At 60.2% G+C, this 230,686-nt stretch carries 190 protein-coding genes, 2 tRNA genes, 4 pseudogenes and 1 riboswitch (2 of these 197 cut by a window edge); of the genes and pseudogenes, 128 read left to right on the forward strand and 68 right to left on the reverse strand.

The features are described from left to right. From DXZ77_RS00725 to DXZ77_RS00750, 7 genes are all read left to right on the forward strand, one after another. Positions 1–488, forward strand: the final stretch of a protein-coding gene (locus tag DXZ77_RS00725; protein WP_115029181.1) for a FecCD family ABC transporter permease. 550 nt of this gene lie to the left of the window's left edge; 488 of the gene's 1,038 nt are visible here — the last part of the coding sequence; its start codon lies beyond the left edge, outside the window; the stop codon is at positions 486–488. A gap of 4 nt (positions 489–492) precedes the next feature. Beyond that, positions 493–1,296, forward strand: a complete 804-nt coding sequence (locus tag DXZ77_RS00730; protein ID WP_115029183.1) for an ABC transporter ATP-binding protein — start codon at positions 493–495, stop codon at positions 1,294–1,296. After that, positions 1,293–2,288, forward strand: coding sequence for an ABC transporter substrate-binding protein (locus tag DXZ77_RS00735; RefSeq protein WP_115029185.1), 996 nt, complete (start codon positions 1,293–1,295; stop codon positions 2,286–2,288). The genes DXZ77_RS00730 and DXZ77_RS00735 overlap by 4 nt, the downstream gene beginning before the upstream one ends. A 199-nt stretch (positions 2,289–2,487) precedes the next feature. Further along, positions 2,488–3,276: an ATP-grasp domain-containing protein gene (locus tag DXZ77_RS00740; RefSeq protein ID WP_220181568.1), complete on the forward strand. Its 789-nt coding sequence runs from the start codon at positions 2,488–2,490 to the stop codon at positions 3,274–3,276. After that, the gene (locus DXZ77_RS12140) at positions 3,273–3,659 is read left to right on the forward strand and encodes a hypothetical protein (protein WP_220181569.1); all 387 of its coding nucleotides are present in this window, start codon (positions 3,273–3,275) and stop codon (positions 3,657–3,659) included. The genes DXZ77_RS00740 and DXZ77_RS12140 overlap by 4 nt, the downstream gene beginning before the upstream one ends. Further along, positions 3,656–7,159: an IucA/IucC family protein gene (locus tag DXZ77_RS00745; protein ID WP_115029187.1), complete on the forward strand. Its 3,504-nt coding sequence runs from the start codon at positions 3,656–3,658 to the stop codon at positions 7,157–7,159. The genes DXZ77_RS12140 and DXZ77_RS00745 overlap by 4 nt, the downstream gene beginning before the upstream one ends. Further along, positions 7,156–8,355, forward strand: a complete 1,200-nt coding sequence (locus DXZ77_RS00750; RefSeq protein ID WP_115029189.1) for an alanine racemase — start codon at positions 7,156–7,158, stop codon at positions 8,353–8,355. Before DXZ77_RS00745 ends, DXZ77_RS00750 begins: the two co-directional genes overlap by 4 nt. 62 nt (positions 8,356–8,417) lie before the next feature. On the opposite strand, the gene DXZ77_RS00755 is transcribed toward DXZ77_RS00750, so the two are convergent. The 7 genes from DXZ77_RS00755 to amiA are packed head-to-tail and all read right to left on the reverse strand — an operon-like array spanning position 8,418 to position 16,164. Continuing rightward, on the reverse strand, positions 8,418–10,073 hold the full coding sequence (locus tag DXZ77_RS00755; protein ID WP_115029191.1) for an ATP-binding cassette domain-containing protein: 1,656 nt from the start codon (positions 10,071–10,073) through the stop codon (positions 8,418–8,420). Beyond that, positions 10,070–11,779 carry an ATP-binding cassette domain-containing protein gene (locus tag DXZ77_RS12560; RefSeq protein ID WP_115029193.1) on the reverse strand — a complete coding sequence of 570 codons (1,710 nt, stop codon included), beginning with the start codon at positions 11,777–11,779 and terminating at the stop codon, positions 10,070–10,072. Before DXZ77_RS12560 ends, DXZ77_RS00755 begins: the two co-directional genes overlap by 4 nt. Continuing rightward, positions 11,776–12,900 carry a hypothetical protein gene (locus DXZ77_RS00765; RefSeq protein ID WP_147279139.1) on the reverse strand — a complete coding sequence of 375 codons (1,125 nt, stop codon included), beginning with the start codon at positions 12,898–12,900 and terminating at the stop codon, positions 11,776–11,778. Before DXZ77_RS00765 ends, DXZ77_RS12560 begins: the two co-directional genes overlap by 4 nt. Continuing rightward, positions 12,897–14,282, reverse strand: a complete 1,386-nt coding sequence (locus DXZ77_RS00770; protein ID WP_115029197.1) for a YcaO-like family protein — start codon at positions 14,280–14,282, stop codon at positions 12,897–12,899. Before DXZ77_RS00770 ends, DXZ77_RS00765 begins: the two co-directional genes overlap by 4 nt. Then, complete coding sequence (locus DXZ77_RS00775; RefSeq protein WP_181815981.1) at positions 14,279–15,259, reverse strand: CocE/NonD family hydrolase; 981 nt, start codon at positions 15,257–15,259, stop codon at positions 14,279–14,281. Before DXZ77_RS00775 ends, DXZ77_RS00770 begins: the two co-directional genes overlap by 4 nt. Beyond that, positions 15,256–16,041, reverse strand: coding sequence for a hypothetical protein (locus DXZ77_RS11965; protein WP_181815982.1), 786 nt, complete (start codon positions 16,039–16,041; stop codon positions 15,256–15,258). The genes DXZ77_RS00775 and DXZ77_RS11965 overlap by 4 nt, the downstream gene beginning before the upstream one ends. Before the next feature lie 18 nt (positions 16,042–16,059). Beyond that, positions 16,060–16,164, reverse strand: coding sequence for a streptamidine family RiPP (amiA, locus tag DXZ77_RS12275; RefSeq protein ID WP_243886421.1), 105 nt, complete (start codon positions 16,162–16,164; stop codon positions 16,060–16,062). A gap of 177 nt (positions 16,165–16,341) precedes the next feature. On the opposite strand from amiA, the gene DXZ77_RS00780 reads away from it, so the two are divergent. After that, positions 16,342–17,541 (forward strand): hypothetical protein, encoded by a 1,200-nt coding sequence (locus tag DXZ77_RS00780; protein ID WP_115029200.1) that lies wholly within the window; start codon positions 16,342–16,344, stop codon positions 17,539–17,541. Continuing rightward, the gene (locus tag DXZ77_RS00785) at positions 17,538–19,352 is read left to right on the forward strand and encodes a prolyl oligopeptidase family serine peptidase (protein ID WP_115029202.1); all 1,815 of its coding nucleotides are present in this window, start codon (positions 17,538–17,540) and stop codon (positions 19,350–19,352) included. The genes DXZ77_RS00780 and DXZ77_RS00785 overlap by 4 nt, the downstream gene beginning before the upstream one ends. Here DXZ77_RS00785 and DXZ77_RS00790 read toward each other — a convergent pair. Then, a complete protein-coding gene (locus DXZ77_RS00790; RefSeq protein WP_181815983.1) occupies positions 19,250–20,062 on the reverse strand; it encodes a 4'-phosphopantetheinyl transferase family protein in 813 nt (270 codons plus the stop codon). The two genes, DXZ77_RS00785 and DXZ77_RS00790, sit on opposite strands and share 103 nt — an antisense overlap. Positions 20,063–20,182: 120 nt before the next feature. On the opposite strand from DXZ77_RS00790, the pseudogene DXZ77_RS12280 reads away from it, so the two are divergent. From DXZ77_RS12280 to DXZ77_RS00825, 7 genes and pseudogenes are all read left to right on the forward strand, one after another. Continuing rightward, positions 20,183–20,476 (forward strand): annotated as a pseudogene (locus DXZ77_RS12280) (isochorismatase family protein); the annotation flags it as partial. Positions 20,477–20,691: 215 nt separating this feature from the next. Next, positions 20,692–21,204 carry an isochorismatase family protein gene (locus tag DXZ77_RS00800; RefSeq protein ID WP_258553295.1) on the forward strand — a complete coding sequence of 171 codons (513 nt, stop codon included), beginning with the start codon at positions 20,692–20,694 and terminating at the stop codon, positions 21,202–21,204. Between the two features lie 149 nt (positions 21,205–21,353). Continuing rightward, complete coding sequence (locus DXZ77_RS00805; protein WP_115029210.1) at positions 21,354–22,352, forward strand: sensor histidine kinase; 999 nt, start codon at positions 21,354–21,356, stop codon at positions 22,350–22,352. A 178-nt stretch (positions 22,353–22,530) separates the two neighbouring features. Next, on the forward strand, positions 22,531–23,229 hold the full coding sequence (locus DXZ77_RS00810) for a response regulator (protein WP_115029212.1): 699 nt from the start codon (positions 22,531–22,533) through the stop codon (positions 23,227–23,229). Between the two features lie 86 nt (positions 23,230–23,315). Beyond that, positions 23,316–24,032, forward strand: a complete 717-nt coding sequence (locus DXZ77_RS00815; protein WP_115029214.1) for an ATP-binding cassette domain-containing protein — start codon at positions 23,316–23,318, stop codon at positions 24,030–24,032. Beyond that, the gene (locus tag DXZ77_RS00820; protein ID WP_115029216.1) at positions 24,029–24,922 is read left to right on the forward strand and encodes an ABC-2 family transporter permease; all 894 of its coding nucleotides are present in this window, start codon (positions 24,029–24,031) and stop codon (positions 24,920–24,922) included. The genes DXZ77_RS00815 and DXZ77_RS00820 overlap by 4 nt, the downstream gene beginning before the upstream one ends. Beyond that, the gene (locus DXZ77_RS00825) at positions 24,919–25,551 is read left to right on the forward strand and encodes a hypothetical protein (protein WP_115029218.1); all 633 of its coding nucleotides are present in this window, start codon (positions 24,919–24,921) and stop codon (positions 25,549–25,551) included. Before DXZ77_RS00820 ends, DXZ77_RS00825 begins: the two co-directional genes overlap by 4 nt. A 46-nt stretch (positions 25,552–25,597) precedes the next feature. Here the strand turns inward: DXZ77_RS00825 and DXZ77_RS00830 are convergent, their stop codons facing one another. The 3 genes from DXZ77_RS00830 to DXZ77_RS00840 are packed head-to-tail and all read right to left on the reverse strand — an operon-like array spanning position 25,598 to position 29,856. Beyond that, entirely contained in the window at positions 25,598–26,410 is an 813-nt protein-coding gene (locus DXZ77_RS00830; RefSeq protein WP_115029220.1) for a metallophosphoesterase, read from the reverse strand. Next, positions 26,410–28,287: a putative nucleotidyltransferase substrate binding domain-containing protein gene (locus DXZ77_RS00835; protein WP_115029222.1), complete on the reverse strand. Its 1,878-nt coding sequence runs from the start codon at positions 28,285–28,287 to the stop codon at positions 26,410–26,412. The genes DXZ77_RS00830 and DXZ77_RS00835 overlap by 1 nt, the downstream gene beginning before the upstream one ends. Positions 28,288–28,290: 3 nt before the next feature. Further along, positions 28,291–29,856, reverse strand: a complete 1,566-nt coding sequence (locus tag DXZ77_RS00840) for an amino acid permease (RefSeq protein ID WP_220181570.1) — start codon at positions 29,854–29,856, stop codon at positions 28,291–28,293. 467 nt (positions 29,857–30,323) lie between these two features. Between DXZ77_RS00840 and kdpF the strand changes: the two genes are divergently transcribed. The 9 genes from kdpF to DXZ77_RS00885 all read left to right on the forward strand — a co-directional run bounded on the left by kdpF (position 30,324) and on the right by DXZ77_RS00885 (position 41,393). Further along, positions 30,324–30,413 carry a K(+)-transporting ATPase subunit F gene (kdpF, locus tag DXZ77_RS00845; RefSeq protein ID WP_115029224.1) on the forward strand — a complete coding sequence of 30 codons (90 nt, stop codon included), beginning with the start codon at positions 30,324–30,326 and terminating at the stop codon, positions 30,411–30,413. Beyond that, positions 30,410–32,056 (forward strand): potassium-transporting ATPase subunit KdpA, encoded by a 1,647-nt coding sequence (kdpA, locus tag DXZ77_RS00850; protein WP_115029225.1) that lies wholly within the window; start codon positions 30,410–30,412, stop codon positions 32,054–32,056. Before kdpF ends, kdpA begins: the two co-directional genes overlap by 4 nt. After that, positions 32,053–34,170: a potassium-transporting ATPase subunit KdpB gene (kdpB, locus tag DXZ77_RS00855; protein WP_115029227.1), complete on the forward strand. Its 2,118-nt coding sequence runs from the start codon at positions 32,053–32,055 to the stop codon at positions 34,168–34,170. Before kdpA ends, kdpB begins: the two co-directional genes overlap by 4 nt. A 1-nt stretch (position 34,171) precedes the next feature. Next, positions 34,172–34,750 carry a potassium-transporting ATPase subunit KdpC gene (kdpC, locus tag DXZ77_RS00860; protein WP_115029229.1) on the forward strand — a complete coding sequence of 193 codons (579 nt, stop codon included), beginning with the start codon at positions 34,172–34,174 and terminating at the stop codon, positions 34,748–34,750. A 65-nt stretch (positions 34,751–34,815) separates the two neighbouring features. Further along, the gene (locus DXZ77_RS00865) at positions 34,816–37,338 is read left to right on the forward strand and encodes an ATP-binding protein (RefSeq protein WP_181815984.1); all 2,523 of its coding nucleotides are present in this window, start codon (positions 34,816–34,818) and stop codon (positions 37,336–37,338) included. Next, positions 37,335–38,036: a response regulator transcription factor gene (locus tag DXZ77_RS00870; RefSeq protein ID WP_115029233.1), complete on the forward strand. Its 702-nt coding sequence runs from the start codon at positions 37,335–37,337 to the stop codon at positions 38,034–38,036. The genes DXZ77_RS00865 and DXZ77_RS00870 overlap by 4 nt, the downstream gene beginning before the upstream one ends. Positions 38,037–38,216: 180 nt before the next feature. After that, complete coding sequence (locus DXZ77_RS00875) at positions 38,217–39,629, forward strand: DUF6421 family protein (protein WP_220181571.1); 1,413 nt, start codon at positions 38,217–38,219, stop codon at positions 39,627–39,629. Then, the gene (locus DXZ77_RS00880; protein WP_115029235.1) at positions 39,626–40,267 is read left to right on the forward strand and encodes an SDR family NAD(P)-dependent oxidoreductase; all 642 of its coding nucleotides are present in this window, start codon (positions 39,626–39,628) and stop codon (positions 40,265–40,267) included. Before DXZ77_RS00875 ends, DXZ77_RS00880 begins: the two co-directional genes overlap by 4 nt. A gap of 4 nt (positions 40,268–40,271) precedes the next feature. Then, positions 40,272–41,393 carry a threonine aldolase family protein gene (locus DXZ77_RS00885; protein ID WP_115029237.1) on the forward strand — a complete coding sequence of 374 codons (1,122 nt, stop codon included), beginning with the start codon at positions 40,272–40,274 and terminating at the stop codon, positions 41,391–41,393. A gap of 60 nt (positions 41,394–41,453) precedes the next feature. Here DXZ77_RS00885 and DXZ77_RS00890 read toward each other — a convergent pair whose 3' ends face one another. From DXZ77_RS00890 to DXZ77_RS00900, 3 genes are read right to left on the reverse strand one after another with little or no spacing between them, the layout of a single operon-like run. After that, positions 41,454–42,152, reverse strand: coding sequence for a glycosyltransferase family 2 protein (locus DXZ77_RS00890; RefSeq protein WP_115029239.1), 699 nt, complete (start codon positions 42,150–42,152; stop codon positions 41,454–41,456). Next, positions 42,149–43,528: a bifunctional PIG-L family deacetylase/class I SAM-dependent methyltransferase gene (locus DXZ77_RS00895; protein WP_115029241.1), complete on the reverse strand. Its 1,380-nt coding sequence runs from the start codon at positions 43,526–43,528 to the stop codon at positions 42,149–42,151. The genes DXZ77_RS00890 and DXZ77_RS00895 overlap by 4 nt, the downstream gene beginning before the upstream one ends. After that, positions 43,525–44,556, reverse strand: coding sequence for an acyl-CoA dehydrogenase family protein (locus DXZ77_RS00900; RefSeq protein WP_115029243.1), 1,032 nt, complete (start codon positions 44,554–44,556; stop codon positions 43,525–43,527). The genes DXZ77_RS00895 and DXZ77_RS00900 overlap by 4 nt, the downstream gene beginning before the upstream one ends. Positions 44,557–44,791: 235 nt before the next feature. Here DXZ77_RS00900 and gabT point away from each other — a divergent pair, with 235 nt between their 5' ends. The 12 genes from gabT to pstB all read left to right on the forward strand — a co-directional run bounded on the left by gabT (position 44,792) and on the right by pstB (position 61,105). Next, the gene (gene gabT / locus DXZ77_RS00905) at positions 44,792–46,156 is read left to right on the forward strand and encodes a 4-aminobutyrate--2-oxoglutarate transaminase (protein WP_115029245.1); all 1,365 of its coding nucleotides are present in this window, start codon (positions 44,792–44,794) and stop codon (positions 46,154–46,156) included. Positions 46,157–46,186: 30 nt separating this feature from the next. Next, a complete protein-coding gene (locus DXZ77_RS00910; RefSeq protein WP_115029247.1) occupies positions 46,187–47,608 on the forward strand; it encodes an aminobutyraldehyde dehydrogenase in 1,422 nt (473 codons plus the stop codon). A gap of 128 nt (positions 47,609–47,736) precedes the next feature. Next, positions 47,737–47,934, forward strand: coding sequence for a hypothetical protein (locus DXZ77_RS11615; RefSeq protein ID WP_147279140.1), 198 nt, complete (start codon positions 47,737–47,739; stop codon positions 47,932–47,934). A 180-nt stretch (positions 47,935–48,114) separates the two neighbouring features. Next, positions 48,115–50,844 carry a DEAD/DEAH box helicase gene (locus tag DXZ77_RS00915; RefSeq protein WP_220181572.1) on the forward strand — a complete coding sequence of 910 codons (2,730 nt, stop codon included), beginning with the start codon at positions 48,115–48,117 and terminating at the stop codon, positions 50,842–50,844. A gap of 231 nt (positions 50,845–51,075) precedes the next feature. Then, a complete protein-coding gene (locus DXZ77_RS00920; RefSeq protein WP_115029250.1) occupies positions 51,076–51,648 on the forward strand; it encodes a hypothetical protein in 573 nt (190 codons plus the stop codon). A 126-nt stretch (positions 51,649–51,774) separates the two neighbouring features. Next, the gene (gene treY, locus DXZ77_RS00925; protein ID WP_115029252.1) at positions 51,775–54,237 is read left to right on the forward strand and encodes a malto-oligosyltrehalose synthase; all 2,463 of its coding nucleotides are present in this window, start codon (positions 51,775–51,777) and stop codon (positions 54,235–54,237) included. Positions 54,238–54,250: 13 nt separating this feature from the next. Continuing rightward, positions 54,251–56,221: a malto-oligosyltrehalose trehalohydrolase gene (gene treZ / locus DXZ77_RS00930; protein ID WP_258553055.1), complete on the forward strand. Its 1,971-nt coding sequence runs from the start codon at positions 54,251–54,253 to the stop codon at positions 56,219–56,221. Between the two features lies 1 nt (position 56,222). Then, positions 56,223–56,855, forward strand: a complete 633-nt coding sequence (locus DXZ77_RS00935; protein ID WP_115029254.1) for a hypothetical protein — start codon at positions 56,223–56,225, stop codon at positions 56,853–56,855. Between the two features lie 205 nt (positions 56,856–57,060). Beyond that, on the forward strand, positions 57,061–58,200 hold the full coding sequence (gene pstS, locus DXZ77_RS00940) for a phosphate ABC transporter substrate-binding protein PstS (RefSeq protein ID WP_258553056.1): 1,140 nt from the start codon (positions 57,061–57,063) through the stop codon (positions 58,198–58,200). 59 nt (positions 58,201–58,259) lie between these two features. Continuing rightward, entirely contained in the window at positions 58,260–59,198 is a 939-nt protein-coding gene (pstC, locus tag DXZ77_RS00945) for a phosphate ABC transporter permease subunit PstC (protein WP_115029257.1), read from the forward strand. Then, positions 59,198–60,298 carry a phosphate ABC transporter permease PstA gene (gene pstA, locus DXZ77_RS00950; protein WP_115029259.1) on the forward strand — a complete coding sequence of 367 codons (1,101 nt, stop codon included), beginning with the start codon at positions 59,198–59,200 and terminating at the stop codon, positions 60,296–60,298. Before pstC ends, pstA begins: the two co-directional genes overlap by 1 nt. A gap of 27 nt (positions 60,299–60,325) precedes the next feature. After that, entirely contained in the window at positions 60,326–61,105 is a 780-nt protein-coding gene (gene pstB / locus DXZ77_RS00955; RefSeq protein ID WP_115029261.1) for a phosphate ABC transporter ATP-binding protein PstB, read from the forward strand. 256 nt (positions 61,106–61,361) lie between these two features. Here pstB and DXZ77_RS00960 read toward each other — a convergent pair whose 3' ends face one another. The 4 genes and pseudogenes from DXZ77_RS00960 to DXZ77_RS00970 all read right to left on the reverse strand — a co-directional run bounded on the left by DXZ77_RS00960 (position 61,362) and on the right by DXZ77_RS00970 (position 66,209). After that, positions 61,362–62,300, reverse strand: coding sequence for an NUDIX hydrolase (locus DXZ77_RS00960; protein ID WP_115029262.1), 939 nt, complete (start codon positions 62,298–62,300; stop codon positions 61,362–61,364). Continuing rightward, positions 62,297–64,516: an RNA degradosome polyphosphate kinase gene (locus DXZ77_RS00965; protein WP_258553296.1), complete on the reverse strand. Its 2,220-nt coding sequence runs from the start codon at positions 64,514–64,516 to the stop codon at positions 62,297–62,299. Before DXZ77_RS00965 ends, DXZ77_RS00960 begins: the two co-directional genes overlap by 4 nt. A 45-nt stretch (positions 64,517–64,561) precedes the next feature. Next, positions 64,562–65,479, reverse strand: a pseudogene (gene mshD, locus DXZ77_RS12285) (mycothiol synthase); the annotation flags it as partial. Positions 65,480–65,525: 46 nt separating this feature from the next. After that, positions 65,526–66,209, reverse strand: coding sequence for a winged helix-turn-helix domain-containing protein (locus DXZ77_RS00970; protein WP_115029264.1), 684 nt, complete (start codon positions 66,207–66,209; stop codon positions 65,526–65,528). Between the two features lie 122 nt (positions 66,210–66,331). Between DXZ77_RS00970 and DXZ77_RS00975 the strand changes: the two genes are divergently transcribed. From DXZ77_RS00975 to DXZ77_RS01005, 6 genes are all read left to right on the forward strand, one after another. Beyond that, positions 66,332–66,574, forward strand: coding sequence for a MoaD/ThiS family protein (locus tag DXZ77_RS00975; protein WP_258553057.1), 243 nt, complete (start codon positions 66,332–66,334; stop codon positions 66,572–66,574). Between the two features lie 42 nt (positions 66,575–66,616). Further along, positions 66,617–67,429: a hypothetical protein gene (locus DXZ77_RS00985; protein ID WP_147279141.1), complete on the forward strand. Its 813-nt coding sequence runs from the start codon at positions 66,617–66,619 to the stop codon at positions 67,427–67,429. Between the two features lie 61 nt (positions 67,430–67,490). Then, positions 67,491–67,994 (forward strand): heme-binding beta-barrel domain-containing protein, encoded by a 504-nt coding sequence (locus DXZ77_RS00990; RefSeq protein WP_115032350.1) that lies wholly within the window; start codon positions 67,491–67,493, stop codon positions 67,992–67,994. Further along, positions 67,991–69,130 (forward strand): CAF17-like 4Fe-4S cluster assembly/insertion protein YgfZ, encoded by a 1,140-nt coding sequence (gene ygfZ / locus DXZ77_RS00995; protein WP_115029270.1) that lies wholly within the window; start codon positions 67,991–67,993, stop codon positions 69,128–69,130. The genes DXZ77_RS00990 and ygfZ overlap by 4 nt, the downstream gene beginning before the upstream one ends. A 28-nt stretch (positions 69,131–69,158) precedes the next feature. Beyond that, the gene (gene dtd / locus DXZ77_RS01000) at positions 69,159–69,584 is read left to right on the forward strand and encodes a D-aminoacyl-tRNA deacylase (protein WP_115029272.1); all 426 of its coding nucleotides are present in this window, start codon (positions 69,159–69,161) and stop codon (positions 69,582–69,584) included. A 96-nt stretch (positions 69,585–69,680) separates the two neighbouring features. Further along, positions 69,681–70,031, forward strand: coding sequence for a DUF2516 family protein (locus tag DXZ77_RS01005; RefSeq protein ID WP_115029274.1), 351 nt, complete (start codon positions 69,681–69,683; stop codon positions 70,029–70,031). Between the two features lie 22 nt (positions 70,032–70,053). Here the strand turns inward: DXZ77_RS01005 and DXZ77_RS01010 are convergent, their stop codons facing one another. After that, positions 70,054–70,899 carry a class I SAM-dependent methyltransferase gene (locus tag DXZ77_RS01010; RefSeq protein WP_258553058.1) on the reverse strand — a complete coding sequence of 282 codons (846 nt, stop codon included), beginning with the start codon at positions 70,897–70,899 and terminating at the stop codon, positions 70,054–70,056. A 133-nt stretch (positions 70,900–71,032) separates the two neighbouring features. Here DXZ77_RS01010 and mshA point away from each other — a divergent pair, with 133 nt between their 5' ends. After that, positions 71,033–72,298 carry a D-inositol-3-phosphate glycosyltransferase gene (mshA, locus tag DXZ77_RS01015; RefSeq protein ID WP_306746316.1) on the forward strand — a complete coding sequence of 422 codons (1,266 nt, stop codon included), beginning with the start codon at positions 71,033–71,035 and terminating at the stop codon, positions 72,296–72,298. 71 nt (positions 72,299–72,369) lie between these two features. Further along, positions 72,370–73,113 carry a phosphoglyceromutase gene (locus tag DXZ77_RS01020; RefSeq protein WP_115029278.1) on the forward strand — a complete coding sequence of 248 codons (744 nt, stop codon included), beginning with the start codon at positions 72,370–72,372 and terminating at the stop codon, positions 73,111–73,113. A gap of 86 nt (positions 73,114–73,199) precedes the next feature. Here the strand turns inward: DXZ77_RS01020 and phoU are convergent, their stop codons facing one another. After that, entirely contained in the window at positions 73,200–73,850 is a 651-nt protein-coding gene (gene phoU, locus DXZ77_RS01025; protein WP_115029280.1) for a phosphate signaling complex protein PhoU, read from the reverse strand. Between the two features lie 262 nt (positions 73,851–74,112). Between phoU and DXZ77_RS01035 the strand changes: the two genes are divergently transcribed. Both DXZ77_RS01035 and DXZ77_RS01040 read left to right on the forward strand, forming a co-directional pair. Continuing rightward, positions 74,113–75,273: a sensor histidine kinase gene (locus DXZ77_RS01035; RefSeq protein WP_258553059.1), complete on the forward strand. Its 1,161-nt coding sequence runs from the start codon at positions 74,113–74,115 to the stop codon at positions 75,271–75,273. Between the two features lie 71 nt (positions 75,274–75,344). Continuing rightward, positions 75,345–76,028: a winged helix-turn-helix domain-containing protein gene (locus tag DXZ77_RS01040; RefSeq protein ID WP_115029286.1), complete on the forward strand. Its 684-nt coding sequence runs from the start codon at positions 75,345–75,347 to the stop codon at positions 76,026–76,028. Positions 76,029–76,109: 81 nt separating this feature from the next. Here the strand turns inward: DXZ77_RS01040 and DXZ77_RS01045 are convergent, their stop codons facing one another. Continuing rightward, positions 76,110–76,823, reverse strand: a complete 714-nt coding sequence (locus DXZ77_RS01045; protein ID WP_147279142.1) for a hypothetical protein — start codon at positions 76,821–76,823, stop codon at positions 76,110–76,112. Positions 76,824–77,022: 199 nt separating this feature from the next. Between DXZ77_RS01045 and DXZ77_RS01050 the strand changes: the two genes are divergently transcribed. The 6 genes from DXZ77_RS01050 to rlmB all read left to right on the forward strand — a co-directional run bounded on the left by DXZ77_RS01050 (position 77,023) and on the right by rlmB (position 83,306). Further along, a complete protein-coding gene (locus tag DXZ77_RS01050; RefSeq protein WP_028327145.1) occupies positions 77,023–77,505 on the forward strand; it encodes a CarD family transcriptional regulator in 483 nt (160 codons plus the stop codon). Between the two features lie 76 nt (positions 77,506–77,581). Further along, a complete protein-coding gene (gene ispD / locus DXZ77_RS01055; RefSeq protein ID WP_115032354.1) occupies positions 77,582–78,817 on the forward strand; it encodes a 2-C-methyl-D-erythritol 4-phosphate cytidylyltransferase in 1,236 nt (411 codons plus the stop codon). A 217-nt stretch (positions 78,818–79,034) separates the two neighbouring features. Beyond that, on the forward strand, positions 79,035–80,123 hold the full coding sequence (locus DXZ77_RS01060) for an S-(hydroxymethyl)mycothiol dehydrogenase (RefSeq protein WP_115029290.1): 1,089 nt from the start codon (positions 79,035–79,037) through the stop codon (positions 80,121–80,123). Next, entirely contained in the window at positions 80,120–80,791 is a 672-nt protein-coding gene (locus tag DXZ77_RS01065; RefSeq protein WP_258553060.1) for an MBL fold metallo-hydrolase, read from the forward strand. The genes DXZ77_RS01060 and DXZ77_RS01065 overlap by 4 nt, the downstream gene beginning before the upstream one ends. A gap of 62 nt (positions 80,792–80,853) precedes the next feature. Next, entirely contained in the window at positions 80,854–82,323 is a 1,470-nt protein-coding gene (gene cysS, locus DXZ77_RS01070; RefSeq protein WP_115029292.1) for a cysteine--tRNA ligase, read from the forward strand. Next, positions 82,323–83,306 carry a 23S rRNA (guanosine(2251)-2'-O)-methyltransferase RlmB gene (gene rlmB, locus DXZ77_RS01075; protein WP_115029294.1) on the forward strand — a complete coding sequence of 328 codons (984 nt, stop codon included), beginning with the start codon at positions 82,323–82,325 and terminating at the stop codon, positions 83,304–83,306. Before cysS ends, rlmB begins: the two co-directional genes overlap by 1 nt. Positions 83,307–83,324: 18 nt before the next feature. Here rlmB and DXZ77_RS01080 read toward each other — a convergent pair whose 3' ends face one another. The 4 genes from DXZ77_RS01080 to DXZ77_RS01095 form a co-directional block, all read right to left on the reverse strand. Continuing rightward, on the reverse strand, positions 83,325–84,599 hold the full coding sequence (locus DXZ77_RS01080; RefSeq protein WP_115029296.1) for a DUF4032 domain-containing protein: 1,275 nt from the start codon (positions 84,597–84,599) through the stop codon (positions 83,325–83,327). 31 nt (positions 84,600–84,630) lie between these two features. Continuing rightward, positions 84,631–85,791: an ABC transporter ATP-binding protein gene (locus DXZ77_RS12290; RefSeq protein WP_115029298.1), complete on the reverse strand. Its 1,161-nt coding sequence runs from the start codon at positions 85,789–85,791 to the stop codon at positions 84,631–84,633. Between the two features lie 160 nt (positions 85,792–85,951). Then, complete coding sequence (gene otsB, locus DXZ77_RS01090; protein ID WP_181815985.1) at positions 85,952–86,746, reverse strand: trehalose-phosphatase; 795 nt, start codon at positions 86,744–86,746, stop codon at positions 85,952–85,954. Next, positions 86,743–88,203 carry an alpha,alpha-trehalose-phosphate synthase (UDP-forming) gene (locus DXZ77_RS01095; protein ID WP_115029302.1) on the reverse strand — a complete coding sequence of 487 codons (1,461 nt, stop codon included), beginning with the start codon at positions 88,201–88,203 and terminating at the stop codon, positions 86,743–86,745. Before DXZ77_RS01095 ends, otsB begins: the two co-directional genes overlap by 4 nt. A 235-nt stretch (positions 88,204–88,438) precedes the next feature. Here DXZ77_RS01095 and DXZ77_RS01100 point away from each other — a divergent pair, with 235 nt between their 5' ends. From DXZ77_RS01100 to DXZ77_RS01115, 4 genes are all read left to right on the forward strand, one after another. Beyond that, positions 88,439–90,532 carry a serine/threonine-protein kinase gene (locus tag DXZ77_RS01100; protein ID WP_115029304.1) on the forward strand — a complete coding sequence of 698 codons (2,094 nt, stop codon included), beginning with the start codon at positions 88,439–88,441 and terminating at the stop codon, positions 90,530–90,532. A gap of 261 nt (positions 90,533–90,793) precedes the next feature. Beyond that, a riboswitch (cyclic di-AMP (ydaO/yuaA leader) is annotated at positions 90,794–90,966 on the forward strand. A gap of 8 nt (positions 90,967–90,974) precedes the next feature. Continuing rightward, positions 90,975–91,706 carry a transglycosylase family protein gene (locus tag DXZ77_RS12565; protein ID WP_028327133.1) on the forward strand — a complete coding sequence of 244 codons (732 nt, stop codon included), beginning with the start codon at positions 90,975–90,977 and terminating at the stop codon, positions 91,704–91,706. 273 nt (positions 91,707–91,979) lie between these two features. Continuing rightward, positions 91,980–92,055: transfer RNA gene (locus DXZ77_RS01110), tRNA-Thr, on the forward strand. Positions 92,056–92,551: 496 nt separating this feature from the next. Continuing rightward, entirely contained in the window at positions 92,552–93,040 is a 489-nt protein-coding gene (locus DXZ77_RS01115) for a hypothetical protein (protein WP_115029306.1), read from the forward strand. Positions 93,041–93,098: 58 nt separating this feature from the next. Here the strand turns inward: DXZ77_RS01115 and DXZ77_RS01120 are convergent, their stop codons facing one another. Next, positions 93,099–94,811, reverse strand: coding sequence for a DNA polymerase (locus DXZ77_RS01120; RefSeq protein ID WP_258553061.1), 1,713 nt, complete (start codon positions 94,809–94,811; stop codon positions 93,099–93,101). Between the two features lie 72 nt (positions 94,812–94,883). On the opposite strand from DXZ77_RS01120, the gene DXZ77_RS01125 reads away from it, so the two are divergent. The 3 genes from DXZ77_RS01125 to DXZ77_RS01135 all read left to right on the forward strand — a co-directional run bounded on the left by DXZ77_RS01125 (position 94,884) and on the right by DXZ77_RS01135 (position 97,497). Continuing rightward, positions 94,884–95,672 carry an NAD-dependent epimerase/dehydratase family protein gene (locus DXZ77_RS01125; RefSeq protein WP_115032359.1) on the forward strand — a complete coding sequence of 263 codons (789 nt, stop codon included), beginning with the start codon at positions 94,884–94,886 and terminating at the stop codon, positions 95,670–95,672. Between the two features lie 87 nt (positions 95,673–95,759). Further along, on the forward strand, positions 95,760–96,404 hold the full coding sequence (locus tag DXZ77_RS01130) for a PH domain-containing protein (protein WP_115029308.1): 645 nt from the start codon (positions 95,760–95,762) through the stop codon (positions 96,402–96,404). A 94-nt stretch (positions 96,405–96,498) separates the two neighbouring features. Then, positions 96,499–97,497 carry an immunity protein CdiI family protein gene (locus DXZ77_RS01135; RefSeq protein WP_115029310.1) on the forward strand — a complete coding sequence of 333 codons (999 nt, stop codon included), beginning with the start codon at positions 96,499–96,501 and terminating at the stop codon, positions 97,495–97,497. 20 nt (positions 97,498–97,517) lie between these two features. On the opposite strand, the gene meaB is transcribed toward DXZ77_RS01135, so the two are convergent. The 4 genes from meaB to cobF all read right to left on the reverse strand — a co-directional run bounded on the left by meaB (position 97,518) and on the right by cobF (position 103,784). Beyond that, positions 97,518–98,558 (reverse strand): methylmalonyl Co-A mutase-associated GTPase MeaB, encoded by a 1,041-nt coding sequence (gene meaB / locus DXZ77_RS01140; RefSeq protein ID WP_115029312.1) that lies wholly within the window; start codon positions 98,556–98,558, stop codon positions 97,518–97,520. A gap of 5 nt (positions 98,559–98,563) precedes the next feature. Next, on the reverse strand, positions 98,564–100,744 hold the full coding sequence (gene scpA / locus DXZ77_RS01145) for a methylmalonyl-CoA mutase (protein ID WP_115029314.1): 2,181 nt from the start codon (positions 100,742–100,744) through the stop codon (positions 98,564–98,566). Continuing rightward, positions 100,741–102,708 carry a methylmalonyl-CoA mutase family protein gene (locus tag DXZ77_RS01150; protein WP_258553062.1) on the reverse strand — a complete coding sequence of 656 codons (1,968 nt, stop codon included), beginning with the start codon at positions 102,706–102,708 and terminating at the stop codon, positions 100,741–100,743. The genes scpA and DXZ77_RS01150 overlap by 4 nt, the downstream gene beginning before the upstream one ends. Positions 102,709–103,013: 305 nt before the next feature. Further along, positions 103,014–103,784 carry a precorrin-6A synthase (deacetylating) gene (gene cobF, locus DXZ77_RS01155; RefSeq protein ID WP_115032363.1) on the reverse strand — a complete coding sequence of 257 codons (771 nt, stop codon included), beginning with the start codon at positions 103,782–103,784 and terminating at the stop codon, positions 103,014–103,016. Positions 103,785–103,915: 131 nt separating this feature from the next. Here cobF and DXZ77_RS01160 point away from each other — a divergent pair, with 131 nt between their 5' ends. After that, the gene (locus DXZ77_RS01160) at positions 103,916–105,025 is read left to right on the forward strand and encodes a threonine aldolase family protein (protein WP_258553063.1); all 1,110 of its coding nucleotides are present in this window, start codon (positions 103,916–103,918) and stop codon (positions 105,023–105,025) included. Between the two features lie 9 nt (positions 105,026–105,034). Here the strand turns inward: DXZ77_RS01160 and DXZ77_RS01165 are convergent, their stop codons facing one another. Next, positions 105,035–105,724, reverse strand: coding sequence for a uracil-DNA glycosylase (locus DXZ77_RS01165; protein WP_115029318.1), 690 nt, complete (start codon positions 105,722–105,724; stop codon positions 105,035–105,037). Positions 105,725–105,888: 164 nt separating this feature from the next. Between DXZ77_RS01165 and DXZ77_RS01170 the strand changes: the two genes are divergently transcribed. Continuing rightward, entirely contained in the window at positions 105,889–106,215 is a 327-nt protein-coding gene (locus tag DXZ77_RS01170) for a DUF3263 domain-containing protein (protein WP_115032365.1), read from the forward strand. Between the two features lie 14 nt (positions 106,216–106,229). Here DXZ77_RS01170 and DXZ77_RS01175 read toward each other — a convergent pair whose 3' ends face one another. Further along, a complete protein-coding gene (locus DXZ77_RS01175) occupies positions 106,230–107,174 on the reverse strand; it encodes a LysR family transcriptional regulator ArgP (RefSeq protein ID WP_115029320.1) in 945 nt (314 codons plus the stop codon). 69 nt (positions 107,175–107,243) lie between these two features. Between DXZ77_RS01175 and DXZ77_RS01180 the strand changes: the two genes are divergently transcribed. Both DXZ77_RS01180 and groL read left to right on the forward strand, forming a co-directional pair. Next, entirely contained in the window at positions 107,244–107,840 is a 597-nt protein-coding gene (locus tag DXZ77_RS01180; protein WP_115032367.1) for a LysE/ArgO family amino acid transporter, read from the forward strand. Between the two features lie 306 nt (positions 107,841–108,146). Then, positions 108,147–109,778: a chaperonin GroEL gene (gene groL, locus DXZ77_RS01185; protein WP_115029322.1), complete on the forward strand. Its 1,632-nt coding sequence runs from the start codon at positions 108,147–108,149 to the stop codon at positions 109,776–109,778. A 108-nt stretch (positions 109,779–109,886) separates the two neighbouring features. Here the strand turns inward: groL and DXZ77_RS01190 are convergent, their stop codons facing one another. The 6 genes and pseudogenes from DXZ77_RS01190 to DXZ77_RS01215 form a co-directional block, all read right to left on the reverse strand. After that, entirely contained in the window at positions 109,887–111,164 is a 1,278-nt protein-coding gene (locus DXZ77_RS01190; RefSeq protein ID WP_115029324.1) for an L-lactate MFS transporter, read from the reverse strand. Positions 111,165–111,337: 173 nt separating this feature from the next. Further along, a complete protein-coding gene (locus DXZ77_RS01195) occupies positions 111,338–112,687 on the reverse strand; it encodes a trypsin-like peptidase domain-containing protein (RefSeq protein WP_115029326.1) in 1,350 nt (449 codons plus the stop codon). Continuing rightward, positions 112,680–114,227: a sensor histidine kinase gene (locus DXZ77_RS01200; protein ID WP_258553064.1), complete on the reverse strand. Its 1,548-nt coding sequence runs from the start codon at positions 114,225–114,227 to the stop codon at positions 112,680–112,682. The genes DXZ77_RS01195 and DXZ77_RS01200 overlap by 8 nt, the downstream gene beginning before the upstream one ends. 44 nt (positions 114,228–114,271) lie before the next feature. Next, a complete protein-coding gene (locus DXZ77_RS01205) occupies positions 114,272–114,982 on the reverse strand; it encodes a response regulator transcription factor (protein ID WP_028327191.1) in 711 nt (236 codons plus the stop codon). Positions 114,983–115,044: 62 nt separating this feature from the next. After that, positions 115,045–116,772 carry an alpha/beta fold hydrolase gene (locus DXZ77_RS01210; protein ID WP_115029329.1) on the reverse strand — a complete coding sequence of 576 codons (1,728 nt, stop codon included), beginning with the start codon at positions 116,770–116,772 and terminating at the stop codon, positions 115,045–115,047. 203 nt (positions 116,773–116,975) lie between these two features. Beyond that, positions 116,976–118,630, reverse strand: a pseudogene (locus DXZ77_RS01215) (DNA repair helicase XPB). 236 nt (positions 118,631–118,866) lie between these two features. Here DXZ77_RS01215 and DXZ77_RS01220 point away from each other — a divergent pair. Next, positions 118,867–120,879: a M13 family metallopeptidase gene (locus DXZ77_RS01220; protein WP_115029331.1), complete on the forward strand. Its 2,013-nt coding sequence runs from the start codon at positions 118,867–118,869 to the stop codon at positions 120,877–120,879. 59 nt (positions 120,880–120,938) lie between these two features. Here the strand turns inward: DXZ77_RS01220 and DXZ77_RS01225 are convergent, their stop codons facing one another. Together DXZ77_RS01225 and DXZ77_RS01235 are read right to left on the reverse strand one after the other, a co-directional pair. Beyond that, a complete protein-coding gene (locus DXZ77_RS01225; RefSeq protein WP_115029333.1) occupies positions 120,939–122,453 on the reverse strand; it encodes a helicase-associated domain-containing protein in 1,515 nt (504 codons plus the stop codon). A 564-nt stretch (positions 122,454–123,017) separates the two neighbouring features. After that, positions 123,018–123,239 carry a hypothetical protein gene (locus DXZ77_RS01235; protein WP_147279143.1) on the reverse strand — a complete coding sequence of 74 codons (222 nt, stop codon included), beginning with the start codon at positions 123,237–123,239 and terminating at the stop codon, positions 123,018–123,020. Positions 123,240–123,539: 300 nt separating this feature from the next. Here DXZ77_RS01235 and DXZ77_RS01240 point away from each other — a divergent pair, with 300 nt between their 5' ends. Continuing rightward, on the forward strand, positions 123,540–124,283 hold the full coding sequence (locus DXZ77_RS01240; protein WP_115029338.1) for a DUF3027 domain-containing protein: 744 nt from the start codon (positions 123,540–123,542) through the stop codon (positions 124,281–124,283). A gap of 195 nt (positions 124,284–124,478) precedes the next feature. Further along, positions 124,479–125,899, forward strand: a pseudogene (locus DXZ77_RS01245) (NCS2 family permease). Positions 125,900–126,133: 234 nt separating this feature from the next. On the opposite strand, the gene DXZ77_RS01250 reads toward DXZ77_RS01245, so the two are convergent. Then, positions 126,134–126,670 carry a hypothetical protein gene (locus DXZ77_RS01250; RefSeq protein ID WP_115029340.1) on the reverse strand — a complete coding sequence of 179 codons (537 nt, stop codon included), beginning with the start codon at positions 126,668–126,670 and terminating at the stop codon, positions 126,134–126,136. Positions 126,671–126,903: 233 nt separating this feature from the next. On the opposite strand from DXZ77_RS01250, the gene DXZ77_RS01255 reads away from it, so the two are divergent. Further along, entirely contained in the window at positions 126,904–127,596 is a 693-nt protein-coding gene (locus DXZ77_RS01255; protein ID WP_115029342.1) for a metal-dependent transcriptional regulator, read from the forward strand. A 213-nt stretch (positions 127,597–127,809) separates the two neighbouring features. Here the strand turns inward: DXZ77_RS01255 and DXZ77_RS12150 are convergent, their stop codons facing one another. Beyond that, positions 127,810–128,199, reverse strand: coding sequence for a hypothetical protein (locus DXZ77_RS12150; protein WP_220181573.1), 390 nt, complete (start codon positions 128,197–128,199; stop codon positions 127,810–127,812). A gap of 202 nt (positions 128,200–128,401) precedes the next feature. On the opposite strand from DXZ77_RS12150, the gene DXZ77_RS12155 reads away from it, so the two are divergent. The 4 genes from DXZ77_RS12155 (at position 128,402) to DXZ77_RS01275 (ending at position 132,906) form a co-directional block, all read left to right on the forward strand. Then, positions 128,402–128,986: a C40 family peptidase gene (locus DXZ77_RS12155; protein ID WP_220181574.1), complete on the forward strand. Its 585-nt coding sequence runs from the start codon at positions 128,402–128,404 to the stop codon at positions 128,984–128,986. Positions 128,987–129,087: 101 nt separating this feature from the next. Next, complete coding sequence (locus DXZ77_RS01265) at positions 129,088–130,224, forward strand: metallophosphoesterase family protein (RefSeq protein WP_115029346.1); 1,137 nt, start codon at positions 129,088–129,090, stop codon at positions 130,222–130,224. Beyond that, positions 130,221–131,024, forward strand: coding sequence for an AAA family ATPase (locus tag DXZ77_RS01270; RefSeq protein ID WP_115029348.1), 804 nt, complete (start codon positions 130,221–130,223; stop codon positions 131,022–131,024). The genes DXZ77_RS01265 and DXZ77_RS01270 overlap by 4 nt, the downstream gene beginning before the upstream one ends. Before the next feature lie 55 nt (positions 131,025–131,079). Further along, entirely contained in the window at positions 131,080–132,906 is a 1,827-nt protein-coding gene (locus DXZ77_RS01275) for an ATP-binding protein (RefSeq protein ID WP_115029349.1), read from the forward strand. Positions 132,907–132,952: 46 nt separating this feature from the next. Here DXZ77_RS01275 and curA read toward each other — a convergent pair whose 3' ends face one another. Then, positions 132,953–133,969: an NADPH-dependent curcumin/dihydrocurcumin reductase gene (gene curA / locus DXZ77_RS01280; RefSeq protein WP_115029351.1), complete on the reverse strand. Its 1,017-nt coding sequence runs from the start codon at positions 133,967–133,969 to the stop codon at positions 132,953–132,955. A 128-nt stretch (positions 133,970–134,097) separates the two neighbouring features. Next, a complete protein-coding gene (locus DXZ77_RS01285) occupies positions 134,098–135,327 on the reverse strand; it encodes a 6TM ABC transporter family protein (RefSeq protein WP_115029353.1) in 1,230 nt (409 codons plus the stop codon). Positions 135,328–136,239: 912 nt separating this feature from the next. On the opposite strand from DXZ77_RS01285, the gene DXZ77_RS01290 reads away from it, so the two are divergent. Further along, positions 136,240–138,633: an alpha/beta hydrolase gene (locus DXZ77_RS01290; RefSeq protein WP_147279144.1), complete on the forward strand. Its 2,394-nt coding sequence runs from the start codon at positions 136,240–136,242 to the stop codon at positions 138,631–138,633. Between the two features lie 64 nt (positions 138,634–138,697). Here DXZ77_RS01290 and DXZ77_RS01295 read toward each other — a convergent pair. Continuing rightward, positions 138,698–138,772: transfer RNA gene (locus DXZ77_RS01295), tRNA-Arg, on the reverse strand. A gap of 164 nt (positions 138,773–138,936) precedes the next feature. Between DXZ77_RS01295 and DXZ77_RS11620 the strand changes: the two genes are divergently transcribed. Continuing rightward, positions 138,937–139,836, forward strand: coding sequence for a hypothetical protein (locus DXZ77_RS11620; protein WP_147279145.1), 900 nt, complete (start codon positions 138,937–138,939; stop codon positions 139,834–139,836). 36 nt (positions 139,837–139,872) lie between these two features. Here the strand turns inward: DXZ77_RS11620 and DXZ77_RS11970 are convergent, their stop codons facing one another. Then, on the reverse strand, positions 139,873–140,040 hold the full coding sequence (locus DXZ77_RS11970) for a hypothetical protein (RefSeq protein ID WP_181816158.1): 168 nt from the start codon (positions 140,038–140,040) through the stop codon (positions 139,873–139,875). Here DXZ77_RS11970 and lysA point away from each other — a divergent pair. The 22 genes from lysA (at position 140,011) to DXZ77_RS01410 (ending at position 164,981) form a co-directional block, all read left to right on the forward strand. Then, positions 140,011–141,432 (forward strand): diaminopimelate decarboxylase, encoded by a 1,422-nt coding sequence (gene lysA, locus DXZ77_RS01305; protein WP_115032368.1) that lies wholly within the window; start codon positions 140,011–140,013, stop codon positions 141,430–141,432. The genes DXZ77_RS11970 and lysA overlap by 30 nt on opposite strands. A 134-nt stretch (positions 141,433–141,566) precedes the next feature. Beyond that, entirely contained in the window at positions 141,567–142,898 is a 1,332-nt protein-coding gene (locus DXZ77_RS01310; protein WP_115029359.1) for a homoserine dehydrogenase, read from the forward strand. Positions 142,899–142,900: 2 nt separating this feature from the next. Then, positions 142,901–143,944 carry a homoserine kinase gene (locus tag DXZ77_RS01315; protein ID WP_258553065.1) on the forward strand — a complete coding sequence of 348 codons (1,044 nt, stop codon included), beginning with the start codon at positions 142,901–142,903 and terminating at the stop codon, positions 143,942–143,944. 330 nt (positions 143,945–144,274) lie between these two features. Further along, entirely contained in the window at positions 144,275–146,182 is a 1,908-nt protein-coding gene (rho, locus tag DXZ77_RS01320) for a transcription termination factor Rho (protein ID WP_371666969.1), read from the forward strand. 233 nt (positions 146,183–146,415) lie between these two features. Then, on the forward strand, positions 146,416–147,774 hold the full coding sequence (locus DXZ77_RS01325; RefSeq protein ID WP_115029361.1) for a HAMP domain-containing protein: 1,359 nt from the start codon (positions 146,416–146,418) through the stop codon (positions 147,772–147,774). A gap of 144 nt (positions 147,775–147,918) precedes the next feature. Then, positions 147,919–148,134, forward strand: a complete 216-nt coding sequence (gene rpmE, locus DXZ77_RS01330; protein ID WP_115029363.1) for a 50S ribosomal protein L31 — start codon at positions 147,919–147,921, stop codon at positions 148,132–148,134. Positions 148,135–148,227: 93 nt separating this feature from the next. Next, positions 148,228–149,319 carry a peptide chain release factor 1 gene (prfA, locus tag DXZ77_RS01335; protein WP_115029364.1) on the forward strand — a complete coding sequence of 364 codons (1,092 nt, stop codon included), beginning with the start codon at positions 148,228–148,230 and terminating at the stop codon, positions 149,317–149,319. Beyond that, positions 149,316–150,224 (forward strand): peptide chain release factor N(5)-glutamine methyltransferase, encoded by a 909-nt coding sequence (prmC, locus tag DXZ77_RS01340; RefSeq protein WP_115029366.1) that lies wholly within the window; start codon positions 149,316–149,318, stop codon positions 150,222–150,224. Before prfA ends, prmC begins: the two co-directional genes overlap by 4 nt. 93 nt (positions 150,225–150,317) lie before the next feature. Next, positions 150,318–151,151 (forward strand): L-threonylcarbamoyladenylate synthase, encoded by an 834-nt coding sequence (locus tag DXZ77_RS01345; protein WP_115029368.1) that lies wholly within the window; start codon positions 150,318–150,320, stop codon positions 151,149–151,151. A gap of 122 nt (positions 151,152–151,273) precedes the next feature. Then, complete coding sequence (locus DXZ77_RS01350) at positions 151,274–152,407, forward strand: glycosyltransferase family 4 protein (RefSeq protein WP_115029370.1); 1,134 nt, start codon at positions 151,274–151,276, stop codon at positions 152,405–152,407. 310 nt (positions 152,408–152,717) lie between these two features. After that, on the forward strand, positions 152,718–153,179 hold the full coding sequence (locus DXZ77_RS01355; protein WP_115029372.1) for a hypothetical protein: 462 nt from the start codon (positions 152,718–152,720) through the stop codon (positions 153,177–153,179). Continuing rightward, positions 153,176–153,550, forward strand: a complete 375-nt coding sequence (locus DXZ77_RS01360; protein ID WP_115029374.1) for a hypothetical protein — start codon at positions 153,176–153,178, stop codon at positions 153,548–153,550. Before DXZ77_RS01355 ends, DXZ77_RS01360 begins: the two co-directional genes overlap by 4 nt. Next, a complete protein-coding gene (gene atpB / locus DXZ77_RS01365; protein WP_028327097.1) occupies positions 153,547–154,353 on the forward strand; it encodes a F0F1 ATP synthase subunit A in 807 nt (268 codons plus the stop codon). The genes DXZ77_RS01360 and atpB overlap by 4 nt, the downstream gene beginning before the upstream one ends. Before the next feature lie 133 nt (positions 154,354–154,486). Continuing rightward, the gene (locus DXZ77_RS01370) at positions 154,487–154,693 is read left to right on the forward strand and encodes an ATP synthase F0 subunit C (RefSeq protein ID WP_028327096.1); all 207 of its coding nucleotides are present in this window, start codon (positions 154,487–154,489) and stop codon (positions 154,691–154,693) included. 77 nt (positions 154,694–154,770) lie between these two features. After that, complete coding sequence (locus tag DXZ77_RS01375; RefSeq protein WP_115032374.1) at positions 154,771–155,367, forward strand: F0F1 ATP synthase subunit B; 597 nt, start codon at positions 154,771–154,773, stop codon at positions 155,365–155,367. After that, positions 155,367–156,185, forward strand: a complete 819-nt coding sequence (locus DXZ77_RS01380; protein ID WP_115029376.1) for a F0F1 ATP synthase subunit delta — start codon at positions 155,367–155,369, stop codon at positions 156,183–156,185. The genes DXZ77_RS01375 and DXZ77_RS01380 overlap by 1 nt, the downstream gene beginning before the upstream one ends. Before the next feature lie 105 nt (positions 156,186–156,290). After that, complete coding sequence (gene atpA, locus DXZ77_RS01385; RefSeq protein ID WP_115029378.1) at positions 156,291–157,928, forward strand: F0F1 ATP synthase subunit alpha; 1,638 nt, start codon at positions 156,291–156,293, stop codon at positions 157,926–157,928. A gap of 78 nt (positions 157,929–158,006) precedes the next feature. Beyond that, entirely contained in the window at positions 158,007–158,891 is an 885-nt protein-coding gene (locus DXZ77_RS01390; protein ID WP_115029379.1) for a F0F1 ATP synthase subunit gamma, read from the forward strand. A gap of 29 nt (positions 158,892–158,920) precedes the next feature. Beyond that, positions 158,921–160,378, forward strand: a complete 1,458-nt coding sequence (gene atpD, locus DXZ77_RS01395) for a F0F1 ATP synthase subunit beta (protein ID WP_028327092.1) — start codon at positions 158,921–158,923, stop codon at positions 160,376–160,378. Between the two features lie 214 nt (positions 160,379–160,592). Then, the gene (locus tag DXZ77_RS01400; RefSeq protein WP_181815986.1) at positions 160,593–162,146 is read left to right on the forward strand and encodes a malectin domain-containing carbohydrate-binding protein; all 1,554 of its coding nucleotides are present in this window, start codon (positions 160,593–160,595) and stop codon (positions 162,144–162,146) included. 138 nt (positions 162,147–162,284) lie between these two features. Continuing rightward, on the forward strand, positions 162,285–164,288 hold the full coding sequence (locus DXZ77_RS01405) for a malectin domain-containing carbohydrate-binding protein (protein ID WP_115029383.1): 2,004 nt from the start codon (positions 162,285–162,287) through the stop codon (positions 164,286–164,288). Positions 164,289–164,405: 117 nt separating this feature from the next. Further along, positions 164,406–164,981, forward strand: a complete 576-nt coding sequence (locus DXZ77_RS01410) for a serine O-acetyltransferase (RefSeq protein ID WP_181815987.1) — start codon at positions 164,406–164,408, stop codon at positions 164,979–164,981. A gap of 27 nt (positions 164,982–165,008) precedes the next feature. Here DXZ77_RS01410 and DXZ77_RS12575 read toward each other — a convergent pair whose 3' ends face one another. Continuing rightward, positions 165,009–165,554, reverse strand: coding sequence for an acyltransferase (locus DXZ77_RS12575; RefSeq protein WP_115032376.1), 546 nt, complete (start codon positions 165,552–165,554; stop codon positions 165,009–165,011). Positions 165,555–165,745: 191 nt separating this feature from the next. On the opposite strand from DXZ77_RS12575, the gene DXZ77_RS01420 reads away from it, so the two are divergent. The 4 genes from DXZ77_RS01420 (at position 165,746) to DXZ77_RS01430 (ending at position 170,016) form a co-directional block, all read left to right on the forward strand. After that, positions 165,746–166,747, forward strand: coding sequence for a glycosyltransferase family 2 protein (locus tag DXZ77_RS01420; protein WP_115029387.1), 1,002 nt, complete (start codon positions 165,746–165,748; stop codon positions 166,745–166,747). 79 nt (positions 166,748–166,826) lie between these two features. Then, the gene (locus DXZ77_RS01425) at positions 166,827–167,597 is read left to right on the forward strand and encodes an ABC transporter ATP-binding protein (RefSeq protein ID WP_115029389.1); all 771 of its coding nucleotides are present in this window, start codon (positions 166,827–166,829) and stop codon (positions 167,595–167,597) included. Further along, the gene (locus DXZ77_RS11625; RefSeq protein ID WP_147279146.1) at positions 167,557–167,985 is read left to right on the forward strand and encodes a hypothetical protein; all 429 of its coding nucleotides are present in this window, start codon (positions 167,557–167,559) and stop codon (positions 167,983–167,985) included. The genes DXZ77_RS01425 and DXZ77_RS11625 overlap by 41 nt, the downstream gene beginning before the upstream one ends. A gap of 255 nt (positions 167,986–168,240) precedes the next feature. After that, the gene (locus DXZ77_RS01430) at positions 168,241–170,016 is read left to right on the forward strand and encodes an FtsX-like permease family protein (RefSeq protein ID WP_115029391.1); all 1,776 of its coding nucleotides are present in this window, start codon (positions 168,241–168,243) and stop codon (positions 170,014–170,016) included. Positions 170,017–170,054: 38 nt separating this feature from the next. On the opposite strand, the gene DXZ77_RS01435 is transcribed toward DXZ77_RS01430, so the two are convergent. The 3 genes from DXZ77_RS01435 to DXZ77_RS01445 form a co-directional block, all read right to left on the reverse strand. Beyond that, positions 170,055–171,350 (reverse strand): WecB/TagA/CpsF family glycosyltransferase, encoded by a 1,296-nt coding sequence (locus tag DXZ77_RS01435; protein WP_220181575.1) that lies wholly within the window; start codon positions 171,348–171,350, stop codon positions 170,055–170,057. A gap of 184 nt (positions 171,351–171,534) precedes the next feature. Beyond that, the gene (locus DXZ77_RS01440; protein WP_115029393.1) at positions 171,535–172,836 is read right to left on the reverse strand and encodes a glycosyltransferase family 4 protein; all 1,302 of its coding nucleotides are present in this window, start codon (positions 172,834–172,836) and stop codon (positions 171,535–171,537) included. A gap of 17 nt (positions 172,837–172,853) precedes the next feature. Further along, positions 172,854–173,684: a glycosyltransferase gene (locus DXZ77_RS01445; RefSeq protein ID WP_181815988.1), complete on the reverse strand. Its 831-nt coding sequence runs from the start codon at positions 173,682–173,684 to the stop codon at positions 172,854–172,856. Between the two features lie 240 nt (positions 173,685–173,924). Here DXZ77_RS01445 and DXZ77_RS01450 point away from each other — a divergent pair, with 240 nt between their 5' ends. After that, positions 173,925–175,067 (forward strand): hypothetical protein, encoded by a 1,143-nt coding sequence (locus DXZ77_RS01450; RefSeq protein ID WP_147279147.1) that lies wholly within the window; start codon positions 173,925–173,927, stop codon positions 175,065–175,067. Between the two features lie 31 nt (positions 175,068–175,098). On the opposite strand, the gene DXZ77_RS01455 is transcribed toward DXZ77_RS01450, so the two are convergent. From DXZ77_RS01455 to DXZ77_RS01465, 3 genes are all read right to left on the reverse strand, one after another. Beyond that, on the reverse strand, positions 175,099–176,442 hold the full coding sequence (locus tag DXZ77_RS01455; protein ID WP_115029399.1) for an O-antigen ligase family protein: 1,344 nt from the start codon (positions 176,440–176,442) through the stop codon (positions 175,099–175,101). Beyond that, the gene (locus tag DXZ77_RS11630; RefSeq protein WP_147279148.1) at positions 176,442–177,314 is read right to left on the reverse strand and encodes a YveK family protein; all 873 of its coding nucleotides are present in this window, start codon (positions 177,312–177,314) and stop codon (positions 176,442–176,444) included. Before DXZ77_RS11630 ends, DXZ77_RS01455 begins: the two co-directional genes overlap by 1 nt. Positions 177,315–177,547: 233 nt before the next feature. Continuing rightward, on the reverse strand, positions 177,548–178,525 hold the full coding sequence (locus DXZ77_RS01465) for a glycosyltransferase family 2 protein (protein WP_115029403.1): 978 nt from the start codon (positions 178,523–178,525) through the stop codon (positions 177,548–177,550). Positions 178,526–178,827: 302 nt separating this feature from the next. Here DXZ77_RS01465 and DXZ77_RS01470 point away from each other — a divergent pair, with 302 nt between their 5' ends. Together DXZ77_RS01470 and DXZ77_RS01475 are read left to right on the forward strand one after the other, a co-directional pair. After that, positions 178,828–179,097, forward strand: a complete 270-nt coding sequence (locus DXZ77_RS01470; RefSeq protein WP_028327085.1) for a F0F1 ATP synthase subunit epsilon — start codon at positions 178,828–178,830, stop codon at positions 179,095–179,097. A 37-nt stretch (positions 179,098–179,134) separates the two neighbouring features. Then, on the forward strand, positions 179,135–179,587 hold the full coding sequence (locus DXZ77_RS01475; RefSeq protein ID WP_115029405.1) for a DUF2550 family protein: 453 nt from the start codon (positions 179,135–179,137) through the stop codon (positions 179,585–179,587). Between the two features lie 11 nt (positions 179,588–179,598). Here DXZ77_RS01475 and DXZ77_RS01480 read toward each other — a convergent pair whose 3' ends face one another. The 4 genes from DXZ77_RS01480 to DXZ77_RS01495 are packed head-to-tail and all read right to left on the reverse strand — an operon-like array spanning position 179,599 to position 184,932. Then, positions 179,599–180,237, reverse strand: a complete 639-nt coding sequence (locus tag DXZ77_RS01480) for a cob(I)yrinic acid a,c-diamide adenosyltransferase (RefSeq protein WP_115029407.1) — start codon at positions 180,235–180,237, stop codon at positions 179,599–179,601. Between the two features lie 39 nt (positions 180,238–180,276). Beyond that, on the reverse strand, positions 180,277–181,821 hold the full coding sequence (locus DXZ77_RS01485) for a gamma-glutamyltransferase (protein ID WP_115029409.1): 1,545 nt from the start codon (positions 181,819–181,821) through the stop codon (positions 180,277–180,279). A gap of 18 nt (positions 181,822–181,839) precedes the next feature. Continuing rightward, positions 181,840–182,544: an endonuclease NucS gene (gene nucS / locus DXZ77_RS01490; RefSeq protein WP_115029411.1), complete on the reverse strand. Its 705-nt coding sequence runs from the start codon at positions 182,542–182,544 to the stop codon at positions 181,840–181,842. A 9-nt stretch (positions 182,545–182,553) separates the two neighbouring features. Further along, positions 182,554–184,932 carry a hypothetical protein gene (locus DXZ77_RS01495; protein WP_115029413.1) on the reverse strand — a complete coding sequence of 793 codons (2,379 nt, stop codon included), beginning with the start codon at positions 184,930–184,932 and terminating at the stop codon, positions 182,554–182,556. A 102-nt stretch (positions 184,933–185,034) separates the two neighbouring features. On the opposite strand from DXZ77_RS01495, the gene DXZ77_RS12775 reads away from it, so the two are divergent. Continuing rightward, the gene (locus tag DXZ77_RS12775; protein WP_084441018.1) at positions 185,035–185,334 is read left to right on the forward strand and encodes an Rv1322 family protein; all 300 of its coding nucleotides are present in this window, start codon (positions 185,035–185,037) and stop codon (positions 185,332–185,334) included. 102 nt (positions 185,335–185,436) lie between these two features. Here the strand turns inward: DXZ77_RS12775 and mce are convergent, their stop codons facing one another. Further along, a complete protein-coding gene (gene mce, locus DXZ77_RS01505; protein ID WP_115029415.1) occupies positions 185,437–185,877 on the reverse strand; it encodes a methylmalonyl-CoA epimerase in 441 nt (146 codons plus the stop codon). A gap of 152 nt (positions 185,878–186,029) precedes the next feature. On the opposite strand from mce, the gene DXZ77_RS01510 reads away from it, so the two are divergent. From DXZ77_RS01510 to DXZ77_RS01520, 3 genes are all read left to right on the forward strand, one after another. Then, positions 186,030–186,953, forward strand: coding sequence for a co-chaperone YbbN (locus tag DXZ77_RS01510; RefSeq protein WP_115029417.1), 924 nt, complete (start codon positions 186,030–186,032; stop codon positions 186,951–186,953). Positions 186,954–187,136: 183 nt separating this feature from the next. Further along, the gene (locus DXZ77_RS11635) at positions 187,137–188,147 is read left to right on the forward strand and encodes a hypothetical protein (protein ID WP_147279149.1); all 1,011 of its coding nucleotides are present in this window, start codon (positions 187,137–187,139) and stop codon (positions 188,145–188,147) included. A gap of 90 nt (positions 188,148–188,237) precedes the next feature. Beyond that, complete coding sequence (locus DXZ77_RS01520; RefSeq protein WP_147279150.1) at positions 188,238–188,657, forward strand: DUF805 domain-containing protein; 420 nt, start codon at positions 188,238–188,240, stop codon at positions 188,655–188,657. 83 nt (positions 188,658–188,740) lie between these two features. On the opposite strand, the gene pgm is transcribed toward DXZ77_RS01520, so the two are convergent. The 5 genes from pgm to DXZ77_RS01545 all read right to left on the reverse strand — a co-directional run bounded on the left by pgm (position 188,741) and on the right by DXZ77_RS01545 (position 199,745). Then, a complete protein-coding gene (pgm, locus tag DXZ77_RS01525) occupies positions 188,741–190,402 on the reverse strand; it encodes a phosphoglucomutase (alpha-D-glucose-1,6-bisphosphate-dependent) (RefSeq protein ID WP_115029426.1) in 1,662 nt (553 codons plus the stop codon). 97 nt (positions 190,403–190,499) lie between these two features. Next, on the reverse strand, positions 190,500–191,774 hold the full coding sequence (locus tag DXZ77_RS01530; RefSeq protein ID WP_115029428.1) for a lipase family protein: 1,275 nt from the start codon (positions 191,772–191,774) through the stop codon (positions 190,500–190,502). 260 nt (positions 191,775–192,034) lie between these two features. Further along, positions 192,035–195,979, reverse strand: a complete 3,945-nt coding sequence (gene glgB, locus DXZ77_RS01535) for a 1,4-alpha-glucan branching protein GlgB (protein ID WP_115029430.1) — start codon at positions 195,977–195,979, stop codon at positions 192,035–192,037. Next, positions 195,972–197,699 carry a maltose alpha-D-glucosyltransferase gene (gene treS / locus DXZ77_RS01540; protein WP_115029431.1) on the reverse strand — a complete coding sequence of 576 codons (1,728 nt, stop codon included), beginning with the start codon at positions 197,697–197,699 and terminating at the stop codon, positions 195,972–195,974. The genes glgB and treS overlap by 8 nt, the downstream gene beginning before the upstream one ends. Positions 197,700–197,702: 3 nt before the next feature. Further along, positions 197,703–199,745 carry an alpha-1,4-glucan--maltose-1-phosphate maltosyltransferase gene (locus DXZ77_RS01545; protein ID WP_115029433.1) on the reverse strand — a complete coding sequence of 681 codons (2,043 nt, stop codon included), beginning with the start codon at positions 199,743–199,745 and terminating at the stop codon, positions 197,703–197,705. Between DXZ77_RS01545 and DXZ77_RS11975 the strand changes: the two genes are divergently transcribed. Next, positions 199,744–199,896, forward strand: a complete 153-nt coding sequence (locus tag DXZ77_RS11975; protein ID WP_220181576.1) for a hypothetical protein — start codon at positions 199,744–199,746, stop codon at positions 199,894–199,896. The two genes, DXZ77_RS01545 and DXZ77_RS11975, sit on opposite strands and share 2 nt — an antisense overlap. A gap of 144 nt (positions 199,897–200,040) precedes the next feature. On the opposite strand, the gene glgX is transcribed toward DXZ77_RS11975, so the two are convergent. Next, positions 200,041–202,194: a glycogen debranching protein GlgX gene (gene glgX, locus DXZ77_RS01550; protein ID WP_115029435.1), complete on the reverse strand. Its 2,154-nt coding sequence runs from the start codon at positions 202,192–202,194 to the stop codon at positions 200,041–200,043. Positions 202,195–202,384: 190 nt separating this feature from the next. Between glgX and DXZ77_RS01555 the strand changes: the two genes are divergently transcribed. The 7 genes from DXZ77_RS01555 to pepN all read left to right on the forward strand — a co-directional run bounded on the left by DXZ77_RS01555 (position 202,385) and on the right by pepN (position 210,333). Then, the gene (locus tag DXZ77_RS01555) at positions 202,385–202,597 is read left to right on the forward strand and encodes a DUF1737 domain-containing protein (protein ID WP_115029436.1); all 213 of its coding nucleotides are present in this window, start codon (positions 202,385–202,387) and stop codon (positions 202,595–202,597) included. 187 nt (positions 202,598–202,784) lie between these two features. After that, positions 202,785–203,267, forward strand: coding sequence for a T3SS (YopN, CesT) and YbjN peptide-binding chaperone 1 (locus DXZ77_RS01560; RefSeq protein WP_028327069.1), 483 nt, complete (start codon positions 202,785–202,787; stop codon positions 203,265–203,267). A gap of 135 nt (positions 203,268–203,402) precedes the next feature. Beyond that, the gene (locus tag DXZ77_RS01565; protein WP_115029438.1) at positions 203,403–204,200 is read left to right on the forward strand and encodes an electron transfer flavoprotein subunit beta/FixA family protein; all 798 of its coding nucleotides are present in this window, start codon (positions 203,403–203,405) and stop codon (positions 204,198–204,200) included. After that, on the forward strand, positions 204,197–205,264 hold the full coding sequence (locus tag DXZ77_RS01570; RefSeq protein WP_115029440.1) for an electron transfer flavoprotein subunit alpha/FixB family protein: 1,068 nt from the start codon (positions 204,197–204,199) through the stop codon (positions 205,262–205,264). The genes DXZ77_RS01565 and DXZ77_RS01570 overlap by 4 nt, the downstream gene beginning before the upstream one ends. A gap of 68 nt (positions 205,265–205,332) precedes the next feature. Continuing rightward, positions 205,333–206,550 (forward strand): cysteine desulfurase family protein, encoded by a 1,218-nt coding sequence (locus DXZ77_RS01575; protein ID WP_115029442.1) that lies wholly within the window; start codon positions 205,333–205,335, stop codon positions 206,548–206,550. After that, positions 206,547–207,659: a tRNA 2-thiouridine(34) synthase MnmA gene (gene mnmA / locus DXZ77_RS01580; RefSeq protein WP_115029444.1), complete on the forward strand. Its 1,113-nt coding sequence runs from the start codon at positions 206,547–206,549 to the stop codon at positions 207,657–207,659. Before DXZ77_RS01575 ends, mnmA begins: the two co-directional genes overlap by 4 nt. A 70-nt stretch (positions 207,660–207,729) precedes the next feature. Beyond that, entirely contained in the window at positions 207,730–210,333 is a 2,604-nt protein-coding gene (gene pepN, locus DXZ77_RS01585; RefSeq protein ID WP_115029445.1) for an aminopeptidase N, read from the forward strand. Positions 210,334–210,361: 28 nt separating this feature from the next. Here the strand turns inward: pepN and DXZ77_RS01590 are convergent, their stop codons facing one another. Next, a complete protein-coding gene (locus DXZ77_RS01590) occupies positions 210,362–211,345 on the reverse strand; it encodes a sugar-binding transcriptional regulator (protein WP_258553066.1) in 984 nt (327 codons plus the stop codon). Positions 211,346–211,446: 101 nt separating this feature from the next. Here DXZ77_RS01590 and DXZ77_RS01595 point away from each other — a divergent pair, with 101 nt between their 5' ends. From DXZ77_RS01595 to glpK, 3 genes are all read left to right on the forward strand, one after another. Continuing rightward, on the forward strand, positions 211,447–213,192 hold the full coding sequence (locus DXZ77_RS01595) for a glycerol-3-phosphate dehydrogenase/oxidase (RefSeq protein ID WP_115029447.1): 1,746 nt from the start codon (positions 211,447–211,449) through the stop codon (positions 213,190–213,192). Positions 213,193–213,262: 70 nt separating this feature from the next. Beyond that, the gene (locus DXZ77_RS01600) at positions 213,263–214,024 is read left to right on the forward strand and encodes an MIP/aquaporin family protein (protein ID WP_115029450.1); all 762 of its coding nucleotides are present in this window, start codon (positions 213,263–213,265) and stop codon (positions 214,022–214,024) included. Between the two features lie 55 nt (positions 214,025–214,079). Beyond that, positions 214,080–215,636: a glycerol kinase GlpK gene (gene glpK / locus DXZ77_RS01605; RefSeq protein ID WP_115029452.1), complete on the forward strand. Its 1,557-nt coding sequence runs from the start codon at positions 214,080–214,082 to the stop codon at positions 215,634–215,636. A gap of 93 nt (positions 215,637–215,729) precedes the next feature. On the opposite strand, the gene DXZ77_RS01610 is transcribed toward glpK, so the two are convergent. Together DXZ77_RS01610 and DXZ77_RS01615 are read right to left on the reverse strand one after the other, a co-directional pair. Then, positions 215,730–215,873, reverse strand: coding sequence for a methionine/alanine import family NSS transporter small subunit (locus DXZ77_RS01610; protein ID WP_115029454.1), 144 nt, complete (start codon positions 215,871–215,873; stop codon positions 215,730–215,732). Between the two features lies 1 nt (position 215,874). Beyond that, a complete protein-coding gene (locus DXZ77_RS01615) occupies positions 215,875–217,464 on the reverse strand; it encodes a sodium-dependent transporter (RefSeq protein ID WP_115029456.1) in 1,590 nt (529 codons plus the stop codon). A 106-nt stretch (positions 217,465–217,570) separates the two neighbouring features. On the opposite strand from DXZ77_RS01615, the gene DXZ77_RS01620 reads away from it, so the two are divergent. The 10 genes from DXZ77_RS01620 to DXZ77_RS01660 all read left to right on the forward strand — a co-directional run bounded on the left by DXZ77_RS01620 (position 217,571) and on the right by DXZ77_RS01660 (position 230,136). Then, the gene (locus DXZ77_RS01620; protein ID WP_258553067.1) at positions 217,571–218,599 is read left to right on the forward strand and encodes a uroporphyrinogen decarboxylase/cobalamine-independent methonine synthase family protein; all 1,029 of its coding nucleotides are present in this window, start codon (positions 217,571–217,573) and stop codon (positions 218,597–218,599) included. Positions 218,600–218,703: 104 nt separating this feature from the next. Continuing rightward, the gene (locus tag DXZ77_RS01625; RefSeq protein ID WP_115029458.1) at positions 218,704–220,356 is read left to right on the forward strand and encodes a methyl-accepting chemotaxis protein; all 1,653 of its coding nucleotides are present in this window, start codon (positions 218,704–218,706) and stop codon (positions 220,354–220,356) included. Positions 220,357–220,414: 58 nt separating this feature from the next. Next, positions 220,415–222,736 (forward strand): NAD-dependent DNA ligase LigA, encoded by a 2,322-nt coding sequence (gene ligA, locus DXZ77_RS01630; protein WP_115032384.1) that lies wholly within the window; start codon positions 220,415–220,417, stop codon positions 222,734–222,736. After that, positions 222,733–223,758 carry a YeiH family protein gene (locus DXZ77_RS01635; protein WP_258553068.1) on the forward strand — a complete coding sequence of 342 codons (1,026 nt, stop codon included), beginning with the start codon at positions 222,733–222,735 and terminating at the stop codon, positions 223,756–223,758. The genes ligA and DXZ77_RS01635 overlap by 4 nt, the downstream gene beginning before the upstream one ends. A gap of 39 nt (positions 223,759–223,797) precedes the next feature. Then, positions 223,798–224,019 (forward strand): hypothetical protein, encoded by a 222-nt coding sequence (locus tag DXZ77_RS11640; protein ID WP_147279151.1) that lies wholly within the window; start codon positions 223,798–223,800, stop codon positions 224,017–224,019. Between the two features lie 115 nt (positions 224,020–224,134). Then, entirely contained in the window at positions 224,135–225,901 is a 1,767-nt protein-coding gene (locus DXZ77_RS12580; protein ID WP_115029460.1) for an alpha/beta hydrolase, read from the forward strand. Positions 225,902–225,948: 47 nt separating this feature from the next. Further along, positions 225,949–226,245: an Asp-tRNA(Asn)/Glu-tRNA(Gln) amidotransferase subunit GatC gene (gene gatC, locus DXZ77_RS01645; RefSeq protein ID WP_115032388.1), complete on the forward strand. Its 297-nt coding sequence runs from the start codon at positions 225,949–225,951 to the stop codon at positions 226,243–226,245. 82 nt (positions 226,246–226,327) lie between these two features. Then, a complete protein-coding gene (gene gatA, locus DXZ77_RS01650; RefSeq protein WP_115029462.1) occupies positions 226,328–227,908 on the forward strand; it encodes an Asp-tRNA(Asn)/Glu-tRNA(Gln) amidotransferase subunit GatA in 1,581 nt (526 codons plus the stop codon). Between the two features lie 50 nt (positions 227,909–227,958). Continuing rightward, positions 227,959–229,488, forward strand: a complete 1,530-nt coding sequence (gene gatB / locus DXZ77_RS01655) for an Asp-tRNA(Asn)/Glu-tRNA(Gln) amidotransferase subunit GatB (RefSeq protein WP_115032390.1) — start codon at positions 227,959–227,961, stop codon at positions 229,486–229,488. Positions 229,489–229,491: 3 nt separating this feature from the next. Beyond that, positions 229,492–230,136 carry a SixA phosphatase family protein gene (locus tag DXZ77_RS01660; protein WP_115029464.1) on the forward strand — a complete coding sequence of 215 codons (645 nt, stop codon included), beginning with the start codon at positions 229,492–229,494 and terminating at the stop codon, positions 230,134–230,136. Positions 230,137–230,184: 48 nt separating this feature from the next. Here the strand turns inward: DXZ77_RS01660 and DXZ77_RS01665 are convergent, their stop codons facing one another. Beyond that, positions 230,185–230,686, reverse strand: partial view of a phospholipase A2 family protein gene (locus DXZ77_RS01665; RefSeq protein WP_115029466.1) — the 3' portion only. Its footprint extends 80 nt past the window's final position; the window shows 502 of its 582 coding nt (coding positions 81–582); its start codon lies off the right edge, out of view; the stop codon is at positions 230,185–230,187.

Here is a 230,686-nt window from a genome sequence, read left to right on the forward strand (position 1 = left end):
CCACCGACGCCCAAAACATCTACAGCATCCTGCACTTCCTCCTCGGATCAGTCTCCGCAGCCAGCTGGCAAACCCTGCCCGCCACCGCAGCAGTACTAGCCATCGCCCTGATCGTCGTCGGCACCCGAACCCGCGCCATGAACGCCCTGACCACCGGCGACGAAACCGCCACCGCCCTCGGCGTCAACGTCCCCCACCTACGCCGCCTCCTCCTAGCCATCACCGCCCTCCTGACCGGTGCCACCGTCGCCGTCGCCGGCGGAATCGGCTTCGTCGGCCTCATCATCCCCCACACCACCCGCATGCTCATCGGCGCAGACCACCGCCGCGTCATCCCCATCGCCACCCTCATGGGAGCCACCTTCCTCACCCTCTGCGACCTCGCAGCACGCACCCTGTTCCAACCCATCGAAATCCCCATCGGAATCCTCACCGCCGTCACCGGCGCACCCTTCTTCCTCTGGCTCATGCGACACAAAGACATCTGACACCATGGACCTCACCTTCCACGACCTACGCGTCGACCTCGGCGGACACACCATCGTCAACAACGCCACCTTCACCGTCCCCACCGGCACCACCGTCGCCCTCCTCGGCGCCAACGGCTCCGGAAAATCCACCCTCCTACGCACCGCCTACCGCGTACACCACCCCACCAGCGGCCACATCACCGTCAACGGCGACAACATCCACACCCTCACCTCCATCGAAGCCGCCCGACGCATCGCCGTCATGACCCAAGAAACAGGCACCGACTTCCCCCTCACCGGAATCGAAGTCGTCCTCCTCGGCCGCGTACCCCACCAACGCGGATTCGGCGCAGACTCACCACAAGACCTCGACATCGCCCACACCGCCCTACGCGACGTCGGCGCACCCCACCTAGCTAACCGCACCTTCGCCGCCCTGTCCGGAGGCGAAAAACAACGCATCCTCCTGGCCCGCGCACTCACCCAACAAACCCCCGTCCTCCTCCTGGACGAACCCACAAACCACGCCGACCTCGGCTTCCAACACGACCTCCTCCACATCGTCACCAGCCGCGGAGCCACCGTCCTAGCCGCCCTCCACGACGTCAACCTCGCCCTGGCCTACACCCAACGCGCCGTCGTCATCCACAACGGCACCGTCCTAGCCGAAGGACCCACCGAGACCACCCTCACCACCGAACTCATCGACCAGGTACTCGGCATCGAATCAGTAGCCCTCACAGACCCCCGAGGCGGCACCGTCCTCTCATTCCGCCGCCGCGTCACCCAACCATCCCCCCACAACACAGACAGGAAAAACACATGAAAAACCGTGCCCTCGCCGCCACCGCCGCGGCCGCCCTCATCGGCTCACTGACCCTCACCGCCTGCGGCCAAGGCGTCAGCAACTCCTCCGTCAACAACGGAAAAAACGCCGCCCAAATCACCAACTGCGGTAAAGCACACACCTACCCCGCAGACCCACAACGTATCGTCGCCCTCAACCCAGGCCAAGGCGACCTCATCGCCCGCCTCGGCGCAGCCGACCGCGTCACCGCCATCGCCCAAACCAACGGCGCCCCCATCCCAACCAGCCTCACCGCCAACGGCCACAAACCCACAGTCCTATCCGACAGCGCCCCACCCACCAAAGAACAACTACTAGGCACCCAGCCACAACTCGTCCTCTCACCCACCACCTACGAATTCACCGCCGAAAAGGGCTACGCCACCGAAGACCAACTCCGCCAAGCAGGCGCCGAGGTCTACATCGCCGCAGCAGGCTGCCTCGACCGACGCGGCAAAGCTGACGTCACTGACCTCCTCACCGACATTGACGCCCTCGGCAAAATCCTCGGCAAAGACAAAGAAGCCCAAGAACTCCACAACAAAGCCCAAGGCATCCTCACCGCTGCCACCGAACGCGCCAAAGACCAAACCAAACCCAAAGTCGCCCAACTATTCATCGAAGGCGACACCATCTCCGCCATCGGTGGCGGCGTAGAACACTCCATGGTCGCCGCAGCCGGAGGAGACAACGTCTTCAACCCCGACGACCCCGCCTTCGCCAAATTCTTTGCCGCAGAAATCTCCCGCGAAACACTCGTCGACAAAAACCCCGAAGTCATCGTCTTCTCCTCCACCGGAAAAGACCACGAAAAACGCACCCGCGAATGGCTCACCAAAAACTTCGCCAACGTCGAAGCCGTCAAAAACGACCGCATCGTCGCCCTACCAGCCGCCGAACTCCTCCCCGGAACCTGGGGCAACCTCGACGCCGTCACCAGCATGAACGAAGCCTTCTACCCCGCGAAATAACCACCACACCCCACTAAAAACCCCGTTGAGCCCCCTCCACCTGGAGGGGGCTCAACGCGTATAACCACCCAACCCCAAACCCAAAAACAGAACCACCCAAAACATCACCAACATCACACCGTACGAAAGAAATTCACACATAAAGTGGTCCCAAAAAATCACGCCCCACCAAACAACACTCACCGAAAGCCCGCCCCACATGCAGGCATACCTACTCGCACGCAACCCCAACCACTCACTCACCCACGGCTACCTCCCCGCCGCCCACCGCCTCGGCCTACACACCACCATCCTCACCGACCACCCCCCCACCACCAACACCCGCATCATCAACTGCAACGTCCTCAACCACCACGACGTCATCGCCACCATCAGCAACCACCCCCACCCCGACGTCATCCTCAGCAACAGCGACCACCTCCAAACCCAAACCGCCCTCGCCGCCGCCTACTACAACCTCCCCGGCAAAGACTGGCGCGCCACCCTCCACACCAAAAACAAAGCACTCATGCGCCGCCAACTCGCCCACCACGGCGCCGGAATCACCACCACCGAACTACCACCACACACCCCCACCAACACCATCCACGCCCTCCCCATCACCTACCCCTGCGTCATCAAACCCCGCGAAGGCGTCGCCAGCGAAGACGTCATCCTCACCCACACCCCACACCACCTCACCACCGCCATCAACACCATCCGCACCCACCGCCCACACGACACCCTCCTCATCGAGGAATACCTCCCCGGAAACCTCTGCACCCTAGAAACACTCGGCGACAACCACCACCTCCACATCCTCGGCGGCTTCCACACCACCACCACCCCACCCCCTACTTCATCGAAAAAACCTGCACATACACCCCCGCACACCCCACCAACATCACCAACCAAGTCCTCCACCAACTCAACATCCTCGGCGTCAACTTCGGCGCCTGCCACACCGAATTCATCGTCAACAACGGACACGTCCACCTCATCGAAGTGAACTACCGCTCCATCGGCGACCAATGCGACCTCCTCCTAGCCGACCTACACAACATCCCCTACTTCGAACACGTCTGGCGCACCCACCTAGGACACCCCCTACCCACACACCTACCCCTACGCACCAACATCGCCGCCCGCATCGACTGGCCCCACGCCACCACCCCCGGCACCCTCACCGCCGCCCCCACCGCCCACGAACACACCGACGGCACCACCCACCTCACCTACACCCCCCTACGCAACATCGGCGAAACCCACCCCCTACACCACACCAACCGCGACTACCTCGGCGTACTACGCACCACCGGAACCACCACCACCGCCGTCAACACCGCCGCAGAAAAACACCTCGCCACCCTCACGTGGGAAATCACACCATGACCCCCACACACCACCCCACCAACCCCAACGAAACCCACCTCATCCACCGACTCCTCGACACCTTCCTACGCGAAGACATCGGCAACATCCGCACCGCATCCACCCTCGAAAACCACCACGACGGCCCCTGGCTACGCCGCACACTCACCCCCACCACCGACCTACTCATCCCCGTCCAACCCACCCAGTTCATGTGCCAATGGCGCACCCGCCCCATCCACCCCCGCATCGACCCCGGCCCCCACATCACCACCTACCCCCACCTCCTCACCACCATCACCCCCCTCCTAGACAACGACACCCGCAACGGCCTAACCACCCTCGCCACCGAATGCGCCCGCCACCTCACCACCACCCACATCCACGACACCACCCAACACACCCTCCACCACCACCTCACCACCACCCACGGACCCGACACATCCACCTGGTACGGCCCCCACGCCTCCCTTGCCTTCGACGCACTCGCCGCACGCACCGAACACCCCGTCTACCCCACCAGCCACGCACGCACAGGACTCACCCCCCACGACATCCACAAATACGCCCCCGAAACCGCACCCCACATCCACCTCCGCTGGCTCGCCCTCCCCACCGAAACCCTCACCACACACCCCGGCACCACCACCCCCACCCGCACCGACATCCCCGGCCTAGCCCCCCACGAAACCGCCCTACCCATCCACCCACTAACCATCGGCCCCCACCTCACCAACGCCCTCACCACAACAGGCCTAGCCACCACCGCCCACCTCCTACACACCCCAGGCCCCGAAACCATCCCCACCCTCTCCCTACGCACCCTCGCCCTGACCACCAACCCCCTCACCCACCTCAAACTCCCCATCACCACCGCCACCCTCGGCAACCGCAACACCCGCACCATCACCCCCGGCAGCCTCATCGACACCGCCACCGGCCACCAACTCATCCAACACATCGCCACCACCACCAACAACCACCACATCCTCCACGCCGACGAACAAAGCTACGCACACGCCAACCACCCCCTCCTAGCCTGCCTAGCCCGCCAACTACCCACCACCATCACCAACTCCCTCGTCCTACCCCTAGCAGCCCTCACCGCCACCACCCCCACCGGCCGCCTCGTCATCGACGACCTCGCCGACCGCCACACCAACGGCAACCACACCACCCTCCTCACCACCCTCTGGGACACCCTCCTCACCTGGCACATCACCCTCCTCGACCACGGCATCGCCCTCGAATCCCACCAACAAAACATCTCCCTAGTCATCGATCCACCCAGCCACACCCCACACCCCCCACACACCACCCTGCCCAGCGGCCACCACATCCGCCTCCTCTACAAAGACAACGACAGCCCCCGCATCTACACCCCCCCAACTCCACCAACACCTCACCCCACCCCACCACCCCACCTTCAACGACCCCCGCATCAACGCCTGCACCCCCCACCAACTCACCGACATGTTCACCACCATCACCCTCCACCTATGCTGCGCCGCCCCCGCCATCCACCTCGAACACACCGGACACCTCACCCCCGGAACAAGCCTTCCCCTCCTACGCGAACGCCTCGAAAAAGCCACAAACACCATCACCAACCCCCACACCCAAAACCTCATCCGCACCCACATCCTCAACGCCCCCACCCACCCCATCAAAGCCATGCTCACCGCAGGCACCCTCCTGCCCAAACACCGCACCCGCCACCACGCCAGCGACATCAACAAGTACTACCTACCCGCACCCAACTACCTCACCACCACCTCCTAAACCACACCGCCACCACCAAGGACACCAATGACCACCACCGACACCGACATCACCCAAACCACCCTCATCGACGCCGACACCATCACCACCCACACCCTCCTCAACTGCCTCACCAGAGAACTCTGCGGCCCCAACAACCACCTCCACACCACCAACAACCACCTCCACATCACCCTTCCCCACACCAACACCCAACTACGCATCCGCATCCGCCACACCTCAATCACCGGCACCCACCGATTCCACGGCCCCCTCCACGAACACCACAACAACACCTGGCAACCCATCAACGCCGAACGACTCGCCCACCTCATCAACACCGAACTCACCCACCACACAGGCCACCCCAACGACGAATTCATCGACCAAGTCCGCGCCAGCCTCCACCACATCCACCTCGCCACCACCCACCACACCAACCACACCCCCACACCGGAACCCCCCACCTCAACTACATCAACTCCGAACAAACACTCATCCACGGACACCGCTTCCACCCCACCCCCAAAGCCCACACCGGCTCCGACACCCACTGGCACCGCTACGCACCCGAAGCCACCACCTCCTTCCCCCTACGCAACCTCGCCATCCGCGAACACCTCATCCACGAAGAAACCGCCCACGACAACGCCACCAAACCCCTCGACCGCCACGCCCCACCCACACCCCACGGCTACCGACACCTACCCGCCCACCCCTGGCAATGGCAACTACTCGCCACCAACCCCACCCTCCAACACGCCCTCACCCGCCGCGACATCATCGACCTAGGACCCGGCGCCCGCCACTGGCACCCCACCGCATCAGTCCGCACCCTCTACAACGGCCACGAATTCCTCAAATTCAGCCTCGCCATCCGCATCACCAACTGCATCCGCACCAACGCCACCTACGAACTCACCGGCGCAGTCACCCTCACCAAACACCTCAAAAACACCCTCGACACCCTCCACCACACCCACCCCAACACCACCATCCTGCGCGAACCCGCCTACCGCACCATCGCCCTACCCAACCCCGACGGCACCACCAACACCACCCTCTTCGAAGGACTCAGCGTCATCCTCCGCGAAGGCCTCCAACCCCACCTTCAACCCAACGAAACCCCCTACCTCGCCGCCGCCATCGCCGAAGAACACCCCCACTCCACCGCCCACGCAAGCCACCTACTCCACAACGCCACCCCCGAGACCATCCGCACCTGGTGGCAGACCTACAACAACCTCCTCATCCCCACCGTCCTCACCGCCTACCTCGACCACGGACTCATCCTCGAACCCCACCTCCAAAACGTCATCGTCTGCGTCGACCCCACCGGCACACCCACCCGCATGATCTTCCGTGACTTCGAAGGCACAAAACTCCTCCACCACCACCACACCGAACTACTCAACAACCTCCCCACCCACATCGCCACCCCCCTGACCTACACCCCACAACAAGGCTGGAACCGCATCACCTACTGCCTCTTCACCAACCACCTCACCGAACTCGCCGCCACCCTCACCGACATCCACCCCCACCTCGAAACCCACCTCTGGAACGACACCCGAACCACCCTCCACAACTACGCAGACCAACACAACAACCCCCAACCCCTCACCGAACTCCTCAACGGCGCACCCCTACCCGCCAAAGCCAACCTCATCACCCGCTGGAACCGCCTACCCGACCGCCAAGCAACCTACATCCCCATCACCTCCCCCCTCACCCCCAACCACCCCCAAACCACCCCATGAACACACCACCAGCCATCACCCAACTCGCCCGCAACCTCCACCACACCCAACTACCCGCCTACATCTACGACCTCCCCAGCCTCCACAACCACATCACCACCATCCGCGCCGCCCTCCCACCCAACCTCGAGCTTTACTACGCAACCAAAGCCAACCCCGACCCCCACATCCTCACCACACTCGAACCCCACATCGACGGATTCGAAGTCTCCTCCAGCGGCGAACTCACCCACGTCACACAACACACCACCCAACGACCCATCGCCTTCAGCGGCCCCGCAAAAACCGACACCGAACTCACCACCGCCATCAACCACAACACCCACCGAATCCACATCGAAAGCATCAACGAACTCCACCAACTCGCCCACCTCACCAACCCCAACCACCCAACCAACATCCTCCTACGCCTCAACCTGCCCAACCCACCAACACAACCCCACCCAACCGGCCTCACCATGGCCGGCACACCCACCCCCTTCGGCCTCGACCCCGAACAAACCCACCACGCCCTCACCCTCCTCACCAACGGCACCTACCCCCACCTCCACCTCAAAGGAATCCACACCCACCTCGCCAGCGGCCTCAACGCCACCGATGCCCTCACCAACGCCCACCACATCATCAACCACACCACCACCCTCAGCCACCAACACAACATCCCCCTGAACGAAATCGTCCTCGGCGGCGGCATGAACGTCGACTACACCAACCCCCACCACCACTTCGACTGGAACACCTACGGCACCGGACTACACACCATCCTCACCACCAACCCCCACCTCACCCTACGCATCGAACCCGGCCGATCACTCACCGCCTACTGCGGCTGGTACATCACCGAAGTCCTCGACGTAAAAACCAGCCACGCAAGCACCGTCGCCGTCGTCCGCGGCGGCACACACCACATCCGCACCCCCGCCACCAAAAACCACAACCAACCCGCCACCGTCATCCCCATCAACCACTGGCCACACCCCTGGCCCCGACCAACCAGTCCCACCACACCACACCACGCCATCGTCTCCGGACAACTCTGCACCCCCAAAGACATCCTCTCCCGCACCATCCCCACACCCCTACGCGCCGGCGACCGCATCGCATTCAGCCTCGCCGGCGCCTACGCCTGGAACATCTCCCACCACGAATTCCTCATGCACCCACACCCCACCACCCACTACATCCACACCACCTAACCCACCCCAACAACACGGCCGTGCCCCACCACCAGAGGCCACGGCCACACCCACCACACCCATCAACCCGGCCACACCACCACCCGATCCATCCTCTCCAACGTCCGCTGCCGATGCGAAATCACCAACACCGTCGCATCCACACTCGCAACCACATCCATCACACCAGCCTCCGCAACCGCATCCAACGCCGCCGTCGTCTCGTCCAACACCAACACAGCAGGAGACAACAACAACGCCCGCGCCAACGCCACCCGCGCCCGCTCACCACCAGACAACGCAGCACCACCCTCACCCAACTGCGTATCCAACCCAGCCGAGAACACCCCACCATCCACCGGCAACCCAACCCGCTCCAGCACCTCACACAACTGCGCATCCGAAGCATCCGGAACACCCAACCGCAAATTATCCGCCAACGAACCGTGCAACAACGGCGCATCCTGCTCCACCAACTGCACCAACCCCGGCCATCGATCAGCAGGCACCTCATCAGGCAACAACCCACACACCCGCAACACGCCACCATCCGGACGCCACAACCCCGTCAACAACCGCGCCAACGTCGACTTACCCACCCCAGACGGACCCGCAATCCCCACATGCTCACCCGCCGCCACACACATATCCGGCACCTCAATCACCGCACGCCCCGGATACGCAAACTGCACCCCAGACGTCGACACAGCCACACCACCATCACCAGAAACACCCACCTCACCGGCAGCAGGAACCACTGAACCGGCCCCCTCTGACACCAACGCCACGCCCTGAGCCACCCGTCGCGCACTAGCCCGATGAGGCTGCAACGTCGAGATCACAGCCACCGCCTCGGCCACCGGCGCCAACAACGTCAACGACCCCGCCAACAAACACGGCACCCACACCGGATCCAACGTCACCGACGTAGCACCCACCACCACCAACGCCACCGAAGCCCCCACCACAACAGCCTCACGCAACGACGCGCCCCAAGCCTCCAAGGTGCGGATCTTGCGAGCCGGAACATCCACCGCAGCTGCCGCCGCAGTCACACCAGCTACCGCCTGCTCCTTACGATCAAAGACAAGCACCTCGCGCGTGCCAGCAAGCAAATCAACAACAGCCTCAGACAACGCCGACCGCCGTGACTGCTGCTCAGCACCCAGCCGCTCGCCGCGGCTCAGCGTGGGCCACGTAACCAGCCACAACGCCACCACAGCAGCAGCCACCACACACGCCGCTGCAGGAGCCACCAGCCACGCCACAGGCAACGCCAAAACCACAAGCAAGGCCGCCGCAGCTAGCTGAGCAACGGTGTGCGCATAGAAAAACTCCAGCTTTTCCACGTCAGTCATGGCAGTAGCAGCCAGCCTGCCCGAGTGCAGGCCGGTACGAGCTGGGACACCACGAGCAAAACCATCGAACAGGGCCATGCGTAGCCGAGCCAACACCCGATACGCGACCGAGTGCGAGATATCCATCTCATGCCAGCTGATGATCGGGCGAAGCAAAGCCAACGCAATAGCAGCCCACCACCACACCGGATCATCGGCGCGGTGCTCAATAACGGCGACAGCGACGATGTGAGCAGTAGCAACAGACAAGCCGATTAGGGCGAGGTTAGCGATGAGATCGACAAAAACGGTCCACGCTAGGGGAGCAGCTTCGGGTCGTAGAGAAGGTGCAAGGCTGGCGAGGTCCCGGAAGGTTGAGGTGCGAGTCGCGGTGGTGTTCATGATGCTTCCTGGCCGAGTGCGGTGGTGGAGTGCTCGATGTGGTGGTCGGTGATGCGCAAGGTCTGCTCAGCTGCGGCGAGTGCTTCGGGACGGTGAGCAATCATCAGGACGATGCGGTTGCGAGCTTCATTGCGCAGGGTTTGACAGACGATGCTGGCGCTGTGGTCATCGAGCGCGCTGGTGGGTTCGTCGAGGAGTAGCACAGCGGCGTCGGCGAGGAGGGCTCGGGCAATGGCGAGGCGTTGACGTTGTCCGCCGGAGATGCCGGTTCCTGCTTCGCCGAGGCGGGTGTTGAGTTGGTCAGGCCAGGTGCGTATTTCGGTGTCGAGGCCAACGGCTTCGAGCGCTTGCCAGAGTTGTTGTTCGCTGGCGTGGGGGGCGGCGGTGCGCAGAGTGTCAGCGATGGTTCCGGGGAAGAGGTAGGAGTGTTGGGATACGACAGCGATGCGGCCAGGGTGGGCGACGGTGCCGGTGTCGGGGGTGAGTAGGCCCAGGAGGATGTCGAAGAGGGTGGTTTTTCCTGAGCCGGAGGGGCCGGTGAGGGCGGTGAGTTTTCCGGGGGTGAGGTGGAGGTTGGCGCCGGTGAGGACGGGGTGTTCGGGGGTGTAGGAGAAGTGGATGTTGGTGGCGGTGAGGGCTTCGAGGGTGGTGTCGGTGTCGGTGTCGGTGGTGGGGTGGGGGGTTTTGGTGGGGGTGGTGTTGCCTAGGGCCGTGTCGATGGAGTCTAGGGCGGTCAGGCCGAGGTAGCCGGAGTGCCAGTGGCGGGCGAGGTCGCGGACTGGACGGAAGGTTTCGGAGGCCATGAGGAGGATGAGGTAGGTGATGGCTGCTCCGGTGAAGGGGCCGATGGTGGTGTGTGTGGTGGGGGTGGTGATGTTTCCGGTGGCGGTGAGGGCGGCGAGGATGGCTGCGGTTGTTAGGCCTGCTTGGATGCCGAGGTCGATGATGCCGGTGTCGGCGAGGGAGATGCGCATGGTTGCGACGGTGTGGCGGTGGAGGGTGTCGGAGCGGTGTTGGAGGAGTTGTCGGCGGCGGTTGACGGCTCCGAGGACGCGCAGGGTGGGCATGGTGCGGAGGGATTCGAGGTGGTCTGCGGAGAGTTGTTCGTAGCTGTCCCAGTGGTTGTGGCCGCGTTGGGTCATGGTTTTTTTCCACAGGCGGGGGCCGTGGATGGCGATGGTGAGGAAGAGGGCGGTGGTGAGGGCGGCCCAGGGGTTGAGGAAGGCGAGGAGGATGACGGCGGTGGGGCACAGGATGTGGGTGGTTAGGGCGGTGGGGATGTAGCGGGTGGTGTAGGCGTCGATGCCGTCGATGCCGTCGGTGAGGGCGAGACGGCGGGCGCCGAGTCGTTCGTCGGTGTCGTGGAGTCGGGTGGGGGCTAGGAGGGTGTTGAGGAGGTTGGTGCGTAGGTTGGTGCGGATTTTTTCGCCGAGGCGTGCGGAGGTGATGGCTAGGGCGTGGCTGATGGCGGTGCGGGCGAGGATGCAGGTGAGTGCTGCGGTGAGAGGGATGGTGGGTAGGGGGGTGTTGGGGGTGGCGAGGGCGGCGAGGGCGAGGGCGAGGAAGAGGGCTTGGAGCCAGTAGGTGAGGGTGTGGGTGATGGTGAGGGCGGTGGTGGTGGCTAGGAGGCGGGGGTGTTGGGTGGCGAGGTTCCACAGGCGGGGTTCGATGATGTGGCTGATGAGTTTGTTGAGGTGGTTTTTCATGGGGCCTCCACGGCGAGTGCGTGACTGATGTTTCCGTGTTGGGGGTTGTGGGTCCAGCCTGAGATGGGGCGGGCGTTACGGCCGTGGGTGAGGTGGGTGATGAGGGTGTGGGCGGCTTGGTAATGGGCGGTCCATTGATGGTGGGGGTGTGGGCTGGCGTGGAAGAGGTGGAGGTGGGGGGTTTGGTCGATCCAGTGTTGGTTGGCGCACCAGGGGCCTAGTGGGGGGTGGCCGTGTGCGGTGGTGTTGGGGGGTGTGGGGGTGGTGAGTTGGTGGGGGTGGGGGCTGCGTCGGGTGAGGAGGGTGGGGGTGGTGATGGGTGGGGGTGGGGTCTCGAGTGTGTCGATGATGGGGGGTGGGGTGTCGAGTCCCAGGTCGGTGGTGTCGGGGATGTAGGGGGGTGTGGGGGTGGTGGGTGGTTGGGGTTGGCAGTTGCCGGTGGGGTTGGTGGTTGGGGTGTGGGGGTTGGTGGTGGGGTCGGCGTCGGGGGTGGTGATGTGGGTTGCGGTGAGGGGGATTTCGGTGGGGGTGTTGGGCCAGTGGTTGGTCCAGGTGGTAGGGGGTGGTAGGGCGATGCGGGTTGCGGTTTCGTTGGCGTCGCCGGGTAGGGGGTGTGGGGTGAGGTTGGTGCCGGTGGTGGTGGCGTGCAGGAGTGCGGTGGCATAGGCGGCGTCGCCGATGATGGCAGGGGCGCTGCGGTGGTGGTAGCGGGCGGCGGTGCGTTGGGGGAGTGCGGTGATGGTGATGGTGGCGTGGCCGTGGGGGAGTGGTGGGGGGTCGTTGGGGTTGTTGCGTTGGGTGTAGGTGCCGGTGTCGGGGTGGAGGATGTGGTGGCCGGGTGGGAGGTCGTATCCGGTGCCGCAGGTGATGTGCCATTGGAGGGGTTGGCAGGCGCCTGCGGAGGGGGCGCCGCGTTGGCGGAGTTTGGTGGGTTCTCCGGTGTGGGGGTTGGGGTGGAAGTGGGGGCCCCATCCGAGGGCGCGGATGATGGTTGCTAGGGGTGCGCCGGTGGTGGTGGGTGTGTGGGTGGGGCCGTCCCAGGTGTTGGTGCGGGGTCCGGGGTGGGTGGTTGGTCCGGGTGTTTGTGGGCTGAAGGGGTTGGGGTGCATGGGTGGGCTCACATGTGGGGGGCGGGGATGAGGTTGAGGGTTTCGGGGATGGGTGTGGGTAGTCCGTGGCGGTGTGCTTCGGTGGTGAATCGTGGCATGCCGTAGTAGGTGAATGCGGCGGGGGTGTTGGGGATCATGTCGGGGACGAGGACGCGTGCGACGGCGAGGCCGGTGGGGGCGACGTCGGGGGTGGTGAGGTCGCGGACGATGACGGTGTGGCCGTCGTTGGCCAGGCGTTGGCGTAGTTGGGCGGGGCTGACTGGGGGGATGTCGGTCAGGGGGATGGTGCCTAGGGCGGGGTTGGTGAAGCGTTGGGCGAGGTGGTGGGTGCGGGGGTCTTGCCAGATTTGGACGTGTGCGCCTAGGTCACGGACGTGTTGTTGGTGGGGGCCGGCGTCGTCGAGGTAGCGGGCGTCAAGGCGGTGGGGGAGGTAGAGGCCGGAGGCCATGAGTCCGGCTTGGACTGCTTGGAATACCCACCCGTCGGCGTGTTGGGTGCCGAGGGTGTAGATCCAGGTGTGGACGGCTTCGAGGACGGATTTGCGTGCGGCTTCGGCTGGGTCGGATTTGGCGGAGAAGCCGGCGGCGTAGAGTCCGGTTTGGGGGTCGTAGACGAGGGCGGCGAAGGCGGGGGCGTAGTCGTGGGGCATGGCGACGACGTGGTATTCGAGGTCGGTGCCGCTCATGGCTTCGTGGAGGCCGGGGATGGTGTCGGGGTCGATGCCGTGGGCGGGGTAGCCCAGGTGCCACCATAGTTCGAGGGCGTCGCGTTCCATGATTTCGAAGAGGGCGCGGTCGCAGGCGTCGGAGAAGCCTTGTCCGGTGGCGATTCCGGCGTAGTTGAGGTGGTGGGTGCGGGGGAGGTCGCGGTATCGGCGTAGGCGCCAGTTGAGGTAGACCAGTGAGGCGGGTGCCCAGATTTCGCCTGCGGTGCCGCGGCCGGGGTGGTCGGGGTGGTCGATGTGGCAGCGGGTCCACAGGGTGGGGGTGGTGTCGGTGAGGGGGGTGTATTCGAAGTTGGGGCGTTGGTGTTGCCAGGGGGCGTGGCGGGGGAGGCTGTCGGGGGTGGTGATGGTCAGGCCGTCGTTGTGTAGTTCGGTGGCGGTGCCGCGGCGGAGGGTGTCGCCGTTGGGGGGGAGGTGGTTGCCGCAGTAGCGTTCGCAGGCTTCGGCGACGGCGGCGATCCAGGCGCCTTGGGGGTCGCCGAAGGTGGTGCCGAGGGAGACGCGGTCGGCGGGCCATTCGCCGAGGCGGCGGGCGTCGGATACTTCGGCGGTCATGGAGGTGTAGGCGGTGGGGGCGCGGTCGGGGCGTAGGACGGTGCGTACGCGGCGGATGATGCCGGTGTGTTCGTCGACGAGGCTGTCGAGGGGCCAGGGGTTGGGGTTGGTCATGGTGTTCTCCTTGTCCTGGGTGTGCTGTGTTGCCAGCCGTGGTCGAGGTGGAGGTGTGTGGTGGTGTGTAGGTGGGGGTGTTCTGGGGTTGTGCTGGGGTTTAGGAGGGTGTTTGCCCAGGTGAGCATTGGGGTGAAGAGTCCGCCGTGGGTGCGTAGTGCGGTGCGGGTGGGGTGGTTTTTGGGTAGTTCGGTGCCGAGTCCGTGTCCCCAGGGGCCGTGGATGAGGGCGGAGGGGCCGGGCCAGTGTTGGTGGAGTTGGTGGGCGTCTTCGGTGAAGAAGTCGTGGTCGCCGGCGATGGTGAGTAGGGGGGTGTGGGCGGGGTGCCAGCGGGTGTGGGGGTTGGGTTGTGGGGCGGCCCAGAGGGTGCGCCAGGGGGTGTCGAGGGGGGTGTTGGTGAAGAGGTCGGTGAGGTGTCCGGTGGTGGCCAGGTGGGTGAGGTGGTCGAGTTTTTCTTGGGGGAGTGGTGGGTGTGAGTGGGGGCCGTGGCCGTGTTGGGTCCACCATCCGATGCGGTCGCGGATGCGGGGGGTGCCGTCGGGGTCGTGGGCGGTGTCCCATAGGCCCAGGGCGGGGACCATGGCGATGGTGCCGGTGATGGCTGGGCCGTTGGTGGCGGTGGTGTGGCGGGTGGCTTCGATGGCGGCGTGGGCGCCGTAGGAGGAGCCGGATATGAGGATGGGGAGGTTGGGGTGGCGGGTGGTGAGGGTGGTGAGGGTGGCGGTGCCGTCGGGGCCTTCGTGGGTGTATGGCTGCCAGATTCCGCCGGAGTTGTGGCGTCCGCGGACGTCTTGGGCGTAGGCGTGTAGGCCTGCTTTTGCCCAGATGGTTGCTTCGCCGATGAGGTGGTGTGCGCCGTAGGGGGTGCGTAGAAGGATGATGCCCCGGGCGGGTTGGGTGGTGGTGTCGGCGGGGATGTGGATTGTGTGTAGTGGTGTGCCGTCGTGGGCGGGGACGGTGAGGGTCTGGGGGGTCACCGGCCTGCGGGGAGGGGTTCGGTGGGGGGGACGGCGATGATGGGGTGGGTTGTGATGCGTAGGGGGGTCATTTCGATGCGGGTGAGGAGGTGGGGGCCGCGTTGGGGGATGTGGTGTAGGTGGGTGAGGAGGTTGGTGAGTAGGTGTGCGCTGGCTAGGTGTGCGGCGTGGTGGGGTAGGTCGGTGAGAGGGTCGCCGCCGTGGGTGTGCCAGTGGGTGTGGGCGAGGTCTGGGGCGGGGCTGGCTGCGAGGCGGCGGGCGCGGATGTGGTGGGGGGAGATTGCTTGGGGGTCGTTGGGGGTGGCGAGGGGGTGGATGTAGAGGACGTCGTCTTCGCGGTGGACGGCGAGGATGGTGGTGCCGTTGGTGAGGTGGGTGTGGGCGAGGTTTTCGTCTTCGGGGGTGGTGATGGCGTGCAGGGCGATGGTGGGTGGGGTGGTGTTGTCGTTGGGGGTGGTGCAGGCGGTGGCGAGTGCGGCTAGGAGGGGGTCGAAGAGTTGGGGGGCCTGACCGTGGGTGGTGATGGTGGGGTGGTGGGGGCGGCGTGATTGGGTGCGGTTGGCGAGCGCGGTGGCGAGGGTGTCGGCGTCGGTGTTAGGGGCGATGTGCATGTAGGTGCCGTCGGGGGTGCGGACGGCTTGGCCGTCGCCGTGGGGGAGTCGCTGGGTTGTCATGTCTCGCTCGCTGGTGCCGTTGTTGTGTTGTTTGTGTTCGTGTCGTTGTGTGTTGTGGGTGGTTTTGTGTGCGGGGACGGGGCAGGCCCGTGGACGGGATGTGTCCACGGGCCTGCTTTAGATGTCTCAGGCGTCGAAGGGGTTCTCGACGAGAGCGTTGGAGTGAGATGCCGAAAGGTGGGCCAGGTGTTCGGTGTCCTGGATCTCGGCAAGCACTGCATCGTTCTGCATGTCTAGCTCCTTGTGTCTGGACTTACGGCGCCGGTTGGTGCCGTGGTAACACCATACGCACTATTAATATTGAGAGTCAATATCATTAAGAGGGAATTGGCTGAGAGTTACTGCAAAATAAGCCGATTTGCCCAGCCCCAGGGCCGACGCTAACGCCTAAAACCAGGAGAAACGTGTATGAAAACCATCGTTGTCGCTGACCAAAAAGCCGGCCTCATCCACCTCTACGACCCCACCAGCAACACCTGGAGCACCCCACTAGAAGACACCGTCCTGGCCGAACATGCAGGTCTGCTCCACCTTCCCGATGGCCGCATCGCCTTCGCCGACGACGCCAATGGCGAACTCGTCCTCCTGGACCCAGCCACACCAGAAAACCCAACCCGCATCGCCATCGCCATCCCCGGCGAACACATCGCCACCGACCCCCACGGTCACTACATCGGCGTTAGCACCGGCCTGGGAGCCTCCTTTACCCCCTCTAGCGACCAACTCACCCTCATCGACCTCACCACCCCCCGACCCCGCGCCCGCCGTGTCCGCACCCGCAGCGGCGAACCCGGAATCACCCTCACCGACACCGCAGCCATCCTGCGCCACCGCGAACCCGGCGCACTCCAACGCCTCACCTACACCGAAATCACCGACGCAGGCCCCCACGTCCCCCAGGTCACCGGAACCACCACCGAAGACATCGACTCCACCGGCCACGGCGACGCCCACGACACCACCACCCACACCATCTACACCGCCACCGCCCGCGGCCTAGAAACCCACAACGACACCACCCTAGCTCCCGGCCCCATCCACCCCTGGGGCGACCCAGCCACCAACCCCGGCCGCGCCTACTTCCTACGCCACTGCCCCCACCGCCGCATCATCGCCGCCGTCTGCCGCCATGGCGGCGACAACCCCCGCGCCTGGCACACCTGGACCAACAACCTCTGGATCCTCGACCTAGACACCGGCACCACCCGCACCACCGACCTCGGCCCCGGCCTCGTCTTCCGCTTCGCCCTCACACCCACCGCCCTCGTCGCCAGCCGCATCCACCCCGACGGTGACGAACTCACCGCCCACACCCTCACCGACCTCACCCTCCGCGGACGCTGGGAACTCCCACCCCTCGAACACGGCCCCAAACCCGGACGCGAACCATGGGACGCCGCCGACCGCCGCGCCACCGCCGCCGACCCCACCGGCGAAACCGCCATCGTCACCCGCGGCGGCCACGGCCAAATACACATCATCGACACCAGCTCCCCAGAAAACCCCATCACCACCTGCACCGCCCCCAGCGCACTACGCGACGGCGGACACCTCGGCTGGTTCGACGACGCCATCGCACCCCAGCACCGTGACCGGGTGGGCCGATGACTATTACTCCTCAACCACCCGAAGAACTCACTGCCACCTACCTCGATGCCATCCGCGCCATCGGAAACCAACCCCGCTGGTCAGCACCAACCACCACCCCACAAGGCCACCTGCACCTGCATTGCCCCCCAGGGCACACCCGTCGAAGCATCTGGACTGCCACACCCGAACAACTCGAACACGGCAACCCCGGAACCCCCCTCGATATCGAACTACCAGGCGAACCCCTAGGCATCCTCACCAGCCCCCACGCAACAGTCGCACTCACCCGCCGCAACGACGACGAACACCGCGACGCTGTACTCCTACCCACCGGAAAAGACACCACCAAGCCGCACACCATCGCCCACCACATCAGCCCCTTCGCCTCCCCCACCCTCACCAACGACGGCCGCCTGGCACTGTGCCCCACCGGAGCAGTAGGCACCCGCCGCCACTTAGCCCGCACCACCACCAACATCCACCTCATCGAACGTGACACCCACAAAACCGGCATTCACCACGTCCACCTCAACGACAACAACGAACACACCTGCACCGCCACCCCCCACGAAACCCCTTGGCACACACTCCCACCCGGAACCACCCTGCTCAACACCGGCGAACAACTCCTGGCCGCAACCACAACAACACTGACCACAATCCCCGACCACCCCACCGCCTCTGCCCGCCAATGGCAGATGCCCACAGGGCGACTCCTATGGCTAAACCTGCACCCCCACGACCCTGAAACCCTCCTGGTCGCCACCCGCAGCAACGGCCACATCACCCTGCATCAACTCCACACCCACACCCCACCCGCCACCCTCTGGAAAGGAGACATCGGCGAATCCCTCACCTCAGCCTCCACCACCGAGGCAGGTCTCTGGTACGTCACCGCCACCGCCGACCACCCCACCACCCTCCACCACGCCCCCCTGAACCCCAACAACACTCCCACCACCACTAATGACCCCCACCAGCCCCTCATCCATACCCGTCACACTGCCACCGCCCCCGACGGCACCCCCATCCCCTACATCCTCACCCACCGACCAAACACTCCCACCCCCGCACACGTACTCCTCACCGTCTACGGCGGATTCGGCATCGACAACTATCCAGAACCCGAACCAACCGTGGCAGCCTGGTGCGACCGCGGCGGCATCGTCGCCACCGCACACGTACGCGGCGGAGGCGAAGAAGGACCCCACTGGCACGAAGCCGGACGCGGCGAAAACAAACACCACACCATCAGCGACCTACTCGCCATCGCCCACCACCTACGCCACAACAACATCGCCGCCCCCCACGGCATCACCGTCTGCGGAGCCTCCCACGGCGGCTTCGTCGCCCTGGCCGCAGCACTATCAGACAACCCAGAAACCACACCCATCACAGCCGTCACCGTCACCGCACCACTACTTGACCTCGTCCACCTCGACCGCCACGCAAACGGTGCCTTCTGGGCTGAAGAATTCCCCAGCGACCCAGCCCGACGCACCGAACTATCACCACTACACCTGGTCACCTCCGCACGCACCCCCCTGCCACCACTATGGCTAGCCAGCATGGGAGCAGACGCACGCATCGCCGACGACACCCACACCTTCATCGAACGATGGCGCGCTCGCGGACCAGCACACCGCTACCACGAACCACACAGCGGTCACGTCGGAGCAGACCTCGCGACCCTGGATGCACGCGCCGCATCCATGCTCGCCTTCGCTCACCACTTCACGGCACGATCCTCACCAACAGAGCACACCCGTGAAGATCCAGTCGAGGCCACTACGTCAGAAAAAGACACCGAATCCAACGAAGACAGGTAAGCAATGTCACACACGTAAGACTCCACCGGGCTGGAAGACCACCCAGGTAACGCCAACACTGCGCGATACCCAGCAGGGACGGGCACATCAGTCAGTCGCCACGTGCACCCGGACACCGACACAGTATCTGCCCGCCCATCCATACAGCCCGGTGCCGTAGCCGAGGAAAGAAACCCCGTACCCACTGCCTTGGCTACCGCCTCCTTCGCTGTCCACCAGCGCGTCATTTCCCCAGGTGAGGTGCTGGTGGACAGCGATGCCAACTCAGCTCTAGTAAAGGCGTACTCATTAGCTCCCAACGCCACCAGCGCGGATTCAGCCTCTACATCCACCCCGCACGGCACTGACGAAGCAGCTGCTGCAACCACGTCGCCGGCATGAGCGATCGAAACGAAAGGCCCCCGCAGATCGCCTATATGACTTACCGGTTGCCCCCGCCGCGGCCCACCCTCAGTAGTGACAATCGTCACACTCTCAGGGGATTTTTGGGCCCCTAACGCGGCCGCATACCGCGCCACCACTCGCCCCGATGCATGCCGCAGCGCATCCTCATGACGACGAAAAGTCGCCACCCGCGCCTTCTCGGCCTGCGTCAACAGCGCAGACGTCAACGCTGCATCACACGGCGAAGAGACGAGAACAAAAGTTGAAGTGAACACCTCACCAAAGTAATCCGTCAAAAAAGTTGGATCACTCCGCCAGATAGACACATCTTGATTAGGAAAAACGTAACTTGATAGGTTATATGCATTCTTTTTTGCGTGCTCACGGTGAGTGATTCCCGTGCAAGCTCTCTCTCCTTCTTTCTCTCCCCATCGAAAGGTGCACCTGTGCCCCTGCCCAAAATCGCGCGATACTCCTATGACTCCCGCACCGCCCTAGCCCTGAACGGCACCAACTGGAAACTGGACCCCGAACGGGCCGTCCTGCTTATCCACGACATGCAGCGCCACTACATTGATGCCTTCGAACCAGGTGGACAGGCATCGATCGCCACCGCCCGGATCATCGACCTGCTCGACATCGCACGCGACCACGAAATCCCCGTCGTCTATACCGCCCAAGACCCGCACACCAACGATGACGAAGACACCGCGGACACCAACGCCGAAGCCACCGGCGTAGAAGAGGCCGAGCAGGAAGAGGCCGAGCAAGAAGAAATCCCCGCTGTCGAAAACACAGACGAAGAAGAAACCAGCGAAGAAGAACTCGACAGCATCGGCCCCGTACTAGGTGGAACCCACGACGAAACACCACAATCCACCGACACCGCTGAGGAAGAACCCCCCTCGAAACCTCCGAAGACGACGACACAGACGGCGCCAACATCCTTGCCCACCTGGCACCGGAAGAAAACGACACCGTCCTCACAAAATGGCAGTACGCAGACTTCCACGACTCCGAACTGCGTGAACGCATGCGCCAAGAAGGCCGTGACCAGCTCATCATCACCGGCATCTATGCCCACGTCAGCTGCCTAGCCACCGCCCTAGTCGCCTCCGCCGAAAAAATCCAACCCTTCTTCGTCGCCGACGCAATGGCCGACCACAGCCGCGAAGAACACGAAATGGCGGCACGCTCCGTTGCCAGCAGCTGCGGCCAAGTCGTCACCACCGCCGACATCCTCCACGCCCTCATGCCCCAGCCCGACGAAGAAGAAAACACCACCAACCACGAAGTAATCGGCTCAGTCCTATCAGAGACCAAACCGCTCAGCGAACTCTTCGCCGACCTCGACGCCGCAGCATCGCTCACCCCAGACCTCGAACCAATCACCCCACCAGCGATCGAAACCGAAGACGCCAAAATCATCCCCTTCACCACAGCAACCGAACCCGCCCCCCAGGCCTAACCACCACAACAGCCACCCCACCCCCATACGCATCACGGTGTGCCTGCCACCACCGCAGGCACACCGACACGGCCGCAACCACCACCGGAAACAAACACATCCTTCTGCAGGAGGAGGAAACCACCTAACCACCTCCCTACGATCGAACAGTGACCCCCAGAGCACCCATCACCGACATCCTCCTGACTACAGGAGCAGCTCTGGTCACCGGGCTCTACACCACCGTGGCCATCCAAACCCCCACTTGGTACTCCATCACCTTCGCCCTCATCCACCTCGGTCTCACCACAACCCTGGCCACCCGCACCACCACACGGCGAAGCTCATTCATCGCCACATATGCCCTCCTGGCAGCAATGGCCACCCTCATGTGGCTGGCCCCCATCAACCTCGGAGTCAGCCCACTCATCCTCTGCGCGCCGTTATCCCTCTACAAAATCGCACGCCACGACCCGCCGGCCTGGAGCGCTACCGCACTCCTTTTAGGAATTGCTGGATCCTTCGTCAGCCCACTCGAATACCTACCCGGGGGAAACAACAAAGCAGCAGTACCTCTTCTCATCCTGTGCATGGTTGGCACCTATCTATGGGCAGCAGGACGCAGACGCACTGAACTGACCTACGCCACCGAACTGCGCCGCGCCGAAGAACAACACCGCCGCGACCTAGACCGCCGCGTACAACAAGCCCAAACTGACGAACGCGCCCGCATCGCCAGAGAAATCCACGACATCGTCGCCCACAGCCTCGCAGTAGTGAACGTCCAAGCCGCCACAGCATTAGCTATCGGCACCGAAAATCAGATGCGCCAATCCCTCACCACCATCAAAGACGCCAGCAAAGACGCCATCACCCAGATGCGTTCCCTAGTCAAAGTACTCAGAGAAAAACAAGACAGCGAAGTCTCCGGCGACCTACACCGCCTCATCACACTCACCGAACAAGCTCAAACAACAGGTGTCAACCTCGAGCACAATCTCGACCCAGCAACACTGACCGACTGGCAAAACCGCTGGCCAGCAGCAGCACGACTGGCACTCATACGCGCCGTGCAAGAAGGCATCAGTAACGTCATCAAACACGGCGGGACGACCCCCCACGCGCACCTGAACATCACCAAAAAAACAACACCTGCCACCTACATCTGACCAACGACACCATCAGCCAAGGCGACTCCAGCGGATTCGGCTTAGTTGGCCTAGCCGAACGAGTAGCACTACTGAACGGAACAATAAAAGCCGCCCCCAGCAGCGAAGGCTTCAATCTCCACATCACCATCCCCGTCACACACGAAAACACACCACTGGCTCACTCCCAGGAGCTCACATGAGCGAACCAATCCGCGTCGCCGTCGTCGACGACCAACCCCTACTCGTCTCAGCATTCTCAGCGCTCATCGACAACCAACCCGACATGCACATCGTCGGCACAGCAACCGATGGCGCTGCAGCAGTCACACTCCTCGAAACCACCACCGTCGACGTTGTTCTCATGGACATCCGAATGCCACACCTTGACGGCGTCGAAGCAACCCGCCGCATCCTGGCCCACGCAACAGAACACGTCAACGTCCTCATCCTCACTACCTTCAACATCGACGAACTCGTTCTGGCCGCAATCAGCGCAGGCGCACGCGGCTTCCTCCTCAAAGACGCCGAACCCACCGAAGTCCTCGACGCCATCCGCGCCGTGCACCGAGGAGAAGCAGTCATCGCTGCCCAAGCAACACCAGCCCTGCTCGCCGCCCTCCACACACCCACCAACATCCCAACCACCCCATCAAACAACGAACGGCACACCGCCATCGCCGCCCTCACTCCACGCGAAATCGACGTGCTGCGCCTCATCGCCCAGGGCCTAACCAACACCGAGATCGCCAGCGAGCTATTCATCGCCCACACCACCGTGAAAACACACGTAGGCAACCTTCTCCTCAAACTTAACGCCCGCGACCGCGTCGCCCTGGTCATCCTTGCCCACAGCGTTGGCCTGAGCGGATCACCAGGAACCGTACCGATCCGATAACTCCTCCCACAGCAGGAGCCCCCCACTCCTGACAACCATGCCGTAGCAGGAAGACCAGGTGACCTGAAGCAACGCACGCTTCAGGTATGACAGAAACCACCACCAACATCGCCTTCGGGTGCCGAGGACTAACGAAAACCTTCGGCACCCACCGTGTCCTGGATGGACTAGACCTCACCGTCACCCCAGGACGCGTCTACGCATTACTGGGCCGCAATGGCGCCGGAAAATCAACAAGTCTGAAAATCATGCTGGGCCTGGCCACCCCCGACTGCGGGCAAACCTACCTGCTAGGGCGCCCCTTCACCCGCAGCGCCTTGGCACACGTAGGAGCAAGCATCGACGGCCCCGCCCTCTATAGGCACCTCAGCGCCAAAGACAACCTCCGTGTCCACGCCCACCTGACCGGAATCAACGACACCCGCATTGACGAAGTCCTCGCCCATGTTGGCCTAGCCGCCACAGGAGGAGCAAAAACACGAACCTTCTCCACCGGCATGAAAGCCCGCCTGGCACTAGCCATCGCCTTGCTTACAGACCCTCAGGTACTGATCCTTGATGAACCACAAAACGGACTCGACCCTAAAGGAATCATCGAACTACGCGACATGATCCGAGGTTTAGCTGCACAAGGACGAACAATCCTGATCAGCTCTCACCAACTCGGTGAAGTAGTCCGCCTCGCCGACGACATCGGTGTACTAGCCCACGGGCGACTCCTCTACGAAGGCCCGCTCAACGACTTCGCCCAAGGGGACCTCGAAGCCGCCTACCTCGCGGCAACCACCGGGAGCCACCGATGAACATCACCACCGCTGAGGCACCTACCCAACACGTCACCTTCCAACAAGCTATTCGCGCCGAATTGACTCGCGCCAAATCCAGCGCCTCATCACGGTTTGCGCTCGTCGGCGCCGCGATTGCTGTGCTGCAAGGAATGGGCTGGTGGTTTGTCGCTACCCGAGCCATCCCCGACTGGAACGGGCTTTTCGGATGGCAAAGCATGTATGCCACTGCTCTGATGGCACCTATCGTCGCTCTTCTCGCCGCGGTCACCGTTTCTCGAGAAGAAAAAGCACGTGAAGGCGGCACCTGGACCCGGCCTCTCACCGCGTCGATGGCGACCTGTTGTCGAGGCATCGTGCTTGCATGGCAGTCACTTCTCTTCCACGCGCCCTTGACTCTTCCACTACTGGTGATCGGCTGGGCTGGTGGGGTGAGCGATCCACCTGTGACCCGGATGGTCGCCCTGTGGTTGGTGTTCTGGGCGACGTCGCTGTTGCCATTGATGGTCGGGTTCGTTGTAGCTGGCGCCGTTGGGATAGTGCCGACTGTTGCCCTCATGATGGTCTGGCAAGTGACCGGTACGTTGAAGTCTGAGACAGCGATGTGGTGGGCGCAGCCATGGACATGGGGTGTCCACGCGGCTCAGCCTTTGCTTGGCATCCACGCCAACGGCATAGCCCTTGAAACGAACTCTCCTATACAGGGATGGAATCCCTGGTGGCCAGCTATCGCATCAATGACAGTGGCAGCAGCCGTGTTGTTCTTTTTTGCTCTCGCCTCCCGCAGCTGGATGCAGCGACGGCCAGGAGCGAAAGCACGATTGCGGCGGCATTCCCCCCCCACCGACACAACGTGCACGCGGCCGCAGCAACTCCGCACACACCAGTGCAACATGGCCCGGTTATGACCAGCAAGGCTCACCGGGTCATATGGCAGGGGACAGGCATCGTGCCTTTGGCGGGACTAGCGCTGCTAATGCTCACCGCAGCAGGGTGGATCTGGTCGTCTAGCTTCGTTATCGGGGTAACAACATGGCTCGTTGTTCCATTCGGATGTTGCGTCGTGGCTTGCCTCATCGAGACCGCGGAGGAGCCAGGACGTCGCATCGCGATGCTGCGCGCGGATTGTGCCCACCAAGGGAAAGCGATGGCGCGGTTGGCGTTGATGCTGCTTGGATTGATTGTTGCGTGGGCGGGCGTGGTCATCATCGCTACAGGTGGTAGCGCTGTTACCGCTATCCGGGCGGTTGTGCTGCTTTGCACAGTTGGTGCGGCTGTTTTCTTTGTCAGTTCGTGGCTTGCTGCGCGGTTCAGCGTTGCAGCGGCGATTGGTGTGATTCTCGTTGTGGCTGTCATCAGTCTTGTCTTCGGTGGATCGGGTATCGCCCAGACGCCCCTGTGGGTGATTGGTGTGCTGGGGTGGCCGATCAATGCAACAACTGCGCTGTCGGTGGCTGCGACTTTCGCAGCGAGCTTGTGCCTTAGCGGTGTTGCCTACCGGGCTTGGGTTGCTGCTCTACGTCGCTCAATACGGTGAGTCCGCTGCCGTTAACCACCTACAGCTTGGCCGCAAAGCAACAGGGCTATTGCGGTGTGGTGGGTAACTCCCAGGCATGCCAGCGTTGCCTGGGAGTAGCTCCGTGCTGGGGGTCAATGCCGATGATGAACCCGCTTGCCATCAGGGTGGTTTCGTGGCAGGCAGCTAGGTCAAGCAAGGTACGCGCAACGATCTCTTTGTGCGCACGCCACCCGCCCCCATCCCAGTCGATAAGAGAAGAGTGTCCGTGTATTTGGCTGAAGGGCATTTGGTTTCCCTCCCAACTGGTAATGAGTTCCCTGCCAGCTTCGGCCCATAACGGCCCAGCAGTCAGGTCCACGCGGCCAGTGAGCATGACACCGGGCCGGAACAAGCAAGCAGAGTTATCACGAGCGGCCTGGTTTAAAAGGGCTGCAGCCTCAACGGCGGTCATGGGACATCCCAAGTCGGTACGCCAAAACCCTTCAGTGAGGCCAGCATGGGTGACGAGGATGTCTCGCCCTGCAGTAGGGATAGCAGCAGCGACCTTCAGCAGTCCGCACGCCCACCAGTTGCGCAGAGCGTCTGCAGCCGCTGGGCAGATCCAGTCACGCCATTTAAAGACAGGTGGTCTCAGGTATTGGGCTTCGTGGTTGCCTGCTAGCTGTGTCCAACGTCCTGGGTTGGCTTCCATTAAACGGCCGACGAGAGCAATGATTTCTTCAGAGTCGGGGCCGCGGTGGATGAGGTCTCCCACTTGCACGATGCTTAAGTCAGTAGGGATGGTGGCGGTGCGCGGATCGACGCCAAGCCGGGTCAGTTCACTCAGGAGGGTGTCGAGGTGCCCTCCTACGTCTCCGATGACGACGTGGCGCATCATCAGCTTCGTTCAGGTGAGGGGCGCCAGTCGTCCGTGTCAGACCAGGCAGCCACATTGGCCAGTCGGCGCTGCGCCACGATGATTTCGTGGACCACCTCGGCCAGAACGCTGCGATCGAACGGCGACATAGAGGACATGCGCATGGTGTTGGTGGGAGGTTTACCTGCCTGTACCTGCGCGATTTGGCTGCGTAACCGCACCCGTTGAAGCACCTCGAATCCTTCGGCAAGCAGGGTTCCCTGACCCGGTGCTAGCAAGAAAGATTCTTCGGCGGCGCGGAGCCGATCGGCGGTAGATAGTTCTGTAGATTGCATCGCCAAACCAAGCCAGCGGGCGAGGTTCACCAGTGGGCGCAGGGCATCTTTTTTGATGTCGAATGTTGCTTCTCGCCGGAAGACGGGGGCATGACGGCGGGCGTGCGGGCGCTGGCTGAGTGCATCACCCAAAAGCAGCCGCAGGGTGGCGGGGTGGCTGCGCAGCTGGTGCAGATCAAAACTGGCGGCAGCTGCGGCAACATCACCAAAGACGGCTCTGCTGTCCAGGAACAAAGAGATCATGATGGCACCTTGGTTTTCATGCGGTGAGGCCAGCCACGCTTTGGTAGCGCGTTGCCATGCGCTGGCGGTGCGCGACATGATGTCGCGGCGGGCGCTGACACCGTTGTCGTCGCCAGCGAAACCAGCCTGTTCAAGCAAAGATTCGACGTCAGCGAAAAGAGACCGGTAGCGGCGTCTTGTGGTCAGGTCAGTGTCGTCGAGAAATACGACGGCGCTTTCCATGTCAGAAGACAGCGCAGTTTCGCGGCGACCGTTACTGCCTAGTGTGAGCCACGTGAACCCATCCATGGATAGGTCAGGGTGTTCTTCGAGGCATAGCTCTAGTGCGCGGCGCACAATCGCGTCCCCGAAACCGGAATGGACACGGATGACCTGGGCTCCAGCCAGGCCTTGGGAAAGCAGACCAGAGAGTACAGCTGGGGTTTGACGGGATCGTTGGATGAGTTCCTCGCGTGAGGCGGCCAGGCGCAGCTGCTCGTGCAGAGCGACGTCGGCGGTGGTGGGGCTGAGACTGAACTCGCGTAGTCCTACCACACCGCGTAGGTCTCCGAATTTATCGGTGACGATGGCGGCCTCAGTTTTGGCGGTGAGGATTTGAGTCAGCGACTCTCCAGCAGAGTCACCGATCTGCACAGTGGGGACGTCACGGGCCAGGGCTTCACCGGCAGTGGCAGTGACGGGTAGCCCTTCAGCTAAAACGCAGCGGCGGATCGATCCATCCGTGACTAGCCCGAAAGTGCCGTCGGCGCGGCGAACAACAACCCCAGGTTGGCGTCGTTGGGTTAGCTCGCGAGCAACCTCCACAAGCGGGACTGTGTCATCAACCACGGTGGGGGACTGGTCAATGAGGCTTCCAGTGGTGGCGAACCCGGGAAGCTGACGGGTTTTCTCCGCCAAAGTGAGGAGGTGGTTAGTGATGAACTGGGCACCCTCAGAAGTGAGGAAGGCTTCGCTGGAGGCGTGGCGGGGAATGAAAGCGATGGTGGCTTTCGTCAGTGCACGAGCGCGAGGGCCGACGGTGCGGCCAGTAAGCATGGCAGAGAATCCGCAGAATCCGCCGGTGCGCAGAGTGTCATCGGGGTGGCCGTGCGCCTCGACTTCCTGCCAGATCCCCACCTTGCCTTTCATGACGAGATAAACACCAGTAGCTGGGTGGCGGAATCCGTCGAGGATGAGATCACCGGGTTGATAGGTGGTGATCTCGGCAGCCTCCGCCATCCGTGTGCGGTTCTCTAAAGGCAGGGCCGAGAATGGTGACACCTCGGCTAGGAGCGTTTTGAGATCGGCGACGGGTGTGTTTTCAGCGGCGGAGGCTGCCATGAGTTAGTTCCCTGCGTTGGTGTCAGGTTTCGTAACGTTGTTGGTGGTGCCCGAAGCGAGCACGTCGGCGACGTCGGGGTTGGTGTCAGGGTACGTCAGGCCGGTGTCGGACCAGACAGCGGCGAGCCGTCCACCAGTGTTTTTCTCCACGGCCGGGCGCACGATACGCCATCCGAGCGCGATGATCAGCGCTAGTACTGGGATACCGATGATGACAACAACGAAGTCGGTTTTGTGCCAGAAGTCAGGGGAAGACTTCCAGCCCGAGATAGACATGCCGATGATCACAAACACCAGGAACGCCAAACCGAACCAGCTGGCCCACGGGTATCCGGGGGCTTGGAATGGTCCAGCAGGGATGACGCCCTTGTTCACGAGCTGACGCAGGCGCAGTTGGCAGGCGAAAATCGTTCCCCACACGAAAAGCTCACAGATGGCAGAGCATTCGAGGGCGATTTCGAAGGCATCGGGGGCCAACGCGTTCAATACAGCGCCCATGAGCAGTACGGCGCTGGTCAGAAGGATCCCGGCCCACGGCACACCGGCACGGCTCATGCGGGTGGTGAAGAACGGGGCTTGGCTGGCCATACCCATGCTGCGCAGCACTCGGCCGGTGGTGTAGAGGCCAGAGTTGAGGCTGGACATGGCGGCGATGATGAGAACAGCCTGAATAGCCGAGCCCATCCAGTGGAAGCCCATCGTGTCAAAGATGGTTACGAAGGGGCTAGTTCCTGCGGTGTATTGGCTGGTGGGCAGCATTGATGCGAGCAGCAAGATGGAACCGCAGTAGAAAACAGCGATACGCATGATGACGGCGTTGACAGCCTTGGGGACTTCGCGTTCGGGGTTCTGCATCTCGCCAGCAGCGATACCGACCATTTCGATCGAGGCGTAAGCGAAGACAACACCGGACATCACCAAGATGGGGCCGTACCAGTTGTAGGGCGCTTCGGTGGGCCAGAAACCGCCAGGGTTGCTCCACAGGTTGCTGATGCCCGCCTGGTGGTCACCGATGCGCAGCTGGAAGAGCACCATCACCACACCAACGACGAGGAACAAGACGATGGCGGCGACCTTGAGTAAAGAAGCCCAGAACTCAAACTCACCAAAAGCCCGGGCCGAGAGCAAGTTGATGATGAGCACCACGGCGAGGCTGATGATGACAGTTAGCCAGGCAGGCACGTTCGGCCACCAGTGCTTGATGTACAAAGCCACGGCGGATAGCTCAGCAATACCGGTCAAGCACCAGTGCAGCCAATAAATCCAGCCAGTGATGAAGGCCCATTTTTCGCCGAAAAATTCCCGCATGTACGACACGAAGGCCCCAGAAGTGGCGCGATGCAGGACAAGCTCGCCCAGGGAACGCATGAGGAAGTAGGCAACGATGCCCACGAAGGCGTAGCTGAACAGCAGCGCTGGTCCGGTGCTGTGTAGGCGGGATGCGGATCCGAGGAAGAGGCCGGTGCCGATGGCGCCTCCGAGGGCGATCATCTGGACGTGACGGCGTCCGAGGGTCTGCTGGTATCCGATTTGTTCTGAGTGCAGACGATCTTGATGGCTGTGCGACATGCGACCTCCGAGTGAGGGGGGTTCGTGATGTGGCGCGGGATGCGCCTCAGTTCACTTCAATACACAAGTGATCCCTATGTGGACGAAATGATCCCTCATGGTGGCAATAGGTGGGCGGCCCAGGCATGCAGGGTGGGTGAACCCAAAGAGTCCTCGAAGGTTCTAGGCGGGGCTTTCGTGGCGAGTAGCTGGGTGGGATGCGCTGGCCGTTTTTGAGCGGCGACAGCGTCAGATAGGTATGTCGTTGGCGGCAGTTCCAACTCGGGGGAGTGGTGAGCAAAACAACAATCCACAAAAGTGGGATAAATCAAACACCACAAAATCAGCTGAGGAAAACCTGAATAGCGTTGCCGAAAAACTGATGCGAGCCCACCCAACTCACACACCGCGTTAAAAACACGTCAAGATTCATCAACCCCGCATCAACACCACCCACCGGCACCCACCGGCGCACGTCAACTAACACCGTGATTGATTACGCCGCCGCGGGCCTACTCGCCCTCGCACTCCTGGGATACCTGCTATATGCGCTCATCCGGCCGGAGCGATTCTCATGAACGACCTCACCAGCGCAGTGGCCACATTCGCGTGCGTGGCGTTCATCCTGGCTGCCACCCATATCCCCTTAGGCACCTACATAGCCCATGTCTTCACCACAGAACACCACCTAGGCATAGAACGGCTCTGCTACCGCATCGTGGGAGTAGACCCCACGTCACAACAACGCTGGACCACCTACACCACCGCGCTCCTGTCCTTCTCTGCGGTGAGCATCCTCGCCCTGTGGGGACTCATCCTCGCCCAAGACACACTCCCATTCGCCGACGGACGCCACCAAAGCATCGACGGCGCCCTCAACACCGCCATCTCCTTTGTCACCAACACAAACTGGCAAAGCTACAGCGGCGAAAACGGCGCCACCCACCTAGTCCAAATGCTCGGACTCACCGTCCAAAACTTCCTCTCCGCCGCAGTCGGACTAACCGTAGCCATCGCCCTCATCCGAGGCCTCACCCGCCATGACACCGACCGCATCGGCAACTTCTGGGTCGACCTCACCCGAAGCATCTTCCGCATCCTGCTACCCCTCACCGCCATCGCCGCGCTGCTCCTCCTAACCGGCGGAGTCATCCAAAATCTCACCGAACCCCACACCATCACCACCATCACCGGCACCCAACAAACCCTGCCCGCCGGACCAGTAGCTTCCCAAGAAGCCATCAAACTCCTCGGCACCAACGGCGGCGGATTTTTCAACGCCAACTCCGCTCACCCCTTCGAAAACCCAACCCCCACCACCAACCTCATCGAAATCGTCCTTATCCTGCTCATCCCATTCGCCCTACCCCGCACCTACGGAATCCTCGTCGCAGACCGCCGACAAGGCCACGTCGTCCTAGCCCTCATGGCCACCCTGGCCACCCTGACCTGGGTAACAGCCCTCACCGCCGAACTCACCCTGGCCGCCACCTCACAAGGAGCGCTCGCAGGCAAAGAACTACGCTTCGGAGTTGCCGGATCAGTGCTGTTCTCCGCAGCCACCACCGGCACCTCCACTGGCGCCGTCAACTCCATGCACGACTCCGCCAGTCCACTGGCTGGAGGCACCTACATGCTCAACATGCTGCTGGGCGAAATCAGCCCCGGCGGCGTCGGCACCGGCCTCTACAGCGCCCTCATCCTCGTCATCATCACCGTTTTCCTCGCCGGTCTCATGGTCGGACGCACCCCCGAACTACTCGGCAAACAGATCAGCCGCCGCGAAATCACCTGCGCTGCCCTATTCATCCTCGTCATGCCCGCCCTGGTCCTCACCGGCACCGCCACCGCCGCACTCCTACCCCAAGCCCTGACCAGCCTGACCAACACCGGACCCCACGGGCTCAGCGAAATCATGTACGCCTACACCTCCGCCGCCAACAACAACGGCAGCGCCTTCGCCGGACTCAACGCCGACACCCCCTGGTACAACCTCACCCTCGCCCTGACCATGCTCATCGGCAGATTCCTTCCCATCGTGCTCGTCCTGGCCCTAGCCGGAGCCCTAGCAGCCCAACCCCGCCGCGCCATCACCGCCGGAACCATGCCCACCCACACACCCCTATTCGCCGGGCTCCTCCTGGCCACCGCAATCATCGTCGCCGGCCTGACCTTCTTCCCAGCCCTGGCACTCGGTCCCATCGCAGAAGCCACGCTATGACCGCCGCCTACCCCACCCCAACACCATCACCCCACAACGGAGACACCGTGACCACCACACCCTCCCTCGGGCGCATCGCCTGCAACAGCCTGCCCCAAGCACTAGCCAAGCTTGACCCCCGCTACACCATCAAAACCCCCGTCCTGTTCGTCGTATGGGTCGGATCAGTGCTGACCACTATCTTCACCGCCATCGACCCAAACACCTTCTCCATCTGCATCACATCCTGGCTGTGGGCCACCCTCATCTTCGCCAACCTCGCCGAAGCAATCGCCGAAGGCCGCGGAAAAGCCCAAGCAGCCAGCCTGCGCGCCACCAAAACCACCACCACCGCCCTGCTACTCAACCCCGACGGAACCACCACACCAACGCCCTCAACCACACTCACCATCGGTGACCACGTCATCGTCGAACCCGGCCCCCACAGCATCATCCCCGCCGACGGCGACATCATCGAAGGAGTCGCCACAGTCGATGAATCCGCCATCACCGGCGAATCCGCCCCCGTCATCCGCGAATCAGGCGGCGACAGATGCGCCGTCACCGGCGGAACCACCGTCCTATCAGACCGGATCATCGTCCGCGTCACCAGCAAACCCGGCGAAAGCTTCATCGACCGCATGATCGCCCTGGTCGAAGGTGCCCAACGACAAAAAACCCCCAACGAAATCGCCCTGGGAATCCTGCTCACCACCCTGACAGTGATCTTCCTGCTCGCCGTCACCGCCCTGGCACCCCTAGCCGCCTACTCCGGCCTCACCGTCTCAGTCATCACCCTGGTCGCCCTGCTCGTCTGCCTCATCCCCACCACCATCGGTGCCCTACTATCGGCCATCGGCATCGCCGGGATGGACCGACTCGTCCAACGCAACGTCCTGGCCACCTCCGGCCGCGCCGTCGAAGCAGCAGGCGACGTCAGCACCCTGCTCCTGGACAAAACCGGAACCATCACCTTCGGAAACCGCCGCGCCGTAGAAATCCTGCCCGCCACCGCAGTCAGCGACGAAGACGTCCGCGCTGCCGCGCTGCTGTCCTCACTAGCCGACGAAACCCCCGAAGGCCGCTCCATCATCGACCTCATCAACAGTCACACCACCAACACCACCGACACCGCCACCCAAAGCCGCACAAACGCCACCAACAACGGCGCCGAATTCATCCCATTCACCGCACAAACCCGCATGTCAGGAGTGCAATTCCCCGACGGACGCGCCGTCTACAAAGGCGCCGCCACCGCAATCACCGCCTGGGTACGCGCCACCGCAGACACCATCCCCGACAACCTCGAAACCACCGTGAACAACATCTCCGCCGCCGGAGGAACCCCCCTAGTCATCGCTACCCAAAACCCACACAACAACACCCCCCACCGCCGCATCCTCGGCGTCATCCACCTCAAAGACATCGTCAAACCCGGCATGCGCGAACGATTCGAACAACTACGCCGCATGGGAATCCGCACCGTCATGATCACCGGCGACAACCACCTCACCGCCCAAGCCATCGCCAAAGAAGCAGGCGTCGACGACTTCCTCGCCGAAGCAACCCCCGAAGACAAACTCGCCCTCATCACCAAAGAACAACACGCAGGACAACTCGTAGCCATGATCGGCGACGGCACCAACGACGCCCCCGCCCTCGCCCAAGCAGACGTCGGCGTCGCCATGAACACCGGCACCTCCGCCGCCAAAGAAGCCGGAAACATGGTCGACCTCGACTCCGACCCAACCAAACTCATCGACATCGTCAGCATCGGCAAACAACTACTTATCACCCGCGGCGCCCTGACGACCTTCTCCATCGCCAACGACGTCGCCAAATACTTCGCGATCATCCCCGCCATGTTCACCAGCGTCTACCCCGGCCTAGCCGTGCTGGACATCATGCACCCACACAGCGCACACACCGCCATGCTCTCCGCCGTCATCTTCAACGCCCTCATCATCGTCGCCCTCATCCCACTAGCCCTCAAAGGCGTCACCTACCACGCCCTCAACGCCCAAGCCCTCCTACGCCGCAACATCACCCTCTACGGCATCGGCGGAATCATCACCCCATTCATCGGCATCAAACTCATCGACCTACTCGTCTCCCACCTACCCGGATTGGCCTGACATGCACACACTCACCCGACAAACCACCGCCGCCATCAAAGCCCTCACCCTGCTCACCCTCACCCTCGGCCTAGCCTGGCCACTGACATTCACCGGCCTAGCCCACCTCATCGCTCCCACCCAAGCCAACGGCTCCCTCATCCACGACACCCACGGAAAAACCATCGGATCAACCCTGCTAGGCCAACCCACCAGCGGCCCCGAATGGTTCACCCCTCGCCCCTCAACCTCCAACTACGCCGGAAATACCTCCGGCTCCGACAACCTCAGCCCCACCAGCACCACCCACCTAAACATCATCAACCACCGCCGCACCGCCCTTACCGCCGCCAATCCCTACGCCACCACACCCATCCCCGCCGACGCCCTCACCACCAGCGGCTCCGGCCTAGACCCCCACATCAGCCCCGAATACGCACACTGGCAAGCACCCCGAATCGCCCAAACCCGCGGCATCCCCCTCGCCGACATCCACACACTCATCAACCACCACACCCAAGGACGCACCCTCGGATTCCTTGGCCAACCCCGCGTCAACGTCACCGAACTCAACGCCGACCTCGCTCACACCCACCACTAAAAACACACCCAACACTCATGCACAACACACCCCCACCACAGCCCACCACGGGCGACAATGAACCCGTGCGCAAAGGACGATTACGGATCTACCTCGGCGCCGCCCCCGGAGTCGGCAAAACCGTCGCCATGCTCAGCGAAGGCCACCGACGAGCCGAACGCGGCACCGACGTCGTCATCGGAATCGTCGAAACACACGACCGCAGCTACACCACCAAAATGCTGCACGGACTAGAAACAATTCCCCGCATCACCCGCACCCACCGCGGCACCACCCTCACCGACCTCGACGTCGACGCCGTCCTACGCCGCCACCCCGACGTCGTCCTCATCGACGAACTCGCCCACACCTGCATCCCCGGATCCCCACACCGCCGCCGCTACGAAGACATCGAAACCCTCCTCCAAGCCGGCATCGACGTTATCTCCACCGTCAACATCCAACACCTCGAATCCCTCAACGACGCCGTCCTAGCCATCACCGGCGTACGCCAACAAGAAACCGTCCCCGACCACGTCGTCCGCGGCGCCGACCAAATCGAACTGGTCGACATGTCACCCGAATCCCTCCGCCGCCGCCTCGCCCACGGCAACGTCTACCGCCCCGAACGCGTCGACGCCGCCCTCGCCAGCTACTTCCGCCCCGGCAACCTCGCCGCCCTGCGCGAACTAGCCCTCCTATGGCTGGCCGACCGCGTCGATGAAACCCTCCAGAAATACCGCGCCAACCGCGGCATCAACGCCCCCTGGCCAGCGCGAGAACGCATCGTCGTCGGCCTCACCGGCGGCCCCGAAGGCGAACAACTCCTCCGCCGCGCCACCCGCATCGCCTCCCGCGGCGCCGGCAGCGAAGTCCACGCCGTCTACGTCACCACCAGCGACGGCCTCACCAGTGCCGACTTCGCATCCGTCGCAGCACAACAACGCCTCACCGCCGACCTCGGCGCCACCTTCCACACCGTCAGCGGCGACGACATCGCCACCGCCCTGCTCGACTTCGCACGCAGCGTCAACGCCAGCCAAATCGTCATCGGAACAAGCCGACGCTCCCGCCTGAGCCGACTCTTCGACCCCGGCGTCGGCGAAACAGTCGTCACCCACGCCGACGAAATCGACATCCACATGGTCAACCACGACCACGCCCACACCAGCGGCACCTACCTACCCACCCGCGCAACCCTGAGCCGAACCCGCCGCATCACCGGATTCACCATCGGCACCGCAGGAATAGCCCTGCTCACCACCCTCCTCACCGCAACCCGCAACCACCACGACCTCCCCCTGGACGTCCTGCTCTACCTCGCCCTAACCGTCCTATCAGCCCTCATCGGCGGACTCGGCCCCGCCCTCTTCACCGCCATCGTCGGATCCCTCACCCTCAACTGGTTCTTCGCCCGCCCCATCCACACCTTCACCATCGCCGACCCACAAAACGTCGTCGCACTCATCGTTTTCGTCCTCGTCGCCGCCGCCGTCTCCTCCGCCGTGCACCTCAGCGCCCGCCGCGCCAGCCAAGCCCGCGCCGCCGAACGCGAAGCCGCCTCACTCACCCGCACATCCCACGCCATGCTCGCCGCACCCGACCCCCTGGACTTCCTCGTCCACGAATGCCTCGACATGTTCGACATGCACGCCGCCGCCATCATCCGCCACACCCCAGAAACCATCACCCCCACCACCCTCGCCGCGACAAGCAACTACAACCCCACCCACCTTCACGACGCTGCCGTCCGCGAAAAAATCGACGAAAACACCGAACTCATCCTCATCGGGCCCGTCTTAGCAAGCGCCGACCAATCACTCGTCTCCGCATACGCATCCCACGCATACGCCGTCCTGACCCGCCGCGCACTCCAAGCCGAAGCCGCCACCGCAGCCTCCCTAGCCAGCGACAATCGCGCCCGCACCGCCCTACTCTCAGCCGTCTCCCACGACCTACGCACCCCACTAGCCGCAGTGAAAGCAGCAGTCAGCAGCCTGCGCTCCACCGACGTCCAATTCACCCCTGAAGACCAAGCCGAACTCCTCGCCGCCATCGAAGACTCCGCAGACCGCCTCAACACCCTCGTCGGTAACCTCCTGGACGCCTCCCGGCTCCACACCGGCGTCGTCAAACCCCGCTGCCGCGCCCTCGACATCACCGAAGAAGCCCGCACCTGCGCCGCCGCAATTAGCGAACCCCACCGCATCCGCATCCACACCACCGGCCCCACCCCTGGATGGGCCGATCCCGGACTCCTCGATCGCTGCCTAGCCAACCTCCTCGAAAACGCTCTGCACTACTCCCCACCAGAGCATGACGTCACCATCGATATCGGTGTCATCGCACAACGAACCCAAATCCGCGTCGTCGACACCGGTCCCGGCGTACCCACCGAAGACCTCGAACGCATCTTCGCCCCCTTCCAACGCCGCGGCGACGCCCCCTCCGGAGACGGAGTCGGACTCGGCCTAGCCGTAGCCCGCGGCCTCGCCGAAACCATGGGAGCAACCATCACCGCTGACGAAACCCCCGGCGGCGGACTCACCATGACCATCGACCTACCCACCACCCCGCCACCACCAGCTGCGACAGGCTCACAACCATGACCCCACCAGCGAACACCCCACGCATCCTCGTCGTCGACGACGAACCCGCCATCGCCCGCACCCTACGCATCAACCTCAACGCCCGCGGCTACCACGTCATCATCGCCGCGGACGGCAGAACCGCCCTCAGCGCCGCCGAAGAAGAAACCCCCGACCTCATCGTCCTCGACCTAGGACTGCCCGACATCGACGGTGTAGACATACTGCGCCGCCTACGCGAAAACAGCTCAGTCCCCGTTGTCGTGCTCTCCGCCCGACACGAAGCCGACGACAAAGTCGAAGCACTCGACCTCGGCGCCGACGACTACGTCACCAAACCCTTCGGCATGGACGAATTCATGGCCCGCATCCGCGCAGCCATGCGCCGCAGCGCAAACGACACCGACGACCCCACCCCACCGGTACACACCCCCCACTTCACCCTCGACCTCCAAGAACGCCGCGCCACCCTCACCGACGGCACCTGCATCCACCTCACCCCCACCGAATGGCGTCTCCTGACCGCACTCGCACGCCACCGCGGCCGGCTCGTACCCCACGCCGACCTCCTCCACGAAGTATGGGGACCTAAATACAGCCGCGAATCAAACTACCTGCGCGTCTACGCCAACCAGCTACGACGCAAACTCGAACCCAACCCCAGCCAGCCGCGCTACCTCATCACCGAACCAGGCCTGGGCTATCGACTCGACGCATAGCCACCAATATCTCCTATCCTCATCTCAATTACTCATTTTTAGGTCTCTGGCCCGCCCCTGGGAATTCCCACCGTAAATGGAATAACACGCAAAAAACCTGTTTCTGAATTCTTGTAAATGAACCACGCTGCTCCGGCATTTTCTCTTGTTATTGCTATGCGCGAGAGTCATAGTCGTTGCATGACCACCACTTCCGCCGCTGTCAAAGACGCCACCGGCACCCCAATGAATCACGCCGAGGTCGAAAAACTCCGAGCTCATCCCGCATGGATCAGCATCCGTGAGGCCGCAACCAGCATCCAGGCCCTGCAAAACCCCGACGGATCCATCACAGAAGTCACCGAACACGCAAAAGCACGCGAACTCATCACCCAAATCACTCAAGGCATCGAAGAACTAGCACCCCTACTGCCCCACGACGCCGACTACCTCACCGCAGTCAGCAGCGACCTACACGCATGGGCCAACAACGGATTCACTATCCCCGACTTCCTCGACTCACTCGTCGCGTTCCGCCCAGAACAGCACCGAGTTGACGGGCTCGTACACCTCGTCCTATTCCCGATGTACACCCAAAACGGCAGCAGCGAACGTCACCTTGAAGCAGTACTAATCCAAGTGATCTGGCCCGACTTTGTCGCTTCCCTCGAAGCAGGCGACTACGCAAACGCAGCTTTTGTCCCTATCCGTTTCATTGACTTCACTGCCGGATACGACACCAACTCAGCAGTGCTATTCCCCGAAACCGTCGCAGTACGCGCCATCCCCCAATTCACCTGGGGCGGAATATTCGCTGACCGGGAAGCCGCACGATTCCGCAAAGTCCTCGCTGCCGCATGCGAAATCACATCACTGGAACCACCCGAAGAAGCACGCGCATTCCTCGACGATCAACGCCTCACTGAAGAAACATTCGTCATGTGGGATCTCATCCACGACCGCACCCACATGCGCGGTGACCTACCGTTCGACCCATTCATGATCAAACAACGAATGCCCTACTTCCTCTACTCGCTGGAAGAACTCAGATGCGACCTGACCGCCTTCCGGGAGGCATTACGCATCGAACGCATCATCGCCGCCTCCCCAGACATCTCCGATGAACAACGTTCCCTGGCACGGCACGCGCGACTAGTTCAATACGCAGTGATCTTCGACCGCATCTTCCGCTTCACTGTCACCGGGGGACGAAACCGCAACTACGACGGCCTCGGTGGACAACTGCTGTTTGCGTGGCTCCACCGCAAAGGCGTTCTGCACTGGACCGACACACAACTCTCCTTCGACTGGGACAGCGTCCCCGACATGGTCAACGAACTAGGCGATGCGGTCAACGACCTGTACTGGCAGTCCATCGACCGTCCCAAAGTGAACCACTGGTTTGCTGCCTACGATCTCGTCGCCTCTGTGCTTGAACCCCACGTAGCCAGCAAATGGGCTACACGAGACTTACCCCTAAACGGCACACCCCGCGAACTCACCGACGCCGTACTCGATGACGAATTCCCCCTGTCCATGTTCTTCGAGGCGTACGAAAAAAAGGTCCGCGATGTGATCGCCTCGACCAAAGGCATCACAGGAGAAGCAGCATGAGAGTCGTTGTTACCGGAGCAGCCGGGCCGCTGGGCCGCGCGACCTTCGCTGCCCTGATCCATGCAGGTCACGACGTCGTTGCTGTTCACCACAGTGCAGTGGAGCTAGAGCAGGGACTACAAACCCACGTCTGTGATCTCACCGACCCGAACGCCACCCATAAACTCGCCGAATCCGTCACTGCTGATGGCCCCGTGGACGCGCTTTTTCACCTCATCGGAGGGTGGCGCGGTGGCAAAGGACTAGCCGGACAAACCGATGAGGACTACCGCTTCCTCGAATCCAGGATTGTCACCACACTGCGTAACTCGACTCGTGCTTTCCTGCCAGCGCTGCTCAACGCAGCTGCACCTCGAGTCGCCATCGTGTCCACTACCGGTCTGGAGCGCTGTACCGCCGGGAACGCGAACTATCTAGCCGCCAAAGCAGCAGCCGAGACGTGGCTTGCCTGCGTGGGGCACGCTCTGCGCGAGAAGCAAGGCGTAGCCCATGTTGAGCGAGTCATGGCCCTAGCGACTGAAGCAGACCGCGCAGCCAACCCCGGTAAGGACTACTCGCGGTACAGCGATGTCACGGACGTGGCGCAATGTCTTCTGACACTTCTGAGCCACACACCTACTACTCACGAGGAACAGTGAGGACATGACCTCCACCGCTAAACCACTTCACGACATCAACCGCCGTGGCTTTGCCTCCGATAACTATTCAGGGGTGCACCCAGAAATTCTGGACGCGATCGCTGCAGCTAATGGTGGTCATCAATCCGCTTACGGCTCAGATGTGTATACCCAACGGCTGCAAGAGGTAATTCGTGGCCATTTTGGTGCTAAAGCGCAGGCGTTCCCGGTGTTTAACGGCACAGGCGCCAATGTGACTGCTTTGCAGTCAGCTCTTCCTCGATGGGGTGCTGTGGTGTGTGCTCGTACGGGGCATATCAATGTTGATGAGGGGGGTGCACCGGAGCGGGTTGGTGGTTTCAAGATCTATTCGGTGGACACTCCTGATGGCAAGCTCACGCCTGCGTTGCTCGATACCGAGGCGTGGGGTTTTGGTGATGAGCATCGTGCACAACCAGCTGCAGTCTCGATTACGCAGTCGACTGAGTTGGGCACGATTTATGCAGTTGAGGAGGTTCGTGCTCTCGCAGATCGTGCGCACGAGCTGGGCATGATGCTGCATATGGATGGTGCTCGACTGTCTAATGCTGCGGCGTCGTTGGGGTTGGATTTGCGGGCGTTCACGGTGGATGCCGGTGTGGACATTCTTAGTCTTGGTGGCACGAAGAATGGTGCTTTGGGCGCTGAGGCGATTGTTGTTTTTGATCCTGACAAGCTGTCTGGTGTGAGTGATGCTTTGCGGTATAACCGCAAGGCGGACATGCAGTTGGCGAGCAAGATGCGTTTTGTGTCTGCGCAGCTTGTTGCGTTGTTTGAGGGTGATTTGTGGCTGCGTAGTGCGCGGCATGCTAATGCGATGGCTGCGCGTTTGCGGGCTGCGTTGGAGGGGGTTCCGGGAGTGATGTTTACCCAGGAGACCAAGGCCAATGGTGTTTTTGTGATTTTGCCTGAGGGGGTGGCTGATGTGGCTCGTGAGCAGTACGCCTTCTACGACTGGGATCCGGCGCGTCGTGAGGTGCGGTGGATGTGTTCGTTCGATACGGCGCCGCAGGATGTGGATGCGTTCGCTGATGTGGTTCGTCAGGCCTGTGCGAAGGCGCCTCTTTTAGGGGACTACACCAGTGAGGCACCTGTTGCGCATGCGTGATGGGTGAGGTGAGGGGGGGCGTGTGGAGTTTGTCTTTGCACAGTCCCCTTTTTTGTGTGGCTAGCTGGTGGTGATGTTTCGTAGGTATCCGGCGAATCCTGCTTCGACGTTGCTGTGCAGGCGGCTGGAGGTGCGTACGCGGGTGGTGTCGGTGGAGATGATGTTGGCTCCGGCGGTGCGGGCGTGTTCGACGAGGGTGATGTCTTCGTGGAGTGTGATGGCGGGGAATCCGCCGATGTGCAGGTAGGTGGAGGCGCGGATTCCGAGGTTTGCGCCGTGGATGTAGGGATGGGTTTCGGTGAGGTTGTGTTGGGCGTGCCAGGTGTTGAGGAGGGTGGGGTTGGTGTGGGGAGTGGGTTCGACGGTGCCGGTGATGAGGTCGGCTCCGTTGCTGGCGAGGGTGAGTTGTGCGCGTATCCAATGTGGTGGGACGAGGGTGTCGGCGTCGGTGTTGGCGATCCAGATGTGTTCGGGGGCGGCTAGGAGGTTTGGGTCGAGGGTGGCGATGGCGGTGCAGATGGCGCTGTGGCGAGCGGCGCCGACGTTGTGTGCGTTGAGGGTGGTGGTGAGCGCGCCGTAGGAGTGGGCGATGGTGGGGGTGGCGTCGGTGCATCCGTCGAGGGCGATGACGGTGGTGCAGGTGGTTCCGGTGTGGGTGTGTGCTTGGGTGGTGGCTTTGGTGAGGTGGGTGAGGCAGCGGGGTAGGTGGTCTTGTTCGTTGTGTGCGGGGATGGCGACGATGACGTGTCGGGGCGTCATCTGTTTTCCTGTTTTGCGATGGAGGTGGGGCCGCCGTAGATGTCGATGGTGAGGTCGGCGTCGCGGTATTGGGCGGTGTGGGGTAGGTCGAGCAGGGTGGCGGCTTGGGCGTGGATGTGGGGGCCGTCGAGGGGGATGTTGGTGGTGGGGTGTTGCCAGTGCGCGAGGATGAGTTGGCCGCCTGCGGTGAGGGTGCGGCGGCAGTGGCGCAGGGTGGCGAGCCAGTCGTGGGGGGTGAGGTAGTAGCCGATTTCGGAGTTGATGATGAGGTCGTAGGGGCCTTCGAGTAGGTCGTATGGGGTGGCTCCGGTGATGAAGGTGGCGTGGGGGATGTTGCGTTGTTGGGCGATGCTGATGGCGGTTGGGCTGATGTCGATGCCGGTGATGGTGTGAGTGTGTTTGGCGAGTTCTTCGGTGAGGCGGCCGTCGGCGCAGCCGATTTCGAGGGTGGCGTTGTGGGTGGGTTGGCGCAGGATTGCGGTGAGGAGGGCGCGTTTTCGGGTTTCGTAGTAGGAGTTTTCGAAGTTCCAGGGGTCGTTGTTGTGGGTGTACATGGTGGTGAAGGGGGTGGGGTCTGGAGGTGTGGGGGGTGTGGCTAGGTCGCTGGTGTGGGTGGGGGTGGTGAGGATGAATGTTTCGATGAGGCGGTGGGCTCGGGTGGTGACGTTGGGGGTGATGATGGGTTCGTCGCCGGGCAGTGGGCTGAGAGGTTGGGTTTGGGTGCGGTGTTTGGCGAGTGCGGTTTTTTTGGTGGTGAGGGTGTGGGGTGTTGCGGGCAGGGTGATGGTGTTGTTCCAGGGCAGGTCGTTGGGGGTGCCCCAGTGCCAGAGCCAGAGGGGGTAGTGCATGAGGAGGGCGCCGGTGGTGGTGGCGGCGGTGTGGGCGGCGGCGCCGAGGGTGTCGTGGTCGGTGTGGCCGTCTTTGGGGTAGGGGGCGAGGAGGATGGTGTGTTTGTTGGTTGTGGTGGTCAGGGTGTGGGTGAGGTGGTTGTGGTGGTGGGCGAGTTTGGAGTCGGGGAGGTTGAGGTGGGTGATGGTGGCGCCGGGGGCGAGGGTGTTGATGGCTTCGTGTAGTTCGTTGTGGCGGGTGGTGGAGAGCATGTTCGCTGTCCAGGTGGGGGAGTGGGGGTGGGAGGCTTCGCCGTTGGTGGCGACGAGGATGGTGATGTGTAGGCCGGCGCGGTGGGCTTCTTGGATGAGTAGGCCGGCGCCGAGGGTTTCGTCGTCGGGGTGGGCTGAGGCGACGAGTAGGTGGGTGTGGTTGTTGAACAGGGTGGTGGTGTTCAGGGTGGGGACGCGGTCCCAGCGGGGGTCTTGGAGCCAGGTGTGTTCGGGGGTGCCGGGGTCGGTGTGGTGGAAGGTGGGGGTGGTGTTCATGGCGTGTTGGTGGTGTTGAGTAGGTGTTTGCCGAGGGTGGCGTGGTCACGTTGGGCGTGGTGTTGTCTGAGGTAGACGGTGAGGTCGGCGACGCGGCGGGCGTGGGTTTTGTTCAGGGTTAGGGGTGCTGGGCCGGTGGCGTGGCCGACGTGGGTGATGGTGTGTTCGGCGGCTTCGGCGACGATGGAGCGGGTGCGTAGGGCCAGGATGGTGCCGTGTTTTCCGGTGGCGTGGCCGGTGTCGATGAGGGTTGCGGCGATTTCGAGGGCGTGGCGTGCGTTTTCGAGTTCGATGTCGGTGTGGCCGATTGCGGCTAGGGCGATTTGGTCTGGTTCGCGGTGGGGGTTGTGATGGTAGAGCTGTTGGGCGATGGCGCGGGCGGCGCCGTACCAGATCGCGGCGACGGCGATGCCGCCCCAGGTGAATCCGGGGCGTTCGAGGTACCAGTTGGGTGGTCCGATGGGGATGGCGGGTATGTCGGTGCAGGTGATGGTGGAGGTGGTGATGTGGGTGAGGCCGCGTGCTGCCCAGGCGTGGGAGTCGATGGTGATGTCGTCGGTGAGGGCGATGGCGTAGAGGCTGGTGGTGTTGTCGGGGTTGGTTGCGGTGACGAGGGCGTGGGTGAGGTGGTTGGCGAGGGAGCACCAGGTTTTGGTGCCGGAGATGGTGGGGCCGTGGGGGCTTGGGCGGGCGTGGAGTCCGTGTCCGGGGGTGTTGGCGGCGAAGACTCCCCAGGTGGAGTTGTGGTCGACGGTGATTCTGCTCAGGTCGACGGGGTTGGCTTGGGTGAGGATGGTGAGGGCGTCGAGGTGGGGTTCGATGGTGCGTGCGACGGTGAGGTCGATGGCTGCGATGTGGGCGAGTTGGTTGAAGTAGGCGAGGGTGTCGTTGCCCAGGGTGTGGGCGATGGGGGATAGGCGGGTGGCGATGGTGAGGCTGTCGTTGATGATGTTGGGTCCGTGTGCGGCGGCGAGGACGGCATCGACGGTCGATGGTGCGGGGGCGGGGACCGTGGGGAAGATGCGCATGTGTTGACGCTACGTCTGGCGGGGTGGTTCGTCGTGGTGGACAGGCGGTGTTGGGCTGTTGGGTTGGGGGTGTTTTTGTGGCTGTGCTGATTTTTTACGAATTGTTTAATAACGGTGCGGGAATTCATCGGACAGATTTCGGGTGCGGGTATGAGAGTGGGGGGACTGCGCCACAGTTGTCGCGGTGTCGCCCGTTGGCAGGGTGGCTCGCGGTGTGTCTTGTTGAGGAGGACCGTTGACCAGCCAGCCCCGTTTTTCATCGGAAGTTGTTCAGGAGCGCCGTCTTGTGACGGAGGTGCCGGGGCCGCGTAGTCGGCAGATGCATGAGCGGACGTGTGCTGCTGTGTCGGCGGGGGTGGGGGTTGGGTTGCCGGTGTATGTGGAGCGTGCCGGTGGTGGGGTGTTGGTCGATGTGGATGGTAATCATCTGATCGATTTTGGGTCTGGGATCGCGGTGACTTCTGTCGGTAATTCCGATGCGCGGGTGGTTGCTGCGGCTGCTGAGCAGTTGGAGCGGTTTACGCACACGTGTTTCATGGTGACCCCGTATGAGGCGTATACGCAGGTGTGTGAGATGTTGAATGAGGTCACCCCGGGTAGCCATCCCAAACGCAGTGCTTTGTTTAATTCCGGTGCTGAGGCGGTGGAGAACGCGGTCAAGATTGCGCGGGTGTTCACCGGTAGGGATGCGGTGGTTGTGTTTGATCACGCGTATCACGGCCGCACAAATCTGACGATGGCGTTGACGGCGAAGAATATGCCGTACAAGCAGGGGTTTGGTCCGTTTGCCGGTGAGGTGTATCGGATGCCGATGGCGTATCCGTATCGATGGTCGGGGCCTGCGGAGTCGATGGTGCAGGACGCATTTGAGGCGTTTGAGTCTGCGGTGCATGCGCAGGTGGGTGAGTCGAATGTGGCGGCGGTGGTGATTGAGCCGATTCAGGGTGAGGGCGGTTTTATTGTGCCGCCGCCAGGGTGGATGGCCAAGATCGCGCAGTGGTGCAAGCAGCACGGTGTGGTGTTTGTTGCTGATGAGGTGCAGACCGGTTTTTGCCGTACGGGTGATTGGTTTGCCTGCCAGGCTGAGCAGGTGGTGCCGGATCTGATCACGACGGCTAAGGGCATTGCGGGTGGGTTGCCGTTGTCGGCGGTGACGGGGCGCGCGGAGATGATGGATGCGGTGCATGCGGGTGGTTTGGGTGGCACGTACGGCGGTAATCCGGTTGCGTGTGCGGCGGCGTTGGGGGCGGTGGCCACGATGCGTGAGGAGGATTTGGCTGGGCGTGCTCGCTGTATCGGGTCGATTCTGCAGGAGCGTTTGGAGGGTATTGCTGCTGGTTATGGCGTTATCGGTGACATTCGTGGTCGGGGGGCGATGATGGCTGTCGAGATCGTTAAACCTGGCACGAAGACTCCTGACCCGCAGGTCACGAAACGTATTAGTGCTGCTTGTCACGCTGCGGGGGTAGTCACTCTCACGGCTGGCACGTACGGGAATGCGTTGCGGTTCCTGCCCCCGCTGGTGATTGGTGAGGACCTGCTGCGTGAGGGGCTTGATGTGCTCGAGCAGGCTTTCGCGGATGTTGTCGCTGCGAGCTGACTTTTTCCCCGGGTTTACGAAAGGAACACGATGAATCGTTTGCAGAATGTCATTGACGGCGTTTTTGTTGATGCTTGCGCGACGGACAGTCTTGATGTTGTCGATCCCACCACGGGGAAGGTTGTTGCGGTGTCACCGATTTCTGGTGCCCGTGATGTGGATGCTGCTTTTGATGCGGCGTTGCGTGCTTCGCGGACGTTTAAGCGCAGCACTCCTGGTGATCGTCAGAAGATGCTTTTGGCTTTCGCTGATGCGCTTGAGGCGGCTGGGGAGGAACTTGTTGATGCCCAGGCGCGGAACACGGGGCAGCCGCGTCAGCAGATCCTCGATGAGGAGGTCATGGCTGGCGCTGACCATATTCGTTTTTTCGCTGGGGCTGCGCGTACATGTGAGGGTCGGGCTGCGACGGAGTATGTGGAAGGGCACACGTCGTATGTGCGCCGTGAACCTATTGGTGTGGTCGCGCAGGTCACTCCGTGGAATTACCCCATTTTGATGGCGTTGTGGAAGTTGGGGCCGGCGTTGGCTGCGGGGAACACGGTGGTATTGAAGCCTTCAGATACCACTCCGGAGTCCACGCTGGTGTTGGCCCGGTTGGCGGGGGAGGTGTTCCCCGCAGGGGTGGTCAATGTTGTTCTTGGTGATGCTTCTACTGGTGAGTTGATGAGTAGGCATCCAGTGCCGGGGCTGGTGTCGATTACTGGGTCGGTGCGTGCTGGGCGTGCGGTTGCTGCTGGGGCGGCTGCAGGGGTGAAGCAGGCACATCTGGAGTTGGGTGGCAAGGCCCCTGCGGTGGTGTTCGCGGATGCTGATTTGCAGCGTACGGCCGAACAGCTGGTCATGTTCGGGACGTTTAACTCTGGGCAGGATTGCACCGCCGTGACACGGGTGTTGGTGCAGGAGAGCGTGCATGAGCAGTTTGTGGACCTTCTCGTCGCTGCCGCGCGCAACACGACCACGGGCACGGGGCAGGGCGATGATTTCGGGCCGCTGAACAACGCTCGGCATTTCGCTCAAGTGAAGGAAAAGCTGGCGCGGGTTCCTGCGCATGCGCGGGTGTTGACTGGTGGCGCGGCGTTGGAGCGTGAGGGTTTCTATGTGCCGGCCACGATCATTGATGGGGTTCGCCAAGATGATGAGCTTGTCCAGGAGGAAACCTTCGCGCCGGTGTTGACAGTGCAGACATTCAGCACTGAGGAAGAGGCAGTAGAGCTGGCTAATGGGGTGGATTATGGGCTCGCTTCGAGTGTGTGGACCAGTGATCACGGCACAGCGATGCGGGTTTCCCGAGATTTGGATTTCGGGTGTGTATGGGTGAACACGCATGTGTTGCTTGCTGCTGAAATGCCGCACGGCGGTTTCAAAAGCTCTGGGTACGGCAAGGATTTGTCTGTCTATGCGTTGGAGGAGTACACGCGCATTAAGCACGTGCTGCATTCTCTTGAGGTGTGAGCCGTAGCTCACACCTGGTGGCGCCGTCGCAGCAGCTGTGCGCCTGCTCGTAGCAGCGCAGTCAGCAGAACTAGCGTGTCGCCCCGGCATGTGTTGCGGTCAGGGCAGGCGCGGGGCAGCCTCGTCGTATGACGCAATCACATGACCCTGTTGAGGTCTCACGCAGTGACCGCCAAGCCAAAGAGATGGAGTCCGCTAAGCAACGTGCTGAAGATGCTCATCCCGGGCAGGCTGGGTATGGACAGCCCGGGCAGAACACAGGCCGCACTCACGGCCATATTGAAGACGAAGCCCGTCAGGCCGACAGTCCAGAAAAACACAGCTAACAAACTGACTTCGCTATCGCGCCGGAGCAGATATCAACCTGCCACGGCGCCGATTCCTACCAGCTGTGCTTAAGCACAGCTGAGTTTCCTGCTCCGGCAACGCCGTCACAGTGATGTTGTGGGCTTCGGTGGGGCGGTTCGCACCTGCTGTGGCTGGCTGAACCTGCCACCATGGTGGTGATGACTGCGTTGACCGACCACATGCCGCCCACCACCGATTCCGCTCCCGAGGGAGAGGCCCTATTTGAAGGGTTTGCCCAGTGGGCTCTAGAGAGCGGCGTGGTCCTCTACCCCCATCAAGAAGAAGCCGCGCTGGAACTCGCGGCCGGGTCGAATGTCATCCTCGCCACCCCCACCGGGTCAGGCAAGTCCATGGTGGCGCTCGCAGCTCATTTTTTTGCGCTGGCTGACTTTCAACGCACTGGTCGCCGCACCTACTACACCGCTCCGATTAAGGCGTTGGTGAGTGAGAAATTCTTCGACCTTGTGGGTAAGTTTGGGGCGCGTAACGTCGGCATGATCACCGGTGATGCTTCGGTGAATGCGGATGCTCCGATCATTGCGTGCACTGCTGAGATTCTCGCTAATTTGGCTCTGCGTGATGGGGAACATCTGGCTGTTTCCACCGTTGTCATGGATGAATTCCATTTTTACTCTGAGCCTGATCGTGGCTGGGCGTGGCAGGTTCCGCTCTTGACACTCCCGCAGGCCCAGTTTTTGCTGATGAGTGCCACGTTGGGTGATGTGTCGTTCTTCCGCAGTGATTTGACTGCCCGCACGGCGCGAGAAACAGCTCTGGTAGATAACGCCGAACGCCCGATCCCGTTGTCTTTCGAGTATTCGACTGAGCCGATCACGGACAAGCTTGTGGAGCTCATCCAGACCCGCCAAGCGCCTGTGTATGTAGTGCATTTCACACAGAAAGACGCGCTAGAACGGGCGCAAGCTTTGTTGAGTGTGCAGGTCGCTAGCCGTGAAGACCGTGACAAGATTCTCGAAATGCTGGGTGGGTTCCGGTTTGGGAAAGGCTTTGGCACCACGCTGAGCAAGCTGATTCGCCACGGCATCGGCGTTCACCACGCCGGGATGCTGCCCAAGTATCGGCGCATCGTGGAAACCCTCGCTCAAGCTGGTCTGCTCAAAGTGGTGTGTGGCACAGACACCCTTGGTGTGGGGATTAACGTGCCGATTCGTACTGTTCTGCTCACTGGTCTGACTAAATTTGATGGAAGCCGCCAACGTGTACTTAAGGTGCGCGAGTTCCATCAGATCGCTGGTCGAGCTGGCCGCGCTGGATTCGACACCACAGGAACCGTCGTAGTGCAGGCTCCTGAACACGTCATCGAAAACATCAAAGCCGAAGAGAAGGCTGCTGCCGACCCGAAAAAGAAGAAGAAAGCCCAGAAAAAGAAAGCCCCCGGTGGGTTTGTCTCCTGGGACGAGAACACATTCACGCGACTGGTGGAGGGTCAGCCAGAACCGCTGGTGTCTCGGATGCGGGTGACGCATGCCATGGTTCTTGATGTCATTGCCCGCTCTGAACTAGATGACGCAGACCCGGTTCTGCTCATGCGGCGCCTCATCTGGGACAGCCATGAACCCACGGGGCGCAAGTACCGGTTGCAGCGCCGCGGAATCGAAATCCTGCGTGCCTTGAAGACCGCCGATATCGTGGAAACTTTTCGCTTACCGGCCTCGGCGGTTCCTGGCGGAGTCAGCTGCGACACCGATGACCGAATTGGCTCTGAAGATATCGAATTTGATCAATTAACCCCTGCTTTCGATCTGCGTAAGCGCCTGCGTCTAGTTGATGACCTCCAAGATGGATTCGCGTTGAACCAGCCGCTGTCCACTTTCGCCCTTGCAGCTTTGGAGCTGCTTGACGAAGACTCACCGACTTACGCTCTTGATCTGTTGTCCGTGGTGGAGGCAACGCTGGAGGATCCCCGCGTCGTGCTGTGGGCTCAGCAGCGCAAGGCTAAAGGCGAAGCGATCGCTGAGATGAAAGCTGACGGCATCGACTATGCCGAGCGGATGGAGCTGCTGGAGAATGTCTCGTGGCCTAAACCGTGTGAAGAGATGCTGCGCGCGGCCTACGACACCTACCGTCAAGGTCGCCCATGGCTGACCGAAGATCTCCTCAGCCCGAAAACCGTGGTGCGGGAAATGTTCGAGAACGCACGTGGTTTCGGAGAGTTCGTGCGGGTCTATGACCTCGCCCGATCTGAAGGTGTGGTGCTGCGCTATCTCACTGACTGCTACCGCGCCCTGCGACAGACGGTGCCTGAGGTGTATCGCACTGATGAGGTCGACGACATCATTACCTGGCTTGGGCAACTTATCCGTGCTACTGACTCCTCGCTGCTGGATGAGTGGGAAGCACTCACCGATCCGCAACGGCAACAGACCGAAGAGGTTCGCCCACCAGAGGTGGAAGTTCGCCCCATCACCGGCAATTCTCGGATCTTCCGTATGTGGCTGCGTCAGGCAATGTGGCGACGCGTGGAGTTGTTGGCTGAGGGCAACGTGTTGGGTTTGGCAGAGCTGGATTCATCCGCTGCTGATGTGTTGGATTTGCGCCGCGCTGAGGTGCCCCCACTGACATCTGAAGAATGGGATGACGCGCTTGCGGGCTATGAGGACGTGTATGGCGAGGTGCCGGATTCGATTGGAACTGGTGCAGATGCGCGAGGGCCGAAATTTTTCCGCATCGATGAAAAACCGGCCTTCGAAGACGAAGACCCGGCCGGTCCTGGAGCGGAAGGGCACGTTGTGTGGCAGGTCGAGCAGATCCTCGATGATCCTGAACAAGAACGTGATTGGCGGATCGTTGGGGTGGTTGATTTGACGGCTTCGGATGAGGTGGGGGAGTTGGTCGTATGGGTTCGAGACTTGACTTCGGTGTCGTAAGGCAGGCCCGTTTCGGACACGTGCGGAAAATGTGATGTTCGTCACTTTGGGTTGTGTGTATATGGTGCGCTGGTCCGTGTTGTGAAGGCGCGACGTACTAGGTGAACGGTCGTTTCCTGTACGTATGTATAGATTCCGCTGAATCTGTGAAATGCCCACTACGTGGAATCGAAATCAATCCATATGCCTGTGAGGCTGACTTGGCCGGTCAGGGGGCCTAATGTGGGTCGGGTGAGACAGTTGGACATCAAGTTCGTTGCTGTCGGCCCCTCTGAAGCGGAGCAGCTTCGCCGGGTGTGGCTCGACATGCTCGCCGAAGCACCAGGCGTTTATGCCGAGACCCTGGATGAAGCGCTCGCCTGTGGCGACGCAGACTGGGTGGCGCGTGCCCGTGAGTTCACGCGCTGGGGCGCCGCGGCTTTTGCTGCCGTGGATTCCCATGGCAGATTTGTTGGTTTTGTGTCCGGATATGTGGACCGTGAAGGTGAAGAACGCCTGGGGCAAGTTGCCTTCCTTCACGTTGTTCGTGAGCCTGGCGCACCCACAGGAGACGTGGCCGCTGCGTTGATCGCGCGCTTGTCTGAATGGATGCGTGACCACTGGGTCTCGAACGTGTTTATGTCAGTTCGGGAAGAAAGCCGATGCGCTGACCTCCTGCGCAGTGCCGGGTTCGTTGAAACCGGGACGCGCCGTGTGGACACTCTGGATGAAGAATTCGACGAGATCGAGTTCGTCTGCCCGTTGTGGGATCCGCTGAGCGTGGAAGCAATGCGATCCACAGTGTTCGCCCTCGGTGTCGCTTAGTAAGTGAATACCCGCCCTTGTGGGTAAAGCATGACCAAGGATGTCTTCGACACTCTGTGGAGTCGGTACGGTTGTGGCGGTTGCTAGTTCGTCCCCCGTACAGCCCCCTGTGAGGAGATCCTTTCGATGAACGTCACCGGTACGTACCGTCTCCAGCTGAACGCCGATTTCGGGTTCGCGGACGCGGAGGCTGTGGTGCCGTACCTGGCCGCCCTAGGTGTGTCTCACCTGTACCTGTCGCCTGTGTTGCAGGCTGCGCAAGGGTCGATGCATGGCTACGACGTGGTGGACCACAGCCGTGTCAACGCGGAGCTGGGTGGTCGAGAAGCACTCGAGTCTTTAGCCGCTGCTGCGCACGAACGCGGGTTAGGCGTCATCGTGGATGTAGTTCCTAACCACATGGCATTCGTGGCCCCCGAAAGCGCTAACAAGCCGCTATGGGAAGTGCTGCGCGATGGGCGTGACGCCCCGACAGCAGAGTGGTTCGACATCGACTGGCGTGTTGGCGGCGGCCGTCTAGGACTACCAATTCTTGGCGATGACCTACCCGCTGTTCTGCAAGCGCAAGAAATCACGCTCGACCGGGTGGAACTTCCTTGCACAGATAGCCGCGCCGAATGGGTAATCCGTTACTTCGACCATGTACTTCCTATCGCGTTGGGCACCGAAGGTGAGGCCTGGCCAGGGTGCGCAGATCCAGAAATCGTGGGGGCGGTGCTGGACCGTCAGCACTATCGCCTCGCAAGTTGGCGCGACAAAGACAGCGTCCTGAACTATCGCCGCTTCTTCGAAGTGGACGGGCTCATCGCAGTGCGAGTTGAGATCAAAGAAGTCTTCGACGCCACCCATGCTCTCCTGCTCGAGCTACATAAAGCCGGCGTGATTGATGGGTTCCGCATCGACCATCCGGACGGTTTGGCAGACCCAGAGCAATACCTCAACAACCTGGCTGCAGCCACAAAACGCGGCACCCCCATCTTCGTAGAGAAGATCATCGAAGGCAGCGAAGTTCTGCCCGAAAAGTGGAAATGTGCCGGCACCACCGGATATGACGGGCTGCGAGTAGTGCAAGCCGCACTAGTCGACACAGCCGCCGAGGCAGTCATCACCCAGCAGTGGCGTGCCAGTGGCGGTGATGAAGACCTCGCCGGCGCTTCCGAAGCAGCCAAACGCCAGGTGGTAGCCCAATCACTTGGCCCAGAACTGGAACGGTTAACGCGCCGTGCACGTGAGGTTCTCCCTGAGCGTGACCCCGAGCGTCTACGCGAGGCAATCGCTGAGCTGCTCGTTTCCGGTGAGGTGTACCGAGCCTACCTACGCGCGGACGAAAAACTCTCACCCGATGCACGGCGACGGTTGACCGAAGCGTTCTCCGCAGCACGAGCAAACCGACCCGATCTTGACGATGAGCTGGTGGCTCTTGTCCCACTGGCTGTGCCCGACGATGAATCCACTGCCCCGGCTATCGACTTCAGCGTCCGGTTACAGCAAACGTGGGGTCCGGTGATGGCTAAAGGCATCGAAGACACTCTGTTTTACCGCAATCACCGCTTGGTAGCTCTGAATGAGGTAGGTGGAGACCCCGATGACCTCGAACACGGCTCTGTCCAAAAACTGCACATCTGGGCCCAACATCAGGTGCTGAACTGGCCCGGCGGCATGACAACCCTGTCCACCCATGACACCAAGCGCAGCGAAGACGTACGCGCCCGCATTCTCGCTATTGCAGGTGACACCCAAGGGTGGGAAGAACTCTCTCGCTTGTCACGTGAATGTGCCCAGGAAATGGGCGTAGATATGCCAACAGCGCACCTGGTGTGGCAAACACTGGTCGGAGTCGGTGACATCGACCATGAACGCATCCAGGCGTACCTACAAAAAGCAGTACGTGAGGCGAAAGTACACACCTCCTGGGTCGACGGAGATGAAGAATACGAGCGCCGGATAGTCGAATTTGCAGACAAAGTGCGCTCAGGTGGTGCGCTGCATGAGGCCATTGAACGCATTGTTGAAAAAAACGCACAAGCAATCCGCGCCCACGTACTCGGAGCCAAAACACTCCAGCTAACGATGCCTGGGGTACCTGACGTCTACCAAGGCTGCGAAGTGGTGAACCTGTCCCTGGTTGACCCAGACAACCGCCGCCCCGTGGACTACGCTCGCCGCCTCGGGCTTCTCGAAGCACTCAATCGCCTAGGACTAGGAGAAACCCCCTCCCTCGACGAAGAAAAACTGCACGTCACCTCCCGGATACTCAAACTCCGTAAAGACGCCCCCGCCTTGTTTAATGGCAGCAGCAGCTACACGCCATTGACCACTAACAGTGAATTCGTTGTCGGGTTTGAACGATCCACCACGGCAGGGCGCATCGCAGCAGCATTCGGGTGGGCCAAATCCCGCAACCTCGTGACAATTGTTTCCCGCGCACCCCAACGCCTAGAAGCTGCAGGAGGATTTGGTGAGAGCACCGTGACACTGCCCGAAGGTACATGGCACGACGTGCTCACCGACGACATCACCTACGAAGGCGGCCACGTCCGACTCGCTGACCTTCTACACCGCTTGCCCGTAGCAGTACTCGCCCAGTGAGACTCCACAGAACATGACACACGAACCCACCTCAATCGCTTCCCTGAACCTTCCCATCGACCTGTCTGCAAACCTCCCGGAGAACAAGGCCGACATGAGCGACGCCGTCTCCGACATACGTATGCGCACATTCGAGGTATGGGCACCCAACGCCTCAGAAAGCGTCGACCTCGTGCTACGCGGCGAGCGAGTACCGATGCAACGCAACATCACCGAAGGCTCCTATGCACACATGTGGTCAGTGCGCGCCCAAGCGGCCGTGGGAGAAATGTACGGATTCGTCGTTGATGACGGTCAAGCACGCCTAGATCCGCGAGGATTACGCCTCCCCGATGGGCCTCACGGCCTATCCCTGGTCTACGACCACAACTTCACCTGGACAGACACCGACTGGTCCGGAGTCGAACTGGACCGCGCCGTCTTCTACGAAATGCACGTTGGCACATTCACCCCCGGACGCACCTTTGATGCAGCCATCGAACGCCTCGACCACCTCGTCGACCTGGGGGTAGACATCGTCGAAGTCATGCCCATAGCCTCATTCCCCGGCGACTACGGGTGGGGATACGACGGCGTGGCCCTCTATGCAGTACACGAACCCTATGGCGGCCCAGACGGATTCAAACGATTCGTCGACGCAGCCCACGCCCGCGGCCTGGGAGTGTGCCTCGACGTCGTTTACAACCACCTCGGCCCAGACGGCAACTACCTCGGCGAATTCGGCCCCTACTTCACCGACAAACACCACACCCCATGGGGATGGGCCCTCAACACCGATGGCCCCCACTCCGATGCAGTACGCCGATACATCATCGACAACGCAACCATGTGGCTACGCGACTTCCACGTCGATGCGCTACGCCTCGACGCAGTCCACGAAATCCATGACGAACGAGCCCTCTCCCTCCTGGAAGAACTCTCCACAGCCGTGGAACAGCTCTCCCAGGAACTAGGCCGCCCCCTACTACTCATCGCCGAAAGCGACCGCAACGACCCCGCCACCGTCACCCCCCCAACCCACGGAGGACTCGGACTAGCCGGGCAATGGGCAGACGATGTCCATCACGCCCTCCATGTCGCCCTCACCGGAGAAACACAGGGATACTACGGCGACTTCGCCGGACCTCACTGGCTACCCAGAGCCATGCGCCGACCCTTCCGCCACGACGGCTGCTGGTCCTCCTTCCGCGGACGCACCCACGGACGCCCTATCGACCCGGAAACCGTCTCCGGCGAAGCATTCATCGTTTCTCTTCAAACCCACGACCAGGTTGGCAACCGCGCCACCGGAGACCGGCTCTGCGCCAACATCGGTCATGACCGCCTCCGCCTGGGCGCAGCCCTACTACTCACCAGCCCCTACACACCCATGCTGTTCATGGGCGAAGAATGGGGCGCATCCACCCCGTGGCAATACTTCACCGACCACGTCGACGAAGAACTCCAAGAAGCAGTCCGTCAAGGACGCCGCCAAGAATTCGCCGCACACGGATGGGACGAAGCACAAGTCCCCGACCCCGGCGCATATTCCACCCTGGAAAACTCCACCCTGAACTGGGAGGAACGCAGCAATGGCGAACACGAATCCCTGCTCCGCTGGTACAAAGCACTCTTGGCTCTGAGGAGCAGCCGTCGAGAACTGCGCGCCGGAAACCTCGCCGACGTCACCATCACCGGCCCCGAAGGCACCCCCATCGGCTGCGGTCACGGACCAGCCACAACCGCTGACCCCACACCCCAAGACGCAGACACCACCACTGCCCTAGAACACGCCCGCCACAGCGGCCCAGGCGCCTTCGTCGTACACCGAGGCAGTCACCGCATCGCCGTCAATCTTGGCGCCCAGACCACTACCCTCCCACTCAAACTCGACAACATCAACGCAGCCACCATCCTGCTGGCTTCGGACCCAACCATCTGCCTCACCGAGGACACCGTCACCCTCAAACCCGACGGCGTAGTGGTGGTCGGCCCGGCAGTCTGACATGAGCCAAGACAACAACCGCCGATTCCACAAACCCGCAAAACTATCGAGCGAGGCCTTTGACTCCTTCACTCAAGACGAGCTCGACCCCGCTATCGTCTCTGCCATCGCGCACGACACGGCCGCTGCCCTCGTGCGCGCTGGCAGAGAAGCAACCGACCCCGCCACCACAACACGCCTCGTCGGCCTCATCGATGAGATCGGCATCGAAATCGTCGCCGAGCTCTGGGCAGGACAAGCAGCCCGATCACTGCCCGGAGCGCTATGGCGCCTCTACGCACTCAAAGAATGGATCCGCCGCGACCCCATCGGTGCATCCACCGAATACCGCGAAGGATTGCGCTTCGCTGACGTAGCTGCAGTGGTAGCAGGAGTGGCCTGCCCGCCAGGCCCTGAAGAACTGCGCACCATGATCGACAGCATCCTGCGCGGAGTCTTCGACGGTGATCTAGCTATGGCACTACACCGTGCTGGTGCCTTCTGCCGAGTCATCGCTGCCGGCCGCGCCGCCCACCTAACCCACGAAGACCCCAACGATTCGCGCAAACACGCCGACCAAGCCGCCGCCATGCTTAACACCGGCGAAGATCTGGACAGCTGCGCCGGTATGTGGCGCCGAGGCGACCTCGTCTAAGAACACAACAGAACCACCCAAAAACCAATCCACGAGCTCACGAAATCTAGATCCCGTTCACCATGTGTTCACCTAGGTACCTCTCTCACGTCACCCATCCCCACGTATCTTCAAGACGTATTGCGATGCCGGATGGTGCTCACTGACATACCCAGGAGGCGACTGCCCAAGGAATACCCCTTGCCTCCATCCGCACCACTCGGCTGTGCATACACCGACCCACAGCCATCAGAGAGGCACCCTCGAAGTGAAATTCGCCCACCTTCGCCGCACCCTCGCCGTGACAACACTCATTGCCTTAGCTGCCACCGTGGTCGCATGCAGCGCAAACGGGTCTAAAGCGACAAGCGGTAACGGCGCAGGTGTCAGCGGCAGCATCGCTGGTGCCGGAGCCAGCTCCCAGCAAGCAGCTGTCGCCGCATGGAAAGTCGGATTCGAAAGCGACAACCCCAACTCCACTATCAACTACGATCCAGTTGGATCCGGTGGTGGGCGAACCCAGTTCCTTAACGGTGGAGTTCAATTCGCTGGCTCGGACGCCTACCTAAAAAAAGAAGAGCTCGCCAAAGTCACCACCGCATGCACACGAGGCGAACTCATCGAAGCGCCGGTTTACATTTCGCCCATCGCTGTTGCCTACCGGATCTCAGGCATCACTGACCTGCAACTGTCCGCTCCCGTCATTGCTGACATCTTCTCTGGCAACATCACTAAATGGAACGACCCCAAGATCATCGCCGACAACCCCGGCAAAACCATGCCCGACTTAACCATCACCCCCGTGCATCGCTCCGATGAGTCAGGCACCACCCAAAACTTCACCGACTACCTCAACAAAGCCGCCCCCCAACAATGGCCACACAAACCCCACGGCAGCTGGCCCCTCAAAGGCGGCGAAGCAGCCAAAGGAACTGCTGGCGTCGTACAAGCCATCAAAGCTGGTGACGGAACCATTGGCTATGCCGACGAATCACAAGTCGCGGATCTAGGTAAAGCCAAAGTAAAAGTCGGCAGCGAATACGTCGCCATTTCTGCCGAAGCCGCAACCAAAATCATCGACAGCTCACCCATCGCAGCCGGACGTCCCCAGTACTCCCACGCACTTGACATCAAACGAGACACCACCGAGGCCGGGAACTATCCCATCGTGCTTACCTCGTACGCCCTGGCCTGCACCAAATACAAAGACAAACAAACAGCCGAGCTCGTCAAAAGCTGGCTCACCTACATCTTCTCCGAAGACGGACAAAAAGCTGCTCAACAGTCCGCCGGGTCAGCCCCCATCTCTAACAAAACCCGCGAAGCAGCCATGAAAGGTATCAACGCGATTACCGCCGCGAAATGAACTGAGCGCGTTGCTGCACCACCACAATAACGTCACATCACGCCAGGAAAGAGAGCACTGTGACCACGCATACAGCGGGACCTCCCAAAGCTGTCACGCGACCCGGCGACAGGATCTTCGCAGGCCTAACTCTGGGCTCTGGTTGGGCGATCCTGGCGATCCTCGCTGGGGTGGCAACATTCTTGATCTGGCAAGCTTTGCCTGCCGTCACTGCTTCTCCTGAAGATGTGCGCGGAGGCCATGGACTCATCGCCTACATCGCGCCTCTCCTCTTCGGCACCATCGTTTCAGCGACCATCGCCGTCCTCATTGCAGTGCCCTTGTCAGTGGGAATCTCTCTCTTTATCTCTCACTATGCCCCCAGACGCCTCGCTGTTTTCCTGGGATATCTCATCGATCTACTCGCAGCTGTCCCCAGCCTTGTGTACGGCCTATGGGGCCTATCAGTTCTGGCCCCAGCTACCGTCCCGCTAGGCATGTGGCTCACCAAAAATTTCGGCTGGATACCTTTCTTTGCAGGAACTCCCAGCGCTACGGGGCGCACCATGTTCACCGTTGGGGTTGTTTTGGCGGTCATGATATTGCCGATCATGACCGCCACCATGCGGGAAATCTTTCTCCAAACCCCCCGACTGCATGAGGAGGCCGCGCTAGCTCTGGGGGCTACGCGCTGGGAAATGATCTGTATGGCTGTGTTCCCCTTCGGGCGTTCTGGCATGGTTTCGGCCACGATGCTCGGCCTGGGGCGCGCGTTGGGCGAAACCATGGCGGTTGCCATGATCCTTTCTCCCAGCGTCGACTACACCGCTCGCATCCTTACCTCTTCGAATCCCGGCACCATCGCAGCTGACATCGCACTTAATTTCCCTGAAGTCAGTGGGTTGGATTCAAACACTCTCATTGCAGCTGGTCTTGCGCTTTTCGCTCTCACTTTGACTGTCAATACGGTGGCCCGTTGGGTTGTATCCCGCACAAGCAAGTTCTCAGGAGCCAATTGATGTCCATCACTGCAGATAACGTCGGCACGCGCTCCAGCAGTAGAAATAGCCTCAGCGCAGGTCAACTCAGGCCACTCGGGCGTTACGGCATTCTCGCTGCCGCCATCATGGTGGGAATACTCGCAGCCGTGTCCCTGGGGTGGTTTGATCAGGGGGGCCTCAATGTCATGGAGATGTTTGGGCTGGTTACTCTCACCGGCCTGTGCTATATCACTGCGGTAGCGATCGTCTCTACCTGTATCGAGGGACGCCGGCAAGCTGTAGACCGCATTGCCACAGCGTGCGTCATTACATTCTTCCTACTGGCGCTTATCCCCTTGGTCTCCCTGCTTTGGACCGTGACTCAGCAAGGTCTGACTCGACTGGATCCAGCCTTTTTCACTGAGTCAATGCGTGGTGTTTTCGGCGGTGGTGGCGGTGCAGTGCATGCAGTGGTCGGAACCTTCATCGTCACTGCTATTTCCACGGTTATTTCCGTACCTGTGGGGGTCCTTACGGCTATTTATCTTGTCGAATACGGAAATAACAACCGTCTGTCACGTGCATTAACGTTTTTCGTTGATGTCATGACCGGGATTCCCTCGATCGTTGCGGGACTTTTCGCCTACGCTCTTTTCGCCCTCTTGATGGGGCCAGGGGCTCGGGCTGGCATCATCGGTGCAGCTGCCTTGTGTATCCTCATGATCCCTATAGTGGTGCGCAATACCGAGGAAATGCTCAGAATTGTTCCCAGTGAGCTTCGTGAAGCCGCATATGCGCTGGGTGTGCCTAAATGGTTGACTATCGTAAAAGTGGTTCTTCGAACTGCAATTGCAGGCATAGCTACAGGTGTCACTATCGCCATTGCTCGTATCATTGGCGAAACGGCACCTCTTCTTGTCACTATTGGAATTACAACTTCGGTTAACTGGAATCCATTTTCTGGCCGTATGGCGGTATTGCCAGTCTTCTCTTACTACCAGTATATGAATCCGGGTGTACCTCCGCAGCCTTATATTGATCGAGCGTGGACTGCGGCTCTTCTTCTTATGATTATCGTGATGGCCCTTAATTTGGTTGCTCGTTGGGTCTCTCACGTATTCGCCCCTAAGGCCCGCTGACGCGGACGAGTAAAAGGACTGATCGACGTGTCATATGCCATCGAGGTTTCTAACCTAAACATCTACTACTCAAAGTTCCTCGCTGTTCATGATGTCAATGTCAATATTCATGCTCGTGCAGTGACTGCTCTCATTGGCCCCTCGGGATGCGGTAAGTCAACCTTTTTGAGATCACTTAACCGAATGCATGAGGCCATTCCGGGTGCTTACTGTGAAGGTCAGGTTCTTGTCGATGGGGAGAATCTCTACGGCAAAGGAGTTGATCCGGTTTCTGTGCGACGCAAGGTTGGCATGGTTTTCCAGAAACCTACGCCGTTTCCTACAATGTCTATTTATGACAATGTGCTTGCTGGGTATCGACTGAATAATCGACGCCTATCTAAAGTGGACGCAGATGATTTGGTTGAGGAATCTTTGCGCGGTGCGAACTTGTGGACCGAGGTGAAGGATCGTCTGGGGCGTTCTGGTGCAGGACTTTCGGGTGGTCAACAGCAGCGTCTTTGTATTGCGCGAACTATTGCAGTTAAGCCGGACATTGTTCTGATGGATGAGCCTTGTTCTGCTTTGGATCCCATCTCCACTCTTGCTGTTGAAGACTTAATGCATGAGTTGAAGGAAAACTACACGATCGTTATCGTTACGCATAACATGCAGCAAGCTGCGCGTGTGAGTGACAAGACGGGGTTCTTTAATCTAGTTGGCGTTGGTCAGGGTGGTCATTTAGTGGAGTTTGATGACACACAGAAAGTCTTCAATAATCCAGCGCATAAAGAGACTGAAGATTATGTATCGGGGCGTTTCGGTTAAGTCGCTATCTGGGATAGGGGATGAATTCTTGAATCCCCATTCCTGAAAGCTGTTGAGTAATAGACAGAACCTGTTACCAAGCCGCAGATGATGCGTGCCGGACCGGGAGCGCCTCACGGCGCGTGGCCGCTCTTGGCGGCTGAAGTTGGGACCCGGGGCTGCCGCGGCCCGGCACATGGACAACGGTACAGAATGCGAGTGCGCATGTCGCCTCAGCTTCTGCGTCATTAGACACGCGTAAATGCATTACCGCAGTTCAGGCTCGGTGCCGCCGGATGGCAACAATGTGGCGATCTGATGCATTTACTGCCAGGTGAATCGCGATTGCTTCACCTTTGTCCATTCCGTTGTGTGCTGCGTCAAGGAGCACATGGGCAGTGTCTTTATCGGGCGCATCGTGGGCAAGAGAGGTCAGGAGAGTCTCAACGAGGGGCCCGTGAGTGCATAGCGCTGCTCCTAGGCCTTTTTTACGTATCCAGTCGGTGAGTTTGTCCACGCAGCGGCGGGCTGCTTTGGGATGGGCAGCGAATCCTTCTTCAGTGAGCCGATCTGTTTGACGTATCGGCACTGTGAGTTTCTTTGAGGCCCAGTGGAATGTGGTGGCACAGCGTTCGCTGGATGAGCTGACCAGTCGGTGCACGTTATAGGCCTGCAGGAGTGGGGGCAGGGCTTTTGCTTGGGCGAGTCCGTCTTTGCTTAGCGGGCGCCGTTGGTCGTGCTTGCGCCATTGTTTTCGTGGTACAGCTAGCGCGTGGCGTACGAAGATCAGTGGTGCGGTGGCCAGAGTGTTCTCGTGGTGATGGCGTTGGAGTTCTAGGAGAGGGATCTGGTCGCGTTCGTAGGTGAGAGTGGTAAGTGCTTCGGGGATGGTTAGCCATGCCACTTGGTCGACTTCGTGGAGGAGTTTGCCTGTACCTCCGGTGATGGTTGCACTCCAGTAGTCGACGATTTTGGGTCTGGTGTTGACGGTGTACTGGGTTGTGGGGAGAGGAACGCCGAGCCGGATGTTGAGTCCGGTTTCTTCGTGGGTTTCGCGGATGGCAGCGATGGGGCTGCGTTCGCCTGGGTCGAGGTGTCCTTTGGGCCAGCTCCAGTCGTTGTGGTGGGGGCGGTGGACGAGAGCGACTTCGATACCGTTTGGGCTTTTGCGCCAGGGGATGGTGCCTGCGGCGCGGATGGTGGTGTTTTTGCTCATCGTGTGCGTGCTCGTTTGCGGCGGGCGCTGTGTTCTTCGATGAGGCGTGCTTGCATGTCGACTAGAGGGGTGCCTTCGGGGGAGTTGTAGTGGCGGGTCCAGCGTCCGTCGCCGCCGAGGTGATAGCTGGCTGTTTCGTCGCTCATGCCGAGTTCGACCAGTGCTGATGTTTGTTCGATGTGTCGGGGATCAGATAGGCGTACTAGTGCTTCGACTCGTCGGTCGAGGTTGCGGTGCATCATGTCGGAGCTGCCGATGAAGGCGATGCGTTCGTCGCGGGGGCCGAAGAGGAATACGCGGGAGTGTTCGAGGAATCTACCGATGATGGAGCGGACGCGGATGTTTTCGCTCATGCCTTCGACGCCGGGTCTTAGGGAGCAGATGCCGCGTACGAGGACGTCAACGTTGACTCCTGCTTGGCTTGCGCGGTAGAGCTCGTCGATGACGGCTTCGTCGACGATGGAGTTCACTTTGATGCCGACGTAGGCGGGCAGGCCGTTTTCGGCTCGTTCGATTTGGGTGCCGATGTGGTCTAGCAGGCCGGTTCGTACGGTGCGGGGGGCGACGAGGAGTCGTTCGTAGGTAGTGGCGGGGGCCCACCCGGAGAGTTGGTTGAAGAGTTTGGTCATGTCATCGGCGATGACCGGGTCTTTGGTGAAGAGGCCGTAGTCCTCGTAGAGGCGGGCGGTTTTGGGGTGGTAGTTGCCGGTGCCGATGTGGCAGTACCGAACGAGGCCTGATTGTTCGCGGCGGACTACTTGGGAGAGTTTGCAGTGTGTTTTGAGACCGACGACGCCGTAGACGACGTGGACTCCTGCGTGTTCGAGTTTGCGGGCCCAGTCGATGTTGTTTTGTTCGTCGAAGCGGGCTTTGATCTCGACGACTGCTAGGACTTGTTTGCCGTCGTCGGCGGCATCGATGAGGGCGTCGATGATGGGTGAGTCGCCGCTGGTTCGGTAGAGGGTTTGGCGGATGGCTAGGACGTTGGGGTCGGCTGCGGCCTGTTCGATGAAGGCTTGTACTGAGGTGGAGAAGGAGTCATAGGGGTGTTGGACGAGGACGTCTTTGGCGCGGATGGCCGTGAACATGTTTGCGGCTTTGCTGGATTCGACGCGGGCGAGGTCGGGGTGACTGCGGGGGACGAATCCGGGGTATTTGAGTTCGGTGCGTTCCAGGTCGGCGATGGCGCGTAGACCGCGTAGGTCTAGGGGGGCGGGGAGGCGTAGCACTTCTTTGGGGTGGATGTGCATTTCGCGGGTGAGTAGAGCCATGACGTGTTCGCTGATGCCGTCTTCGACTTCGAGTCTTACGGGTGGTCCGAAGCGTCGGCGGGTGAGTTCTTTTTCGAGGGCGGTGAGGAGGTTTTCGGCGTCGTCTTCCTCGACTTCGAGGTCTTCGTTGCGGGTGACGCGGAAGGTGAAGTGTTCGCGGACGTCCATGCCGGGGAAGAGGCGGTCAAGGTGGACGGCGATGATTTCTTCGATGGGGACGAAGCGGGCGCTGTGGGGGGTGTTGTCTTCGTCGTCGAGGGGGACGAGTCGGGGTAGGAGGGAGGGGATTTTGAGGCGGGCGAAGTGTTCGTTTCCTGTTTCGGTGTTGACGAGTACGACGGCCATGTTGAGGGAGAGGCCGGAGATGTAGGGGAAGGGGTGGGAGGGGTCGACGGCCAGTGGGGTTAGGACGGGGAAGACAGTGGCGTCGAACCATTGGGTTAGGTGTGCGCGTTCGTCGATGGCGAGGTCGGCCCAGTGAGCCATGGTGATGCCTTCGTTGGCCAGGGCGGGTTGGATTTCGTCGATGTAGAGGTGGGCGTGGCGTTGTTGTAGTTCAGAGCTGACGGTGTGGATGCGGTCCAGGAGTTCGCGGGGTTCGAGGCCGGAGGCGGAGCGCACTGCTAGTCCGGTGGCGATGCGGCGTTTAAGTCCGGCGACGCGGACCATGAAGAACTCGTCGAGGTTGCTGGCGAAGATGGATAGGAAGTTGACGCGTTCTAGCAGAGGCACGGTGGTGTCTTCGGCCATTTGCATGACGCGTTCGTTGAAGGCGAGCCAGCTGATTTCGCGGTCGAGGAAGCGGTCGGTGGGGAATTCTTCTTCGGTGGTGTTGTGCTGGGGGAGGGGGGTGAATCGGGGTTCGGGGGCACGTCGGGGGGTGACGGATGTGGGGACGGTTGTGGCTTCGTTGGTGGGGGTCGGGGAGCTGGTGTCGTTGCTCATGGTGTGTGCTTTCTGGCCGGTGGGGGTGTGCGCGTATTGGACGTCGTGTGCGGTGCGGTGGAATCCGGCGTGTTGGTAGGTGGCGATGGCTGGAGTGTTGTCGCCTTCGACGTAGAGGTCGATGGTGGTGGCGCCGGTGGTGCTTAGGTGGGCCAGCCCTAGGGCGGTGGCGGCGGTGCCTAGTCCGTGTCCTTGGTGGTCTGGGTGGACGCCGACGACGTAGATTTCGCCGGGTTCGTTGGTGTGGGGGTGTTTGGTCCAGTGGAAGGCGGCGAGGGAGCCTTCGGTGGTCGGTGTGTTGCTGGGGGCGTGGATGAGGAAGAAGCCGTTGGGGTCGAACCAGGGTTCGGCGAAGCGGGCGTGGAGGTCTTCGCGGGTGATGCGGCCTTGTTCTGGGTGGGTGGCGAATGCTGCGGCGTTGACGTTGAGCCAGTCGGTGGTGTCGTGGTCGGTGTTGGGGTTGAAGGTGCGCCAGGTGTAGCCGTCAGGCAGGGTGATGTCGTGGGGGTCGGTGGGGGTGATGCCTTCGACTGGGCGGCTCATTTTCCACAGTTCGCGAACGGTGGTGAGGTGTGTTTTGTGGGCGAGGTGTTGGGCTGCGGGCAGGTGTCCGTGTGCCCAGAAGTGTGTGGTGGGGTGGGTGGTGAGGATGGTGGTGATGAGGTGGGTGCCGTGTCCGTGGCTGCGGGCGGTGGGGGCTACGGCGATTTCGGCGCTGGGTGCGTCGGTGAGGTTGTCGATGTGGGCGGCGGCGATGATGGGGCTGGTGGGGTCTTCTGGGTTGTGGCGTAGGAGGATGAAGGCGTGGTTGCCTTCGGTGGTGGAGGCTGCGTGGAGCATGGTGGCTTCGGAGAAAGCTTCGACGCCGTCGGCGTCTGTGACGGCCTGAGCTAGCGCGCGGAACTCGGTGAGTTCGGGCTCGGTCAGGACGCGTTGTGCATTCATGGTTCCATCTTGGCGCATTGCTGCGTCGAGTTGGGGGTGGGCGTGTATGTGATTGTTGGTGGGGTTAGGGGTGGGGGTCTCCGGGTGGGTTGAATCGGTAGCCGACGTTGCGGACGGTGGCGATGAGTTCTTCGTGTTCGTGGCCGAGTTTTGCGCGTAGGCGTCGGATGTGTACGTCGACAGTGCGGGTGCCACCGAAGTAGTCGTATCCCCAGACTTCTTGGAGGAGTTGGGCTCTGGTGAAGGCGCGTCCGGGGCGGTTGGCGAGGTGTTTGAGGAGTTCGAATTCTTTGTAGGTGAGGTCGAGTAGGTCTCCGGCCAGTCGAGCGGTGTAGGCGGATTCGTCGATGGTGAGTTGGCCGGAGGTGATGCGGTCGTTGTCTGTGGTGGGGGGAGGTGGGCGGCGGCTGGTGGCTAGGCGTATGCGGGCGTCTATTTCGGCTGGTCCGGCGTTGGTGAGGAGGATGTCGTCGATGCCCCAGTCGGCGTTGATGGTGATGAGTCCGCCTTCGGTAACGATGGCGAGGATGGGGATGTCGGGTAGGGCTAGGGAGATGTGTCGGCAGTGGGCTTTGGCGCGTGCGAGGTCGTGGCGTGCGTCGATGAGCAGGATGTCGAATCCGGTGCTGGGGGTGGGGGTGTGGGTGTCGATGGGCATGTGGGCGACGTCGTGGGAGAGGAGGCCGAGGGCGGGTAGGACGTCGAGGTGCCGTGAGGGCATTGACGTCATCAGGAGGAGCCGGGCCATGCGTCTGAGAATACGATTGGTGGGAGGTCCGCTGTTGTTCGGCGGTCTATTTTTGGGTTGTTTGAGGTTGTTGTGTGTGGCTATGGGCAGGTTGCTTGTGGCTGTGTGAGGAGGGGTTGATTGTGGCTGGTGTTGTGACGGTGCGGTATTGGGCTGCGGCTGCGGCTGCGGCGGGGTGTGACAGTGAGGTTGTTTCGGCGGGCACGGTGGGTGAGGTGCTGGATGCGGCGGTGGTGGTGCATCCGGAGCTGGAGAAGGTGGTGGGTGTGTGTACGTGTTTGGTGGATGGTGTTAGGGGTGATCGTGGCCGGGTTGTGGGGGATGGTTCGGTGGTTGAGCTGCTTCCTCCGTTTGCGGGAGGGTGATTCGGGGGAACAGGTGTGGGGTGAACTGGCTAGGGTGGTTGTGTGAGTGAGAGTCCCGATCTCGTGACATGGGCTGTGTGGCCTGCATCTATGGCGTGTTTTGCGGTGACGGTGGCGGCGGGTGTGGGGATTGCCACTGGTGTGCCGGCGTTGATGACGTTGGGTGTGGGGGTGCCGATGTTGATGATGGCTAATGGGTGGGTTCGGTTGTTGCAGTTGCCGAGTCCGCGTGGGACGACGGGGATTTTGGTTGCTGCTGCGGTGATTTTGGTGGCTGGTGGGTGGGTGACGCACCGGACGCATGTGAGCATGTTGGTGGCAGCGATTGCTGTGGTGTTGGTGTTGGAGTTTGTGCATCAGTTGGGGCGGCGGGATCGGCGGCCGCGGTTGGTGGAGTCGGTGTCGTCGGCGGTTTTTGGGATCACGGTGGTTGCTTCGGGGTCGTGTTTTTTGATTTTGGAGGGGCCGGTGGGGCATGCGACGTCTTTGGGTGTGGTTGCGGCGACGTTGGTGGGGGTAGCTGCTGATGGATTGCCTGGTGGTTTGGTGAGTCGTGGTCGTGCTTGGGTGCCGGCGGTGGTTGCATCGGTGTTGGGTGCGGTTGTTGGCGCTTTGGTGTGGCTGTGGGTGGGGCCGCAGGGGGTTGGTAGTGATGTGTGGGTGGCGGGTTTGGCTGGTGGTTTGGCTGGTTTGGGGTCTTTTACGTTGAGGTTGGCGTTGTGTGGTCTTCCGACGATTGCGGGTTTTCGGGCTCGGTGGGCTGCGGGTGCGGCGAGTTTGTTGGTGACGGGTGTGGTTGCGTATGGGCAGGCGTGGGTGGTGTTGGGGTCGTTGGTGCCGTTGTTGAGTGGGTGATGAGTGGGGTGTTGGGTGGTTGGAGGTGCGCAAGGTGCCGTGTATCGGGGAGGATGGCGGCATGGTTTTTGAGCTAGATGTGACTTTGAACCCTGAGGTTGCCCCGCTGGCGTGGTTGGTTGGCTCGTGGCGTGGTTTGGGAGTGGTGGGTTATCCCGGTATGGAGTCGTGCAACATGGTGCAGGAGGTGGAGATTACTCATGATGGGCGTCCATTCCTGACGATGAATTCTCGTTCGTGGGAGTTGGATGAGGAGGGTAAGCAGGTTCGTCCTTTGGCCACGGAGACTGGGTATTGGCGTGTGGTGGGCGATGGTGAGATTGAGCTGTTGTTGGCGCATCCGACAGGCATTGTGGAGATGTTTGTTGGGAAGAAGGAGAAGGAGCGCCCGGTCATCGAGATAGCTACGGATGGTGTGATGCGTTCTCCTGCTGCGCGGGAGTACAACTCGGCTAAGCGCATGTATGGGTTGGTGGATTCGAAGTTGATGTGGGTGTTGGAGATGGCTGCTGATGGTCATCCGATGACGTCGCACATGTCTGCGCAGCTTGAGCGGGTTGCGTGAGGGGCGAGGTTCCTCCCGCCTCGCCACTGTTGGCGCGCCCGAAGGCAGTGGCTGGGGTGGGTGTGGATGCCGGGATTGCTGTGCATTACGGGGATCCGTTGCGTGAGTCGCGTTTGTTGGAGCAGGGCGTGGCGGTTGCGGATTTGTCGAATCGTGGTGTGGTGACGGTTTCGGGTCCGGATCGGTTGAGTTGGTTGAACTCGCTCACTACGCAGTCGTTGTTGGGGTTGGCGCCGCGGCATTCGATGAGCACGCTTGTGTTGGATCCGCAGGGGCGGATTGAGCATGACTTGCATGTTGTCGATGACGGTCAGACGCTGTGGATGACGGTTGAGCCGGGGACGTCTGGTGCGGTTGTTGCGTGGCTGGATTCGATGAGGTTCATGCTGCGTGTTGAGGTTGCTGATGTCTCTGATCGGTTCGCGGTGGTGGGTGAGCCGGTTGCGCGTGAGTCGGTTGAGGGTGAGTTGCTTGCCTGGGTGGATGCGTGGCCGGGGCCGGTTGGCGACACTGCTTGTTATGGGCCGGATGCGCCGGTGTCGCGGCCGGTTCGTGGGCGTGCGGCGTTGCAGCGGCGGTTGGCCTCTGGGGATGCTGCTGGGCAGGTTGTGCCTGAGGAGGGAGGGCAGGTTGTTCCAGGGTTTGAGCATCCGGGGCGTGAGCGTGCGTGGCGTGAGGTGATTGTGCCGCGGGAGGGGGTTGAAGGATTTGTTGGTGACCGGCCGTTAGCGGGTATGGCTGCGGTTGAGGCGCAGCGGATTCAGGCGTGGCGTCCTCGGTGTGGCTATGAAACTGACGGTCGGGCTATCCCTCATGAGTTGGATTGGCTTCGGGTGGCGGTGCATCTGCGTAAGGGGTGTTATCGCGGTCAGGAGACGGTGGCGCGGGTTCATAATTTGGGTCGTCCGCCGCGCCGGTTGTTTTTCGCTCATCTGGATGGTTCGGGGCATACGTTGCCTGAACCTGGTGCTGAGTTGACGTTGGATGGGCGTGTGGTGGGGCGGTTGTCGTCGGTGGCGATGCATCACGTGGATGGCCCGGTAGGTCTTGGGTTGGTGCGTAGGAACACTCCTGTTGATGCAGTGTTGTTGGCCGGTGATGTGACGGTTGCGCAGACCGTGATTGTGCAGCCGTGATGTTTTTGGTTTGTGGTGAGGGGTTGTTATGAGAGCAGTTGTGCAGCGGGCTACGCGTGGTGCGGTGCGGGTTGCTGGCGAGGTGGTTGGGCAGATCACGAGGCCGGGGTTGGTTGTCCTTGTTGCTGCGCATGTGAATGACACGGCGGCTGAGGTTGATCTGATGGCGCGCAAGATTGCTCAGTTGCGGTTGTCTCGTGATGAGACGTCTGTGAGTGATGATGGCGCGCCGGTTTTGTTGGTCAGTCAGTTCACTTTGTATGGAAGTACGCGTAAGGGGCGACGTCCATCGTGGAGTGAGTCGGCGCGTGGTGATGTGGCTGAGCCGTTGTTTGATGCGTTGGTTGAGGCTTTGCGGGCGCAGGGCGTGGAGGTTCAGACGGGGCGCTTTGGTGCTGATATGGAGGTGGAGTTGGTTAATGATGGGCCGTTTACGGTGATTGTTGATGTGTGACGTATAGGTGTTGGTTGGTGTGTTCTGGGTGGATGCGTACGTGAACACGGATCCACACGCTGCGGTTGGCAACCTGGGGCACGTACGCTGGTGTGCATGTTGGCGACCTTGATGACGTTGCAGAGCTTCGCGCTTTTGGCGTTGGGGGTGATTGCTTTTGGTGCGTCATTGTGGGCGTTGGTGGATTCTGCTTTGCATCCGGCTGGTTCGTATCAGGCGGCTGAAAAGCTTACGAAGCCTGTGTGGGTTGGGATTAATGCCGTGGCTGCGCTTATCACTTTTGTTGGTGTGACGAATGTGGCGGGGTTGGGGGCTTTCTCTTTGATTGCGATTGTTGCGGTGGGGGTGTATTTCGCTGATGCCCGCCCTGCTTTGCGTCAATACACGCCCATGATTAAACGTCGTAAAGACTCTTCTGGTGGTTTTGGTCCGCACGGAAGTTGGTGAGTGTTTTTAACGCTCTGATCCTCTAGGGCGCTACAGCGTCCCAACGGATAGTTACTTCTCCTAGGCGCCAGCGTCGTGGTCCATGCAGTAGGGGCCAGCCGCGGTCACGTAGGTCTGCGCAGGCTGCGATGAACCATTGTCGTTGACCGAAGGTTGCGTGGTGGCTGTTGCGGGCCCATACGTCATCCCAGTCGGTGAGGAATGCGTTGATGCGTGTTCCGGGGATGTTGTGGTGGATGAGTGCTTTGGGTAGGCGTTCGGCGATGTCAGAGGGGCGTTGCCAGGCGCCGTGTTTGATGGAGATGGTTAGGTGGATGGGGCCGGAGCGGTTCAGGGTGATCCAGGTGGTGCGGCGGCCTAGTTCGTTGCAGGTTCCGTCGATGGCGATGCCCTCGGGGGTTAGACGTGAGCACAGTGTTTTCCATGCTTGGGGTACGTCTTTTTCGTCGTATTGACGTAGAACGTTGAATGCGCGGATGACGGTGGCTTGGGCGTTGTTGGGTAGGGGTGTTTCGAATCCGCCGAGCGCAAAGTCGATGGCGATGGGTTCAGGGTGTCTGGTTTTTTTTCGCTCCTGCATGACTGTGTTTGCGTGGTGTACGCGTTGTGGATCGATTTCGAGTCCGCGGATGCGTAGGTTTGCGGTGTGGGGAGGGCGGGCGATGTCGGGGTGGGAGGCTAGATGGTTGGCCATGTCGAGGGTGGTGATGGGGGAGGCGCCGTAGCCGAGGTCGACGATCCAAATGGGGTTGTTACGGCGGGTGAGCAGGTGTGCGTACATGGAAGCGAGCCACCTGTCGCAGCGGCGCAGGCGGTTGGGGTTGGTGGTTCCACGAGTGATTTCACCCATCGGTTTTGTTGCGCCCACTGCCGAACCATATCTGGAGGTGATGGGTTGGTGCGTGCTGGGCTAGGTGCTTGTGTAGTGCGCGGTTGGGGTTAAGGGGGTGGTGGCGGCAGTATGACCAGCGAAACGTCACATGTGAGAAGGGGAGGCCGTCGTGGCCGGTTCGGTCGATGTGCAGGCACCTGTCCGTCGGGTAGCGATGCTGTCGTTTCATACGTCGCCGTTGGATCAGCCTGGTACAGGGGACGCTGGTGGGATGAATGTGTATGTGGTGGAGGTTGCGCGGCATTTGGCTGCGATGGGGGTGGAGGTTGTTATTTTTACGCGCAAGACGTCGGCGTCGTTGCCTAATGAGGTGCAGTTGTGTCCGGGGGTGGTGGTGCGGCACGTGCTTGCGGGGCCGTATGAGGGGTTGGATAAGAATTTGCTGCCGTCGCAGTTGTGTGCGTTCGCTGCGGGGGTGATGCGTGAGGTTGCTGGGCGTCCTGAGGGGCATTACGACGTGGTGCATTCGCATTACTGGTTGTCGGGTCAGGTGGGGTGGCTGGCGGCGCAGCGGTGGAACGTGCCGTTGGTGCACACGATGCACACGATGGCGAAGGTGAAGAATGCGTTGTTGGCGCCTGGGGATGCTGCCGAGCCGCTGGTTCGTGAGATTGGTGAAGAGCAGGTGGTTTCGATTGCTGATCGGTTGGTGGCTAATACAGCGCGAGAGCGGGATGAGTTGGTCTCGTTTTATGGGGCGTCGGCTGATGTGGTGGAGGTGGTGCCCCCGGGAGTTGATTTAGAGACCTTTATGCCAGGTGATCCTCAGGCTGCGCGTGCGGTGACCGGGCTGCCTGAGGATGCGCTTGTGGTGTGTTTTGTGGGGAGGATTCAGCCGTTGAAGGCACCGGATTTGCTGGTGGATGTGGTGGCTGATGTGGCCTCTCGGCGGCCGGATTTGGGGCAGCGGTTGAGGCTGGTGGTGATTGGGGGGCCGTCGGGTACGGGGTTGGAGCGTCCGAGGCTTGTGTTGGATCGGGCGGCTGAATTGGGTGTGGGGCATATGTTGCTGACCTCGCCGCCAGTGGAGCGGGAGGTGTTGGCGCAGTGGTATCGCAGTGCGGACATTGTGGGTGTTCCTTCTCACAACGAGTCGTTTGGGTTGGTGGCGATTGAGGCGCAGGCGTGTGGTGTGCCGGTGGTGGCTGCGGCGGTGGGTGGGCTGCCGACGGCTGTGAAGGGGGGTGTTTTGGTGCCGACCCATGATGTGGGGGAGTGGTCGTTGGTGTTCGAACGTCTTCTCGATGATGCGGATCGACGTGCGCAGTTGGGGCGGGTTGGGTATGAGCATGCGCAGTCTTTTGGATGGGCTGCGACGGCGAAGCGGGTGTTGGAGGTGTATGCCGATGCGGTGGCGCATCGGCGGGGGGAGTGAGCTTGTGGTTTGGTGATGCGATTGCTGGGTTGTTGTGCTGAGGCCTGGGAGTGAAGTCATAGAGTGGGGGCATGACTTACAAGCTCGTCCTGCTCCGCCATGGTGAGAGCGAATGGAATGCGAAAAACCTGTTCACCGGTTGGGTCGATGTTGACTTGTCCGAGAAGGGTCGCGCCGAGGCAGCTCGTGCTGGTGAGCTGTTGAAGTCCAACGGTGTGCTTCCGGATGTGTTGCACACGTCGTTGCTGCGTCGGGCTATTAAGACGGCCAACTTGGCTTTGGATGTGGCTGATCGTCACTGGGTTCCGGTGAAGCGTAGTTGGCGGCTTAATGAGCGTCATTACGGCAAGCTGCAGGGTCTGAACAAAAAAGAGATCCGTGATCAGTTCGGTGATGAGCAGTTTATGCAGTGGCGTCGTTCGTATGATGTTCCGCCGCCGGAGATTGATCCGGGTAACGAGTTCAGCCAGTCAAATGATCTGCGTTATGCGGATATTGATGGTGGTGCACCGTTGACGGAATGTTTGAAAGATGTCGTGGCGCGTATGTTGCCTTATTGGGAAAGCGATATTAAGCCTGATTTGGTGGCGGGTAAAACAGTTGCGCTTGCCGCGCATGGAAACAGTTTGCGTGCATTGGTGAAGCATCTTGATGGTATTAGCGATGAGGATATTGCGGCGTTGAACATCCCGACGGGTATTCCGCTGCTTTATGAACTTGATGAGAATTTCGCTCCGGTTGTTAAGGGCGGCACGTATCTTGACCCGGAGGCAGCGAAGGCTGCTGCTGAAGCGGTTGCTAATCAGGGCAAGTAATTCATTTGGCGTTGTTGTCGCTGTGTGAATGCAAGGGGTGCCTCGCTGTTGCTGGCGGGGCACCCCTTGTGGCTGTGTAAGTGCTGTTAGGCGCGTTGTTCGATGATGCCGGTGACGAGGTATTGCATTTGTTCGCCGACGGAGACGGCGTGGTCACCGAAGCGTTCGTAGTAGCGGGCTAGCAGGGCTAGGTCGATGGATGTTTTACGGTCGTGGGGGGCGTTTTCGCTGGTGATGAGGTTGTAAATTTCGCGGTGAAGGGCGTCTAGGCGGTCGTCGGTGAGGTCGAGGGTGTTGACGGCGTCCATATCTTTGGTGGTGATAATTCCGCCGACTTGGGTGATGAGTTTGTTGGCTACTTGGGCCATTTCGAGGATGGTTGCGCGGGCTTCGGGGGGAACTGCGGCTTCGGGGTAGCGAAGTCGGGCTACTTTGGCGACGTGGACGGCTAGGTCTCCCATGCGTTCGATGCTGGCGGCCATGCGTAGCGCGGTGACAATGATGCGTAGGTCTGTGGCGACGGGTTGTTGGCGTGCGAGGGTGTCGACGGCGACGAGGTTAATTTTTTTCTCGAGTGCGTCGAGTTGTTCGTCTGCGGAGATGACAGTTTGGGTCAGTTCGAGGTCAGCGTCCAGGAGCGCGTTGGTGGCTCGTGACATGGATGAGGCGGCCAGGCGGGTCATTTCTACGAGGTCGTCGGTGAGTTGGTCGAGTACTTCGTGGAAGGCGTCGCGCATAGTTCCTCCTGCTGTGTGTGTGCGCCGCCGTGGCGTGGAGTGACTGGGGTGTGCCAGCGGGGTCGGGCGCGTGGGTAGGGGTCAGTCAATCAGGTTCAGGTTGGTTGGGGGTGTCTGGTCGTGGGCGAGTTGGTGTCGGTTGGGGTGGTGGGTGTGGTTTGTGTGAACGGGTGGTGGCGTGGTGGCGAATCCTTGGTGTCGATGGTGTGGTTGGTGATGGGTTGCGGGGGTTTGGTGACGTGAGGGTGCGTAGGGTTGCGGGGTGGGTTCAATTGTTGCGGAGGTGAGGCGGTGGGTTGGGCGTGTCGTGGGGGTTGGTGCTGAGCGCGGTGTTGGTGGGGTGAATGGTGGGGGTGTGAGTGTTCGTGATGTGCGTTCTTCGGGGTCGGTAGATACCTCTGAAATGTTTGATCGGTTGATCACTGCGTTCAAGGAGTGCGTGATGGTCATCGATTCGCGGGATCGGGTGGTGCGTTCGAGTCCGTCGACGTCGGTGATGGGGTTGTTGCGTGGTCAGGATTTGGTGCATGACGAGTTGCGGGCGGTGGTGCGTCATGCGCGTCGGATGGGGCAGAGCAGTGAGCATGAGTTCACGTTGACGCGGGATCGTTTTGTTGATGCGCGGGTGTCGGTGGCGGTGCGTGCTGTGGATTTGGGGTCGGGGTTTGTGGCGTTGTTTGTGGAGGATAGGACGCGGGCGCAGCGGGTGGAGGATGTGCGTCGGGATTTTGTGGCGAATGTGTCGCATGAATTGAAGACGCCGGTGGGTGGGATCGCGTTGTTGGCTGAGGCGGTGTTGGATGCGTGTGAGGATCCGCAGACGGTAGCGAGGTTTGCGCGTCGGATTCAGATGGAGTCTTCGCGGTTGACGCGGTTGGTGCAGGACATCGTTGATTTGTCGCGGTTGCAGGTGGATGAGGCGATTTCGGATCCGGTGCCGGTGACAGTGACGGCCGTGGTGCGTGATGCGTTGGAGAGTGTTCAGACTCTTGCGGAGTCTCGTGATGTGGAGATGGTGTTTGAGGGTGATGAGCGGGCGCAGGTAGTGGGTGATCACCGGATGTTGGTGATTGCGGTGAGTAATTTGTTGTCGAATGCGATTAATTATTCGGCTGAGCGTACGCGGGTGGCGGTGACTGTGCGTTCTGTTGGTGGGGTGATTGAGGTTGCGGTGGCTGATCAGGGGACGGGGATTGCTCCGGAGGCGTTAGAGCGGGTTTTTGAGCGTTTCTATCGGGTGGATGAGGCGCGTTCGCGTGCTACCGGTGGGACGGGGTTGGGGTTGGCGATTGTGAAGCACATATGTACGAATCATGGGGGTGAGGTGAAGGTGTGGAGCAAGTTGGGGGAGGGGTCTACTTTTACGGTTCGGTTGCCACAGATGCCTGGTGTTGATGCGGTTTCAGGGGGTGCGGGGGTGTGATGTTGTTGTGTTGCGGTGTAGGCGTGGCGAGGTGCTGCGTTGTGCGGTTGTTGTGATTGGAGGGTTGGCGTATGACGCACATTTTGGTGGTTGAGGACGAGGAGTCGTTTTCTGACCCGTTGTCATATCTCTTGCGTAAGGAGGGGTATGAGGTGTCAGTGTCGGCTGATGGTGTGTCTGCGGTGCGGGATTTCGCTGTTGTTCGGCCTGAATTGGTGTTGTTGGATTTGATGCTTCCGGGGCTGGATGGGGTGGAGGTGTGTAAGCGGATCCGGGCAGATTCTTCGGTCCCGATCATTATGTTGACGGCGAAAGATAGTGAGATTGACAAGGTGGTGGGGTTGGAGATTGGTGCGGATGATTATGTGACGAAGCCGTATTCGAGTCGTGAGTTGTTGGCTCGGGTGAAGGCGGTGTTGCGTCGTCGTGCTGAGCCGGAGGAGGTGCTGCCTGTGGCGTTGGGGGCCGGTCCGGTACAGATGGATGTGGAGCGGCATGTGGTGAAGGTGCGGGGGGAGCAGATTTCTTTGCCGTTGAAGGAGTTTGAGCTGCTGGAGATGTTGTTGCGGAATGCGGGTCGTGTGTTGACTCGCATGCAGCTCATTGATCGGGTGTGGGGTAGTGACTATGTGGGGGATACCAAGACGCTTGATGTGCACATTAAGCGTCTGCGGGCCAAGGTTGAGCAGGATCCGGGTAATCCGGTGCATATCGTGACGGTGCGGGGGTTGGGATACAAGTTTGAGGTGGTGTGAGGTGTTCGGGGAATGCGTAAGCGGGTGGTGGTAAGGCGCTGTTAGGCGCTCACCACCACCCGCTTGAGGTGTGTGGGGTTATTAGTTGTGGTCGTGGTCGGTGTGCTCGTCATCCTCGGTGGTGGCTGTGGGGGTGGAGGTTGACTCTGCTGTGGGGGTGCTGGTTCCGTGTGGTCGCGCGGAGTCAGTGGATGATTCGCTGGGGGTGGATGTCCCTGAGGGGGGGCTGGTGGAGGTTGCTGGCGCGGTGGGTTTTAGGGAGGCGTAGTAACCGGTGGGGGGAAGTACAGGGGCGTTGACGACGTCTTGGCCAGCGCTGGTGATGACGGACAGAGGCATCATGCCGCCAGCTGTGGTGGGAACTTGGGGGAGAGTGACGCTAGCTGCGCCCTCTTTTTGGCCTCCGAATTGCAGTGAGCCACCTGCGGGTACGTCGAACTGCTGGCCAGGCTGCCCTTGCGGGTTCGCGAAGCCGACTTTGACTGGCTGCTGTGTGTTGTTGACGGCGAGGGCAGAGATTGTGCCGGGTTTGCCATTTCCTTCGGAGACAACGACAACGTTTTGTAGGTGCAGGCCGCCCATTTCGAACATAGCGCCGTCGGCAGGTGCGTATGCCTTGTCTGTCTGGATGGGTGAGGTCCATTGGCATCCAGCCAGGGCTAGGGCGGCGATTCCGGTGAGTCCTGCTGCCGCGAGGGAACGCACTCGACCCGGGTGACGCCGGGAGACGGTGGCATCGGTGTTGGGGGTGTCGTTCTGGCCGGGCGTACCAGGGATTCGAGTTGTTCGCATCACGTTTCACAGGGTAACTGGCTGGCATCGGACAGGCGAGAAAATTTGTGATCGTTGTGGTGTAAAACCTGTGTCAATTCCTTGTTTATAGGCTTATTCAAAGTTGGTTCATGTGCTCTGAACTGCATGAATGCGCTTATGAGCGACTGTAGGTGTGTGGTGGCGTGATAGACTTAAGGTCGCGAAAGGGGAATACGGGCATATGACTTTCAAGGTTGGCGAGACAGTTGTTTACCCGCACCACGGTGCGGCGCTCATCGAAGAGATCAAAACCCGCACCATCAAAGGTGAGGAACGGCTTTATCTGGTACTTAAAGTTGCCCAGGGTGACTTGACCATTGAGGTTCCTGCCGAGAATTGCGATTTGGTGGGAGTGCGTGACGTTGTGGGCCAAGAAGGTCTAGAGCACGTTTTCGAGGTGCTGCGTTCAACGCAAGGTGAAGAGCCTGCAAACTGGTCTCGGCGGTACAAAGCCAACCTAGAGAAACTTGCTTCCGGCGATGTGAATCGTGTTGCCGAGGTTGTTCGTGACCTGTGGCGCCGTGAGCACGGCAAGGGATTGTCTGCTGGGGAGAAACGCATGCTTGCTAAGGCTCGCCAGATTCTTGTCTCTGAACTGGCTTTGGCTGAGAAGACGGACGAAGAGCACGCCGAAAGCATGCTTGACGAGGTTCTTACCTCCTGAAAACCATGACCGGCTGAAGTCGGTTTCGCTCGCCCCGCGCGGCCGTGTGCGCATGATGTTTGGCAAGATCATGGGCATGCGTGTTGCTGTGATCGTGGTTGCTGCTGGTGCTGGTTCCCGGCTGGGTGCTGACCGCCCGAAAGCACTGGTCGAAATGGCTGGCCGCCCGTTGCTCTCATGGGCAATGGAGCGTGTAGTCCAGGTGAGTGCAGTGAGCACGATTGTTGTGGTCGCACCGGCCACACATATGGATGTTGCTGAGGCGGTTGCCCGTGATGGGGTAACCGCCTCAGGCATGTCTACTGCCCAGGCACCAGCTGTTGTGGTGGTTCCAGGTGGAGCCCAGCGCAGTGACTCCGTGGCGCGTGGACTTGCTGAGGTGGAAAAGGTCGGCGCCGATATTGTTCTTGTGCATGATGCGGCTCGTGCGTTGGCGCCGGTTACTTTATTTGAAAATGTTATTGCGGCTGTTAGTGCCGGTGATGCGGCAGTGATCCCAGGCCTTGCGGTTAGTGACACGATTAAATACGTCGATAGTGACGACATTGTTACTGTGACCCCGGCGCGTGCGAGTTTGCGAGCCGTGCAAACTCCGCAAGGATTCCGAACCGATGTGCTTGTTCGGGCCCACCGTGAAGTGATAGATCAAGAGGTCACCGATGATGCATCCTTGGTGGAACGTCTTGGCGAGTCTGTTCGTGTCATTCCAGGCCACCCGCAAGCAGATAAGATCACCACCCCTGCCGACCTTGAACGTATTACTGCTTTAGCTTCTGCTTTATCGAGCAAAATGAATCCCACTGTTCAGCCTCAGCAATCACCTGCGCTAGTGATGCCTCGCATTGGTCACGGAGTGGATGTGCACGCCAATGCATCTGAAGATTCTGGGCGTACTTTATGGGTTGCCGGATTGGCATGGCCAGGAGAACTGGCCCTCGACGGTCACTCTGATGCTGATGTTGCTGCACATGCGTGTTGTGACGCGTTGTTTTCCGCTGCGGGAATCGGTGATCTTGGGACCCACTTTGGAACGGGCCAGCCACAGTGGTCAGGTGCCTCCGGCGTAGTTCTTCTTACAGAAGCAGCCCGACTTGTTCGCGAAGCCGGATATGTGATTGGGAATGTGTCTGTGCAAGTTGTTGGTAACCGCCCCAAAGTGGGAAAGCGACGTGCTGAAGCCGAACAGGTTCTTTCCGCCGCCTGCGGTGCCCCCGTTTCGGTCGCAGGAACCACCACAGACGGATTGGGGTTGACCGGACGCGGCGAAGGAGTAGCCGCCATAGCTACAGCGGTTGTTGTACCGCAGAACTGACAATTCCGCATACTGGAAAAGTGCAGTCACTCACTGCGGCAAATGAGCGTGATCTGACTCACAAAAAGCCTGCCATGGATACCGATCTGGCTTTCAGCGCTTGTGGCGAGGGCCAGTACAACTGACTCCCAGGTAGACATAGCTAGGCTGGATGTACAGACCAAACGCGAACACCCACACGCCAATCGCGGCGCGCGGAAGCGATCTAGGAGGTTTCGTGCCCAGCATCGTCAACGGCGTTATCGCCCGCTCCAAAGACGCACCCGTTGAACTCACCACCATCGTGGTCCCTGACCCAGGCCCCGGTGAAGCCGTCGTGAAAATTCAGGCATGCGGCGTCTGTCACACCGACCACAACTACGTTGCCGGAGGAGTTGGAGATAACTTCCCCTACCTCCTGGGGCATGAAGCAGCAGGCATTGTTGAAGCAATCGGTGAAGACGTCAACGACCTCCAGGTCGGTGATTTCGTGATCCTTAACTGGCGAGCTATCTGCGGTGACCAGTGCCGAGCCTGCAAACGCGGAGAACCTTGGTACTGCTTCAACACTGCCAATGCCACCCAAAAAATGACGCTCGAAGATGGCACCGAACTTGAGCCAGCCCTAGGAATTGGCGCATTCGCGGAAAAAACACTCGTCGCTGCTGGACAGTGCACCAAAGTTAACCCCGCAGTGACCCCTGCCGCCGCAGGACTGGTCGGATGCGGCATCATGGCTGGCGCCGGAGCAGCCATGAACACCGCCAAAATTAAACGCGGTGAAAGCGTCGCTGTGTACGGATGCGGTGGCGTAGGCGATGCCGCCATCATGGGAGCCCTCATCGCTGGCGCTACCACGGTCATCGCTGTCGACATCGACGACCGTAAACTCGATAAAGCCAAGGAATTTGGCGCCACACACACCATCAACAGCAAAAAAATCGACCCCATCCAAGCCATCAAAGATGCCACTGACGGTTTCGGTGCCGACGTCGTCATCGAAGCCACCGGCCGCGCTGACACGTGGGAACAAGCACTCGCTTCTCGTGACCTCGCTGGCCGACTCATCATGGTCGGCGTACCTCAACCTGGCCAGAAAACCACCGTCCCTCTTGACCAGCTCTACGGTGCAGGCGGATCCATTTCACCCGCCTGGTACGGAGACTGCCTACCCAGCCGAGATTTCCCTATGCTCATTGATCTTCATCTACAGAAACGCATCGACCTTGACACCTTTGTCAGCGAAAAAATCTCTCTTGACTCCGTTAATGAAGCCTTCGACAAAATGGCCGCAGGCGACGTTCTCCGATCGGTGGTGATCCTGTGAACACTATTGCCACACCAGGAACAATCCCCGGCGTTACCATCAGCTCCGTCGTCACCCACGGCACCTTCAGTCTCGATGGGGGCACCTGGGAAGTCGATAACAACGTCTACATCATCGGCGACGAGAAAACTGTCATTGTCATCGATGCCGCCCACGACGCAGACCCCATTCTTGAAGCCATCGACGGCCGCAGGGTCGAAGCGATCCTGTTGACCCATGGCCACGATGACCATCACAGCGCTGTTACCGCGCTTGCCGATGCGACCCTCGCGCCCATCTATCTGCACCCCGAGGACAACTTTCTCTACGAAGAAATCCAACCTCGCCCCGCAGACAAATCACTTAACGCAGGGCAGACCATTGACCTTCCCCTAGCTGCTGGGGGAGTCCTCGAACTGCGGGTCCTGCATACTCCTGGCCACTCACCCGGCAGCGTCTGCTTGCATATTCCGCAGCTGGCAGCCGTCTTCTCTGGTGACACCCTCTTTAACGGTGGCCCCGGTGCTACGGGTCGATCCTTCAGCGACTTTGACACCATCCTTGAATCCATCACGGGATCACTGCTGACTTTGCCCAGTGAAACTCTCGTTCTCACCGGGCACGGAGAAACCACCACCATCGGAGATGAAGCACCCCATCTGCCGCAGTGGCGCGCCCGCGGTCACTGACCAGTCCACGAATGGTGTCCGTCGCGGGAAACCGCACGGACACCATTCGTTACGCTGGGTACGTGACATTGCGCCTCTACGACACCGCCACCCGTACCCAGCGAGACTTCGTCCCGCTCACACCAGGCAAAGTCGGCATCTACATTTGTGGCCTCACCACTCAGGGGACTCCCCACATCGGGCACCTACGCTTCGCCGTAGGATTCGATATCCTGCGCCGTTGGCTTGCCTGGGGACATGGCTACGACGTCACCCTCGTGCGCAACGTCACTGACATCGACGACAAAATCCTTCGCAAATCCGCCGAGAATAACCGCCCCTGGTGGGCATGGAGTTACGCACACGAACGCGAAACCTCTGACGCGCTGCGCACTCTCGGGGTCATCGACGCCACGTACGAACCACGCGCCACCGGTCACATCCCTGAGATGGTCGAACTGATGGAACGCCTTATCGAACTCGGCCACGCCTACCCGGCCGAAGATGGCTCCGGCGATGTTTACTTCGATGTTCGTAGCTACCCCGAGTACGGGGCGCTCACCCGCCAAAAGGTCGAAGACATGTCTGCGGCTGAAGACGTCGACCCACGAGGAAAACGCGACCCCCGAGACTTTGCGCTCTGGAAAGGTTTCAAACAAGGCGAGCCTGAAACCGCATCCTGGCCCACCCCTTATGGGCGCGGGCGCCCCGGATGGCATCTCGAATGCTCCGCCATGGCACGCAAATACCTCGGTGACGCCTTCGACATTCACGGTGGAGGGGTGGACCTGCGCTTCCCCCATCACGAAAACGAACAAGCTCAATCCCGCGCAGCAGGTTACGGATTCGCGCAGTACTGGATGCACAATGGCTGGCTCACTGCCGGCGGGGAAAAAATGAGCAAATCCCTGGGGAATGGCATGACCATCGCCCAGATCACCACCCAAGCCGCGCCACTGGCCGTCCGCTACTACCTCGGCGCTTCCCAATACCGATCCACTATCGAGTACTACCCCACATCTTTGGAGGAAGCTGCCTCCGCAGCCGAGCGCATCACCGGATTCCTGAACCGCTGCATCGAAACCATTCCTGACCTCGAAGCAGCCGCGCTGGTTCTTCGCACCGGCGTTGACATCCACACGCCAGATCACCTTGCTGTACCTGATGCGTTCGCCGCAGCTATGAACGATGACCTCAACGTGCCCGGCGCACTCGCAGTCGTTCACGACACCCTCCGCGCAGGCAACGCCGCTCTGGATAAAGGCGATACCGCTGCTGCTCACCAAGCAGCCATTGCTGTCGGCACGATGACCACAATCCTCGGCATCAACCCGCTGGACTCACAATGGGATAAGAGCGGCTCCTCCGAGCAACACGCGATGGATGTCCTCGACGGACTCATCCGTGCTCAACTTCAAGCCCGCGCGACCGCGCGGAAAAACAAGGACTTCGCCACCGCCGACGCCATCCGAGACACCCTCACCAGCCTTGGTGTGGTCGTCGAGGACACCCCGTCCGGTGCTCGTTGGACCCTGGCAAAGGCAGGTGCGTAATGGCAGGAACTGGTAACTCCCGCAAACGAGGAGCAGTCCGCAAACCCGGCAGTAAAAAAGGCATGGTTGTCGGTTCTGGCGGACAACGGCGTAAAGGGCTTGAAGGCAAAGGTCCAACACCCAAAGCTGAGGATCGTCCGTATCACAAGGCCTACAAAGCCAAACAAGCTGCACTGACTCGCGCTAAAACTCGCACTGCTGCGCCAGGTAAACGTCCTCACCGTGACAGCGATGACGTCATCATGGGCCGCAACGCTGTTCTTGAGGCGCTGCGCGAGGACATGCCTATCATCACCTTGTATATCTCTGGCAAGGTAGATGAGCCACGGCTGCGCGAAGCTGTCGCTCTGGCGACAGAAAAAGGCATCCCCGTTCTTGACGCGCCTCGCGGCGAGATGGAACGCATTACTGATTCCACAGTTCATCAGGGCATCGCAGCCAAGATGAAGGCCTACAAGTATGCCGACATCGAGTCGTTGATTCATCCGGAAGATCCTTTTGATCGTCCTGCGGGCGTGCCGCTGGTGGTGGCGCTCGATGGGATTACTGATACCCGTAACTTGGGTGCCATCATCCGATCCGCAGCAGCATTCGGTGCGCACGGCATCGTGTTACCTGAACGCCGCTCTGTGACGATGACCGCGGCAGCGTGGAAAACCTCTGCGGGTGCTGCTGCGCGCGTGCCAGTTGCCTCGGTGACAAACCTGACACGCACCCTTGAACAGTTCCGCAAAGCGGGGTATTTCGTTATTGGGCTGGATATGGATGGCGATGTGGGCCTTCCTGACCTGCAGCTAGCTGATACGCCTTTGGTGGTGGTTGTTGGTTCAGAAGGCAAGGGCATGTCGCGCTTGGTACGTGAGACGTGCGATCAAGTTGTTGATATTCCGATGAGCGGCGAGATGGAATCATTGAATGCCTCTGTTGCTGCGGGAATTACTCTTTACCAGGTAGCAGCAACGCGGGCGGCGGTGCGTCGCTGAGGCTTTAGCTTGACGGCGTCATTCGGTGTGTGTGCCGGTGGCGCCGTCTGCTGCATTGTTGGTCACGATGATGGGTATCGCGGTGGTGTTGACCCCAACGATTGCTTTCTCATCGGGTTTGCTGGGCAGAACCTGGCTCAAGTAGTCAGCGAATGCCCACTGCACGGATACGTCGTACCCGGCGCGTTCGGAAAGGTACCAGCGGTGTTCGAGCACTTCGTGGAATACCTGCGCAGGTTCGAGCTTGGCAGCCATGTTTGAGGGAATGTTGGCTGTGACCGGTTCGTAGACGTTAACGAGCCATTCGTGGGCTGCGACTGATTCCAGAATGTTGGGGGATAGAGAAGCACGGTATGTGTCCATATCGGACAGGAGTCGCCGTGCTTGGTTTTCTTGGACGTCGAGCCCGGTCAGTCGCATGAGGCGCCGGTGGCTGTATCCTGCGTCGACTACTTTCGGGGTGATTTGGATTGTTTCTCCGTTGCCTTCCCTGGTGACCGAGAGCTCGTCGACGTTGTAACCCAGAAGGTTGAGGCGGCGGATACGCTCTTCCATTCGCCATGTTTCACCGGTGGTGAGGGCTTCGGATGCGGTCAGTTCGTTCCAGAGGCTGTGGTATCTGGAGATAACTTGTTCTGATGTGGCGATAGGGTCTAGGTCTGGACTGAGCAGGCCTCCGGCGATGAGGTCCATGAGTTCGCCGGCGATGTTGACGTGGGCGATGTCCAGGTCATGGCGGCGCTGGCCTTCAGTGAGCTGGGGAAAGAGCTGTCCGGTTTCGGCGTCGACGAGGTAGGCGCTGAAGTCGTCGGCGTCGCGGCGGAACAGGGTGTTAGAGAGGGAGACGTCTCCCCACCAGAATCCGGCGAGGTGGAGTCGCACAAGTAGGACTGTTAGGGCACCGATGAGGCGTTCTGCTGTGTCGGGTTGCAGTTTTCGGCTAAAGAGAGCGCGGTACGGCAGGGAAAACTGGAGGTGTTCAGTGATGAGGACAGCGTCGAGAGGGTGACCAGTAGCGGTGGTGCGTCCATCGACGACGCCCAGGGGAGTCACGCAGGGTTGATCGAGGCGTTGGAGGTTGCGGAGCATGGTGTACTCGCCGCGGGCAAGTTCGGCTTTGATTTCTTTGAGAGCGATGATGCGGGGGCCAACGTTGACGAATCGCACGACGTGGCGGGAGATTCCGCGGGGGAGGGCGGCGAAGCGGCTGGTTGGCCAGTCCGCTAGGGCGGTGTCCCAGGGGAGGTCGAGAAGCTCTGGGGTGGGTTCAGTTGTTGTGATGCTCAGGGCCACAGGGCCATGCTGGCACTTTCGGGGCGTGGAGTCACGGCCCGAGGCGTTGGCCTGTGTGCGGATTGAAGAAGTGAATGTGGTTGGGGTCGGGTGCGAGGTGGACCAGGTCGCCTTGGGAGAGATTGTGCTCGGTGGGAATGAGTGCTCGTAGTGGGGGTATGGGCAGGCTTGTGTCGGTGTCGGCGAGGTCGTGGTCGATGCGGTTGAGGGCGGGGATGGTGGTATCGAGGTGTTCGCGCATGGTGGCGGTGGCTGTGTAGCGGGTGATGGCGCCGTGGGGTGGGGCGGGGGTGATGGTGTCGATGTGAGTAGGGCAGCCGGTGTTGTCGGGGCTGATGGTGGTGTGGCCAGGGCGGGCACCGAGCACGATGGTGTCGGTGAGGTAGTGGCGGATGTGGTCGGGGATGGGGATGGTGGAGCTGCCCAGGGTGGCGTGGTTGCCGTTGATGGGAGCTAAGAACAGGTTCATGGGTTCGGGGGCTGCGTAGAGGGCTACGAAGATGGAGGCGGGTGTGTTGATGATGTCTTCGGGTGGACCGATTTGTTCAAGGCGTCCGTGGTTGAGGACGGCGATGCGGTTACCGAAGGCTTCGGCTTCGGTGGGGGATGAGGTGGCAAAGAGTGTGGTGATGCCGAGGCGTTGTTGGAGTTCGGCGATGTGGTGGCCGGTGTCTAGGCGTAGGTCGGCGTCGAGATTGGCGAGGGGGTCGTCCATCATGAAGACGCGTGGTTCGCGGACGACGGCGCGGCCTAGGGCGACGAGTTGGCGTGCTCCGTGGCCGTTGAGCTGGTCGGGCAGTGCGTTGAGCTGGTCGGTGAGGTTGAGGATTTCGGCTGCGTGGCGGACTCGTCGGTCGATTTCTTTGGCGGGTATACCGGCCACACGTAGGGCGAATCCCATGTTGTCGGCGACGCTCATGTGGGGGTAAAGGGCGTAGTTCTGGAATGCCATGGCGACGTCGCGGTCGTGGGGCGGGATGGTGTCGATGTCCTGGCCGTCCAGGAGGATGCGGCCGGCGGTGACTTCTTCGAGTCCGGCGAGCATGCGCAGTGCGGTGGATTTTCCGGCGCCGTGTGGGCCGAGGAGGGAAAGAAATTCTCCGTCGGCGATGTTGAAGGTCACGGCATCTACGGAGGGATGTTCGCTGCCCGGGTACACGCGGGTCGCAGCATCGAACGTCACGCTTGCCATCAGCTCGTGATCACCTTTCTTGAACGCGACATTGCGTCCTTTGTGACGGTCTTGATCGTGGGGCCGTCTGTTTCCATTGTTGCCTGATGTTGTGGCGTTTTGGTGGTTTGTGCGCTGCGGGCTTGGGGGAAGTGCTGTGGTGCTGGTGTTTCTTGTGAGGTTATGTGTGTTGGGTGTGTTGGGTGCGTAGGTGGGTCAGGCAGGTAAGTGCCGCAAGGACGTAGTGGGGGTCAGGTAGGCGTGTGGTGGCGGATGTGGGGCCGTCACCGACTTTGAATGTGAATGACGTTTGGGGGTCTTGAAAGGTTTCGAAGACGGTTTCGTCGGTGAGATCGTCCCCGAAATAGACGAGGGCAGTTTGAGGGTGGGTCAGGGAGGCCAGGGTGGTTAGGGCGCCACCTTTGGTGGCGTGTAGGACGGCGGTTTCGACGACGTTTTTGCCTAGGAGGGGTTCGAGGTTGGTGTGGGTACGGATGGTGGTGATGGCGGCGTCGATTGCTTCTTTTCGTTGTTCTGGGGGCAGTTGTCGTACGTGGATGACTACGGCGGCAGATTTGTTTTCGATGGTGATGCCGGGGTAGCGCTGTTTGAGTGTGTGAGCGAGGTGGTTGAGGTGGGCCAGGGCGGCTTGTTGGGTGTCGGTCAAGGGCGCCTCATCCGCGATGCGGGGGTTGTTGCTTTGGGCGCCGTGGCTGGCGATGAGGGTGATGTTGTGGGGGTTGCCGGTGAGGTGGGTCAGGGTGGCAAGGTCGCGTCCGGATACCAGTGCGCTGGTTGTGTGAGGTAGGCAAGCGAGGTGTTGCAGGGCTTCGATAGTTCCCGCTAGGGGGCGCACGGCCATGGGGTCGTCATGGAAGAAAGCTAGGGTGCCGTCGAAGTCGCTGGCGACGATGAGGTGCTCGGCGGTGGCTGCGCGGGCTAGGAGTGCGGTGATTTGGGGGGTGAGGGTGGTCATGGCGTGGTGGTTTTGCGGTTGCGGCGGGGGCTGGGTTTGGCGGGGGCGATCTCCAGGGCGGTGAGGAAGGCTTCGGCCCATTTTTGGACGGAGTTGTCGCGGACTTTTCGGCGTAGGGTGCGCATGCGTTTGCGGTTGTCTTCGCTGGGGGCATGGATGGCTCGGATGATGGTGTCTTTGAGGCCTTGGATGTCGTGGGGGTTGTGAATGTAGGCGGCGTTGAGCTCTATGGCTGCGCCGGTGAATTCGGAGAGCACGAGGGCGCCGCCGTGGTCGGGACGGCAGGCGACGTATTCCTTGGCGACGAGGTTCATGCCATCGCGTAGGGGGGTGACGAGCATGATGTCGGCGGCGCGGTACATGGCAGCGAGTTCTTCGCGGTCCATGGATTGGTGGAGGTATTGCAGGGCGGTGTGGGTGACGTCGGAGAATTCGCCGTTGACTTGGCCGACGTTGAGTTCGACTTGGTCGCGGAGGTGTTGGTAGGCCTGGACGCGCTCGCGGGAGGGGACGGCGACTTGGATGAGGGTAGTTCCGGGGACTTCGAGTCGTCCGTCGGTGAGGAGCTCTTGGTAGGCCTTGAGGCGGTGGCGGATGCCTTTGGTGTAGTCGAGGCGGTCCACGCCCAGGAGGATTGTGTCGGGGTTGCCGAGTTCTTCGCGGATTTCTTTTGCTCGTTTGACCACGGAGGGGCGGCGGGCGAGGTCGTCGTAGTTTTCGAAGTCGATGGAGATGGGTAGGGCGGCGGCGCGTGCTGTGTGTCCGGTGTGGGGGGAGCCACTGCCGATGGTGACGGTGTCGCCTTTGACGGTCATGTTTCCGGCCCATTTGGCGGCGTGGAGGAAGTTGCTGGCGTCGGCGGGGCGTTGGAAGCCGAGGAAGTCAGCGGATGCGAGTCCTTCGAGGATGTTGCGTCGCCAGGGTAGTTGGCTGAAGAGTTCGAGTGGAGGGAAGGGGATGTGGTTGAACCAGCCGATGCGTAGGTCGGGGCGTTGTGCGCGCAGGAGGGCTGGGACGAGTTGGAGTTGGTAGTCGTGGACCCAGATGGTGGCTTTGGGGGCAGCGACGGTGGCGATTTCGTCGGCGAATCTGCGGTTGACTCGTTGGTATGCGTGCCACCAGGATCGGTGGAATTGGGCGGGGACGATGACGTCGTGATAGATAGGCCAGAGCGTGTCGTTGGAGAAGCCTTCGTAGTAGGCCTTGACTTCTTCTGCGGATAGGGCGATGGGGTGTAGATGCATTCCTTCGTCTTCGAAGGGTGCGGGTGCTTCTCCTGGGTCTCCGGCCCAGCCGACCCAGGCTCCGGAGCGGTTACGCATGACGGAGTCCATGGCGGTAACCAGGCCACCGGGGCTGCGTTTCCAGGAGTGAGTTCCGTCTGGTTCGGTGTGGCTGTCTACGGGGAGCCGGTTAGCCGCGATGACGAAGTCGAAGGTGGGTGTGGTTTCGGGCATCGTGACTCCTGTGTCAATCGCGTTGTCGCTTCGTGCGGGACTGTGTGGGTGTGTGGGGGCTTCTGGTGCACGTAGCGATCTGGACCATCCTAGGATCGATGGAGGCCGATCGGCGAGGGGAAGACGAAGAACGATTCGTGTGGCTTGTTCGTTCCTAGGGTGGGTCACGTTGTGATCGGGGTTAGTGGGTGGTGGAGCAGTGGCTTTTTCTGTTCATGAGATATGAGGAGTACGGATGAGCGATCGGGCCGGTATGGCGAAGATGGGTGAAGCGGATTTCCCGCGTCTGCTGGGCTCGTACACGCTGCATCACGAGTTGGGTTCCGGTGGGATGGGCATCGTGTATCTCGGCACGGATGCGGGGGGTCGCGGGGTCGCGGTGAAGGTTTTGCAACCGCATATCGCTGCTGATGGTTCGGCGCGGGCGAGGTTGCGGCGTGAGTTTTCTTCGTTGCAGCGGATTGATGATCCTCGGGTGGCTCCGCTGGTGGATGCGGATTTGGATGGTGAGACTCCGTATTTGGTGACGCGGTATGTGCCGGGGTTGTCGTTGGATCAGCGGGTGCGTGAGTCTGGGCCGTTGTCGTTGGCTGAGGTGCGTGTTCTTGGTCGTGGTTTGGGTGAGGCGTTGGATGCGATTCACGCTGCGGGGGTGGTGCATCGTGATTTGAAGCCGACGAATGTGCTGATGGAAGGGGATGACCCTGTTGTTATTGACTTTGGTATTGCGCAGGCTGCTGATGATTGTCGGTTGACGCAGGCGGGCGTGGTGATGGGCACGCCGGGGTATTTGCCTCCGGAGGTGCTTAGTGGTGAGGTCGTTGCGGCGGATTCGGACTGGTGGGCGTGGGCTGCGACGTTGACGTATGCGTTGACTGGTCGGCCGCCGTTTGGGCGTGGTCCGTTGGATGCGGTGTTGTCGCGGGTGCATACGGGACGACCTGATTTGGAGGGCGTGCCTAGTTCGGTGGCGGATATGTTGCGTTCTGCGTTGGTTCCGGATCGGGAGCAGCGTCCTGAACCGCATACGTTGTTGTGGTTGTTGGAAGAGGCGCGTTCAGATGGAACGGGCCCTGTGGCTGGCGACGCCTTGGTGGTGACGCAGCAGTTGGCCGTTGATTCTGGTGCAACGCAGCAGTTGAGTGCTGGGGCGACAGGGCGTTTGTCTGCTGTTTCGGGTGCTACGGAGCAGTTGTCGATGGGGGCGGCTACGGCGCGATTCCCGGCGGCGCAAGCACCTGTGGGGGATGGGCGAACAGAGCAGTTGTCAACTGATTCAGGGATGGCGGCTACGGCGGCTCACCCACGGATTGAGACTCGAACTATGCCAGCGGTGGCTCCTTCTGGAGAGCAAGCTGCCACGGCGCGTCTGAGCACTAGCGGCGGGTATACGGGGTTTGGTGCTCCGCCTGCGGGTAAGGCTGAAACTGATGAAGAGATCGGCATGTTCCAGAACTCTTGGGGCAAGCGTGCGTTGTCTTCCGCTGGAGCCGATGGGCGCCCGTTTTCCCGTTTGATGGTGCCCGATCAGCCGCATTCGATGTCTGAGACCAGAGGTATTGGGCAGGTTGCTTCGTCTGCTCCAGTCAAGGGCGGTCAGGAAGCTGGTGTTGGTGGTTATGTTGAGCGGGCTAAGGAGAAGTTCGCTGGGTGGAGTGATGCGATCAGGCCGCAAGGGAAGTTTGCTCAGGTGCGTGGCGGTACCGCTGTGCAACAGGCTTCGCAACCGCAGGTGCGTAAGTCTTTGACTCCGGCGCTGGCTGGGCTGGGATTGCTTGTGATGGCGTTGGCTGCGTCTTTCCCGGTGTGGACTTTGGTGTTGTGCACGCTGTGGGGTGTTGTCGCTCGGACGACGTATGAGTCGGTGCGGGGTGTACGGGATCGGCGGTTGGAGAAGGGGCCTAGCAGCATGGATGTTTTCGGTGCTGTGATGCTTGCGCCGTTGCGGATTGTGTCTGCGACTGTTGTGACGTTGCTTGCAGTTGTGCCGGTGACGGTCATTGCTGTGGCGGGAATGTTTGGTACGTCGGGGTTGATGTATCTGTTTGGTAAGTCCTCTGTGGATCCTTTCGGCGAGGTTGCTTTGGCTGCGGGCGCGGCAATTGGTGTCATGGTTGCGTGGTGGGGTGCAGGTGGTGCGGGATTGCGTCGGGGCACGCGTCTGATTGTGCGGGCAGCGACACCGGGGCGTAAGGGTGTAACGATTTTCACGTCGGTGCTGGTCATCGTGGTGCTTTACCTCACCCTACGGTTACAGGCCAGCGGTATCCGAGTGAACTGGTCACCGTTAGATAATGTGATTTCGGACACATTTTTCCGGTGGTGGTGAAGTCGAACGTAATCCCAGGTTTCGTTCGACTTGAGCCTACGACCTTCGCTTTCGGGTTTCTGTGTTATTAACGCGCCCGTGTTTACTGCGGTATGGCAGCTGGGATGCGCCGCGCCGTGGGTGACCCATTTCCTTGCTCGTTATCGAGTCGTGACCTAGAGTCGCAGCCGTTGCTGCTCCAACAAAGTCGTTGGCAGCAACGTCACCAATCGCATGACCATTGAGCGCACGTGCCTGAGCGCTGAACTTCGTCGGCGGGCACGTGATCCGGGACCTACCCGGACCAGACGAAGGCGGGGGAACCATATGTTCCGGTCACCATGATCGGAACGGCGGTCACGCTCCAGTGGCCTGGGGGTAAAGGCGAGCATTTCGCCCGGGCACCTGGCGCCCGAACCCGACAGCTAACCCCGTAGGCGCTCGTCAGGAGAGGAAAAAAACTTTGTCTTACGTTCCTAAACATGCTGCTCCGCGCAAGCCCAAGATGGCTGCTCGGCTCGCGGGTGTCGTCGCGGTTGCCGGTGCGGCTACTGCTGCAGGTGTCACCACGTCCTCGTCTTCGGCTCACGCCGCTGGCGACGTGTGGGACCGTGTTGCGGCCTGTGAGTCTGGTGGCAACTGGAGCATTGCTTCCGGTAACGGCTACTACGGTGGTCTGCAGTTCTCCAAGAGCAGCTGGAAAGCCGCTGGTGGTACCAAGTACGCCTCCATGCCCCACAAGGCCACCAAAGCGCAGCAGATTGCTGTTGCCCAGAACCTGCTCCGCATGCAGGGCCCCGGTGCTTGGCCGGTCTGCTCCCGCAAAGCAGGTCTGACCCGCGCTAACGGGTTGGCTTCTTCCGGTGGCGCCAGCGCTGGCAAGGGTGTGACGAACGCTCCTTCCAAGAAGGGCGTCAAGCCCACTGGTTCCACGGCTGGCGTGCAGTCTGCATGGCTGAACCGCGCTGACACCCGTGACTTCTACACGTGGCTCGGCATGGACCGTCACCACTTCCTCACCAAGTCCGGTATCAAGGCGCTGCAGCGTAAGGCAGGAGTTGCTGCTGACGGTGTCATCGGGCCGAACACGGTTCGCGCTGTCGAGAACCTCATTGGTGCCAAGCGCACCGGCCTTTCGTACTTCACGAAGGGCACCATCAACGTCCTGTCTCACTACATTCAGGCCCGCGTCTGAGTGAATGGGTCCTTTTAACCGAGGCTAACTCGGTTATCCGATCCGACGACACGGCCTCACCTGTGTAGGGGGATCGCTCGGGGGAATGGCAAACCGTTTGGTGTAGTACAAGTAGCGGGTGCTGTGCACAGCACCCGCTACTTGTCGTGTCGAGAGAAGTTTGCATGCCTGGTTCCATGTTGTAGCGGCTGAGAACCAGGCATGCAGCGCTCGATTCGGCGCTCAGGAACAAGACCGCTATGATGGCGCATGTGCTCTCCCAATGGGGAGACTGCTGGCGTGGCGCAATCGGTAGCGCACCTGTCTTGTAAACAGGGGGTTAGGGGTTCAAGTCCCCTCGCCAGCTCCAAACAGCTGCAGGTCAGAGCATTCAGCTCTGGCCTGCAGCTGTTTTCTGGGAGTATTTGTGGGAGCAAAAAGTTTGTCTCGTGCTTCCACTATGGGAGCACGAGACAAGGGGAATCAGGGGCCAGCTACGTGGTGAAGACGCGCCCACACCTCTTCACCACAGGCACGAAAAGCTCTCACTGAAAGTGAACCGCAACGAAGGCATAAGGCGCGTAGACGAGAGGCCATGATCCACAGACATGGAACAGCGCTGCTTGCCCCCTGCCCCATATGTACACATGCATCCAATGCTGCAACACGCTGCGCAAACACCCTCCCACAACGAACACTGTGCACAGATAACAGTGTCTTACCGTGCCAGCACGACCGACTCATGACATGGTGGGAATAGATCAACTGTTCCCACCGGGGCAGCTGAAACACCACGCACATAAAGTGCGCACACCCGCGGCACCTACAACCCCCACCAGCGCCGCTGCACACCACCAGGAGGAACCATGAGCCTTGTTCTTGCTCCAGCCAGGCTGGCTGCCGGCCTATTCATCCTCAACTCCGGACTTGGCAAACGGAACCTACCCACCGACGCCTACGAAAACCTCCGCGACATGGGCGCTAACGGTGTCCCCCAGCTTAAAGACGTCCCTGCCGACACCTTTGGCAAAGCACTCTCCTACGGAGAAACCGCCCTCGGAGCCGCCCTCATCCTTCCCGTTGTCCCCAACTGGGCAGCAGGACTAGCCCTCGGTGCCTTCAGCGGCGGACTACTCAACATGTACCGCAACACCCCTGGCTTGACCGTCGATGGCATCCGCCCCACCCAAGAAGGAACCGCCATCGCCAAAGACGTCTTCCTCACCGGAATCGCAGGCTCCCTGCTCCTAGACTCACTCTTCTCCGCAGGACGCGGCGTCAAAAAGAGCGCAAAGAAAGCACAAAAACACGCCGCCAAAAAAGCTCGCAAAGCCAAAAAAGAACTCATCAGCTAAAACCACACACCACAACGCACGAGGGCGGGTGACACCACACCCGCCCTCACCCATACCCTCACCCCTTGGCCTCACTCCACCGCCGCACCACCTGCGTATCCGACACAAAACGCACCGGCGCACCACCAGTCCACCGCCGCGTCGCATCCACCAACGCCTGATCCACCAAAGCCACCGCATCACCAGCACATTCCTGCGGCACATGCACCAACAACTCATCGTGCAAACACATCACAATCTCCCCACCCAACGACGGCAACACAGCACGCACCGTCGCCACCCACGCTTTAAACAACTCAGCAGCAGCCCCCTGAATAATCGCATTCCGAGCAAACCGACCCCGCCCTAACACCCTCGCCTGATCACCCCCCGGCGACAACCGCCCCGTCGGAATCAAACGCCCCCCAAACGTACGAAACTCACCACCAGCCACCCCCACCTGCTGCGCCCAATCCAACACACCCATAGCCCGCGGAAACGCCCGCTCCAACCCGCGCAACGCCTGCGCCGCAGTACCCGTACGCTGCCCGTACATCGCCGCCAACATCGCCACCTTCGCATGCGGACGGTCCACCCCCAACTGCCGAGCCACCCCTGCATACAAATCATCAGCAGCAGTCGCCGCAGCCATCGCCCGATCCCCAGAAACCGCAGCCAAAACCCGCGGCTCCACCTGACCCAAATCAGCCCGCACCAACACCCACCCCTCACACGCAGCCACCCCCGAACGCAAAACCGCCGGAATACTGTGCAACCCAGCCTCAGCAGTCATCCTGCCCGCACCCCCATCACACGGATGCCACCGCCCCCGAAGCCGATCATCCTCACCTACATGCTCAGCCAACCAACGCATCCCATACGTCGTACGAATCCGCTCATCGGCCCGCCACCTCAACAACGCAGGTACCACCGGATGCACCTGCCGAAACGCCTCCAACGTCCACTTACGCGTATCCGGAACATCAATCCCCACCCCCGCCAACAAACCCCGCACCTGCAACGGATTACGCAAATCCACACGCCCCGCATCAGGCACAAGGTCCAACACCGACGCATCCAACGCCGCCGTATCCCCCGACAACGGCTCAATCACCGACAACAACGCCCCCCGATCCACCGGCACCCCAACCCGCTCCAACTCAACACACACCACCGCCGCAGCAGACTCCGAATACACCGTGCTCACCAACCGAGGCCCCAACTCCCCAGCCAACTGTGCCTGTGCCCGCGCACACTCCAACACCGCACCGGCCACCTGCACCAACCGGGCATCATCAACCGCCCACGTCCCCCCAACCGCAGCCGGAAGCAAATACCCCGCATCAGAAACCACATCCACCGCATCACCACCCCCACCCATCAAACCCAACAAATCATCCCCCGCAGGCGCCTCAACCCCCTCCAACGACAACCCATGCGCCACCGCCCACGCCACCCCAGGCCCAGCCTCCCACCCTCCATGAATCAACCGATGCGCCTGCGCAACATCCCACACCCGCCCCGGACACACCCCCGAACGAGCCAACACCCCAGCCACCTCAGCAGCCTCCCACCACACCCACCGCGGACGTCCCCGCTCCACTGCAGCCACCACCGCCCCAACACGATCCACATCCACCACCTCACACACACCCGCACCCACCACCGCCACCCGCGGCACCGACGGAGCCCCCCACGCCTGCGCAGCCGAAGGCCCCACCACCAAAGCCACCCAATCCGCAGGCACACCAGAACCCACACCCCCAGAAAAAGAACCCATCACATCAGACACACACCCATTGTGCGACCCGACACCACCCCAAATGCCCTGGCCACCCCGACTCATCCACGAAACACTGACACCATGAACCCCACCACCCCCCGACACCTGCTCATCACCGGCGCCACCGGCGGAATCGGCCTACTACTGACCCAACGCCTCCGCACCGACTACAAAATCACCCAACACGGCCGCACCCCCAAAAACGACGAACAACAACACACCCTCGCCAAAGCCGACCTCACCGACTACAACCAAACCCTCAACCTCATGACCGGCATCGACACAGTCATCCACCTCGCCGGCGCATCATCCCCAGAATCCACCTGGGACGAAGTCCTCAACGCAAACATCATCGGCACCCGCAACATCCTCGAAGCCGCACGAAACAGCGCAGTACGCCGCATCGTCTACGCCTCCTCCAACCACGCCCTGGGCATGTACGACCGCTACTCCCAATGGCCCACCGGTCCCCACACCCTCCCACGCGCCGACTCCCTCTACGGCGTCTCAAAAATCTTCGGTGAAACCCTCGGGCGCTTCTACCACGACGAATACGGCCTGGACTTCATCGCACTACGCATCGGGTGGTCCGTGCCAGACCCCACCACCACCGACGAAGACCTCCTCCACGCCATGTGGCTCTCCCCAGACGACACCGAACAAATCTTCCGCTGCGCCATCGAAACCACCACCACCTTCGGCCTCTACTACGCCATCTCCAACAACAACAACCGCCGCTGGGACATCACCAACACCCTCCTGGACCTCGGCTACCGCCCCAAAGACTCCTGGGAAGACCACGACCCCCACCCTCAACCTCCCGTCGAAGGCGGCATCACCACCCGACTCACCTGGCCCATCGGCTCCTAACCACCCCAGAGCCAACTATCAGCAATCAACTCCACCTGATTCACCAAAGACACTCAGATCGCCAAGCATTCGTCCGTATGAGAAAGCATGAACGAGCTGCGCGGTGACATCGCCGAAGCGTTGGCACGTATGGAAGTCACCTTCGGCACCCGTACGGCCATCCGAGACCTGCACGAAAGCCTCGAAGACGGCGAAACAGTAGTAGACATGGTCGGATGCCAATTCGCCTCCGGCAACGCCGTACTCGTCCTCACCAACCAACGCGTCATGGCGCTACGCGACGACATCTCCGCCTTCCGCATGCGCGCAGTCAACCTCCCAGACATCAAAGCCGTCGACTATGCCCCCCGCATCCATGACGGCCTAGGGATCCTCACTGACGCCGGGCGCATCGCCGTACGAAAAATGAGCCGCCGCGACGCCGACCGCATCGTCGACGGCATCCTCATTCGCTGCCCCAATGCCATCCTCGGCGTCAGCCGCCCCGCAGGCCCCGGCGGCAAAAGCGTCTTCCACCCCGAACCACGCACCGAAGCCCAAAAAGCACACCCCGACACACCTAAACCCACCGAAAACACCACCCCCACACCCCAAACCGCCGACGAAATCATCGCCCAAAACGCCAACACCGACGAAGTAGTTCTCATGGCAGTCCTGGCCGACCTGCACGCTAAAGGCCTACTCACCTCCGAAGAACTCGCCGCAAAAATCGCCCAGCTCTCCTCCCACTAAACAACCAACGCACCGCACCGGATGTCGGTACCTGCCCCCACGGACCTAAATACGGGAAGATGAACTCAGGTCAACTCGAAAGAGGGCAGGGCTCATGGACTCTGACAAGACGCCACTCCACCGGTCACGACAGCGCGAACACCGCCGCGCCCACCCCCACGACGTCTACGACGTCATGGCCGAAGGCTTCGCCACCGAAAAAGACACCAACACCGGAGCAGGCAGCGAAGTCGAATTCCTCCGCGCCCTCAACCTCCTACGCGAAACCACCCCCATCATCCAGCCACCCCAGCCCACCCCCACAGAAGAAACCCCCACCCCACCATCCACCACCCCAGCCATCGAGATATACCTCACCCCCCGCACCCCAGAAACCGACCCCAACGAACCCGAACCACACCCCAACAACGAACCAGAAAAACCAGAAGAAATAGACACCACCCCCGTCTGCGCCGAAGAAATGACCGGCATCTGGCTCACCACCGTCACCGGACATACCTCACCGGTATGGCTCGACGGCGAACCCGCCGAACCTGAAGACCTCGGTGTCCCCGATGACATCAGCGACCGCCTCCGCGACTGGGCCGAACTATGGAACACCCAATGGCACCCAGACAAAGGCTGGTTACCCCGCGCACGCATCACCGACTACGAAGCACTCGGACAATGGCTCGGGCGCCGCGTTAAAGACGTCAGCGGCGCAGTCACCGTCACCGTACAACTCAGCCACCTCGGCCGCGCAGGCATCACCGTCGTCCAACCCCCCGAAACCCGCCAACCCGTACGCGTCCTACTCATGAACGACTACGGCCTCAACTGGCCTATTTGGGTCGCTGACGACGCCGACTTCGTCACCGAATACGGCGTAGGCAGCTTCAGCTCCGAAATCAACGCCCGCATCGAAGCCTGGAGCGCACAATTCCACCAACATATGAACCCCCAAACAGGATGGCAAGCACCCCACCTAGCCACCCACTACGCCGAAACAGCAGAAGACCTCGTCCTGGCCATCGCAGAAGAACTCGGCCCCGACTACCTCGTCGAACTCGACCTATGGGAACTACACCTGCGACAACCACCCCGCAGAAACTAAACACACCAACTCAGCCAGCACTACCCAGCAGCAGAACCATCCAAGCCCAAACCCTCAGCACCCCACCGAGACAACTGCGGATCCTGCGCAAACGCCTGCAACAACCGCGCCGCCCCCTCAACCGCACTCAACGTCCCTGCTGAAACTGCCTCCTCAACCTCATCACGCACCTGTGCCACACCCTCACCACGACGCAACAACTGACGCACCTCCTCCTGCGCCATCGTCCACATCCAATCGCGCTGCTGCTGCACCCGCCGCTCCTCCAAGCGGCCCAACTTCTCCAAACGCTCCCGATGCTTCAACACCGCAGACCACACGTCCTCCAGCCCCACACCAGTCAAACCCGAACTCGTCATCACCAACGGCGGCGGAATCGACCGGTCAGTACGCATTAACCGCAACGCACCAGATAACTCCCGAGCAGCCTGCTTGGCCTTCATCTCATCACCATCGGACTTATTCATCGTGATGACGTCAGCCAACTCCAAAATGCCGCGCTTAATCCCTTGCAACTGATCACCCGTGCGCGCCAAACACAACATCAAAAACGTATCCACCATGTCAGCCACCGCAACCTCAGACTGCCCAACACCCACCGTCTCAACAATGATCACGTCATACCCAGCAGCCTCCAACAACAACATCGACTCACGCGTAGCCCGAGCCACCCCACCCAAATGACCACCCGAAGGCGAAGGCCTAATAAACGCCTCCTCCCGAACCGCAAGATCAGCCATCCGCGTCCGGTCACCCAAAATCGACCCACCCGTACGCTGACTCGAGGGATCAACCGCAACCACACCCACCCGATAGCCTTGATCAATCAAAAATAACCCGAACGTATTAATAAACGTCGACTTGCCCACCCCAGGAACACCCGAAATGCCGAGACGGATCGCTGAACCTGTGTACGGACGCACCGCCCGCAACAACTCACGCGCCTGAGCCTGATGCGCAGGCTTACTCGACTCCACCAAGGTGATCGCGCGGGCCAACGTCGTACGCCGGCCCGCACAAATCCCCTCGACGAGCTCCTCGACAGAGGGTGTTCGTCGCACTACCTTCAGCCCTCCTCGCTGGCCTGTTCCTTCAATTTCTCGAGCAACTCGACCGCAGCATCTGGAATAACAGTCCCCGGTGGGAAAATCGCCTCAGCACCGCGCTCACGCAGCTCCGCGAAATCCTGTTCCGGGATCACCCCACCAACAACGATCATCATGTCTGGCCGATCCAGCTTGTCCAGCTCCTCACGCAACGCCGGCACGAGAGTGAGGTGACCAGCTGCCAATGAGCTCACTCCCACAACATGCACATCTGCTTCAACCGCCTGACGGGCAACCTCATCAGGAGTCTGGAACAACGGGCCCACATCCACGTCGAAGCCAAGGTCAGCAAACGCCGTAGAAATCACTTTCTGACCACGGTCATGGCCGTCCTGCCCCATCTTCGCTACGAGAATACGAGGACGACGACCCTCAATCTGTTCAAACTCTTCGACGAGTTCGTGCGCACGGCTAGCAGAATCGGTCTGGGCAGCTTCTTCGCGGTACACGCCACTGATCGTACGGATCTGAGCCGTGTACCGGCCGTAGACCTTCTCCAATGCTTCAGAAATTTCACCAACCGTTGCCTTCGCTCTTGCCGCATCAATCGACAGAGCCAAAAGGTTGGCGTCCTGAGCATCGGAGGCAGCAGCATTCGTCAGCGCCTCCAGCTTGCGCTCAACCTCGTGATGATCCCGCTCCTCACGAAGACGACGCAGCTTCTCGATCTGCTCGCGCCGCACATGCGCGTTATCGACTTTGAGGACCTCGATCTCCTCGCGCCCGGTGACACGGTACTTATTCACACCGATAACCGGCTGCACACCAGAGTCGATACGAGCCTGCGTACGTGCCGCAGCCTCCTCGATACGCATCTTCGGGATGCCAGCTTCGATGGCTTTGGTCATGCCACCTGCAGCCTCCACCTCTTGAATGTGTGCCCATGCCCGGCCAGCCAAATCACGCGTGAGAGCATCCACGTATGCCGACCCTGCCCACGGATCCACTACAGCCGTCGTCTCAGACTCTTGCTGAATGAGCAGCTGAGTGTTTCGGGCAATACGAGCCGAGAAGTCGGTCGGCAGAGCGATAGCTTCATCGAGGGCATTAGTGTGCAAGGACTGTGTGTGACCCTGCGTGGCAGCCATAGCTTCGATACAAGTACGAACAACATTGTTGTAGACGTCTTGCGCTGTTAATGACCAACCAGAGGTCTGACTGTGTGTACGCAGACTCATCGATTTGGGGTTTTTCGCACCGAAATCTTTGATCGCTTTAGCCCACAGCAGCCGGGCCGCACGCATCTTCGCAACTTCCATAAAGAAGTTCATGCCGATCGCCCAGAAGAACGACAGGCGAGGTGCGAACGCATCCACATCCAATCCCGCGTTTTGCCCGGCACGGATGTATTCCATCCCGTCAGCGAGGGTGTATGCCATCTCGATATCTGCTGTCGCTCCGGCCTCTTGCATGTGGTAGCCGGAGATCGAAATCGAGTTAAAGCGGGGCATGTTTTGGCTGGTGAATGCGAAAATGTCGGAGATGATTCGCATTGAAGGCGTTGGCGGATAGATGTAAGTGTTCCGCACCATGAATTCTTTAAGAATGTCGTTTTGGATCGTGCCAGCCAGCTGCTCTGGCTTGACTCCCTGCTCTTCGGCAGCGACGACATACAACGCCAAGACCGGCAGCACAGCGCCGTTCATCGTCATCGAGACGCTCATCTGGTCCAGCGGAATGCCATCGAACAGCTGACGCATGTCAAGGATGGAGTCGACGGCCACGCCAGCCATACCGACATCGCCGGAGACCCGGGGGTGGTCGGAGTCATAGCCACGGTGTGTGGCTAGGTCGAAGGCGATCGATAGCCCTTTTTGACCAGCAGCCAAGTTGCGGCGGTAGAACGCGTTGGACTCTGCTGCGGTGGAGAACCCGGCATATTGCCGAATAGTCCAGGGACGGTAGGCGTACATCGTGGCGTAGGGGCCACGTAGGAATGGTGCCGCCCCGGGGTAGGTGTGAAGGAAATCGACTCCCTCTAAGTCAGCCTCCGTATATACAGGAGGGACGACAATGTGTTCGGGGGTCTCCCAACGCTCGCGTGGGGAGACAGCGTATGCCTCGTCCCATTTCTTTTTGGCATCGTCTGCTGGTATGGCATCGCCGAGGGGGACCGAGTCGAAGCGTGGAATGGCGGTCATGCACCTGCTCCTTGCGTCGCATTGCTGGAGGGAGTTGCCGGTGAAGTGTCGCTGTCGTCCGATAGGGCGGGGACACCGAGTTGGTCGAGGATGGTTGAGGTGATCTCGACGACGTTGCTTCCCATGGCAAAGGAACCATCGATGGCTGCTGCGCCCTCACCGAGTTCTTTGGCTTTGCCAGCTAGGTAGATGTGTTCGACTCCTGCCTCGCGCAGTGCTTTGGCTGCTTCGGCGCCCCATGTTCCGTTCACTTTGGGGGAAGAGCAGATGACGGCGACTTTGCTGTGATGGTCGGCGACTTTGGTGGGTATTTCTTCTGCGGAGAGAACTTCTACAAGGTCACCTTTGATACCGCCAGCGGCTAGGAATGGCAGGGTAAACCCTTCCCTGCCACCGAAGTCGCGCCGGGTGCCAAGTCCTAGCAGAAGCGCGGTGGGCCGGTTGGGGGTGGCGAATGCGCGAGCCCGAAGCCGTTCGAAAATAACCGCGTCACGGCGTGGCATGAATGGTGCGACGTCGCCTTCGATTCGGGTTAATGGTGCTCGCGGGGTGCGTTCCACGATGGGTTCTTCCAAGTTCGGGAACTCGCTGACACCGGTCAAAGGTTGGCTGCGGTCTGCTAAACGGGCGTCTCGGGTGGCGAGGTTATCTGCCACGATTTCGTGGATGCGTCCGTCTTCGAGAGCAGCGCGCATTCCTCCGGAGGACTCAATTTGAGTGAATAGTGTCCACGCTTTTGTGGCGATCTGTTCTGTGAGTGATTCCACATAGAAGGAGCCGCCGCCTGGGTCAGCTACCCGCCCCAGGTGAGATTCTTCGTTGAGAATGACTTGGGTGTTGCGGCTGATGCGGCGCGAGAACGATGTTGGTAGCCCGAGGACATGGTCGAAGGGAAAGACTGTTACAGCGTCGGCGTTACCGGCGGCGGCTGAGAACGCGGCGATTGTGCCGCGGAGCATGTTCACGTACGGGTCGTGGCGGGCCAACATCCGTTCGGAGGTGACTGCATGGGTGCGGGCGCCGCGCTTGTTTTCAGGTACGTCGAGGACTTCGCCGATGCGTGCCCACATGCGGCGTAGCGCGCGCAGTTTGGCAAGTGAGGTGAACTGCACGTCTGTTGCGACTAGGCGAAATTCGATGCGGTCGAATACGTCTGCTGGAGGTATGTCTGCTTCGTCGAGAATTCGTAGGTACTCCACACCGGTTGCTACTGCGAAGGCCAGTTCTTCGGCTGTGCCTGCGCCAGCGTCGTGGTAGGGGCGAACATCGATTGTTACTGGGATGACGTTTGGGTAGGAGTCCAGCGTTGTGCGGGTCCATGTGACTAGCGGTGAGGTGTCGATGTTGCCGCCGCGGCGGGCCACCAGACCGAATGGGTCGATGCCGAGGCCGCCTGATACTTGGTTGTTGGCGGTTTCTGCTGCCCAGGCTTGGATGAGCGCTTTCGCTGCTGTGTCGGGGTCGTCGTTGGATTGCAGGTGGATTCCGGCGAGTGCGAAGTCAACGTCTGTGAGCACAGTGGCGATGTCTTCGGGGGCGATGCCGTCTTGACCTACACCGAGCCATATTGAGGTGGCGCCCCGTTCGAGGTCGGTGAGCACTTCTCTGCGTGAGGTGTCGGCGTCGGGGTCATCGTGGAAGGCACGCATGTCCCAGCTGGTGGTGTCTCGTTGTGGTTGCCGTCCCCGGGTAAAGGGCATGAAGCCGGGGACCCCGGTGGCGGGGACGGTTTCTTGTCCTTCTGGCATGGAGTACAGCGGCTCTAGGTGGAGACCGTCTGTTGTGGTTCGGCGGAGTCGATCTAGTGAAGTGTCTGGGCTGAGTTGTTTGTCTTCGGGGCGTCCGCGGTTGAGGACTTTGGCTACGAGGACTTTCCACTCGTCGAATGTCACGGTTGGAAAGTCGCCGGCTAGGGGAGGCACCTCGATCGGTGTCTCTTCAGGTGTCGATCCGGTCTGCGTCACGACGCTTTCCCCTTTCATGGCGGTTGCCACGTCGGTGTGCGGTGGGCAAGCACGAGAGGATGCCGCACCCTGGGTGCACGGGTGCGGTCGGCTCGACGTCACGGAGCTTTGGTGGGTGTGCACCGCGACGGGCTGACCGTTCCTTATGGCACACCCTAGACCGCAGGAGGGGGTCGGACAGGATGTTCTGGCAGGTCAAGGGACCTTAGTCAGGCAATACGCGTGATAGTGCGATAAGTCTCACGTTTGTGGCGGTGTGGGGGGTGAGCATGATCACGCCGTGTCGTGGGATTTTTCACGCGTTTTTAGAGCAGGGTTCCGCGGCGCAGGAGGTAGGAGTCCATGATCCACCCTTTTTCGTGGCGGGCTTGTGTGCGGGTTGTCACGATTTTTTCTGCGACGTCGTCTAGTGGGCCGTGGATGAGGAGTTCGTCTTCGCTGCCGAGGTAGGCGCCCCAGTACACGTAGATGTTTTGGCCGGTGTATTTTTCGCCAGCGAATCCTGCGTCGAGCATGACGAAGACGTCGTCGCAGTTGGGGGGCCATTCTTGGGCTAGTCGTCGGCCGGTGGTGATGGTGACGCAGCCTGCGACGCGGTTGAGCAGTGTGCCGTGTCGGGCGGTGAGTGCGTGCAGGCTGCTGATACCTGGGATGACGTCGTATTCGATTTCGAGGCCGCGTGCGATGAGGTCGTCGAGGATGCGGAGGGTGCCGTCGTACAGGCTTGGGTCTCCCCATACGAGGAATGCGCCGATGCGCTCTTCGGTGAGTGTTTCTTTGAAGGCTTCGGCGATGCGGTCCATGCGGGCGTCGCGCCACCGTTTCACTTCGGCTGCGTATACCTCGGGAGGCATTTCACCGCGGTGGCGGGGGGCTTCGGGGATGGAGTGGATGCGGTATGAGTTGGGGTCTGCGTAGGTGTCGAGGATTGCTTGTCGTGCGGCGTTGAGGTCGGCTTTTGTTTCTCCTTTGTCGATTTCGAAGAACACATCGGTGTCTCGGATCGCTGTCACCGCTTGCATGGTTACGTATGCGGGGTCGCCTACTCCGACGCCGATGACGTGGATTCGAAACATGTTTGGCTCCTTAGTGGTCTCTTGGGTCGTCACTGTAGTGCTGGGGTGGGGGCGGTTTTGTGTGGGGTGCGGTAAGCATTTGGAGGTTGGTGCTGTGCTCGGGGCAGGGGTTGGGGTGTCACAGTGGGGGTATGACATCGCATTTTCCTTTTGTGCCGAGCGAGTCCGGTAGTGGTCCATATTCGATGAGGAAGCTGCATGATTCGGACAGGCATTTGTTTGGCAGTGACACCTTCGCTGGGATTCATCCTGAGGTGTTGGAGGCGATTGCCTTGGCTAATGGTGGTCATGTGCGCGCGTATGGGGATGATCCGTATACGCGTGCTTTGCAGGATGTGATGAAGCGTCATTTTGGTCCGAGTGCGTTGACGGTGCCGGTATTTAACGGCACTGGTGCGAATGTGGTGGCTTTGGAGCAGATGACGCGCCGGTGGGAGTCGGTTGTGTGTGCGCGGACGGCGCATGTGAATACGGATGAGTGTGGGGCTGCGGAGCGGATGTCGGGTATCAAGCTCATTCCGGTCGATTGTGTAGATGGCAAGTTGACACCGGATGCGATTGATCGGGTTGTCCCGGTGGCGCGGGGTGAACATACGGCGGTGCCTACGTTGGTGACTATTTCGCAGGCGACCGAGCTGGGGACTGTTTATTCGGTGGATGAGTTGCGGGCGTTGGTGGAGTACGCGCATGGGATGGGGATGCGGGTGCATGTGGATGGTTCTCGGATGGCGAATGCGGCGGTCGCGTTGGGTGTTGGGTTGGCTGATTTGACGGTGGAGTTGGGGGTTGATGCTGTTTCGCTTGGTGGCACGAACAGTGGTCTTGTGGGGGTCGAGGCGCTGGTGGTGCTTGATCCGGTGATTTCGCAGAGTGTGAAGTTCACGCGTAAGTTCACGGGGCAGCTCGGGGCAAAGATGCGGTTTATGTCGGCTCAGTTGTTGGCTTTGTACGGCGGGGATTTGTGGGTGCGTAACGCCGTTGCTGCCAATGATGCTGCGTCGCGTTTGGCGCAGGGGCTTGGAGGGATTCCTGGGGTTCGTCTTGTGCATCCGGTGGAGGCGAATACTGTGTTTGCGGTTTTGCCGCGGTTGGTGAATGTGCGGCTACGTCGTCGGTGGGGGTTCAGTGATTGGGACAGGCAGGCTGGTGTGGTGCGGTTGATGACGAGTTGGGACACGTCTGTGGGGCATGTGGATGCGTTTCTTGAGGATTTGACAGCGGCGGTGGCAGCTGGCGAATAGGTGGGGTGTTTAGGTGAGGGACCAGTCGATGGGGTGTGCGCCTTGGTGGGCGAGGAGCTCGTTGGTGCGGGAGAAGGGGCGTGATCCGAAGAATCCGTGTCGTGCCGATAGGGGGGAGGGGTGGGCGCTTTCGACGCGGGGGATGTTGCCTAGGAGGGGCGCGAGGTTGCGTGCGTCGCGTCCCCACAGTATGGCGACTAGTGGTTGTCCGTGTGTGTGAGAGGCGGCGAGGGCACGTATCGCGGTTTCGGTGATGATTTCCCAGCCTTTGCCGCGGTGGCTGGCGGGGGCGCCGGGGCGCACGGTCAGGACGCGGTTGAGGAGCATGACGCCTCGGTCTGCCCAGGGGGTGAGATCGCCGTTGCGTGGGGTGGGGATGTTGAGGTCTTCGCTGAGTTCTTTGTAGATGTTGGTGAGGCTTCTGGGGATGGGATGTACGTCGGGGGCAACGGAGAAGGATAGGCCGATGGCGTGTCCGGGGGTGGGGTAGGGGTCTTGTCCCACGATGAGGACGCGGGTGTCATGCAGTGGTCGTTCGAAGGCGCGGAGGATGTGTTTTCCGGCAGGTAAGTAGGTGTGTCCGGCGGCGAGTTCTTCGCGCAAAAAGGTGCCCATTCGGGTGACTTCGTCTGCGACGGGTGCGAGGGCATTGGCCCAGGTGGGGTGGACGAGCTCGGTGAGAGGTTTTGGTGCGGACACGGTTTCACCCTATCGACGTGTGTGGGGGTGTTTGTGGCTTTGGTTTTGGGGGTGGCTGGTGGGGTGACTTTGTCGGTGGGGGCTGCCAGAGTGAGCGCTCGTGCCGGGGGCCGGGTAGGCCCACGGTTTCGCGAAGGAGGGGATCTTTGGGCATCATGCTGGGCATGGATGAACGTTGCGATGGAACGCGTGATGAAGGGTGTTTTGACGGTGAGGTTGACTCTGTTGTGCCGGTGGTGGAGGGGCTGTCCTCGGCGCAGCGGGAGTTGTTGATATTTGAGCGTCGCTGGTCAGGAGCGGTGGGTTTGGGGGGAAAAGAGCAGGAGATGCGTGCAGTTTTTGGTGTGACGCCGACGCGGTATTACCAGTGGCTGAATGCTGTCGTGGATTTGCCGGCAGCGATGGAGTTTGACCCTGTTTTGGTCAAGCGGTTGCAGCGGATGAGGCAGGGGCGGGCGCGTTCTCGTGCGGTGCGGCGTTTGGTGAGTTGAGCGTGTTGAGGCGGTTATGAGCCGGAGGGGGATAGGGGCGGTAGGCGTCCTTGGCTGCCTGAGAGAGGGGTGGTTGCGGTGAGGGGGATCAGGTGTTGTGCGGCTGTGCGTTCGAGGATGGCGCCGATGCTGTCGAGGATGCCGGAGGTTATGCGGCGTCGTTGCCAGTAGAGTGGGACGTCTTGGTTGTGGGCGGGTAGTTGGATGAGGTGGCCGCGTTCGATGTCGTCGTCAAGCAGGGCTGCGGGCAGGACTCCCCAACCGAGTCCAGCTCGTATGGCGGCAGCGAATCCTTCGGCTGAAGGGATGACGTGAGCGTGGTGGCGGGTGGTGGGGGTGATTCCTTGGCTTTCGATGACGCGTATTTGGAGGCGGTCGTCGGCGTCGTAGCGGATGGATGGTGCTGAGTTCCAGTCGAAGCCGTTTCGTGTGGTGTGGCGTTCAACGATGGTTGGGGTGGCTACGGGGATGTAGCGCATGGCTCCTAGGGGGGTGGTAGAGCAGCCTTGGACGGGGGTGGGGTCGCTGGTGACTGCGCCGAGGGCATCGCCGGTGCGTAGGAGTTCGGAGGTCACTTCTTCGTTGGCGATGGTTAGGTGCAGAAGTATGTCCAGGTGGACGATGTCGTGCATGGCTGGGATGAGCCAGGTGGCGAGGGAGTCGGCGTTGACGGCTAGTGATAGTTCGGTGGGTTTGCCGGTGTCTTCGTGGAGTGTGGCGAGTGCTTCGGCTTCGAGCAGGCGCATTTGGCGGGCGAGGCGGACGAGTACGTGCCCGGCGGGGGTGGCGGTGCATGGGGTGGATCGGATGATGAGGATGTGGCCGACGTCGGATTCCAGGGCTCGGATGCGCTGGCTGACAGCTGAGGGGGTGATGCCGAGTGTGTGTGCGGCGGCGTCAAATGCGCCTTCTTCGAGGATGGCGATGAGTGTGTTGAGTCGGTCCAGGTCGAGCCTCATGAAGTAACTCTAAAGTTTCTGAAGAAAAACTTGTTTTTCTTTATCTCACCTGCTGCATACCTTGGGTTCATGCCGCTTGCTCTTACTGGTTTCTTCACTGGCCTTGCTCTCATCTTGCCTATCGGAGCCCAGAACGCTTTCTTGTTGCGTACTGGACTGACGCGTCGTCACGTCACGCTTGTGACGGTTATTTGCATGGTGTCTGACTCGCTGCTTATTGCTGCGGGAGTGGCTGGGGTTGGTGCTTTGGTGAGCAGTACCCCGGGGTTGGTGACGGTGGTTACCTGGCTGGGGGCCGCATATTTGGTGGCGTTCGGTGTGCGTTCTCTGTTGGCAGCGCGTGCTTCTAGTGGCTTGGTTGCTGCTAATGAGGGCGCTCGGGGGGCGATGGCAATGGTGTGGACCACGATGGCTATCTGCTGGCTCAACCCGCACGCGTACTTGGACATTCTCATGTTGGGCTCTATTGCTAACGCCCATGGGGCCGAGGGTAAGTGGCTGTTCGGGGTAGGTGCGATTGTGGCGAGCGTTTTTTGGTTTGCTGTGTTGGGCTACGGGGCTCAGATGCTGGGGCGCTATGCCCATAATCGGCGCTTGTGGCAGATGATTGACGTTGCTATCGGTGTGCTCATGATTGGGCTGGGTGTGCGCTTGGTGTTGGGGTGAGGGATGAGCGGCGGTGGAGTCGCTAGTTAAGGCTGGCGGCGCGTTTTTTATCGACGTTCACCGTTTGCACTCGCAGGGGTCGAGTGCTAATCATGGAGTTAGCACTCTCATCGTCCGAGTGATAAGAGCTCCGCACAGCGGTGGCTCCCAGAGTCGCCCGACGGTGCAGAGGGGAATGAACGAAGGACCGGCTCGGTGAGGCTCAGGCCCTTCTCTTACGAAACGGCGTCAGAGAAGGTAAGAGTCGTCCGTCGCGGGCGCCGCCCGGTCCACTCAGAACCGCTCGTGTGGGAGGAACCACCGAACATGGCCAAGATCATTTCCTACGACGAAGAAGCGCGCCGCGGACTCGAGCGGGGCATGAACCAGCTCGCTGACGCAGTCAAGGTCACTCTCGGACCTAAGGGCCGCAACGTTGTCCTCGAGAAGAAGTGGGGTGCCCCCACGATCACTAACGATGGTGTATCCATCGCTAAGGAGATCGAACTCGAAGACCCGTACGAGAAGATTGGTGCAGAGCTCGTCAAAGAGGTCGCCAAGAAGACCGACGACGTTGCTGGTGACGGCACCACGACCGCTACTGTCCTCGCTCAGGCTCTCGTGAAGGAAGGCCTGCGCAACGTCGCTGCTGGCGCCAACCCAATGGCCCTCAAGCGCGGTATCGAGAAGGCCACGGCCGCTGTCTCCGAGGAACTGCTCGCGATGGCCAAGGAGATCGAGACCAAGGAGCAGATCGCTGCTACCGCGTCCATCTCCGCAGCTGACGCCCAGATCGGTGAGATGATCGCCGAAGCCATGGACAAGGTCGGCAAAGAAGGCGTCATCACTGTTGAGGAGTCCAACACCTTCGGGCTCGAGCTCGAGCTCACCGAGGGTATGCGCTTCGACAAGGGTTACATCTCCGCCTACTTCGTCACAGACACCGAGCGCATGGAGGCTGTCCTAGAGGACGCTTACGTGCTCATCGTCAACAGCAAGATCGGCTCCATCAAGGACCTCATCCCGGTTCTGGAGAAGGCCAAGGGCGCAGGCAAGCCGCTGCTCATCGTCGCTGAAGACGTCGAGGGTGAAGCACTCGCCACCCTGGTGCTGAACAAGATCCGCGGCATCATCAACGTCGTGGCAGTCAAGGCTCCCGGCTTCGGGGACCGCCGTAAGGCCATGCTCTCCGACATCGCCATTCTCACCGGCGGTCAGGTCATCTCCGAAGAGGTTGGCCTCAAGCTCGAAAACACCGAGCTTGACCAGCTTGGCCGTGCGCGCAAGGTCGTCATCACCAAAGACGAAACCACCATCGTTGAAGGTGGCGGCGACGCAGACCAGATCGCTGGCCGCGTGAAGCAGATCCGCGCTGAGATCGAGAACTCCGACTCTGACTACGACCGCGAGAAGCTGCAGGAGCGTCTTGCCAAGCTCGCCGGTGGCGTGGCTGTCATCAAGGCTGGTGCCGCTACCGAGGTTGAGCTCAAGGAACGCAAGCACCGCATCGAAGACGCTGTGCGTAACGCCAAGGCTGCTGTCGAAGAAGGTATCGTCGCTGGTGGTGGCGTGGCGCTCCTGCAGGCCACCGACGCCGCGTTCGGCAAGCTTTCTTTGGAAGGCGATGAAGCCACGGGTGCGAACATCGTCCGTGTTGCTGCCGAGGCTCCCTTGAAGCAGATCGCTGTCAACGCTGGCCTTGAAGGCGGCGTTGTTGTGGAGAAGGTGCGCAACCTTCCTGCAGGCCAGGGCTTGAATGCCGCTTCCGGTGAGTACGTTGACCTGCTTGCTGAGGGCATCATCGACCCGGCCAAGGTCACCCGTTCCGCACTGTCGAACGCAGCATCCATCGCTGCGCTCTTCCTCACCACAGAGGCAGTCGTGGCCGACAAGCCGGAGAAGGCAGCCCCGGCCGCTGGCGCGCCTGACATGGATGGCATGGGCGGCATGGGCTTCTGATCCCACCAACCCAATCGTGTCGTGAGGTCTTAGCCCCGCGCTAGACCCAAGTGACATGGCTGGGGCCCATACCTTGTAGGTATGGGCCCCAGCCATGTCACGGACACATTAAAAGGTGCTGTTCGCATGCACTTTCGGTGGCTTGGTGAGGAAAGGAATCACCGCACCGACAAGAGCGATCACACCGATGACGGTGTAGCCGAGCATGTAGTTTTTCTCCGCGTCACCACCGATGAGTGCCGAAGAAAGCAACGGGCCACCGACTCCGCCCAAAGACCACGCGACAAGCATGAGCCCGTAAATACTGCCGCTGTGCGTGAGGCCGAAGAACTTACCTGCAGTAGAGGGCATAGCTCCGAAACCACCGCCGTAGCAGGTGTAGATAATGGCAGCCAACACGGCGAAAGCAGCTGCTGAAGTGCCCAGGTGAGGCATCAGAATCAAACAAATTCCCTGCAGCGCGAGAATGCCGACAAAAGCGTTCATCTTGCCCACACGGTCTGACAGCGCAGCCCAAAGAATGCGGCCAGCCCCATTGAAAAGCCCCATGATTCCAACCAGGGCTGCTGCTGCGGCGGCACTGTAACCGGCAATGTTTGCTGCTGCTGCGGCCGCACCTGAAACCAACGTGATTCCTGCAGTGGTCGACAAAGTCAAGATAAGTGTCAGTAGATACCACTGGGGTGTAGAGAGCGCCTCTTTAACGGTGAAATCACGTGCAGTGGAGTTCGTGGTTTCGTTACTTGGAGCAGGCATTCCAGCAGGACGCCATCCGCTGGGAGGGTTAACGAAAGTTAGCGACCCCAAGACACCAAAAATCAGATAAGCAATCCCCAGCGGTAGGAAAGGCGCTGTGGGATGAACCGGATCACTCTCGATGAGCATTTGCGCCACCGGTGAGGTGATAACAGCACCAAAACCGAACCCAGCAACAGCTAAACCAGTGATAAGACCGGCCTTATCAGGGAACCATTTCTGCAGTAGAGCGATAGGGACGATATATGCCATGCCCAGGCCAAGCCCAGAAATGAGACCGTATCCGATCAGAAGGAGCCATAGGTCACCGGGGGTGGTCGCGAATGAGCTGATGATGATCCCAATGGCGTAGAGAACAACGCCCACCACAGCGACGATGCGGGGGCCGCGGGCGTCTTGGATGCGCCCGCCAACGAAGGTGCCGATGAAGATCATTCCGAGCGCCAACTCGAAAGGAAGCGCTGCCTGCACTGCAGACAGGTGCATAGCAGATGGCCCAGCTTGAAGAGCTTTACCGAATGTGCTCCAGGCGTAGATAGCTCCGAGAGCAAGCTGAACGAGAATGCCACCGGCGAGAATGATCCACCGGTTAGAGATGGCGCTCGTGGGTGAAGCGGATGGGGAGGTCATCGGGAAGGGGACTTTCTGTGTGAAAAGAGCTAGTGGTGTGGTGAGTGTCCTTGGTGTTGCTGGTTGTGTCTTTGCGACGGATCGAACCCTACCCGCGGGTGGGTGGCTGCTAAGGCATAGAAAAGGCCGGAAGCCCGCGTTTTAGGGCTTCCGGCCTTTAAATGTGAGGTGTCTTACCCGTTGTCCTCTGTGTCTTGCGGGCGGCTACCGAGAGTGACCTGAACGTCTTGGCGTTGTTTTCCGCGCACGATGGTCAGGGTTACTTGTTCGCCTGCTCGGTGGTCGCGCACTTGTGCGACGAGAGCTTCTTTGCCGTCAATCGGGTCGTTGTTGAGTGCGACGATAGCGTCGCCGCGGCGGATGCCAGCTTCGGCTGCAGGGCTATTAGGTGTGACTTCAGCAACAAGAGCCGCGGCGCGCTGAGCTTCTCCTTCGGGGACGTTTCCGGTCTGGCTGCTGATTCCTACGAAGGCGTGCTGAACGTGGCCGTTTTTGATGAGTTGGGAAGCGATGTTTTTCATGGCATTAACCGGGATGGCGAAGCCGATGCCGATGTTTCCGCCACCTTGTTGAGTTTGAGCGATAGAAGAGTTAATGCCGATGAGCTGGCCGGATGCGTTGACGAGTGCGCCTCCGGAGTTACCAGGGTTGATGGCTGCAGATGTCTGAATGGCGTTGGTGATGACGTCTTCAGAGATAGTGGCCTCAGCGTAGTTAGGTTTGCCGCTGGTAATGAGTGGGCGATCCAGGGCACTGATGATGCCTTCGGTGACGGTGCCGGACAGACCTAGTGGGTTACCGACGGCCATGACTGGCACACCGACTTTGAGTTGGTCAGAATCTCCGAGGGTGATGGGGCGTACGTCGGAGGGGACGTCGACCATTTTGAGGGTTGCTAGGTCGGTGCTGGGGTCCGAGCCGACGACGGTTGCTTTGTGAGTGCGTTTGTCGTTGAGGGTGATGAAAATCTGTCCGCGTCCGTTGACGGCGTCAGCCACGACGTGGTGGTTGGTGACCACGTGGCCCTCTTTGTCCAGGATCACTCCTGAGCCTTGAGCGTTTCCTTGATACGCGTTGACGGTGATGGAAACGACACTGGGGGCGACGGCTTCGGCGGTTGCGGTCCAGTCGGGTGCAGAGCCGGAAGCTTGCTGGATCGGTCCGGGTTGGGCATGGAATTGATCGCTTTGAGCAGGAGGGTTTTTGGTGTTGTCGGCGGTATTGCGTCCGCTGAGGTAAGTGGGGGCTAGTCCTGCCAAGGCGGCGACGAGCACCACGGCGCCGATACTGATGAAGAGGGTTGCGCGGCGCTTTTTAGCTCGGTTGGTGGCGGCGTCATCTTTTTTCTCTGCTGTGTCGTCGCTTTGGTTTGGGTCAGCGCCGGGTGCGTCCCAGTTTTTGGTTGCGCCCATTTTCCACGGCGCTGACGAGGCGTCGGAGCCGTGCCACGTGGTTCCCGGAGCCTGGTTTGGCCCGGTACTGGGCCCTTCCTGACCGGGGGCGTTGGTGGGTTCGTTAGCCATCCGTTCCTCCAGTGTTGTGGCGTCGTGGTGTGAGGAGTCGACGTACAGGGCGTCGAGCCCGTGTGGCAGGTGTTTCAGTTTGTGAGGCTGGGGGCTCTGCCTTTGTGTTGCTATTAGCTGCAGTAGGAAGCTCAAAGACGAAAGTAGCTCCTCCACCAGGGGTTGGTGCTACACCGACGCGTCCTCCATGGGCTTCAATGAGTCCGGCGACGATAGCCAGTCCGAGGCCGTATCCGCCGCTGGGTTTACGGCCTCGGGCAGGGTCATTGCGGTAGAAGCGTTCAAAAACTTTGCTGGCGACTTCGGGTTCGATGCCTGGTCCGTGGTCGCGTACTTCAACGCGAGCTCGTTGTTGATGTATTCCAACGGCTACTTCGATGGGGCTTCCTGCAGGAGTGTGGGAAAGGGCGTTAGCGACGAGGTTGGTGACAACCTGGCGCAGGCGTGCTTCATCTCCAACAACTTCGGTGGGCACGATGTCACCGTCATCGATGGACAGGAGACGGATTTCGCGTTCGCGGTCGCGTGCTCGGGCATCTTGTACGGCGTCAGCAGACAGAACGGTGAGGTCAACGACGCTCATGTTCATGGGGCGGGCGTTGTCGAGTCTGGCGAGGGTGAGCAGATCGTCGACGAGTCCGGCCATACGTGTGGCTTCATTTTCGATGCGGCTCATGGCGGCTGCTGTTTGCTCAGGAGAAGAGGCAGCGCCTTGGCGATAAAGCTCTGCGTAGCCGCGGACTGTTGCAAGGGGAGTGCGCAGTTCGTGAGATGCGTCGGTGACGAAACGTCGCATGCGCTGTTCGCCAGCTTCGCGGATACGGAAGGACTCCTCGATTTGAGCGAGCATCGCGTTGATGGAGCGGGAAAGGCTTTGTACTTCGTCGTGTGCGCGTGTTTCAGGGACGCGGCGTGATAGATCGCCTGCCGCGATTGCGGCGGCGGTGTCTTCGATGGTGCGTAGCGGCCGGAAAGCGCGCCGGAACCCTATCCAGCCGATGAAAACGCAGCCTAAAACGAGCAGCATGCTGACGGTAAAGGATGCTGCGATGGTTTTGTTGATGGCTTGTTCCACACCGGCCAGGGAGGTAGCCACCGCGTAGGTGCCTGAGGCGTTGCTCATTTGTCCAGCAACGACGATCCAGGCAGGGCTGGATGCGTTGGGCGAGGAAAGGATGAACGGTTCGGCGGAGCTGACGCGGGCGTCGCGGGTGGTCAGGCGGGGCATGTCGGGGACGGATTCAGCGTCAATGCCGGAAGGGACCAGGGTCGCTACAGGACGTCCCGCCGTGTTCATAAACGACACGACGTAGGTGCTAGGTACGTCAATGTCGTTTTTGCGATTCATGTATTGGGGGAGCACGCGTTCAGCCACGGGTGCGGCTGCCGTGCGGAGCTCCTCGACGGTGCGGTCTACGAGATAGCGGCGCATGATTGCGCTGGTCGCCAGGCTTGTGAGAGTGAGTGCCACGACGAGGAGTACGACGAGGACGGCGAGGAGCCGCCAGGTGAGCGACTTTTCGTGAAGTCGGCCGGTCACCCGGCCCACGGCCGCGGATGAGATGCGCGGGCGTGGCACCCCGATCATGCTGATTCGGGAGGCAATCGCAGCACGTATCCAACGCCGCGGCGTGTGTGGATCAGGTGCGGTTCCTCCGTGTCGATTTTGCGGCGCAGATAGGAAATGTATGACTCGACGATCCCTGCTTCCCCGCGGAAGTCGTAGTCCCAAACGTGGTCAAGGATTTGCTGTTTGGACAGAACGCGGTTGGGGTTCATGAGGAGGTAACGGAGCAGTTTGAACTCGGTGGGTGAGACGTCTACGACGCGGGTTCCGCGACGTACTTCGTGTGAGTCTTCGTTGAGTTCGAGGTCATGGAAGCGTAGAACGGAGTCGTCACTGATTTCGCCGCGGGTTCGGCGCAGCACAGCGCGGATGCGGGCCACAACTTCTTCAAGGCTGAAAGGTTTGGTGACGTAGTCGTCGCCGCCGACGGTCAGGCCTTTAACTTTGTCTTCGACGCTGTCCATGGCGGTGACGAAAACGATCGGCATTTCGCGGCCACGGTCTCGCAGTTTGGAAGTTACAGCGAAGCCGTCCATGTCAGGAAGCATGACGTCAAGAACGACAAGATCGGGCTGTTCACGTTCGGCAACTTCGATTGCTTCGTTACCATCGGCGGCGGTGAATACCTCGAAGCCCGCGAACTTGAGTGAGGTCGCTAGCAATTCACGAATGCTGGGTTCGTCCTCGACAACGAGTAGGCGGGCTTCGGCGGTCACATCTTCGGTCACTGTTCCAGAATGCGTGTTTTGCCTGGATTTTGCCTGGATTTGTGCCTCGAGGCACCCGAGGATCAGGGAGTAGCGACCTCAAATATTTTGTTTTCCATGGGCAAGGGGGCGCCTTTACACGTGACGTCTTGACGCGGCCAGATTCCTCGCTGCAGCCAGGCAAGAGCGATGTTGTTCACGCACTTGTTGTCAGGTGCAGAGGTGAATGCCCCGTGGTTTCCGTCGTTATCGATGGTGATCATGCGGGTGGCGGAGTGTGCAGCGTGTGCTGCTCGGGCGCCTTCCACGGGAGTAGCCGGGTCAACCTCACCTTGGATCATGAGGATGTTGGCCGAGCCTGAACCATTGATGGTGGGAACCTTCTTGGGAGCCCATGGCCAGTAAGCGCACGGGGCGGCGATGACGCTGAGCATGGAGCCTTGCAGTGGGTATTTCTTCTGCGCGTTGAGGTATTCCTTTTCGAGAGATTCGCGGCGCCGGTCGAAGTTAGTGTCGTTGCAGACAATGGCCGTGCGGACGGTCTGGGTGGAAAGCAGGCTTTCGTTGTCCTCGGGTTCAAAGGTTTGCCCGGAGGGCATCTTCACTGTGCCTTTGCTGCCGCGCAGACTGACATTGAGCTGTTTGAGCGTGGCTCCGATGGAGGAGAGCGATTCGTCGCTGTAAAGCATCTGCATGAGAGTGGCATCGAAGCTGGCAGGAGTAAGGTCGCGGACGCGTCCTTTAGCCACTTCACTGCGGATTTTCTCGTAGTTGTTGCGGACTTCGCTGGCAGTAGTTCCTAGGCCGAAGTCTTTATTGTGCCGAGCGATCCACGGAAGAGCCTGTTTGTCCCAGCGGCGCTGGAAGCCTTGAGGCATCAGCGCGAAAGAGGAACGCCAGTCGCCGGTGAACTTAGCGTTAGCGTCGGTGAGTACGCGTCCAGTGCTGTGCGGGTAGAGCTTGGCCATCCAAGCGCCCATCCAAGAACCACCGGAAGTGCCGAAAAAGTCGATGGTTTTGAAACCGAGGACCTGCCGGACCAGATCCATGTCAGCGACGGTGTTAGCAGTGGTGATGTGGGGGAGCACTTTGGGGTGCTTGCTTGTACACGATTGCGTCCACTGCTTGTAGCTTTGCCACATACGCTCGCGGACGGCTTTGCTGGTGTCGCGCTGGTCTTTGGGGGTGAAGTCGGGCAGGGGGCATTCAACGGGGCTGGATAGTCCGGTGCCGCGGGGGTCTACGCCGATGATGTCGTGGGTGGTGCGCAGGGATTCTTTTGAGTCAGCGATGGCTGAAACGAATTCGCCTGCGGGGGAGCCGGGGCCGCCAGGGTTGACGAATAGTGGGCGGGCGCTGCGGGCTTTGCCGCTGTGTTTGAGGCGAGTGATGTTGAGGTTGATGGAGCCTTTAGAGAAGTCTTGCCAGTCCAAGGGGGTGCTGATTCGAGCGCATTCGATGGGGTAGGGGCTGTTGCCAGTGTCTGCGGCTACCCGTGCTGCGGTGGAGCATGTTTTGGAAGACCAGGCGGGTTTTTGCGCTAGGTACTGTGCTTTAGTCAGGGCTGGAAGGGGTTTTTGCGCTCCGGTGCGTGGAGTGGGTTTCTTGCGCGCAGCCAAGACACTGGCAACAGATTTTTTGACTGTGGGGTCTTTGGTGGCGGCGTGCGCATTTTGGGCTGCCGACCAGGGAGTGAGAGCAACGGGGGTTGCTACCAGGATCGCTGCAGCCATGCGGGCTACTGAGGGTCGTCGTGACTTGCCGCTTTTGTGGCGCTGCGATGGTGGTGTGGTGGTCGGCTGATTGTTCATTGCCCCTCCTGCGCATGTGGGTGCGTAGATGCTGCTATCTACGGTCAGGGGCACCAGAACCGTGGCTAATGCCCTCGGAATAACTGTGCCAGCTTGTTCGCCTACGGGTACTGCTCGGGTTGTGCACGAGAGCGTCTCTCCGGGGCGCTGCCGAAATTGCAGCCTCGCTTAAAAGGATTCTCCTGCAAGTGTAGTGATGGTTTTTAGTGCGTGGCGCCGTTTTCTGTCTCAAGGTCGTCAGCATCGATGATTGCGTATGCATACCCTTGTTCGGCGAGGAACCTTTGCCGGTGAGCTGCGAATTCGGCGTCGATAGTGTCGCGGGCAACGATGGTGTAGAAGCGCGCGCTGCGGCCATCGTTTTTCGGCCGGGTTAGGCGGCCTAAGCGTTGGGCTTCTTCTTGTCTAGAGCCAAAAGTGCCGCTGACTTGGATAGCAATACTGGCTTCAGGAAGGTCGACGGAGAAGTTGGCCACTTTGCTTACAACGAGCAGGTTTAATTCGCCAGTGCGGAATTGGTGAAAAAGTTTTTCACGTTGTTTGACGGGTGTTTGTCCGGTGATCAGCGGAGCGTTGAGTTCGGCTGCGAGTGTTTCGAGCTGTTCGAGGTATTGGCCGATGACAAGGGTGGGCTCTTCGGGGCGCTTGATAAGCAGTTTTGCCACAACGGTGTCTTTGACGCTGTGGCAGGAAGCGAAACGGTAGCGCTTCTGAGGGTCGGTGGTGGCATAGGTGACCCGGTCGCTGTCAGGCAGTGACACGCGTACCTCGGTGCAGTGGGCAGGGGCGATGTAGCCCTGGGATTCAATGTCTTTCCATGGGGCGTCAAAACGTTTGGGGCCGATGAGGCTGAACACATCTGATTCGCGTCCGTCTTCGCGTACAAGCGTTGCGGTCAGGCCCATCCGGCGTCGTGCTTGCAGATCAGCGGTCATCCGGAAGATGGGGGCAGGTAAGAGATGGACTTCGTCGTAAATGATGAGTCCCCAGTCGCGGGCGTTGAGCAGATCCAGGTGGGTGTAGGTGCCTTTTCGTTTGTGCGTGAGGACTTGGTAGGTGGCGATGGTTACCGGACGGATTTCTTTGACTGTGCCGGAGTACTCACCGATTTCGTCCTCGGTCAGGGTGGTGCGGCGTAGCAGCTCGTTGCGCCATTGGCGGGCAGCGACGGTATTAGTGACAAGGATGAGAGTAATGGTGCTTGCGGCAGCCATAGCGCCAGCACCAACAAGGGTTTTGCCTGCCCCGCAAGGAAGAACGACTACTCCTGATCCACTGGCCATGAAGCTGTCGACGGCGTGTTGTTGGTAGGGGCGTAGTTGCCAGTCAGTATCAGATAGGTCGATGGGGTGGGATTTTCCATCGACGTATCCGGCTCGGTCTTCGGCGGGCCACCCGACTTTGAGAAGTTCTTGTTTGAGGTGCCCTCGTTCGCTGTTGTGGACGATGACGTGTTTGTCGTCGAGGCGCTCGCCGAGGAGGGGGGCGATTTTTTGTGCCGGGTTACTTCTGTAAATACAGCCAGGTCGGTGGCTTCAAGGACGAGGCGCTCGCTGTCTTTGATGAGACGAAGGCGCCCGTATCTGTCCATGGTGTCGGCAATATCGACTAGGAGCGAGTGAGGCACGGGGTAACGGGAGTGCTCGACGAGAGCATGTACAACGGTTTCGGCGTCGTATCCGGCTGAGCGGGCATTCCACAGCCCTAAGGGCGTGATGCGGTAGGTGTGGATATGTTCGGGAGAGCGTTCGAGTTCGGCGAATGGCGCGATCGCGGCTCGTGCCGCGACTGCGTCGGGGTGGTTGACCTCTAGGAGGAGTGTCTTGTCGCTCTGAACGATAAGTGCGCCGTTTGTCATGGTGGTAGTGACAACGTTGGTGGCGGTGTTTTGCTTCCCGCAAGGTGCGTGGGGTGAGGAATCTATGGGGAGTGTTGAACGTATGTGTTCACAAAGGCCCTGTTAGCTTCGGCGTTTCAGTACGGTGAGAAAGCGGTAAGGGCCGGATTGGGCGGTCTGTGAACCTCTGAGAGGTTCCGAAGGCCGCGCGACCAAAGAGTGTGCGGTCGAGGCACCGCCGATGAGGAGATAAACGCATGTCTATTGATCAGTTGCACTCGGGTGTGGATGTGGATGCTTTTGACCGCAGCGTCCGTCCTCAAGATGATCTGTTTGGGTTCGTTAATGGTGGGTGGGCTGCGCGCACAGAGATTCCTGCTGACCGTGGTCGGTTTGGGACGTTTGATGTGTTGCGCGATACCGCGCAGGAGCACATGCGCGAGATTGTTGACCGGGCCGCTGAGGTTGCGGCCGAAGGGGGCCGGGGTGATGAGCTGGCCAGCGTTCGTTCTCAGGTGGGGGCGCTGTATGCGTCTTTCATGGATGTTGAGCAGGTAGAGGCGGCGGGGGTTTCACCGCTGGTTGATGTTGTGTTGGGGGTTATTGAGGCTGCTGATGCTCAGCAGTTGTGGGGGCGTCTGGGAGCTTTGCAGCGTGAAGGTGTGGCTGGGGCGGTGGCGGTGTTTGTTGACACCGATCGGCGATCTTCTGACTCGTATGTGACGAATATGTATCAGTCAGGGTTGGGGCTTCCGGACGAGGCCTACTACCGGGATGAGGATCACGCTGAGGTGCGTGAACAGTACGTGAAACATATTGAGCGCACGTTTGCTTTGCTGGCGGAGCATGCTCCTGAGCTGGTGGCTCCGTTAGGTGCTGCAGATGAGATTGCGCGTGCTGTGATGGCGCACGAAACAGTGCTGGCTTCGTATCACTGGGACCGGGTGGCAGCGCGGGATGCTGTTGCCACTTATAACAAGGTTTCTTTTGATGGGCTGATGGAGTTGGCGCCAGCGGTTCCGTGGCGTGCGTGGCTTGATGGTGCTGGCGCACCTGAGGGCGGGCCAGCTGAATTCGTGGTGGCGATGCCCTCGTATGTGCAGGGGTTGTCTGAGTTGGTTCAGTCAGCTGAACTGCTTGAGTGGAAGCGGTGGGCAGTGTGGTTGGTGTTGCGTTCGTGGTCTTCCTATTTGCCGGGCGCTTTCGATCAGGAACATTTTGACTTCTATGGTCGGGTGTTGACTGGTACGACGGTGCAGCGGGATCGGTGGCGCCGTGGTGTCGCCTTGGTGGATGGGTTGATTGGTGAAGCCGCGGGACGTTTGTATGTTGCCGAGCGGTTCAAGCCTGAATCGAAGGCGCGTGTTCAGGAACTAGTGTCGAATCTAATTGAGGCGTATCGGCGTGATATTTCGGATTTGGATTGGATGAGTGAAGCAACCAAAGCGCGAGCTTTGGAGAAGCTTTCGTTGTTTACTCCGAAAATCGGTTATCCGGATTCGTGGCGTGATTACTCAGGGTTGCGAGTAGAGGCTGATGACCTGATTGGAAACGTGCGCCGCGCTATGGCGTTTGAAACGGATCGTGAATGGCGCAAACTTGGTGGCCCAGTGGATCGCGGTGAGTGGTTCATGACTCCACAGACGGTGAATGCGTATTACAACCCGGGAATGAATGAGATTGTTTTCCCGGCAGCTATTTTGCAGCCGCCTTTCTTTGACCCTGAAGCAGATGATGCAGTGAATTATGGCGCTATTGGTTCGGTTATTGGTCATGAAATTGGACATGGATTTGATGATCAAGGGTCAAAATATGATGGTCGAGGCAATTTAGAAGATTGGTGGACCGAAGAAGACCGTGAGCGTTTTGATGAGCGCGCAACGGCATTGATTGCGCAGTATGAGGGTTTGAGGACGCGTGATCTTCCCGAAGAGAAAGTTAATGGTGCTCTGACGGTTGGTGAGAATATTGGAGATCTTGGTGGAGTGACGATTTCTTACCTGGCGTATTTGATTTCTTTGGATGGAGCGGAGCCAGCTTTGCTGGACGGTTTGACTGGCCAGCAGCGATTCTTCGTGGGCTGGGCGCAGGCTTGGCGGGGTAAGTCTCGTCCGCAGGAGGCGCGTCGTTTGTTGAAGATTGATCCGCACTCACCGGTAGATTTGCGGGCCAACATTGTGCGTAACTTGACAGAGTTCCATGAAGCGTTCGAGGTCGCGCCAGGTGATGGATTGTGGCTCGCGCCCAGTGAACGGGTGCGTATTTGGTGAGCTGTTGCCGGTGATGGCCGTCTTCGCCCAGTTCGGGTGAGGGCGGCCATCGCCGCTGTTTAGGGGCTGGTGGGGGCAGGGGTAGCGCCGATGAGTCGGTGGATGGAGAAGGTGCGTACAGCGTCGGTTCCTTCGACGATGCCGTGTACGCGTCCGGCTTCGATAAAGGTGGGGCGTAGGAGGAGTCTGGTGGTGGATCCGTCGGGCCCTGCCAGGGAAATCCACACGTTGTGGCGTGCAGTGATTGCTTCGCGGAGGGTGTCCAGGGTGATGGTGGGGTCGCTGGCTTCGATGGCGGGGTCGTCGTTGTTGGTGAGTGCGGCGTCTCCTGCACGCATGGCCTGGATGAGGTGAGCGGCATCGTCGTGACTTACCGGTGGTGGGGCGGTGAGGATGGGGGTGGGGGTGTGCTGGTCGGTGGCGCGGGTTGCGTTGAGGCTGTGGGGGGTGTGGTTGCCGCTGAGGGATTCGGCTAGTGGGCTGTGTCCGGCTTTGCGTAGGGCGGTCAGGGTGGTGTTGCGGTCGTAGTGGGTGATAACAACGGTGGGTGCTAGTCGGCGTAGAGCGAGGTGTGTTAGGCGGGGGTCGTGTTCGATGGCGTCAAGGCAGGTAGTGTCGTCGCTGGTCAGGTAGGTGCTGGTTTCGCCGACGCGGACACGGCCGTGGCGGCGGGCGACGTCGCGAATGAGGTATTCGAGAGGTTGGGGGATACCGGTGGGGCAGTGGCGTTTGAGGGTGGTAATGAGGTCGTCGGCGGAGGCTGCGGTGTCGAGGTAGCGGCGGATGCTTTCGGGGGTGAATCGGAAAACGCTTGCTCCTCCACGGGATTCGAGGTCAGCGATGAGGCGGAGTAAGTCGGCGGTGTGGCCTTCGAGACGGCCGGGGACGACTGCGGTTAGGTCGCTTTGAAAGAGGATGTCTTTTGCCGGTGGTGGCAGGTGAGTGTCGAGGGTTGCAAGGGCATGCAGGGCTGTGCTGTGTGGGTCGCTGTCGGTGCTGAGTGGGGTGTCTGGGTCGATGAGGTCGGTGGTGCTCAGGCCGTTGTTCCAGGCGATCCAGAGTGCGTGTCCGGTGGGGGTGAGCGCACCGTTGGTGATGATGCCTAGGTGGGTGCCTTCGTGGAGGGTGACGTGGGTTGCCTCGGTGAGGATGTTGGGGTCGCGGCGGGGGTGCTGGGGGGTCAGCGAAGTGGCTAGTGAGGTGGGGGTGGTGCCGTGTCCGGTGGGTAGGCAGGCCAGAGCGTGTAGGACGCTGTGGCGGGTGGTGCGGTAGGTGGTGGAAGTGTTTTCTGGGCCCAGGGGGGTGGTGGCGGTGGTGGTGCGGTCGGTGTCGAACCAGGCTAGGGCCAGGCGGGCCCATCGGGTGGCGGCGCTGGTGTGGCGCCATGCGTCATAGGTGAGGGTGGGGGCGTAGTAGGTGTCGGTGTCAGCGTGGCGGGCTGGTGGGTCGAAGGTGCCGATGAGTCCAGCGCCGTAGGCGATTTCGAGGTAGAGGGTGGTGGTGTTGGTGTCGGTGTCGAGTTCGGCGGCGATGCGGCGTAGGTCGCGCACACCTAGGGAGCCGTTGCGGAGCATCCGGGGTGGGGTGGTTGCGAGGATGTGGCCGAGTTCGTCGATGCGTTCGAGGCAGGTGGTGATGGCTGCCAGGGTTGCTTCGGGTGTGTGTGGGGGTAGGGGGGTGGTGGTTGGGGGTGTGGGGTCGAGGGTGTTTGGGGGTAGGAGGTTGCCGTTGCGTAGGGCGAGTGCGACGGTGCGGGGCAGGATGATGCGGGTGGGGGTTGGGCGTTGCAGGAGTCCGAGGGTAGTGAGGTGTTCGGCGATGTCGGTGATGCGTCCTGTGGTCGGGATGTCGCCGATGGGGGGTCCCCAGGTGAGGGTGTCGAGGATGGTGCGTTGGTGGGGGGTGAGTGTGTTGAGGTGGTCAGCGATTTCGTCGGGCTGGGGGGTGTTTTCGTCTGCTGGTGCGAGTCCGGCGATGTAGGGCCCTAGGGCGGTGGTGACGCCTGCAGGTACGTGGTAGGTGGTTTTTTCTTTCCAGAGCAGGGCGAGGTCGCGCAGGGTTTCGGCGCTACGGCGTAGTGCGGTGGGGGGTGATGTTGAGCAGTGTTGCAGCCTGGGGGACGTTGCCGTTGCTGATGGCTAGGGCTTGCAGGACGTGGAGTTCGCGGGGGCGAGGTTGTCCAAGGCGCGAGCGGCGCTGGGGGTGGAGGTGGCTCGGGCGGCGAGGGTGCGTAGGTCGGGGATGGTTGGTCGGGCGAGGTCGGGGCGTTGTTGCAGGAGGGTGATGAGGGCGTCGTCGCTGCGGGCGCGTAGATCCTCAGCGAGTGAGCGAATTTTTCGGCTCGATGGGCGTGCGGCCATGTTTTCCATGGTAGTCCTCGCTGAGGTGGGGGTTGGGTTCTTGGATGGTGTTGTTGGGCTGGGGTGGGGCGTTGGGCGATGGCACCAGCTACGCTGGTTTGATGACGGGCTGGTGTCAGGCTGCACCCCTGTAGTGGTGATCCGTGTGGGATACGGGTTCTGCCAGGTGTGATTGCGCCGGTCGGCTCGGCACAGATGACGTTTCGGATGTGAGGTCGAGGCTATGCACAGTTCCCAAGGCCGGGGGTTTCGGCTTGGCGGTGTTTGTGTGTGCTGCGGCGATCTTTGTGGAGGTGTGTGATGCCCGCTGTTAAGAAGGACACCACGTTGAGTTCACCGCGTGCGGTTGAGGTTGCGCGGGGGGTTGCTGCTGAGTTGGCCGAGCCGGGCACGGTGGGTGATTTGGTGGAGTCAGTGACTGAAGCTGACCGGTTGGTGACGCACAAGTTTGAGTGCATGGCGAAGGCTTACCGGGGGTGGCGTTGGTCGGTGACGTTGGGGCGTGCGCCGCGTTCTCGCAAGGTGACGGTGTGTGAGGTCGGTTTGGTGCCGGGGGCCGATGCGGTGCTGTCTAAAGAGTGGGTGCCGTATGCGGATCGGTTGCAGCCGGGGGATTTGCGCCCTGGTGATGTGTTGCCCTACCGGGAAGATGATGCTCTGGTGCAGCCGGGGTTTGAGGCAACTGGTGATGAGGATGTTGATCGGGTTGCTTTGTGGGAGTTGGGTCTTGGGCGTCCGCGGGTGTTGTCTGCGGAGGGTCGTGAGGCTGCTGCGACTCGATGGTACGAGGGAGAGTGCGGGCCGCGTTCTGAGATGGCTCGAGCTGCGAAGGCTCCGTGCAGTACGTGTGGTTTCTTCTTGCCAGTGACGGGTGCGCTGCGCAGTGTGTTTGGTGTGTGTGCTTCGCCGTGGTCGCCTTCGGATGGTCGAGTGGTGAGCTTGGATCATGGCTGTGGTGCGCACAGTGAGACCGATGCTGCGCCTACTCAGGCGGCATTGGCTTCTGAGCCGGTTGTCGACGATTTAGCTATCGAGGCGGTGTAATTTACCAGCAGGGTTGCGGGCGTGGCTGCGCCTGGTTAATTCGGCGAGATTCGTTGGCTAATAGGGCGGTGCTCTGGTCATTCTCAGGCGTGGTGAGTGGTAGGTCACAGGTAACGTTAAGGTTTCCTTCATGCCTGATGCCCCTGCTTCTGCTGCGTCCGTTGAGAGCCGTGGCGTGATCGATCGTTTTTCCATATTTCTGAGCGTGGATCGACTGTTGGCCGCGAGGTGCGCGGTGGTCTTGCGACGTTCTTCACGATGGCCTACATCGTGGTTCTCAACCCGTTGATTCTTGGCCTGGTTCCTGATGGAACGGGACAGTTTTTGGGTGGGGGAGCAAACCCTGACCTGGCAAAAATCGCTGCAGCCACCGCGTTGGTGGCTGGTGTAATGACTATCGCGATGGGAGTGATCGCTAACTTCCCGTTCGCTATTGCTGCCGGCTTGAGCCTGAACGCGTTTGTGGCGTTTTCGATTGCGGGGATGCCGGGGATGACCTGGGCCGATGCGATGGGGCTGGTGGTAATTGAAGGAATTGTCATCCTTGTGCTGGTGCTGACTGGGTTCCGGCAAGCGGTGTTCCACGCGATCCCGGCGCAGTTGAAGACGGCGTTGAGTGTCGGTATTGGCCTCTTCGTCACTTTTGTTGGTTTGTATGACGCTGGGATTGTGCGTGAGGCCGAGGGCACGCCGGTGCAGCTTGGTCCGGGTGGTTTCTTAGCAGGATGGCCAAGCCTTGTGTTCGTGGTTGGGTTGCTGGCCATCGTGACGATGCTGGTTCGTCAGGTTAAGGGCGCGATTCTGTACGGAATTGTTGGTGCAACAGGGCTGGCCATTCTTGTTGAGGCGTTGTGCAACATTGGTGGTCAGAAAGATGCTGCTGGCAAATTGGTAAACCCCACCGGTTGGGGCTTGAACATTCCACGTTTGCCGAATTCACCGATCGTTACCCCTGATCTTGGGCTGCTTGGTCACTTCAACCTGCTCGGTTCTGCAGAGCGGGTGGGGGCACTGACGGCGTTGCTTCTCGTGTTCACGCTGGTGCTGGCCGACTTTTTCGACACGATGGGGACGATGGTTGCCATCGGCGCTGAGGCTGACCTTCTTGATGAGGAAGGAACGCCGGTGAACGCCTCCCGCATTCTTGTGGTTGATGCCAGCGCTGCGATTGTTGGTGGTGCTGCAGGGACAAGCTCGAATACAGGATTTATCGAGTCGACCTCGGGTGTGGCGGAAGGAGCTCGTACTGGGCTGGCTTCGGTGGTGACGGGGTTTTGTTCCTGGTAGCTATGTTCCTGACCCCGTTGGTTGAGGTTGTTCCTTACGAGGCGGCCACACCTGCTCTTGTTGTGGTTGGTTTCTTGATGATGCAGCAGGTCAGCAGCATTGACTGGCGTGACCTAGAGATCGCGATTCCCGCATTTTTGACGATGGTGATGATGCCGTTTACGTACTCGATCACGGCTGGTATCGGTTCGGGGTTTGTTGCGTTCGTTGCGATCAAGGTAGCCAAGGGCAAATTCCGGGAGATTCACGCGTTGATGTGGGTTGTGACTGTGATGTTCCTTATCTACTTCACGATGGACCCAATCCGTCACTGGCTGGTAGGTGCGTGACACATAGATCAATGAGCAAAGGGGCCTTGCGCTTGCATCAAGATGCGGCGCAGGCCCCTTTGCTTGTCGCTGACATACCGGTCAGGGTCCGGGGTGATTAGTCTTGGGTTTCCCCTCATGGAAAGGATGCGTCGATGACTCCCCGGGTACGCAAAGTGATCGTGTGGGTCGCTCTGGTGGCGATGTTGGCTGCAGTGGTGCTGTCGCCGCTTTTGTGAGATTGCGTGAGTTAGGTCAGTCCTGCGAGGAGGGACTGTCTGTCCCTGTTTTTTCGGTCGGTGTTTTTTCCGCAGGCGTAGATGTAGAGACACGCGGGGTGATGCGGATCGTTGCGCGGCTGGCAGCAGAACCACGGGTGATAGCCCGAGGAATCCCGCGTAGGCGGCTAGTCACACTGGCACTTGATTTGAGAGCTTGTGCTTCAGCGTTTTCGCGTACCCATTGTTCGGGAGTGAGTCGTCGAGTGATGTCGTAGTTCTCCAGGAGGCGGTCAATGGGGGTGGGGACCGCGGGGTGGGTAGCTACGGGCCGATCACCGCTGAACACCACGTATACGCGGGTGTCGCCATCGAAGGTGAGCAGAACACTGCCGTTAACCAGGCCTGCTGCGTGCTCGTAGGCCATGTGTTCGTAAGTGGTGCTGCGTGTAAAAGATTTGCGGGCGACATGTTCGATGGCGCCGCGGTTACGCATCACGCCTTCGTAGGCGATCGGTCCATAGGTCACGCCGAGTTTGAATAGGCGAGCGACGAGAGCTTTGCGATCGACCACCGAGGGCACCTTTCGGGACGTTTGGGTGTGCAGGGGGCCGCTGCCTCGAAGTGAGGTAACGGATTGGAGGCTGGGTTCATACGTATTGGCCTCGAAGATGTTGACGCTACCCGATGTTCCTGGAGTCGTGCTGGTCGCACGTGGGGTGTGGTGAGCGGCTTTTCTACTTACGCGACACGTTCTACTGAACGCCATGGATAGTCACACCTCATCAGGGGTGTCAGACTAAGGACGTGAGCAACCTCATCGACACGACTGAGATGTATCTGCGCACCATCCTCGAACTTGAGGAAGAAGGTGTGCCAGCTCTGCGTGCACGCATCGCGGAGCGACTGGAACACTCCGGCCCGACGGTGTCGCAAACGGTGGCGCGTATGGAACGCGATGGGCTCTTGACAGTCATGCCCGACCGGACGATCGAACTCTCTGTGGCTGGCCGTGACCTTGCTACACGTGTAATGCGTAAACACCGTATTGCCGAGAGGCTGTTGACCGACGTGATCGGTCTGGAAATCGAGTATGTCCATGAAGAGGCGTGCCGGTGGGAACACGTCATGAGTGACCGTGTGGAGCGCAAAATCCTGGCCATTTTGAAGGACTACGACCGCAGCCCATACGGAAACCCCATTCCAGGTTTGGAAGCATTCGGTGAGGAGCCGCAACCGATCGCACAGGCACTGCGTATCGGAGCAGTGCCTGACGGCACACCAGTGGTGCTGCGCAGCATCGGTGAGCATCTGCAAGCAGAAGCGGACATTCTTTCCGAAATGTCTCGCGCTGGAGTGACCCCCGGAGCCGTGGTCATTCCGCGCCGTGACGGCGATGGAGTGGTTCTCTACGGCGAGAAGGTCGGTTCGGACAAAGCGCTGTGGCTTGGAGATGAGCTAGCCGATTACCTGTTCGTGGAGCCAGCAGAGAAGTCCTGAACAAGAGACACAGTTTCCACAACCTAGCAATAACCCACTGAACAGAAAACACAGTTGGGGACGGCACACCTGGTCAGGGCTGCGCGGTCAAGGATGAGAGAGCTCATGACCGCCTCCCTCAGGAGTTCTGATGCCGGCTATCCCACCACCCCCACGATCCTGCCTCCAACCACACGAGGTCTCAGCGCGCCACCGTGTTCGCGTCCCCGGCGATCACGTGTGGAGCCGCGTCGCAGCAGACTCACCATGGATCGCACGCACCGCATCAGGGGCTGTGCTCACCGGCGGGCTTGTTCTGGCTGGTTCAGCACTAGCATCAGCACAACTGACCGATGCACCCCACAGCCCTACACCAAACTCCACCACTGCTACGGTCACTGCGCGCACAACACCACCGCCGACACACAACACCTCAGCTGATCTGGCCAACGCAAAAACACACGCAGAGACAACGTCCAACACAGCTGTCACCAACGCCACTAGTACTGCAACCCAGCACAGAAAACCTGTCTCCTCTGCGGCATCACTGCCAGCCGCAGCCACAATTGACTGCCCCTGCGCCGCAGTAATAAACCCAACCCCCCAGGCACCACCGCTGGTCACCTCAGCCCCAACACCACCACCTCAGGCCAGCCCCAACACCACCACCGGTGCCCGCGTCTACCTTCCGCAATCAGTAGGTAAAAAAGACACCCCACCCCGGCAGCAGCCGGCACCTGCAGCCTGCGCTACCACCCGTACGCCTCAGCCTCCACCTTCGGCTAGCCATCAACCCTCTGCAGCCCAACCAACTACCCAAACTCCCATGCCCCCTTCCCAAAAGCCCGCTCCAACACAACCAGCTACCTCCAGCACACCGAAACCCGAACACAAACCTGTACCCGCACACCCCTTCGAGAAAGCACCACACGGCCCCCGACTCCATTCAGGTAAGCGCAGCACACCCAGTCCCCGCCTCGACACATCACTCACTGCATCACCGAAAAAAGCACACCGCCACACCCAGAAAAAACCAACCACCAAAAAATTCACACGCGCCACATCCGCACCAACACATAAAACAGCCGTCCTTGAAATGGCGAAAAACCTATCGGGCATCCCATACGTATGGGGAGGTACTAGCACCAGCGGATTCGACTGCTCTGGATTCACCCAACACATCTTCCGAAAAGCAGGCATCTACCTGCCACGCACAGCAGCGCAACAACAAGCAGCAACCACCCACGTAAAAAATCCCAAACCTGGCGATCTCGTATTTTTCGGATCCCCTGCCCACCACGTGGGCATATACGCCGGAAATGGCTACATGTACGACGCCCCACGCAGTGGCCGCACCACCGGCCTACACAAAATCTGGTCCTCAAAAGTGACGTACCACCGTGCCCACTAGCCACACACAAGACACGATCTCAGACAAGAACGTCGCCGCTGCCCTGTACGTTGATCGCGACAACCTCTTCGTCAGGTGGAGAACAGCGAACGGAGCCCCACATGCGGATCGTGCACACCAGCGACTGGCAGCTCGGTATGACACGCCACTATCTAGCAGGAGAAGCCCAGGCCAGATACACAGCCGCACGCATCGACGCCATCCGCGCTATCGGTGAACTCGCACACAGCCACAACGCTGATGCCATCGTGGTTGCCGGCGACGTCTTCGACTCCAACCTTGTCGCACCCGCCACAGTCCACCGCTCCATCGACGCGATGCGAAGCGTAGGACTGCCTATCTATCTCCTCGCCGGCAACCACGATGCCCTCAACGCTGTTTCCATCTACACCTCACCAGCGTGGCTCGACCATGTACCCGAGAATGTCCACGTCCTCGATACCGGAATCACAAACACCGGCTTAGGCTTCGAGATCGTCGCCGCACCACTGCCATCAAACGACCCCCGCGCAGACCTACTTGGCCGCGAACTCGACACCCTCGAAGGCCCCGGGGATCTACCCCGCATCGCACTTGGCCACGGCAGCGTCGACCTCATTGATCCAGACTCACACAACCCGGCCACCATGCGCCTGGCCACCATGGAACGCGCCCTGGAGTGCGGCGCCGTCAACTACATCGCCCTGGGGGACAGACACTCTCGTCTTTCTGTAGGAAACACCGGGCGAATCCACTACAGCGGAGCCTGCGAAGTCACCGACTTCGTGGAAAAACTGCCCGGCGACGTCCTCATCGTCGACATCGACAGCACCAGACACGTCGAGGTCACCCCCATCCATGTTGGCACCTGGACCTTCTTGACCATCGAAGCTGACCTCAACAGCCGAGAAGACATCGTTGACCTCGACAGTCGACTAGCAGCCATAGATCCCAAAGACCGCACCGTAGTCCGCACAATCTTGCGTGGCACCCTCAGCCTCACCGACAAAGCAGAACTGGATACTCTCCTAGATCGATACTCCACCTCGCTAGCTGCGCTCTTCTCCTGGAAGCGACATGAAGACATCGCCGTCGCTGTCGAAGGCACCGACGTCGAAACAATGGGACTTTCCGGCTTCGTCGCCTCTGCCGCACGCGAACTTGAACAACGCGCCAGCACCCCACACGATCAGGACGCCGCCGCAGCTCGTGACGCCCTATCCCTGCTGTTCCGTCTCTCCGCGGGAGTACGTCGATGAAATTTCACGCCCTAACCGTCCGCAACTTCAAAGGAATCACTGAAACCACAGTCGATTTTCCCGACACCGGCGTGATCATCATCGAAGGCCCCAACGAAGCAGGAAAATCAAGCCTCATCGAAGCCATCGACTTGCTCTTCCGATACAAAGACAGCTCCAGCCACAAAGCCATCACTGAAGCTCACCCCATCGGCGAAGACGAATCTCCCTACGTTGAAATCGAAGCCAGCATCGGTCCATACCGTTTCTCCTACGCCAAACGATGGGCAAAGCGCGGCGCCAACGGGGCACGAGGCCGCGGCGGAAAAACAACCCTGCACATCACTACTCCTCGCACCGAAAACCATTCCGGCGTCGCAGCCCATGAACGAGCCACTGAAATACTGGAAGAACACGTAGACACCGCACTGTGGGATGCCCTGCGTCTCCTGCAAGGCACCGAACTTGCTCCCCTCTGCCTAGAAGGCAGCACACAACTACGCGCTGCGCTCGATGCTGCAAGCGGAGCTGGTACTGATGCTGGTGGCGACGGGGACACCATCCTTGCTGCTGTCGAGAGCGAATACACCCGCTACTTCACCCCCCTCCACTGGGCGCCCCAAAGGCGAATACGAAAAAGCGCTTGCACATGTAGCAGCTGCTCGAGAACGGCGGGATGCAGCTCAACGCGCGGTCGAGGAAGTTTACCGGGATGTCAAGCGGCATGCGAACATCAGCGCCAGCATCGTCGATTTACGCGTAAAAGTTCAGGAGGCCGAAAACCAGGCACAGCAATGGGCAACGCGGCGGGAACAAGCTGATACGGCTCGAGAACGCGAGGCTGCGGCTAAGCAGGCGCTTACGGAAGCTCTTCGTGTGCAGGAGGACTCTCAGACGCAGGCAGCTCGTCGGGAGGTGCTGATTGATGATGTCGCTGGGCGTGTGCAGCAGGTGCAGGAAGCGGAGAAAGATTTCGCCACTGCTGCGCAGCAACGAACACAGATGGCAACTCGTGCTGAGCAGGTGGGGGAAGAAATAACGCAGGCTGAGAGTCACTCTCGTGCCTGCCGGCGCGCGGTGGCGGCTGCGCGGCAGCGGCGGAGGTGGAGCGCGTTGGAGCAAGAGAAGCAGCGGCTGAGCGAACGTGTTGCGCGTGTGGATGACGTGGCAGCGCGGCTGGGGCGAGCACGTAACGAGTTGGAGGAGCTGCGTGTAGATGCGCAGCTACGGGAGAAGCTCGAGACTGCTGAGCGTGAAGTGGAGGCGGCACGTATTGCCCAGCGGGCGGCTTCAGCGCGGGTGACGGGGCGTGCATTGGCTGGTTCGGCTGCAGTTGAGGTTGATGGTGCTGCAGTTGAGCTGGGCGAAGATGAGAGTGAATGGGTGTTGTGTGAGCCCATTGAGGTAGTGCTTCCTGGTGTGGCAGCTTTCCGGTGGGTTCCTGAAGCGGGGGCGGCTGAGCGCATTGATCAGGTGCGTCGTGCTGAGCGTGAGGTGGAGCGGTTGCTAGAAGAATGCGGGGTGGAGAGCATGCAGGAGGCTCACCGTCAGGCATCGCGACGGGTTGTGGTGGAGGCTGAGATCGAGCGGGGGGAAGCTGAGCGCAGCGCGTTGTTGGCCGGTGATGAGATTGGTTGGATGCGCGATCGTCTTGAGGAAGTAGAGGGTGCGCTTGCCTCGGTACCTCTGAGAATGGATGGTGCTGAGGATAAGAGTGATGCGGCTGATGATGGTTCGGAGGCGGCATTAAGTGCGCTGGTGGAGGCCGAGGAATCAGCTGCGGATGAGGTGGAGCGTCTTCGAGTACGTGGGGAAGAGGCTGCTGTTGCCGCTGCGCAGGCGAGGGAGGCCGCGACTGCTGCTGAGGCGAATCTTGTGGCTGGGCGGCGTGAGTTACAGGTGCGGCAAAGTGAGTTGGAGGAGGCGCGTGCGCAGCTGAGTGATGAAGACGTTAACGAGCGAGTGGTCTGTGCCGTAGCTGCTGTGCAGGAAGCACAGGTGCAGCATGAGCAGGCTAGGCAAGCTGCGCAGGAAGCTGCTACAGGTGAAGAACAGTTGGTGGCGGTGGAGCGTCGGGTGGAGGGCGCGCGGTCTCGGTTGACTGATGCTGAGCGTGAGTTGGTGCGTATTGAGGCTGTGTTGGAGCAGGCGGGCGGTCAGGGTAGGGCAGAGCAGTTGGATGAGGCTGCTTCGCAGTTGGAAGTGGCTGAGCATGATGCGCAAGTGGTGACGCGGCGGGCAGAAGCGGTGCGGTTGTTGCGTGAGGTGTTGCGGGAGCACAGTGTGCAGGCCAAGGCTGCGTATGTTGCGCCGTTTAGGGCTGAGGTTGAGCGGTTGGGACGGTTGGTTTATGGGCCGTCTTTTCATGTGGTGGTGGCTGAAGACCTCCAGGTGCAGGAGCGGGTGCTGCATGGGGTGAATGTGCCGTTTGAGTCATTGTCCAGTGGCGCTAAGGAGCAGCTGTCGATTTTGGTGAGGTTGGCGGTGGCGCAGTTGGTGGAGCCGGGGGAGGGGGTGCCGGTGGTGATTGATGATGCGCTGGGGTATTCCGATCCGCAGCGCATTGTGGCTACTACTGCGGCTTTTGAAACTATTGGTGAGCGGGCTCAGGTGGTGATGTTGACGTGTACTCCTGGTCGGTATGACGGGGTGCGGGGGGCGCGGGTTGTTGCTGTTGGGCAGGAGCGGTTTTCGGTGGTTTAACTGGTCAGGCCGGGGCAGTCCGTGGAATGCCCCGGCCTGGGGGTGGTTATTCAGCGACGTGGATGATGAGTTTTCCGAAATTTTTACCGGTAAGTAAGCCGCGGAAGGCTTCACGGGAGTTTTCCAGGCCCTCGACGATGTCTTCTTTGTATTGAATTTTTCCTTCGTTGATCCAGGTGGTCATGTCGCGCAGGAAGTCGCTGTAGTGGTCTTTCTGGAATTCGGTTTGGATGAATCCGCGGACGGTGAGGGATTTTTTGAGGATGATGCCCATGAGCTGGCTGCTGCGGTCGGGGCCAGCAGGTAGGTCGGTGGAGTTGTAGCCGGATACGAGGCCGCATAGGGGGATGCGTCCGTAGGTGTTCATACGGGGCAGAACAGCGTCGAAGACGTGTCCGCCGACGTTTTCGAAGTAGACGTCGATGCCATCGGGGGTGGCGGTGGCTAGGTCGTCGGCGAAGGTGGAGCTGCGGTGGTCCAAGGCGGCGTCAAAGCCAAGTTCTTTGAGGTATGCGGTTTTGGCTTCTCCGCCGGCGATGCCGACTGCGCGGGCGCCGTGGATGCGGGCGATTTGTCCTACGGCGGAGCCTACGGGGCCGGTTGCTGCTGCGACGGCGACGGTTTCTCCTGGGCGTGGTTTTCCAAGCAGGAGTAGCCCTGCGTATGCGGTGAATCCGGGCATGCCGAGGATGCCCAATGCGGTGGAGGGTGGTGCTTTGTCGGGGTCGAGGCGGGTGAGGTGGGCGACGTTTTCTACGGAGTGGGTTTGCCATCCGCCGTAGCCCAGGACGAGGTCTCCGGGGGTGAGTTCGCCGCCGGGGCATTCAAGGACACGGGAGACGGTTCCGCCGACGATTGTGCTGCCGAGTTCTAGTGGTGGGAAGTAAGACTCGGCTTGGCTCATACGTCCGCGCATGTAGGGGTCTAGGGACAGGTAGAGGGTTTGGAGAAGGGCTTGGCCGGGTTCGGGTGTGGTGAGTTGGGCATCTTCGATGCGGAGGTCTTCGTCGGTGGGTTCGCCGTTGGGGTACTGCGCGAGAAACACTCGTGTGGTTGTTGGCATGTGAATTCCTCTCGACGCGTCTGGTTTTCGTGAGTTGCGTTGACTAACTCATCACATTTGTTGGATTACGTCACCTATACGGTGCCTCGGTGGTGATGGGCTGTACGCGTAGTCGGTTGGAGCAGAGGCTAGATCCGTCCTGGCTTCATGTTTGCGAAGAGGATGCCGCGACGTTTGAGGGCGACGCCGATTGATTCGGTGAATTTGGGGTGGGGGATGCTGAGCCAGGTTCCTCCAAGGGGGAGGAGGGCGAAGGTGGTCATGAGGAGCCCTACAGGAGGGTGAAGGAAAAAAAGAATGATTCCAGTGAGGAGATAGATCAGGAAAAGAATGCTGATGAAGAACAATCGGGTGGTGAATATTCCGAGTCGTCCTCCGATGGTTTGGGTGACAATTCCATCGATGATGATCGATAGGAGGGCCAAGCCCAAGAGGCAGCCAATGGTGGCCAAGACGATAATCACGGCGATAAGGGCTAGGGAAAAGCCGCCTCTAACTACACCCAAGACGAGGTTAAAAAGAATCCACCCGAGGGCTACGTAGATCGTGGGTGAAATGGGGAAGCCGTGTGACCATGATTTGAGGGATTCACGGATTGAGAGACCTGTTTTATCGATGATGACTCCCCTGCGCTCGGCATTATGGATGTGTTTTTCATAGGCTTGTACTGCAGAATTCAGGTTCGCTTTTTGGAGTTTGTCCATGAGCTTCAGCAGATGTAGCGATTCGGTGGATCGTGAGGTGAGAGCGGTCAGTGCGCTGCAGATCAGGACACTGCCGAGGGGAATGAGGAAGTCTGCTGACTGAGCTTTTTTCCCATCTTCGGGTAGCTGGATCAGTAGCCAGCTGAATGCAGCGCCGGTGGCTCCTACATAGGAGACGAGGATGTCTAGAACAATGACACGCGCTTTGGCTTCGATGTGCGTGTTCATGTCGTTCTCAGAAGGGGAGGGCGGGACTTGTCCTTGCATGGTGTGCGCGACGAAAAGGGTTACCACGATTGCTGCGAACCCAGAAGCGACGGCTGATGGTTCGAGTCCTTCGAAAGCGTTTCCTTGGAATTCGGTATCCCACCATGTGGCTAGGGCATTTTCGGCGCTTCCGGGGCTTCTGAGTAGGTAGGGCAGGACGGTCAAAGGGGAAACGATCAGAAGGCTCCCGAAGGCTACTGCCCAGATCCTTCGCCAAATGTCGCTGATTGCTTCACGTAAAGCTTGGGTTTCGGTGCGGGGGTCGTTGAGCTGGGGGTTGGGAAGGTTCGCCCGCCGAATCAGCCAGGGGACTTTCCTGGACCGGGCAGCGCGGGAGGTGACCGGTGAGTTGAGTAGAGGCACGGTGGAATCATCAGGGGTGTTCATGGGGCACTCCGAGGGGAAAGTGACGTTTCGCGCATTTCATCAGAAGTGGTGAATGCGTTGTCGCTCTTGTGGGTTGGTGTTCAAAGGTTGTGGTGGTTGGTGTCGTGGTCACGTCTATCTGTGACGCTTTATGTCGATACGTTTTTCGAGGTGTGTAGTCGCATATGTGGCTGTGCGCTTTTGGGCTAGAGGGCAGGGGGTGGTGGGGGAGTGGGTGCCCTCAGTGTTCCGGCGTTCTCTTCAGTTCCGTGCATGCGGTTATTCCGTTATAAGAGCGGTTCATAGTGCTTTAGTTGTGCGACGCGCGCCGGGGGCTTCCATGGGTTGAGGTGCGTGGTGGGGATACTGGTGTGGTCGGTTTATTCAGCGTCGCGGAGTGCCTCATGAGATCTGATATCGGGTTGGCTGCCGTTGCATTGGCATTATCATTAGCAGCGTGTTCTGCGGCCGAAGCGCCTCCTGTTGCAAACGATGAAACGCAAGCGAGAGCAGTTGTTGCAGCTGTGCAATACGGGCGGTGTCACGGTTTCATGGGTGCAGATATTCAACCTGAGGTGGCATAAAGCTATCCATGGCGAAGAAATAAGTTCTTTTACGGGTGGTGAAATTTTTCTCTACTGCGCTTGTGGAAATGAGGTGTTCCTCTCAAGGGCGCGGGATCGTTCCCGGCAAAATGCCAATATAGTTGGGGTGGAGAAATCCAACTATATGAAGTGGTGGAAAACAAAAACATCTATTTACTTCCGCTGGGAAACAGCTAAACGTGCAGCTGGACGAGGGCTGCCTTGCAGGCGCAATATATCTATGGACCCCGTTTTCGCGCGGGCACCCTACCACCCCAGACATTAAAAAAACCGCCCCTAAGGCGGTTATCTGTCTCGGGCCCTACCTGTCTCGCACGATGGAGCCACCATGTCTAGTTTCATCCGAAAACACCCTCGCGCAGGGTCTTTCGGCGCTGCTCTCCTCCTCGCTACCGGATCAGCTGCCGCACCTGTTTTCACTCCGACCTCTGCTCAAGCTGCACCTGGTCCCGCAGCTCGCACCACTAATGACCAATCTGCGCAGACAAACGCAGGCACCTATAAAACACGCTCGTTCGACTATCAGCATGGCTCGGTTTTCGTGCCGCAGATCAAGAAGAACAATGTCATTCGAGGGCATGTCGTAGAGCCTGTCGGTGCACCTGGCAACCGGCCGGTCATCTTCTTCTTGCACGGGTTTTTCGATACCTGCACCAATGCTGCCAAGGAGAGCGTCTCAGAGTGGCCTTGTCCTCAAGGCGCTCGCGAAGTCCCGAACTATCGCGGATACGACTATGCCCAGAAAGCGCTCGCAGCGCAGGGGTACTACACCGTTTCTATTGATGCGAACGCCGTCACAGCTAATGACCAAGAACTCCCAGACAAAGGCGCCGCGGCTCGCTCCGTTGTAGCTCGCGCGAACCTGAAGCTTCTTGCTACCGCGGCTTCCTCTCCTTCTTCAGTTTCGTGGCAAGGTAAAACAGCATTCGACCTGAAAAAAACGATGCTTATCGGACACTCTCGTGGCGGAGAAGGGGTGGGGCGCACAGCACTCGATAGCGCCACCAATGACCCATGGCGCGTGGCTGGGGTTCTCACTCTTGCGCCCACGAACTTCGGGCGCATCAGCACTCCTAATGTGCCTTCCGTGTCCATGCTGCCTACCTGTGACGGTGACGTCACTGGTCTTGAAGGGCAGATCTACACCGACGCACCGGGTCGTTACGGCGCCGGGGCAGCATTCCATTCCAGCCTCGTTCTCACCGGGGGAGTGCATAACTTCTTCAACACGGAGTGGACTCCCGGTTTGGGCGTAGCAGCAGGACTGGATGATGGCACTCGTGCTGCTTGTCCAGCAAAAACGCGAATCAGTGCCAAACAGCAGCGTGATGCTTTTGTGACGTACGCGGGAGAAACCGCTCGGGCGTTCCTTCTTGGGGATCGTAATGCTCAGCAAGTTTTGGATGGTCGGAAAACCGCCAAAGGTGCTGGGGCCAATAGCGTCACGGCGCTGCCACTTGGAGGAAACCGCATCACTGTGATGAATGCGCTGGGAGCGACGTCGACCAAAGGTCTGACAGGCACCCCCACTGATCGCGCCACGTGGTGCACTGCGCAGAAATGCCGCACCGACTCTGACCGCAGCGCTTCCCCGCACTGGTTGGATAATGACTCCCGGAACGGATTTGCGCTCCACATGCCTCTGGATCAGGGGCAAGCTGGCGGGATCAAGTTCGCTGCGCCGACACCTCTTCAACGAGGTGACTCTTTTGAAGCGCGCATCGTGGTTCGCGGGCCGAAGGCTGCCCGTATGAAGGCAACCCTTCTCGATGCCCAAGGCAAAGAGCTGCACACGGCCCCCGTGAACTTGTCCCGTCTAGGTGGGAAAGAACCAACGGATCAGGGATCACACGTGCGTGACCTTGCCCAACTGTGGCGGGTTGATCTGCCTGATGGAGTTCAGGGGAAAACTCTAGGTGGTATCCGTTTCACTGCTTCTTCTGCAAGCGATATTGCTGTTCTCGACATGTCTATTGCTCGAGGGCAAGGGGGAATGACGGCCACGCCTCCTCCGGCGATTATTGAGGCCCCAACGAAAGTTGTCCGTGTTAACGAGGGAAACAAGCGTCATCAAATTAATGTGACTTTGCCGATTCAGGGGCGCGTGACTGCTCCGGCTCAGGTCGGAATTGTTACGGATGCCGCGGGTAAGGATGGAGATAAAGATCTTTCTAACGTCAGCTGGGTGCAGGTCAAGCCTGGACAGCAGTCAGTGAATCTTCCCTTCACTGTGGAGGGGAATACTGTTGACGATGAGACGGTGCGTAAACAGATCGGTATTGAAACGCGCGGGCCGATTGTGGTGCGTAACCCCATTGGTCTTGTCGAGGTTGTTGATGACGATCCCGACCCCACTTTCTCTGTCACTCCCGAGCAAGCCACAGCGAAGGCTGGTGGCGTGCTTGAGTGGAAGATCAAGATGAATGGCTCGACGAACCGTTCATCTGGGTTGGTTGTTCAGCCTGAGCCGGCTGGAGCCAAGGAGATTTTGTCTAAAGAGCTCAATGAGGCGACGCGCAAAGCCTTCGGGATCGAAAAAGCTACGGGGGATGTCTTCTCCAAGAATGCGCAGTCGATCGATGTGAAGTTCGACAAGAAAACTCAGACGGCAACGGTGCGTGTCGCGGCTGCTCCTGGAGTAGCCGGGCGTGAGGTGAAGCTCAAGCTTTCGTTTACCGCGTTCAATGTTCCGGACAAGATCCTTACCGGCAAGATCGGCTAAACGCCACGTGAGAACGGTAGTGGCCCCGGACCAGTATCGCTGGCCCCGGGCCACTACCGTTCTATGGCGCCCCCTGTAGGATTCGAACCTACGCACCCGCCTCCGGAGGGCGGTGCTCTATCCCCTGAGCTAAGGGGGCTTGGGACGTAGGTCAGGTTATCAGCTCAACGGGCAGCACTGAAATAGAAGCTCACACAGGGGGCATTCCGCGTGATGGTTGGGCAGTTATCAGTCGTGGAGTTGGCTCGAAAAATTTCTTCCTGCGTGGAAAATGACCTGATTGCACGGCTCGGTGGATCACGAGTGTTGCTCCGGAAAGTTGCGCTGCGTCCAGTTGATGGCCTCCGTACGTGGCGTACTCCGTTGCCGCAGTTACTCGCAGCTGGTGGCGACCCTTCAAGGTGGCAGTCTGCTCTTGCTGATCAGGTGGTGCAGATTCCGGGGGTTGCTGCCGCGCGACCTGCAGGTAGGGGGCTTGATGTTGAGTTGGAGCTAATAGGGCAGCAGGACCACGCTGCCCTATTGCCTACTCAGGATGGTGGGTTGCGATTGTGGCTAGGTAGTGGGTCGTGTCTTCAGATAGAAGCTGCTCAGAGGGGCGGGGTTCGCGAAGAGGTGTTTGTTGCTGCCCTCAGTGGCTGTGCTTCTGCAGTGGGGGACTGTGTGGAGCGTGTGGTTACTCCTGCCCAAGGAGTACGAGTCAGGTATGAAGAAAAAACGCACCAGGTCCGTTGTGCTCTAGTGCAGATTGACGGCCAGTTGTTGCGGGAAGAAGACGTCGATGCGCTGGGCAGTGCGGTGGTGGCGTGGGCGTTGTTGCTGGCTGCTCCTGCGCGTGCGGTGGAGCTGTATTCAACAGAGTTATTGGCGAGAAAAGCAGGCAATGCTGCATTTGTGGTTGCTCATGCTCGGCTTCGGGCTGCGCTGACTGTTCGTAGTGGTGATGAATATTGCAGGGGCGTTGTGTCTGGTGGTGATCGTCGCCGCATAGAGCAGCTGAGTGTGCTTTTGATTTCGTGGCCGTTTGTGCTGGAGCAGGCGGTGGCTACGTACTCGCCGAGGCTGGTGGCTCGTCATTTGTTGGCGGTGGGGGAGTTGGTGCAGGAGGCGAGGTGGTTGCCGGTGCCTGTTGCGCGTTCTGTACTGAGCGTTGTCGATGATGGCGTGGCTGCGTTGGGGGTGGCGTTGCCGCATCGTGTGTGATGGGCGTTTTGTGTGGCTTTGGTGTTGTAGGGGATCTCACGGATTAGTGATGTGTTCCTGCGGATGGATGAAGCTGACACACTCAGAAGTGAGAGCTGTCGGTGTGGTTCCGCTTCGGTCGATGTGGTTTGCGCCGCGGGGCTCTGTCTTGTTGTCGAGCGATTCGAGGTTGAGATGCGCGCGCATGAGGCTGGAGCGATGCATGCTTCAGGGTATGGGGGGCCGCCGTTGTGGCTGCCGACGCCATCGGATGTCAACGAGTTGCTGCCGCAGCTGTGGCCCAGGGGAACTGGCCGTGATGAGCGTGGCCGGTTGAGTGTTGATGGGGTGGACACGGTCACTCTTGCTGAACAGTTTGGTACGCCTGCGTATGTGATGAGCGAGAAGGATTTCCGGTATCGGGCGCGTGCGTTTAAAGAGGCGTTCGAGTCGGCCTTCGGGGTAGGACGAGCGCATGTTTATTACGCGGGTAAAGCGTTTTTGTGCACGCAAGTGGCTCGGTGGGTGATGGATGAGGGCCTAAGTCTTGATGTGTGTTCTGGTGGCGAGTTAGCGGTGGCTCAGTGGGTGGGGTTCCCTGCTGAACGGATCGGAATGCATGGCAATAACAAGTCAGTGGCGGAGATCGAGCAGGCGCTGTCGTATGGGGTGGGGCGTCTGGTGGTTGATTCGTTTGACGAAATCGAGCGGGTGGAGCGGGTTGCGGCACGGCTGGGGGTGGTTGCGCGGGTGATGGTGCGGGTCACGGTGGGGGTGGAGGCTCATACGCACGAGTACATCGCCACGGCGCATGAGGATCAAAAGTTTGGTTTTTCGTTGGCTCAGGGGGTGGCAGCTAAGGCGGTGGAGGCGATTCGTTCCCGGCGGCATATGTGCCTGGTGGGTTTGCATAGCCACATTGGTAGTCAGATTTTTGTTTCAGATGGGTTCCATGTAGCGGCGCGTCGGTTGTTGGGTTTGTTGGCGCAGTGCCGTGATGAGCAGGGCAGGGCGCTTCCTGAGCTTGATCTTGGCGGTGGGTTTGGGATTGCTTACACGAGTGAGCATGAGCCGATGCCGCCTTCGCGTATTGCGCAGGAGTTTGCGGTGTTGTTGCAGCGGGAGGCTGAGCAGGTTGGTGTTGAGGTTCCTGTGATTTCAGTGGAACCAGGGCGTTCGATTGTGGGGCCGAGCACATATTCGTTATATGAGGTGGGGACGTGTAAAGACGTTGCGTTGCCAGGCGGTGGGTGGCGCCGGTATGTGTCGGTTGATGGTGGCATGAGCGATAACGTGCGGGCGGCGTTGTATGAGGCTGACTACAGTGCGACGTTGGCTTCGCGGGTTTCGCAGGCTGAGCCGGTGTTGTCGCGGGTAGTGGGAAAGCACTGTGAGAGCGGCGATATCGTGGTGCTGGATGAGTATTTGCCAGATGATTTGGTGCCAGGCGATCTTGTTGCGGTTCCTGGCACGGGCGCGTATTGCCGTGCGTTGTCGAGCCAGTACAACCATGTTCCGCGTCCACCGGTGATTGCGGTGCGCGATGGTGTTGCGCGAGTGATTGTTCGGCGTGAGACGGTGGAGGACATCTTGGCTTTGGATGTGGACGAAGGGTGATGGCACTGGTGGTGTGTTGTCGGGTTGGGGGTTGTTGCGGCGTGTGTTGATGGGGACTGGTTCGTTGGTTTGCGTTCTGGTCTGGTCGAGTGTGTTGTGTACGAGTTGATGTAGTAGAGGTGAGCAGTCCAGTGATGAACGATGACTCTCGGCAGGTTCCGCTTCGTGTGGCGTTGCTTGGTTTTGGTGTGGTTGGTTCTGCAGTTGCGAAGGTGCTGACTGAGGGAGCTGAGGATTTAGCTGCGCGGGTTGGGGCGCCGTTGGAGTTAGTGGGTGTGGCGGTGCGCCGGGCTGGGGTGGATCGTTCTGCGTCGGGGTTGCCGGCGGAGTTATTTACTACTGATGCGCAGTCGTTGGTGGAGAACGCGGATATTGTGATCGAGGTTATTGGTGGGATTGAGCCTGCGCGCTCGTTGATCCTGCGGGCGTTTGATCACGGTGCGAGTGTAGTGACGGCAAATAAGGCGTTGCTGGCTGAGGATGGTCCGACGCTATATGCGGCTGCGGAGAAAGCTGGGGTGGATATTCACTATGAAGCTGCGGTGGCAGGTGCTATTCCGTTGCTGCGTCCTTTGCGGGAGTCTCTTGCTGGCGATTCGGTGAATCGTGTGCTCGGTATCGTCAATGGAACGACGAACTACGTGCTGGATCAGATGGATTCGACTGGTATGGGGTTCGATGAGGCGGTAGAGCGTGCTCAGCAGCTTGGTTATGCCGAGGCTGATCCAACTGCGGATGTTGAAGGGTTTGATGCTGCGGCTAAGGCAGCGATTCTGGCGTCGTTGTCGTTCCACTCGCGGGTGGCGTTGAAGGGTGTGTCCCGGACAGGGATCACTGAGGTGACAAGCGCAGATATGCGTGCAGCGCGGGCCATGGGGTGTGTGGTCAAGCTGTTGGCAATTTGTGAGCGTACTGATGTGGGTGAGGGAGAGGGTATTTCGGTGCGGGTGCATCCGGCGATGGTGCCGGTGACGCACCCGTTGGCTGGTGTTCGTGGGGCTTACAACGCGGTGTTTGTTGAGGCTTCGGGGGCTGGCGAGTTGATGTTCTATGGTCCTGGTGCTGGTGGTGAGCCGACGGCTTCGGCAGTGATGGGTGATGTGGTAGCCCAAGCCCGTCATCGTGTGCAGGGTGGCCGTGGGCCAGTGGAGTCGGCGTATGCGGATTTGCCGGTGTTGGATCCGGGGCAGGCTCAGACTCGGTATTACCTGTCGTTGGATGTTGAGGATCGTCCAGGCGTGTTGGCGTCGGTGGCGGGATTGTTCTCTGAGGCTGGTTTGTCAATCGAGCAGGTTCGTCAGGAGTCGATTGCTGCAGATGAGGATGGCCAGGAGTCTGGTCATGCTGAGTTGGTGATTGTGACGCATCAGGGTAGTGAAGCCTCGTTGTCGGCGACGGTGAAGGCTGTGTCGGGTTTGGGGGTTGTTTGCGGAGTTAATTCTGTGATGCGGGTTGTGGGGAGTTGAGGGTGAAAGGTAGCGCGGTGGTTGAGGTGTTGCCGGTGGGGACGGCGGTGCGGGTGCGGTCCTGCGCTAGTTCGGCCAACTTGGGGCCCGGGTTCGATTCAGTGGGTTTGGCCTTGGGGGTGTGGGATACGTATGTAGCTGGCGTGGTAGAGACCCCTGGGCTAACCGTCGTGATCGACGGTGATGATCAGGGTGTTCCTCGTGATGAGAGGCACCTTGTTTATGCGTCGATGCGTACTGCTTTTGAGCAGGCTGGGGTCGTGGTTCCTGCTGGTTTGGTGTTGAGGTGTGCTTCAACGGTGCCGCAGGGGCGGGGGATGGGGTCTTCGGCAGCAGCTATTACGGCGGGTGTGGCGTTGGCTTTCGGGCTGGTTGCCGTGGCTGAGCAGAATCAGGGTGATGCGCTGGGTCAAGGTGAGGTGCAGATCGACCTTGATGCAGTTAGTGATCTTGCTTCTCGTTTGGAGAGGCATCCTGATAATGCTTCTGCCAGTGTTTTTGGTGGTGCCACGGTGTCGTGGGTGCTGGATGAGGCGGGCGAGCAGGTAGAGCCAGTTCCACGTTTTGCCTCTGCGGTGGTTCCGTTGCATCCGAATATTGAGCCGTTGGTGGTTGTGCCTACGGCTCAATTGCCGACGTCGATTGCGCGATCGGTTTTGCCGGCTTCGGTGCCGCATGGTGAGGCTGCCCGTAATTCGGGTACGGCTGCGTTGTTGACGTTGGCGTTGTCGCAACGTCCTGATTTGTTGTTGCCTGCTACGAGGGAGTGGCTGCATCAGGAGCAGCGGCGTGGCTCGCTGGGGGCGTCGATGGAACTTGTTGATGAGTTGAGAGCTCGAGGGGTGGCTGCTGTGATCTCCGGTGCGGGGCCGAGTGTTCTTGTGTTGGGCTCTTCTTCGGGTGATGCGTCGGTGGTCGAGGCTGTGGTGGCCGGTCGTAGTAGTCAGGGGTGGAAGGTTCTTCGTCCTGGTGTTCCGACGAGAGGTGTGAGGGTTGAGCGTGTTACTCTTGAGGCGCTCTCTGGCGGAGATGTTTCGCTCGCCTGATCAGACCCTGTTCTGACCCTTATCTGACGGGGCCTGCGGATCATTAAGGAGACGGGTCATTTCAGCGGCCTAGATCTTGTTGTTCGATCCGTTCACTTTCGTGCGATGTGCCCCCGATGCGGCGACGATCCGCTTTACCGGTATCCGCTTTCCGATGCCGTGTCCGCTGAGAGTTTCACGTATTCGAAACGGCGCCAGGAACGCGCCTGTATTCACATTCGGTGAATCAGCCCCGTTCCCTGCCGCCGTCCACATGCTGCCGTATCCTTCGGCCGCCGTGGCAAAAACCTCGGAATGAAGCGAGTTGCTCGCCGAGGGGAAGGAACGTTTGTGACCGACACCACCGAAGCGGGTGTGGGAACCGCCCCCAAGCGTCGCGGTCTCACGACGATGCGTCTGGCGGAGCTGCAGGAACTTGCACGGAATATAGGTATCCCTGACACCACTGGGATGCGTAAGGGTGATTTGATCACCGCTATTCGCGAGGTTGAAGGAGCAGGTCGCGGTAGTGGCCGCAACTCCTCTCGGCCGGAGCGACCTGCTCAAACAAATGAAGGCTCCGCTAGATCTGTGGAGACCGGTGAGCAGAGCCGTGCCAGTGAAAAGCGGGAAGATCACGGCGCACAAGACCACGAGAAGCGGACCCGCGTGTCGGAGTCCGGCCGCGAGCGCTCGCATGAGACGCGCGAAGACAAGGGTGATGAACAGGCCGTGGAGGGTATGGGACGCTCCGACAGGCAGGAGCAGAACGGCTATGACCGTTCCGGACGGGGTGAGCGCGGCGACCGTGGTGGCCGCCGTAACCGCAACCGCGATGATGAGCGCGCAGAGCGCCATGAGCGTGGCGGTGACCGGGATCGCTCGGACCGCGGCGACCGTGGTGGCCGCCGTAACCGCAACCGCGATGATGAGCGCGGGGAGCGTTTTGAACGCGGTGAGCGTGGCGAGCGGGGTGGCCGCCGTGGACGTAACCGCGACGAAGATGACTCCCGTGGGCGCCGCCGTAATCGGAACCGTAACCGTGATCGTGATCGCCGTCGTGGTCGCGATGACTTCAGTAACGACCAGGTGGAGTCCTACAGCGAGGATGACGTTCTGGTCCCGGTAGCGGGCATTTTGGACGTACTGGACAACTATGCGTTCGTGCGTACGAGTGGCTACTTGCCAGGCCCGGGTGATGTGTATGTGCCTTTGGCTATGGTTAAGCGTCATGGGTTGCGTAAGGGCGATGCCGTTACCGGTGCAGTGAAAGCGTTGCGTGAGGGTGAGCAGCCTCCGGCGCGACAGAAGTTCAATGCTTTGGTGCGTTTGGACACGGTGAATGGTGGTACGCCAGAAGCAGCTCGAGGGCGTGTTGAGTTCAATAAGTTGACTCCGCTGTACCCGCAAGAACGTCTCCGTTTGGAGACCGAACCGAATGTGTACACCACCCGAATCATGGATCTGGTGTCACCGATTGGTAAGGGACAGCGAGGCCTGATTGTCAGCCCGCCCAAGGCTGGTAAGACGCTGATGCTGCAGGCGATCGCCAACGCGATCACAACAAACAATCCCGAGGCTCACCTCATGGTTGTGCTCGTTGATGAGCGGCCAGAGGAAGTCACGGACATGCAACGCACGGTTAAGGGTGAGGTTATTGCCTCTACCTTTGATCGGCCTGCCGATGACCACACCACGGTTGCCGAGCTGGCGATTGAGCGTGCTAAGCGTCTGGTCGAGTTGGGGCATGACGTGGTTGTGTTGTTGGACTCAATCACCCGGTTGGGGCGTGCCTATAACTTGGCGGCTCCGGCAAGCGGTCGCATCCTCTCTGGTGGTGTCGATTCTGGTGCGCTATACCCGCCGAAGAAGTTCTTTGGTGCTGCCCGCAACATTGAGAATGGTGGGTCTTTGACCATTCTGGCTACCGCTCTGGTTGAGACCGGCTCGAAGATGGACGAGGTTATCTTCGAAGAGTTCAAGGGCACCGGCAACATGGAGCTGCGGTTGTCACGTCAGCTTGCTGATCGTCGAATTTTCCCTGCTGTCGATGTGAACCCCTCGGGCACGCGTCGCGAAGAGATCCTCATGAGTTCCGAGGAATTGAAGCTCATGTGGAAGCTGCGTCGGGTTCTTTCGGCGCTAGAGCCGCAGGCTGCGCTAGAACTGTTGCTGTCGCAGATGAAGAAGACGAAGAGCAACGCAGAGTTTTTGATGATGGTGCAGCGGAACTCCAGTATCAAACTCGAAGATGAGTGACCTGGCTGCCGGAGGTAGTCAGAGTGAGTAACTTTGAAGATTGACGTGCGAGGGTGTCTGCTCCTGCGGTGATGGCCGCACAGGCAGATGCCCTCGCTCCTTGTATCTACGCAATCGCGTGTTGTATTGACACTGAATGTTGGAGTAGCGGACGGTTGGCCCCCAGGGGCTGCGAGCGCTAAAGGCATTGCTAGGCTGCAAATCCAGGGCTGAGCGCGTCGAAGGGAGCTGGCATGACAGGACCGAAGAGTTCCCTTTCCGTGCGAACCAGGATGATTCTTTTCACGACGCTGTTGATTGCGTTGCTTGTGTTGATCGGGAGCTCATCAGCGTGGATCAGCACTCATGCTGCCTCAATGGTGCAGAAGCAGGCGGAAGTGATTGCGCCGGCCAGAGCCGCCAATGTTCGGGTATTGGATGATTTGCGTTCGGCTGAGCGGTCTTTCTCGGCTGCCGTGACTGCTAGTCAAGGCGCTGAAATCGGTGATGTTTCTTCGTCTGCTGACTTGCTGGCGCCATGGAACCGGTTCTCTCAGAGGTATACAACTGATATTGATGCGGTGCAGCGTCTGGCGTGGCTATGGCCATTGAATGACACATCCAGGGTGGGAAATCTTTCGGAACAGATTGCCCAGATGCGGGCTTCGACGGCTGCCTGGGTAGAGGCCAGCCGATTGCTGACGAAAGCAGCTGAAGAAGAGACACCCCCGCAGGCAGACATGGTGAGGGCGCGGGCGTTGTACGGAGTCGCCATGCAAGACAATGCGGCGGTTCAAGCCACTTTGGATGCGGCGGCGATCTCGTGGCGCTCGCAAGTGGTGGACATGCTTGGTGATGGTGCCCGGATTGTTTTGACTGCTACGGTGCTTGCCGCGTTGTTGGCGATTTTTACGGCGTGGCGGACGGTGCGTAGTTTGACTGGCCCGTTGCTTGGGCTGCGGGAAACGTTGCGCAGGCAGGTGGAGGGGGAGCGCACGGCGTGGGCCAATGTGGAGGCAGGAACGCCGGAGATTCGAGCGGTAGCGGCGGATTTGAATCATTTGAATCGGGAACATCTGCGGCTGGTGGATCAGCAGGCGCAGTCGTTGGCGCTGCTGCAGGCTGGCAACGATGCCGTGATGTTGGTTTCTCGTGAGACGAGCATGGTTCGTGCAGCGCAGGTTGCTACCAATGCCATTGGCACTACTTTGGCAGTTGATGCAGTTCGGTTGGCTGGATGGACCGATGAGGGGCCATATGCCGCAGTGTGGTCGCGGACGGCAACTGCTCGTTTACAGGTTCCAGAAATGTGGTGGTACCGGATTTCGGCGCATACGCCACCGACGATAGAGACGCCGTATGCGGTGCGTGTATGGGATGGCGGGGCTCGTAGCGAGCTTGACTCTTTGGATACGTGGATTGCTGAGGATCCCGTGGTGGTGCGTTCTAAGTCGGCGTTGTTCTTGCCAATACTTGTTGATGGTGATGTTGCTGGTGTGATTTCGGTCAGCTCTTGGGCTGATGAGCGCTCGTGGGATGCCTCGGAGATCGCTTATATAGAGCGGGTGATGCGTGAAATGGCTCGCAAGGGCGTGGCTTTGGCTCGCGCATGATGAGGTGGTTTCTCACATAGCGGGAGCTCAGGCATAATTGACTTTGTCTGCCGGTTCACGCAACGCGCCGGTTCACGCACATGGCGTCCACCTCATCATTCGGATGATTTCGTGCGACCCGGCAGCCTCTACCAAGGAGAAACCATGCAGAAAAATATTCACCCTGAGTACCACGAGACAACGGTTACTTGCACGTGCGGTAACCAGTTCACCACCCGCAGCGCTGCGAAGAGTGCCGCTATCAGCGCCGACGTTTGTGCGCAGTGCCACCCGTTCTACACGGGCAAGCAGAAGATCCTAGACACTGGTGGCCGTGTTGCTCGTTTTGAGGCCCGCTACGGTAAGCGCAAGGCCAACTAACGGTCGTGATTGATGCGCCGGACCCGATACTGGGTCCGGCGCATCGTTGTTTCGTCGCGGTGTGCGCGGCGTTGGTGATGAGAGGGGATTGGCATGGAAGTTCAGTCGTTACTGGAAGCTGCACAGCCTCATGTTGAGGAGTACCAGCGGTTGGAGAAAGACCTCTCGGATCCAGTGCTGCTGGCAGACCAGGGACGTTTCCGGGCGGCAAGTAAACGGTTCGCTGCTTTAGGGCCAGTGGTTGCTGCGGCTCGTGAGCTTGAGCAGGTGCATGGCGATCTTGAGGCGGCGATTGAGTTGGCTGATGAGGATGCTGCGTTTGCTGAAGAGTTGCCTGCGCTGCGTCAGCAGCTGGAGAGCGCAGGGCAGAGGCTGCATCATTTGTTGCTGCCACGCGATCCTGATGATGACCGTGATGTGTTGTTGGAGGTGAAGGCAGGTGAAGGTGGGGAAGAGTCTGCCTTGTTCGCGGGTGACCTTGTTCGTATGTATATGCGTTATGCGGAGCAGCGGAACTGGAGTGTGCAGGTTCTGGAGGCCACTGACTCAGACCTAGGCGGGTACAAAGACATTCGGCTGGCGGTAAAGGCCAAAGGCACCCCTGAGCCTGGCCAAGCTCCCTGGGCACGTTTGAAGTATGAGGGTGGTGTGCATCGGGTGCAGCGTGTGCCAGTGACGGAAAGTCAGGGTCGTATTCATACTTCTGCGGCAGGTGTGCTTGTGATGCCTGAGGTGGAAACCGATGACGAGATCGAGATCGGCCCTAATGACGTGCGTGTTGATGTTTATCGTTCTTCGGGCCCGGGTGGGCAGAGCGTTAATACGACGGATTCTGCTGTGCGGTTGACTCACTTGCCTACGGGGATTGTGGTGACGAGTCAGAACGAAAAGTCACAGTTGCAGAACAAAGAGTCTGCGATGCGGGTACTGCGTGCCAGGCTTTTGCAGGCACAGCGAGATGCGGCTGAGGCTGAGGCTTCGGCTGCGCGGCGGAGCCAGGTTCGTACCGTTGACCGTAGTGAAAGGATTCGTACATACAACTATCCGGAGAACCGGATTGCTGATCACCGTACGGGGTATAAGGCTTACAACCTCGATACTGTGCTGGATGGTCAATTGGACCCCGTGGTGGAGTCGGCGATGCAAGCTGATGAGCGGGCACGCATGGCGCAAGCCACCTCATGACCGTTCAATCATGCTCTTTTGGGCAGGCCTTGCGGCAGGCGACCAGAGATCTTCAGGCCGCTGGAGTCCCCTCACCTCGGCGTGATGCTGCGCTGCTTCTGGCGTATGTAACTCGATGTGACACAGCAGATGTGGAGCGCTCTGCACTGTTAGGGCATGCCTTAACAGCAGCGGATATTGCAGCTTACGAGCTGGTAGTGGGTAAAAGGTCGCGCCGGATTCCTTTGCAACACATCACTGGGTTGGCGCCGTTTCGTCATCTTGAGCTGTGTGTAGGGCCTGGGGTGTTTGTTCCGCGGCCTGAAACGGAAATGCTTGCTGGGCTTGCCATCGATGCAGCTACAACGCTCGTGCAGGAAGGGGTTCATGAGCCGCTTGTAGTGGACTTATGTACCGGCTCTGCAGCGATCGCTTTGGCTATCGCGACGGAGGTGCCTCAAGCGCGGGTGATTGCTGTTGAGCTTTCCGGTGATGCTGCACAGTGGGCTGAGCGCAATATCACTTCTATGGCAGCGCAGGTGGAGTTACGTCGCGGAGACGCCACAGCTGAGGCTGTCACGGGCGACCTTGATGGAACTGTTGACATTGTCGTTTCTAACCCGCCGTACATACCGCCAGATGCGATTCCTGTCGACCCTGAGGTTGCTGAGCATGATCCGGCAATGGCGCTATATGGGCTTGGCGATGATGGTTTGGCCATCCCTGCGGCCGTAGCGTGGCGAGCAAGTGGCCTGCTGCGGCCAGGTGGCCTTTTCTTGATGGAACATGCAGATGTGCAGGGTAAAGCGATTGTTGATGTGCTGCTGGGGCAGCAAAGTTGGGTAAAGGTTCATGATCAAAACGACGACACTGGCCGCCCCCGGCATGTAGTGGCCACCCGTGCCACCAGTGGAGAAAACAGCTGACCGGGGCGCTCTAAGCGCGCTTGGAGGACACGATCGTAAGATCGTCAGTGGCACAACCGTAGACACTCCTATGTAGGGGTGGAGGAGGCACAGATGAGCGAAATCGTCGACGGCACCGACAGCGAGACAGCCGATTCGGCGATCCATGCTGTTGCCGATGCGGTACAGCGCGGAGAAGTGGTTGTCATCCCTACTGACACGGTCTACGGCGTGGGAGTTGATGCTTTCAACAGCGAAGCTATTGGTGACCTCCTTGTCGCGAAAGGACGTGGTCGTAGTATTCCGCCACCGGTTCTTGTACCGAACAAGCGCACGCTTGATGGGTTGGCTACATCTGTCCCGGACTATGCTCGCCGGTTGGTGAATGAGTTTTGGCCCGGCCCGTTGACGATTGTTCTGCAGGCACAAAGTAGTCTCGTATGGGATTTGGGTGACACCAACGGAACTGTGGCACTGCGTATGCCAGACTCTGAGCTAGCTTTGGCTGTTTTGGCTCTTACCGGCCCTATGGCCGTCACGAGTGCAAATAAGCATGGCCACCCGGCTGCGACAAGCGCTGCTGATGCTGAGCGCGGACTCGGTGATGCTGTGTCTATCTATCTCGATGGGGGCCCGGCTAGCCGTGGGCAGGCCTCGACGATTATCGATGCCACAGGCGCAGACTTCACAGTTCTACGTGAAGGTGAAATATCTGAAGCACAGCTGCGTTCGGTGGCGTTTCCTGGTGACGACGTCGCGCCTGCAGACACGCCCGAAGTTGAGCAGAGACCTGAAGTCGAGCAAAAACAATCGCACCCTGGTGAGAAAGCCACGAGTGCATCGGCTGAATCGTCAGCTGAAGAGCAAGGCACATCACACGTCGAGCAGAACAAGGAACATGCGAGAACGAATACTGAACCACCTACAGCAGGTAGTAGCTGTTCATGAAGTTCTGGGTCGACACCAAGGCTCAGACTGCTCTCTGCCTCGGGGGAAGTCAGATCTCGTGACTCTAGAACTCACGCGTGTCACGTGGTCGGGGGTAAACCGGCGTTGGCAGGAGGGCTAGCGTGCGCGAGTACTTTTTCATTGCGACGCTTGCTGCTGCTTGTACTTTCGTTATCACTCCATTGATTAGGCGGCTGGCTGTGCGTGTTGGTGCGGTTACCGCTGTGCGTGCTCGTGATGTGCATTCGCAACCGATCCCACGGCTGGGCGGGTTAGGTATATGTCTCGGCTTTCTTGCTGCGGTGCTAGTGGCTCGACAATTGCCGCATCTATCTCAGATTTTCGACAGCACTGAAATTCTTGGTATTTGCGCTGGGGGAGTTTTATCTGCTGCAGTCGGGGCTATTGATGACATTGTTGAGCTTGATGCTCTCACTAAATTAGCGGGTCAAGCTATTGCTGCTGGAGTGATGGCATGGTTTGGTGTGCAGCTGCTATCGATTCCACTTTTCGGTGTCACGGTACTTCCTAGTCCGGTTCTTATTGGTTTGACCGTTTTTATCGCCTTGGTTGCGATGAACGCGGTCAACTTTATTGACGGCTTAGATGGCTTGGCTGCAGGAATTGTTGCTATTGCTGCTTTTGCTTTCTTTATCTATGCATATCAGCTTTCGTATACTTACGATCCGCCGAACGTCATCTCCACCGGCACGTTCGTATGTGCTGCTATTTCTGGAAGTTGTATCGGATTTTTGCCGCATAACTTTCATCAGGCCAAGCTGTTTATGGGGGACTCGGGGGCATTGTTCCTTGGGCTGATGCTCTCTGCTGCGATGATCTCAATGATCGGCAATATCGATCCGACGGCTCACGTTACGCAGAACGATGAAATCGTTCTCTACTTGCCTTTGATTGTTCCAGTGGCGGTTCTGGGTATTCCGTTGTTGGACATGTTTATGGCTGTGGTTCGGCGTGTGCGCCGGGGGCAAAGCCCTTTCCAAGCTGATGCTCAGCACCTTCAGCATCGAATGCTTCGCATTGGTCACTCGCATAGGCATGCGGTGCTTTTGCTGTATTTGTGGGCGGCCATCGTTGCTTTTGGGGTTGTCTCGTTTAGTTTTGTTGATGGGCTTATGCCGCTGGCAGGGATCATGTTGCTCGCTGCTGTTGCTTTGGTGCTCACGCTCAATGTGGGGGATCGGATGCGGATGCGGCGTTCTCGGCTTCGGCTGTCCAAAACCCGTGAGGCTGAATGAAAGCAATCGGGGGTGTGGGTGCCGAACTGGCGGATCGACCAGGTCATGCGTGTTAATCTCAGGTAAGGAACAGCTGTGGCTCAGATTTAAAGGAATCTTCTCAGTGGCGTTGTAAAACGTTGCTGGTGCTCACAGGAAAGTTCATGCCCCGCCAACAGGTGGAGGCGCTTGCTCCCACTGGCCGAACTTCAAACTGCTTCAACTGATTTCGAAGATTTCGCTCGATGTCTGTACGCGGCGTTGAATGATCGGCTAGGTTTTGAAAACTCTTGGCCGACGATGACCCAAACCTTCAAGGGGGTGCCCCGTAGTGACGTCCACCATGACGCATTCGAGGGCACGCATCATCACTGACGTCGGTGTCGAGTCTGCTTTTAAACCGATGATGTTGACTGCATGCTGCGCTAGCGCGGCTGCGGCGCTCATCACCACCGTGACTGCTATAGCTTTCGGGCCTGACGGAGCAGCGCTGGCCTCCTTTGCAGGAGCTACATTTGCCGCCCATTTTTTCGCTATGGGGGCGCTAGGTATCTGGCTGATCTTGCGTGGGCCAACCGCTAACTACCTCGTCGGTGCTTTAGGCGTGTACGTGATCCAAGTCATCGCGCTTGGGGTCGTGCTCATGCAGCTGCCTCGCATTCACATGCCAGCCCCTGAGTGGTTCAGCGCGAGTGTTGCTGTGGAAGTCGTGGTGTGGCAATCAGCACAGGCGTACTCCTTGCTACGTGCCCGTGTATTTGCTTACTCCACAGCTGAGCGAGGTGAGTCGTGAGATACGTGCCACCCTCGCAACGACGAAACACCGACTGGAACGCCCTCGCACAGACCGAAAAAAACACGTCAGACAACGCATCCAACGCAGCATCGCGCCTGGTGGCTTACCTAATCGCTGGTCCTGTCGTGTACGGCGGGTTGGGCTACCTCATCGACATATGGCTCGGAACACGATTCGGTATCGCAGTCGGAACTCTCCTGGGGCTCGGGTTGTCTTTGTACATCGTCTGGCTCCGGTACGGTGGGAGCCAATCCCCTGTCCCTTCCGCCTTCGCGCCGCACACCGCCAAGGTGAACGAGCCGGTAGCGCGTCCTAACGTGACCGCTTCCCCCGGATTGAACCGCACAACATCTGAGGAGATTTCGTGAGCTTCACCAGCGCGGCCTTCGCCGGAGCCCTCACCGCTTCCGGCAGCGAGTTCGTGGCACCCTCCACCGGTGACTTCTGGACCCCACTCATCGGCGACGGTGCATTCGCTTTCACCCGCCCCATGCTGGTGTCCCTCGTGGCAGTTGCCATCATCGCCACGTTCTTGTTCCTCGGTGCCCGCCGCGCAGCGGTCGTGCCCACCAAATCCCAGTTCCTCGTCGAATTCATTTACGACTTTGTTCGTAACGGCATCGCACGCGACATGATTGGCAGCAAACACTTCCTACGTTTCCTGCCGCTGCTGCTGGCCTTGTTCACCTTCATCCTGGCCAACAACCTTGCTGGCGTGATCCCGTTCTTGCAAAACCCGCCCACTGGCCGAATCGCCTTCCCGCTTGCCCTTGTTCTAGTGGTGTACCTGGCTTACCACTACGTCGGCCTCAAACAGCATGGCGTTGGCGGCTACCTCAAAACCATGGTCCCCGGTGGCCTTCCCGCCTGGATCGTGCCTTTCATCTTCCTCATCGAATTCGTCACCAAGTTCCTCATCCAGCCGATGACTCTCACCCTGCGACTTTTCGGCAACATGCTTGCCGGTCACATGACTCTGGTGCTGTTCATTCTCGGCGGTGAATTCCTCCTCTTCAGCGCCCCCGGAGCTCTCAAAGCCGCAGGCATTGCTGCATACGGCGGAGCCTTCCTCATGACCTGCTTCGAGATGCTGATCCAGTTCCTGCAGGCCTACGTATTCACCTTGCTCACTGCTTCCTACATCTCAAGCTCTCTCGAAGAAGCACACTGACACTTTTTCTTCTAACCGCATCTGCACCAGGTGATGCGCCCAATACTCACAACTTCATAGACCACCCGTTCACACGAACGATGCTTCGGCACCAGCCGAGGTAACTCACCACCAGAGAAGGAATCTGCAGATCATGACCGGCTCCCTTTCCCTAGTTGGCTACGGCATCTCGACGCTGGGCCCGGCCCTCGCGATCGGCCTCATCTTCGCTGCCCTCATCAACGGTGTGGCCCGTCAGCCTGAGGCCAAGAGCGTCCTCCAGCCGCTGGCCATCCTGGGCTTCGCTGTCGCCGAGGCACTCGCCATCCTGGGCTTCGTTCTCGTCTTCATCCTCCGCTGAGTCCGACCGCCCACCCCCAACGCCCGGCCTAACCAGGCCGGGACGATGCATGGCACAAGGAGTTCTCCGTGCAGAACATGTCGAACCTCGCGGCCGCCATTCCCGCCGCAGCGGGCGGTGGCGGCAACCACGGCTTAGGCATGCCGATTCTCCCTCACCTTGGTGAGTTGATTTTCGGCTGTGTCTTCTTCGCCGTCTTCCTTATCTTCATTATCAAGTACGTCGTTCCCAAGATGGAGACCGCCTACACACAGCGTGTGGACGCCATTCAAGGCGACATGAGCCGTGCGGAGAAATCCCTCGCCGAGGCGGAAGCTCTTAAGGCCGAGTACCAGCGGATGATGGAAGACGCCCGCCACGAAGCAAACCAAATGCGCGAACGCGGCCGTGAAGAAGGTGCTGCAATCGTTGCCGAGATGCGGGCCCAGGCCAGCGCTGAAGCCGAGCGCATCATTGAATCTGCCCGTCGTCAGGTTGAAGCCGAACGCGCAAGCGCCATGGCTGAACTGAAAAACGACGTCGGGCGAATCTCCACCGATCTGGCAGGTCGCATCGTCGGCGAGTCCCTTCAGGACGACGCTCGACGCAACGGTGTCATCGAGCGGTTCCTGCAACAGCTCGAAGACGGCACCTTGCAGCGTGAGACCTCCACGATGGACTGGGCAGGTCGCTGATGGATGGTGCACCCCGCTCGGCATGGCAGAGCGCGGTCGAGACACTCGCCGGTTACCAGCGGGCCGGAGGTCCTGACCTCCGTTCCCTGGCCGGAGAGCTGTTCTCGGTCTCGGAACTTCTTGCCGACAACGCCAAACTACGAATGGCTCTCACGGATCGCTCACGCGATGCGTGGTCCAAGCGTGAACTGGCACGTCGTCTTTTCGGTGGGCGACTCAGCGAACCTGCTTTGGCTGTTGTCGAGGCCGCCGTCTCTGGGCACTGGAAAGAGTCCTACAACCTCATAACCGGTATGGAACGCCTCGGTGGCGACTGCGTCTTGGCCGCAGCGCAAACCGAAGGAAACCTTGACCAGATAGAGCGCGAGCTCATCGCCGTCGAGGAAAAGTTCCGTCAGGACCACCAGATCGGTGCAGCGCTCTCTGGGGATCGCGGAGACAAGCGCGCTAAAGCAGAACTCGTGGCGCGCCTGCTGGCCGGAAAAGTTCTGCCCGACACTGTCTGGATCGCCCAGCGCCCCGTGCTTAACCCCCGCGGGTACGACTATGCGACGGTCATTCGGCGCTACCTCAGCCTCGCGGCTAAACGACGACAGGCAGTCACCGCTGTCGTCACCACACGTACATTGCTCCCACAAACAGTCGTCAGCCGGCTGCAAACGGGCCTGAGCAAAATGTACGGAACCACCATTTTCGTCACCCAGGTCGAGGACCCCCAGCTGCTCGGCGGTCTTCGTATTCAGGTCGGCGACGAAGTCATCGACGGCACGATCGAGCGTCGACTGGCCGATGTCAGCCGCACCTTGAGTGTGTCCTGATACCAGCACCGCCCGGTGTCAGGCACCGAGGCACACCGCCGGATCCCCGGCACCGATAGCCCAACTGGCCGCCTCGCGGCCGCCGATGAGGAGAGAGACTTAACGATGGCGGAGCTCATGATCCGTCCGGAGGAAATCCGGGACGCCCTCGACCAGTTCGTCCAGTCATACGAGCCCGATGGGGCCTCCCGCGAGGAGGTCGGACGCGTCACCGACGCCGGTGACGGCATCGCACACGTCGAGGGCCTGCCCTCAGCGATGACGAACGAGTTGCTGCGCTTCGAGGACGGAACCCTGGGCCTGGCCCTGAACCTCGACCGCCACGAAATTGGTGTGGTCGTTCTGGGTGATTTCTCCGGCATCGAAGAAGGACAGGCAGTGCACCGCACCGGAGAAGTTCTCTCCGTGCCTGTCGGCGACAACTACCTCGGCCGCGTGGTGGATCCCCTGGGTCGCCCGGTAGACGGTCTTGGCGAAATCAAGGCAGAAGGGCGCCGCGAGCTTGAACTCCAGGCTCCTAACGTGATGTCGCGTAAGAGCGTTCACGAGCCACTACAAACCGGTATCAAAGCCGTTGACGCGATGGTGCCGATTGGTCGTGGCCAGCGCCAGCTCATCATCGGTGACCGTCAAACTGGTAAAACCACTGTTGCCGTTGACGCAATCCTGAACCAGAAAGCCAACTGGGAATCGGGAGACCCCAACAAACAGGTCCGATGCATCTACGTCGCTATCGGTCAAAAGGGCTCCACGATCGCCTCGGTGCGCGGCACCCTCGAAGAGGCCGGCGCTTTGGAGTACACCACCATCGTCGCCGCCCCCGCTTCTGAGTCCGCTGGCTTCAAGTACCTGGCTCCCTACACTGGTTCGGCCATCGGTCAGCACTGGATGTACGGCGGAAAACACGTCCTCATCGTCTTCGATGACCTGTCCAAGCAGGCCGAGGCTTACCGTGCAGTGTCGCTACTGTTGCGCCGCCCGCCGGGCCGCGAAGCCTACCCCGGTGACGTTTTCTACCTGCACTCTCGCCTGCTTGAGCGTTGTGCCAAGCTCTCCGACGAGCTTGGAGCTGGTTCGATGACGGGACTACCCATCATCGAAACTAAAGCCGGTGACGTCTCCGCGTACATCCCCACCAACGTCATTTCCATCACCGACGGCCAGATCTACCTGCAGGCCGACCTCTTCAACGCCGACGTACGCCCGGCTATCGACGTGGGTGTCTCCGTCTCCCGTGTTGGTGGTGCCGCGCAGATCAAGGCAATGAAGTCGGTCTCCGGGCGCCTCAAGATCGACCTGGCCCAGTTCCGCGCCATGGAAGCATTCGCCATGTTCGCCTCCGACCTCGACGCAGCCTCCCGAGCTCAGCTTGACCGCGGCGCCCGCCTGGTTGAACTGCTCAAGCAGCCACAAAGCTCCCCGCTGCCCGTCGAACTACAGGTTGTGTCGGTCTGGGCTGGCACCACCGGAAAGCTCGACAAAGTCGAGGTTTCCGACGTGCGCCGCTACGAGGCTGAATTCCACGAGTTCCTCCAACGCAACCACCAGGCAGTCCTCAATGGCATCGTCGAAACCGGCAAACTCGACGACGCCGCAATCGACGCCCTCGAGACCGCAGTGAAGGAATTCGACAACCAATTCCAGGCCGGTAGCGGAGGAGCAATCACTCCCGGCTCAGTTGCCGAGGACGTTGACGCCCTCAGCGACGAGCAAATGGACCAGGAGACGATCCGACGCGGCTGAGGCCTGTAAGCCGCCGACATCACACAATGTCGGCGGCCCGGTCCAGCCCGTCCGATCCGATCAGGAAGGCGGTTTTCCATGGGAGCGCAGATCCGGGAGTACCGGAGCCGCATCCGCTCCGTCACTGCGACGAAGAAGATCACGAAAGCCATGGAGCTCATGGCTTCGTCCCGACTGGGTAAAGCCCGTCGACGCGTCGAAGCCACCACTCCCTACGCCGACGCGATCACCAAAGCACTTGCTGCGGTTACACGACATTCGGACGTCGATCACCCCCTCACCCGCGTGGTAACCAACCCTCGCCGGGCAGCGGTTCTGGTCGTCACCAGTGACCGAGGACTAGCAGGTGCGTACTCGGCCAACGTCCTCAAAGCAACAGAGCGACTCGTCGAACGCCTCAACCAGCAAGGCATCGAAGTTTCAGCGTTCCTTTATGGACGCAAAGCAATCCAGTACTTCTCCTTCCGTTCACGCGAGTTCGTCAACTCCTGGGAAGGAAACACGGATGCGCCGGTCTACGAGACCGCCGTAGAGATCTCCGACACCCTGCTTGATGGCTTCCTTACCGACAGCCAACCCTTCGACGAGGTCCACGTGGTCTACACGCGGTTCAACTCGATGGTTTCCCAAGAGGTCCGCGCCCGCCGCGTGCTACCCCTGGCTGTCGTCGATGCCGAGCACGAACACGAGAAAATGCACTCGCTGTTCGAGTTCGAACCAAGCGCAGACGAAGTCCTCGACGCCGTACTACCCCAGTACGTACGTCACCGCATCTACAACTGCCTGCTCCAGGCGGCCGCATCCGAACTGGCCAACAGGCAACGAGCCATGAAATCGGCAACTGACAACGCCGAAGAGCTCATCAAGACCTACACCCGGCTGGCGAACCAAGCTCGCCAGGCCGAGATCACCCAGGAGATCACCGAGATCGTGGGCGGCGCGGACGCGCTCGCGGACGCGTGATCGGGCGAGAGAACGAGGAGTACTCAGCAATGTCAACTGCGTTCGTCGAGGAGTCCAGCCAGGACGCCAACGCGCCCGGCACAGGACGGCTTGTCCGCGTCATCGGCCCCGTCGTCGACGTCGAGTTCCCCGAGGACTCGATGCCAGAGATGTACAACTTGCTTTACAGCGAGGTGACCCTCTCCGAAGGAGAGCGTCGCATCAACTTCGAGGTCGCCCAATTCATCGGCGACAACGTCGTTCGTGCCGTCGCTTTGCAACCAACCGACGGTCTTGTCCGTGGCCAGAAAGTGATCGACACAGGCGACTCCATCCAGGTCCCGGTAGGTAACGCCACTCTTGGTCACGTCTTCAACGTGACCGGTGACTGCCTTGACCTTCCCGAAGGAGAAAAGCTCGAGGTCGGTGAAACCTGGGGCATTCACCGCAAGGCTCCCGCATTCGATCAGCTCGAATCCAAAACCCAGATGTTCCAGACGGGTATTAAGGTCATCGACCTGCTCACCCCGTATGTGCAGGGTGGAAAGATTGGTCTGTTCGGTGGTGCCGGTGTTGGTAAGACCGTTCTGATTCAGGAAATGATTGCTCGTGTGGCCCGCGACCACGGTGGTGTATCCGTGTTCGCAGGTGTTGGTGAGCGTACCCGTGAAGGTAACGACCTCATCGTCGAAATGGAAGAAGCTGGCGTTCTCGGGCAGACCGCGCTCGTGTTCGGCCAGATGGACGAGCCCCCAGGCACCCGTCTGCGCATCGCCCTGTCTGGCCTCACAATGGCCGAGTACTTCCGTGACGTGCAGAACCAGGACGTGCTGCTGTTCATCGACAACATCTTCCGGTTCACGCAGGCCGGTTCCGAGGTTTCTACGCTGCTGGGTCGTATGCCCTCGGCCGTGGGATACCAGCCGACGCTGGCCGACGAAATGGGTGTGCTCCAAGAGCGCATCACCTCCACACGCGGCCACTCCATTACCTCGATGCAGGCCATCTACGTGCCCGCCGACGACTACACCGACCCAGCTCCGGCCACGACGTTCGCTCACCTGGACGCCACTACCGAGCTGAGCCGTGAAATCGCCTCCCTGGGTATCTACCCCGCAGTGGACCCGCTGACCTCCACGAGCCGTATTCTCGACCCGCGGTACATCAGCAAGGCCCACTACGACACCGCCGTGCGCGTTAAGGGAATCCTGCAGAAGAACAAGGAACTCCAAGACATCATCGCCATCCTCGGTATGGACGAACTCTCCGAGGAAGACAAGATCGTCGTCAACCGCGCCCGCCGCATCCAGCGCTTCCTGTCGCAAAACACCTACGTTGCCAAGCAGTTCACCGGCATCGAAGGATCGACAGTTCCGCTGGACGAAACCATCGACGCATTCACACGCATCTGTGACGGTGAGTACGACCACGTCCCAGAGCAAGCGTTCTTCATGTGTGGTGGCCTCGACGACGTCGAGCGCCAGGCCGCAGAACTCGCTAAGAAGTAACCACCATTGGTGCACCCCAACCGGGGTGCACCAATGCAACAGGTGTGGGGCTCCGACCATAGTCGGAGCCCCACACCTGTGATGGACACCTGGATGTGTCACATGACTTGGACAAGGAAATAAAACACACTCATGTGATGTAAATGGTGGCCGATGGGGGATGTGTCAGCGCGGCAACGCCGCCGCGACACACTCAGCCAGGGAAGGCCCCGCCTTGTTTACACAGATCCGCATCGCAAGCTCACGTATCGCCGGCCGTGCAACGATAGCTACCGCATCCGCGCTGCTTTTGGCCCCCGCCTTCGTGGCAGCCGCCGCGGTTCCCAACACAGCCCCCACCACTGGCAAAACCTCCACCACCCAAAACACGGCAGCCCGGCCCCGCAGCGTCTTTGCCGTACGGGCCTCCTCACACCCCAGCGCAGTACGCGACGCATCCGGCAAACTCTGGGAACGCATGCCACTGACCTTCGGCACAACACAACGCTCCCGTGTCACTGTCACCTCCGTGCCCTCACCCCGCGAACGCATCGCTTACCAGTCCCTGGCCAACAACGCCACGGGCTATCAACTGCCCGTACCCAACGGCACCTACCGGGTCCGGCTCATGTTCGTTGAACCTTCCGCAGCCCCCGGCGAACGCGTCTTCGACATCACCGCCGAAAACCGCAAGGTCGCAAACCGATTCGACATCGCTCGTGTTGCTGGACGCAACCGCGGCTACGACCTCAACATCACCACCCGCGTCACCGACGGCCTCCTCAACATTAAATTCACCTCTCGCAGCGCCAAAAAACCCGTCATCAGTGCCGTCACTGTCACCTCCCGCGGCAAAGTCGCCACCCCCAGCAACACTCGCGTCGTCAAACTCAACGCGCGCTCACCCTTCTACACCCCTATCGACAAAGCACCACTGGCCGCGAACTCCGAGCAGTCCATCGCGCACCTTGCCAGCCAAGTGCGCGACAACTGGGGCGGAACCGCAGCTACTAACGCCTACGAATTCAACGGCGCAGTCAACATCGCCACCCCCCAAACCCCCCGCATCCGCGTGGGATTCCACAACTGCCAGAAAAAACCCTCCACTCCCGCAGGTCTCTACGACGGCCCCAAATACTTCGTCAATGTTCCCGTTCCAGCCAATGCCACCGCAGCACGCGGCAGCGACGGTGAAATGAGCATCTACAGCCCCGCCACCGATCAACTCTGGGAGTTCTGGCAGATGCGTCGCGGCACTAGCGGATGGGAAGCATGCTGGGGCGGGCGCATCGACAAAGTATCTAGCAATATCGGTCAATTCGCCTTCCCCTACGGCGTTAGCGCTTCTGGATTAGCCATGGCCCCCGGCCTCATCGGTATCGACGAAGCACGCCGAGGCACCATCAACCACGCCATGTACCTGGCTGTTCTCGACAGCCATCGCTGGGATAAATTCTCTTGGCCCGCCAACAGATCAGACGGTATCTCCACCAATCCCAACGCCCTCATGGAAGGGCAACGCATCCGCCTAGACCCCACCATCAACCTCAACGACTACAACCTCACCCCCTTCGGGAGAATGGTCGCCGAAGCTGCACAAAAATACGGCTTCATCATCTCCGACAGATCCGGAGCCGTTGCCGTCGCGACCCAAGACGGCCGAGCCGAACAAGCCCGCACCGGCATCAACCCCTGGGGAACCCTGCTAGGCGGTCCCGCCTACAGCGCACTGAAAAACTTCCCCTGGGACAAAATGCAAGCCCTTCCCAAGGACTACGGCAAGAACTGACCAGGCACACAGTCAGGGAGGCCGGACAAATCCGGCCTCCCTGACGCCGCATCCCCGGCACAGAGGGATCCCCCCAAATGACCTCAGCCGAGGAACGGATGCCTCGGCATATACACCCCCACGGAAGGAACCATCGTCATGCCTGCCTACAGCACACCAGCACGCACAGCCATCGCTCTGGCACTTGCTGGAACTATTGCCTCCGCAGCGGTAACCCCAGGTCACGCCACCCAATACGCCGCAGCACCCGCAGCTACCGCAACGGCCACTAACACCATTCGATTGGCTGCACGCACCACCTCACGCGTCGATCCAGCGGGAAACACCTGGAAACCCTTATATGCACTTCGCGGAACGCCCAACTACCGCGTCACCCCCGCTAGCCAGGCCATCAGTAACACCAATGACCCGGACCTCTACCGCTACGAGGTCTACGGCCTGACCGGCACCACAATTCCTTTGTCCACCGCTGGCCGCTACAACGTGACGATCGCCACCGCAGAGCCCTACTGGAAAGCAAAAGGCAAACGCGTTTTCGACATCACAGCCGAGGGTGTCACCGTCGTTGACGACCTGGACATCTACGCCACAGCCGGCTACTCCACCGCCCACAACGTCACCTTCACCACCACCGTCACTGACGGTGCACTCGATCTGAAATTCCTCGCCAGCGTTGATAAAGCCATCATCGCCGGAATCACCATCACACCCACAACAACGCCGTCTACCGACACCACAGCACACAACTCATTCACCTCACGCATGGTGGCTTCACCTACACCAGTCACCGACAAATCCGGCAACGTCTGGAGCCGCTGGTCAGCCACACTCGGAACGAATCGCGTTGACCGTGGGCTGCGCGGCATTGACATCAAAGGCACCGACGATGATGAGATCTACCGCACCTATGTACAGAACCCCCGCGGATACGCCCTCAATGTTCCAGGCAAAGGCCGCTACAAAGTACGCCTCGCTATGGTCGAAAACACCTATTGGAATAAAGGCGGCCGTGTCTTCGACGTCCTCGCCGAAGACACCCCCGTGGTCAAAGACATCGACATCACTGCTGCAGTCGGCCCCCGCGCCGCCTACGACGTCACCTTCGAGACCAACGTCACCGACGGCATCCTCGACCTCATCTTCCGCGCCACCGCCGGAACCCCCACCATCAGCGCCATCGAAGTCACTAACGTAACCCCCCTCAACACCACCTCAACCACCAACCACCCAGGACTACCTTTCCCTCTTTACCCCAACTCCGTCTACGCCACTGATATCAGCACTGCCCCCCTGGCCCCTAACGCCCACGCTGTCGGCACTTATATCGCCCACCAAGCAGCTACCCGATACGACGGCTACGCCGGATTCAATAACCGTGAATTTGCCACCGCCATGCACATCGCCACCGCCGACACCCCCCGCACCGACGTCATTCACGCCTGCGCCACCGACTGGGGAGTACCACCCAATCTTTTCGACGGAGACTCCCATTTCCGCTCCGTCCCCATCCCCGTTAACGCTCTGCCGGCGGCCGGCTCCGACGGAGAAATGAGCATCTACGACCCAGCCACCGACCAGCTCTGGGAATTCTGGAAAATGTCTCGAGACAGCAAAAACCAGTGGCAAGCATGTTGGGGAGGCCGCATCGACAATTTCTCCACCAAAGAAGCTATTTTCCCCACTGGATTCGGAGCTTCAGCATCCGGAATGGCGATCTCACCGGGAATGATTACCCTCGACGATATTCGCCGCGGCCGCATCGACCACGCGATCGCGCTTGCCGTTCCCCACCCCAGTGGTCTGGGACATAGTTGGCCAGCCAACCGTACCGATGGCACATCAACAGACCCGAACGCCCCCTACGAAGGCCAGCGACTGCGCCTACCGGCAAACCTCGATCTCGACAAGTACAACCTCACCCCTACCGGCCGCATGATCGCTGAAGCCGCACAAAAATACGGATTCATCGTTACTGACAACGCCGGTGCTGTCTCAGTCACTGCCGAATCCAGTCGAGTCGTCACTGCCCAAACAGGTAGAGATCCCTGGTCTGCTTATCTGGGCAGCGACGCCTGGTCCACGATGCGTGACTTCCCTTGGACAGAGCTAGAAGCACTGCCCATCAATTACGGGAAACGCTAACCGACACAAATATTCACATCGCGAACCGCCAGAGTTGGCCGGGAGTGCGCATTAGGCTGTGCACGCCCGGCCAACGTTGTACTTCCGGGGATGCACCCACTAAAGGAGAGCGCTGCGATGGCACAACAAAAAACAGCCGCAGAGCCACCCCAACCTCTTTCTGCAGACCAACCCGTTCACGACCCGGTTCGGTGGTGTCGCGCGATGCTCGCCGCCGACTATCCCCGCAACCCGTACTGGACCCAACGCCTCACCCTTTTTTGCCTGCGAGCAGGACGAGCCTGGCATCGGCAGCCGGGGCTGAAAGCTTTCCTAATCCGTCGTGTGCTACAGGTCCTCAAATTTGTGTGGGTTGAAGGGTTTATCGGTTCTGAGATTCCGAACCAAGTGTGGATTGGGCCCGGCGTGCGCATCCCGCACGCTCTGCGCGGTGTGATGATTCACCCGAGCGTGACGATCGGCGCGAATGTCACGCTCTATCACCAAACTGTTCTTGGTGTTCGTGACACCAGAGAAGGCCCCACATTAGGGGACGACATTGTCGTCGGCGCTGGTGCGAAAATCCTTGGCCCCATCACAGTGGCATCTGGGACGAGTATTGGCGCCAACGCAGTTCTTGTGTCTGACACTGAACCGAATACCACGTGGGTGGGGATCCCCGCTCGCCCAGTTACCTCTCGCCGGGACCGGTGAACGAACTGGTCATCACGTGATAGCCGGTTAGGTTCGCTGACGAAGCGGTGCGGCTGGTACACCTACCGCGATCCACCCAGCGGGGATCTGGCCACGCACAACCGCGCCAGCACCGATCACTGCCCCGTCACCAATCCGCGATCCAGGCATCACTACTGCGCCAGCACCGATCCACACATCGTCACCAATCACCACTCCATCACCCACCCACGGCTGTGTATTGATCGGTGTCCCTGGAGCCGTGCCGTGATTAGTGCCAATGATCGTGATGTGTTGCGAAATGAGGCAGTCAGCTCCGATAACGATCCGGGCCCCCGCACACCGGATGTTATTGAACTCGCCGATATACGTTCGGTCACCAATTTCCAGAAAAGAACCGTTGAGTTCTCCGCCCTGAGCGACGTTGACCACTGTTGGGCCCTCGATGGTGACCTTGCTTCCTAGCCGTACCTGGCCAGGATCGCCGGAAAACTTCACTGTGGTGGAGATGCACGCGTCTCGATGACGCGCCTGGAGTCGCAGCAGGGGCAGGCGTTCTTTTTTTAGTGAGCGGAGCATCGACTTCAGGGGCATGGGGCCGAGCATAGAAGGCAGTAGCGAATAGACAGGACAAGGGGAGTCAAAGAATCTTCATGGGTTGGTAAAGACAGTTGTGTTGGCTGGCTATCAAAACCAAGAACCGTGAGGGTGGTTGCAAAGAGCTGTCAGGAGCGGTCGAGTGCTGCCTGGCATCGAAGCGCACGTGAGGCAACGCGGAGGCTTTCATGACCCCGGCCAATGACGAAACGGAGCGGAACAGTACTGATGCTGCACCCACCGTTTCAGTGATTATCCCTACCTATAAACGGCTCGGGGTGTTGCAGCGGGCATTGGAGTCGGTGTACTCCCAAACGTTCACAGACTGGGAAGCGATCGTTGTTGATGATCACGGGCAGGACGGGACGGCCGAGTATATGGCCGGGGTGAGTGACCCGCGGGTGCGATTTTATGAGCATGAGGTCAATAAGGGCGGGAACGCGGCACGCAGCACCGGGATCGCGCATGCGCGAGGTGAATGGGTTGCGTTTTTGGATAGTGATGATGCGTGGCGGCCAACCAAGCTGGAGAAACAGTTGGCGATGTTGCGGGCAAGCGGGCCTGAGTATGGGTTGGCTGGGTGCGGGATTGAGCATTACGCCCCAGATGGCACGTCAGAGATGGTGCAGATTCCGCAGGTGGATGGGTGGATCGCTACCGAGATGATGACGTGGAACCCGCTAGGAGGATTCTCAGCGATCATGGTGCGTCGTTCGGCTCTTCTTGCTGCAGGAGGGTTGGATCCGACGATGCCAGCTCAACAGGATTGGGAGTTTTATGTGCGGGTGTCGCGGTTGGTGGCGGTGTGTGTGGTGCGTGAAGTGTTGGTCGACTATCTCGCTGACCCTCATGACCCGATCCGGATCACTGTCGACAACTCGCGGGTGGTGAAAGGTATGCGTCGTATGTGGGCGCATGTTGTGCAGCATCGGGATGAATTGACTCCTGAGCAGAGAGAGCAAGCGGTTCGGTATTTCACGACGATGTTGGCCAATGTGGGGGCGGTGGGAGATGTTGCGTTGATTTTGCGCTCGGGGATGGTGCCAGCGCGGCCAGGTGAGGTTAAGCATGGGGCGCATATGTTTGTGCGTTCTATTCGTAATCAAGTGCGTGCGGCTGCTGAAGGTCAGCGCCGGGCAGCGGAATTGGTGAATTCAGCGGGGAAGCGAGCCAAAATTAGTCGCATGTGACAGATAGGGGCATGGCCGCAGTCACGGGGTGGTACCTATGTGAGGAATTAGATCCATCTCTCCCGGGGGGACCCACACGGTGACTTGCGTTATTGATGCACGCGATGTGCGTAAGACCTATCAGGGCGGCGGGGGTGATGCTGTCCTTGCCTGCGATGGAGTTAACGTTCAGGTCGCTGCGAAAGAGGTTGTCGCGATTGTGGGCCCTTCGGGGTCCGGTAAGTCCACTCTGATGCACCTACTCGGCACAGTCGATGACATTGACGCGGGATCGCTGACCATTTGTGGTCAAGAAATCTCATCCATGAAGCAGCCCGAAAAAGCTGCGTTCCGTCGTGAACATATCGGTTTTGTTTTTCAGTCTTTCCACCTTGTTCCTACGCTCACTGCGGCCGAGAACGTCGGGTTGTCGGCGATTATCGGTAATCGCCGACGCAAGGAGTGGGATGGTCGTGCACGTGAATTGTTGGCGCGTGTGGGGTTGGAAGAGCTAGCTGGTCGCAAGCCTGATGAAATGTCTGGTGGGCAGCAACAGCGTATCGCTGTGGCGCGGGCGCTGTTTAGCCAGCCTCATGTTCTTCTTGCTGACGAGCCAACGGGAAATTTGGATCAAAAAGCAGCTGGCGAAGTGATGCGGATGTTGCGTGAGGCCGTCGATGATGGGCAAGCACAATGCGCAGTGATCGTCACCCATAGCGAGCGGTCTTCGGCGGCAGCTGACCGAGTTCTGCTGTTCGTGGATGGGCGAGTGCGCGATGAGATGACCTTTGACGATGGCGGCTGGGCGCCAGAGAAGGAGGTGGCCCGCATTGAACGCCTTCGTCATTGGATGTCGTCAGCTGGTTGCTGATAAACGACGTTTCGCAATTGCTTCTGTTGCTCTGGTTTTCAGCGTTGCACTGTTCCTGGGGACGATAGGTGGTATCGGTAGTGTTTCGCGGCAGATAGCAGCTACGAGTGAAGCATTCCAAGGATTAGGGGATGTCACGATTGCCGGGGCAGGAGTTCCGGGATTGTTAAATGCCAGCGACCAGCAGTATGTAGAGAAACTTCCCGGGGTGGCGAAGACCGTTCCTTTCCGCACCTTGACTACTTCGGTCCGACTACCTGAGGGCACTGATCTTAAAGGGGAGCATGTGACGGGTGTGCCTTTCTCGCAGGCACACAAATTAGCTGGAGCAGTGTATGGCCGAATGCCCGACGATGATCGTGACGAGATGCTGGCTCCCAGCTCATGAGCGAAGAGGTCAGGGGTAGGTATTGGGAGCACAGTCACGATTGCTACCCAGGGAGCGCCTCGAACATTCACGGTTGTTGGACTTATTGATCAAGCTAAAACGTCAGTTTTTCTCGCAGATAATCTGTTCGTTCCGCTGAAAGCAGCGCAGACATCGACAACGTCGCCGCAGGCATTTACTCGATTTGATGTTGTGTTGGATGGGGTCTCTGTTGCCCAATGGCGTGCCTCGCATGGGGCTGGTCTACCAGCTCACATGACTGTGTTTGATCCGGCGCAAGCCACCGCCACGTTTCTTCCATTGGTGAATGCTGTCCGGGGAATTCTCACTGCCTGTGCCGCAGCATCGGTGGGGCTGGCTCTGGTACTTGTGACTACGGCTTTCGCTGCGGTGATCCGCTCCCGCCAAGCGGTTTTGAGCACCATGCGATGTGTGGGTGCCTCGACAGGATGGATTGTGCGCATGATCCTCGCGCAAGCCTTCCTCTTGGGGCTGGTGTGTTCACTCTTCGGGGCTGCGTTAGGGCTGCTTTTGGGGTGGGGGTTGACCACTGCGTTGACGGCTGCAGGGCAACTTGGCGTTCCACAGTTCCAGGCAGAGCCGCTGCATGTTTTTCTCGCTGTGGCAGGGGGCGTTCTGGTCAGCGTTGCTAGTGCGCTGGTTGTGGCGTTGCGTGTGCTGCGGGCACCAGTTGTCGGTTCGCTTCGAGGCTCGCTGGCACCGGTTTCTTCACGTATGGCCTGGAGGTTGGGAGGCCTTGGTCTGCTCAGCGCCATCACGGCAGCGGTGATGTACATGCGTGGTGGTGCCAGTGCGGGGGTAGTGGCCTTTGTGCTGGTGATCGTGGCTACTGGCCTGCTCGCTGCGTGGGTATTGGCCCAGTGTGTGTCTCACCCACCGTTTTTGGGGTGGACAGCGTGGATGTCAGCCTCCGGCATGCGCGGTCATTGGTTGGGCTCTCTGATGACAGGTGTTTTCGCTTCTCTGGTGGCGCTGGGGATCGGTTTGGCGCTAGGGATTGTCTCTATCGGATCAGCGATGGAGACGCAGATTTCGCGACAATTCCACGCCAGGGACACGCCTAATAGCAGTAACGATGACATCGTTACTGCTATTAGGCGTGTCCCTGGCGTGGAATTGGTTTCCCCGATTTCGCGCGGTCAGGTTGATCTTTCCTGGAGTGGCGGCAACAAAGCCGTTCCTGCTCGCTCGATCGACCCCGCGACGTACTTCCAGGCTGCTGATCTTCCATGGACTGGAACAGATGTGCCGCAGGCTAAAGCGGCTTTGACACGCGGGGGAGTAGTTCTTCCAGTGGCATTGGCCAAGCAAGCCAAAATCAATGTTGGTGACTCGGTGACGGTGAAGGCTGATGCCAAGAAAAACACAGTGCCAGTAGTTGGGCTGTACGCATCTTTTGCCACGGGTAACCAAATCGTCCTTGACACATCCACTGCTACACAGCTGGGCATCACTGCGCCTTCTTCATGGAACATTCGCGTTACGCCAGGATCTGCCCCAGAACACGTGCAAGAGCGTATGGAGAAAGCGCTCGCGATCTTTCCTGGTGTGACTGTGACGACGGCTGGCAAGATGCGACAAGGGGCACGTCAGCAGCTCATTGCCTATTCCGGAGGAGCTGTTGGTCTGGTTGCTCTAGTTATTGCTTTGGCCACGATGGCTATTGCCGGGCTATTTGCTCAGCGCACTTCGGGTCGTGTCACGGAGTTCGCGACTTTGCGTGCGGTAGGTGCGACGGTGTCGCATATTCGTCAGATAGTGCTGTGGGATTGTCTGCTGTGCGCGGGGGCAGCTATTGCTGTGGCCGCGCCTGCTGGATTCGCGGGGGCGTTTTTCCTGCGTCAGTTTTTGAGTGGCGTGTTGCAGTCAGAGCTTCCAGGTGCGCCGTTTCCCGCGGTAGTGGTCATTTTTGTGGGCGTTGCTGCGTTCGTGACGCTGGCCAACGTGTTGATAGGTGTGTTTGCTGCAGGAAAGACCACGAAAGCGCAGATTGTGGCAGGGCTTCGATGAGTATGAAGCCTGTGAGGGGATGCCCCGTTCTTTGGTGGTTAGTTTTCGGGGTATTCGTCGCGGTAGTTCAGTAGAGGGCGTTGCCCGGTGCTGTGATCACGGCAGTGCCGGGTGCAGCGCGAGTCGAGCCAGGCGCGGCGTAAGAACCGTGGGTTGCCGACGATGTATCGGCGCCACATGCGCCCTGGCTCCTGCGCAAGCCTCCATACCCACTCGAGCCCGATCTCACGTAGCCACAAAGGTGCCCGAGGGATACGGCCAGAGTAGAAATCGAAAAGCCCGCCTACGCCTTGGATAAGGCCAACATTGAGTTGTTTGCGGTGCTGGTCAATCCAAAGCTCTTGGTTCGGAACCCCGAAAGCGATGAGGAGGATGTCAGCGCCAGAGTTATTGATCGTTGCGATGACCTCAGTTTCTTCTTCGGAGGTGAAATATCCATGGCGGGTTCCGGCGATCTGTAGTCCAGGGAATTTGGAGGTCATGTTCTCGGCAACAGCCTCGGCGATACCAGGTCGAGCCCCGAGAAGAAAAAGAGAAAGTCCTTCGTTGCGGGCACGTTCGCACAGTCGCGGGAACATGTCAGTTCCGTTGAGATTAGCGATCAGCGAAACCCCGTGCAGACGTGCCCCAAGTTTGGCGCCGATGCCGTCAGGGAAAATACGGTCTGCGTGATGGAGGGCACTGGCGTAGGCCGGATTTTCTGCACTTTCGTTATAGCAAGCGGCATTAACGAAGACGAGAGTGGACGCTGGACGGGTGCGGGCGGTGTTCACGCACCAGGTGAGTGCTTCATCCATGGTGGTGTTGGTGATGGATAAGCCCAGTTGTGTGTATGTGGCCGGGGTGGCAAGTCCATTACTTCCCAGAACTTCAGCGATGAGGTAGCGGGCCGTTAAAGCGATGCCATCTTTAGACAGCAGTCGCTGGTGGCAGGTAAGGGTTTCTGGTTCGTAATCGATGCCGAGCCGAGCATGTAACCGGCTGGGGGAGAGGAACCCTGGAGTGATGTTGGGAGTGCGGCGCGGTTGAGCTTCGGCGTCTTCAGGGTCCAGGGGGCGGGGGCCGATAAAGCACATGTCGCCTCGGGCTACTGACAACAGGTAAGCAAGTCGACGCCCGGGTGCTGATCCTGCAAAGGATCGGATTGTGATCGGGGTGAGATTACGCCCTAACCGTGGGTGCTGTTCATAGACGTGGCCGGTGGTGGCGTAGGCGATAGCTGCGCGGGCAGCTAAAAGAGGAGAGAAAGTGACTGCCATCGCCGTGGCGATGAGACGGTCGCTAGTGTCGGTATGGTGTGGACAGTCTCCGAGGCGAGTGTGAGGGGTAGCCATGCGGTTTCCTCCGGGACGTTGAACGCGCGCAGGCAGATAGATGAGGGTCAAATACCGTGCGCACAGAACCTCTGTGCGTTGAAAGTACCGCGCAGGTAAGGGTTAATCGGGGAGGCGCTAGGGAGGGTCGCAGGGTATTTTCTGCTGCGGTGATCCTTCAGCGACAGAGCATGCCAGGGGTGGGTTACTTGCCGGCGGTGGGGCTGACGGCACGGAGAAAATCAGCCATGACGGGGGCTTGGGAGTCGATGGTGTAGCTGTCGAGGACGGCTTTGCGGCCGGCGTGTCCTTGTGCCTGGCGACGGTCGGGGTTGTGGGCCTGATCTTCGATGGCGTTGGCAAGTAAATCGGCTCGCCCTGGAGTGAGAACATGCCCCATGAGCTCGTCGTGGACGAGCTCGGGAATGCCGTTGATACGGCTGGTGATAACAGGCAGTTCAGTGGCAAGAGCTTCCATAATCACCACGGGGAGCCCTTCCATGTAGGAGGGCAAAGTGAAAACATCAGCCCAGTGATAGTGGGGAATCATGTCGTCTTGTCCCACTGCTCCGACGAATTCGACCATCTGCTCTAGTCCTCGCTCGCGGGTGCTGCGTTCGAGTAGTTCGCGTGCGGGGCCGTCTCCGACGAAGCGCACCTGCACGGCAGTTCCGCGTTCTTTGAGCAGAGTGAGTGCCTCGAGTAGGAGCGGTCCACCTTTTTCAGGGACGAGGCGCCCCACGAACAGCAGCCGTAAGGGCTGCCCCTGACGTCCAGCACGGCCATCGGGAGGTGGCATATAGATGGTGGGGTCGATGGTCATGTGCGTGATGGCCAGTTTGTGCCAGTGAGCGGGGTCGAGGTACCGCATCAGTTGGCTGCGGGTGAAGTCAGTGATGCAGCTGACTGCGTCGGCATCAAGGATTTTGGCTGGCAGGTCGACTTTATCGACCCCTTCGAATTCAGTAGGGCCATGCATGGTCAGTGACCAACGCCAGTCAGAGGTGGGGCCGTCGATGAAGCGGCCAATTGCCACGGCTAGGCGGGCGACATCGGCGGAAACGTTCGCGAAGTGGACGTGGACATGGCGTAGCCCCCGGGCACGCATCTGGTCATGAAGTTTGATCGCCTCAGCGAAATAGAACCCTTGCCACAGACGGGTTTTGGGGTGTGGTTCGCCGGTGGTGACTGCCCGCATCAGGGTGCGCACATACGCGCTGGGTTGGGAGGTGAGTAGTCGAGCGTGCGCACGGGGAAAAGTTGCCGGTACCTCATCAATGAGAACTGTGGTTTCAGCAGCTTCCTGCCGCATCGCCGCGGAGATCAGCTCAGCATTAGGGCAGCGCCGCACCGAGAACGTGTCGATGCGTGCCCCCAATGCGCGTAGGCCAGCGATCTCACGTTCGATGAACGTGTGAGAAAGAGCGGGATATTTACTGACCAGGTACGCGACCTTAATGTCGCTGGCGTCATCAGGGATGGTCGGGGGAACCGCAGGGGTAGGCATACAAGACTCCTGGAAGGTCAGCGGGTGGACTCGTCGCGGTGCCACGCGGTGCTGCTACGTCGAGCACGTATCCGCGCGGCGGTCACGACGCTGGTGTAAATCGCGGCGCCAGGAGCCAAATGCGGGGCATGGCGGACGATGTCGCCCAGAGAACGGAATGTGGAGGTGGTGGTGGGGCTGTAGTCAGCTGCCGGGAGGGTATGGCTAGAAGCGGCCAATACTGCGTTACCGCGGGCTACGCGAGTGCGGACGCGGACAAGATCTTTAAGGGTGCGGGGAGTCTGCACTTCAAACCACCCCGCAGTGGTGATGCGTTCAGCAGGTGCGAAAAGTCGCTGAATGAATAAATCGTCAGCTTGTAGTGCTGGGAATTGACGGAAACGGCTGCGAGCTGCGCGGGAAAGGCCATATACGCCCAGGCCAATTAAGCCTTGAGTGACGTAGGGAGTGCGTTGGTACACCTCGTAATACTGTTTCACGGCCCAACTGGCCCCCGCGGAATTAAAACGAACTTGCGGGGCAGCGACCCGTGTGTGAGAAGTAGTGAGAGTTTCTACCATTGCTGCTAAAGCTCCCGGGCCCAGGACGATGTCAGCGTCAAGGAAAATACGTGGGAATGCTTGTGCGACACGGTCGCCCTCATTAAGTGCGTTCGCTTTTCCTGGCATAGCGATATCGACCACGCGGACGTTGTTATAGCTGCGGGCAATCTCGGCGGTGTTATCGGTGCTGCCGTTGACGGCAACAACAATCTCGGTGTCTATCCCAGTGCTCACGAGCGCATCAAGGCAACGGCCAATGACTTTGCCTTCGTTATAGGCGGGAATGATGATGCTTGCACTGCTCACAGAATCCACCCTAGGGCGAACAAGAGCGAAAAACGCGCCCCTGCGACACGAGCCTAACTCGGGCGTTTTGCGACCGGGTTCGTCGGTACGGTGGGTGAGTGGCCTGACGGGTAACGGCGCTGCAAAGAAAAATTCCAGGTGCTTTCACCTGTTGCCGTACGCATTCGCCCAGGTGAGCACGTGGCCTAGGGGGTTGTCGTCAGGCGCGGCATTGTTCTGTACGCGTCGCGAGGAGAACCAGTGGGCACAGGCGTAAAAAACAAGCCTTACCGACGTATTCGGCTAAACCGGATAAGCGCAGTGAGTATCGCTGCAGTAGTGTCCATGCTCGCTGCGTGCGGAATAGAGCACACGCCGAACCAGCCGCCTGCCTCACCAGATAGTGACGTGCAGCGAAAAACAGCGCACCCATCACTGATCTTCGGGCAAGGAAACACCAACCCATACACAGTTGATATTTCCGGTGCAGCCACAGACCCCGACAGCCAGCACTTCATGAACAATATTCGCGGCCAATTCGCCGCAAACAAATCTCTCGTTCCGCTCAACACAGATCATTACAACTCGGCATTTGTTGTAGCCGACACCCACACACCCCGCACAAACCTCACCTTTGACAACTGCCAAAAGAAACCAGGCACCCCGCCGGGCCTTTATGACGGCCCCGCTCACTTCACTAATGTGCCTATCCCTGCTGATGCCACTCCAGCTAAAGGCAACGACGGAGCCCTAGCCATTTGGTCGCCGCAAACCGACCAAGTCTGGGAATTCTGGCAAGTGAAGAAAAAAGGTGAAGGGGCTTGGTCTGCTTGTTGGGGAGGGCGCCTGGACCACGCCTCGGGCAGCAACGGAGTTTTCCCCGTCCCCTACGGCACTTCCGCATCTGGCCTGGTAACCATCGGGTCGATGATTTCTTTAGCTGAAGCTCGCAACGGCAACATCCCCCATGCCATGAACCTCGGATTAACCAGCATCGCCACCCAGCCCATCGTGGTTCCGGCTAACCGCACCGACGGCACTTCCACTGAACGTAGCGCTCCACCTATGGGGTCCCGGCTACGCCTGGATCCTTCCCTGAATGTCGATGCCCTCAACCTCACACCATTAGGGAAAACCGTCGCTAAAGCCGCACAAAAATACGGGTTCATCGTTACCGAATCTGCTGACGTGCCATCCATTGGAGTTGAAAGCGGCCTGCACGAAAAACAACGCACCGGCAAAGACCCCTGGGAAGCCATCCTCGGCGGCACCCCCAGCTACGAACAACTACGCAACTTTCCCTGGGAACATGTTCATGTCATTCAACTCGGCTACGCCCCTGAAGGTGTACCTGGCGGGGAAGTGAACCCACACACCGGACAGGCAGCCACGCCGGCTAAATAAGTCAGCAGATAAAACCCCTACTCCGTTAATTTCACGCCACCACCGCCTTTGCTGAAGCTGACTCTTGCGGGAGAGCGAGCGCGAACCCCGCCACAAACCACATAAGGAACGTCGGCAACGGATATGGGTTAGGGCTGGTCATCGACACGGTAAACCACACCACAAACACCGACAGCGAAAACAACTGCCACGGAACCAAATCAACACGCACCCGCCGAAACAAAGCCGCCACAGGCCCCAACAGCAACGCCAGTACAAACAACACCAAACCGGGCACACCCAACTCCGCGCCCCGAGACAACACCACGTTATGCACCTCGATATGCGTATTTGCCAACGGAATCACATCCGCTTGACGAGCCCAATCCGGCACCACTTGAATGAACTGCTGCCACCCCACCCCCGTCAACGGTTCCGCCGCGATGATCTGCATCGCCGCATCATTGGTGGTCACCCGATCCCACAATGAACTCGACATCCCAGCGCGCTGCGAGGCATCCGCAGCCAACTGTGGAAACAACCAGGCCCCCACCAGCAACGACCCCACCCCAGCAACAGCCGCTACCGGCAGCCATAAAAACCACCGCCACCGCGTCACCGCTACACACACCACCGCCAACGCCGTCCCAAGCCACACCGATCGCGTCATCGCCGCGATGAGCGCAGCCACAGCACACGGCGCAGTCACCACCGCCACTACGCGCCACCGGCCATGCTCATGCCGGGCTGCGACAGTGGCAGCAAAAGCACAGATCGCTAATGTCATCCCGTTGGGCTCACCAAACAAGAAAGGCCCACCGGCCCGCGTAGCATCCTCAGACATCGCCGCCATGGACGCTAGCTGTTCCCGATGCGTCGCGATATAACGAGGAAAAAGCAAAAAATTCGCGCCCAACGCCTCAGCGATCGTCGTCGCTGTCAAATACACGCCCAATAACGTCAACATCCGTAAAAACAACGCCCGCCGCGCCGCCGTCCCCAAAAAATACGGCGCAAACGCGAACAGCAAAAACGGAATATAAACCCGGTCTAACAGTGTAAAAAACGACTGCAAACTCACAGTCCACGGCATCGACAGATACGACCCTGTCGCGACCGCTGCGAACGCCACCATCGCTATATGCGCCGACCGCAACCGCCACCACCGAGCCCGACGGTCCATCAACGCCGCAACAAACGCTGCCGGCAACAGCACACGATCCAGACCAATCGGCAACCCCATGTCATCGGCGTGGCCAGAAAACACATTCGCAGCCAACCCCGCAAATAACAGCCAGACCGCCACAGGAATACTGCGCCAGCGCAATGACCGCGCCTGCGCCCTCGTAGCGTAAACATGCTCCGAACCATCGGCCTGCACGGCAGCTATAGCCATCAGCGTCCGTCCACCTGCACATCACCCTCACCAGTGCTACCTAAGCCATCCCCCTCATGGCGCCCACTACGACGACTGCGAACACCACGCAAATCACGCACTGCCACCACCCCAAACGCCACGATCAGCCCCACACCAGCCCCCGCAGCCGCACCGAAAGCGACCTTCGAACTGCTGTTAGTCCCCAATGAAGACGGCGCCGCAATCACCTGCAACTGCGATACCGGAGATGGCTCAGCCACCCGCTGCCGGTACTTATCGCCCTGCGCGTTCTGGATCAACTGTGCCTCAGCCAGCACAGCCCGAGCCTGCGCCAACGCCTGCGCATTCTCTGCATTGGGTTTCTTACCGAACGTGCTCTCAGCCACCGACACCTGCGCCCATGCTTTCGACACCTGCGGAGCCAACTTTCGATACTCCTGCAGTGCTGCCTGCGGCTTCTGTGTCGACATCGCTGCATCTACCGTCGACAACAATTTTTTCGCCACTGCCTCCGCGCCCTGCATCGCAGCCTTCTCATCGCGCGATGTCGCGCTCACCCGGATCACCCCTGATTCAGGGATAGGAGTGGCAGTAATTTTCGACACGCCGGGCTGAGACCATGAACCATCCGAGGCGCCATTGGTGACAAACCGTGCATAGTTACTTGCTAAATCCCGAGCCGCCACCGGAAAACCAGCAATCGCATAAGCGTTATCGCTGCCTGCAGCAACAGCTAAACGAGTTTCCGCCGTGTATTCCCCAGGCATCACCGCCCCTACCGCTCCACCAGCCACCCCACCAACCAGTGTCGCAGCTACCAGCAGTTTCCAATGCCGCACAGCTGTCGCCAGTGGAGAGCCTGTGCCGTCCGAATCGAGTTGCTGTGCCATGAATCCTTCCCAGAGATGCTCGCCGGCCGTACCTACGCACACGAACTGACCACATCACCGCAGCGAATTCACGTGTGCCTCAAGGCATGTGATTGCAGCCGATCCTAACGGCCAAAGACGCCAATACGGCGGTATTAAAAACAGGTCGCTGCGCAAGCCAAAAATGCACCCCTTCATGAAAAACACCCATGAAAGAAAAGCTGCACGCGACAACCTCAACCGAACACGCAGCCTCACAACCGCGGATCAGCATCCCCCACCTCAACCTGACGACGACGCTGCATCCTGGCCAAAACCCCACGCAACGGCCCCCACCGCAATAACTCCGCCTTCAACCGCACCCTGCGATCCGAAGGCATCAACTGAGCCGCACGCACAAACGCCGCACGCGCCTGCCGCCCCCGACCCTGCGCCAACGCAACCTCACCAGCACGCACATGCACACCCGCCACACCCCACGCCACTGACAACTCCAACAAACGCTGCTCCCGCACCGACAAACGCCCACCCTCACGCTCCAACACCCCCCGATGAATATCCCGCAACGCCTCATGCATCCGCCCCTCAGCCCGCGAAGCCGAGACCTCCGTACGCCGATACATCGCCTGCGGCTCTACACAAAACACCACCTCCCACCCAGCCAACACCGCACGCAACCACAACTCATAGTCCTCGCAATACGCCAACCCCTCCGTAAACCCCCCAACCTCATCCACCAAACCCCGAGGAAACAACGTAAAAATCGACACAAAATTCCGCTGCAACAAAGAAAAACGCTGCTCATCAGGCGCAACCGGCCCTACCGGAAGCACCTTCCTGCCCGGAAAAACCCCCTCATTACTCAACACAAACGCCTCCGACGTCACAAACCGACGCCCACCACCAGCAGCCACCCACGCGTCATACATCCCCTGCACATACCCCGGAAACGCATAATCATCAGCATCCAACAACGCCACAAACTCACCTTGGGCCTGCGCAATACCCCGATTACGCGCCGCCGACACCCCACGATTTTCCGTGCGCACCAACCGCACCGCCGGCCCAAAGCCCTCAACAATTCGAGCCCCATCATCAGTTGACCCGTCATCGACAACAATCACCTCCACCCGCGGATACGTCTGCGTCAACGCACTCGACAACGTCCCCCCGATCGTCCTTTCCGAGTTAAACAACGGCACCACGATCGAAATCAACGGACACGAAGACAACGCAACTCCTCAGATAACGCCGACAACCCTCTCGCCCACCCAGCGCACCACCACAGGCAGCACAACACGAGACCGACTCTCTCCCATCCGAGCACACCCCCACCCCACGACACGACCAGCCACGCCGCTACCGCACCGCCACCCACGCCACACCCCACCCGCCCCCGGGGGAAACCGCCCCAGTGGGCAATTCACTGACGTAGACTTCCCACAACTCACGCCCACCCCGACACGGCCCACCGCGCCGGGGAAAGCAGCCACCGTACCGACGCCCCACCGCCGCCCCACCCAGGAGGTCCTCCGTGTCTGCACTCAACGTCACCCTCGTCGCTGCCGACGGCAAGGTTTGGGACGGCGAAGCCACAAAGGTCACTGTCCCCGCCGACGAAGGCCCCATGGGAATCCTTCCCAGCCACGCCCCAGTCCTGGCTTCACTTGGCCATGGCGAAGTCCATATCACCGGAACTGACAAAACTTCCTTCACCGCTGACTGCGACGGCGGATTCGTCACCGTCGATGACAACATCGTCACCATCGCTGTAGACACCGCAACCATCACAACGCGTCGTTGATCGTCCCAGACCCATCCTGCCGGGAAAGGTGCACGACATGGGTCTGAGCTTGATCGAGCTCCTGATCCTCGCGGTCTTCTTCCTCCCTTTCCTCTTTCTGATCGCGCTCCTGATCCGTCGTCACCTCATCTCTCGCCACTCAGGTATCAACATCGGAGCTATCCGGTTCGCCAGCACCGACCGATGGCAATCCGGGCTTCTCGCGTTGTCCGCACGCACCCTCGACTGGTACCCCCTTGTCGGGTTCACCACCACTCCTGCCCACCGATGGCTTCGCCCGACAGTCGAACTCACTGAAGTCGAGGTGGCCCCAGCAGCGCCCCCTTGGCTTCTATCCAGTCAACCCGATCTTCGGCTCGTCCGCTGCGCCGGAATGCCCATCGATGGGGATGACACCACCTTTGAGGTAGTCATCCCCGCAGAGTCCTATAAAGCACTACGCTCCTGGGCAGAATCCTCCCCACCCCTGGACCGGCGCGCAGAATACTGACGGTCTCTCCATCAGTGGCTTGGAGCTTGATCCCGGCCGCCACCAGGCTTCCACAACACATCGCCACCGTGATCGACGTTGGCAACCCGGGCTAGTACGAACAGCAAATCGGACAGTCGATTCAGATAGTGCGCTGTCAAGATGTTGACGCCACCAGGCACATGATCTTCCGCATGCCGATCGGTCGAAGACGCTTGGGTTCCATACGATTCAATCGCAGCCCACACTGACCGCTCTGCACGTCTGGTTACTGTTGTTGCCACATGCAGATAGGCCGCTCCCACTGACCCGCCCGGCAAAATAAACGAACGAAGCTTCTCTGTTCTGGTCAAAAACCGGTCGCAGTCCGCTTCAAGCTCAGTGATCCATTCACTTTTTACCCGCAACGGTTCGAACTCGTACGCCGAGGCCAGAGGATTACACAAGTCTGCCCCTACATCGAAGAGATCATTCTGTACCCGCAGCAACACCTCACGAACATCTTCATCAAGCTCACCGGCAGCGATAGCCATCCCGATCGCTGCATTCGCCTCATTGACATCGGCATAGGCAGCCAAGCGCACATCCGTTTTAGAAACACGAGAAAAATCGCCCAATGCGGTGGTGCCGTCGTCGCCGGTACGGGTGTAAACACGCGTGATATTGACCATGGCAGGAGTCTTGCACTTCCGCACCCAGACCGTTACCCCTCACAGGTGAACGGCAGTGGCTGCTTGCCTGCGCGGATCCCCAACAGCGTGAAGAATCCCGTCACAGTCACGGGCAGCGGCCCCCACACCACCGAAGTACATGGTTAATCCTTCAGAAAGGATTACCGGCAGCCCTGATGCCTGGGCTGCTTTCTCAGCTGCAGGGTGCGCCTCCAGTCGAAGCACGACACCTTCTGCCTCTGCCGCGAGATGGATACGCGGATGCACGATAGCCTCCTGCAAAGAAGCCTTATCGAAAGCCAGAGCAGCAATTACCTGGAACAGCGCTGTCGTAATCCGGTCCGCTCCTGGAGAACCCACAGCAAGAACAGCTCCAGCATCGGTGTGGGCCGTGGTAGGGGCCATGTTCGAGGCGATCCGGGTCCCCGGAGGCATGCTGTGAAATCCACGTCGGTTCAGCTCAGCTTCTCCCAGAGCATTGTTGAACATGAGCCCGGTGCCTGGCGCGATGTATCCCGAGCAGTAACCGCACGATGTGGTGATGGAACACGCCATGCCATCGGCATCGACGACCGAAACATGCACCGTATCTGGTGATGATGACAACAGAGAAAGCCGCTGGGGACCAGCCTCATCGAGGAGCCGAATAAGTTCTGATCCGGCCTCAGTGAGGTCTTCGGCGAGGTCGATGACAGACCACCGGTACCCCAAAACCAGGCGCAAGGTTTCGATGATGTCTGCTGCGCTGATCCGATCGCCGGTGCGGCGGTGCTCTAACGTGCGTAGACACGCGGCTAAGACCGGTCCACCAATCGATGGGGGAGGGTTAGTAGCGACGTCGTATTCGCCTATCCGGGCGCGTAGGGCAGGACGTTCAATCACGCGGTAGGCCGCGAGGTCTTCCCAACTGATGAGGCCTTCGTTGGCTGCCATGTCCTCGGTGATGACGTGGGCGATCTCGCCGGTATAGAGAGTAGATACGCCATCGCGGGCGATGGTTTCGAAGCTACGCGCCAGGTTACTTGAGCGCATGATTTGCCCAGCGACTGGTCGGCTGCGGTCGGGTGCTTGACGAATGTAATCAACGCATTCAGCGTTCCAACCAAAAAGATGATCCGCCGCGCGGTCGAGCCAGAACGCTGCGGAAGCTCCAAGAGGGAAGCCATCTCGGGCGACGACGGCGGCGTTGTTGATCAGGGCGTGCCACGGTAACCGCGCCCACCTGCGATGCGCATGGCCCAGACCAGCGAACAGCCCTGGTGTTCCTACGCTTGCGTGTCCGCCGTAGAGGGTGACAGGTCCGAAATAGTCAAAGTCGAAGCGCCGCAGGCCGCGGCCGAGGCGGTCAGCAGTAATACCTCGACCGGGCATTTCGGCGTTGGCATCAATTACGACAGGTTCGTGGCCGGGCTGCCATACGTTGATGAATCCGCCGCCCATGGGGCCGGTGATCCCGAATTCGGTGACGGTAGCCACGCAGACGGCGGCGATTGCTGCATCGACAGCATTGCCGCCATCTGCGGATACGGCTGTGGCGGCTTCGACCGCCGCTGGTGAAGGGGCAGCGATCGCGACGCCTGTCATGGCAGGGCCTTTCTGGGGCTAGAAAAGTCGGAAAGAAGAGTCGTCGATGCCGCGCAGCTGGTCGTAATCCAGGATGAGACAGCGGATTCCGCGGTCAGTGGCCAGTGTGCGTGCCTGAGGCTTGATTTCTTGTGCAGCGAAGACACCCAGTACAGGTCCAGCCGAGGTCAGGAGTGGATCTCGGTTGAGCAGTTCCAGGTAGCGGGTGAGTTGTTCCACACCGTCAATTTCGCCGCGTCGTTTGATTTCTACGGCGACGGATTGTCCGTTGGCATCGCGAGCCATGATATCGACCGGGCCGATGGCGGTAGGGAATTCGCGACGAACAAGGGTGTGTCCCTCGCCGAGGAAGTGAATATTGGCAGCGAGGAGTTCTTGTAGGTGGGCTTCCACTCCATCTTTAACCAGGCCAGGGTCGACACCTAGTTCGATAGAGGTGTCGGAAAGGATCTCGGCGATTTTGATGCGGAGGTAGTCGTCGGTCTTGTTGTGATTCACCACCCAAATCCGGGTGATTCCTGCTTCGCGTTCGACCTGTTCAGGGTCTTTTTCGGTCAGTGTGCAGGGAGGTGACATCCAGTTGAGGGGTTTATAGGAGCCGCCGTCACTGTGGACGAGGACGGAGCCATCGGCCTTGACCATGAGAAGTCGTGGCGCGAGGGCAAGGTGGGCGTTGAGGCGGCCGACATAGTCGACGGCACAGTTCGCGATGACGAGGCGCACTCGGGCAGGCTACCGCTTTGAGGTGGGAGTGGGGGTGGATGTCGGGCTGGTGAGGCGTTCGACGGGGGTGGCTGCGTTGGTGAACACTTCGCTGAGCAGTTTTGCTCCCTTTTTGACGCGTTCGGTGTAGCGAGCAGCGGACCACGAGGGGATGGGCAGCGGGAAAGAAACGGGACTGCCTGGGGTGCTCGATTCGATGGTGATGGTCATGGCTTTGACGGGCACTTGGTTTTCGTCCCGGTTGGTGGGGTTGAATGCTAGGCGTCGTGGTGCGTCGAGCATGTCGAGTAGGCCCCAGGGCAGGCGGTAGCGCAGGATGGCCGGGCCGTCGGAGGAGGGGCGGGCCATGTGCCAGGTGGCGCGGCTATCGAAGTCGGAGTCCTTTGGGTTCCAGGAGCCGAGGATGAGGTCGCCGGCGTCGAGGAAACGTAGCTTGGCGAGGCGCTCGCGGCGTTGTTGGTCGGTTTCGTTGTCGTTGTCGTTGTTTTTGTCCAGCGCGGCCAGTGATGCGGTGGATCGCAGGATGCGCTGCATGTTCCAGCCGATGTGGGCGCTGTTGGGAATGGCCAGTAGGGGGAGTCCATCGATCTGGAGTGGGTCGAGGACTTGGCGGATAAGCAGGTAGGTGGTGCTCATGGTGGGGACGGTGCGGATGGCTACGTCGTGGATGGGTTCTCCGCTTCCGCCGGGTAGGCGTAGTCCACCGTTGGAGAGTAGGTCGAATCCGATTTCGACCGGTGAGGTGATGCGTCCTGCGAATTCGAGGGTGAAGTAGAGCCAGGAGGCGTCGTGGTCGACTAGGACGCGTTGCAGGCCGGCTTTGGGGGCTTTGTGAACGACGCGTTCACCTGCGCGGCGAGGATCCAGAGCGACGATGCCCAGCCATTGGTCTGCGGTGAGGGGGTCGTGGTCGATGATGGGACGTTCGGTGCGGTCGATGAAGGCAGCACGGTTGGCGGTGTTCCAGGTTGCTGCTGACCAGTCGTCGTGCCAGTTACTCATGATTGCGCCGCTGAGCGCGCCAGAGGCGAGCTGTTCGACGAGAGAACTGTCGATTTCGAATTTGTGTTTTTCGTTGTGGTAGCCCTGGCTTCGGCCTGCTGATCCGGGGAATCCAGATCCGATGCAGCTGCTGACACCGAGTCCGCCAAGGACGAGGGGGCCGTCGATGGATTTTTGGAGTTCGCGGATGTAGGCCAGGTAGGGGTCAGGGTCGGAGCCGTAGTTTTCGTTTGCGGTGATGAATTCGGGGCGGTAGGGCGGGGCGTCGTAGTAGGCAAAGGTTCCGCCGGGCCAGTCGCTGGTGGCTGCGATGTGGTCTGGGCGCAGGTCGGTGCCGGTGGGAGCTGGCGGATGGGTGGCGGTGCTGCTGGGGGTGGGTGAGTTAGTGGGGGTTGGGGTGGCGCTAGGGGTGGGAGTGGCGGTGAGCGAGCCGTTAGGGGCCACCGCAATATTGGGACGTCGCAGGGGGTCGCTTTCGGGGCGGCCGATGATGGCCAGGGGGATGGTGCGGTTGAGTTTGGCCAGGAGGGTGGCGATGTGTTCGAGGCGTTCGGCTGCCCAATGTTCGGTGGTGGTGCTGTTTTTGCTGGAGGTGATGTAGGTGCCGGCGAAGGGTTTGGGTTTAGGGATGGAACGGTCTGCTTGGGCGAGTTGGTCTGCGTTCCAGTGCAGGTCGAGCAAGATTGCTGCTAGCCACGAGGTGACGTCGGTGTCGTATTTTTCGTCTTTGCCGGCCAGAGCGTGGATGAGGTGTTGTGCGTGGTCGTCGAGTTTGCTGGTGGTGTTCTCGTCGAGGCTGGGGGGTTCTTCGTCAGCGTTGCTGGTGCTGTTGCGGGCGTCGTTGTTGCGGCTGGTGGCTGGGGGTTCAGGAGAGCCGGGGACGACGAGGATTTCGTCGCTGTCGGTGCGGGAGAGTACCTGAATGAGATAAAGCGGGGATTGTGGGTTTTCGGTGTTGTGGCGGGCTAGCTCGGCGTAGGCAGCTGCGGGGTGCAAGCGGTTGAAAACGATGAAGTGTAGGCCGAAGTTGTGCATCTGCTGGTACCAGCGGCGATAGTGCGCTGCAGTACCGGTGAGGTATCCAGTTCGGCTGCCGGGAATATGACCGGTGAGAGTGGCCCCACCCCAGAAGAGGATGTCCCCGGAGGTGGTGTGCAGCCGCAGACGCTTGTTGTCTACGTGGGCTAGCGCGTGGAGCTTGCCGAAGGTAACGGGGGCAGGCCCTGAATTGGGTGCGCCGGTAGTCGCTGGTGCGCTGGGGGTGTTACTGGTGGTTGTGGTGGCTGGGGAGCTCTGCTGTGGGGTGGAACAGGCAGCGAGAGTGAGGACGCTAGCGCCGAGTGCGGATCCGCGGAGAATGTCACGTCGGGTCGGCTGGCTGCTCACAGGTGGGGTCCTCTCAGGGATGAAACGGTGGAGGGGGCGTTCCTGTCCAATGATCTCTTTAGGTCTTGGAAGAAGCTTGTGGCCCCCTGCGAGAATACCTGTATGCCTCGCCACAACCGTCGCCGTGATGATGTTCGTCCGATTGGTGTGGGGCGGGCGTTGGGTGGTTTTACCAAGAGTGAGCAGCACCCGGACGGGTTATGGAATGTTCGTTCCGTGGCGGCGTCGGGAAGAACGTATTTGTGCCCGGGATGTCAGCAATGGTTTTCGGGCGTGCCGCACGTGGTGGCTTGGCCTGCTGATGATTTCGTCAGTTTCGGGGGAATCGAGGATCGGCGTCATTGGCACACCAGTTGCTGGCGGGCCCGCAACCGTCGGCGCCCTGGTGGCGCTGTGCGCTAAGGAGATCAACGCGCTCTACCGCGAGGTGCCGGGCGTGCGTATACATCTGCGGCCAGCCCCGTGTAGAGGGGGGCGACCGCAGAGAGTGTTTGTGGGGTGCTTTCAGTGCGCGCCGATAGCTGGTTCGACTAGCTCGACGAGGACACCACCAGCGTCTTTGGGGTGGATGAAGTTGATACGGCTGCCAGCGGTACCGGTTTTGGGAGTGTCGTAGAGCAGGCGTAGCCCGCGCTCGCGCAGCGTGGCACACACGTCGTCGATATTTTCGACGCGGTAGGCCATCTGTTGGATGCCGACACCGTTTTTCCCGATGAACTTGGCGATGGTGGAGTCTTCATTCAGGGGGGCTAGGAGCTGGATGCAGGAGGTGGAGTCCCCGACAGCCATCATTGCTTCGGCGACGCCTTGCTCTTCGTTCTGTTCGCGGTGAACCATCCTCATCCCGTACTTGTCCTCGTAGAAGCGGATTGCTTCGTCGAGGTCACGCACAGCGATGCCCACGTGGTCGATATGGGTGAAAAGGCCGGATGTAGTTGCAGTCATGGGTCCACTGTAAAGACGAGGTGCCTCCTGTACGGCGGGTCTCGTTAGTTAGCTGCGTGTGACTTTTCAATCATTGTGTTTCGGGGATATCGGTGCGCCACAGTTGATAGCGAAGGTCGCATCAGAGGTGACCTGTAGGAGAGAATGTGTCCATGAGCACTCCTTCCTTCTCGTCCGGCGCTATGCGCGGCGCTGTTGATTTGTCGTCATTGGGGCAGGGGACGCCTGCGGCTTCTACTGAGGCACCCACTGAAGGTGGCGCGGCCGCGTTGCGTGTGAACGGTACGGAAGCAACATTCCAGGAGCTTGTCCTGGGAACCCGTGATGTTGCGGCGTTGTTCGTCTTGTACTCGGCTTCTCGCCCGGAAACTGAACAGGCGGTGGAGCAAGCCGTCGCAGCGGCTTCCACAGTGCAGGGACGGCTGCGGGTGGTGGCCTTTGATGTTGACGCGTTCCCGGCAGTGGCACAGGCTTTCCAGGCCCAGCAGATCCCGATGACTTTCGGAGTGATCGCTGGGCAGCCGATTCCGTTGTTCCCTGGCGTGCAGCCTGCCCCACAGCTTGCCCCGATGGTGAACGAATTGTTGACGGTTGCGGCTCAAAACGGAGTGACCGGCCGTATTGAAGCAGCAGAAAGCACTGGCGCAGCCCCGGCCGAAGAGCTCCCGCCGTTGCATCAAGAAGCATTCGACGCAATCCAAGCAGGCGACTATGCCGCCGCTCGTGCCGCCTACGCTAAGGCACTGGAGCAAAACCCCAAAGATTCTGCAGCTACCGCAGGAATGGCCCAAGTAGGCCTGCTTGAACGCCTAGCCACAGTCGATGCTGCCGCGATGCGGGCAGCAGCCGCCGAAGACCCCAAGAATGTGCAGGCAGCGCTCGCGGTTGCGGATATTGATGTGGCTGGTGGTCATGTTGAAGACGCGTTCGCGCGGTTGATTGACCTGATTCGGGTCACGGTTGAGGACGAGCGCGATGCGGTGCGGGCCCGGTTGCTGGAATTGTTTGAGGTTGTTGGTTCCCGTGATGAGCGGGTGTTGAAGGCACGGCGTGCGTTGATGGCTGCGCTGTTCTGATTGGGGAAAAGTACATTTGCCCCTTGGCGGGTGCGTGCAGCTAAGTGTGGCTGGCGCGCCCGTCTTTTTGTATCTCAGTGCGTGTCTGAAGCGGGGGAGGAAGAGCTGGCTTTCTAGCATGGACGGTGGGGGCTGACTGGCATGTCGGTGCTGGTCGGACGTGTTCTTTTGCTGAGGTGCCCCATGCCTGTAAGTCCGAATCGTGCTGTCCGTGTGGTCGTTGCGGTAACTACGCAGCGTTCTTCTGGACGGTTGCCGGTGTTGTTGCGTGGCTTGGCGGAGCAGATTCAGGCCTCAGCGCAGCCGGGACGGTTTGCGGTGTTGGTTGCAGATGAGTCGGCTGAGGTGGTGACGGCTCGAGTGACGAAGCAAGCCTTGGCTGGGGTGGCTGGTGGTGTGGTGGGGTTGCGGCATACAGCTCCGGCACGGGTGAGGAATGCCCAGGTTCGGACAGTGTTGCGGCGGTTCCCTGCGGTGGAGTGGCTGATTTTTCTTAGTGATGATTGCCACGTGCGTGCCGGGTGGTTGTCGGCGATGGATGCGGCGTTGGAATGCTCGGGTGATGTGGTGCGCGGGGCAGTGGTGAGCCAGCTGCCTGCGCGGGCGGCGCGGTGGGATCGGCTAGTGGTTGATGATGACATGCGGGGCAGGTGGACCTGGCCTTCGGGGATTGGCATGGGGCTAGTGAATGTGGCTGTGCGGGCGGATGTTTTTCGGGCTAAAGGTGGGCCCTGGTTTGACCCGCAGTGCGGTACGGCACGGGAAGTCGATGAGAGTTTTGTGTTGTCGTGCCGTCGTGCGGGGGCGTCTGTAACAGCTGTTGCAGGGGCGACAATTGCCCGTCGGATTGTGGAGCCAGGAATAAATGTTTCGCGTGCGGTGCGGGGTGTGTTTGCGCAGGCGCGTGGTCAGGGGCGGCTGGAATGTGCACAGGGTGGAGCGGTGCAGGGAAGCGGTGGTGTGGCTCGCTCGTGCGGGCATGTTGTTCGTGATTTAGCGGCAGCGGTGGTGCACCGGGACAGCGATGCTTTGGTGTTGGCTGCATTGGCGTCGGTAAGGGTAGTTGGTGGGGGAGTAGGGGTGGTTGAGGGACTGCGGCAGCCGCACGCTCGGGCTGTACCGGCCAAGAGCAGCAGAGTTTCAGGTGAGTCGGTAGTTGGTGGGGCCTCGGTGGTGTCTCTGCCGTTGGGGTGAGGATGTGCACGATGTGCGGTGTTGTCCACAACCCTTGCGCAGCTGTGGGAGAACGGGACGGCGACGATCCCAGCGGCCAGGCTGATCTGCATGAACACTCTTACACCTGGTGAGGCCATCGTCACATGCTTGCGGCAGTTCTTCGTTTTCTCTGGCCGTGCTCGTCGTAGCGAGTACTGGTGGTTTTTCGCTTTTGGAGTCGCGGCAATGTTTGTCACGACCCTGATTGATGCAGTGCTTTTCCCGTTCACGGCATCTGAGCTCACGGCGCTAGGACCGTTGGGGAATGTGGTGAGCCTGGTGCTGCTGGTTCCCATGCTAGCGGTCGGATCTCGCCGCATGCATGACACAGGACGTTCTGGCTGGTGGTTGCTTATCCAACTGATTCCGCTGCTGGGCCCGGTTGTTTTCGGGATTCTCGCGGCACGTCGTGGTACAGCTGGTCACAACGCCTTCGGCGCGGCACCCACTGGTGGTTTTGCAGGACAGACCCAGTTCTCGCACGTCTGATCAGTATCGACATCATCGGTTCATATGTGTTGGGGGCGGCCTCCTGAAGTATCTAGGGAGGCTGCCCCCCAACACATATGTTGTTAGCTGCCTAGAGCTGCTGCGACGACGCTCTTTGCTTCTTCTTGTACCTGGGCAAGGTGGTCAGGGCCTTTGAAGGATTCTGCGTAGATTTTGTAGACGTCTTCAGTGCCAGAAGGACGGGCAGCGAACCATGCAGATTCGGTCATCACTTTGAGGCCGCCGATGGGGGCACCGTTGCCGGGTGCCTCGGTGAGTTTGGCAATGATTGGCTCACCAGCGAGTTGTTCAGCGGTCACATCGGTAGCCGAGAGGTTTTTCAGTGTGGCTTTTTGTTCGCGGTTCGCGGGAGCATCAACACGGGCATAGGCAGGCTCGCCATGTGTGGCCACGAGCTCGGCATAGTGCTCGGAAGGGCTCTTACCTGTTTTTGCGCGGATTTCGCTGGCAAGCAGGGCCAGGATGATGCCGTCTTTGTCAGTGGTCCAGACAGTTCCGTCGAATCGTAGGAAGCTGGCGCCAGCGGATTCTTCTCCTCCGAAGGGGCCTGATCCATCGAGAAGTCCAGGGACGAACCATTTGAATCCAACCGGTACCTCGACCAGTTCGCGGCCCAGCGCGGCTGCAACCCGGTCGATCATCGCCGAGCTGACAAGCGTTTTTCCGACGAATCCATTGGCTGACCACCCGGGACGGTGTGAATAGAGATATTGGATTGCTACGGCGAGGAAGTGGTTGGGGTTCATCAATCCGGCGTCGGGGGTGACGATGCCGTGTCGGTCTGCGTCGGCATCGTTACCGGTAGCGATGTCGTAGGCGTCTTTCATGGCGATGAGAGAAGCCATTGCCGCAGGAGAAGAACAGTCCATGCGGATCTTTTCGTCCCAGTCCAGGGTCATGAAGCGCCACGTGGCATCGACCAGAGGGTTGACCACTTCAATGTTTAGGCCGTAGTGCTCACCGATAGCGGCCCAGTACGCTACAGCGGCGCCGCCCAGGGGGTCAGCACCGATGCGGATGCCTGAAGTTTTGATCGCGTCCATGTCGATGACGTTTTCGAGATCGGCAACGTAAATGCCTTTGAAGTCATAAGGCGTGACGTGCGCGGTGACCTGCGTGTGTGGTGCTCGTTTCACGCCATCAAGGGCCTTGGCAATGTAGGCGTTAGCACGGTTAGCGATCCAGGTCGTGTCATCGGTGTCGGCGGGGCCGCCATGGGGCGGGTTGTATTTGAACCCTCCGTCAGTGGGCGGGTTGTGGCTGGGCGTGACGACGATTCCGTCAGCCAACCCGGTGTGGGCTGGCATGTCGGTGACACCACCGATTTTTCCTTTGTTTGTGCGCAGGATGGCGTGAGAGATCGCTGGCGTGGGGGTGTAGCCGTTTTCGGCATCGACCATGACGGTGATGTTGTTGGCGACGAGTACTTCTAGTGCGCTTGTCATGGCTGGTTCAGACAGAGCGTGGGTGTCACGGCCAATGAACAAAGGGCCGTCGTACCCCTGTTCGGTGCGGTAGTCGACGATGGCTTGGGTGGTGGCCAGGATGTGCTGTTCGTTGAAGGAGGTTTTTACGCTGCTTCCGCGGTGGCCTGAAGTGCCGAAAACGACCTGTTGGTCAGGGTTAGCGGCGTCCGGGATGCGGGTGTAGTAAGCAGTGACGATTTCGGCAATGTCGATGAGGTCTGAGGGGTCAGCAAGCTGTCCAGCGCGGTTGATAGCCATACGAGAATCTTTTCACCCGCCAAGGCCAGTTGTGCAGCAGGAGGGTGGCCAAATCGGGCAAAGTTGGCCACCCTCCTGCTGGTGTAAGGCTTGGCTGCTACTTCAAAGAGCTGCAGTTGCTGCGCTGGTTCGCTTTCCCAGCGAACCTTCCCTCGAACCACAATTGGGCGGCTGCGGCGTGTGGGAATGCCCCCAAAGCGTGCATGCCATCCAAGTGGGTGCGGAATTGCACATCGCCGCCGCGGGAGCACCAATCTTTAGCGAGCTGCTTACCCACCGCGTAAGGGATGACATCGTCACCGCGTGCGTGTGTGATCAAAACGGGTGCTTTCGGGGTGCGGCGACCGATGCGGTTGTCTTCGATTACGTCTTTCAACGGGGCGGTGTCAAAGAACGATGTCAGTTTTTTCCCGGTCTGGGTGTACTTGGCGGTGTCGAGGTTTTTGAATGTTTTCAGCTCCAGCGTGCAGTGGTCTTCGGCTTTCTTGAGCAGGTCGATCCCTTTATCGTTGACGTATTTTTTGGGGTCGAGGTGGTAGGAGCTGAACAAACCAAGTGCCGAGTACAGGCCAAATGCGGCGTACGGTCCACCGTCGATCTTTTCTGCTACGGTAGCCAGGTTTGCTGGGACAGCGCCGGCAGCTACACCTTTAATGTCCAGTTCGGGGGCGTATTCAGGAGCAAGTTCTGCTGCCGCAGCAACGGCTCCACCGCCTTGGGAATATCCGTTGAGGCCAATGGGAGTGGAGCTGTCGATGCCGGGAAGCTCCATGGAGCGGGCAGCACGAGCCATATCGAGCACGGCGTGTGCCTGTGCACCACGGACCATGTACGTATGTGTTCCTGGTGTGCCGAGGCCCTGATAGTCAGGGACAGCGATGGCGTAGCCACGTAGGAGAAGGTCCTTCATGAAGAGGATTTCGTACTGGCTGAATTTCTGGAATTGGCGGGAGGCAGCGCATCGGTCGCCGGTGCCTTGGGTGCCTGGTGCGTGCACGATGAGTGGGCGTTTTTTGCCCGGGCCAACCCAGCGTGCTTTGGGCACGATCACTAGACCGGTGGCGGCGATGGAGTGTCCTTGGCGGTCTTTGGTCGTGTACATGACCCGGCGGTGTGTGAAGTTTTTGTCGTGCACTTTGAGTGGGTCAGCGACTGTGTCGGCGGCTTCGGAACGGATCACAGAGCCTGGCTTGCCTGTGATGGAGGCCGGAGGTTCGTAGAAGGCGGGGCGTGGCGGTTCAGCGGCGCCGGTGACGGTTTTGGCCCCGGCGGTGCCGGGGATGTCGTGTTCGTCGGCTGATGAGGCATTGGCATGTGCAACGACGAGGGTGGTGGCAAGCAGAGTGCAAGCAAGTTTGCGGACGGCAGGCACAGTGGGTTCCTTGTCAGGTCTGGTCCCGGTGTCAACCGTGAGGCGACGAGGGGCGAAATTTTTTCGGCATGCGGAACGTACCGGGTGTGGGTGGCTGTGTGGGCTGGCACACGCAGCCGTGGGTTCCGATAATCAGCCCCTCTGTTTATTTGAAAAGTGTTGAAGCTCTAGGCATTTCCTGGGTATATGTGACAGCGGGCGTGTCGTTGGCGCCAATTACAGGTGCCAGCAACACGCCCACTGCTTTAAAAACGAGAGCCTCAGTTACGCTTCGAGCCTTTCTCCTCAGGCCAGCCCAATGGGGCCTGTTCAGGCTCTGCTCCGCGCGCGGAGGAACCGGCTGAACGACCTACACGAGGGGCGCGCAGATCAGCTTCAGACAGGTCACTGCGCACAACTTCGCCTTCCACCACTGGAGAGTTCGACAACTCTGGGCGTGCAGCTCCACGCACCTCCAACGATGCAGGCGTGTGCCCCTCATCTTGGTCTTCTGGCTCAAACCAGACCGCAGACATCTTCTGGATCGTGATCGTCGCCGAGTACGGCTGCCCATGCCACGGCACCGGTCCGGCTTCAATCCGGCCCAAGTTGCCTACACCAGCGCCGCCATACTCGGTGGAGTCCGTGTTGAGGATTTCGCGCCACGCACCCGGATGAGGCAACCCGATCCGCATGTTGTGGTGCTCCATGCTCGAGAAGTTCACCACTGAAGCAACGACCGGTCGCCGCGCTTGAGTGTCTTCATCGCCGTAGCGCAGGAACGAAAGCGTGTTTCCAGAGGAGTCGTTCGCATCGATCCACTGGAACCCTGCCGGGTCGTGATCGACCTCCCACAAAGCCGGACGGCTGGTGTACAGGTGGTTCAAGTCTTTGATGAGTTTGTGGATCTGCCAATGTGGGGCCTGATCCAGTAGCCACCAGTCAAGGCTGCGCCCGTCGGCCCACTCGCTTTCTTGAGCGAACTCCTGACCCATGAAAAGCAACTGCTTACCTGGGTGCGACCACATGTAGGCGTAGTAGGCCCGTAGCGCGCTGAGCTGCTCCCACCGATCGCCAGGCATCTTGCGCAGCATCGAGCCCTTGCCGTACACGACCTCATCGTGGCTGATCGGCAAAACGAAATTCTCGTTGTACTGGTACACCATGGAGAACGTGATCTGGTGGTGGCTGTGCTGCCGGTTCACTGGTGGTAGCGAGGCATAGCCGAGGGTGTCGTGCATCCAGCCCATATTCCATTTCAAACCAAAACCTAGGCCGCCGGCATAGGTCGGTTTGGTGACACCACTCCAACTGGTTGACTCCTCGGCGGTGGTGACTACGCCGGGGTAGCGTCGGTACAGGGTTGCGTTCGTTTCCTGCAGGAATTGGACTGCCTCGAGGTTTTCGTGCCCGCCGAACTCGTTCGGCACCCATTCACCTTCGGCACGAGAGTAATCCAGGTACAGCATCGAGGCGACGGCGTCGACTCGCAGCCCATCGACGTGGAATTCTTCGATCCAGTAGCAGGCATTGGCGACGAGGAAGTTACGTACCTGCGGGCGACCGAAGTCGAAGATGTAGGTTCCCCAGTCTTTGTGCTCGCCACGGCGAGGGTCGGGGTGTTCGTAGAGCGGCTTTCCGTCGAATCGGCCCAGCGCGAAGGCATCTTTGGGGAAGTGTGCTGGTACCCAGTCCATGATGACGCCGATGCCGTTTTGGTGAAGAACATCGACCAGGTAACGGAATTCGTCTGGTGTGCCGAAGCGAGATGTGGGGGCGTAGTAGCCGGTGACTTGATACCCCCAGCTTGGCCCGTAAGGGTGCTCCGCTAGTGGGAGGAACTCCACGTGCGTGTAGCCCAGATCTTTGACGTACTTCACGAGTTCATCTGCCGCATCGACGTAGCTGAGCCCCTGACGCCACGAGCCGAGGTGGCATTCGTAGACGCTCATCGGCATGTTATGAGGATCAGCAACGGCTTCGCGCTGGGCGATCCATTCTGCGTCGTTCCACGTGTAGTGGGATTGGGTAACAACTGAGGAGTTCAGAGGTGGTACTTCGGTGGCCCGTGCCAGGGGGTCGGCTTTGGCGCGCCAGTAGCCGTCTTCGCCACAGATTTCGTATTTGTACGTCGTGTTTTCACCGACGTCGGGGATGAACAGTTCCCATACGCCGGAGCCACCAAGGACACGCATCGGGTGGGCGCGGCCATCCCAGTTGTTGAAGGAGCCGACTACGCGCACCGCGCGGGCGTTGGGAGCCCACACAGCGAAGCTGGTTCCTTGTACGTCGCCCATGTGGCCGCCTTCGTAGCGGCGGATGTGCGAGCCGAGCACTCGCCACAGTTCTTCGTGGCGTCCTTCCCCGATGAGGTGTAGGTCAATTTCGCCCAGCGTGGGCCAGAAACGGTAAGGGTCATCCTGATGGTGGACCTGTCCGTCGCTGTAGGTGACATCGAGGCGATAGTCGGAGACGTCAGTGCCGTGAATGTGGGTAACCCATACGCCTTCGTGTTCGTGACGCATCGGGGCTGAAAAACCGTCGGGAAGTTTTACGGTGACGGTGCGGGCGTCGGGGCGCAGGGCTCGGAAGGTGACGCCGCCATTGTGGCGGTGCAGGCCCAGGACGCCGTGGGGGTCGCCGTGGCCGCCGCGGATTAGGAGGTCGAGTTCGTGTGTGGGGACTGGTAGCGCGCCGTCGGGGTCGGTGACTCGGGTGTCACCGGCGCAAGGTGCGCCGTTCTTGGACTGCTCAGAGCTGCTCGTCACGGTGTTGTTCCCTTCTTCAGGGGTAGATGGTCGTGACGCGAGACGTTCGACCGCAGCGGTGGGGATGCTCACCCAGGCTGGTCGGTTCCGAGTCTCGTACACGACCTCGTATAGGGCTTTGTCTAGTTCCAGAGCGCGCAGCACAAGTGCGTTAGCTCCGGTGCGTGGGTCGCTGGCAATTGAGGCGTAGCCGTCGCAGAAGGCTTCACGTGCGGCGCTCGCCCACGCCTGGGCGGTTGCTTCTTCTTCGGGGGCTTCCTGGGCCCGGGAGCCGGCGGCGTAGTCAAAGGAGCGCAGCATTCCAGCGACATCGCGCATCGTGAGGTCGGGTTCGTTGCGTTCGTGCAGAGGGCGCAACGGTTCACCTTCGAAGTCCAGCAGGACCCATCCGCGTTCAGGAACATCAAGAACCTGACCGAGGTGATAGTCACCGTGGATGCGTTGTAGGTCAGGCCATTGGGCTGCTTGGGCGGCTTGAAAGATCGCGTCGATGTCTTCTGTGTGGACGGCCAGCTCCGGTACAGCCGCTAGGGCTGCGTCTTTGCGTTGTTGCCACGAGCGGATTTGTGCTTGGTGATCTTCTTCTTCGGCGGGTTTGGTGGGTAAGACCCGCGCCAGGTCGACGTGCACCTGGGCGGTAGCGACACCCAGGTCGCGTGCGCGGGCAGTGAAGTCCTCTCCGGTGGCGAGTGCGCTGGTGACTGTGCGCCACGCGTCTTGTGTTCCGGTGAAGAATTCTTGCGCGAAGGCGAGGTGGCCTTGGGCGATACCTCCGTGCGGGTTTTCCCACGTGCCGGTGAGGCATCCGAATGGTTCGGGTACCAGGCGTGATCCGGAGGTAGCTAGTGCGCTTTGTAGGACGACGTCAGGGTTCAACCCTGAGGAGAGGACTCTGAAGAGTTTGACGATGAGTCGTCGCGCGGTTTCTTGGGTGCCGCTTCCGATGCGTCCTTCGATGATGATCGAGGTGTTGGATTGTTCTCCAGAAAGGATGCGGCTGGAGATGACCTTCACTGCCCGTGGCGTGTGGAGGGGAATTCCGCGGGCTGGGTCGTTTAACCCTTCACCTTCGCCGGTGGTGCTGACTCCGCCGCCGAGGCTGAAGCGGAGTAGTTCAGCGACGTAGACGGGGTCGGCGGCGCCGTCGTAGACCCAGTTTTTCCCGAGTTGGGGGTGTTGCAGGGTGCCGATGAGGTGTTCTTCGGCGTTGGGTAGGGGGCTGGTTCGGTAGGTGATGGGTACGTGATAGATGACACCGGGGGAGGAGTCGGTGGCTGCGCAGGAGTCCAGGAGGATGAGTACTTCGACTCCTACTTTGCCGGCCGGATCTGCGAAGGTGAATCCGCCTAGGCGTCGTAGTTCAGGGGTGTTTCCTTTGGAGGTGTACCACCGTTTGGAAGGCATCCAGGCGGTGAGTAGCTCCATGGTGGTGGGGGTGGTGTCCTGTTGCTCAGCCATCGGCGTCACGCTCCAGGAGTTCGAACCAGAAGAAGTCGCGTGATCCGATGGTTACTGAGTAGCTGCATTGGCCGTCGTCGTTGGCGGTGATTCTGGGGAATCCGCTGCCACCGAAGAGGTCTTTGACTTTGGCGTCCGTGAAACGTTCGGGCAGTGTGATGGTTCCGGCTTGGGGGCGAGAGGAAAGGTTGTGCACGCATAGGACGTGTTGTGATTCTTCTCGGCCTTTGCTGGGGTCTGCTTCCAGGGTGCGGGTGAAGGCTAGGACGGCTTCGTTGTCGCATTCGCGTAGGTCGAAGCTGCCCAGTCCGAAGACGGGGTAGCGTCCGCGTACTTGAAGCATGGCGCGCATCCAGTGCAACAGTGAACTGCTGGAAGCCATTTGGGCTTCCACGTTGACGTTGTTGTGGTGGTACACCAGGGATTGGATGACTGGCAGGTAGAGCTTGCCTGGGTCTGCGGTGGAGAAGCCTGCGTTGCGGTCTGGTGTCCACTGCATGGGGGTGCGTACTGCGTCGCGGTCGTTGAGCCAGATGTTGTCGCCCATGCCGATTTCGTCGCCGTAGTAGAGGCAGGGGCTGCCTGGTAGGGACAAGACGAGGGCGTTGATGAGCTCGATTTCGGCACGGGAGTTGTCTAGCAGTGGTGCTAGGCGTCGGCGGATACCGACGTTGGCGCGCATGCGGGAGTCGGGGGCATACCAGCCGTACATGGCGGTGCGTTCTTCGGGGGTGACCATTTCGAGGGTGAGCTCGTCGTGGTTACGCAGGAACGTTCCCCATTGCCCGTTTGCGGGAATGGGTGGGGTGTCGTTGAGGACGTCGATGATGGGTGTTGCCTTTTGCTCGCGCAGTGCGTAGTACAGGCGTGGCATCACCGGGAAGTGGAAACACATCTGGCATTCGGGTGCTTCGGGGGTGCCGAAGTAGTCCACGACTTCGTGGGGCATTTGGTTTGCCTCAGCCAGGAGGATGCGTCCGGGGTATTCCTCGTCGACCATGGCGCGGAGTTTGGCGAGGAATTCGTGTGTTTTGGGGTGGTTTTCTCCGTTGTGCCCTTCTTCTTCGAACAGGTAGGGCACGGCGTCGAGGCGGAAGCCGTCGATGCCTAGGTCCATCCAGAATCGGACGACGTCGAACATGGCTTCTTGGACGGCCGGGTTTTCGAAGTTGAGGTCTGGTTGGTGGGAGAAGAACCGGTGCCAGTAGTACTGGCGTCGTTCAGAGTCGAATGTCCAGTTGGATGTTTCGGTGTCGACGAAGATGATGCGTGCGTCGGCGTATTTGGTGTCGTCGTCGCTCCAGACGTAGAAGTCGCCGTAGGGGCCGTCGGGGTCTGAGCGGGACTCTTGGAACCAGGGATGTTGGTCGCTGGTGTGGTTCATCACGAAGTCGGTGATGATGCGGATGCCGCGGGCGTGGGCTTGGGTGACGAGTTCGGTGAATTCGGGCAGGGTGCCGAATTCGGGTAGGACTGCGGTGTAGTCGGCGATGTCGTAGCCGCCGTCGCGTAGCGGAGAGGCGTAGAACGGGGGAAGCCATAGGCAGTTGACGCCGAGCCATTGCAGGTAGTCGAGTTTGTTGATCAGGCCGGTGAAGTCGCCTGATCCGGAGCCTTTGCTGTCGGCGAAGGCACGGACGAGGACTTCGTAGAAGACGGCAGTTTTGTACCAGTCAGGGTCGTGTTGCAACCCGGGTTGGGAAAGGTTGAGGCCTTGCATGGGTCAGAACCTCCGGACCGAGATGACGTGGACGGGCTCCCAATCCACGCCTAGGCGTACGTAGTTTTCGTTGCCCCATTCCCATTCGCTTTCGGTGATGAGGTCTTTGGCGATGAAGCGTTCGTCCTTTTTCAGGCCGAGTGCTTCCATGTCGAGATGGATCATGGTGCCGCGCATAGAGTGCGGGTCGGTGTTGGCCACGACGATGATGGTGTCTTCGTGGGGGCCTTCGACGCGTCGTTTGGAGAAGCAGAGCACTTCGGGGTCGTCGGTGGTGTGGGGAGTGTAGTTGCGTAGCCAGTCAAGGGCGTTGTGTTCGCGGCGGATTCGGTTGAGTTTGCCGAGGTAGTCGGCCATCCAGAGTTGTCCGGCTCGTTCTCCGCCGGGGGCGTAGCTGGCCCAATCGCGGTTTTTGAATTCGTATTTTTCGTTGTCGATTTGTTCTTCAGCGCCGGGGCGGGGGACTGACTCCATGAGTTCGTATCCGGCGTAGATGCCGTAAGTGGGAGACAAGGTGGCGGCCAAGGTGGCGCGTAGTTTCCATGCAGTGGGGCCGCCGAACTGCATGTAGGGGGTGAGGATGTCGTGGGTGGTGGGCCAGAAGCTGGGGCGCATGTAGGCGGCGGAGCCGGTGGTGTCGTCGGTGAGTTCGGCCATGTATTCGGCGATCTCTTCGGCGGTGTTGCGCCAGGCGTAGTAGGTGTAGCTCTGTTGGAAGCCGACTTTGGCCAAGGTGGCCATCATGGGGGGTTTGGTGAATGCTTCGGCAAGCCAGATGACGTCGGGATGGTCTTTAGCAACGTCGTTGATGAGCCATTGCCAGAATTCGACGGGTTTGGTGTGGGGGTTGTCGACGCGGAAAATTTTGACTCCGTGGTCGATCCATACCTGGATGACGCGTCGGATTTCGGCGTAGATGCCGGCTGGGTCGTTATCGAAGTTCAGTGGGTAGATGTCTTGGTATTTCTTGGGTGGGTTCTCGGCGTAGGCGATGCTGCCGTCGGCGCGGGTGGTGAACCATTCGGGGTGTTTGCTGACCCAGGGGTGGTCTGGGGAGCATTGCAGGGCGATGTCTAGGGCGACTTCTAGGCCTAGGCGGCTGGCTTCGGCGACGAAGTAGTCGAAGTCTTTGAAGGTGCCTAGGGATGGTTCGATGGCGTCGTGACCGCCGGCTGCTGAACCGATGGCGTAGGGGCTGCCTGGATCTTCAGGGCCTGCGTTGAGGGTGTTGTTGGGGCCTTTGCGGTTGGTGGTGCCGATGGGGTGGATGGGGGTGAGGTAGATGACGTCGAAGCCCATCCCGGCGATGGCGGGCAGGCGTTTAGCTGCGGTGCGCAGTGTTCCGGTGACCCATTTGCCGCTGGTTTTGTCGAAGTAGCAGCCTTCGGAGCGGGGGAAGAATTCGTACCAAGCTCCGGTCAGGGCGCGTTTGCGTTCGACGAGCCAGTTGATGGTGGGGGAGGCGGTGACCCAGTGGCGCAGTGGGCGCGCGGTGAGTTCGTCTTCGACGCGGGGGTCGGTGCCTCCGGCTAGGCGGGTGGCGGGGGCTAGGGATTGGTTGCGTAGGGTGCAGATGCCTGCTTTGACGGCTTCGATGCCTGGGCGGGGGCGTCCGGGCACGGTGAGTGCGCGTTCCAGGACGCGGGCGCCTTCTTCGAGCATGAGGTCTACGTCGATGCCGGCTTCGAGTTTGATGACGGCGTCGTGTTGCCAGGTGGCGTAGGGGTCGGACCAGCCTTCGACGCGGTAGTACCAGGAGCCAGGGCAGTCGGCGCTGACGGTTGCTTCCCAGAGCATGAGGCCTGGGTTGGTGCATGTCATGGGGATGGTGTGTTCGGTGCCTTCGGGGTCGGTGAGGACAACGTTGGCGTTAACGGCGTCGTGGCCTTCACGGAACACGTTTGCGCTAATAGCGAACTGTTCGTCGACGACAGATTTGATGGGGTAGGCGCCGTTTTCTACAACGGGGCTCAGCCCAGTGATCGGGATACGCCCGAGCGGTCGTTGGGTGGGAATGTTGCTGTGGGTTACAAGTTGGGGCGTCATGGGGCCTTTCGGCGTGGACAGCGCAGACGAGGAGGTAGAAGAAGTAGAAGAGGTAGAGGCGGACGTCGCCTTCTTTGCAGCGGAAGCGGACGTCGGCTTGGTAGAGGTCGGCCTAACAGCGGAAGTTTTTGTGGTCTTCGGCTTTGAGTAGCTGCTCACGTACTCGAAGCTACCGTTCCGGCCAGACCATTGTCTGCCTGTGATCGCTGTCATTGCAACCAGATCGGTTGGGTAATGGCATCAAAAAGCGCCCTCGCCTACTGGTGAGTTGGAAGGCGAGGGCGCTAGAAGCGGGTTAGTTCGTGATGAGCTCGTAGACCCGCATCGACGCAGCCGGCATGGTGACGTACTCACCCGGATCATGCGCCGTGTGTTCGGCACCAGCAGGAGTCTCCCAGGCGCTGTCCCAGACGAGCTCGTAACGAGACAGTTGGTGCGGTTCTTCTTCGGAACCAACATGGTTGTGCGGGGGATGGGGCAAAACGATCTCGCCAGCTGTGTTCGCGCCGTGAAGCACAAGAAGAAAACTGGTGGCTTCCAGTCCTTCGCCGATGAGCATCATCTGCAAGACTCGTTGATCGGGGTCACCCCACGCTTGCGGGGTCAAAGATCGCCCGAGGCGACCGTACCAACGCACATCAACGCGCCGATCGGCAGGGTTAGGGCGCTCGGTGAAGAAACGCGACTGCCGGAACACGCGATGGTCGGCGCGCAGCTGAGAGAGGAAAGCAAGGGTGTCGATGAGGTTTTCTTCGGTTTCGCCGTGATCCCAGTCCAACCAGCTGGTGGGGTTGTCCTGGCAGTAAGCATTGTTGTTTCCCCCCTGTGTGCGGCCGAACTCATCGCCAGCACAGATCATGGGCGTACCGGTAGAGAGCAGGGTGGTGGCCAGTAAGTTGCGCACCGAGCGGCGTCGCTGGCGCAAGATGTCGGTGTCATGGGTGAGGCCTTCGGCGCCGTGGTTCCAGGAGCGGTTGTCTCCGTGGCCATCTCGGTTTTGTTCACCGTTGGCTTCGTTGTGTTTGCGTTCATAGGCGGTGGTGTCAGCCAGGGTGTAGCCGTCGTGACTGGCGACATAGTTGATGGAAGCTAGCGGACCTCGATCTTGGTTACCGAAAAGGTCTTCACTGCCGGCCAGGCGGGTGGCGATGTCACTGATCCCGTGCCCAGTGGCTCCACCAGCGGCGACGTCCTGGAGCCAGAAGGTGCGGGCCACGTCGCGGAAACGATCGTTCCATTCACAAAAAGGCGGCGGGAACTGCCCGGTGCGCCACCCATTGATGCCCACGTCCCATGGTTCTGCGATCAACTTCACGCGTGACAGGACCGGGTCGGCGCGCAATGCCATCAAGAAGGGGTGGCCTGGGTCGAAGCCGTCGTCACGGCCGCGCGCCAACGCCACTGCCAGATCGAAACGGAATCCATCTACGTGGTAGTGGTGCACCCAGTGCCGTAGTGAATCCAGTGTCATCCGCAGAGCTGAGATATCCCGCAGATCAAGGGTGTTTCCGCATCCAGTGACGTCGATGTCTTGCCCCCACCCGTCTAGGCGGTAGTAGGAGGCGTTATCCACGCCGCGCCAGGACAAAGTGCCACCTTCTTTGGACTGTTCGGCAGTGTGGTTATAAACCACATCCAGAAGCACTTCGATGTTGCGCGAGTGCAGCGCATCCACCATCGCTTTGAACTCGTCAATGACGCCTTGGGCAGTGGTGGCGTGGGCATACCCCTCATGAGGGGCGAAGAACCCCAACGTGTTGTACCCCCAGAACTGGGAGAGCCCTTCTTTCACCAGGTGTACTTCGTCAGTGAACGTGTGCACAGGCAGCAGCTCGACAGCGGTAACACCGATGCGTTCCAAGTGGTCCAGGAATGCTTCGTGTGCCACGCCAGCGTATGTGCCGCGCAGTTCTTCCGGTATCCCTGGATGTTGCATTGTGGCTCCGCGTACATGCATTTCGTACACGAATGTTTCTGTCCATGGCACCCGCCGCATAAATGCGTCGTTCCATTCGTACGTGTTCTGGTTGACCACTACGGATCGGGGTACGAATGGTGAGCTGTCACGGTCGTCACGCCGGGTGACATCACCAGCGAAATCTGCGTTCACGTGGTGCCCGAAAACCTCAGGAGCCCATGTGACTTTCCCAGTGATGGCCTCGGCGTAAGGGTCTAGGACGAGTTTGTTCGGGTTGTGTCGGTGTCCACAGGCCGGGTCCCATGGGCCGTTCACACGGAACCCATACTGCTGCCCTGCTCCTACACCAGGAACAAACAAGGACCACAACCCGTGTGCCCCATCTTCCATTGGTAACCGTCGTTCGGCTCCTCCAACCTGGTCAAAAAGGCACAGATCGACCGAGGAAGCATTGTCGGCGTAGAGCGAGAAGCGAGTTCCGCGTTCACCGACAGTGGCGCCCAGGCGCGGAAGTCGTAGCGAAGAAGACACGCGACAACAGTAGGGCCTCTGGTGTGCTGCGTGGTGAGCAGTGTCGTTGAGACAGAAGGTCTCCGAGCAGACAGCAGCAGTGCTACAGCACCCTCAAGAAACAGGAAAAACGATCCTTAAGCATTCACGCACTCCAGGTGAAAAAGCCGTGAACATATGGCAGGCCGCAAGATGCGGAAATATATGACATATGCCCGATGCTGATCGTCTACCTCGCTACCGCCTACTCACTGGCTTTGACGATGCTTCTTTCTGCCGCAAAGTCAGTCAAGCTCTCGACCTCGGATACAACCTCTACGGATCGCCTGCCATCACCACCAAAGATGGGCAAGGATACGTAGCTCAAGCAGTGCTATGGCAACGTGAGGAACCGACGCCGTTTTCCTCGTCGCGACCTGCCTGACAGATGCACCAAAACCTCACCAGCACGAAATGAGTTTCTAGAATCGCTTTTCTGACGGGACCAACTCGAAGAAGGTTCAGCTAGACAACAACAGCACGCAAGAAACACCCTGTGCGCGCGACACCCCGATGAAGTGCGCACACGCCAGACCTCGCGCACCCACCCCACAGGCCGATACCGTTGACCCATGACTGATCCCACCAGCCTTCCCAGCTTCCCTCCGCCTTCAGACGAACACCCCTTGCGCGGACGGGTCCTGGACGCACTCCAAGACGAGGGCTTCCGTCCCGACATCGACGCCGATGGCGACGTCAGCTTCAAAGTCGAAGGCCAGCAACTGTTCGTCCACACCACCGAGGGCGACCTGCCCGTCATGCGAGTCTTCGGCCAATGGCAGATCGGCGCCGACCTACCCCAAGACGAAATGGCTTGGTACAAAGCCGCTAACGACCTCTCCTTGCGACTCAACGTCGCCAAGGTCGGCATCAACAACGGCACTCTCGTCGTCACCTGCGAACACATCGTCCGACCTGATGAGCTCGTCATGCCCTACGTTCAGCTCTCCTACCAGCTCGTTCTCTCCGGTGTGCAGATGTGGCACCAGCTCATGCTCGGCGAAGACATCTTCGGCGACGGCAGCGGCCTGGCTGGCGGCCCCGGCGCCATCTGAGACACCACGCCAACATAGGCACAGTGGCGCCCGCCCGGTCTGACCAGGGGAGGGCGCCACACCCATGCGAGCATGGGAGACCAGCACCCACCACGGCCACGAACAGCCCACGTCCCGACAGGGAGGCGAAAATCAATGAGGATCGTCGTCACGGCCAAGTTCGTCCCCGATGCCACCGCAACCCGTCGATTCGACACCCGCGACAACACCACAGATCGCGAAACCGAAGGCATCCTTAACGAACTCGACGAATACGCCGTCGAAGAAGCCTTACGGTTAACACACCACGAACACGACCAGGTGATCGTTCTCACAGTCGGGCCAGAAGACGCCACCATCGCGCTGCGCAAAGCCCTGCACATGGGCGCCGACATCGGCGTACACGTCACCGACGCAGCTCTAGCCGGATCTGACGCCGTCTCCACCTCCCACGTACTCGCCGCAGCCATCACACACATCGGCGCCTGCTTCGGCCCCATCGACGTCGTCCTGTCCGGTATGGCATCCACCGACGGAGGCATGCGCGTCATCCCCGCCATGCTCGCCGAATGCCTCGACCTGCCCATGATCACCTTCGCCGACGAACTCACCATCACCAACGGTGTAGCCCGCATCCACCGCGCCACCCCCGACGCCCACGAAATCGTCGAAGCCGACCTACCAGCCATCATCTCGGTATCCGACCGCATCAACGAACCCCGATACCCCACCTACCGGCAAATCATCGCCGCCAACAGCAAACACGTATACACCTGGGAACTAGGCGACATCGGCATCGACCCCACCACCGTCGGACACCACGGCGCTCGCACCTACGTCCGCAGTGCCACCCCCGCCACCTCCACCCACCGCAAGCACACCATCGTCACCGAAGACCAAGGCGGCCAAGCCCTCGCCGAACTCCTGCGCGCCCACGGAATCCGCCCCGCATGACCCCAACATCCGCCACCCCTCACGCCCACGCCCACGAAGAGACCCCCATGCACGACGTGCTCACCCTCATCCTCGACCAGCACGACACCCTGCCCCGATCTGCCCACGAACGGCTCACCCTCGCCGCCGACCTCACCCCAGCAACAGACAGCGCCGCCGCCCTCTACGTCGGCGCCCACGGCCACGCCGCCACCGACGCCGCCGCCCGCCACGGCATCCACCACATCTACACCCTTGACCCAGGTGAAGACGCCATCCACCCCGTCCTGCCCGCCCTCAACGCTCTCACCGACCTTGTCCGCACCACCAGCCCTCGCCTCGTCCTGCTCCCCAGCAGCCACACCGGCCGCAACATCGCCGGACGCCTCGCCGTGCGCCTCAACGCCGGACTCATCACCGATGCCATCGCCGTGGCCGCTGACCCCGCCGCACCCAACGGCTACGTCGTCACCCAAAGCGCCTTCGCCGGAACACACGTCGTCGAAGCAGTCTCCACCACCCCCACCCTCATCGTCTGCCTCAGCCCTGGAGCACTCACCCCCAGCGCCAACCCAGTCACCCCCCACCACTACACCCTGGCCACCACGCCACCCAGCGGTCACACCGCCCGCATTATCACCCGCACCCCACGCAACCCCAGCACCTTCGTCGACGGCGTCCCCACCGACATCGCCGAAGCCGACATCGTCATCGCCGGAGGCCGCGGAACCAACGGTAACTTCGAACCAATCCGCGCACTCGCCCAACGCCTCGACGCCGCAGTGGCCGCATCCCGCGCCGCCGTCGACGCCGGATGGATCGACCACACCGCCCAGGTCGGCCAAACTGGCCAATCAGTCTCTCCACGCCTCTACATCGCCTGCGGCATCTCCGGTGCCGTGCAACACGTAGCAGGAATGCGCACCGCCACCACCGTCGTCGTCATCAACAGCGACCCCGACGCCCTCATCTTCCACGAAGCCGACCTGGGCATCATCGGCGACCTCTTCACCGTCATCCCCCAAGCCCTGCAACACCTCGACCAACCCACACCCGAACACACCCCTACCAGCGAAGAAAACTAGACACCATCGCACAAACACTGCCACCGGTGGCCCCTGCCACACCTCGCTCGTAGAATCGCGGAGTGCCTATGCGACGTGCTTACCTCGACCATGCGGCCACCGCCCCTACGCGCAGCGAGGTTGTGGCGGCCCTAAGCGCTGCACTCCAAATGACCGGTAACCCCTCAGCTCAACACGATTCCGGCCGACGAGCACGCTCAGCTCTAGAAGAAGCCCGCGAAAACGTAGCTGACCTGCTGCGCGTACGCCCCTCCGAAGTGCTCTTCACCTCCGGGGGAACCGAGTCAGACAACATCGGCATCCTAGGCACCTACCGCCGCTGCGTTGCCGACAACCCCAGCCGCCGCCGCATCATCATGGGCGCCATCGAACACCCAGCAGTGCGCGATGCCGTCTTCGCCCTAGAAAAAAACGAAGGCGCAACCATCACAATCGTCGCCCCCCGCCCCGATGGCATCATCGCCACCGAGGACATCCGCGCCGCCATCGAAGATCCCAACAACGGCGGCCCCGACAACGTGGCCCTCGTGACAGTCATGGCAGTCAACAACGAAATCGGCACCATCCAGCCCACCGCCGCCATCGCCGAGACCTGCGCTGAACATGCCATCGCCTTCCACTGCGACGCAGTCCAAGGAATCAGCGTCCTCGACCTACCCCTGGACCACCCCGGCATCACCACCGCGGCCCTATCAGGACACAAACTCGGCAGCCCTGTAGGCATCGGCGTACTCATCGCCCGCCGCGACGCCCGCATCGCCCCCATCTCCTACGGCGGCGGACAAGAACGAGCCTTGCGCTCAGGCACCCTTGGCCTGGCCCTAGCCCGTTCCTTCGAAACTGCCCTGCACAGTGTCGTCACCCACCGCGACACCGAAGTGGCCCGCCTGGTTGCCCTGCGTGACCGTTTAGCCCAAGGCATCCTCGAAAGCATCCCCGACGCCCACATCACCGGCGCATGGGCCCCCACAGACACCACCCAACGCAGCGCCAGCAACGTCCACGTCCTCATACCCCAAGCCCAAGGCGACTCCTTGCTCTTCCTCCTCGACGCCGCCGGCGTCGAATGCTCCACCGGATCTGCCTGCCACTCCGGGGTAACTCAACCCAGCCACGTTGTCCTCGCCCTCGGCCACGACGCTGAACTCGCTACCGGCGCCCTACGATTCAGCCTCGGCTACACCACCACTGACGCCGACATCGACCTGGCCCTAACCGCCCTGCCTGAAGCAGTAGAGCGCGCCCGCAACGTCCACCGCCTCACCACACGAAAGAAAACCGCATGAGCCGCATCGTGGCCGCCATGAGCGGCGGAGTTGACTCAGCCGTAGCCGCCGCACGCATGGTTCAAGCCGGACATGACGTCATCGGAGTGCACATGGCTCTGTCTTCCAACGCTGCTACCTTGCGCGAAAGCGCCCGCGGTTGCTGCACCCTCGAAGACGCAAGCGACGCCCGTCGCGTCGCCGACAAACTCGGCATCCCCTACTACGTATGGGACTTTGCCGAAGAATTCCGCAACGACGTCATCGAAGACTTCGTCACCGAATACGCCGCCGGACGCACCCCCAATCCCTGCCTACGCTGCAACGAAAAAATCAAATTCTCCGCCCTGCTCGAACGCGCACTTGCCCTGGGATTCGACGGTGTAGCCACCGGCCACTACGCCCGCGTCATCGAACCCGGCGACCCCGAAAACACAACCGGAGAAAGAGAACTCCACCGCGCCGTCGACCACGCCAAAGACCAGTCTTACGTGCTCGGAGTCCTAGACGCCGAACAACTAGCCGCCTCCTGGTTCCCACTAGGGGACACCACCAAACCCGTTATCCGCCAAGAAGCAGCCCGCCATGGCTTCTCCGTAGCGAAAAAACCAGACAGCCACGACATCTGCTTCATCGCCGACGGAGACACCCGTGCCTACCTCGCCGCCCGACTAGGAAGCGAACCAGGCCCCATCACCGAACCTGACGGCACCATCGTCGGTGAACACGCCGGCGCCTACGCCTACACCATCGGCCAACGCCGCGGTCTCCACCTACAACGCCCCGCCGCCGACGGACGCCCCCGCTACGTTATCGGCACCGACCCCACCAGCAACACCGTCACCATCGGTCCCGAAGAACTCCTGCGCATCGACCGAATAGACATCGACCACCTCCGCTGGTCCAGCGCACGCCCCACCGGAGAAGCCCACCTGGGCGTACAACTGCGCGCACACGGACGCGAATACCCCGTCACCGTCACCGCCACGGACGAAACCACCCTCACCCTCCACCTACAAGAACCAGTCCGAGGCGTTGCGCCAGGACAGTCCGCAGTGCTCTACGACGGGCCACGCGTCGTAGGCTCTGGCACCATCAGCGCAACCGGCCGCAGCAACCGCACCAACTAACGAACACGCCTGCCCAACAAGTCGATACGGTTAAGATCACAAGCGCCCTCACGGCCGCTAGCGTTGGGGGGTGACCCGAGGAAATGTAGCCCTAACACGCAGCGAAGCCGCCCACCGCTCTACCCACCTGTACATCCACAACTACGAGGTTGACATCAACCTCGCCGCCGCAGCCGACACCACACTCGTCACATTCCCCGTAACCTCCCGCATCGAATTCGACTCCACCATCACCGAAACCTTCGCCGACTTCATTGGCGAAGACATCACCCACCTGACCATCAATGGACAACCACGAACCATCGAATTCGACGGTGCCGGCATCCACCTACGCGACCTGAACCACGGCCGCAACATCGTCGAAATCAGCGGACACGGCATCTACTCCCGCAGCGGCGAAGGGCTCCACCGATACGTCGACCCCAGCGACGCAAACACCTACCTGTACACCCAATTCGAACCCGCCGACTCCCGCCGCCTCTACCCCCAATTCGACCAGCCCGACCTCAAAGCCAGCTTCACCTTCACCGTTACCGCCCCAGCCACCTGGAAAATCCTCTCCGGCAGCCCCGAAGCCAACCGAACCACCATCCCCGCCCACAACAACCTGCCCGAACTCGCCCGCGTCACCTTCGCCCCCACCCCCCGCCTATCCACCTACATCACCTGCATCTGCGCCGGACCCTACGTCGGATACCACGACACCTGGACCGGGCTCGTCGGCCCCCACCACGACAGAGAACTCACCATTCCCCTAGGCATGTTCTGCCGCGCATCACTCGTCGATGCCTTCGACCCCGACGTCCTCTTCACCATCACCAAATCCGGACTCGACTTCTTCCACAACCACTTCGACACCCCCTACCCCTGGGGCAAATACGACTCCATCTTCGTCCCCGAGTACAACCTCGGTGCCATGGAAAACCCCGGCCTAGTCACCTTCACCGACGCTGGATACGTCTTCCAGTCCGGTGCAACCACAAACCAATACGAAGCCCGTGCCAACACCGTCCTCCACGAAATGGCCCACATGTGGTTCGGTGACCTCGTCACCCCTACCTGGTGGGACGACCTCTGGCTCAAAGAAAGCTTCGCCGAATACATGGGCGCACTGGCCTGCGCCGAAGCCACCGAACACCACAACGCCTGGACCGCATTCGCCGCACGCCGCAAAGCCTGGGCCTACCAAGCAGACCAACTCCCCACCACCCACCCCATCGCCGCCGACATCCCCGACGTCGCCGCAGCCAAACAAAACTTCGATGGCATCACCTACGCCAAAGGCGCAGGCGTCCTCAAACAACTCGTCGCCTACGTAGGCCAAGAACACTTCTTCGCCGGCGCCTGCAGCTACTTCGCCTCCCACGCGTTCTCCACCGCAACCTTCTCCGACCTGCTCGAACACCTCGAACACGCCTGCGGCAAAGACCTACGCACCTGGGCCAAGCTCTGGCTCGAAACCGACGGACTCAACGCCCTCATACCCCACGTCATCCGCAAAAACGACACCATCTGCGAACTGATCATCGAACAAAGCGGACAGCCCCAACGCCCCCACCAACTCATCGTCGGCCTCTACAACTTCGACCCCCAAGGCACCCTGCGCCGCACCCACACCATCGACGTCGAAGTCACCGGCCAACACACCCGCGTACCCGAAGCAGTCGGTCTCAACCCCGACCTAGTCCTCCTCAACGACGACGACCTCACCTATGCCAAAGTCCGACTCGACCCCGACTCAGCCCGCACCGTCGCCGCCCACTACAGCGACGTCGACACCTCACTAGCCCGCGCCGGACTCAGCGCAGCCATCTGGAACGCAGCCCGCGACGGTGAACTACCCGCGCGCGACTTCATCGACATCGTCTGCCGCCACGCCCCCCGAGAAACCGACACCGTCCTGCTCGTGGACCTCCTAGACCACCTCCAACCAGCCATCGACCAATACCTACCTGCAACCGAACGCCCCACAGCCAACGCCCGCGTCCTCGACCTGGCCTGGAACGCCATCCACGAAGTCACACCAGGATCCGACGCCCAACTGAGCTGGGCCCGCACCTTCGCCCGCACCGCCGCCTCCCACGACGGACGAGCCAAAGACATCCACGACCTCCTCAACCACACCCACACCATCGAAGGCCTCGAACTGACCCCCGAACTACGGTGGCAACTCCTCGAAGCCCTCGCCGCAACCGGCCACGCCGACAGCGCACTCATCGACACCGAACTAGCCCACGACACCACCTCAGCAGCCCCCGTCCGACACCTCCGCGCCCTGGCCTCATTCCCAGACGCCAACACCAAAGCACGCACCTGGGAACGCCTCATGAGTGCCGACCCCGGATCAAACGACGAAGTCTCCGCCCTCACCGGCGGATTCGCCCGCCCCGGACACGCCCACCTCCTCCCCGAATACACCCAGCGCTACTACGACAACCTCCCCACTATCTGGAACACCCACACCCAAGAAATCGCCCAACGCATCATCCGCGGCACCTTCCCCACCTGGGACCCCTACCAACCCGGAACCCCCATCGAAGAACACGAAGGAGTACACCAAGCCGCCACCTGGCTCCAAACACACCCCGAGGCCCCCGCCGCCCTGCGACGCCCCGTCATCGAAAGCCTCGATCACCTCCGCCGCAGCCTGCGCGCACAACGCCCAGCCAACTAACAACCACACCGCGGCAGCCGGGAGCACATCACCCTGCCCCCGGCTCCCGCCGCGCCGGCAACGGCCTCGCATCCAACCGCCGCGTCAACGCCGCCGCCGTCACCGAATCCACCACCAAATCCGTCAACGCCCCCGACCGCAACGCACCCACCACCGCAGGCACCTTCGCTGTGCCCGTCACCGCACCAATACGTCGCGGCAACCGCCCCAACACCGCAGGCGTTGGTCCCGTCGCCCGACGATTCAACTCGATATCGGCATACGTGCCGTCCTCACGCAAAAACACCGTGCACACATCACCCACCACCCCCAACCTGCCCAACCGCTCCACATCCGCACGCGACAAGTAATCATGCGAATACACGTGCGAAGGTAACTCACTGGCAAACGCCCCAATCCCAAACAACGCCACATCCAACCGCTGCTGCGCCGCCACCACCCGCTGCACCGACCGCTCACGCAACAACGCCCGCCGCGACTCCGCATAATCAAAAAACGCTGGCATCGGAAAATGATGAACCCGGGCTCCATACGCCTGCGCCGCCCGCCCCAAAATCTCTCCCACAAAAGTGATCCCACTGGACTGCGCACTAGCCGCACCGTTCAACTGCACCACCGACACATTTCGCAACGGCCGCGGCGGCAACTGCTCCACCACCGCAGCCACCGTCGTCCCCCACGCCACCCCCAACGACGCGCCATCATGCATGCACTCACTCACCAACGCCCCAGCCGTGCGCGCCACAGCATCCAACCGCGCCAACGGTGTACTCGTCGGACGCACATCCACCACATGCGCCCGCACCCGAGCCCGATCCAAATGTCGTTGTAACTCCCGCGGCGCACTTCCACCATCCACAATGCTGATCCGCACCACCCCCACCTCACGCGCCCGCGCCAACAACCGCGATACCGACGAACGCGACACCCCCAACCGCGCCGCAATCACCTCCATGGTTTCCCCAACCACGTAATACGAGCGCGCAACCTCCACCATCTGTCGTTCGTCCACAATCCACCACCATAGATGCACATTCGTGCACCCGCTGAACAAATGCTCACCCACCTGACAAAGTGGAAATAAACACCAATCGCCATGACGGGAGCACGCCCATGCAACGCACACAACTCACGCGTGAACAACGCGCACAAGCACTCAGGGAAATGGGCAGCGAGAAAGTCGACATCCTCGTTGTCGGCGGCGGCGTCACCGGAGCCGGAATCGCCCTCGACGCAGCTACCCGCGGACTACGCGTCGCCATCGTCGAAGCACAAGACTGGGCAGGCGGCACCTCCGCCTGGTCCAGCAAACTCGTCCACGGCGGCCTGCGCTACCTCTACCAATTCAACTTCGCCCTCGTCGCTGAAGCCCTCAAAGAACGCGGACTCCTACTCACCCGCACCGCACCCCACCTCGTCAAAGCCCAGCCCTTCCTCTGGCCTCTGAAAACCCCCGTCGTCGAACGCTCATACAGCGCCGTCGGCGTCGGCATGTACGACATGCTCGCCCAATACGGCGGCGGCGGCCGCAGCGCCGTCCCAGCACAAAAGCACTACAGCAAAGAAGGCGCCCGCAAACTCTTCCCAGGAATCCGTGAAGACGCCCTCATCGGCGCCATCCGCTTCTACGACGCCCGCGTTGACGACGCCCGCCTCGTCATCGACCTCGTCCGCACCGCCCAAGGCTACGGCGCCCTAGCCGCAAGCCGTGCCCAAGTCACCGGCTACCTCAAAGACAACGTCGGCGGAAACCAGCGCGTCACCGGCGCCACCGTCAAAGACCTCGAAAGCGGACTCGAATTCGACGTACGCGCCGACTACGTCATCAACGCCACCGGCGTCTGGACCGAACAAACCCAAGACCTCGCCACCCAAGACGGCGGACTGCAAGTCCTAGCCAGTAAAGGCATCCACATCGTCGTGCCCAAAGACCGCATCGACGGCTCCGCAGGCATCTTCCTACGCACCGAAAAATCCGTCCTCTTCATCATCCCCTGGGACCGCTATTGGGTCATCGGCACCACCGACACCGAATGGACCGAAGACCTCACCCACCCCGTCTGTACCGCCGCAGACATCGACTACGTTCTCGAACACGCCAACTCCGTGCTCGCCACCCCACTCACCCGCGAAGACATCATCGGCACCTACGCCGGTCTACGCCCCTTGCTACAACCCAAAGTTAAAGGCAACGGAGGATCAGCCAAAGTCTCCCGTGAACACACCGTCGCCGAAGTCATGCCCGGACTTTCCGCCATCGCCGGCGGAAAACTCACCACCTACCGCGTCATGGCCGAAGACGCCATTGACTTTGCCCTCACCCGACTTCACGGCAAACAAGGCCCCAAAGAGCGCCCCTGCGTTACCGAACAAATCCCCCTCGTGGGCGCATCCGGATACCCTGCCTGGCAAGCCCAGCGTGACCGCATCGCCACCGACGAAGGCTTCACCCCCGAACGAGTCCAACATCTCCTTGATCGCTACGGCGATGAGCTACCCGACATCCTCGACATCATCGCCCAAAACCCCGACCTCGGACGCCCCCTGGAACAAGCAGACGCCTACCTGGGAGCCGAGGTGTCTTTCGCTGTCACCCACGAAGGTGCGCTGCACCTAGAAGACATCGTGCGCAAACGCATTCGCCTAGACTACGAACAACGCGACCGCGGGTTGGCCGCACTGCCCGAAATCGCCGAAATCGCCGCGCCACTACTCGGATGGGACGAAGAGACTATCGCGCGCGAAATCGACGCCTATCGTGAACGTGTCGAGGCCGAAGCCAAAGCAGAAAAAGAACAAACAGACGCCGAAGCGATAGCCGTGCGCCTGAGCGCCCCAGACATCACCCCTATGGTCTAAGGGACGCGGCAAACCCCACCCACAACTAAATACACAATCCTTACCCAACGATGTGTTAGGACTCCCCCCAATGAATGCCTTTGTTACTGCGCTGGTTATTACCGCGCCCGCGCTCGGGCAGATATTCCTTTCCGAGCTAGTTGGTACCGCTGTCCTCATTCTTCTCGGCGGCGGGGTAGTAGCCGGCGTAGTACTCCCTAAAACAAAGTCACACGCAGCGGGATGGGTAGCTATAACCTTCGGGTGGGGTTTTGCCGTTTTCTCGGCCGTATATGTCGCTTACCGTTCCGGGGCCCACCTCAACCCGGCTGTCACATTCGGCATCTTGTTCAGCGGAGCCGACGAGTACGCCAAAGGCGTGCCTATCAATATCACCACCACGATGATCTACATCATCGCTGACCTACTCGGCGCTTTCCTCGGCGCGATTCTCGTATTCCTCAGCTATAAAAAACACTTCGATGAAGATGCCCCCGCTGAAGACAAACTAGGCGTGTTCTCCACCGGTCCAGCCATCCGGTCCTACGGGTGGAACCTATTCACAGAAGCCATCGCAACCTTCGTCATGGTGTTAGTAATCCTGGAGTTTGGTCACTCCCCAGGCGAACTTGGCCCTCTCGCCGTGGCACTACTCGTCGTCGGTGTTGGCCTCTCTTTGGGCGGACCAACCGGGTATGCAATCAACCCTGCACGCGACCTAGGACCCCGCATCGCCCACGCCATCCTGCCGATCCGCGGCAAAGGCCCAAGCGACTGGGCCTACGCCTGGGTGCCCGTAGTAGGGCCACTTATCGGCGGAACAGCGGCAGGACTGTTTGCGATGGTCTTCTGAGTAACCCAGCAACTGCTTATTGATCTTTGTCACAAGGACGTGAAAGGCATATGTCATGACAACTCAAGAGGCCGCACTCCAAGAAACTCCGAAAAAATACGTGCTGGCCATCGACCAAGGCACCACCAGCTCACGGGCAATCGTGTTCGACCACAGCGGAAAGATCATCTCGGTCGGACAACTTGAGCACGAACAGATTTTTCCCAAAGCCGGCTGGGTGGAACACGACCCAATGGAGATCTGGCGCAATGTGCGCGAAGCCGTAGGCCAGGCACTATCGCGCGGTGAGCTCAACCGCCATGAAATCGCGGCAGTGGGCATCACCAACCAGCGCGAAACCGCAGTGGTATGGGACAAAAATACCGGTGAACCGGTTTATAACGCCATCGTCTGGCAAGACACCCGCACCCAGAAAATCTGTGACCGTCTCGCCGGAGAAGAAGGACCCGACAAATACAAGTCGGTGTGTGGTCTGCCGCTGGCCACGTACTTCTCCGGACCGAAAGTGGCATGGATCCTGGAAAACGTTGAAGGAGCACGTGAACGCGCCGAAGCAGGGGATCTGCTTTTCGGCACAACGGACACCTGGGTCCTGTGGAACCTCACTGGTGGTGTGCACGGTGGAGTCCACCTGACCGACGTGACGAACGCTTCGCGCACGATGCTCATGGATTACCGAAGCCTGAAATGGGATGAGTCGATCTGCGCTGACATGGGGATCCCCATGTCGATGCTGCCCGAGATCCGCTCTTCCTCTGAGGTGTATGGCTACGGACGTCCGCAAGGGCTCCTGATCAACACTCCCATTGCTGGAATTCTGGGAGATCAGCAAGCAGCAACTTTCGGGCAGGCCTGCTTTGAGCCGGGAATGGCGAAGAACACGTATGGCACTGGTTGCTTCATGCTCATCAACACGGGAACCAAGCCGGTAAACAGTGAAAACGGGTTGCTGACAACGCTGTGTTACAAGATCGGTGATGAACCGGCGGTGTACGCGTTGGAAGGCTCAGTTGCTGTGGCGGGGTCGCTGGTGCAGTGGCTTCGCGACAACATGGGGTTGATTTCTTCAGCTGAACAGGTGGAGGAATTGGCTGCAACGGTTGAGGACAACGGTGGTGCGTACATCGTGCCAGCGTTCTCTGGGTTGTTTGCGCCGCATTGGCGTCCAGGGGCCCGTGGCGTGTTCGCTGGGTTGACTCGATACGTGAATAAGGGGCACATCGCACGTGCGGCGCTGGAGGCTACGGCGTATCAGACGCGTGAAGTGATGGATGCGATGATCGCTGATGCTAAAGCTCACAATGTGGAGCTGAGTGAGCTCAAAGTCGATGGTGGCATGACGGCCAACTCGACCCTCATGCAGTTCCAGTCCGACATGTTGGGTGTTCCTGTGGTGTTGCCTTCGGTGGCAGAAACGACCGCCCTGGGTGCTGCTTACGCGGCAGGTATCGCGGTCGGATTCTGGTCAGGTGGGGAGGAAGTGGCGGCTAACTGGTCGGAGAGCCAGCGTTGGGAGCCACGGATGCCAGCTGAGGAGCGTGAGCGTTTGCTCCGCAACTGGAAGAAGGCAGTCAGCAGGACGTTGGATTGGGTGGACGATGACACTGAGTGAGGTTGCGCGTTCCACTCCGTTCTGATCCAAACGGCAGGGAGGGGCTTTGGTACCGAGACTCGGTGATAAAGCCCCTCCCCGCCGTGGTGTGGTTTAGGCGTCGATTTCGGGGTGGGCGCTGAGGTATTTGGCGGCGTCGGTTTCGATGCCGCGGGATCCGTAGATGATGGCGGTGGTCAGGCCGCCCCAGATGATGCTGCCGAAGAGGGTCATCATGACGATGGCGATGGTGGACATATCAGTGGTTCTCCTCGGCTGTGGTGGTGTAGGCGGCGGTGAGCCCTTCTTCGTAGTCTTCGTGGGCGTGCTCGGCGTCCAAAGTGGCGGGCTGTTTCCAGGGAAGAAGGGAGACAGTAATGCCGAGTACCGGTAGCAGGACGGTCATGCCCCAGCCGAAGGTGTTGACGAACCATTGCGGGTAGTCGCCGTAGGGTTTGGCTAGTTGGGTCGCTACGTCGGTGATGAGTAAGTAGGCCAGGGTGAGAGGAACGACTACACCGACCAGGAACCGCCACGTGCGGTTGACTTTGAAGGTTCCGTGGTAGTTGAGGTGGTCACGTAGTGCTGGCAGCTTCTTGAAGATGTAAGTGATAGCCAGCATCATCACCATGGCGCCCAGGAGAATACCGAAGCTGTTGACGAAAGAGTCGAGGGTGTCCAGTACGGGCAGGCCGGTGTGGGTGCCCATGAGGGCGATGCTCAGGGTGGCTACGGGCAGGCATAGCAGCATGGTTCCGGCGATGCGGCCTAGGCCGAGTTTTTCGCGCAGTGCGGAGACGCCTACTTCCAGGATGGAGACCATGGATGTGACTCCTGCGATCAGCAGCGACAGGAAGAACAGTACGCCGATCAGTGGGCCGAAGGGGGCTTGGCTGATGATGGTGGGGAAGGCGATGAAGGCTAGGCCGATTCCGCTGGAAACTACTTGGGATACGGGAACTCCGGAAGCGTTGGCCATGAATCCCAGGGCAGCGAAGACACCGATTCCGGCGAGGAGTTCGAAGCTGGAGTTGGCGAAGCCGACGATGAGTCCTGAGCCGGTCATGTCGGTGCGGCGGTCGACGTAGCTGGAGTAAGTGATCATGATGCCGAAACCCACGGACAGAGAGAAGAAGATCTGGCTGACTGCTGACATCCAGACTTTGGGATGAGTGAGGGCGCTCCAGTCGGGGGTGAAGATCGCGTCGAGTCCGGTCAGCGCGCCGGGCAGAGTGAGGGAGATCGCGACCATGAGGGCGAAGGCTGATACGAGCAGGGGGATGAAGACGGCTGAGAGTAGTCCGATGCCTTTGTCGACGCCGGAAGCCATGATCGCGATGACGACAATCCAGACGATGATGAGGGGAATGGCTACGCCGGGGACGAAGTCGAAGCTGAGTGTGTTTGGTTTGGCTACTTGGACGAAGGTGTCCATGAAGAAGCGTTCAGGGTTGTTGCCCCAGCTGTGGTCGAGGGAGAAGCCGACGTATCGGGCGGCCCAGGCGAGGATGACGGCGTAGTAGGAGGCGATGATGACGCACACGAATACCATCCACCAGCCGATCCATTCGGCTTTGGGGTGGAGGCGTCGTAGGGCTAGGGGAGCGCCGCCGCGGTATTTGTGACCGATGGCGTAGTCGAGTAGGAGGAGGGGAATACCGGCTAGGAGGAGGGCGGTGGCGTAGGGGATCATGAATGCCCCGCCGCCGCCTTCGTAGGCGACGTAGGGGAATCGCCAGATGTTGCCTAGGCCGACGGCTGAGCCGATGGCGGCGAGGATGAAGATTTTGCGCGATGAGAAAGTGTCGCGTTGTGGTGGCGTGGTGCTTGCCGGTTGGGTGGTGTTCACCCGGTCACCTCCAGAGGGGTGGTTCTGAGCCGTGTGAGGCTCGTGTGCTGCGTTGTTGTTTTTGAAGTGGTGGGCCTGAGCATAGGTGTTCTTTTAATCTGTACCAGTGACTGGAGCTTCTGGTATCGGATCGTGGGCAGGTATTGACGTTTTTGCTGCTGTGGATGGGGTGGCTCAAACGGTGGGTGCAGTGGATTCGGCGGGTACGGGAGTGCGGGGTGTGCCGTATATGCCAGAGCTGCCAGCGCGGGGTCCGGGGGCAGACATGATTGGTCGCTCGGCCGCTGTATTGGCTGAATTGGCAGTGGATTTGCAGCCGTCGGGGTGGCGGTTGGTGGATCATGCTGGGGTTGATATGGCACGGGCGTCATCGTTTTTGCAGCAGGACAAAGACGCGGTTGCGGCGGCTTTTTATGGCTGGGATGGGGCATTCAAGGTGTCTTTTGTGGGTCCGTGGACGTTGGCGGCTAATCTTCGCCTTTTCCGGGGGGAGAGGGTGTTGGCCGATGAAGGGGCGGTGCGTGATGTTGCGCAGGCGTTGGGTGAGGGGATCGCCGAGCATGTGAGTCATATCGGCAGTCTTTTTCCGCAGGCGAGTGTGATTTTGCAGTTGGATGAACCGTCTTTGCCTGCGGTGTTGTCGGGGAGTTTGCGGACGTCGTCGGGGTATCGGTGTCATGCCGCGGTGGGGCAAGACGAGGTGGTGATGGTGATGCATCAGATGTGTGATCAAGTGCGTCAACGCAGTGCGGTGAAGTCGGTGGTGATGCACTGTTGCGCGCCGGGGGTGTCGGTGGGGTTGTTGCGTCGGGCGGGGGCTGATGCGGTGGCGGTCGATGTGTCGTTGTTAGATACGCGCCAGTGGGAGGAGTGTGCTGAGCATTTAGAGGCTGGTGGTGGGCTGTGGACGGGTGTTCCAGTGCCGTTGAATGGTGTGATGCCGGGGGCGCGTGAGCTGGCTGAACATGTGGAGCGTCCGTTGGGAATGCTTGGGCTGGGGGGTGAGGCAGCGGATTTGATTACGGTGACGCCGGCGTGCGGGTTGGCTGGTGCGGTGTCGGCCTCGTTTGCTGCCGGGGTGCAGGCACGGGTGGTGGATGCGGCGAAGCTGTTCCGCCAGGACGTGGTTGCGTGAGAGGTTGATGGTGTTGCTGGGTTTACGAACTGGGCAGGGGTGCCGATAGGGAGGCGGAACCCTATCCTGGGCCTAGAGTCCTTTTTCGTGAAGGCCGTGTTCACATGAGTCAGTCTCGTATTACCCGAATAGCTGCGATTGTTGCGGCAGTTCTTGTTGTTGTTGCTGCGGTGTGCACGGTATTCACCGTACGTGCCGCCGGTGCTTCGACGAAGGCATCTTCGACGCGTTATACGTCGATTGCTGCGGCGCAGGACATTTCCGCATCATCGGCTTTCCTGACCAATATGGTGCGTGCATATGTCTCCACCGGTGATAGGCAGTGGCTTGACGCGTATTGGAAAGAGATTGACGAAACTAAGCGCCAGGAGCGCGCCCTGGCTACTTTGCGTCAGTTAGAAACTCCTGATTCTGAGCTTGCAATGGTGAAGAAGGCTTCGGATGATTCGGGGGCGCTTGTTGCCGCAGAGACACGTGCTATGCGGCTGGTTCTTGAAGCTGGAAATGTTTCTACGTCGCAGATGCCTAAAGCGGTTGCTGCGTGGAACATGACGGCGGAGGATTCGGCGCTTTCAGCGGCTAAGAAACGCGAAACCGCTATTGATCTGGTGTACGGCAAGGATTACCAGAATGCGGCCGGTGGGATTATGGCCTCTATTGACAAGTTTGTTGAGACGCTCACTAACCGTGTGACGCAAGATTCAAAAGATGCGCAAAGCTCACGTCAGGCTGCTGAGATTTTTCTTGTTCTCTCGGCAGCGGCCTTAGCGGCTGCTCTTGTTGCTGTTCTTGTTGTTTTTAGTCGTCAAATGGGCCGTGTTGTTCGTGAGTATGCCCACAACATTAATGTTCGCGATCCGAAGAATTTGACGTTCCGGCTCACTCCAGCTGGGGTAACTGAGTTGCATGATCTTGCGCGTGCCTTCAACAGCCAGAACGATCAGTTCAATGAAATTCTCACTACGGTTGCTGCGACTGCTCGGTCGTTGGCCAGTGAGTCAGGGCAGCTTCAGCAAACGGCCGAGCGGCTCTCTCGCAACGCCGGGGACACACGCACAGCGGCAGACACGGCCTCTACAGCTGCTACCTCGGTGACTGGTGATGCTTCGACGGTGGCCGCGGGCACCGAGGAGATGACAGCTTCGATTCGTGAGATCTCAGGATCGGCGGTGAAGGCTTCGGAGGTGGCTCGTGAGGCGGTGCGAGCTGCAGAAGAGACCACAGTCACGGTGGCTAAGCTGGGTGAAAGTTCGGCACAGATCGGTGATGTGGTCAAGTCGATCACGTCGATTGCTGAGCAGACAAACTTGTTGGCTTTGAATGCCACGATTGAGGCAGCCCGTGCTGGAGAGGCCGGTAAAGGTTTTGCTGTGGTCGCAGGTGAGGTCAAAGACCTTGCTCAGCAGAGCGCGTCTGCCACGGAAGATATTTCGCAGCGAGTGTTGTCGATTCAGCATGATGCGGAGGAGACGGCTGCGGCGTTGATCACGATTAGCCAGATCATTGAACGCATCAATGAGAGCCAAACCACGATCGCTTCGGCGGTGGAGGAACAGACTGCTACTACCAACGAGATGAGTAGGTCTGCGCATGACACAGCCGAGTCTGCGATGGGGATTAGCAACAACATCAGCTCAGTGAGTTCCTCCGCGAGCCATGCAGCTGAAGAGGCTCATCACACGCAGGAGTCTGCGGCGACAGTGGCTCGTTTGTCTGCAGAGTTGGATACGTTGGCGGGTAGTTTCCGGCTCTCTTAAAGCCGGAAACTACTGAAGTTTGTGTAGCCAGGCCGGTGGTGTGCGGCACCATGGGGGAGTGAGTTCTTCCACGCACAGCACCGGTCTTTCTTCTTCCCCTGACGCGGCGGGTGTCGTTTCTGCTGCTGATGAGCCATCATCGGCGCAACGGCACCAATGGGAGGAATTGGCTGAGCAGGTGCGGGAACACCGGCGGTTGTACTACGAGCAGCAGCCGGTTCTCTCTGATGGTGAGTTCGATGCGCTGTATCAGCGCCTAGTGGCCTTGGAGGAGCAGTATCCGCAGCTGCGGGTGCCGGATTCGCCGACGCAGCAGGCGGGAGGCGGCGTTTCTGCTGAGTTCACGGCGGTAAATCACCTTGAGCGCATGTACAGCCTTGACAATGTGTTTGACGAGGCCGAGTTGCGGGAGTGGTTTGATCGTGTACTTGCCGAGACGGAAACAGCTGAGGGTGAGCTGCATTTCCTCACGGAGCTGAAGATTGATGGGTTGGCGATCAATCTGCTGTATGAGAACGGTCAGTTGACGCGGGCATTGACGCGTGGGAATGGGGTTACTGGTGAGGATGTGACAGCGAATGTGCTCACTATCGCTGGTGTTCCGCACACGTTGACCCAGCCAGCGGATGCTCATGATGAGGATTCAGTGCGGGTACCGATTCCTCAGATGGTCGAGGTGCGGGGGGAGATTTTCTTCCCGACGGAGTCGTTCACCGAGTTCAATGCTTCCCGCGTGGAGGCCGGGGAAAAGCCGTATGCGAATGCGCGTAATTCGGCTTCGGGGTCGTTGCGGCAGAAAGATCCAGCTAAGACGCGTAAAGCGCCGTTGCGGATGCTGGTGCATGGCATTGGTGCGCGCAGTGGGTTTGATGTGCAGCGCCAGAGCCAGGCATACGAGATTCTGCGTGGTTGGGGGCTGCCGACGGCGTCGAACAATGTCACGGTGACCCGGTTTGAGGACATCGTGGAGCGGGTCCGGTATTTCGGTGAGCATCGTCATGACGTTGAGCATGAAATTGACGGGATCGTCATCAAGGTAGATGAGACCTCTACACAGCGCCGGTTGGGGTACACCTCGCGGGCTCCGCGCTGGGCGACGGCGTATAAGTATCCGCCGGAGGAGGTGACGACCAAGCTGCGTGACATTCTCGTGAATGTGGGGCGTACGGGTCGGGTGACGCCGTTCGGGATGATGGAGCCGGTCACGGTGGCTGGTTCGACGGTGGGTATGGCGACGTTGCATAACGCTTTTGAGGTGCGGCGTAAGGGCGTGCTTATTGGTGACACGGTGGTGTTGCGTAAGGCCGGTGATGTGATTCCGGAGATTTTGGGGCCGGTGGCGGATCTGCGTGATGGCAGTGAGCGGGAGTTTGTGATGCCGACGCATTGCCCTAGTTGTGGCACTGAGTTGGCGTATGAGAAAGAGGGCGATAAGGACATTCGTTGTCCGAATGCACGCTCGTGCCCGAGCCAGTTGAAGGAGCGTTTGTTCGCGCTTGCGGGTAGGGGGGCGTTTGATATTGAGGCGTTGGGCGAGGCTGGTGCGGTGGCGCTGGTTGACCCGGAGGCGGGGCGGCCTGAGTGGGCTGATGAGCAGGGGGCGCCTCGTGATGTGCCGGTGTTGGCTAGTGAGGCGGGGTTGTTTGATCTGACGGTGGAGGATTTGCGGGGGGTGCGGGTGTGGCGTACGCCGCGGCGGCGTCGGGCTGGTGAGGTGGTGGAGTTGCCGCCGGAGAAGCAGTTGTATTTCTGGACGGCGGCGAAGTACACGGCTAATGGGCAGGTGAAGGAGCCTTCGAAGCCTCGAGTGACGACGGATAAGTTGTTTGACCAGTTGGAGGAGCGTAAGTCTCAGCCGTTGTGGCGGGTTTTGGTGGCTTTGTCGATTCGTCATGTGGGGCCGACGGCGGCGCGTGCATTAGCGGCGAAGTATGGGTCGATGGATGCTATTCGGGCTGCCCATGTGGAGGATTTGGCAGCTACTGATGGGGTGGGGCCGGTGATTGCGGAGTCGGTGCGTGCGTGGTTTGAGGTTGATTGGCATGTGGAGATTGTTCAGGCGTGGGCGCGTGCTGGGGTGCGGATGGCCGATGAGGTGGATGAGTCGGTGTCGGCGACGTTGGCTGGGTTGACGGTGGTGGTGACGGGGTCGTTGGAGGGGTTTACGCGTGATGCTGCTAAGGAGGCGATTTTGGCTCGTGGCGGTAAGGCGGCTGGGTCAGTGAGTAAGAAGACTGACTATGTGGTGGTGGGGGCTAATGCTGGGTCGAAGGCAACGAAGGCGGAGTCGTTGGGGCTGCGCATTTTGGATGAGGAGGGGTTTGTGGCTTTGCTTGCTGGTGGGCCGGTTGCTGTGGGCGATGAGGTGGGGCAGGAGTGAGTGCAGGTAGGGGCGTGGGGGTGGGTGCTGTGTGGCCGGGGTTGGTGTTTTCTGCGCTGGTGGGGGTGGCTGCGATGGGGGTGTCCTGGTTGTTGGGGTTGGTGGTTCCGGCGGTGAGTGCGCTGTTGGTGGCGATTGTGCTGGGGGTGGTGGTGGGGAATGTGGTGGAGTTACCGTGTAGGTGGGAGCCGGGGATGGCGGTGGCTTCTAAGCGGGTGTTGCGGGTGGGGATTGTGGCGTTTGGGTTGTCGTGTTCGTTGGTGGATGTGGTGGCGTTGGGGTGGGGCACGGTGGTGTTGGTGGTGGCGGTTGTGGTGGCTGGGTTTGTTGCTGCTGAGGTGGTGGGGCGGTTGTTGGGGGTTTCGCGTGGGTTGCGCACGTTGATTGGTGCGGGGTTTTCGATTTGTGGTGCGGCTGCGGTGGCGGGTGTGGAGGATTTGGTTGAGGACAAGGATGAGTCGGATGTGGTGACGGCGTTGGCGTTGGTGGTGTTGTTTGGCACGCTGATGATTCCGTTGATTCCGGTGTTGGCTGGGGTGGTGGGGTTTTCGGTGGTGCAGGCGGGTAGGTGGGTGGGGGCTTCGACGCATGAGGTGGCGCAGGTTGTTGCTGGTGCTGGGGTGGTGGGGCCTGCTGCGTTGACGGTTGCGGTGATGGTGAAGTTGGGGCGGGTGGTGATGTTGGCGCCTGTGGCGGCGGTGCTGTCGTTGGGAGTGCGTCGTCGTGTGCGTGCTGCCGGTGGGCAGGGTCGGGTGTCGTTGCCGCCGGCGGTTCCGTTGTTTGTGGTGGGTTTTTTGGTTGCGGTGGGTGTGCGCAGTGTGGGGGTGGTGCCGGTGGGAGTGTTGGAAATTGCTCGGTGGGTTCAGGTGGTGTGTTTGTCGACGGCGATGTTTGCGTTGGGGTGTGGAGTAAAGGCGTCGCGGTTGCGGGCAGTTGGTGGGGCTCCGGTGGTGTTGGCTGCTGTGGTGACGGGGGTTGTGGTAGTTGTTGGTGGGGTTGGTGCGGGGTTGCTCGGCGCGTGATGGTGTCGTTTTGGGGTGTTTGGCTGCGAGAGTGGGGGGATGGACGACAGTGATGTGCAGCAGTTGCGGCAGGCTGCGGAGATTATTCGTGCTGCGGGTGGGTGTGATGGTGTAGCGGGGGATTTGACGTATTTGGATGGTGCGTTGCCTGGTTCTACGACGGGTCATGCGGCGTATGACTTGGTGTTGGGGTTGGGGTTGTGGTGCTCGGATTTGGCGGATTTTGTGGAGGCTGTTGCTGCTGGTGGTGAGCACCGGTGAGGTCGTGGTTGTTTGGGGTGGTGGTGCATCCGTGGATGACGCAGGACCCTGAGGGGTTTGTGTGGTTGGCGCAGGTTTTGCGGCAGCGGGGGCGTGAGTTGTCGCGGGGGTGGGAATGGTTCAGGAGGTGTTGGGTGGGGTGGCTGATGAGGGGGTGTCGCCGGAGCTAGTGGGAGTGTTTGCGGCAATTGAGCAGGCGGCCTCGGCGTGTGAGGTGCTGGCGCAGGCATTGGGTGAGCATGGGGTGCAGGTTGCGCGGTTGGTGGGGGAATTAGAGTCGTTGCCGGTGGGTAGGTGGTGGCAGGTGGGGCGGTTGCGGGATGAGTTGCGGGTGCATACGGATGCGTTGTCGCAGGTGGATGTGCGGGTGCGGGAGTTGGTGCAGGAGTGTGTGCGTGGGGTTCCGCAGGCGGGTGAGCGTCGGTGGTCGCAGGTGTTGGGTGTTCGGGTGGTAGGTAGTGAGGTGGCGGTGGGGTCGCGGGTGGAGTGTGCGGGGTTGGCTTTGCCGGTGTTGCGGGTGGCGGTGTTGGGGGATCCGCGGGTGCGGGTGCGTTTTGCTCGGGAAGGGTTGGAGTCGGTGGGTTTGGGGGTTCCGTTGAGTGTTGAGGCGGCGATGTGGGTGGTGGAGTTGGCTCAGGGGGCTGGTGTGGGTGGGGTGGAGTGCGCGGCTGCGCGGGCGGCGGTGGTGCGGGTGCGGGGTCAGTTGGGTGGGGTTCAGGTGGGGGTGAGGGTGGTGGAGGAGGCGCGTGCGGCGTTGGTGGCTTTGGGGTGGCAGGGGCGGGAGCGGTTGATGTTGTTGTGGCCGCGTGTGGTGGGTGCGTTGCCGGGGGCGGATCCGTTGTTGCGGGGGAGGGCGAATGCGTCGGTGATTCGGGCGGAGTTGGGGTGTGCTCGGGGTGTTGATGTGGAGCTGGAAGCGCGGGCGGTGGCTAGGCGGGTGGGGGATGCCTCGAGTGTGCTGCGCCGGGTGCGGTCGTGGTTGTTGTCGGTGTATACGGGGGTGGAGCCGGCGCGGACGTGGGTGGCGTTGAAGACGGATTATCCGTTGTTTGTGCGGCGTGATTTGCGGGCGCGGGTGCGGTTGTGGCTGCGTTTGTTGATGGAGCGTCCTGGGGGTAGGGCGCGGTGTGTGTGGGCGTTTGATGCGGCGGGGGTGGGGCATGTTGTGGAGTTGATTGGTTGTTGGGATGAGCGGACGCGCAATGTGGTGGTGTTTGTTCCGGGGACTGGGTCGGGGATGTATGGGTTTCATATGCCTGAGCACAGTTGTCGGGTGTTGGTGGAGTCTGATCCGGCGGGGCGGACGGCGGCGTTGTGCTGGGTGGGGGATGAGTTTCCGACGGGGATTGTGAATGAGTCGTCTTCGGGGCGGTTTGCGGTTTCGGCGGGGCGGGCTTTGGTTTCGGATGTGGTGGCGTTGGGGGTACCTGGTGGTTCGTTGGGGGTGCGGGTGACGGTGGTTGGTCATAGTTATGGGGCGGCAATGGTGGGGGCGGCGGAACGGGTGGGGTTGCCTGCGGATGTGGTGGTGCATCTTGGGTCCCCGGGGGCAGGGCCGGGGGTGCGTTCGGTGGCTGATTATGCGCGGTGGGATGTGTGGGGGCGGCGGCGTTGGGTTCGTCGGTTTGTGTGTACTGCTCCGGGTGATCCGGTGCGGTGGGTTTTTCTGTTGTCTGGGGTGGGGGTTGCGCCGTTGGGGGTGGATCCGCGGGGTTTGGTGGGGGTGGAGGTTTTCGGAGCGGGGGTGTGGGAGGAGGAGGTTGGTGGTCATCGGGTTGGGGAGTGTGTGGCTGGTGCGTCTGGGCATATGGGGGTGATGACGCCGGGGACGACGGCGTTTCGCCGGGTGTGTGAGATTGCGCGTGGGGTGGAGCCTTGTTGATGGTGGCCAGCTCGGGGCTGGGGGTGTTTGCCGCGTATGGTGGTTTCATGGCGTCGATTTCGAAAGACCAGGTAGCGCACCTGGCCATGCTGGCCCGTATCGAGATGGACGACGAGGAGCTGAGCCGGCTTGCGGGTGAGCTGGATGGGATCCTCGACGCGGTCGCGTTGGTGGGTGAGGTGGCTTCGGCGGATGTGGAGCCGATGGCTAACCCTGTGGCGATGAATACTGTGCTGCGCGCAGATGAGCCGCGTGAGGGTTTGTCTGGTGAGGCTGTGTTGGGTAATGCCCCTGAGGCTGAGGATGGCCGTTTCGTGGTGCCGCGCATTCTTGGTGAGGACTGACGTGGCTGGTGTTTCTTCTGGGGCCTGTGATGGCTCGTCTTCTTTTGTTGATTCGTCTGTGGAGTGTGAGGAGCAGGTGCCGATGCTGAGCACCCCTGAGCAGATTGTGCGTGCTTCGGCCGTTGAGTTGGCTGCGGCGATGCGTGCCGGTGAGGTGACTTCTGAGCAGGTCACTCGGGCTTTTTTGGACCGTATTGATGCTGTGGATGGTGTGGTTCACGCTTTCTTGCACCGTAATGATGAGGAGGCGTTGGCGGTAGCGCGTGAGGTGGATGCGGCGCGTGCGGCTGGTGAGGTGTTGCCGCCGTTGGCGGGGGTGCCGATTGCGGTGAAGGACATCGCGGCGACGGTGGGGCAGCCTACGACGGCAGCGAGTCGGTTTTTGCAGGGCTGGATGCCTCCGTATGACGCCACGGTGGTGGAACGGATTCGTCAGGCGCGGATGCCGATTTTGGGTAAGACGAATATGGATGAGTTCGCGATGGGTGGGTCGACGGAGCATTCTGCGTATGGTGTGACGCGTAATCCGTGGGCGTTGGATCGGGTTCCGGGTGGTTCTGGCGGTGGTAGCGCGGCGGTGCTTGCTGCGCATATGGCTCCGTTGGCGGTGGGGTCGGATACGGGTGGGTCGATTCGTCAGCCGGCGGCGTTTACGGGCACGGTGGGGGTGAAGCCTACGTATGGAGGGGTTTCCCGGTATGGGGTGATCTCTTTGGCGAGCAGTTTGGATCAGATTGGTCCGTGCGCGAATACGGTTGAGGATGCAGCGTTGCTGCATGAGGTGTTGGGTGGGCATGATCCGCGGGATTCGACGTCGTTGCCTGATCCGGTTCCTTCGGTTGTGGAGGCTGCGCGTAATGGTGATTTGCAGGGGCTGCGGGTTGGGGTGATTCCGGAGCTGATCAGTGGTGAGGCTGCGCAGAGTTTCGGTGAGGGTGTGTTGGAGCAGTACGCTGCTGCGATCGCTGATCTTGAGTCTGCAGGTGCGCAGATCACGGAGATTGAGATGCCGCATTTCCGTTATGGGGTGGCGGCTTACTATCTGATTCTTCCTTCGGAGGCGAGCAGTAATCTCGCTCGCTACGACGCGATGCGATATGGGCGTCGGGTTGCGCCGGCGGGTGTGGCTTCGCCGGATGCGGAGCAGGTGATGGCTGCTTCGCGTGAGGCTGGTTTTGGGCCGGAGGTTAAGCGCCGCATCATTTTGGGTACGTATGCGCTTAGTTCGGGGTATTACGACGCGTATTACGGTCAGGCGCAGAAGGTTCGCACGCTGATTGCTGGTGATTTTTCGGCTGCGTTTGCGTCGGTGGATGTGATTGCTTCGCCGACGGCGACGGTGACTCCGTATGTGCTGGGTGAAAAGATTGATGACCCGGTGGCTTTGTATGTGCTTGATGCTTTGACGATTCCGGCGAACTTGGCTGGTCTTCCTGCGATGAGTGTGCCTGTTGGTACTTCAGCGGCAGATGGTTTGCCGGTGGGGATGCAGTTTATTGCGCCAGCTCGTGCTGATGATCGTCTTTACCGTGTGGGTGCGGGGCTGGAGCGGGCTGTGCGTGAGCGGTTGGGGGCGCCGGTGTTGGCGTCGATGCCGGATCTTATTGCTGCCGTGGCTGCCTTTGAGGGCAAGGCTGCTGACATCACAGGAGGGGACCGATGAGCACGGTCGCGAAGGAGTTGGCTTCGATTGCGGCTGCTGCCGCCACGGAGATGGACACGATCGATTTCGATGAAGTTGTTGAGCTGTATGACCCGGTGATTGGTCTTGAAGTCCATGTGGAGTTGAACACAGCGACGAAGATGTTTTGTTCGTGTTCGGCGCGTTTTGGTGCTGAGCCGAATACGCATGTGTGTCCGGTCTGTTTGGGGTTGCCTGGGGCGTTGCCGGTGGTGAATGCCGCTGCGGTGGAGTCGGCTATCCGGATCGGGTTGGCGTTGAACTGTGAGATTAACCAAGTGACACGGTTTGCGCGGAAGAATTATTTCTATCCGGATATGACGAAGAACTTCCAAACCTCGCAGGCAGAGAACCCAATTGCGGTGAATGGGTATCTCGATGTGACGTTGGAAGATGGCGCGGTTTTCCGGGTGGAGATTGAGCGTGCGCACATGGAGGAAGATGCCGGCAAGTTGGTGCATGTCGGTGGTTCTACTGGGCGTATTCAGGGTGCGGATTATTCGCTGGCTGACTACAACCGAGCTGGTATTCCGTTGATCGAGATTGTGACGCGGCCTTTGTATGGGGCTGGCGAGCGTGCGCCGGAGGTGGCTCGGGCGTATGTGGGTGCATTGCGTGAGTTGATGCAGGCGTTGAAGGTCAGTGATGCGCGGATGGAGCAGGGGTCGTTGCGCTGTGATGCGAACGTTTCTTTGCGGCCGCGTGCTGGTGCGGATCGTTTGGGGCCAGAGCAGCTTGCGGTGAAGCTGGGTACGCGTACTGAGACGAAGAATGTGAACTCGTTGCGGTCAGTGCATGACGCGGTGCGTTATGAGATGACTCGTCAGGCAGCGGTGTTGGAGTCTGGGCGGCCGGTTTTGCAGGAGACTCGTCACTGGAATGAGGGGACGGGGATTACTGGTTCGGGTCGGCCTAAGTCTGATGCGGATGATTATCGGTATTTCCCGGAGCCGGATTTGTTGCCGATTGTGACAACTGCCGAGCGTATTGAGCAGTTGCGGGCTACATTGCCTGAGCCGCCGGGGTTGCGTCGTGAGCGTCTTCAGAGCGAGTGGGGGTTCACTGATCTGGAGATGCGTGATGTGGTCGGTGCGGGTGCGCTGGATCTGATTGATGAGAGTGTGCTGGCTGGCGCTAGCCCGGCTGGGGCGCGTAAGTGGTGGCTGGGTGAGGTGTTGCGCCGCGCGAACGCTCAGGAGCGTGAGTTGGTCGATATGGGGCTGGCTCCTGCTGATGTTGCTGAGTTAGAGCAGCTGGTGTCTTCGGGGCGTCTGTCGGATGCGATGGCGCGCCAGGTGCTTGAAGGTGTTCTTGCTGGTGAGGGGACGCCGACGGCGGTTGCTGATGCCCGTGGTTTGGCCATGGTCAATGACGACAGTGCACTCCAGGAAGCAGTAGATGCGGCGATTGCTGCGAATCCTTCTGTGGCAGAAAAGATCCGCGGCGGTAAGGTGCAGGCTGCAGGTGCTTTGATCGGTCAGGTAATGAAGGCAACAAAAGGAAGCGCGGACGCCGCCCGCGTGCGTGAGCTGATCCTCGAAACCTTGGGCGTGGAGGGCTAAACGATGACGAGTGTGCAGACGGTTGAGGGTCCTGGGGCCATGCGTCGGCGTCTGCAGCAGGCCTCAGCGGCTGGCGAGCAGAGCGCTGCTGAGGTCGACTCTTCATTAGTTGCTTCGTCAGCATTGGCTGGTTTTGCCGGAGAAGGTGAGGATATGCGAGTCCTTGTCCTGATGCGGCATGCGAAGGCTAAGTCTTCTTCTCCTGCGGGTGATTTTGAGCGCCCGTTGCATCGGGATGGTCGTAGCGCGGCCAGGACGGTGGGGGAGTGGCTCGTTGGCGAGAATGTGCGTCCTGATATTGCTGTGGTTTCGCCGTCAACTCGCACGGTGCAGACATGGGAAGAATTAACCCGTGGTGGTTTGCGCGCTAATGATCTGTGGGCTGATAAGGCGATTTATGACGGTGAGGCCCGCGACATTATTGAGTCGGTGAATGCTCTACCTAATGACGCGCATGTTGTTGTAGTGATTGGGCATTTCCCGGCAGTTCCACAGTTGGCAAGTCAGTTGGCTGACCATCTTCCGGCTGGGTCTGCTCATCCTGAGGATGGGTGGCCGCCAGCTTCTGCTGCGGTGGTTGCTCATCCGGGTAGTTGGGAGTCTTTTCCTAGCCAGGAGTCTGCTGTGGTGGCGTTCCGTCGGGGATGAGGTTGTTCTATGGGCCCGTTGTGTGATGTTTTGCAGAGTTTTTTTTGGTTATGACTTTTTGCAGGGAGAGATGGTGAACCACACACGGACAGCTGCGGCCACGATGCGTTCTTTGCGTTTCGTGGTGGGGGAGAGGCGCTTGATGTCAGCCTTGAGTTTTGCGTCGCACTGGCAGTCGAAGTAGGCGCGTTCGCCATAGCAGCCGTCGTGTTCTTTGCACAGTTTGTCGAGGGTGTCTACAGGTTCTCCAGGACCGCTGTGCCCTGGCCCGCAGTATTTGCCCCAGATGGGGAGAGAGAAACTGCGTGCGGTGGCTTTGGGGCCGGTGTAAGCGTTACGTAGTTCGTTGTATGCCTGGCCAGCTTCGATGATGTCTTCAGATTCTTTCGCTTTGCGGGCTTTGTCGACGTCGAATACGGATTCTTTGTCTTTTTTGACGAGATAGCGTTCGATGCCGGAGGCGAGGGCGTCTACGGATGGGTCTGCGGTAGTAGCGGTTGCAGCGGGTGTGGGGTTTGTTGGTGCCGAAGGCGCTGCAGTGGCGCCGGTA

Origin of the sequence: Dermatophilus congolensis (assembly GCF_900447215.1) — a bacterium.
Lineage (GTDB): Bacteria > Actinomycetota > Actinomycetes > Actinomycetales > Dermatophilaceae > Dermatophilus > Dermatophilus congolensis_A.

Coding starts and splice junctions, on each gene's coding strand:
- pgm (WP_115029426.1), bottom strand. CDS start 190,402: ATGGCTATCAACCGCGCTGGACAGCTTGCTGACCCCTCAGACCTCATC.
- DXZ77_RS01610 (WP_115029454.1), bottom strand. CDS start 215,873: ATGTCCACCATCGCCATCGTCATGATGACCCTCTTCGGCAGCATCATC.
- DXZ77_RS01100 (WP_115029304.1), top strand. CDS start 88,439: ATGAGCGATCGGGCCGGTATGGCGAAGATGGGTGAAGCGGATTTCCCG.
- DXZ77_RS00835 (WP_115029222.1), bottom strand. CDS start 28,287: ATGGCAGCCTCCGCCGCTGAAAACACACCCGTCGCCGATCTCAAAACG.
- DXZ77_RS01600 (WP_115029450.1), top strand. CDS start 213,263: ATGAATGCCTTTGTTACTGCGCTGGTTATTACCGCGCCCGCGCTCGGG.
- dtd (WP_115029272.1), top strand. CDS start 69,159: ATGAGAGCAGTTGTGCAGCGGGCTACGCGTGGTGCGGTGCGGGTTGCT.
- DXZ77_RS00785 (WP_115029202.1), top strand. CDS start 17,538: ATGACTATTACTCCTCAACCACCCGAAGAACTCACTGCCACCTACCTC.
- DXZ77_RS01125 (WP_115032359.1), top strand. CDS start 94,884: ATGAACCCCACCACCCCCCGACACCTGCTCATCACCGGCGCCACCGGC.
- DXZ77_RS00780 (WP_115029200.1), top strand. CDS start 16,342: ATGAAAACCATCGTTGTCGCTGACCAAAAAGCCGGCCTCATCCACCTC.
- DXZ77_RS01575 (WP_115029442.1), top strand. CDS start 205,333: ATGCGACGTGCTTACCTCGACCATGCGGCCACCGCCCCTACGCGCAGC.
- DXZ77_RS00730 (WP_115029183.1), top strand. CDS start 493: ATGGACCTCACCTTCCACGACCTACGCGTCGACCTCGGCGGACACACC.
- DXZ77_RS01565 (WP_115029438.1), top strand. CDS start 203,403: ATGAGGATCGTCGTCACGGCCAAGTTCGTCCCCGATGCCACCGCAACC.
- DXZ77_RS12575 (WP_115032376.1), bottom strand. CDS start 165,554: ATGCCCCTGAAGTCGATGCTCCGCTCACTAAAAAAAGAACGCCTGCCC.
- phoU (WP_115029280.1), bottom strand. CDS start 73,850: ATGCGCGACGCCTTCCACGAAGTACTCGACCAACTCACCGACGACCTC.
- otsB (WP_181815985.1), bottom strand. CDS start 86,746: ATGACCACCCTCACCCCCCAAATCACCGCACTCCTAGCCCGCGCAGCC.
- DXZ77_RS00740 (WP_220181568.1), top strand. CDS start 2,488: ATGCAGGCATACCTACTCGCACGCAACCCCAACCACTCACTCACCCAC.
- DXZ77_RS01370 (WP_028327096.1), top strand. CDS start 154,487: ATGACCGGCTCCCTTTCCCTAGTTGGCTACGGCATCTCGACGCTGGGC.
- DXZ77_RS00870 (WP_115029233.1), top strand. CDS start 37,335: ATGACCCCACCAGCGAACACCCCACGCATCCTCGTCGTCGACGACGAA.
- kdpB (WP_115029227.1), top strand. CDS start 32,053: ATGACCGCCGCCTACCCCACCCCAACACCATCACCCCACAACGGAGAC.
- groL (WP_115029322.1), top strand. CDS start 108,147: ATGGCCAAGATCATTTCCTACGACGAAGAAGCGCGCCGCGGACTCGAG.
- prmC (WP_115029366.1), top strand. CDS start 149,316: ATGACCGTTCAATCATGCTCTTTTGGGCAGGCCTTGCGGCAGGCGACC.
- amiA (WP_243886421.1), bottom strand. CDS start 16,164: ATGCAGAACGATGCAGTGCTTGCCGAGATCCAGGACACCGAACACCTG.
- DXZ77_RS01545 (WP_115029433.1), bottom strand. CDS start 199,745: ATGACGCCCCAACTTGTAACCCACAGCAACATTCCCACCCAACGACCG.
- DXZ77_RS01190 (WP_115029324.1), bottom strand. CDS start 111,164: ATGACCTCCCCATCCGCTTCACCCACGAGCGCCATCTCTAACCGGTGG.
- DXZ77_RS01040 (WP_115029286.1), top strand. CDS start 75,345: ATGACGCACATTTTGGTGGTTGAGGACGAGGAGTCGTTTTCTGACCCG.
- DXZ77_RS01290 (WP_147279144.1), top strand. CDS start 136,240: ATGTCTAGTTTCATCCGAAAACACCCTCGCGCAGGGTCTTTCGGCGCT.
- DXZ77_RS12775 (WP_084441018.1), top strand. CDS start 185,035: ATGCCTCGCCACAACCGTCGCCGTGATGATGTTCGTCCGATTGGTGTG.
- cobF (WP_115032363.1), bottom strand. CDS start 103,784: ATGTTTCGAATCCACGTCATCGGCGTCGGAGTAGGCGACCCCGCATAC.
- DXZ77_RS01570 (WP_115029440.1), top strand. CDS start 204,197: ATGACCCCAACATCCGCCACCCCTCACGCCCACGCCCACGAAGAGACC.
- DXZ77_RS00810 (WP_115029212.1), top strand. CDS start 22,531: ATGAGCGAACCAATCCGCGTCGCCGTCGTCGACGACCAACCCCTACTC.
- DXZ77_RS01020 (WP_115029278.1), top strand. CDS start 72,370: ATGACTTACAAGCTCGTCCTGCTCCGCCATGGTGAGAGCGAATGGAAT.
- gatB (WP_115032390.1), top strand. CDS start 227,959: ATGGACACGATCGATTTCGATGAAGTTGTTGAGCTGTATGACCCGGTG.
- treS (WP_115029431.1), bottom strand. CDS start 197,699: ATGCAAGGCCTCAACCTTTCCCAACCCGGGTTGCAACACGACCCTGAC.
- gatC (WP_115032388.1), top strand. CDS start 225,949: ATGGCGTCGATTTCGAAAGACCAGGTAGCGCACCTGGCCATGCTGGCC.
- atpD (WP_028327092.1), top strand. CDS start 158,921: ATGTCAACTGCGTTCGTCGAGGAGTCCAGCCAGGACGCCAACGCGCCC.
- DXZ77_RS01480 (WP_115029407.1), bottom strand. CDS start 180,237: ATGGTCAATATCACGCGTGTTTACACCCGTACCGGCGACGACGGCACC.
- DXZ77_RS01115 (WP_115029306.1), top strand. CDS start 92,552: ATGAGCCTTGTTCTTGCTCCAGCCAGGCTGGCTGCCGGCCTATTCATC.
- DXZ77_RS01095 (WP_115029302.1), bottom strand. CDS start 88,203: ATGCCCGAAACCACACCCACCTTCGACTTCGTCATCGCGGCTAACCGG.
- DXZ77_RS00915 (WP_220181572.1), top strand. CDS start 48,115: ATGACTGCGTTGACCGACCACATGCCGCCCACCACCGATTCCGCTCCC.
- glgB (WP_115029430.1), bottom strand. CDS start 195,979: ATGGCTGAGCAACAGGACACCACCCCCACCACCATGGAGCTACTCACC.
- gatA (WP_115029462.1), top strand. CDS start 226,328: ATGCTGAGCACCCCTGAGCAGATTGTGCGTGCTTCGGCCGTTGAGTTG.
- scpA (WP_115029314.1), bottom strand. CDS start 100,744: ATGACCGCCATTCCACGCTTCGACTCGGTCCCCCTCGGCGATGCCATA.
- mce (WP_115029415.1), bottom strand. CDS start 185,877: ATGACTGCAACTACATCCGGCCTTTTCACCCATATCGACCACGTGGGC.
- DXZ77_RS12155 (WP_220181574.1), top strand. CDS start 128,402: ATGCCCCCTTCCCAAAAGCCCGCTCCAACACAACCAGCTACCTCCAGC.
- DXZ77_RS00965 (WP_258553296.1), bottom strand. CDS start 64,516: ATGAGCAACGACACCAGCTCCCCGACCCCCACCAACGAAGCCACAACC.
- DXZ77_RS11615 (WP_147279140.1), top strand. CDS start 47,737: ATGACGCAATCACATGACCCTGTTGAGGTCTCACGCAGTGACCGCCAA.
- DXZ77_RS01555 (WP_115029436.1), top strand. CDS start 202,385: ATGCCCGATGCTGATCGTCTACCTCGCTACCGCCTACTCACTGGCTTT.
- DXZ77_RS01170 (WP_115032365.1), top strand. CDS start 105,889: ATGGATGAACGTTGCGATGGAACGCGTGATGAAGGGTGTTTTGACGGT.
- DXZ77_RS11635 (WP_147279149.1), top strand. CDS start 187,137: ATGCCTGTAAGTCCGAATCGTGCTGTCCGTGTGGTCGTTGCGGTAACT.
- DXZ77_RS01325 (WP_115029361.1), top strand. CDS start 146,416: ATGACAGGACCGAAGAGTTCCCTTTCCGTGCGAACCAGGATGATTCTT.
- DXZ77_RS00840 (WP_220181570.1), bottom strand. CDS start 29,856: ATGTCGCACAGCCATCAAGATCGTCTGCACTCAGAACAAATCGGATAC.
- DXZ77_RS01440 (WP_115029393.1), bottom strand. CDS start 172,836: ATGCCTACCCCTGCGGTTCCCCCGACCATCCCTGATGACGCCAGCGAC.
- treY (WP_115029252.1), top strand. CDS start 51,775: ATGAACGTCACCGGTACGTACCGTCTCCAGCTGAACGCCGATTTCGGG.
- DXZ77_RS11630 (WP_147279148.1), bottom strand. CDS start 177,314: ATGGCACAGCAACTCGATTCGGACGGCACAGGCTCTCCACTGGCGACA.
- DXZ77_RS00935 (WP_115029254.1), top strand. CDS start 56,223: ATGAGCCAAGACAACAACCGCCGATTCCACAAACCCGCAAAACTATCG.
- DXZ77_RS01435 (WP_220181575.1), bottom strand. CDS start 171,350: ATGGCTACCCCTCACACTCGCCTCGGAGACTGTCCACACCATACCGAC.
- DXZ77_RS11640 (WP_147279151.1), top strand. CDS start 223,798: ATGGACGACAGTGATGTGCAGCAGTTGCGGCAGGCTGCGGAGATTATT.
- atpA (WP_115029378.1), top strand. CDS start 156,291: ATGGCGGAGCTCATGATCCGTCCGGAGGAAATCCGGGACGCCCTCGAC.
- DXZ77_RS00745 (WP_115029187.1), top strand. CDS start 3,656: ATGACCCCCACACACCACCCCACCAACCCCAACGAAACCCACCTCATC.
- DXZ77_RS01410 (WP_181815987.1), top strand. CDS start 164,406: ATGGCACAACAAAAAACAGCCGCAGAGCCACCCCAACCTCTTTCTGCA.
- DXZ77_RS12290 (WP_115029298.1), bottom strand. CDS start 85,791: ATGGCAAGCGTGACGTTCGATGCTGCGACCCGCGTGTACCCGGGCAGC.
- DXZ77_RS01005 (WP_115029274.1), top strand. CDS start 69,681: ATGTTGGCGACCTTGATGACGTTGCAGAGCTTCGCGCTTTTGGCGTTG.
- DXZ77_RS01310 (WP_115029359.1), top strand. CDS start 141,567: ATGAACGATGACTCTCGGCAGGTTCCGCTTCGTGTGGCGTTGCTTGGT.
- DXZ77_RS00885 (WP_115029237.1), top strand. CDS start 40,272: ATGACCTCCACCGCTAAACCACTTCACGACATCAACCGCCGTGGCTTT.
- DXZ77_RS01265 (WP_115029346.1), top strand. CDS start 129,088: ATGCGGATCGTGCACACCAGCGACTGGCAGCTCGGTATGACACGCCAC.
- rlmB (WP_115029294.1), top strand. CDS start 82,323: ATGGCAGGAACTGGTAACTCCCGCAAACGAGGAGCAGTCCGCAAACCC.
- DXZ77_RS00825 (WP_115029218.1), top strand. CDS start 24,919: ATGACCAGCAAGGCTCACCGGGTCATATGGCAGGGGACAGGCATCGTG.
- DXZ77_RS01130 (WP_115029308.1), top strand. CDS start 95,760: ATGAACGAGCTGCGCGGTGACATCGCCGAAGCGTTGGCACGTATGGAA.
- DXZ77_RS00815 (WP_115029214.1), top strand. CDS start 23,316: ATGACAGAAACCACCACCAACATCGCCTTCGGGTGCCGAGGACTAACG.
- pstA (WP_115029259.1), top strand. CDS start 59,198: ATGTCCATCACTGCAGATAACGTCGGCACGCGCTCCAGCAGTAGAAAT.
- DXZ77_RS01160 (WP_258553063.1), top strand. CDS start 103,916: ATGACATCGCATTTTCCTTTTGTGCCGAGCGAGTCCGGTAGTGGTCCA.
- kdpC (WP_115029229.1), top strand. CDS start 34,172: ATGCACACACTCACCCGACAAACCACCGCCGCCATCAAAGCCCTCACC.
- DXZ77_RS01175 (WP_115029320.1), bottom strand. CDS start 107,174: ATGAGGCTCGACCTGGACCGACTCAACACACTCATCGCCATCCTCGAA.
- kdpA (WP_115029225.1), top strand. CDS start 30,410: ATGAACGACCTCACCAGCGCAGTGGCCACATTCGCGTGCGTGGCGTTC.
- prfA (WP_115029364.1), top strand. CDS start 148,228: ATGGAAGTTCAGTCGTTACTGGAAGCTGCACAGCCTCATGTTGAGGAG.
- DXZ77_RS00960 (WP_115029262.1), bottom strand. CDS start 62,300: ATGAGCAAAAACACCACCATCCGCGCCGCAGGCACCATCCCCTGGCGC.
- DXZ77_RS00900 (WP_115029243.1), bottom strand. CDS start 44,556: ATGCGCATCTTCCCCACGGTCCCCGCCCCCGCACCATCGACCGTCGAT.
- DXZ77_RS01390 (WP_115029379.1), top strand. CDS start 158,007: ATGGGAGCGCAGATCCGGGAGTACCGGAGCCGCATCCGCTCCGTCACT.
- DXZ77_RS01135 (WP_115029310.1), top strand. CDS start 96,499: ATGGACTCTGACAAGACGCCACTCCACCGGTCACGACAGCGCGAACAC.
- DXZ77_RS00750 (WP_115029189.1), top strand. CDS start 7,156: ATGAACACACCACCAGCCATCACCCAACTCGCCCGCAACCTCCACCAC.
- DXZ77_RS01345 (WP_115029368.1), top strand. CDS start 150,318: ATGAGCGAAATCGTCGACGGCACCGACAGCGAGACAGCCGATTCGGCG.
- curA (WP_115029351.1), bottom strand. CDS start 133,969: ATGCCAACAACCACACGAGTGTTTCTCGCGCAGTACCCCAACGGCGAA.
- DXZ77_RS01220 (WP_115029331.1), top strand. CDS start 118,867: ATGTCTATTGATCAGTTGCACTCGGGTGTGGATGTGGATGCTTTTGAC.
- DXZ77_RS01510 (WP_115029417.1), top strand. CDS start 186,030: ATGAGCACTCCTTCCTTCTCGTCCGGCGCTATGCGCGGCGCTGTTGAT.
- DXZ77_RS01660 (WP_115029464.1), top strand. CDS start 229,492: ATGACGAGTGTGCAGACGGTTGAGGGTCCTGGGGCCATGCGTCGGCGT.
- DXZ77_RS01270 (WP_115029348.1), top strand. CDS start 130,221: ATGAAATTTCACGCCCTAACCGTCCGCAACTTCAAAGGAATCACTGAA.
- DXZ77_RS00910 (WP_115029247.1), top strand. CDS start 46,187: ATGAATCGTTTGCAGAATGTCATTGACGGCGTTTTTGTTGATGCTTGC.
- DXZ77_RS00990 (WP_115032350.1), top strand. CDS start 67,491: ATGGTTTTTGAGCTAGATGTGACTTTGAACCCTGAGGTTGCCCCGCTG.
- DXZ77_RS01455 (WP_115029399.1), bottom strand. CDS start 176,442: ATGGCTATAGCTGCCGTGCAGGCCGATGGTTCGGAGCATGTTTACGCT.
- DXZ77_RS01520 (WP_147279150.1), top strand. CDS start 188,238: ATGAACACTCTTACACCTGGTGAGGCCATCGTCACATGCTTGCGGCAG.
- DXZ77_RS00735 (WP_115029185.1), top strand. CDS start 1,293: ATGAAAAACCGTGCCCTCGCCGCCACCGCCGCGGCCGCCCTCATCGGC.
- DXZ77_RS01240 (WP_115029338.1), top strand. CDS start 123,540: ATGCCCGCTGTTAAGAAGGACACCACGTTGAGTTCACCGCGTGCGGTT.
- DXZ77_RS01195 (WP_115029326.1), bottom strand. CDS start 112,687: ATGGCTAACGAACCCACCAACGCCCCCGGTCAGGAAGGGCCCAGTACC.
- DXZ77_RS00970 (WP_115029264.1), bottom strand. CDS start 66,209: ATGGCCCGGCTCCTCCTGATGACGTCAATGCCCTCACGGCACCTCGAC.
- glpK (WP_115029452.1), top strand. CDS start 214,080: ATGACAACTCAAGAGGCCGCACTCCAAGAAACTCCGAAAAAATACGTG.
- DXZ77_RS00890 (WP_115029239.1), bottom strand. CDS start 42,152: ATGACGCCCCGACACGTCATCGTCGCCATCCCCGCACACAACGAACAA.
- lysA (WP_115032368.1), top strand. CDS start 140,011: ATGCGCGCGCATGAGGCTGGAGCGATGCATGCTTCAGGGTATGGGGGG.
- DXZ77_RS01595 (WP_115029447.1), top strand. CDS start 211,447: ATGCAACGCACACAACTCACGCGTGAACAACGCGCACAAGCACTCAGG.
- DXZ77_RS01380 (WP_115029376.1), top strand. CDS start 155,367: ATGGATGGTGCACCCCGCTCGGCATGGCAGAGCGCGGTCGAGACACTC.
- DXZ77_RS01405 (WP_115029383.1), top strand. CDS start 162,285: ATGCCTGCCTACAGCACACCAGCACGCACAGCCATCGCTCTGGCACTT.
- DXZ77_RS11970 (WP_181816158.1), bottom strand. CDS start 140,040: ATGCATCGCTCCAGCCTCATGCGCGCGCATCTCAACCTCGAATCGCTC.
- DXZ77_RS01625 (WP_115029458.1), top strand. CDS start 218,704: ATGAGTCAGTCTCGTATTACCCGAATAGCTGCGATTGTTGCGGCAGTT.
- DXZ77_RS00830 (WP_115029220.1), bottom strand. CDS start 26,410: ATGATGCGCCACGTCGTCATCGGAGACGTAGGAGGGCACCTCGACACC.
- DXZ77_RS00880 (WP_115029235.1), top strand. CDS start 39,626: ATGAGAGTCGTTGTTACCGGAGCAGCCGGGCCGCTGGGCCGCGCGACC.
- DXZ77_RS01180 (WP_115032367.1), top strand. CDS start 107,244: ATGCCGCTTGCTCTTACTGGTTTCTTCACTGGCCTTGCTCTCATCTTG.
- ispD (WP_115032354.1), top strand. CDS start 77,582: ATGCGTGTTGCTGTGATCGTGGTTGCTGCTGGTGCTGGTTCCCGGCTG.
- DXZ77_RS00875 (WP_220181571.1), top strand. CDS start 38,217: ATGACCACCACTTCCGCCGCTGTCAAAGACGCCACCGGCACCCCAATG.
- DXZ77_RS01430 (WP_115029391.1), top strand. CDS start 168,241: ATGACTGTGTTTGATCCGGCGCAAGCCACCGCCACGTTTCTTCCATTG.
- DXZ77_RS11975 (WP_220181576.1), top strand. CDS start 199,744: ATGGGGCCTTTCGGCGTGGACAGCGCAGACGAGGAGGTAGAAGAAGTA.
- DXZ77_RS00895 (WP_115029241.1), bottom strand. CDS start 43,528: ATGAACACCACCCCCACCTTCCACCACACCGACCCCGGCACCCCCGAA.
- mnmA (WP_115029444.1), top strand. CDS start 206,547: ATGAGCCGCATCGTGGCCGCCATGAGCGGCGGAGTTGACTCAGCCGTA.
- DXZ77_RS00820 (WP_115029216.1), top strand. CDS start 24,029: ATGAACATCACCACCGCTGAGGCACCTACCCAACACGTCACCTTCCAA.
- DXZ77_RS01560 (WP_028327069.1), top strand. CDS start 202,785: ATGACTGATCCCACCAGCCTTCCCAGCTTCCCTCCGCCTTCAGACGAA.
- DXZ77_RS01235 (WP_147279143.1), bottom strand. CDS start 123,239: ATGGCCGCACGCCCATCGAGCCGAAAAATTCGCTCACTCGCTGAGGAT.
- DXZ77_RS01225 (WP_115029333.1), bottom strand. CDS start 122,453: ATGCTCCGCAACGGCTCCCTAGGTGTGCGCGACCTACGCCGCATCGCC.
- DXZ77_RS00770 (WP_115029197.1), bottom strand. CDS start 14,282: ATGACCAACCCCAACCCCTGGCCCCTCGACAGCCTCGTCGACGAACAC.
- DXZ77_RS01285 (WP_115029353.1), bottom strand. CDS start 135,327: ATGAACACCCCTGATGATTCCACCGTGCCTCTACTCAACTCACCGGTC.
- DXZ77_RS01375 (WP_115032374.1), top strand. CDS start 154,771: ATGTCGAACCTCGCGGCCGCCATTCCCGCCGCAGCGGGCGGTGGCGGC.
- rpmE (WP_115029363.1), top strand. CDS start 147,919: ATGCAGAAAAATATTCACCCTGAGTACCACGAGACAACGGTTACTTGC.
- DXZ77_RS01475 (WP_115029405.1), top strand. CDS start 179,135: ATGGGTCTGAGCTTGATCGAGCTCCTGATCCTCGCGGTCTTCTTCCTC.
- DXZ77_RS12560 (WP_115029193.1), bottom strand. CDS start 11,779: ATGAAAAACCACCTCAACAAACTCATCAGCCACATCATCGAACCCCGC.
- DXZ77_RS12580 (WP_115029460.1), top strand. CDS start 224,135: ATGGTTCAGGAGGTGTTGGGTGGGGTGGCTGATGAGGGGGTGTCGCCG.
- DXZ77_RS01420 (WP_115029387.1), top strand. CDS start 165,746: ATGACCCCGGCCAATGACGAAACGGAGCGGAACAGTACTGATGCTGCA.
- DXZ77_RS00755 (WP_115029191.1), bottom strand. CDS start 10,073: ATGAACACCACCGCGACTCGCACCTCAACCTTCCGGGACCTCGCCAGC.
- DXZ77_RS01485 (WP_115029409.1), bottom strand. CDS start 181,821: ATGACAGGCGTCGCGATCGCTGCCCCTTCACCAGCGGCGGTCGAAGCC.
- DXZ77_RS01210 (WP_115029329.1), bottom strand. CDS start 116,772: ATGAACAATCAGCCGACCACCACACCACCATCGCAGCGCCACAAAAGC.
- DXZ77_RS01050 (WP_028327145.1), top strand. CDS start 77,023: ATGACTTTCAAGGTTGGCGAGACAGTTGTTTACCCGCACCACGGTGCG.
- treZ (WP_258553055.1), top strand. CDS start 54,251: ATGACACACGAACCCACCTCAATCGCTTCCCTGAACCTTCCCATCGAC.